This window comes from Amycolatopsis sp. 3B14, assembly GCF_050958625.1.
Classification (GTDB): Bacteria; Actinomycetota; Actinomycetes; order Mycobacteriales; family Pseudonocardiaceae; genus Amycolatopsis_E; species Amycolatopsis_E thermoflava.
In genome coordinates this window covers 1-173,445 of the sequence record NZ_JBHZEN010000006.1, presented here as the reverse complement: position 1 = coordinate 173,445, position 173,445 = coordinate 1, and the positions used below count along the sequence as shown (strand labels likewise).

At 71.1% G+C, this 173,445-nt stretch carries 171 protein-coding genes and 5 tRNA genes; 101 read left to right on the top strand and 75 right to left on the bottom strand.

Annotated elements, in window-relative coordinates:
• Window positions 1-115: 115 nt before the first annotated feature.
• Both ACCP09_RS04570 and ACCP09_RS04565 read right to left on the bottom strand, forming a co-directional pair.
• Window positions 116-466, bottom strand: coding sequence for a metallopeptidase family protein (locus tag ACCP09_RS04570; protein WP_020416417.1), 351 nt, complete (start codon window positions 464-466; stop codon window positions 116-118).
• A 6-nt stretch (window positions 467-472) separates the two neighbouring features.
• Window positions 473-1,405 (bottom strand): septum formation family protein, encoded by a 933-nt coding sequence (locus ACCP09_RS04565; protein WP_378334520.1) that lies wholly within the window; start codon window positions 1,403-1,405, stop codon window positions 473-475.
• A gap of 125 nt (window positions 1,406-1,530) precedes the next feature.
• On the opposite strand from ACCP09_RS04565, the gene ACCP09_RS04560 reads away from it, so the two are divergent.
• Genes ACCP09_RS04560 through ACCP09_RS04545 form a run of 4 tightly spaced genes read left to right on the top strand, consistent with a single transcriptional unit; the run spans window position 1,531 to window position 4,678 of the window.
• Window positions 1,531-2,085, top strand: a complete 555-nt coding sequence (locus tag ACCP09_RS04560; protein ID WP_433743346.1) for a hypothetical protein — start codon at window positions 1,531-1,533, stop codon at window positions 2,083-2,085.
• A gap of 1 nt (window position 2,086) precedes the next feature.
• On the top strand, window positions 2,087-3,253 hold the full coding sequence (locus ACCP09_RS04555) for a glutathionylspermidine synthase family protein (RefSeq protein WP_378334521.1): 1,167 nt from the start codon (window positions 2,087-2,089) through the stop codon (window positions 3,251-3,253).
• 43 nt (window positions 3,254-3,296) lie between these two features.
• Window positions 3,297-3,749: a DUF350 domain-containing protein gene (locus tag ACCP09_RS04550; RefSeq protein ID WP_123684260.1), complete on the top strand. Its 453-nt coding sequence runs from the start codon at window positions 3,297-3,299 to the stop codon at window positions 3,747-3,749.
• Between the two features lie 23 nt (window positions 3,750-3,772).
• The gene (locus ACCP09_RS04545) at window positions 3,773-4,678 is read left to right on the top strand and encodes a haloalkane dehalogenase (RefSeq protein WP_433743339.1); all 906 of its coding nucleotides are present in this window, start codon (window positions 3,773-3,775) and stop codon (window positions 4,676-4,678) included.
• 45 nt (window positions 4,679-4,723) lie between these two features.
• Here ACCP09_RS04545 and ACCP09_RS04540 read toward each other — a convergent pair whose 3' ends face one another.
• From ACCP09_RS04540 to ACCP09_RS04530, 3 genes are all read right to left on the bottom strand, one after another.
• Window positions 4,724-5,470: a DUF2382 domain-containing protein gene (locus tag ACCP09_RS04540; protein ID WP_027933021.1), complete on the bottom strand. Its 747-nt coding sequence runs from the start codon at window positions 5,468-5,470 to the stop codon at window positions 4,724-4,726.
• A gap of 138 nt (window positions 5,471-5,608) precedes the next feature.
• A complete protein-coding gene (serS, locus tag ACCP09_RS04535; protein WP_017986171.1) occupies window positions 5,609-6,898 on the bottom strand; it encodes a serine--tRNA ligase in 1,290 nt (429 codons plus the stop codon).
• Between the two features lie 67 nt (window positions 6,899-6,965).
• Window positions 6,966-7,721 carry a maleate cis-trans isomerase family protein gene (locus tag ACCP09_RS04530; RefSeq protein WP_433743337.1) on the bottom strand — a complete coding sequence of 252 codons (756 nt, stop codon included), beginning with the start codon at window positions 7,719-7,721 and terminating at the stop codon, window positions 6,966-6,968.
• 108 nt (window positions 7,722-7,829) lie between these two features.
• On the opposite strand from ACCP09_RS04530, the gene ACCP09_RS04525 reads away from it, so the two are divergent.
• Window positions 7,830-8,354, top strand: a complete 525-nt coding sequence (locus ACCP09_RS04525; RefSeq protein ID WP_017986173.1) for a DUF3558 family protein — start codon at window positions 7,830-7,832, stop codon at window positions 8,352-8,354.
• Here the strand turns inward: ACCP09_RS04525 and ACCP09_RS04520 are convergent.
• From ACCP09_RS04520 to ACCP09_RS04505, 4 genes are all read right to left on the bottom strand, one after another.
• A complete protein-coding gene (locus tag ACCP09_RS04520; RefSeq protein ID WP_431906477.1) occupies window positions 8,351-8,833 on the bottom strand; it encodes a permease-like cell division protein FtsX in 483 nt (160 codons plus the stop codon). The two genes, ACCP09_RS04525 and ACCP09_RS04520, sit on opposite strands and share 4 nt — an antisense overlap.
• A gap of 91 nt (window positions 8,834-8,924) precedes the next feature.
• Window positions 8,925-10,106, bottom strand: a complete 1,182-nt coding sequence (gene lhgO / locus ACCP09_RS04515; RefSeq protein WP_378334589.1) for an L-2-hydroxyglutarate oxidase — start codon at window positions 10,104-10,106, stop codon at window positions 8,925-8,927.
• Window positions 10,107-10,163: 57 nt separating this feature from the next.
• Complete coding sequence (locus ACCP09_RS04510; RefSeq protein ID WP_433743334.1) at window positions 10,164-11,381, bottom strand: NAD(P)/FAD-dependent oxidoreductase; 1,218 nt, start codon at window positions 11,379-11,381, stop codon at window positions 10,164-10,166.
• A complete protein-coding gene (locus ACCP09_RS04505; protein WP_027933015.1) occupies window positions 11,378-11,698 on the bottom strand; it encodes a 2Fe-2S iron-sulfur cluster-binding protein in 321 nt (106 codons plus the stop codon). The genes ACCP09_RS04510 and ACCP09_RS04505 overlap by 4 nt, the downstream gene beginning before the upstream one ends.
• A gap of 398 nt (window positions 11,699-12,096) precedes the next feature.
• Here ACCP09_RS04505 and ACCP09_RS04500 point away from each other — a divergent pair, with 398 nt between their 5' ends.
• From ACCP09_RS04500 to ACCP09_RS04460, 9 genes are all read left to right on the top strand, one after another.
• The gene (locus tag ACCP09_RS04500) at window positions 12,097-12,774 is read left to right on the top strand and encodes a YcnI family copper-binding membrane protein (RefSeq protein WP_433743332.1); all 678 of its coding nucleotides are present in this window, start codon (window positions 12,097-12,099) and stop codon (window positions 12,772-12,774) included.
• Between the two features lie 10 nt (window positions 12,775-12,784).
• Window positions 12,785-14,557, top strand: coding sequence for a CopD family protein (locus tag ACCP09_RS04495; protein ID WP_433743330.1), 1,773 nt, complete (start codon window positions 12,785-12,787; stop codon window positions 14,555-14,557).
• Window positions 14,557-15,237 (top strand): helix-turn-helix domain-containing protein, encoded by a 681-nt coding sequence (locus ACCP09_RS04490; RefSeq protein ID WP_433743328.1) that lies wholly within the window; start codon window positions 14,557-14,559, stop codon window positions 15,235-15,237. Before ACCP09_RS04495 ends, ACCP09_RS04490 begins: the two co-directional genes overlap by 1 nt.
• A 340-nt stretch (window positions 15,238-15,577) precedes the next feature.
• Window positions 15,578-16,279, top strand: a complete 702-nt coding sequence (locus tag ACCP09_RS04485) for a hypothetical protein (RefSeq protein WP_433743326.1) — start codon at window positions 15,578-15,580, stop codon at window positions 16,277-16,279.
• 120 nt (window positions 16,280-16,399) lie between these two features.
• A complete protein-coding gene (locus tag ACCP09_RS04480) occupies window positions 16,400-18,697 on the top strand; it encodes a copper oxidase (RefSeq protein ID WP_378334529.1) in 2,298 nt (765 codons plus the stop codon).
• A gap of 106 nt (window positions 18,698-18,803) precedes the next feature.
• Window positions 18,804-19,565 carry a DUF1775 domain-containing protein gene (locus ACCP09_RS04475; RefSeq protein WP_433743324.1) on the top strand — a complete coding sequence of 254 codons (762 nt, stop codon included), beginning with the start codon at window positions 18,804-18,806 and terminating at the stop codon, window positions 19,563-19,565.
• Complete coding sequence (locus tag ACCP09_RS04470; RefSeq protein ID WP_433743322.1) at window positions 19,562-21,100, top strand: copper resistance CopC family protein; 1,539 nt, start codon at window positions 19,562-19,564, stop codon at window positions 21,098-21,100. The genes ACCP09_RS04475 and ACCP09_RS04470 overlap by 4 nt, the downstream gene beginning before the upstream one ends.
• A complete protein-coding gene (locus ACCP09_RS04465) occupies window positions 21,097-22,473 on the top strand; it encodes a PepSY-associated TM helix domain-containing protein (RefSeq protein WP_433743320.1) in 1,377 nt (458 codons plus the stop codon). The genes ACCP09_RS04470 and ACCP09_RS04465 overlap by 4 nt, the downstream gene beginning before the upstream one ends.
• A 16-nt stretch (window positions 22,474-22,489) precedes the next feature.
• Window positions 22,490-22,924: a VOC family protein gene (locus ACCP09_RS04460; protein WP_027933006.1), complete on the top strand. Its 435-nt coding sequence runs from the start codon at window positions 22,490-22,492 to the stop codon at window positions 22,922-22,924.
• Between the two features lie 89 nt (window positions 22,925-23,013).
• Here ACCP09_RS04460 and ACCP09_RS04455 read toward each other — a convergent pair whose 3' ends face one another.
• A complete protein-coding gene (locus tag ACCP09_RS04455; RefSeq protein ID WP_378334533.1) occupies window positions 23,014-23,763 on the bottom strand; it encodes an AraC family transcriptional regulator in 750 nt (249 codons plus the stop codon).
• Window positions 23,764-23,817: 54 nt separating this feature from the next.
• On the opposite strand from ACCP09_RS04455, the gene ACCP09_RS04450 reads away from it, so the two are divergent.
• Window positions 23,818-24,936: an MFS transporter gene (locus ACCP09_RS04450; RefSeq protein WP_378334534.1), complete on the top strand. Its 1,119-nt coding sequence runs from the start codon at window positions 23,818-23,820 to the stop codon at window positions 24,934-24,936.
• Here the strand turns inward: ACCP09_RS04450 and ACCP09_RS04445 are convergent.
• Window positions 24,926-25,756: a helix-turn-helix domain-containing protein gene (locus tag ACCP09_RS04445; protein WP_208722372.1), complete on the bottom strand. Its 831-nt coding sequence runs from the start codon at window positions 25,754-25,756 to the stop codon at window positions 24,926-24,928. The two genes, ACCP09_RS04450 and ACCP09_RS04445, sit on opposite strands and share 11 nt — an antisense overlap.
• Window positions 25,757-26,305: 549 nt before the next feature.
• On the opposite strand from ACCP09_RS04445, the gene ACCP09_RS04440 reads away from it, so the two are divergent.
• Both ACCP09_RS04440 and ACCP09_RS04435 read left to right on the top strand, forming a co-directional pair.
• Complete coding sequence (locus tag ACCP09_RS04440; RefSeq protein ID WP_027933003.1) at window positions 26,306-26,734, top strand: MmpS family transport accessory protein; 429 nt, start codon at window positions 26,306-26,308, stop codon at window positions 26,732-26,734.
• Window positions 26,731-27,528 (top strand): hypothetical protein, encoded by a 798-nt coding sequence (locus ACCP09_RS04435; protein ID WP_433743316.1) that lies wholly within the window; start codon window positions 26,731-26,733, stop codon window positions 27,526-27,528. Before ACCP09_RS04440 ends, ACCP09_RS04435 begins: the two co-directional genes overlap by 4 nt.
• Before the next feature lie 172 nt (window positions 27,529-27,700).
• Here the strand turns inward: ACCP09_RS04435 and ACCP09_RS04430 are convergent, their stop codons facing one another.
• Window positions 27,701-28,762 (bottom strand): DegT/DnrJ/EryC1/StrS family aminotransferase, encoded by a 1,062-nt coding sequence (locus ACCP09_RS04430; RefSeq protein ID WP_433743314.1) that lies wholly within the window; start codon window positions 28,760-28,762, stop codon window positions 27,701-27,703.
• 124 nt (window positions 28,763-28,886) lie between these two features.
• On the opposite strand from ACCP09_RS04430, the gene ACCP09_RS04425 reads away from it, so the two are divergent.
• Together ACCP09_RS04425 and ACCP09_RS04420 are read left to right on the top strand one after the other, a co-directional pair.
• A complete protein-coding gene (locus ACCP09_RS04425) occupies window positions 28,887-30,284 on the top strand; it encodes an AMP-binding protein (RefSeq protein WP_433743312.1) in 1,398 nt (465 codons plus the stop codon).
• 343 nt (window positions 30,285-30,627) lie between these two features.
• Entirely contained in the window at window positions 30,628-31,965 is a 1,338-nt protein-coding gene (locus ACCP09_RS04420) for an ArnT family glycosyltransferase (RefSeq protein WP_400983551.1), read from the top strand.
• Here the strand turns inward: ACCP09_RS04420 and ACCP09_RS04415 are convergent.
• On the bottom strand, window positions 31,962-32,777 hold the full coding sequence (locus tag ACCP09_RS04415) for an HAD family hydrolase (protein ID WP_123684245.1): 816 nt from the start codon (window positions 32,775-32,777) through the stop codon (window positions 31,962-31,964). The two genes, ACCP09_RS04420 and ACCP09_RS04415, sit on opposite strands and share 4 nt — an antisense overlap.
• A 63-nt stretch (window positions 32,778-32,840) precedes the next feature.
• Here ACCP09_RS04415 and ACCP09_RS04410 point away from each other — a divergent pair, with 63 nt between their 5' ends.
• From ACCP09_RS04410 to ACCP09_RS04375, 8 genes are all read left to right on the top strand, one after another.
• On the top strand, window positions 32,841-33,725 hold the full coding sequence (locus ACCP09_RS04410) for an LLM class flavin-dependent oxidoreductase (RefSeq protein WP_433743309.1): 885 nt from the start codon (window positions 32,841-32,843) through the stop codon (window positions 33,723-33,725).
• A 48-nt stretch (window positions 33,726-33,773) separates the two neighbouring features.
• Complete coding sequence (gene glf, locus ACCP09_RS04405) at window positions 33,774-34,997, top strand: UDP-galactopyranose mutase (RefSeq protein WP_020416449.1); 1,224 nt, start codon at window positions 33,774-33,776, stop codon at window positions 34,995-34,997.
• Window positions 34,990-35,511 carry a phosphatase PAP2 family protein gene (locus ACCP09_RS04400; protein WP_017986196.1) on the top strand — a complete coding sequence of 174 codons (522 nt, stop codon included), beginning with the start codon at window positions 34,990-34,992 and terminating at the stop codon, window positions 35,509-35,511. The genes glf and ACCP09_RS04400 overlap by 8 nt, the downstream gene beginning before the upstream one ends.
• A 49-nt stretch (window positions 35,512-35,560) precedes the next feature.
• Window positions 35,561-36,538 carry a decaprenyl-phosphate phosphoribosyltransferase gene (locus ACCP09_RS04395; RefSeq protein ID WP_027932997.1) on the top strand — a complete coding sequence of 326 codons (978 nt, stop codon included), beginning with the start codon at window positions 35,561-35,563 and terminating at the stop codon, window positions 36,536-36,538.
• The gene (locus tag ACCP09_RS04390; RefSeq protein WP_433743306.1) at window positions 36,535-38,493 is read left to right on the top strand and encodes an arabinofuranosyltransferase; all 1,959 of its coding nucleotides are present in this window, start codon (window positions 36,535-36,537) and stop codon (window positions 38,491-38,493) included. The genes ACCP09_RS04395 and ACCP09_RS04390 overlap by 4 nt, the downstream gene beginning before the upstream one ends.
• 68 nt (window positions 38,494-38,561) lie before the next feature.
• Window positions 38,562-39,341: a hypothetical protein gene (locus ACCP09_RS04385; RefSeq protein ID WP_027932995.1), complete on the top strand. Its 780-nt coding sequence runs from the start codon at window positions 38,562-38,564 to the stop codon at window positions 39,339-39,341.
• 36 nt (window positions 39,342-39,377) lie between these two features.
• Complete coding sequence (locus ACCP09_RS04380) at window positions 39,378-41,501, top strand: hypothetical protein (RefSeq protein WP_433743303.1); 2,124 nt, start codon at window positions 39,378-39,380, stop codon at window positions 41,499-41,501.
• A 209-nt stretch (window positions 41,502-41,710) separates the two neighbouring features.
• Entirely contained in the window at window positions 41,711-41,953 is a 243-nt protein-coding gene (locus tag ACCP09_RS04375; protein ID WP_027932993.1) for a hypothetical protein, read from the top strand.
• A gap of 881 nt (window positions 41,954-42,834) precedes the next feature.
• Here ACCP09_RS04375 and ACCP09_RS04370 read toward each other — a convergent pair.
• Together ACCP09_RS04370 and ACCP09_RS04365 are read right to left on the bottom strand one after the other, a co-directional pair.
• Window positions 42,835-44,775 carry a glycosyltransferase gene (locus ACCP09_RS04370; protein ID WP_433743301.1) on the bottom strand — a complete coding sequence of 647 codons (1,941 nt, stop codon included), beginning with the start codon at window positions 44,773-44,775 and terminating at the stop codon, window positions 42,835-42,837.
• Between the two features lie 67 nt (window positions 44,776-44,842).
• Complete coding sequence (locus tag ACCP09_RS04365; protein ID WP_026153696.1) at window positions 44,843-45,325, bottom strand: GtrA family protein; 483 nt, start codon at window positions 45,323-45,325, stop codon at window positions 44,843-44,845.
• Between the two features lie 76 nt (window positions 45,326-45,401).
• Between ACCP09_RS04365 and ACCP09_RS04360 the strand changes: the two genes are divergently transcribed.
• Together ACCP09_RS04360 and ACCP09_RS04355 are read left to right on the top strand one after the other, a co-directional pair.
• A complete protein-coding gene (locus ACCP09_RS04360) occupies window positions 45,402-46,793 on the top strand; it encodes an FAD-binding oxidoreductase (protein ID WP_051079482.1) in 1,392 nt (463 codons plus the stop codon).
• Window positions 46,790-47,548, top strand: a complete 759-nt coding sequence (locus tag ACCP09_RS04355) for a decaprenylphospho-beta-D-erythro-pentofuranosid-2-ulose 2-reductase (protein ID WP_020416458.1) — start codon at window positions 46,790-46,792, stop codon at window positions 47,546-47,548. The genes ACCP09_RS04360 and ACCP09_RS04355 overlap by 4 nt, the downstream gene beginning before the upstream one ends.
• 68 nt (window positions 47,549-47,616) lie before the next feature.
• Here the strand turns inward: ACCP09_RS04355 and ACCP09_RS04350 are convergent, their stop codons facing one another.
• From ACCP09_RS04350 to wzm, 4 genes are read right to left on the bottom strand one after another with little or no spacing between them, the layout of a single operon-like run.
• Window positions 47,617-48,063 (bottom strand): nitroreductase family deazaflavin-dependent oxidoreductase, encoded by a 447-nt coding sequence (locus tag ACCP09_RS04350; protein ID WP_123687149.1) that lies wholly within the window; start codon window positions 48,061-48,063, stop codon window positions 47,617-47,619.
• A 47-nt stretch (window positions 48,064-48,110) separates the two neighbouring features.
• On the bottom strand, window positions 48,111-48,998 hold the full coding sequence (glfT1, locus tag ACCP09_RS04345) for a galactofuranosyltransferase GlfT1 (protein WP_017986207.1): 888 nt from the start codon (window positions 48,996-48,998) through the stop codon (window positions 48,111-48,113).
• Between the two features lie 25 nt (window positions 48,999-49,023).
• Window positions 49,024-49,833 carry a galactan export ABC transporter ATP-binding subunit Wzt/RfbE gene (gene wzt / locus ACCP09_RS04340; RefSeq protein ID WP_433743297.1) on the bottom strand — a complete coding sequence of 270 codons (810 nt, stop codon included), beginning with the start codon at window positions 49,831-49,833 and terminating at the stop codon, window positions 49,024-49,026.
• Window positions 49,834-49,842: 9 nt separating this feature from the next.
• Window positions 49,843-50,799 (bottom strand): galactan export ABC transporter permease subunit Wzm/RfbD, encoded by a 957-nt coding sequence (gene wzm, locus ACCP09_RS04335; RefSeq protein ID WP_017986209.1) that lies wholly within the window; start codon window positions 50,797-50,799, stop codon window positions 49,843-49,845.
• 221 nt (window positions 50,800-51,020) lie between these two features.
• Between wzm and ACCP09_RS04330 the strand changes: the two genes are divergently transcribed.
• Window positions 51,021-52,622 (top strand): hypothetical protein, encoded by a 1,602-nt coding sequence (locus tag ACCP09_RS04330; RefSeq protein WP_433743295.1) that lies wholly within the window; start codon window positions 51,021-51,023, stop codon window positions 52,620-52,622.
• A gap of 19 nt (window positions 52,623-52,641) precedes the next feature.
• On the opposite strand, the gene ACCP09_RS04325 is transcribed toward ACCP09_RS04330, so the two are convergent.
• On the bottom strand, window positions 52,642-53,196 hold the full coding sequence (locus ACCP09_RS04325) for a bacterial proteasome activator family protein (RefSeq protein WP_433743293.1): 555 nt from the start codon (window positions 53,194-53,196) through the stop codon (window positions 52,642-52,644).
• A 122-nt stretch (window positions 53,197-53,318) separates the two neighbouring features.
• Here ACCP09_RS04325 and ACCP09_RS04320 point away from each other — a divergent pair, with 122 nt between their 5' ends.
• On the top strand, window positions 53,319-54,518 hold the full coding sequence (locus tag ACCP09_RS04320; RefSeq protein ID WP_400983572.1) for a cysteine desulfurase-like protein: 1,200 nt from the start codon (window positions 53,319-53,321) through the stop codon (window positions 54,516-54,518).
• Here the strand turns inward: ACCP09_RS04320 and ACCP09_RS04315 are convergent.
• Complete coding sequence (locus tag ACCP09_RS04315; protein ID WP_378334544.1) at window positions 54,515-55,492, bottom strand: NAD(P)H-quinone oxidoreductase; 978 nt, start codon at window positions 55,490-55,492, stop codon at window positions 54,515-54,517. The genes ACCP09_RS04320 and ACCP09_RS04315 overlap by 4 nt on opposite strands.
• Before the next feature lie 75 nt (window positions 55,493-55,567).
• Between ACCP09_RS04315 and ACCP09_RS04310 the strand changes: the two genes are divergently transcribed.
• Window positions 55,568-57,049 (top strand): M28 family metallopeptidase, encoded by a 1,482-nt coding sequence (locus tag ACCP09_RS04310; RefSeq protein WP_433743290.1) that lies wholly within the window; start codon window positions 55,568-55,570, stop codon window positions 57,047-57,049.
• Window positions 57,050-57,102: 53 nt separating this feature from the next.
• On the opposite strand, the gene ypfJ is transcribed toward ACCP09_RS04310, so the two are convergent.
• Complete coding sequence (gene ypfJ / locus ACCP09_RS04305; protein WP_378334546.1) at window positions 57,103-58,014, bottom strand: KPN_02809 family neutral zinc metallopeptidase; 912 nt, start codon at window positions 58,012-58,014, stop codon at window positions 57,103-57,105.
• Between the two features lie 475 nt (window positions 58,015-58,489).
• On the opposite strand from ypfJ, the gene ACCP09_RS04300 reads away from it, so the two are divergent.
• The 3 genes from ACCP09_RS04300 to ACCP09_RS04290 all read left to right on the top strand — a co-directional run bounded on the left by ACCP09_RS04300 (window position 58,490) and on the right by ACCP09_RS04290 (window position 59,555).
• The gene (locus ACCP09_RS04300) at window positions 58,490-58,954 is read left to right on the top strand and encodes a MarR family winged helix-turn-helix transcriptional regulator (RefSeq protein WP_123684235.1); all 465 of its coding nucleotides are present in this window, start codon (window positions 58,490-58,492) and stop codon (window positions 58,952-58,954) included.
• A 20-nt stretch (window positions 58,955-58,974) separates the two neighbouring features.
• A tRNA-Ser gene (locus ACCP09_RS04295) sits at window positions 58,975-59,059 on the top strand.
• A 106-nt stretch (window positions 59,060-59,165) separates the two neighbouring features.
• On the top strand, window positions 59,166-59,555 hold the full coding sequence (locus tag ACCP09_RS04290) for a barstar family protein (RefSeq protein WP_433743287.1): 390 nt from the start codon (window positions 59,166-59,168) through the stop codon (window positions 59,553-59,555).
• Window positions 59,556-59,588: 33 nt separating this feature from the next.
• On the opposite strand, the gene ACCP09_RS04285 is transcribed toward ACCP09_RS04290, so the two are convergent.
• The 3 genes from ACCP09_RS04285 to ACCP09_RS04275 all read right to left on the bottom strand — a co-directional run bounded on the left by ACCP09_RS04285 (window position 59,589) and on the right by ACCP09_RS04275 (window position 62,722).
• Complete coding sequence (locus ACCP09_RS04285) at window positions 59,589-60,671, bottom strand: hypothetical protein (protein WP_433743285.1); 1,083 nt, start codon at window positions 60,669-60,671, stop codon at window positions 59,589-59,591.
• On the bottom strand, window positions 60,668-61,861 hold the full coding sequence (locus ACCP09_RS04280) for a hypothetical protein (RefSeq protein WP_228684984.1): 1,194 nt from the start codon (window positions 61,859-61,861) through the stop codon (window positions 60,668-60,670). The genes ACCP09_RS04285 and ACCP09_RS04280 overlap by 4 nt, the downstream gene beginning before the upstream one ends.
• 84 nt (window positions 61,862-61,945) lie before the next feature.
• Window positions 61,946-62,722: a FadR/GntR family transcriptional regulator gene (locus ACCP09_RS04275; protein WP_433743282.1), complete on the bottom strand. Its 777-nt coding sequence runs from the start codon at window positions 62,720-62,722 to the stop codon at window positions 61,946-61,948.
• 201 nt (window positions 62,723-62,923) lie between these two features.
• Between ACCP09_RS04275 and ACCP09_RS04270 the strand changes: the two genes are divergently transcribed.
• Window positions 62,924-63,082 (top strand): hypothetical protein, encoded by a 159-nt coding sequence (locus tag ACCP09_RS04270; RefSeq protein ID WP_167344615.1) that lies wholly within the window; start codon window positions 62,924-62,926, stop codon window positions 63,080-63,082.
• Between the two features lie 195 nt (window positions 63,083-63,277).
• Entirely contained in the window at window positions 63,278-64,468 is a 1,191-nt protein-coding gene (locus ACCP09_RS04265) for an aKG-HExxH-type peptide beta-hydroxylase (RefSeq protein ID WP_433743280.1), read from the top strand.
• Between the two features lie 257 nt (window positions 64,469-64,725).
• Here ACCP09_RS04265 and ACCP09_RS04260 read toward each other — a convergent pair whose 3' ends face one another.
• The 3 genes from ACCP09_RS04260 to ACCP09_RS04250 all read right to left on the bottom strand — a co-directional run bounded on the left by ACCP09_RS04260 (window position 64,726) and on the right by ACCP09_RS04250 (window position 69,954).
• Window positions 64,726-65,973, bottom strand: a complete 1,248-nt coding sequence (locus ACCP09_RS04260) for a hypothetical protein (protein WP_378362491.1) — start codon at window positions 65,971-65,973, stop codon at window positions 64,726-64,728.
• On the bottom strand, window positions 65,970-67,769 hold the full coding sequence (locus ACCP09_RS04255) for a dynamin family protein (protein ID WP_027932965.1): 1,800 nt from the start codon (window positions 67,767-67,769) through the stop codon (window positions 65,970-65,972). The genes ACCP09_RS04260 and ACCP09_RS04255 overlap by 4 nt, the downstream gene beginning before the upstream one ends.
• A 109-nt stretch (window positions 67,770-67,878) precedes the next feature.
• Window positions 67,879-69,954, bottom strand: coding sequence for an IniB N-terminal domain-containing protein (locus ACCP09_RS04250; protein WP_433743277.1), 2,076 nt, complete (start codon window positions 69,952-69,954; stop codon window positions 67,879-67,881).
• Window positions 69,955-70,180: 226 nt separating this feature from the next.
• Between ACCP09_RS04250 and ACCP09_RS04245 the strand changes: the two genes are divergently transcribed.
• Window positions 70,181-71,341, top strand: coding sequence for an Hsp70 family protein (locus tag ACCP09_RS04245; RefSeq protein ID WP_433743275.1), 1,161 nt, complete (start codon window positions 70,181-70,183; stop codon window positions 71,339-71,341).
• Complete coding sequence (locus tag ACCP09_RS04240) at window positions 71,338-73,632, top strand: response regulator transcription factor (RefSeq protein ID WP_433743273.1); 2,295 nt, start codon at window positions 71,338-71,340, stop codon at window positions 73,630-73,632. The genes ACCP09_RS04245 and ACCP09_RS04240 overlap by 4 nt, the downstream gene beginning before the upstream one ends.
• Here ACCP09_RS04240 and ACCP09_RS04235 read toward each other — a convergent pair.
• Window positions 73,629-74,249 carry a L,D-transpeptidase gene (locus tag ACCP09_RS04235; protein WP_433743271.1) on the bottom strand — a complete coding sequence of 207 codons (621 nt, stop codon included), beginning with the start codon at window positions 74,247-74,249 and terminating at the stop codon, window positions 73,629-73,631. The genes ACCP09_RS04240 and ACCP09_RS04235 overlap by 4 nt on opposite strands.
• A gap of 1,245 nt (window positions 74,250-75,494) precedes the next feature.
• Between ACCP09_RS04235 and ACCP09_RS04230 the strand changes: the two genes are divergently transcribed.
• The 5 genes from ACCP09_RS04230 (at window position 75,495) to ACCP09_RS04210 (ending at window position 82,759) form a co-directional block, all read left to right on the top strand.
• Window positions 75,495-77,300, top strand: a complete 1,806-nt coding sequence (locus ACCP09_RS04230) for a rhodanese-like domain-containing protein (protein ID WP_433743269.1) — start codon at window positions 75,495-75,497, stop codon at window positions 77,298-77,300.
• Between the two features lie 133 nt (window positions 77,301-77,433).
• Complete coding sequence (locus ACCP09_RS04225) at window positions 77,434-79,731, top strand: molybdopterin-dependent oxidoreductase (protein WP_433743267.1); 2,298 nt, start codon at window positions 77,434-77,436, stop codon at window positions 79,729-79,731.
• Between the two features lie 184 nt (window positions 79,732-79,915).
• Complete coding sequence (locus ACCP09_RS04220; protein WP_433743265.1) at window positions 79,916-81,163, top strand: sensor histidine kinase; 1,248 nt, start codon at window positions 79,916-79,918, stop codon at window positions 81,161-81,163.
• Window positions 81,160-81,810 (top strand): response regulator, encoded by a 651-nt coding sequence (locus ACCP09_RS04215; protein ID WP_433743263.1) that lies wholly within the window; start codon window positions 81,160-81,162, stop codon window positions 81,808-81,810. The genes ACCP09_RS04220 and ACCP09_RS04215 overlap by 4 nt, the downstream gene beginning before the upstream one ends.
• 253 nt (window positions 81,811-82,063) lie before the next feature.
• Window positions 82,064-82,759, top strand: a complete 696-nt coding sequence (locus tag ACCP09_RS04210; protein WP_433743261.1) for a hypothetical protein — start codon at window positions 82,064-82,066, stop codon at window positions 82,757-82,759.
• A 914-nt stretch (window positions 82,760-83,673) separates the two neighbouring features.
• Here the strand turns inward: ACCP09_RS04210 and ACCP09_RS04205 are convergent.
• The 3 genes from ACCP09_RS04205 to ACCP09_RS04195 form a co-directional block, all read right to left on the bottom strand.
• Window positions 83,674-84,078 carry an SsgA family sporulation/cell division regulator gene (locus ACCP09_RS04205; protein ID WP_017986234.1) on the bottom strand — a complete coding sequence of 135 codons (405 nt, stop codon included), beginning with the start codon at window positions 84,076-84,078 and terminating at the stop codon, window positions 83,674-83,676.
• A 152-nt stretch (window positions 84,079-84,230) separates the two neighbouring features.
• Window positions 84,231-84,707, bottom strand: coding sequence for an Lrp/AsnC family transcriptional regulator (locus tag ACCP09_RS04200; protein ID WP_123684218.1), 477 nt, complete (start codon window positions 84,705-84,707; stop codon window positions 84,231-84,233).
• A 37-nt stretch (window positions 84,708-84,744) separates the two neighbouring features.
• Entirely contained in the window at window positions 84,745-85,854 is a 1,110-nt protein-coding gene (locus ACCP09_RS04195; RefSeq protein WP_433743258.1) for a winged helix DNA-binding domain-containing protein, read from the bottom strand.
• Between the two features lie 120 nt (window positions 85,855-85,974).
• Between ACCP09_RS04195 and ACCP09_RS04190 the strand changes: the two genes are divergently transcribed.
• A complete protein-coding gene (locus ACCP09_RS04190; RefSeq protein ID WP_433743256.1) occupies window positions 85,975-86,982 on the top strand; it encodes a beta-ketoacyl-ACP synthase III in 1,008 nt (335 codons plus the stop codon).
• On the opposite strand, the gene ACCP09_RS04185 is transcribed toward ACCP09_RS04190, so the two are convergent.
• The 6 genes from ACCP09_RS04185 to ACCP09_RS04160 all read right to left on the bottom strand — a co-directional run bounded on the left by ACCP09_RS04185 (window position 86,979) and on the right by ACCP09_RS04160 (window position 93,079).
• A complete protein-coding gene (locus tag ACCP09_RS04185; protein ID WP_433743254.1) occupies window positions 86,979-88,460 on the bottom strand; it encodes an adenylate/guanylate cyclase domain-containing protein in 1,482 nt (493 codons plus the stop codon). The genes ACCP09_RS04190 and ACCP09_RS04185 overlap by 4 nt on opposite strands.
• A gap of 244 nt (window positions 88,461-88,704) precedes the next feature.
• Complete coding sequence (locus tag ACCP09_RS04180; protein ID WP_027932950.1) at window positions 88,705-89,685, bottom strand: Ku protein; 981 nt, start codon at window positions 89,683-89,685, stop codon at window positions 88,705-88,707.
• Entirely contained in the window at window positions 89,685-90,626 is a 942-nt protein-coding gene (gene ligD, locus ACCP09_RS04175) for a non-homologous end-joining DNA ligase (RefSeq protein WP_433743252.1), read from the bottom strand. The genes ACCP09_RS04180 and ligD overlap by 1 nt, the downstream gene beginning before the upstream one ends.
• 41 nt (window positions 90,627-90,667) lie before the next feature.
• A complete protein-coding gene (locus ACCP09_RS04170; protein ID WP_027932948.1) occupies window positions 90,668-91,474 on the bottom strand; it encodes a SigB/SigF/SigG family RNA polymerase sigma factor in 807 nt (268 codons plus the stop codon).
• A complete protein-coding gene (locus ACCP09_RS04165; RefSeq protein ID WP_026153703.1) occupies window positions 91,471-91,905 on the bottom strand; it encodes an ATP-binding protein in 435 nt (144 codons plus the stop codon). Before ACCP09_RS04165 ends, ACCP09_RS04170 begins: the two co-directional genes overlap by 4 nt.
• A 118-nt stretch (window positions 91,906-92,023) precedes the next feature.
• Window positions 92,024-93,079: a Vms1/Ankzf1 family peptidyl-tRNA hydrolase gene (locus tag ACCP09_RS04160; RefSeq protein ID WP_433743250.1), complete on the bottom strand. Its 1,056-nt coding sequence runs from the start codon at window positions 93,077-93,079 to the stop codon at window positions 92,024-92,026.
• A 54-nt stretch (window positions 93,080-93,133) separates the two neighbouring features.
• Between ACCP09_RS04160 and ACCP09_RS04155 the strand changes: the two genes are divergently transcribed.
• Window positions 93,134-93,898, top strand: a complete 765-nt coding sequence (locus ACCP09_RS04155) for a sulfite exporter TauE/SafE family protein (RefSeq protein ID WP_123684211.1) — start codon at window positions 93,134-93,136, stop codon at window positions 93,896-93,898.
• On the opposite strand, the gene hisC is transcribed toward ACCP09_RS04155, so the two are convergent.
• Window positions 93,888-94,940: a histidinol-phosphate transaminase gene (hisC, locus tag ACCP09_RS04150; protein WP_433743247.1), complete on the bottom strand. Its 1,053-nt coding sequence runs from the start codon at window positions 94,938-94,940 to the stop codon at window positions 93,888-93,890. The two genes, ACCP09_RS04155 and hisC, sit on opposite strands and share 11 nt — an antisense overlap.
• Window positions 94,941-95,043: 103 nt before the next feature.
• Between hisC and ACCP09_RS04145 the strand changes: the two genes are divergently transcribed.
• From ACCP09_RS04145 to ACCP09_RS04125, 5 genes are all read left to right on the top strand, one after another.
• Window positions 95,044-95,670 (top strand): dienelactone hydrolase family protein, encoded by a 627-nt coding sequence (locus tag ACCP09_RS04145; RefSeq protein ID WP_027932944.1) that lies wholly within the window; start codon window positions 95,044-95,046, stop codon window positions 95,668-95,670.
• 205 nt (window positions 95,671-95,875) lie between these two features.
• Entirely contained in the window at window positions 95,876-97,843 is a 1,968-nt protein-coding gene (locus ACCP09_RS04140; protein WP_433743245.1) for an acetoacetate--CoA ligase, read from the top strand.
• Between the two features lie 23 nt (window positions 97,844-97,866).
• Entirely contained in the window at window positions 97,867-99,573 is a 1,707-nt protein-coding gene (locus ACCP09_RS04135) for a phosphatidylglycerol lysyltransferase domain-containing protein (protein WP_123684208.1), read from the top strand.
• A 62-nt stretch (window positions 99,574-99,635) separates the two neighbouring features.
• Window positions 99,636-99,725 (top strand) — tRNA-Ser (locus ACCP09_RS04130).
• Between the two features lie 42 nt (window positions 99,726-99,767).
• A tRNA-Arg gene (locus ACCP09_RS04125) sits at window positions 99,768-99,840 on the top strand.
• Here the strand turns inward: ACCP09_RS04125 and ACCP09_RS04120 are convergent.
• Complete coding sequence (locus ACCP09_RS04120; RefSeq protein WP_433743243.1) at window positions 99,814-100,068, bottom strand: hypothetical protein; 255 nt, start codon at window positions 100,066-100,068, stop codon at window positions 99,814-99,816. The two genes, ACCP09_RS04125 and ACCP09_RS04120, sit on opposite strands and share 27 nt — an antisense overlap.
• A gap of 234 nt (window positions 100,069-100,302) precedes the next feature.
• A complete protein-coding gene (locus ACCP09_RS04115; RefSeq protein WP_027932927.1) occupies window positions 100,303-100,893 on the bottom strand; it encodes a hypothetical protein in 591 nt (196 codons plus the stop codon).
• A gap of 144 nt (window positions 100,894-101,037) precedes the next feature.
• On the opposite strand from ACCP09_RS04115, the gene ACCP09_RS04110 reads away from it, so the two are divergent.
• The gene (locus ACCP09_RS04110) at window positions 101,038-101,652 is read left to right on the top strand and encodes a NeuD/PglB/VioB family sugar acetyltransferase (RefSeq protein WP_433743241.1); all 615 of its coding nucleotides are present in this window, start codon (window positions 101,038-101,040) and stop codon (window positions 101,650-101,652) included.
• Here ACCP09_RS04110 and ACCP09_RS04105 read toward each other — a convergent pair.
• Both ACCP09_RS04105 and ACCP09_RS04100 read right to left on the bottom strand, forming a co-directional pair.
• On the bottom strand, window positions 101,649-102,683 hold the full coding sequence (locus tag ACCP09_RS04105) for an LLM class flavin-dependent oxidoreductase (RefSeq protein ID WP_433743239.1): 1,035 nt from the start codon (window positions 102,681-102,683) through the stop codon (window positions 101,649-101,651). The genes ACCP09_RS04110 and ACCP09_RS04105 overlap by 4 nt on opposite strands.
• A gap of 32 nt (window positions 102,684-102,715) precedes the next feature.
• Window positions 102,716-103,855 (bottom strand): cytochrome P450, encoded by a 1,140-nt coding sequence (locus tag ACCP09_RS04100; RefSeq protein WP_433743237.1) that lies wholly within the window; start codon window positions 103,853-103,855, stop codon window positions 102,716-102,718.
• An 89-nt stretch (window positions 103,856-103,944) separates the two neighbouring features.
• On the opposite strand from ACCP09_RS04100, the gene ACCP09_RS04095 reads away from it, so the two are divergent.
• From ACCP09_RS04095 to ACCP09_RS04065, 7 genes are all read left to right on the top strand, one after another.
• A complete protein-coding gene (locus tag ACCP09_RS04095; RefSeq protein WP_433743235.1) occupies window positions 103,945-105,024 on the top strand; it encodes a TetR/AcrR family transcriptional regulator in 1,080 nt (359 codons plus the stop codon).
• Complete coding sequence (locus ACCP09_RS04090) at window positions 105,021-106,511, top strand: MFS transporter (protein ID WP_433743233.1); 1,491 nt, start codon at window positions 105,021-105,023, stop codon at window positions 106,509-106,511. The genes ACCP09_RS04095 and ACCP09_RS04090 overlap by 4 nt, the downstream gene beginning before the upstream one ends.
• Before the next feature lie 24 nt (window positions 106,512-106,535).
• A complete protein-coding gene (locus ACCP09_RS04085) occupies window positions 106,536-106,658 on the top strand; it encodes a ribosomal protein bL36 (RefSeq protein ID WP_020416524.1) in 123 nt (40 codons plus the stop codon).
• 77 nt (window positions 106,659-106,735) lie between these two features.
• Window positions 106,736-107,428, top strand: coding sequence for an SDR family oxidoreductase (locus tag ACCP09_RS04080; RefSeq protein WP_027932922.1), 693 nt, complete (start codon window positions 106,736-106,738; stop codon window positions 107,426-107,428).
• Window positions 107,429-107,465: 37 nt separating this feature from the next.
• The gene (locus ACCP09_RS04075; RefSeq protein ID WP_027932921.1) at window positions 107,466-107,795 is read left to right on the top strand and encodes a putative quinol monooxygenase; all 330 of its coding nucleotides are present in this window, start codon (window positions 107,466-107,468) and stop codon (window positions 107,793-107,795) included.
• Window positions 107,792-108,973, top strand: a complete 1,182-nt coding sequence (locus ACCP09_RS04070; protein ID WP_433743230.1) for a CaiB/BaiF CoA transferase family protein — start codon at window positions 107,792-107,794, stop codon at window positions 108,971-108,973. Before ACCP09_RS04075 ends, ACCP09_RS04070 begins: the two co-directional genes overlap by 4 nt.
• A gap of 373 nt (window positions 108,974-109,346) precedes the next feature.
• Entirely contained in the window at window positions 109,347-109,847 is a 501-nt protein-coding gene (locus ACCP09_RS04065; protein WP_433743228.1) for a hypothetical protein, read from the top strand.
• A gap of 153 nt (window positions 109,848-110,000) precedes the next feature.
• Here the strand turns inward: ACCP09_RS04065 and ACCP09_RS04060 are convergent, their stop codons facing one another.
• Window positions 110,001-110,591, bottom strand: coding sequence for an ImmA/IrrE family metallo-endopeptidase (locus ACCP09_RS04060; RefSeq protein WP_123684198.1), 591 nt, complete (start codon window positions 110,589-110,591; stop codon window positions 110,001-110,003).
• The gene (locus tag ACCP09_RS04055; protein ID WP_017986264.1) at window positions 110,588-110,962 is read right to left on the bottom strand and encodes a helix-turn-helix domain-containing protein; all 375 of its coding nucleotides are present in this window, start codon (window positions 110,960-110,962) and stop codon (window positions 110,588-110,590) included. Before ACCP09_RS04055 ends, ACCP09_RS04060 begins: the two co-directional genes overlap by 4 nt.
• A gap of 119 nt (window positions 110,963-111,081) precedes the next feature.
• On the opposite strand from ACCP09_RS04055, the gene ACCP09_RS04050 reads away from it, so the two are divergent.
• Window positions 111,082-111,303, top strand: a complete 222-nt coding sequence (locus tag ACCP09_RS04050) for a DUF2188 domain-containing protein (RefSeq protein ID WP_020416530.1) — start codon at window positions 111,082-111,084, stop codon at window positions 111,301-111,303.
• Between the two features lie 96 nt (window positions 111,304-111,399).
• Here ACCP09_RS04050 and ACCP09_RS04045 read toward each other — a convergent pair whose 3' ends face one another.
• Window positions 111,400-112,011 carry a D-sedoheptulose-7-phosphate isomerase gene (locus ACCP09_RS04045; RefSeq protein ID WP_027932916.1) on the bottom strand — a complete coding sequence of 204 codons (612 nt, stop codon included), beginning with the start codon at window positions 112,009-112,011 and terminating at the stop codon, window positions 111,400-111,402.
• Between the two features lie 22 nt (window positions 112,012-112,033).
• Entirely contained in the window at window positions 112,034-113,194 is a 1,161-nt protein-coding gene (locus tag ACCP09_RS04040) for an MFS transporter (protein WP_123684197.1), read from the bottom strand.
• Between the two features lie 83 nt (window positions 113,195-113,277).
• On the opposite strand from ACCP09_RS04040, the gene ACCP09_RS04035 reads away from it, so the two are divergent.
• Complete coding sequence (locus ACCP09_RS04035) at window positions 113,278-113,817, top strand: TetR/AcrR family transcriptional regulator (protein WP_027932915.1); 540 nt, start codon at window positions 113,278-113,280, stop codon at window positions 113,815-113,817.
• A 55-nt stretch (window positions 113,818-113,872) separates the two neighbouring features.
• On the opposite strand, the gene ACCP09_RS04030 is transcribed toward ACCP09_RS04035, so the two are convergent.
• A complete protein-coding gene (locus ACCP09_RS04030; protein WP_017986268.1) occupies window positions 113,873-114,154 on the bottom strand; it encodes a metal-sensitive transcriptional regulator in 282 nt (93 codons plus the stop codon).
• A gap of 169 nt (window positions 114,155-114,323) precedes the next feature.
• Here ACCP09_RS04030 and ACCP09_RS04025 point away from each other — a divergent pair, with 169 nt between their 5' ends.
• The 5 genes from ACCP09_RS04025 to ACCP09_RS04005 all read left to right on the top strand — a co-directional run bounded on the left by ACCP09_RS04025 (window position 114,324) and on the right by ACCP09_RS04005 (window position 120,024).
• Entirely contained in the window at window positions 114,324-115,373 is a 1,050-nt protein-coding gene (locus ACCP09_RS04025; RefSeq protein WP_228685320.1) for a HoxN/HupN/NixA family nickel/cobalt transporter, read from the top strand.
• Window positions 115,366-115,575 (top strand): heavy-metal-associated domain-containing protein, encoded by a 210-nt coding sequence (locus tag ACCP09_RS04020; RefSeq protein WP_017986270.1) that lies wholly within the window; start codon window positions 115,366-115,368, stop codon window positions 115,573-115,575. The genes ACCP09_RS04025 and ACCP09_RS04020 overlap by 8 nt, the downstream gene beginning before the upstream one ends.
• A 4-nt stretch (window positions 115,576-115,579) precedes the next feature.
• The gene (locus tag ACCP09_RS04015; protein WP_433743223.1) at window positions 115,580-117,775 is read left to right on the top strand and encodes a heavy metal translocating P-type ATPase; all 2,196 of its coding nucleotides are present in this window, start codon (window positions 115,580-115,582) and stop codon (window positions 117,773-117,775) included.
• Window positions 117,776-117,842: 67 nt separating this feature from the next.
• Window positions 117,843-118,871, top strand: a complete 1,029-nt coding sequence (locus ACCP09_RS04010; RefSeq protein WP_433743221.1) for a flavin-containing monooxygenase — start codon at window positions 117,843-117,845, stop codon at window positions 118,869-118,871.
• 10 nt (window positions 118,872-118,881) lie between these two features.
• A complete protein-coding gene (locus ACCP09_RS04005) occupies window positions 118,882-120,024 on the top strand; it encodes a CaiB/BaiF CoA transferase family protein (protein WP_433743219.1) in 1,143 nt (380 codons plus the stop codon).
• Here the strand turns inward: ACCP09_RS04005 and ACCP09_RS04000 are convergent.
• Window positions 120,021-121,808, bottom strand: a complete 1,788-nt coding sequence (locus ACCP09_RS04000) for a thiamine pyrophosphate-requiring protein (RefSeq protein WP_400983637.1) — start codon at window positions 121,806-121,808, stop codon at window positions 120,021-120,023. The two genes, ACCP09_RS04005 and ACCP09_RS04000, sit on opposite strands and share 4 nt — an antisense overlap.
• Window positions 121,809-121,818: 10 nt before the next feature.
• Entirely contained in the window at window positions 121,819-122,754 is a 936-nt protein-coding gene (locus ACCP09_RS03995; RefSeq protein WP_228684978.1) for a Ppx/GppA phosphatase family protein, read from the bottom strand.
• A gap of 145 nt (window positions 122,755-122,899) precedes the next feature.
• On the opposite strand from ACCP09_RS03995, the gene ACCP09_RS03990 reads away from it, so the two are divergent.
• From ACCP09_RS03990 to ACCP09_RS03975, 4 genes are all read left to right on the top strand, one after another.
• A complete protein-coding gene (locus ACCP09_RS03990; protein WP_027932907.1) occupies window positions 122,900-123,262 on the top strand; it encodes a hypothetical protein in 363 nt (120 codons plus the stop codon).
• A 28-nt stretch (window positions 123,263-123,290) separates the two neighbouring features.
• Window positions 123,291-123,614, top strand: coding sequence for a divalent-cation tolerance protein CutA (cutA, locus tag ACCP09_RS03985; RefSeq protein ID WP_123684189.1), 324 nt, complete (start codon window positions 123,291-123,293; stop codon window positions 123,612-123,614).
• An 88-nt stretch (window positions 123,615-123,702) separates the two neighbouring features.
• Window positions 123,703-124,962 (top strand): glycoside hydrolase family 1 protein, encoded by a 1,260-nt coding sequence (locus tag ACCP09_RS03980; protein WP_433743343.1) that lies wholly within the window; start codon window positions 123,703-123,705, stop codon window positions 124,960-124,962.
• 10 nt (window positions 124,963-124,972) lie between these two features.
• Entirely contained in the window at window positions 124,973-126,052 is a 1,080-nt protein-coding gene (locus ACCP09_RS03975) for an MBL fold metallo-hydrolase (protein ID WP_123684188.1), read from the top strand.
• Between the two features lie 4 nt (window positions 126,053-126,056).
• Here ACCP09_RS03975 and ACCP09_RS03970 read toward each other — a convergent pair whose 3' ends face one another.
• Together ACCP09_RS03970 and ACCP09_RS03965 are read right to left on the bottom strand one after the other, a co-directional pair.
• Window positions 126,057-126,602: a hypothetical protein gene (locus ACCP09_RS03970; RefSeq protein ID WP_027932903.1), complete on the bottom strand. Its 546-nt coding sequence runs from the start codon at window positions 126,600-126,602 to the stop codon at window positions 126,057-126,059.
• A 53-nt stretch (window positions 126,603-126,655) separates the two neighbouring features.
• Complete coding sequence (locus tag ACCP09_RS03965) at window positions 126,656-127,084, bottom strand: TIGR03618 family F420-dependent PPOX class oxidoreductase (RefSeq protein WP_433743215.1); 429 nt, start codon at window positions 127,082-127,084, stop codon at window positions 126,656-126,658.
• Between the two features lie 18 nt (window positions 127,085-127,102).
• Here ACCP09_RS03965 and ACCP09_RS03960 point away from each other — a divergent pair, with 18 nt between their 5' ends.
• From ACCP09_RS03960 to ACCP09_RS03950, 3 genes are all read left to right on the top strand, one after another.
• The gene (locus ACCP09_RS03960; RefSeq protein WP_027932901.1) at window positions 127,103-127,870 is read left to right on the top strand and encodes a metal-dependent hydrolase; all 768 of its coding nucleotides are present in this window, start codon (window positions 127,103-127,105) and stop codon (window positions 127,868-127,870) included.
• An 11-nt stretch (window positions 127,871-127,881) separates the two neighbouring features.
• Window positions 127,882-128,442, top strand: a complete 561-nt coding sequence (locus ACCP09_RS03955) for a TetR/AcrR family transcriptional regulator (protein WP_433743213.1) — start codon at window positions 127,882-127,884, stop codon at window positions 128,440-128,442.
• Window positions 128,443-128,585: 143 nt separating this feature from the next.
• Window positions 128,586-128,885, top strand: a complete 300-nt coding sequence (locus tag ACCP09_RS03950) for a hypothetical protein (protein WP_433743211.1) — start codon at window positions 128,586-128,588, stop codon at window positions 128,883-128,885.
• 46 nt (window positions 128,886-128,931) lie between these two features.
• On the opposite strand, the gene ACCP09_RS03945 is transcribed toward ACCP09_RS03950, so the two are convergent.
• Window positions 128,932-129,258, bottom strand: coding sequence for a putative quinol monooxygenase (locus tag ACCP09_RS03945; RefSeq protein WP_433743209.1), 327 nt, complete (start codon window positions 129,256-129,258; stop codon window positions 128,932-128,934).
• 55 nt (window positions 129,259-129,313) lie between these two features.
• Window positions 129,314-130,291 carry an ABC transporter substrate-binding protein gene (locus tag ACCP09_RS03940; RefSeq protein ID WP_231960678.1) on the bottom strand — a complete coding sequence of 326 codons (978 nt, stop codon included), beginning with the start codon at window positions 130,289-130,291 and terminating at the stop codon, window positions 129,314-129,316.
• Window positions 130,292-130,381: 90 nt separating this feature from the next.
• Here ACCP09_RS03940 and ACCP09_RS03935 point away from each other — a divergent pair, with 90 nt between their 5' ends.
• Genes ACCP09_RS03935 through ACCP09_RS03925 form a run of 3 tightly spaced genes read left to right on the top strand, consistent with a single transcriptional unit; the run spans window position 130,382 to window position 133,250 of the window.
• Window positions 130,382-131,407 carry a FecCD family ABC transporter permease gene (locus ACCP09_RS03935; protein ID WP_400983650.1) on the top strand — a complete coding sequence of 342 codons (1,026 nt, stop codon included), beginning with the start codon at window positions 130,382-130,384 and terminating at the stop codon, window positions 131,405-131,407.
• Window positions 131,404-132,453 (top strand): FecCD family ABC transporter permease, encoded by a 1,050-nt coding sequence (locus ACCP09_RS03930; protein WP_027932896.1) that lies wholly within the window; start codon window positions 131,404-131,406, stop codon window positions 132,451-132,453. The genes ACCP09_RS03935 and ACCP09_RS03930 overlap by 4 nt, the downstream gene beginning before the upstream one ends.
• Entirely contained in the window at window positions 132,450-133,250 is an 801-nt protein-coding gene (locus tag ACCP09_RS03925; RefSeq protein WP_027932895.1) for an ABC transporter ATP-binding protein, read from the top strand. Before ACCP09_RS03930 ends, ACCP09_RS03925 begins: the two co-directional genes overlap by 4 nt.
• A 352-nt stretch (window positions 133,251-133,602) precedes the next feature.
• On the opposite strand, the gene ACCP09_RS03920 is transcribed toward ACCP09_RS03925, so the two are convergent.
• The 3 genes from ACCP09_RS03920 to ACCP09_RS03910 form a co-directional block, all read right to left on the bottom strand.
• Entirely contained in the window at window positions 133,603-135,057 is a 1,455-nt protein-coding gene (locus ACCP09_RS03920) for an NAD-dependent succinate-semialdehyde dehydrogenase (protein WP_433743205.1), read from the bottom strand.
• 109 nt (window positions 135,058-135,166) lie between these two features.
• Window positions 135,167-136,762: an ABC transporter permease gene (locus ACCP09_RS03915; RefSeq protein WP_378333695.1), complete on the bottom strand. Its 1,596-nt coding sequence runs from the start codon at window positions 136,760-136,762 to the stop codon at window positions 135,167-135,169.
• Window positions 136,759-137,655, bottom strand: a complete 897-nt coding sequence (locus ACCP09_RS03910) for an ABC transporter ATP-binding protein (RefSeq protein WP_027932891.1) — start codon at window positions 137,653-137,655, stop codon at window positions 136,759-136,761. Before ACCP09_RS03910 ends, ACCP09_RS03915 begins: the two co-directional genes overlap by 4 nt.
• An 84-nt stretch (window positions 137,656-137,739) precedes the next feature.
• Here ACCP09_RS03910 and ACCP09_RS03905 point away from each other — a divergent pair, with 84 nt between their 5' ends.
• Window positions 137,740-138,213, top strand: a complete 474-nt coding sequence (locus ACCP09_RS03905) for a GbsR/MarR family transcriptional regulator (protein WP_017986292.1) — start codon at window positions 137,740-137,742, stop codon at window positions 138,211-138,213.
• Here ACCP09_RS03905 and ACCP09_RS03900 read toward each other — a convergent pair.
• Complete coding sequence (locus ACCP09_RS03900; protein WP_027932889.1) at window positions 138,210-138,773, bottom strand: TetR/AcrR family transcriptional regulator; 564 nt, start codon at window positions 138,771-138,773, stop codon at window positions 138,210-138,212. The genes ACCP09_RS03905 and ACCP09_RS03900 overlap by 4 nt on opposite strands.
• Window positions 138,774-138,865: 92 nt before the next feature.
• Here ACCP09_RS03900 and ACCP09_RS03895 point away from each other — a divergent pair, with 92 nt between their 5' ends.
• The 8 genes from ACCP09_RS03895 (at window position 138,866) to ACCP09_RS03860 (ending at window position 146,334) form a co-directional block, all read left to right on the top strand.
• Window positions 138,866-139,501 (top strand): NAD(P)-dependent oxidoreductase, encoded by a 636-nt coding sequence (locus ACCP09_RS03895; RefSeq protein ID WP_433743201.1) that lies wholly within the window; start codon window positions 138,866-138,868, stop codon window positions 139,499-139,501.
• Window positions 139,502-139,510: 9 nt separating this feature from the next.
• Window positions 139,511-140,236: an SGNH/GDSL hydrolase family protein gene (locus tag ACCP09_RS03890; protein WP_433743199.1), complete on the top strand. Its 726-nt coding sequence runs from the start codon at window positions 139,511-139,513 to the stop codon at window positions 140,234-140,236.
• Between the two features lie 122 nt (window positions 140,237-140,358).
• Entirely contained in the window at window positions 140,359-141,504 is a 1,146-nt protein-coding gene (locus ACCP09_RS03885) for a C1 family peptidase (RefSeq protein WP_037322708.1), read from the top strand.
• 13 nt (window positions 141,505-141,517) lie between these two features.
• Window positions 141,518-142,108, top strand: coding sequence for a hypothetical protein (locus tag ACCP09_RS03880; protein ID WP_433743197.1), 591 nt, complete (start codon window positions 141,518-141,520; stop codon window positions 142,106-142,108).
• Window positions 142,109-142,180: 72 nt separating this feature from the next.
• A complete protein-coding gene (locus tag ACCP09_RS03875; protein ID WP_027932884.1) occupies window positions 142,181-142,519 on the top strand; it encodes a protease inhibitor I42 family protein in 339 nt (112 codons plus the stop codon).
• A gap of 104 nt (window positions 142,520-142,623) precedes the next feature.
• Complete coding sequence (locus tag ACCP09_RS03870; RefSeq protein WP_027932883.1) at window positions 142,624-143,229, top strand: RNA polymerase sigma factor; 606 nt, start codon at window positions 142,624-142,626, stop codon at window positions 143,227-143,229.
• Window positions 143,226-143,708 (top strand): hypothetical protein, encoded by a 483-nt coding sequence (locus tag ACCP09_RS03865; protein WP_027932882.1) that lies wholly within the window; start codon window positions 143,226-143,228, stop codon window positions 143,706-143,708. The genes ACCP09_RS03870 and ACCP09_RS03865 overlap by 4 nt, the downstream gene beginning before the upstream one ends.
• A 43-nt stretch (window positions 143,709-143,751) precedes the next feature.
• On the top strand, window positions 143,752-146,334 hold the full coding sequence (locus ACCP09_RS03860; RefSeq protein WP_433743194.1) for a CHAT domain-containing protein: 2,583 nt from the start codon (window positions 143,752-143,754) through the stop codon (window positions 146,332-146,334).
• Here the strand turns inward: ACCP09_RS03860 and ACCP09_RS03855 are convergent.
• Window positions 146,331-146,771: an SRPBCC family protein gene (locus tag ACCP09_RS03855; RefSeq protein ID WP_433743192.1), complete on the bottom strand. Its 441-nt coding sequence runs from the start codon at window positions 146,769-146,771 to the stop codon at window positions 146,331-146,333. The two genes, ACCP09_RS03860 and ACCP09_RS03855, sit on opposite strands and share 4 nt — an antisense overlap.
• Before the next feature lie 91 nt (window positions 146,772-146,862).
• Here ACCP09_RS03855 and ACCP09_RS03850 point away from each other — a divergent pair, with 91 nt between their 5' ends.
• Entirely contained in the window at window positions 146,863-147,144 is a 282-nt protein-coding gene (locus ACCP09_RS03850; protein ID WP_017986303.1) for an antitoxin, read from the top strand.
• A gap of 3 nt (window positions 147,145-147,147) precedes the next feature.
• On the opposite strand, the gene ACCP09_RS03845 is transcribed toward ACCP09_RS03850, so the two are convergent.
• Together ACCP09_RS03845 and ACCP09_RS03840 are read right to left on the bottom strand one after the other, a co-directional pair.
• Window positions 147,148-148,101, bottom strand: coding sequence for a prephenate dehydrogenase (locus tag ACCP09_RS03845; RefSeq protein ID WP_378333891.1), 954 nt, complete (start codon window positions 148,099-148,101; stop codon window positions 147,148-147,150).
• A 21-nt stretch (window positions 148,102-148,122) separates the two neighbouring features.
• Window positions 148,123-149,349 (bottom strand): M20 metallopeptidase family protein, encoded by a 1,227-nt coding sequence (locus tag ACCP09_RS03840; protein WP_433743190.1) that lies wholly within the window; start codon window positions 149,347-149,349, stop codon window positions 148,123-148,125.
• Window positions 149,350-149,407: 58 nt separating this feature from the next.
• Between ACCP09_RS03840 and ACCP09_RS03835 the strand changes: the two genes are divergently transcribed.
• From ACCP09_RS03835 to ACCP09_RS03820, 4 genes are all read left to right on the top strand, one after another.
• Entirely contained in the window at window positions 149,408-149,890 is a 483-nt protein-coding gene (locus ACCP09_RS03835) for a tRNA adenosine deaminase-associated protein (RefSeq protein ID WP_020419480.1), read from the top strand.
• A gap of 1 nt (window position 149,891) precedes the next feature.
• On the top strand, window positions 149,892-150,344 hold the full coding sequence (locus ACCP09_RS03830) for a nucleoside deaminase (protein WP_027932877.1): 453 nt from the start codon (window positions 149,892-149,894) through the stop codon (window positions 150,342-150,344).
• 50 nt (window positions 150,345-150,394) lie between these two features.
• A complete protein-coding gene (locus ACCP09_RS03825; protein ID WP_027932876.1) occupies window positions 150,395-150,607 on the top strand; it encodes a CsbD family protein in 213 nt (70 codons plus the stop codon).
• 45 nt (window positions 150,608-150,652) lie between these two features.
• Window positions 150,653-150,739 (top strand) — tRNA-Ser (locus tag ACCP09_RS03820).
• 51 nt (window positions 150,740-150,790) lie between these two features.
• Here the strand turns inward: ACCP09_RS03820 and ACCP09_RS03815 are convergent.
• Complete coding sequence (locus ACCP09_RS03815) at window positions 150,791-151,255, bottom strand: hypothetical protein (protein ID WP_378333717.1); 465 nt, start codon at window positions 151,253-151,255, stop codon at window positions 150,791-150,793.
• 224 nt (window positions 151,256-151,479) lie between these two features.
• Between ACCP09_RS03815 and ACCP09_RS03810 the strand changes: the two genes are divergently transcribed.
• Together ACCP09_RS03810 and ACCP09_RS03805 are read left to right on the top strand one after the other, a co-directional pair.
• On the top strand, window positions 151,480-151,881 hold the full coding sequence (locus ACCP09_RS03810; RefSeq protein WP_027932874.1) for a hypothetical protein: 402 nt from the start codon (window positions 151,480-151,482) through the stop codon (window positions 151,879-151,881).
• 124 nt (window positions 151,882-152,005) lie between these two features.
• Window positions 152,006-154,387, top strand: coding sequence for an endonuclease/exonuclease/phosphatase family protein (locus ACCP09_RS03805; protein ID WP_433743186.1), 2,382 nt, complete (start codon window positions 152,006-152,008; stop codon window positions 154,385-154,387).
• 39 nt (window positions 154,388-154,426) lie between these two features.
• On the opposite strand, the gene ACCP09_RS03800 is transcribed toward ACCP09_RS03805, so the two are convergent.
• The gene (locus ACCP09_RS03800) at window positions 154,427-154,684 is read right to left on the bottom strand and encodes a YbaB/EbfC family nucleoid-associated protein (RefSeq protein ID WP_017986311.1); all 258 of its coding nucleotides are present in this window, start codon (window positions 154,682-154,684) and stop codon (window positions 154,427-154,429) included.
• A 94-nt stretch (window positions 154,685-154,778) separates the two neighbouring features.
• Here ACCP09_RS03800 and ACCP09_RS03795 point away from each other — a divergent pair, with 94 nt between their 5' ends.
• Complete coding sequence (locus ACCP09_RS03795; protein ID WP_167344614.1) at window positions 154,779-154,946, top strand: hypothetical protein; 168 nt, start codon at window positions 154,779-154,781, stop codon at window positions 154,944-154,946.
• Window positions 154,947-154,964: 18 nt separating this feature from the next.
• Here the strand turns inward: ACCP09_RS03795 and ACCP09_RS03790 are convergent, their stop codons facing one another.
• The 9 genes from ACCP09_RS03790 to ACCP09_RS03750 form a co-directional block, all read right to left on the bottom strand.
• Window positions 154,965-155,321, bottom strand: a complete 357-nt coding sequence (locus tag ACCP09_RS03790; protein ID WP_020419488.1) for a hypothetical protein — start codon at window positions 155,319-155,321, stop codon at window positions 154,965-154,967.
• Complete coding sequence (locus ACCP09_RS03785; protein WP_433743183.1) at window positions 155,318-158,041, bottom strand: FtsK/SpoIIIE domain-containing protein; 2,724 nt, start codon at window positions 158,039-158,041, stop codon at window positions 155,318-155,320. The genes ACCP09_RS03790 and ACCP09_RS03785 overlap by 4 nt, the downstream gene beginning before the upstream one ends.
• A gap of 7 nt (window positions 158,042-158,048) precedes the next feature.
• A complete protein-coding gene (locus ACCP09_RS03780; RefSeq protein WP_017986315.1) occupies window positions 158,049-158,297 on the bottom strand; it encodes a hypothetical protein in 249 nt (82 codons plus the stop codon).
• The gene (locus ACCP09_RS03775; RefSeq protein WP_017986316.1) at window positions 158,298-158,558 is read right to left on the bottom strand and encodes a hypothetical protein; all 261 of its coding nucleotides are present in this window, start codon (window positions 158,556-158,558) and stop codon (window positions 158,298-158,300) included.
• Window positions 158,559-158,758: 200 nt separating this feature from the next.
• Window positions 158,759-158,845: transfer RNA gene (locus ACCP09_RS03770), tRNA-Ser, on the bottom strand.
• A gap of 36 nt (window positions 158,846-158,881) precedes the next feature.
• On the bottom strand, window positions 158,882-159,553 hold the full coding sequence (locus ACCP09_RS03765; protein WP_433743180.1) for a class I SAM-dependent methyltransferase: 672 nt from the start codon (window positions 159,551-159,553) through the stop codon (window positions 158,882-158,884).
• A gap of 35 nt (window positions 159,554-159,588) precedes the next feature.
• The gene (locus tag ACCP09_RS03760) at window positions 159,589-159,816 is read right to left on the bottom strand and encodes a hypothetical protein (RefSeq protein WP_037322706.1); all 228 of its coding nucleotides are present in this window, start codon (window positions 159,814-159,816) and stop codon (window positions 159,589-159,591) included.
• 44 nt (window positions 159,817-159,860) lie between these two features.
• Entirely contained in the window at window positions 159,861-160,625 is a 765-nt protein-coding gene (locus ACCP09_RS03755; protein ID WP_400983674.1) for an esterase/lipase family protein, read from the bottom strand.
• A gap of 104 nt (window positions 160,626-160,729) precedes the next feature.
• Window positions 160,730-162,109, bottom strand: a complete 1,380-nt coding sequence (locus tag ACCP09_RS03750; RefSeq protein ID WP_123684167.1) for a helix-turn-helix domain-containing protein — start codon at window positions 162,107-162,109, stop codon at window positions 160,730-160,732.
• Window positions 162,110-162,308: 199 nt separating this feature from the next.
• Between ACCP09_RS03750 and ACCP09_RS03745 the strand changes: the two genes are divergently transcribed.
• Genes ACCP09_RS03745 through ACCP09_RS03730 form a run of 4 tightly spaced genes read left to right on the top strand, consistent with a single transcriptional unit; the run spans window position 162,309 to window position 165,863 of the window.
• Complete coding sequence (locus tag ACCP09_RS03745) at window positions 162,309-163,367, top strand: nucleotidyltransferase family protein (protein ID WP_400983678.1); 1,059 nt, start codon at window positions 162,309-162,311, stop codon at window positions 163,365-163,367.
• A complete protein-coding gene (locus tag ACCP09_RS03740; RefSeq protein ID WP_433743177.1) occupies window positions 163,367-163,582 on the top strand; it encodes a DUF5988 family protein in 216 nt (71 codons plus the stop codon). The genes ACCP09_RS03745 and ACCP09_RS03740 overlap by 1 nt, the downstream gene beginning before the upstream one ends.
• A gap of 2 nt (window positions 163,583-163,584) precedes the next feature.
• Entirely contained in the window at window positions 163,585-164,418 is an 834-nt protein-coding gene (locus ACCP09_RS03735; protein WP_433743175.1) for an HpcH/HpaI aldolase/citrate lyase family protein, read from the top strand.
• Window positions 164,415-165,863, top strand: coding sequence for an MFS transporter (locus tag ACCP09_RS03730; RefSeq protein ID WP_433743173.1), 1,449 nt, complete (start codon window positions 164,415-164,417; stop codon window positions 165,861-165,863). Before ACCP09_RS03735 ends, ACCP09_RS03730 begins: the two co-directional genes overlap by 4 nt.
• On the opposite strand, the gene ACCP09_RS03725 is transcribed toward ACCP09_RS03730, so the two are convergent.
• Genes ACCP09_RS03725 through ACCP09_RS03715 form a run of 3 tightly spaced genes read right to left on the bottom strand, consistent with a single transcriptional unit; the run spans window position 165,816 to window position 169,572 of the window.
• The gene (locus ACCP09_RS03725) at window positions 165,816-167,039 is read right to left on the bottom strand and encodes a CaiB/BaiF CoA transferase family protein (protein WP_433743171.1); all 1,224 of its coding nucleotides are present in this window, start codon (window positions 167,037-167,039) and stop codon (window positions 165,816-165,818) included. The two genes, ACCP09_RS03730 and ACCP09_RS03725, sit on opposite strands and share 48 nt — an antisense overlap.
• 24 nt (window positions 167,040-167,063) lie before the next feature.
• On the bottom strand, window positions 167,064-168,326 hold the full coding sequence (locus ACCP09_RS03720) for an acetyl-CoA hydrolase/transferase family protein (protein ID WP_433743169.1): 1,263 nt from the start codon (window positions 168,324-168,326) through the stop codon (window positions 167,064-167,066).
• Between the two features lie 4 nt (window positions 168,327-168,330).
• Window positions 168,331-169,572: a phthiocerol/phthiodiolone dimycocerosyl transferase family protein gene (locus tag ACCP09_RS03715; RefSeq protein ID WP_433743167.1), complete on the bottom strand. Its 1,242-nt coding sequence runs from the start codon at window positions 169,570-169,572 to the stop codon at window positions 168,331-168,333.
• Window positions 169,573-169,872: 300 nt separating this feature from the next.
• Between ACCP09_RS03715 and ACCP09_RS03710 the strand changes: the two genes are divergently transcribed.
• The 4 genes from ACCP09_RS03710 to ACCP09_RS03695 all read left to right on the top strand — a co-directional run.
• Complete coding sequence (locus tag ACCP09_RS03710; RefSeq protein WP_433743165.1) at window positions 169,873-170,868, top strand: SDR family NAD(P)-dependent oxidoreductase; 996 nt, start codon at window positions 169,873-169,875, stop codon at window positions 170,866-170,868.
• The gene (locus tag ACCP09_RS03705) at window positions 170,865-172,055 is read left to right on the top strand and encodes a DegT/DnrJ/EryC1/StrS family aminotransferase (protein WP_433743163.1); all 1,191 of its coding nucleotides are present in this window, start codon (window positions 170,865-170,867) and stop codon (window positions 172,053-172,055) included. Before ACCP09_RS03710 ends, ACCP09_RS03705 begins: the two co-directional genes overlap by 4 nt.
• Window positions 172,049-173,209: a UDP-N-acetylglucosamine 2-epimerase gene (gene neuC / locus ACCP09_RS03700; RefSeq protein WP_433743161.1), complete on the top strand. Its 1,161-nt coding sequence runs from the start codon at window positions 172,049-172,051 to the stop codon at window positions 173,207-173,209. Before ACCP09_RS03705 ends, neuC begins: the two co-directional genes overlap by 7 nt.
• A 6-nt stretch (window positions 173,210-173,215) precedes the next feature.
• A partial coding sequence (locus ACCP09_RS03695) for an NAD-dependent epimerase/dehydratase family protein (RefSeq protein WP_433743159.1) occupies window positions 173,216-173,445 on the top strand: 230 nt, incomplete at its 3' end.

Here is a 173,445-nt window from a genome sequence, read left to right as displayed (position 1 = left end):
CTGGACAGGGCCTGTCTTTGGCGCTCGGTGGCAGCCAGGCGACGGGGAGGACGCGAGCGAGGCCCACCCTGGTGGGTTGCCCCTACAGACCTTGGTGGTCGCCTTTACTGCGGGCCTAGCCCCAGCCGAGTTCGTGCAGGCGGCTGTCGTCGATGCCGAAGTGGTGTGCGATTTCGTGCACCACCGTGATCAGCACCTCCTCCACCACCTGCTCCTCCGAATCGCACATGGCCAGGATCGGGGTGCGGTAGATCGAGATCCGGTCGGGCAGCACGCCGCCGTAGTCGCTCGTTCGTTCGGTCAGCGCGACGCCGTGGTAGAGGCCGAGGATGTCCGGCGCCTCGTCGTTGTGGTCCTCCACCAGCACGACCACGTTGTCCATCGCGCCGGCCAGTTCCTCCGGCACCTCGTCCAGCGCGTCGGCCACCAGTTCCTCGAACCGGGCCTTCGACATCTCCACGGGCACGGGCCACTACCTGCCCGGGGTCGTGGGCGGAGCCGGCGTCCCGGCCTTGCGGATGCTGCCCGTCACCGGGGCGAGGCCGCTGTTGTCCGGCAGCTTGGCGCCGACCTTGCAGTTCACCAGCGTCGAACCGGCGTCCCAGCTCTCCTGCTCCCGGATGTCCCACGTCAGGATCAGCTTCTGCGCCGCCAGGTCGACCTCGCCCGCGTAGTCCTGGACCGCCCGGTTGCACTCGGTGTCCAGCCAGATTTTCTGGTCGTTCTGCGACGGGTAGCCGTCCGGGAACTTCGTCTTCAGGTCCAGCGTGGCGACGATCTCGTAGGAGTGCGGCTGCGCGCAGTCGATCGGGTTGCCGACCGTCTTGTCGACCAGCGCCAGGCACGTGCCCGGCTCCCACACCGCCGACTGCGACTGGCCCGCCGCGTTGCCGATGATCGGCTCCAGCTTGCCGCCGGGCGCGGCCCACTGCAGCACGCACCGCATGTCGCGGTCGCCGTCGGCCCACTCGTCGTTTCCGGGGCGCAGCGCGCTCACCGTGAACCGGCCGAACGGGTCGAGCTGCTCGTTCAGGTACGTCTCCACCCCGGCCGTGCAGCGTTCCAACGCGATGTCCCGCCACTGGTCGACCGTCGGCGCGGGCGCGTTCGGCGGGTACTTGTCGCCGATGTTGACCACGCCGGTCACCTCGTACAGGTGCGGCTGGGTGCACGGCACGACGTGGATGTCCGACACGTCCGGCATGGTCCAGGTGACACAACTGCCGGGCGGCGCGGTGAACGCGGCCTTCGCCTCGGGGGACTCCTCCACCTTGCCGCCGCCGCTGACGGCGCCTCCCCACGAGAACGTGACGCTCAGCGACAACGCCAGGATGGCGCCCAAAAACACACCCGCCATCACCAGGCGGGTACGCAGCGTGGTCTTCTCCACTCCATCTCCGAGCATCGCGTCCCATAATGCCTGCGTCAGCGGGACGGGACACCCCGCGGGTGGTTAGGGTGAGCGCGATGACAGACGACGGTGCGCCGGGCGGCCAGCAGCCCCCGGGAGAACAGCCCCCGCGCGGCTCGATGCGGTTCCAGGACCCGTCGACGGCCAAACGACGGGAGCCCACGCTGGCCGAGCAGCGCGCTCGGCGGCAGGCGCTGGAAGACCAGGCCCGCCAGGAGGCCGCCGCGGAGCAGGCACGCGCCCAGGCGGAGCAGAAGGCCGCCACCCGGCGGAAGGTGCTGATCGGCAGCGGGGTCACGGTCGGCCTCGTCGCCGTCGTGGCGACCTGGTACCTCGCGGGCACCGGGGAGACGGTCAACGCGGTCTGCACCGACGGCAACGGCACCGTCCAGCCGGACGAGTACTGCGACGACAACTACGCCGCCAGCCAGGGCGGGTACTACAACTCGGCCACCGGGTTCTGGATCATCCCGCTGGCGAACGGCGGGTACAGCCAGTACCGCTACAACTACGGCGGCACCGGCACGGTCGGCCAGCCCGTGTCCGGCGGCACCTACACCAAGCCGTCCGGCAACACCACGGTCAAGACCCAGTCGGGCAAGACCGTGCAGCGCGGCGGCTTCGGCATCAGCGGCAAGTCCAGCGGCGGCGACGGGAAGAGCGGGGGATCCTAGGGTGCGGAGGGGGACCGCCCAGCCGCGGCGGGACTGGCAGCGCATCGTCGAAGAGCAGGGCCTCGTGTTCGGCACGCCCGCCCGCTACGGATCGGGTCAGGAGCGGCCGTACTGGGACGAGTCGGTGCACTACGTCCTGGAGATGGACGAGGTGCTCAGCCTCGAAGCCGACGTCGAGCTGCTGCATTCGATGTGCCTGGAGGCCGTCGACAACGTCGTGCTGACCGAGCGCTACCGCGAGTTCGGCATCCCGGAGTGGGTGTGGCCGCACATCGCCGAGTCGTGGAAGCGCCGCGACCCGCACGTCTACGGCCGCTTCGACCTGCGCTACGACGGCAACGGCCCGGCGAAGCTGCTGGAGTACAACGCCGACACGCCGACGTCGCTGCTGGAGGCGTCGGTGCTGCAGTGGCACTGGAAGACCGAGGTCTTCCCGGACGACGACCAGTGGAACTCGGTGCACGAGCGGCTCGTCGAGCGCTGGCAGGAGATCCGCGGCCAGCTGCCCACCAACGAGCTGTACTTCACCTGGTCCAGCGCCGACCCGACGGGCGAGGACCACATCACCACCTCCTACCTGCAGGAGACCGCGGCCGAGGCCGGCCTGGACACCGTCGGGCTGGCGATCGAGGAGATCGGCTGGGACCCGGTGCTCAAGCGGTTCGTCGACCTCGAAGAGGCGCCGATGAACACCGTGGTCAAGCTGTACCCGTGGGAGTGGGTGGTCGAGGAGGAGTTCGGCCGCTACGCCGCCGAATCGCTGCCGCGCACCCTGTGGATCGAGCCGCTGTGGAAGATGCTGCTCTCCAACAAGACGCTGCTGGCGATCCTGTGGGAGAACTACCCGGGCCACCCGAACCTGCTGCCCGCGTTCGTCGACCAGCCCGGCGTCCTCACCGAGTACGTGCGCAAGCCGAAACTGGGCCGCGAGGGCGCCAACGTGCAGATCGTCGCGCCCGGCTACGAGACCGAGACCGGCGGCGTCTACGGCGCCGAGGGGTACGTCTACCAGGCGTTCGACCCGCTGCCCGAGTTCGACGGGTTCCGCCCGGCGCTGGGCGCGTGGATCGTCGGCGACTCGTCAGCCGGCCTGGGCATCCGGGAGACGGCGGGCCTCGTCACCGACGACGGCGCCGCGTTCGTCCCACACCGCATCCCGCAATCGTGATAAACCACCCGCGATCATCCACACCACCTAACTGGGAGAATCCGTGACCTACACCCTCGCGCTGGCCGAGACGTTCGGTTCCGACCTCGTGCGCGGGATCGGTGCGATCCTGCTGTACGGCGTCATCGGTCTGCTGCTGATGTTGGTCGGGTTCTACGCGATCGACTGGACCACCCCCGGCAAGCTGTCCGACCTGGTGCGCCGCGGCCTGCCGAACGCGGTGATCGTCACGGCCTCCGGGATGCTGTCGATGGCGTTCATCGTGGTCGTCGCGATCTTCAACTCGGCCAGCGACCTCACCGAGGGCCTGATCACCTCGCTGGTTTACGGCCTGCTCGGCATCATCGTGCAGGTCCTGGCGGTGCGGCTGCTGGAGTGGTCGACGCGGATCGACGTGCGCGGCACCATCGAGAGCGAGGTGTTCGCGCCGGCCAGCATCGTCGTCGCCGCCGCGCACCTGGCGCTGGGTCTCGTCGTCGCGGTCTCGATCAGCTGACCCGTAGCCCCTAGGGTGGGTGTGTGCGCCTGCTGAGGACTCCCGAAGACCGGTTCACCGACCTTCCCGACTTCGACTACCCGCCGCTCTACTGCGACCTGGAGAGCGAGCACGACGGCATCGTCCGGATCTCCTACGTGGAGGCAGGCCCGTTCGACGGCCCCGTCGTGCTGCTCCTGCACGGCGAGCCGAGCTGGTCCTTCCTCTACCGCAAGGTGCTGCCGGTCCTGGCCGACGCCGGGATCAGAGCGATCGCGCCCGACCTGATCGGCTTCGGCCGCTCCGACAAGCCCGTCGACGTCGCCGACCACACCTACGCCCGGCACGTCGAGTGGATCCGCTCGTTCGCGTTCGACGCGCTCGACCTGCGTGACGTCACGCTGGTCGGGCAGGACTGGGGCGGCCTGATCGGGCTGCGCGTCGTCGCCGAGAACCCGGAACGGTTCGCGCGCGTGGTGGCGGCCAACACCGTCCTGCCGACCGGTGACCAGTCCATGCCGGACGAGTGGCTCGCCTTCCGCAACGCCGTGCAGAAGGCGCCGGTGCTCGACATCGGACGGTTCGTGCAGTCCGGCTGTCGCACCAAGCTCACCGAAGAAGTGCGCGCCGCCTACGACGCCCCGTTCCCCAACGAGATGTACAAGGCAGGCCCGCGCGCCATGCCCGGGCTGGTCCCGACCACTCCGGACGATCCGGCGAGCGAGGCGAACCGCCGCGCCTGGGCGGTGCTGTCCGAACTGGACATCCCGTTCCTCTGCGCCTTCGGTGACAGCGACCCGATCACCGGCCCGGCGGCCCCCGTCCTGCAGCGCGCCATGAAGGGCGCGGCAGGCCAGGACCACCGGACCCTGGAGAACGCGGGCCACTTCCTGCAGGAGGACCAGGGCGAGGAGCTGGGCCGCATCATCGCCCGGTTCGTCACCGGCTGACAGCCGCGGACGCCACGGTGGCGCCACCACCGTGGCGTCCCCGCGTCAGCGGTTGCGGCGCTGCTTGGTGTCGTCCTCCATCTCGACGCGTTCCTTGCGCACCTGGCCGGACACGGTCTCCTCGTCGCGCACGGTTTCCTTGGCCAGCCGCACCTTTTCGACCGGCACGGTCTCCTTCTCGACCTTCGGGCGCTCCTCGTGCAGGGTGATTTCCTGCTCCTCGTCGGAGATCCGCGCGTTGCCCCGCTCGCCGTCGGTGATCGGCTCGCGCTCCAGCCGCACCTCCTCGTGCGTCACCGGCACCTTGACCTGCTGCTCCTCGGTGACGGTGTACTTGCGCAGCTTCACCCGGCCGGTCTCGACGCGCTCGGTGCCGACGTTCAGCCGTTCCTCCGAGCGGGTCATCGACTCGCCGGTGGTGCCGCGCTTGCCGGGCTGCGGCGTGGTGCGGCCGCCCCGGTTCTCCTGGCTGGCCCGCGGCGCCGGCATGTCGTAGAACCGGTACAGCTCGGCGGATTCCTGTTCGGACAAGTGCCGGTCGCCGTCGGTCTGCGGCGCCTCGGACACCTTCTCCTTGGTCACCTGCACGTGCAGGCCGTCACGGTCCATCGTGGCGCCCTTGAGCGGCACGAAACTTTCCTTGTGCCCGAACATCCCGGTGCGGACCGTGACCCACTCCGGCTGCTGGGTGTCGTCGGCGACATAGACCGTGCCGACCTTCCCGATCTTGCGGCCGTGGGTGTCCACCACCGCGTTCTCCATGAGCTCCTCGGGACGCATGGTGCCAGTCATTGCTCACTCCTTCCCCGTTTCCGTTCCGCCATGGGTGTAGACGGATCGGTGGGGGTGCGAAACTGACACCATCGGGGATCACTCACGTGAGCGTCCCCCAGCCTCCGCGAAGGTTGTCCAAGTTGGACAGGCGACCGGTTACGCGGTGCTGCCGTCCGGGTTGATGACCGCGAACCCGGTGTAGGGCACCAGCGCCTCGGGGATCCGGATCGAGCCGTCGGCCTGCTGGTTGTTCTCCAGCACCGCCACCAGCGTCCGCCCGATCGGCAGGCCGGACGCGTTCAGCGTGGCGATCTGCGCCCGCTTGCCGTCCTTGCCCTTGCCGCGGATGTTCGCCCGGCGCGCCTGGAACGTGCCGGTGTCCGACGCGCTGGAGATCTCCCGGTAGGTGCCCTGGCTGGGCAGCCACACCTCGACGTCGAAGGTGATCTGCGCGGAGAACCCGGTGTCGCCCGCCGCGAGCTTGATGACCCGGTACGGCAGCCCGAGCTTGCGCAGCGGCGCCTCGGCGTGCGACAGGATCTCGTCCAGCGCCTCGCGCGAGCGCTCCTCCTCGACGAACTGCACCAGCTCGACCTTGGAGAACTCGTGCTGCCGGATCAGGCCGCGGGTGTCCTTGCCGTACGAGCCGGCCTCCGAGCGGAAGCACGGCGTGTGCGCGGTGTAGCGCAGCGGCAGGTCCTCCAGCTGCAGGATCTCGCCCGCGTGCAGGTTGACCAGCGGCACTTCGGCGGTCGGGATGAGGAACAGCTCCCGGTCCGCCACCCCGGTGCGGAACAGGTCCTCCTCGAACTTCGGCAGCTGGCCGGTGCCGGTCATGGTCTGCCGGGTGACCAGCGCGGGCAGGCTGAACTCGGTGTAGCCGTGCTCGCCCGTGTGCACGTCGAGGAAGAACTGCGCCAGCGCGCGCTGCAGCCGCGACCCGGCGCCCTTGAACACCGCGAACCGCGGGCCGGACAGCTTGGTCGCGCGGCCCAGGTCGAGGATCCCGGCGCGCTCGCCGAGGTCGACGTGGTCGAGCGGCTCGAAGTCGAACTCCGGCGGCGTGCCGACGCGGCGCACCTCCTCGGCGAACTCTTCGGTGGCGCCGTCCGGGATCTCGTCGAGCGGGATGTTCGGGATGCCGAGCAGGAACTCGTGCAGCTCCGCCTCGACCTCCCGCTGCTCCTCCTCGAGCCGGGTGATCCGGTTCTTCAGCTCGCGGGCCCGCTCGCGCAGCTCGGTGACGTCCTCACCGCGCTTGGCGGCGGCGCCGACTTCGGCCGCGGCCTTCTTCGACTCGGCCCGCGCCTGGTCGCCCTCGCTGATGACGGAGGACCGCCTGCTCACCAGCTTGCTCAGGTGGTCGGTGTCGAGCACGTACCCGCGACGGCGCAGCTTGGCGGCCGCGTCCACCTCGGGGTCGAGCAGCTGGCGGGGGTCGTGCATCAGTACTCCTGGTGCGAGCCGGTACGGATGCGCTCCAGCGTAACGAGCCCGACCAGCGGGTTTCGCGCTACCCGGTCGCCAGCCCGAACTCCCGCCGCGCGGGCGCGCCCAGGTCCCAGTCGAGTGGCACGCCGGCGGCGCGCAGGGCCGACCACATGGTCACCTGGTTGGCGGTGAGCACGGGGATGCCCAGGCGCCGCCGCAGCGGCTCGATCACGTCGTAGGTGGGGACGTTGGTGCAGCTCACGAACAACGCGTCGGCGCCGGTGGTGTCCAGCTCGGCGACCGCGGCCAGCACGTGCGCGTAGGTCATCTTCCAGATGTCGCCGAGCATGCCGAGCCCGACGCTCGCGGTCGTGGTGATGCCGTACTCGGCGAGGAACGACACCAGCCGGTCGGTGACTGCGTCCACGTACGGCGTGACCACCGCGACCCGGCGCACGCCGAGCGACTCCAGCGCGCTGACCATCGCGCCGGAGGTGGTGACCGCGCGTGGCGCCCCGGCATCGAGCATCGCCGCGACCAGGGCGGCCTCGCCTGCCGCGCCGCCGATGAAGCTGCCGGACGTGCACGAGTAGGCGACCACCTCGGGTTCGGGGACGAGCAGGTCGCGGGTGGCGCGGCGGGCGCCGTGCGGGTCGGCCAGCGCCTCGGCGAGCTGCACGGTGACCGGCTCGGGCAGGTAGGGCAGGCGCGTCGTGTGCAGGCACGCGTGGTCCGGCACCCAGCGCCACAGCTCCCGGTCGAGGGCGAAGTCGAACGGCGCGACCACACCGATCCCGGTCTGGACCGGCAGGGTGATCTCGAACGGATCAGCTGTCATCGCGGCGTCTCCCTCTCCCGGCAGCGCCAGCCAGGCTAGGTTCGGCGTGGGACAACCGATCACGCCGCGAGTTACCGAGCGGTTAAACCTGGTCCGGGGAGGCATTCAGTGAGGTGGCGGATCGCCGCGGTGGTGGCAGCGGCCGGCCTGGTCAGCGCGTGCACGACCACGGTCAGCGGGACACCGCAGCCCGCGCCGGGGCGGATCACGGTGGCGCCGGTCAGCTCGACCGACCCGTGCACGCTGCTCACCACCGACGAGGCCGCCGAGCTGGGGCTCGGCCCGGGCACGCCGAAGCCGGCCCAGCCCTCCTACCGGGTGCCGCCGGGCTGCGAATGGCGCTCACTCGACCCGGACGCCAGCCTCGACGACTCGCTGCAGGCCTACTACGGCACCGACCAGACGATGGAGGAGTACTTCGCCGCGCAGCCGCTCGGGGAGAAGCAGATCGGCGGCATCACGTGGCAGCACTACAGCTCCATCATGGGCGACTGGCTGTGCAACCTGGCCGTCAAGCTCGGTGAGATGGAGTTCGTGGTGCTCAGCGGGCAGAACCTGCTGGACCCGAGCAAGTCGTGCGTGGTGGCCGAACGCGCGGCGCCGATCGTGGCCGCGCACCTGCCGCAGCGTTAGGGCGAGCAGGGGCCGAGGGTCTGGACCTCGGAGCCGGGGAACAGCTGCTCCAGATCGGGTGCCACCTGCTCGGGCGCGGTGTCCGGCCGGGTCATCAGGACCACGGCCGCGGGCAGGGCCTCCGGCCGGGACCTGTTCAGCAGGTCCGGCTGGTCGGCGAAGAGCCGCTTGAACTCCGCCCAGGCCTCCAGCCGGGTCTGGGTGTGGACGCTCGCGAACCGGGCGTCACCGCGCAGCCGGTCCGCGGCCGCGGACATCGCCGGGTCCGGGTCGGCGCCGTTGAAGTAGACGGTGATCTGGTGTTCGCACTTGTCGCGCGCTTCCGCGGCCTGCCGGTCCGCGGGCGAGTCGCCCGCCCACAGGAGCGCACCGCCCCCGAGGCCGGCGCCGACGACGAGCACGAGCGAGAGGACGAACACCCACACCGGGATGCTCCTGGTCCGCCGCGGTACGGCCGCGGCGACTGGTCTGTCGGTCACGTGATCACCTTGGCACGAGCTACCCGCCTACCGGCCCCGAACGCGCAAACTCCGCACACCAGCGGTTGCGGGCGCTGGATTGTCCGGTGCGTCAGCCGACCTGGTCGGCCACGTGCTTGGCGATCTCCAGCGCGCTCGTCGCCGCGGGGGAGGGGGCGTTCAGCACGTGCACCTGGTGCGGCGCGGTCTCGATGAGGAAGTCGTCCACCAGCGAGCCGTCCGGGCGCAGCGCCTGGGCCCGCACGCCGGAGCCGTGGCGGACGATGTCGTCCGGGCCGACCGCGGGCACCAGCCGCGCCAGGCTGGCCGCGAACCGGCGCTTCGACAGCGACCGCCGCACCTCCTCCAGCCCGGTCGGGTAGGCCCACTTCCGCGCGAGCCGCCACGAGCCGGGGAAGCGGGCGACGTCGGCGAGGTCCGCGGGCGACACGTCGCGCCAGCGGTAGCCCTCCCGCCGCAGCGCGAGCACCGCGTTCGGCCCGGCGTGGACGCTGCCGTCGAGCATCCGGGTCAGGTGCACGCCGAGGAACGGCAGCGCGGGGTCGGGCACCGGGTAGATGAGCCCACGCACCAGGTGCCGCCGCTCCGGCCGGAGCTCGTAGTACTCGCCGCGGAACGGGACGATCCGTGCGCTCGGCCGCAGCCCGGCGAGCTCGGCGATCCGGTCGGACTGCAGGCCGGCGCAGTTGACCAGCGCGTCGGCCCGCAGCACCTCGTCGCCGGTGGCGATCTCCACGCCGCCGGACCGACCTGGCCGGATGCCGCGCGCCGCGGTGCTCAGCCGCAGGTCGGCGCCGTGCTCGGTGAGCAGCCGGACCAGCGCGGTGCAGACGCGGGGGAAGTCGATGATGCCCGTCGACTCGACCCGCAACGCCCGCACACACGACACTTCGGGCTCGTACTCGCGGGCCTCCGCGGCGCTGATCAGCTTCGCCGGGACGCCGTTCGCCTCGGCCCGCTGCGCGAGCACACCCAGCGCGGGCAGTTCGGCCTCGCTGGTCGCGACGACGAGCTTGCCGCACACCTCGACGGGCACCCCGTGCTCGCGGGCGAAGTCCACAATGGACCGGTTGCCCGCGACGGACATCCGCGCCTTCGCCGATCCCGGCTTGTAGTACAGCCCGGCGTGCACGACGTTGGAGTTGTGGCCGGTCTGGTGCGCCGCCCACCGGTCCTCCTTCTCCAGCACGGTCACCGCCGACCCGCGCCGGGTCAGCTCCCACGCGGTCGCGAGCCCGATGATTCCGCCACCGATGACGACAACCCGGTTCACCACGGTGACAGCGTATACGCCGGCGACCGGGGTGCTGGGCCACTCGGGTGACGGGAGTCAGGCCATGGCGGCCAGGTGCTGCCGGAAGTCGAAGCCCGGGGTCAGCAGCTCGCGGTCCAGCGACCCGCCCGCGGTGAACAGCTTGCGCGCCGCCATGTGGTCGGGTGTCCGGTTCACCGACTCGACGCACACGAGCCGCCCCGCGCGGAAGCAGAACACCGAGAACGAGCCCGCTTCCGGGTCGCCGTGCACGACCGCCTCGTCGTGGTCCGTGCCGAGTCCCGCGATCTGCAGTCGCGCGTCGAACTGGTTGCTCCAGAACCACGGCACCGACGCGTACGGCTCCGCGACGCCGGTCAGCCGCGCGGCCAGGCAGCGGGCGTGGTCCACCGCGTTCTGCACCGACTCCAGCCGCAGCGGGCCGCCCGCGTGCCGGCTCGGGTAGACCGCGCAGTCGCCGACCGCGGAGACGCACGGGTCCGATGTGGACATCTGCTCGTCGACCACGATGCCGTTGTCCACCGCCAGTCCGGCGTCGGCGGCCAGCTCCGTGTTGGGCACCACGCCGATGCCGACGACCACCAGGTCGGCGGGCAGCACCGAGCCGTCCGCCAGCTCGACCCCGGTCACCTCGTGGCCGCCGTGCAGGGCGACCACCGACGCGCCGAACAGCACCCGCGTGCCCCGCCGCTCGTGAAGCTCCCGGTAGTGCGCCGACACCGCGGGCGACACGGCCCGGCGCATCAGCCGGTCCGACGCCTCCAGCACGGTGACCGACAGCCCGAGCTCGGCCACCGACGCGGCGAACTCGAGGCCGATGAACCCGCCCCCGATCACCACCACGTTCCGCGCCCCGCCGATCCGCTCGCGCAGCGCGTCGGCGTCCGTGCGGGTGCGCAGGCCCAGCACGCCGTCGAGTTTCGCGCCCGGCACCGGCAGTTCGCGGTTGCGGGTCCCGGTGGCGAGCACGAGGTGCCCGTACTCCAGTTCACGCTCGTCGGCGAGTGCGACGCGGCGGCGGTCCCGGTCGATCCCGACCGCCCGCCCGCACACCAGCTCGATGCCGTGCTTGTCGTAGAACGCCTGCGGTCGCAGCGCGAGACGCTCGCCCGGCAGGGCGCCCGAGAGGTAGGCCTTCGACAACGGCGGGCGCTGGTAGGGCACGCCCGGCTCGTCCCCGACGAGCACCACCCGGCCCTGGTGCCCCTTCTCGCGGAGCGAGGCGGCGACCTGGAAACCCGCCTGCCCCGCGCCCACGATCACGACGTCGGTCACTGTTCCTCCGGCACGGTCACGGTCAGGCTGTCGAGTTCCTCGGTGACCTCGATCTGGCAGGACAGCCTGCTGTTCTCGGCGCGGGGACACGCGGTGTTGTCGAGCATCGCGTCCTCGTCCGCCTGCGGCAGCGGCAGTTTCTCGATCTGGCCGGGGTCGACGTACACGTGGCAGGTCGCGCAGATGGCGTTCCCGCCGCACTCGGCGACGATCCCGCCGACCCCGGCTTCGATCGCGGCCTCCATGACCGACATGCCTGCCGGCACGTCGAACGACTCGGCCGAGCCGTCCTGCTGAACATAAGTGATCTTGGGCATGACGCTGCTCCCACCTCTCCTCTCCGGCGGCGTGTTGCCCGCAGAACGCTAACAGCCGGGTATTTCGGAAATGTTAGTTCCGACCCCGGTTCGCGCGAGGCCTGCTGTGCGGAAGATTTCTTCGACGGAGGAGTGGCCGGCGAGTTGGGATGATATTGCCTCAGCCGACTCCCGGCAATCGGGTACGGAAAAAGAGGTTCCGACCGAAACCGGCTGTGACCTGCGGAAATCCGGCAAGCGAAGTGGCCGGAATTTGCCTTTCCGGTAGCATTCGACATCCGGTTGGAGCGGTTTGTGACGTGCCGTTAACAGTGGTGCCACATGCGCGACACGAGCGGCGGCAGTATTGGGCCACGCCGCGACTTCCGCCGTCGCGGTGACAACCGAAAGGATCCGCATTGCGCGCACCGCATTTGCGTCGCACTGTCACTGCCACCGCGGTCGGCATCGCGGCGATGTTCCTGCTGCCACCGGCCGCGTGGGCGCACGTCTCCGTCTCGCCGGACACCGCCGAACCCGGCGAGCGGGCCACCGTCGCCTTCAGCGTGCCCAACGAACGCGACGACGCCACCACCGTCCGCCTCGAGGTCCGCTTCCCCGAGGACAAGCCCCTGGCCTCGGTCACCCCGCAGACCGTGCCGGGCTGGAGCGTGTCCGTCACCACGACCGAACTCCCGCAACCGATCGCCACCGAGCACGGCACCATCAGCGAAGCGGTCACCGCGATCGTCTGGGAGGGCGGGCAGATCCCCGTCGGCACCTACCAGGACTTCCCGGTCAGCATCGCCTCGCCGCCCGCGGGAACGCTGGTCATGAAGACCCTGCAGACCTACTCCGACGGGCAGGTCGTGCGGTGGATCGACGTGCCGCAGGCCGGGCAGGCGGAGCCGGAGCACCCGGCGCCGGCGCTGTCCGTGGCGCCACCGCCCGCGCCGGAGTCCACTTCGGACACCACCGCGCGGGTGCTCGGCGGGGCGGGCCTGGCCGCCGGACTGGTCGCGCTCGGCTGGGCCGCCGTGCGCCGCAAGCCCGCGCCGGTCCCCGCGGTCGGTGAGCGTGAAAAGGCCCGGCTGTAGGGGCCGCGGCATGAGCAGGGACGGGAACACGCCCCGGTGGGCGGCGCGCCTGGTCGTCGTGCTCGGCGCGCTCGTGGCCGCGGCGCTCGGCGGGGCGGGCCAGGCGTCCGCGCACGCGGTGCTGATCGGCACCACGCCGGGCGGTTTCGAGGTGCTGGCGACCGCGCCACGGGAAGTGACGTTGCAGTTCAACGAGCCGGTCGAGGCGGCCGAGGTGACCGTGATCGGCCCGGGTGGCGGGGCCGTGGGCGGGGTGTCCGCGCCGGCGCACCCGCCGGGGAAGGCGGACGTCGTGGCCGTGACGCTGCCGTCCGGCCTCGCCGAGGGCACCTACACGGTCAGCTACCGCGTGGTGTCCGCCGACGCCCACCCGGTGCCGGGCGCCTTCGCGTTCAGCATCGGCTCGGTCACCGGCGGCGTGGCGGCGAACGCGGGCGAGCAGACCGCGGACGGCGTGGTGTCGGCGCTGTACGCGGTGGCGCGGTGGCTCGGCTACGCCGGGGTGGCCCTGTTGCTGGGCACCGCGTTCTTCGTCGCCGCGTGCTGGCCGGGCGGCGAGGCGATGCCCGCGGTGCGGCGGATGCTGTGGACCGGGTGGGGCACGTTGCTGGGCGCGACGGTGCTGGCGTTCGTGTCCTACGGGCCGTACTCGGCCGCCGGGACGGCCGCCGATCTGCTCGATCCACAGGGCCTGGGCGCGACACTGGGCAGCCGCATGGGGCTGCTGCTGGTCGTGCGCGCCGCGTTGCTGGGACTGATCGCCGCGGTGCTCGTCCACGTGTTCCGGCGGACGTCGTTCGCCGAGTACCAGGCCCGCGACCACCGGCGGCGGGCCGCGCTGGTGCTGACCGCCGGGGGCGCGCTCGCGATCACCTGGAGCCTGACCAACCACAGCGTCACCGGCGCTCAGGTCGCGCTCTCGCTGCCGGTCGACGCGATCCACCTGGTGGCGATGGCGGTGTGGCTCGGCGGCCTGCCCGTCCTGCTCGGCGTGCTCCTGCGCTCGGGTGACGTGTTCGGCATGCGGATCGCGATCCCGCGGTTCTCCCGCACCGCGCTGGTCTGCGTCGCCGTGCTGGTGGTGACCGGCACCTACCAGGCGTGGCGCGAGGTGGGCAGCCTGACGGCGCTGTTCGCCACCAGCTACGGCGCGGTGCTGCTGGCGAAGGTCGGGCTCGTGGTGGTGCTCGTGCTCCTGGGTGCGCTGGCCCGGCAGTGGGTCCGCAGGCACTACACCCACGCGCCGGTGGTGTCCAAGAAGCGCAAGACCTACCGCGGTCCGGAGGAGCGCGAGGTCAGCCGGTTCCGGCGGATGATCGCGACCGAGGCCGTGCTGGCCGCCGTGGTGCTCGGGGTGACGGCTTTCCTGGTGAGCGCCGAACCTGCCACCGCCGAGCTGGCCCGGGAGCGGGCGGAGGCGGAGATCCCGGCGCGGACCGGTCCGGTGAACGTGGTCCTGCCGTTCGACGCCGGCGGTGGACCGGCGGGCGCCGGCCAGTTGGCGGCGCTGGTGACCCCGGGAGCGGTGGGACGCAACGAGATCCACCTCGCGGTGCTGGACGCGCAGCGGCGGCCGAAGCAGGTGGCCGAGCTGACCGCGTCGCTGAGCCTGCCGTCGAAGTCGGTCGGCCCGCTGCCGGTCGCGTTGCAGTTCATCGGCGGCGACCACGCCATCGCGGTGAACGTGCCGGTCACCATGCCCGGGATGTGGGAGCTGGCCGTCACCGTGCGAACGTCCGAAGTGGACCAGGCTGTCGTGCGGATCCCGGTGGGGGCGCGCTGATGACCACGGACGCGCGGAGGTTGTCGGCACCGGAACTGGAACGGCTGCGCCGCCGCGCGGTGGCCGCCGTGACGGCCGGCCTGTCGCAGGGCCGGGTCGCGACGATGCTCGGGGTCAGCCGCAAGACGGTGGGCGTCTGGGTCCGGGCGTACCAGGCGACCGGCGAGCAGGCGTTCCCGCCGCAGCGCCGGGGCCGTCGGGTGGGCGAGTGCCTTGCCCTGTCCGGCGAGCAGCAGGACCGGATCGTCGCGGTGGTCGCCGCCGGTCTGCCCGACGCGGCCGGCCTGCCGCACCTGCTGTGGACACGCCGGGCGGTGACCGAGCTGGTCGAGCGCGAGTTCGACATCCGGATCAGCCCGGCGACGGCGGACCGCTACCTGACCCGCTGGGGGCTGACCGGACCGCGGGAGTACGTCGGCGACGGCCTGGCGGTGCGCTGGACCGCGCCGCGCGGGCTGCACGCGCTGGTCGCGGTGACGCACCGCGGGCTGGTGTTCTTCCGCGCCGGGCGGCTGCCGTTCGACGTGGCGCAACTGGTGGATTTCCGCAACCGGCTGCGCATGCAGCTCGCCCGTGAAGTCACCGCGGTCGTCACGGAATGGCCTGCGGCGCAACGGCAACTGCTGGAGAGGTGGTGCTCGGCGGACCGGAACGTGATCGCCGGGCTGTCCATCGGCTGAACCGCTCGAACCCGAGCCCCCGTGGCACTCGCCGCGGGGGCTTGTTCGTGTGCCCGCGATTCCTTGTTTCGGAACGGTGAACATGTCCGGTGCGCGAAAAATCTTCGAGGTGATTTCCGCGGATTCGGCCGCTCGACCGGGTGATGGCCGGGGCAAAATCGTTCCGGGAGGCGGGGGAAAACGGCTGTTCAGCGTCGCGCTGTGGATCCGGAAACATTTGCGAAAAGGGCGCGCGCGGGCGTTTTCGGGCTGCTGGTCAGGACCGGTTCCGCCATGCCACGATGGTCCCGCAATCAAGGTTTCCACATTGGACGGCGAAATTCCTGAGAGAAGGCCAAGAATGCGATTCCGACGTCATCTCGCGGCAGGCGCGCTGACGGTGGGCTGCCTCGGTGGCATGACCGTGGGCGCGGCCGAGGCGGGTGCCGAGGAACCGGTCGCCGCCCCCGGCTGCACGGCGCTGGCGCCGGACGCCCCCGTTCTGATCCCCGGCGACGACATCACCGACGGGCTCGGGTCCATCCCGCTCCTCGGGCCGGTCCTGCAGCCGGTCACCGAGACCGTGACCACGGTGGTGGATTCGGCGTGCGGCCTCCTCGTGCCGACGGTCCAGCCGGAAGCGCCGGTCCCGGGGGAGCAGCAGCCACCCGCCTCGCCGTCCACCACGCCGCCGTCCTCCTCGCCGAGCGCGAACAGTGTCGGGACGCCGTCCGGCGGTCGCCTGACGGCCCAGGAGAGCAGCGGTGGCGGCGCCACCGCGCGCTTCGGGTTCGCCGACCCCCTGCCGTTCGGGCCCGCGCTCAACTTCGGCGCACCGGGCGCGCCACCGCAGGCCGTGGCCGCCGGGAAAACCGATGTGGTGAGCACGCAGCGGCCGACGGGCACGGCGGAAGCGTTGCCGGTGACCCGGGACGAATTGTCCCAGCCGGTTCTGCTGGCGACTCTCGCCCTCACGCTGGTGAGCGCGCAATTGGTACGCACCTGGGTTCGGCGGATGCGCGGGGAAGTATTCAACGTGGCCACCGGCCCGGCAAATACCTGAACCACGCCTGCTCTGGTTTTCCGTCCGAACGGGTTCGGACGGCTGTGGAGAGAAAGGAAGCACATGCCCGAAAACGCTCCCCCGGGAGCCGGGAAGAGGCGGTCCCGCCGCCTCAAAACGGTGATCCCGTTGGCGGCAGTCGCGCTGGGCGCGACGACGGTGGCCGCGGTGCCGGCCGCCGCGCTGCCAGTGGGTGTCGGCCCCGTGCCGATCACCTTCACGTTGAACGACAGCAACGGCAACTGGTTCGACTCGGGCCTGGAGCTGTTCGGCGGCAAGTCGCTGGCCGTGGCGGAGCTGCCGCGCCTCGGCACCTCCGCGCTGGACGGCAACATCATCCCGAGCCTGCCGGACGGCACGCTCGGCCTGCCGAACCTGCCGCTGGGCCAGCTCGACACGGCCCAGTCCAACGGGCTGCTGAACCTGGACCTGGTCGATTCGCTGACCGGCCTGGTCTCCAGCGACCCGGCGAAGGCGATGCCGTCCCTCGGGCAGCTCGGCGGCCTGACCGACCTGCTGAACCTGGACAGCACGCTGTCCGCGGTGAAGAACATCGCCGCCACCGAGCCGCGCGCGGCGACGTCGGCGGCGAAGGCCGAGGGCCTGCTCAGCCAGTTCCAGGCCGAGGTCGCGAGCCTGCCCGCGGACCAGCCGATCAGCCTGGACAGCCTCCCGGTCGGCCTCGACCTGCAGAAGGCACTGGACGACCTGGCGACGTTCGCGGTGAAGGGCCCGGCCATCACGGCCAACTTCACCATCGGCAGCCCGAAGAACCAGTCGCTGCACGACATCACGTCGCTGATCTGGCCGGAGGGGGCGCCCTTCTTCGAGCAGATGGGCGCGTTCGCCGGCTCGGACTCCACGCAGCTGACCGAGCCCGGCCTGTACGCGTGGACCTGCACGATCCACCCGTACATGCTGGGTGCGACGGTGGTCGACGACCCGCTCACGATCGGCCTGGACTTCGGCAAGAAGCTGAAGGTCAACTCCCGTGACCTGACGGTTCCGTCCAACGCGGACGTCATCCAGCAGCTGGTGCGCATCTTCTTCACCGCGACGGTGCCGGACAACTGGCAGACCTACAGCACCACCGAGTCGTCGCAGTGGAACCCGGTGTTCCCGCCCGCGCCGATCCTGCAGTACGACGCCCAGGGCAACCCGGTGCTCGTGCCGATCCTGGACGCCTACTACGACAAGAAGTTCGGGTACCCCAAGACCCTGGACAAGCTGACCCCGCCGCAGACCCCTGGCGTGGGTGAGGTCTGGATCGACACCCAGATGGAGGAGTACGCGGGCAAGGACTACGTCGGCGCCGCCACGAAGGTCAACGTGGAGAACTGGACGGTCGACCGCAAGATCTCCGGTTCGAGCATCAACATGAACAACCCGCACAACATGTGGACGGACAAGAACTACAAGTACCTGTACCAGACCGAGTGGTTCGACGACGAGCTCTCCGTCTTCGACCGGTCCACGGGTCAGCACGTCCGCACGATCGAAGTCGGTCCGGACCCGTCACACGTCATGACCCGCACCGACACCGACCAGGTCCAGGTCGCCATCAACGGTGGCACGGACGTCGTCGAACTCTCGCCGGGTGCGGAGAAGATCGAACGCCGCATCCCCGTGGGTCCACCGGGTGACTTCCCGCAGCACCCGCACGCGTTCTGGCTCAGCTCGGACGGCAAGACCACGGTCACGCCGAACGTGAACCCGTACGACGCGTCCGTTGTGGACAACGAGACGGGCACGTGGCGGAAGGAGCCGACCGGCGAACTGCCGATCGCCTCCAGCATGATGTCCGACCAGTCGAAGTTCTACATGGCCGACTTCCTCGGCGGGAGCATCTCGTGCGTCTCCCTCGCCGAAGACGCCTGCGTCAAGGACGGCAAGAAGGTCCACAACGCGAGCATCGACCTGTGGGACAACTACAACCCGGTCACCGGGCGGAACGGCACCAAGCCGTGGGGTGGTCTCACCATCCAGCTCCCGGTGAGCCCGGACGACAAGGGCATGCTGGCCGCCAACACCTTCAGCGCCACCGTCTCGGTCATCGACCCGAAGACCGACAAGGTGGTCAAGGAGCTGCCCTGCAACGCGGGCTGCCACGGCATCAACTTCGGTGCCAAGAAGGGTGGCGGGTACTACGCCTACGTGTCGAACAAGTTCTCGAACGCCGCTCAGGTCATCGACATCGACCCGAACATGGACGGGAACATCGCCGACGCCGCCGTCGTCGGTCAGCTGGTGCTGGCCCCGACCGCGGACACGAAGTCGGACGGCACGCTGACCGGACAGCCCGGCATGGGTGGTCAGGGCGTGCTGCCCATCCCGCTGGTCTACAACGGCTGGTCGCAGCAGGTTCCCGCAGGCTGGCGGGAGAAGCTGACCCCCGAGCAGCTGAACCCGATCGGCTGAGCTGGTTCCGCAGCAGCTCAGCCTGATCGATCCACCCACCCCGTGAGGGAAACCGTGGTCCGGAGCGGCCAGCCCGCTCCGGACCACGGCCGTTCAGGAGACCGCCATGCCCGCATCCCCCAGGTCCTTCGCGCGTGCCGCGGCCGCGCTGCTCCTCGCCTCGTGCGCGCTGCTTGGCCTGGCCGCCCCGGCCGCCGCGCAGGTGTCGATCGTGCCCGGCTCGGTCAAGGGCGGCAGCACCGAGACCTTCGCCTTCCGCCTCGCCAACCAGCGCACCGACACCCAGAGCAACCGGCTCGAAATCGTGTTCCCGCAGAGTCCCCCGATCGCCTTCGCCGAGGTCAAGCCCGCCCGCGGCTGGACCGCCAAGATCAACCCGCGCCCGCTCGACCCGCCGCAGCAGTCCGGCGACCGCTTGATCAGCCAGGTCGTCGGCTCGATCGTGCTGGAGGGCGGCGAGGTCGGCCCCGGCCAGTTCGAGCAGTTCCTCGTCACCCTCGGCCCGCTGCCCGAGCAGGGCGACCTGGTGCTCGAAACCGTCCAGGGCTACACCAGCGGCGCCACCGACCGGTTCTCCGCCGCGGCCGGAAATGCGCCGGTGATCGTCGTCAGTCCCAACGCCGCCCAGGGCGCCCCGCCGCCCGCGGTGATCGAAGCGAACCGGGCCGACCAGGCCGTCGCGGCCGCCGAGCAGCAGGCCGAAGAGCAGGCGAACAGCGGCGGCATCACCCCGTTCGCCTTTCTGTGGGGCGTGCTCGGGCTCGCGTTCCTGGTGGTGGCCCTGGTCGGGCTCCGCACCCACCTGCTGCACCGCCGCGCGCCGGATCCCGAGCCGAAGCCCGAGCCGGAGAAGGTGAGCAACGGATGACGACGCTGGAGAGACCGCCTGCCGTCACCCGGAACCGCCGCGCGGCACGGCTGCTCCCGTTCCTGCTGCTCATCGCCGCCTGCTGGACCTCGTTGCTGACGCTGTCCTCGCCGGTGTCGCCGGAGCCGCCCGTGCTGGTGTCGTCGGCGCCCGGCAACGGCCAGGTCACTCGGCCCGACGACATCGTCCTGACCTTCGACCGGCCGGTGCCCGCCGGCCTCTCGACGATCCGGATGACCGACCCGTACAAGCGTCCGGTCGACCCGGGTCGTCCGGTGCATGCCGACGGCCGGGACAACACGCTCTCCGTGCCGGTGCCGAAGCAGAAGTACGCGGGCACGTACACGATCGCCTGGAGCGTGCCGGTGACCGGGCAGGACGCGGCCACCGGGACGTTCACCTTCGACCTCGCCTCACGCAGCCCCGTGCAGGCCCCGCCCGCGCTGGACGCCCGGCCCGGTCTGGTGGTGACGGTCGCGTATGCGGTCGCGCAGTTCCTCGCGTTCGCCGCGCTCGCGTTGCTCGCCGGGTTGGTGTTGTTCGTCGCCGTGGTGTGGCCCGCGGGCGCCGAGTCCACTGTGGTCCGTCGCATGGCGGCCTGGGCGTGGGGCGGACTGCTCGGCGGGACCGTCCTGTCGCTGCTGACTTTCGGGCCGTACGCGGCGAAGCTGCCGCTGACCGGCATCCTCGACGGCCGCCTCGTCTCCGGGGTGCTGGAGTCCGCGACCGGTCACGTCTACCTCGCGCGGCTGCTCGTCGTCGCGGTGGCCGGCATCGGGATCGCGCAGTTCCTGACCATGGCGCCGGCGGAGTCGGCGCGAGAGCGGCGGCTGCGTGGCGGCACGGTGCTCGCCTGCACCGCCGCGGTCGTGGCGACGTGGAGCTTCACCGGGCCCGGCTCGGTCGTGGCCGGCGTCGTGCACCTCACCGCGCTGGCCGTGCTCGCCGGGGTGCTGGTGGTGCTGCGCCGGTTCCCCGGTGCGGCGGGGCGGCCGAAGGCGCTGGTCGTGGTGTGCGCCGCGCTGCTCGCGGTGACCGCGGGCGCGCAGGTGTGGCAGCACCTCGGGAGCCTCGCGGGCTGGCTGTGGGCCGGGTTCGCGGTGCTCGTGCTGCTGCTGGGCCTGCTCGCACTGGCCGGACGGCTGACGCTGGTGCAGACCGGGCTCGCGGTCACGCTCGTCGGCGTGAGCACGGCGTTGTCCGTGGTGCCTGCCGGTCCCGCGCCCGCGCCGCAGGCCCCGCTGGTGCGGCTCGCGTTGTCCACCGGCGCGCTCGACCTCGCGGTCGTCCCGGCGCGGGTGGGGGACAACCAGGTGCACGTCACGGTCCTCGACGCGAAGCCGGGCACGGCGATCACCGCCGAACTCGCCCCGCCCTCCGGCGCGCCGGTCCCGGTGCCGTTCGCGGCCGCCGAGGCGGGGCGCCTGGTCGGTTCGGTGACCGTGCCGTCGGCCGGGCCGTGGGAGCTGGCCCTCACCGCGCGGACGCCGGACGGGCAGCAGGAAGTCATCTACGGCGTCATCGAGGTCCGATGAGCACGACGACCGAGACCCGCCCGCCGGGAAAGCGGAAGAAGCAGCCCGCGCGCGGGATGACCGGCCTGCGGGTGATCGCCCGCCGGGTCCACTTCATGGCGGGCATCGTCGTCTCGCCGTTCCTCGTGGTGCTGAGCCTGACCGGGCTGGTGTACGTGTTCAGCCCGCAGATCCACGACAACCTGTACCACTCGCAGCTGTACGTCAACGAGGTCGGCGCGACGCCGAAACCGGTGTCGGAACAGGTCCGCGCGGCGATGACCGCGCACCCGGAAGCCGCGCTGCGGCAGGTGATCACGTCACCGGCGCCGGACCGCACCACGCGGGTGGTGCTGTCCGTGCCCGGGTTGACCGGCGGCGACGACGGGCAGGCGCGCACCGTGTTCGTCGACCCGTACACCGGTTACATCAACGGGGAGCTGACGACGGCAGGCAACCGGATGCCGGCCAACACGTGGTTGCGGGACCTGCACAGCAACCTGCACCTCGGCGAGCCGGGGCGGTGGTACGCGGAACTGTGCGCGAGCTGGCTGCCGGTGATCGTCCTCGGTGGACTGGTGCTGTGGCTCGCGCAGTCGCGGCGGCGCAGGCGCACCCGTGACCTGTTCGTCCCGCCCCGCAAGGCGAAGGGCGGCTGGCTGCGGCTGCGCGGACTGCACGGTCCGCTCGGGTTGTGGCTGTCGGCGGGCCTGGTGGTGATCGCGGTCAGCGGACTGCTCATCTCCCAGTTCACCGGCGGCCGCGACAGCCAGGAGAACGACCCGATGCGCCTGCGCGCGCCCACGCTGGCGGCCGCGCCGGTGGTCGTGCCGGAGGGCGTCGAACCGATCGGCGTCGACCGGGTGCTGGAGATCGCCAAGTCCCAGGGGCTGCACGGGGAGCTGCTGGTGACGGCGCCGGCGCGGGCGGGCGCGGTCTACACCGTGATGGAGCGCGCGGCCGGCATCCCCCTGCAGCGCGACAACATCAGCATTGACCCGTTCACCGGCGAGGTGACCGAGCACATCGGCTGGGACGACTACTCGTTCCTGGCGAAGCTGACGTCGGTCGCGGCGGAGTTCCACACCGGGACGCTGTTCGGGCTGGCCAACCAGATCGTGCTGACGGTGCTGGTGACCGGCCTGCTGGTCCTCATCGGACTCGGCTACCGGATGTGGTGGGTGCGCAGCCCGTACCGGGGGAAGTGGAAGGCCCTGCCGACGGCGGCCTGGAAGCAGCTGTCGCTGCCGATGGCGGCGCTGGGGTTCCTCGCGATCGTCGCGCTCACCTGGGTGCTCCCGGTGTTCGGGGCGAGCCTGCTGGTGTTCCTGGCGGTGGACGCGGGGATTTCCGCGCTGCAGCGCCGGAAGAAGCCGGTGCCGCGGGCCACGTAGCGGCTATGGTGGTCCGATGAGTTCGGTCAGGCAGGTTCAGATCACCTTCGACTGTGCGGAACCCGAGCGCGTCGCCCGGTTCTGGTGCGAGGTGCTCGGGTACGTCGTGCCACCGCCGCCGGAGGGGTTCGGCTCGTGGGCGGACTACGACCGCTCGCTGCCGCCGGAGCAGCGGGGAGCGGCGTTCGCCTGCGTCGACCCAACGGGCGCCGGGCCGCGGCTGTTCTTCCAGCGGGTGCCGGAAGGCAAGGTCGTCAAGAACCGGGTGCACCTCGACGTCCGGGCCGGCACCGGTCTCGCCGGCGCAGAGCGGCTCGCCACGCTCCAGGCCGAGCGCGCACGGCTGGAAGCCCTCGGGGCGACGTGCGTACAGGTGCTGGAGGCCGACGAGTTCAACGAGTCCTGCATCGTCATGCAGGACATCGAAGGCAACGAATTCTGCCTGGATTAGGACATTCTCGGGCGCGGCTTGCGTGGCGGTGCGGGTAGCGGAGCCGGTTGCTCGGGTGGTGAGGCGGCTCCGCCGCTTGGAAAACAGAACTAGCCGCCGCGGCGGTGGTGCGTCCCGGGCGTGTGACCGTACTCGCGGCGGAAGACGTCGATGAACGCGCTCGCCGAGGACCAGCCGCAGCGATGGGCCACCGTCGTCACCGGGACGTCCTCGGCCAGCAGTCGTAGCGCGTGGTAGAGCCGCAACTGCGTCCGCCACGCGGTGAAGGACATCCCCAGCTCGGCGGCGAACAGGCGGCTCAGGGTACGTTCGCTCGCCCCGGTCGCGGCGCCCAGCTGCGCCAGCGTGCGCGGGTCGGCACAGTCGGCCTGCAGCAGTTCGCACACCGCCACCAGCCGCGGGTCCGACGGCGTCGGCAGCTGCACCGGCTCCCGCGGCGCCGCCCGCAGCTGGTCCACCAGTACCGCCCGCAACCGGCGCTGCTCGGGCGAACTCCCGCCTGGGGCGGCGGTCGCGGCCAGGATCAGCTCACGCAGCAGCGGGCTCACGGCGAGGACGGCCGGCTCCTCCAGCCCGAGCGGGTTCGGAGCCGCGGGCAGGCCGAGCAGGTGCAGGTCGGTCCGGCCGTGCGCGAGGTGGGCGTGCACGCAGCCGGCGGGCACCCAGATCGCCCTGGTGCCGGGCGCGAACCAGGTCCCCGCGTCCGTGGTGACCGCGAGGACACCGGAACCGGCATAGACCACCTGGTGTTCGTCGTGGCGGTGCGCGTCGATGCGCTCGCCCGCGGCCAGGACCTGGGTCCTGGTCGGCGCGTGCGGCAGGTGGCGGGTTTTCGACATCACCTGGCAGATTAACGGAAGCGTGCCAGCGTCCGCCACGGCGACGATGGGCAGGTGCGAACGATCCCCCTGCTCGCGGTCGGACACGCGTGCGTCGACGTCTACCAGGGCGCGGTGGCCGCGCTCGTGCCGTTCTTCGTCGCCGAGCGGGCCTACACCTACGCCGCCGTGTCCGGCGTCGTGCTTGCCGCGTCCCTGTTGTCCTCGGTGGTGCAACCGCTGTTCGGCGCGCTCGCCGACCGGTGGTCCATGCCGTGGCTGCTCCCGGTCAGCGCGCTCACCAGCGGGCTCGGCGTCGCGTTCGCCGGCGTCGGCTCGTACGCGCTGACCGTGGCGGCCGTCGCGGTCTCCGGGATCGGCGTCGCCGCCTACCACCCCGAAGCCGCCCGCGTGGCCCGGCTCGCGAGCCGTGGCAGCCACACCGCGATGGGCTGGTTCTCGCTCGGCGGCAACGTCGGTTTCGCGACCGCGCCACTGCTCGTCGCGGCCGTCGTCGCGACCGGCGGGCTCGCGTTCTCGCCGTTGCTGGCGCTGCCCGCCGCCGTGGGCGCGCTGCTGTGCGCGATGGCGCTCCGCCGGATCTCCGGCACCGCCGCGCCCACGCGGGAGGGCGCCGGCCGGAACGACTGGGCCTCCTTCGCGAAGCTGTCCGGCGCGATCGTCTGCCGCTCCATCGTCTTCATCGGACTGAGCACGTTCGTCTCGCTGTACGCGCAGCAGCGCACCGGCGGCGGGAGCCTCGCGGGCACCGTCGCGTTGTTCGTGCTCTACGTCGGCGGCGCGGTGGGCACGGTGGCGGGCGGCCAGCTGGCCGCCCGGTTCGGCCGGATCCCCGTCGTGCGGTGGTCCTACGCGCTCACCACGCTGTCCGTGGCCGGGGTGGTGTTCGTGCCCGGCCCGCTGCTCTACCTGTTCGTCGCGGGCACGTCCGCCGGCCTGTACGTGCCGTTCTCGCTGCACGTCACGCTCGGCCAGGACTACCTGCCGAGCCGGGTGGGCACCGCGAGTGGCATCACGCTCGGGCTGACGGTCAGCATCGGCGGGCTCGCGAGCCCGGTCCTCGGCGCGCTGGCGGACGCCACCTCGCTGCGGACCGCGCTCGCGCCGCTGATCGCGCTGCCCGCGCTCGGCCTGCTCCTGCTGTCCACAGTGGACGAGCCGGTCAGAGGCTGAAGCGCACCGAGATGCGCCCGGAGTGCCGCCGCGGCCAGGCCTGCAGCATCTCGTAGTGCTGCAGCGGCCACCGGCACACCACGACGTTCAGCGGCCGCCCGAGCTGGCGCATCAGCCGGTGCAGGAAGTCCTCCGCGTGCGGGGTGTCGAACGGGCCAAGCCCGGCCCGGAAGTGAACCACCCCCCGGTTGGACATCGCGATCAGCACGTTGACGTCGCCGAAGTAGTTGCGGAACCCGGACATCAGGTTCTGCCGCGACACGGCGCGGCGGTCGGCGGGCGCGTGCGGCCGCGTCCACGCCACCCACAGCACCTCCGCCTCCGGGATCCACTCCTCGGCGGTCGCCGGGGCGCCGCGCGGCCTGGGCACCGTCGCGGTGACGCGGCTGCGCATCATCTCCTGCAGGTACGGCTCGTCGATCAGGCCCCACCGCACCAGGTAGTGCCCGACGGTCGCCGGGCTCAGCAGGATCCGGAACTCGCGGTTGACGAGTTCCACCACGGCGGGGCGGCTCCACAGCCGGTGCCGGAGACCGTACTGGTCGGGCGTCCCGCTGATGATCGTCTTGATGGTCCACGCCTGTTGCGCCGGCGAGAGCGCGAGCTGCTCACCGGGGCGGCGGCCACGGGTCTTGGGGCGGAAGGCGTCCTCGCCCTCGCGCCGGTAGGCGAGCACCCAGGCGCCGACGGTCTTGCGGGACACGCCGAACAGGCGCGCCACCTCCGACCGGGACACCCCGGCCTCGACGGCGGCCACCGCACGGCGGCGCAGGGCCTCCAGCGCGTCGGGGGACAGGCTGCGGGCGTCACGTGTCGTCATGGTGTGCCCCTGCGGGTGGCCACGGGCACCACGTGCGCGGCAAATGCGGTGCGCGCATCGTCTCCCTTTCTGCAATTCGATGCCCGGGATGGCGGAAGGATCACGGGCACAACGGACATTACGACGCCGGGTGTGTCGGCCGGATGGCCTCATCGTTAAGTGCCGATCACAAGAGGTGCCGGAAATTTTTCCGGGAAAGTGATGGCCTTGCGCGGGTGAGGCATATGGGTGCCACCCGGTCGTCCCGCGCCCAGCGGCGGTCGCGAGTGGACTGGCAGGTATTTGCCTCACCAGGGCCGGAGTGGTGGCGGGCCGGTCCGGTTCGGGTCCGCGTGCCCGTTCGGTCCCCGCCGTCGGGAACGGGCCCGCAGCCTGCGCGAATGCGTCCGGCGGAAATGTTTCCCGGACGTGAACGCGTATTTCCGGAAATGCTTCCCGGGCCGATCGGCGAGGCTGGTCAGCCTGCCGACGCGCGTGCCAGGATGACGCTCCCCAGGTTTCCACATCCGTCCGGATCGAACCTGAGAAGCGTCCAAGAAAGCGAGCACGATGAGGGACACGGCCACGCGGATCGCCCGGCGGACGTGGTGGCTGCCGTGGCTGATCGGCGCCGCCGTCGTCCCCGTTGGCGCGGCCACCGCGTTGCAGGCGCTGAGCACCGGTCAGCCGCTCAGCCGCACGTCCTTCGAGCTGCCGCGCAGCGCGCACCGGGTCGTCTACGAGGTCACCGGTTCCGGTTCCGCGCCGGAGATCCGGTACGTCACCGACGGCGTCAACCGCACCGAGACGCTGCGCGACGTGCCCCTGCCGTGGCGGCTGGAGCTGGACCTCGAAGTCGGCCCCGCGCTCGGCGTGGCCCAGGTGACGGCGGCCAGCCCGGTCGGCTGCTCCGTTTCTGTGGACGGCGTCGTCGTGCACACCGCGGACGCCCCGGACGGCTGGACCTCCGTCTCCTGTTCCTCGGTGATCCGGCCGTGAGGGCCCGTGCCGCGATCGTGGCCGGCGCGCTGGCGTTCGGTCTGCTGGCCGCACCCGCCGCGCGGGCCGAGGCGCGGGTTCTGGACAGCTGCGTCGCCACCGTCACCGAAGGCGACGAGCTCGCGCTGAGCCCGCTCGCGGTGCTCGACCCGGTGGTGTCCGTGCTGACTCCGCTGGACCCGTTGAACGTCCTGGTTCCCGCGTTCGAGACGGCCTGGCGCGCGACCCCGCCGATCGTGCTGCCCGCGGCCGGCCCGGCCGGGATCGCCGGGGATGTCATCGCCGACGCCGTGCTCGCGCGGCTCACCGGCATCTCGGTGGTCGGCCCGGTGCTCGACGCGCTCGTCGGCCCGGTGCACGGCCTGCTGGCCGGAACCTGCCGCATCACCGCGGTGCCGGCCGAAGCGCCGCGCGTCGACCCGCCGCCTGCGCCGCCACCGCCATCACCGCCACCACCGCCCACGCTCACCCCGCCGGAGTTCTCGCTGCCCGCGGGCGGCCCGGCCGGGGGAGGGGCGCCGCCCGGGCCGTCGCCGTACCAGGGCGACGGCCCGGCCGGCCCGCCCGCCGCGGCCCCCGCCCCCGGGTTGCACTACGACGTGCAGAGCACCGTCCCACAGGCGCAGTTCGACACGGTGGCGCTGGGACGATCCCGCGCGGGAACGACGGCCGCGGCGCTGCCCGCGGACGACCCGCGGCCGTGGGAGAGCCCGGCGATCCTCGCCGCGCTGCTCATCGCGCTCGTGGGAATCCAGCTCGGCCGGACCTGGATTTTGCGCCGAACGGACGAATAGACTCCTCCCGGTGCGGGAGGCGAAGGGGATCCAGCGGGCGTTCCGCCCGCCCGCTGGATCCCAGGGGCCCTGTCCGCATTACAGGGCAACCCCCATGCTAATCCGTGGTACCCAAGAATTGCCTGAGAAAACCCCGCGCCGTGCCGTCCCCGTCCACATCGGACAGCGGAGGTCAGGCGCCGAGCGCCTCGCGCACCTCGCGCACGACGGTGTCCAGGTCTGCCTCGGAGAGCGCGGGGTGCACCGGCAGCGACAGGACCTCCTCGGTGACCTTCAACGCGACCGGGAAGTCCTGCCGGGACACCGCCGGGATCTGCGGGTGCTCGCGGAAGCGGTCGTGGTCGAACACCAGCTTCGGGTGGTGCACCTCGGTTTCGACCCCACGCTGGGCCAGTTCGGCGACCAGTTCGTCGCGGGCGAGCATCGCGTGCGGGCCGATCAGCACGCTGTACCGGTGCCACGCGTGCTCGCGGCCGGGCAGTTCGGCGGGCACCGTGAGCCCGGGCGTGCCGGCCAGGCCGACGGACAGCTGCCGCGCGTTGCGCCGCCGCGCCGCGAGCAGCTCGTCCAGCCGGTCCAGCTGCGGGACGCCGACGGCGGCGTGCAGCTCGGACATGCGGTGGTCGCGCAGCAGGCGCAGGCGATCGGCCAGCGCGGCGTCGTCCGTGGTGACCACCCCGCCCTCACCGGTGGTCACGATCTTGTTGGCGGACAACGAAAAGCAGCCGACGCCGAACGACCCGGCCGCCCGCCCGGCGAAGGTCGCGCCGAGCGCCTGGGCCGCGTCCTCCACCAGGCGCAGCCCGTGTTCCTCGGCCAGCGGGGCGAGCTTGCCCAGGTCGGCGGCCTGGCCGTGGGGGTGGACCGGGAGGATCACGCGGGTCTCCGGCGTGATCTCGGCCGCGACCGCGTCCGGGTCGACCGCGAAGTCGTCGCGGGTGATGTCGGCGAAGCGGACGGTCGCGCCGGTCCGGAGGATCGCGGCGAGTGTCGCGGCGGAGGTGAACGGCGACGTGATCACCTCGTCGCCGGGGCCCAGCCCGAGGGCCTCCAGCGCGGCGGCGACGGCGGCGGTCCCGCTGCTCACGGCGACCGCGTGGGCGGTGCCGGCGGCGCGGGCGAAGGCGTCCTCGAAGCGGGCGACCACCGGGCCCTGGGTGAGCGTTCCCGACCGCAGCACCTCCACCACGAGGGATTCGGCATCGCGGACGTCGACCGCGGTGACGGGGATCATCGGCTCGGCGTTTCCTTTACTGTGTTCGGCTCAGGCGTCCGTAAGACTGTACGAATGGATCCCGCGTGGTAAACCGCATCCACCCGACTGGTGCAGGTCCGGCCCGACCGGAAGGCGTGCTCCGGTGACCCTGCTGGCTCCCGGCGCCCGGATCGTCGACGCCGAAACCGGCGCCGTCCTCGACGGCCCGGCGCTGATCACCGAGGTCGAACGGCGGGCCGACGAGCTCGCGGCCCTGCCGGACGGCGTGTTGTTCGCCCGCACCGGCGTCGACCTGAGCGGGGTGCTCACCTACGTCGCGGCGGTGCAGGCCGGGCGCGCGGTGGCGCTGTTCGACCCGGCGCTCGACGTCCCGGTGCTCGCCCGCCTGATGGAGCGGTTCCGCCCGTCGGCAGTGCTCGACGCGCCCGCCGCCGAGCCGCCGGCCGGGTACCGGGCCGCCGGCGGGAAGTGGCTGCGCCTGGACCCGGACGGGGTGCGTCCGCACGGCGACCTCGCCGTGTTGCTGCCGACCAGCGGCTCGACCGGCAACCCGAAGCTGGTGCGGTTGTCCCGCAAGGCGATCCTGACCAACGCGCACGCGATCGCCGACGTGCTGGGTATCGACGAGCGCGAGGTCGCGCCGACCACGCTGCCGCTGCACTACGCGTACGGCCTGTCGGTGCTCAACTCGCACCTGGTCAGCGGCGCGACGGTGGTGGTCGAGCGGGAGGGCATCCTCGGCCGCGGGTTCTGGGACACGGTGGCCGCGCACGAGTGCACGTCGGTCGCCGGGGTGCCCTACCACTACGAGATGTTGCGGCGGTTGCGGTTCGACCCGGCCGCGAACCCGGGCGTGCACACGCTCACCCAGGCCGGCGGCCGGATGCGACCGGAGCTGATCGCCGAGTTCGACACGTTGATGCGGTCGGCGGGCGGGCGGATGTTCGTGATGTACGGCCAGACCGAGGCGGCGCCGCGCATGGCGATCATGCCGTCGGAGCGGCTGGCGGAGAAGATCGGCTCGGTGGGGCCCGCGCTGCCCGGCGGGCAGTTCGCGATCCGCCGCCCGGACGGCGGCGACACCACCCACCCCAAGATCACCGGCGAGATCGTCTACCGCGGGCCGAACGTGATGATGGGCTACGCCTCGAGCGCGGAGGAGCTGGCGCTGGGCGACGAATGCGGCGGCGTGCTGCCCACCGGCGACCTCGGGTACCTCGACGAGGAGGGTTTCCTGTTCGTCACCGGGCGGCTCAAGCGGATCGGCAAGGTCTTCGGCAACCGGATCAGCCTGGACGACCTGGAGGCCGCGACGCGCGCGACGGGCCTGGGGATCGACATCGTGGCCGCCGTCGCGGCCGACGACAAGGTGGTGCTCTTCGCGGAGGGCGCCGAGGCCGACACCTGCAAGGCGGCGTCACACGCGCTCTCCGACCGGCTGCACCTGCACGCATCGGGCTTCGACGTCCGCCCGATCGACACGATCCCGCTGCTGGCCAGCGGCAAGATCGACTACCAGGCGCTGGAAGACCAGGTCTGACCCGCGCGGGGCGGGCAGCCGACCCTCGACCTGCGCCCGCTTGCCCCGCCTCCCGCCGCCTGGCCCCGCTGCGGCGGGGGCTCGCCTGCCTCAACTACCCCGGGCCTGCGCCGATGCGGCTTCGGCCGGCCTGGCCCGATCCGTGCGCGGGCCGTGTCCTGCACCGGCGCGGCATCGGCCGAGCAGGCGCTCGCCTCGCGAGCGGGCCGCGCACCCCCTTCCACCACCGCGGCCGCCCACGCCCACCCCACCCATCACCCCCCGAAATGTCTCAGCGACGAAACAATCCGGCCCCGGGAGCGATACCTACGGCAAGGGTGGAGCGGCGTCACGGAGGGTGAGAGTGCCTGGTGCCCTGGTCGCCGCGTGGCTGGCGCTGGCGGGGGTGGTGATCGCGGCGTGGCCGCGCGTCCCGACGCAGCGTGCGAGCCGGGGCTGGATCCTGTTCCTCGTTCTCGTGTTCGCCCTGGTCCTGCAGCTCGTCGTGGCCACGGTGCCGGACGACGCGTTCGTCACGTTCCGCTACGCCCGCAACATGGCCGAGGGCTACGGCGCCGTCTACACGATCGGCGAGCGCACCCAGGGCCTGCCGAACTTCCTGTGGCTGGTGCTGGTCACGCTGCCGCGGGCGTTGTTCGGCGCGGACGTCGTCGCCGGCGCGGTCGTGCTGGGCATCGCGTGCGCGCTCGGCTGCGTCGTCGTGGCGTACCTGCTGGCGAAGCGGTTCACGAACAACGCCGGGATCGTCGCGGCGCTGCTCACCGCGGGCGCGAGCCTGCTCGCCGCGCACGGGCTGGCCGGCACCGAGACGCCGCTGTTCGTCCTGCTCGTGCTGGCCGGGTGCCTGGCCCTGGTCACCGGCCACCCGGTGGTCGCCGGCGTGCTCGCCGCGCTGGCCGTGATGACCCGCTCCGACGGCGTGGTGTTCGCGCTGCTCGGCGAGGTCTGGCTGCTGACGGCGGCGGTGCGGCGCCGGTCGAGCTGGTGGGGTCCCGCAGGCTACCTGCTGGGCGCGCTGGTGTTCCTCGTGCCGTGGTGGGCCTGGGAGGCGACCTACTACGGGCACCCCCGGAGCGGCTGGCCAGCGTCGTCCCACCTGCCGTACGGCTTCCTGCTGTGCGCACTGGCCGCGGTGGGTGTGGCCGTGGCGTCCGGCAGAACGAGCAACCGCCCGTCGCCGCGACCCCGGCGGCGGCTGGCCGAGCGGCGCGTCGTGCCCGTGGTCGCGCTCGTGCTGTGCGCGGTCAGCGTGCCGGCCGCGTTCGCCGCCCAGCAGGTCGTGCACGTCGACCGCCAGCGGATGGCGCAGACCACGGAGATCGGTCACTGGCTGCGTGACCGCCTGCCGTCCGGCTCGAACATCGACACCTTCGGCAACGCCGCGCTGGCCTACCGCGCCGGCCCGCGGATGATGATCACCGGCGTCACCGGGCCCGCTTCCGAGGACGAGTACGCACCGGTCGCGCTCTTCGGCCTGCCGGTGCTCGCCGCGCCGCTGGCCTGGTACTCACCGGCGCAGGACTGCGGGATCGCGGAGAAGTACGCGCAGCGCTACGAGGTCGCCACCTTCCAGCGCGCCGGGCTTGGCTGGCTGACGCTGTACCTGCGCGCCGACAGCGAGTCCCGCCTGCTGTCCCAGCTCTCCGCCGACCAACGGCTGACGTATGTGCCCTGCCCCTAGAACCAGCGCTCGAGGACCTGCGCGACGCCGTCCTCGCTGTTCGGGCTCGTCACCTCGTCCGCGATCGCCAGCACGTCGGGGTGCGCGTTCGCCATCGCCACGCCGTGCCCGGCCCACTTGAGCATCTCCAGGTCGTTGGGCATGTCGCCGAACGCGATGATTCGCTCGACCGGCACGCCGAACCGCTCGGCCACCTCGGCGAGCCCGGTCGCCTTCGTGATGCCGTGCGCCGCGATCTCGATCAGCCCGCCGCTCGCGGAGAACGTGATGTCCACGGACTCGTCGAGCACCGCGCGCGCCGCCCGCGCCATCTCGTCCGACGTCATGTCCGGGTGGCTGACCAGCAGTTTCACCGCGGGCCGTCCGACGATCTCGGCCCGGGACACCGGCACGCCCTCGCCGTCGCCCCACGGGTTGTGGTAGCCGTGCTCGACCACCAGGTGCTCGACGTCGGGGTCGAGCGCGTGGCGGCCGACCCGTTCGGCGGCGAACCCGGCGCCCGGCAGCGCCTTCGTCAGCTCGTGCACGGCGTCGTTGAGCATCATCGGCTCCAGCGCGCCGTGCACCCCGACCACCTCGTCCGCGCCGATGTCGTACAGCACGGCGCCGTTCGCGCACACCGCGTAACCGGTCAGGCCCCCGGCCTGCGCGACGGACGGGATCCAGCGCGGCGGGCGGCCGGTGGCGAGCACGACCGGGATCCCCGCGTCGGTGGCCCGACGCAGCACGGCGGCGGTGCGGGGGGACATCCGTTCCATGGGGTCGAGCAGGGTGCCGTCCACATCCGACGCGATCAGCAGGGGTTTCTCCACACCCCCATTGTCCCTTGGGGTGCGGGCCGACGGATTGTCGGTGCTGACCGATAGCGTGGGCCGGTGCGCGTTGGCATCGTGATTCTTCCCGAGGACAGGTGGTGGGCGGCCGAGCCGAAGTGGCGGGCTGCCGAGGAGTACGGCTTCGACCACGCCTGGACCTACGACCACCTGGGCTGGCGCTCGCTGGTCGACGGCCCGTGGTTCGCCGCGGTGCCCACGCTGACCGCCGCGGCCATGGTGACCACCACCATCCGGCTCGGCACGTTCGTCGCCTCGCCCAACTTCCGCCACCCGGTGCCGTTCACGCGCGAGCTGATCACCCTCGACGACGTGGCCGACGGCCGCCTCATCCTGGGTGTCGGCGCGGGCGGCCTCGGTTACGACGCGGGCGTGCTGGGCGGCGAGGAGCTCACCCCGCGCCGGCGGTCGGACCGGTTCGCCGAGTTCGTCGAGGCGCTCGACGGGCTGCTCATCACCGACGGGTTCGACTACGAGGGCACGTATTACACAGCCCGCGGCGCGCGCAATCTGCCCGGTTGCGTGCAGCGGCCGCGAATTCCGTTCCTGATCGCCGCCAACGGGCCGCGCGCGATGAAAGTTGCCGCAACTTATGGTGGCGGCTGGGTGACCACCGGACCGCGGGCCGAATCGCTCGACGAGTGGTGGCAGGGCGTCGCCGAGCTGTCCCGGCGCTTCGACCAGGTGCTGGCCGAGAACGGCCGGGCGGGCGAAGAGGTCCACCGGTACCTCAGCCTCGACTCCTCCCCGGTGTTTTCCCTGGTCAGCGCCCAGGCGTTCACCGACGCGGCCGGCCGCGCTGCGGAGCTCGGCTTCACCGACGTGGTCGTGCACTGGCCGCGATCGTCCGGCCCGTACGCCGGCCGGGAGGCCGTGCTCGAAGAAGTGGTGGCCGAGGTGCTCCCGGGCCTGCGCGAAGCGCAATAGTGAATGTGGGTGCGATTGCCCTCAGTAGCGTCGGTACCCTCGCTTCCCGTGAGCGAGCACACGAGCAACACTGACGTCACCGACGCCGAATTCGCCGGGTACGACCTGGTCGTCGTCGGCTCCGGCTTCTTCGGGCTGACGGTCGCCGAGCGCGCGGCCAGCCAGCTCGGCAAGCGCGTGCTCGTGCTGGAACGGCGTTCCCACCTGGGGGGCAACGCCTACTCCGAGGCCGAGCCGGAGACCGGCATCGAGGTGCACCGCTACGGCGCGCACCTGTTCCACACGTCGAACAAGCGGGTCTGGGACTACGTCAACCAGTTCACCGAGTTCACGAACTACCAGCACCGCGTGTTCGGCAAGTACAAGGGGCAGGTCTACCCGCTGCCGATGAACCTGGCGCTGATCAACCAGTTCTTCGGCAAGTCGCACACGCCGGACGAGGCCCGCGCGCTGATCGCCGAGCAGGCCAGCGAGATCAACACCGCGGACGCGCAGAACTTCGAAGAGAAGGCCATCTCGCTCATCGGCCGCCCGCTGTACGAGGCGTTCTTCCGCGGCTACACCGCCAAGCAGTGGCAGACCGACCCGAAGGAGCTGCCGGCGGGCAACATCACCCGCCTGCCGGTGCGCTACACCTTCGACAACCGGTACTTCAACGACACCTACGAGGGCCTGCCGGTCGACGGCTACACGGCCTGGCTGGAGCGGATGGCCGACCACGAGCTCATCGAGGTGCGCCTGAACACCGACTACTTCGACGTGCGCGACCGCATCCCGGCCGGCACGCCGACCGTCTACACCGGCCCGCTGGACCTCTACTTCGGCTACTCCGAGGGCCGCCTGGGCTGGCGCACGCTCGACTTCGAGCAGGAAGTCGTCCCGACCGGCGACTACCAGGGCACGTCCGTCATGAACTACAACGACGAGGACGTTCCGTTCACCCGGATCCACGAGTTCCGCCACTTCCACCCGGAGCGGGACTACCCGAAGGACAAGACGGTCATCGTCCGCGAGTACTCGCGTTTCGCGAACGACGACGACGAGCCGTACTACCCGATCAACACCCCGGACGACCGGGCGAAGCTGGAGCGGTACCGGGAGCTGGCGAAGGCCGAGGCGCGCGAGCGCAACGTGCTCTTCGGCGGCCGCCTCGGCACCTACAAGTACCTGGACATGCACATGGCCATCGGTTCGGCGCTGTCGGTCTTCGACAACAAGATCGCCCCGCACCTGACCGAGGGCGCCCCCCTGGACGGGAGCATCGATGCTTGAGAAGAAGCCGGAGCGCGCCGCCGAGATCGAGGTGCTCTCCAAGGTCCAGGGCGCCCTGAAGCGCCCGGCCACCGTGAAGGCCGCCCGCGGCCTGTCCCACTTCGGTGAGCACGCGATCGGGTGGTTCGCCGCCGGTCTCGTCGGCGCCGCGGTGGACCGCAAGCGCCGCAAGGACTGGCTGGTCGCGGCCGCGGGCGTGGTCGGCGCGCACGGCGCGTCGATCGCCGTGAAACGGGTGGTCCGGCGGCCCCGCCCGCAGGACCCGAGCGTCGAGGTCCTGGTCGGCACGCCGAGCCGGCTGAGCTTCCCGTCCTCGCACGCCACGTCCACTACGGCGGCGGCGGTGCTCTACTCGGGATTGACCGGGCGTAACCTGGTTCCCGCGCTCGTCCCGCCGATGTTGGCGTCCCGGCTCGTGTTGGGGGTGCACTACCCGACCGATGTGCTCGCCGGCGCCGCGCTCGGCGGTGTGGTCGGAGGTCTGCTGCGCAGGAAAATCCGCAAAAAGGGGTAGGGAACCACCCGTGACCAAATCAGTGAACAACGCCGCGGAAGCCGAGATCGTGGACGAAACCAGCGAAACGGCCGAGGCGAAGACCGCGCAGTCGGCGGAGACGGCGGAGTCGGCCGAGACGGCGACCGAACCGGCTCCGGCGGCCAAGCGCGGCCCGGTGGGCATGGTCCTCGGCGTCGCCAAGACCGCGCGGCCGAAGCAGTGGGCGAAGAACGTCCTGGTCTTCGTCGCGCCGTTCACCGCGGCCCAGATCACCAACGGTTCGGTGCTGCTCGACGCGGTCATCGCGTTCGTGGCGTTCAGCCTGGTCGCGTCGTCGGTGTACCTGATCAACGACGCGGTCGACGTGGAGGCCGACAAGGCGCACCCGACCAAGCGGAACCGGCCGATCGCGGCCGGGATCGTGCCGGTGCCGGTCGCGTACGCGGCCGCGGTGCTGTTCTTCGGCGTCGGCCTGGGGCTGTCGTTCCTGGCGAGCCCGGAACTGGCCATCGTGCTGGGGGTCTACGAGGCGGTCCAGCTGGGCTACTGCTTCGGCCTCAAGCACCAGCCGGTGATCGACCTGGCGATCGTCGGGTCCGGCTTCCTGATGCGCTCGATCGCGGGTGGTGTCGCCGCCGGCATCGCGCTGTCGCAGTGGTTCCTGCTGGTCACGGCGTTCGGTTCGCTGTTCATGGTGGCGGGCAAGCGCTACGCCGAGATCATGCTCTTCGAGCGCACCGGGGCGAAGATCCGCTCGTCGCTGAAGAAGTACTCGGCCAGCTACCTGCGCTTCGTGTGGGCGACCGCGGCGGCGATCCTGATCATGTCGTACTCGCTGTGGGCGTTCGAGCTGCGTGAGGGCGCCGACCAGTCGGTGTGGCCGGTCATCTCGATGGTGCCGTTCGTGATCGCCGTGCTGCGCTATGCGGTCGACGTGGACGGCGGCACCGCGGGCGCGCCCGACGAGATCGTGCTCAAGGACCGGATCCTGCAGGTCCTCGGCGTGCTGTGGGTCGCCACCCTCGGGATCACCTTCTACCTGTGACGACCACCTTGGCCCGGCCCGGCGGCGGCACGTCGACCGAACCCGCTCCGCGCCCCGCGCTGACCCGCCTCGGACCCGGCCGCACGCTGGCCGAGCTCGTGCTGGGCACGGTCGCTGCGGTCGTGTTCAGCCTGGTCCTGCAGTTCGGCTCGAACAAGCTGGGCGTCGACCCGGGCACGTACGTGCCGGACGCGCTGGTCAACCTGGCCGTCGCGGTGATCGTCGTCGTGTTGTTCGGGTCGCTGGCCTACAGCGGCGCGGCCCGCTGGCCGCTGTGGGTGCGCCTCGGCGGCAGCTGGGCGGCGCTGACCGCGCTGTCCACCCTGCTGCTGGCGATCCCGCTGCAGGGCACCCGGTTCTTCCTCGGCGGCTCCAGCGTGGACAACACGTTCCGCCTGCAGTACCTGGAGCGCCTGACCGAGACGGCCGGGCTGGCCGACGTGAACTACCACGGGCTGGCCGCCTACTACCCGGGCGGCTGGTTCTGGCTGGGCGGCCGGTTCGCGAACCTGCTGGGCCTGGAGGGCTGGGCCGCCTACAAGCCGTATTCGATCACCTGGGCCGCGGTGTCCGGGGTGGTCGCGTTCGTGCTGTGGAGCCTGGTCGTGCGGCGCCGGATGGCGCTGCTGGCCTCGGTTGCCACGGTGCTGGCCGGGTTCGTCGCCCTCGCGCCCGAGGAGCCGTACGCGTGGCCGACCACCGCCTGGCTGCCGCCGGTCATGCTGCTGGCCTGGCACGCGCTGCGCTCGCGTGAGCGGGTGCCGGCCTGGACGCTGCTGCTGATCGGCGTCTACCTGGGCTTCTCCGCGGTCACCTACACGCTGCACGTCGCGTACGGCGTGGCCGCCGTGGTGGTGCTGGCGCTGGTCGCGCTCGCGCTGGACGTCCGCGCCGGGCAGCAGCCGTGGCCCGTGGTGCGGCGGTTGCTGTTGCGCCTGGTGGTCATCGGCGTGGTCACCGCGGTGCTGGCCCTGATCACGTGGGGCCCGTTCATCCTGGCCGGCGGGCTGGGCAAGCCCAACGTCGCCGCGCACTTCCTGCCCGAGATCAGCGCCTACTTCCCGATGCCGTTCACCTCGGCGAACGCGTTCGGCGTGCTGTGCCTGGCCGGGCTCGTGTGGCTGGTGCTGCGCGCCCGTCGCGACCCGGTCGCGCTGGTGATGCTGGTGCTGGCCGCGCTGGTCTACGCCTGGTTCGCCTTGTCGAACCTCGCGCTGCTGGTCCGCACCACGCTGCTGTCGTTCCGGTTCATCGTGACCGTCGACGTGGTGCTCGCGGTCGCCGGCGTGTTCGCGCTCGTCGAGCTGGTGCGGGTGCTGCCGCGGCTGATCGGCCGGGTCCGCCCGGTGCGGACGGTCGCGTTCGCGCTGGCCGTGCTTGGCGCGGTGTCGGTGTCCCAGACGATCGTGGGCACGACCATGAAGGATTCGGTGGACACCGCCGAGTCCGACTACTACCCGGACGGCTGGACCGCGAGCTTCGGGCACGACCCGGAGCAGGACGGATACTGGACACCGCAGCTGATCAGCACGATCGCCGAGCTGACCGGGCGGCCGCCGACCGGCAACATCGTGTTCTCGGCGCACGACCGGCTGTTGTCGTTCGAGCCGTACTGGGGTTTCCAGCAGACCACGCCGCACTACGCGAACCCGCTGGCCGGCTACACGCAGCGCAACGACGAGATCCGGTCCTGGGCGACCGCCCGGGACTCGGCCGACCTCCTCGCGCGGCTGCGGTCGAACCCGCACGAGGCGCCCAACGTCTTCGTGCTGCGGCGCGCCGACGACGGGAAACTGCTGGCGCCGGTCGTGTCCGACACGTTCCCGCGTGCCGTGCCGATCAGGGTCGACGAGGTCGGATTCGCGCCGGAACTGTTCTCGGCACCGGAGTTCGAGCGGCGCGACGTCGGTCCGTTCACGGTGATCGTGGACTCGTCGGCACCACCGATTAGCTGAATGTGTGAGTTTCTCGTAAACTGCTTCGCACAACACTCGTTGATCGGAAACGCAGAGGGGGCACCGGCGTGACCTACCCCCTGTACCGCACCGGCACGATCGCCGTCGTGGACGGCGTCGCGCACCGGGTTTCGTATGCGGTGGGCGACAACTACGTGCACTTCCCGCAGGTGCGGGACGCGCGGCCGGCGCCGTTCCCGCGCCAGGAACTCGCCGGCCCGGTTCCGGTGGAGATGTGTGAACGCGTTTTCTCGGTGCAGGTCTACGCCACCTACCGGGACCACCGCGTGATGGTCGACGCGGCGTACGACAACGGCACCGCACGCGTGCTGGAAGCCGAATGGGACCACGAGTGGGCCACCATCAACGGTTTCGTCCAGGAGAACTCCTACGAGTACTACAAGACCGTCGACATGCGGGATCTGCGTGACTACGCGGAACGGCAGAACGACCTGTTGTTCACGCGGTGGCGGGCGGCGCGGTTCGCGCGGCCGGTCGAGGGCATCACGCCGCACGGCGGCTGGCCCAACGGCCAGGCCGCGGTGGTCAGCGGCCGCCCGCGGTCCGGTGTGCTGGAGACCGAAGGCGGCCGGGTCGCCGAGGTGAGCACGCGCGCGGAGTACCTCGGTTCGTCGTGCGAGGTAGCGGGGATCACTTTGGACGGTTCGGTCGGAGTGCACTACCTGGGCAGCGATTTCGAGCGCGCCGAGGCCGACGGGTTCCGTCCGGATGCGGACGGCCGCTGGTCCAAGACGGTGCACATCTTCGATCTGGCGCGCTACCACGAGGTCCACCGGGACCTGCTGTTCGACCAGTGGCGTGAGTCGAGGGATAGCCTGGCCCGATGAGGCAACCACGGAACCAGGCCCGGGCGTGTGCGTGAAGTGACACAGGTTCTGGACGTTTCAGACGAGGTCGACCGCACCGCTCGCCGGCCGCGCCGCGCGCTGCCCGGAGATCCGGCGTTCTGGCTCACCGGGACGCTGGCCGCACTGGTCGGCGTGGTGTTCGTGGCCAGTGGCATGGCGTGGAACCAGGGCAAGCTGATCGCGCCGCTCGACGACGTCTACATCCACCTGCAGTACGGGCGGCAGCTGGGACTGGGGCACTTCTTCCAGTTCAACACCGGTGACGAGATCAGCGCCGGGGCGAGCAGCCTGTTGTACGCCCTGGTGCTGGGTGCGGCGTACCTGGTGGGGTTCCACGGCACGTTCTTCCTGGTCTTCGCGATGGGGTTCGGCATCCTGTGCTTCGCGCTGGCGACCGGGCTGGTCACGGTGCTGGGCACGAAACTGGTGTCGCGTTCGGTCGGTGTGTGGTCGGGTGTCCTGGTCGCGTTGAGCGGGCCGCTGGCGTGGGGTTCGGCCAGTGGCATGGAGGTCGGCCTGGTCATGCTGCTGGTGGTCGCGACGCTGCTGGCGTTCGTGACCGAGCAGCCGTGGGCGCGGTTCCGGTGGACGCCGGTCCTGGGCGGTCTGCTGGCGCTGGTGCGGACCGAGGGCCTGATCCTGGCGGTGACGCTCGCGTTCGCGGCGTTGTGGACGGTGTGGGCGCACCGGCACATGACCCGCCCGCGGCGGACGGTGCTGCGAGCACTGTGGACACTGCTGCCGATCGCGGTCGGCGTGGCCCAGTTGCTGTTCTACAAGATCGCGACGGGAACGGCGTCGGCGAACGGCATCCAGTCGAAGTCGTTCCTGCACGACCGGCCGGTGTTCTGGCTGAGCGAGTTCGCGGACCGCACGATGGCGAACGCGCGGGCGTTCGTGAGCATCTTCCTGGGTTTCGACGGGCAGGACTACGCGTTCCCGGGCGCGTTGCTGGTGTTCGCGGCGGGGATGGTCTACGTGTTCCTGACGCGGCCGACGTGGCGGCCGATGCTGTACGCGCTGGCGGCCGGGTTGCTGCTGATCCTGGTTTCGGTGTCCACTTTGAACACCGCGCTGGTGCACGAGCTGCGGTACGTGCAGCCGTTCATGCCGGTGTTCATCCTGTTCGTGGTGATCGGCGTGTACGGGCTGAGCCGGATCGCGGCGCGGGAGCGGGCGCGGCGGATCTCGTTGCACGGCGCTCTGGTGGTGGTGCTGGTGTTGTCGCTGGCGACGCTGCCGAGCTGGTCGGTGCGGTTCGGCCGGGCGACGGCGGCCATTCGTGACACGGACGTGTCGGTGGCGCAGTGGGTGCGGGGGAACCTGCCGCCGGGTTCGGTGGTGGCGGTGAAGGACGTCGGCGCGGTCGCGTACTTCGGTGGGCACCGGGTGCTGGACCTGATCGGCTTGGGCACCAACGGTTTCGCGGCGCCGGCGAACAACGGCACGGGTTCGTTGTACGAGGCGCTGAAGCACCTGCCCGCGGCGGAGCGGCCGGGGTACTTCGCGGTGTACGACCCGTGGCCGGGGCCGTCGATGGAGCCGCTGAAGGACGTCGGGGTGTTGCGGACGCCGTCGGAGATGAGTTTCGAGGTGCAGGCGCAGCCGGACCTGGGTGGGCGGATGATCGTCCCGTTCCGGTGGCTGAACGTGTACGAGGCCGACTGGTCGCTGGCGGGGAGCGGTGACGAGCAGGCGGTGCCTGGTGAGCTGCGGGACTACGTGAACGTGGGTGACCTGCGCAGCGAGGGGGAGCACGGGTACGAGCCGGTGCTGGCCCAGGTGGGTACGCAGCCGTGGACGTCGCTGGGCCGGGTGGGCGACGTGATCGACAGCGCGCGCCCGATCGTCGGCGGGGAGAAGTTCATTGCGCACAACCTGGTGCCCGGCCGCCCCCTGACGCTGACGTCCCGCACGGCGATGCACGGAACGGTCTTCGACATGCGGGTGCTGGTCAACGGTGTGGAGGCAGGCGTGTGGACGCGCGATTCCCAGCAGGGGACGTGGTCGACGTACAGCTTCACGGTGCCGGCCGAGCTCGTCACGGCGCCATCGGTGGAGGTCGAGATCCAGCAGCCGCGCCCGCTGCTGAACCCGTACCCGGACTACACCTCGTACGGCTACTGGCTGAGCCAGTAGGCCACGCTGCCCGGCTGGTCGGAGCGCGTGGCGCCGCCACCGGCGCGTGACCGGCCTCTGCTGCGCTCCGGCCGCTCTGGCGCCGCCTCCGCCCTGCTGTGCGCGGCTCTGGTGCCGCAACGGCCGCGTGACTGGCGAGCCGCGCCCGGGTCCTCTGCTGTGCGCGAACTTGGTTGCCGGACAAGATCGGCGGCTGGTGTGCTGGACGCATGAGTGACGAGAAGCCCGCACTGGTCCTGCACCTGGCCACCGGCGGCGAGCCGCTGATGTTCGCGCTGCCGCCGGAGGACGTCGAGGAGCTGGAAAAGGAGCTGCACCTGCTGCTCGAGCACGGCTCGGTGCAGACGGTGAAGACCAAGGAGGGAGCGAAGGTGAGCGTGAACTTCAGCCGGGTGGCCGTCGCGTACATCGACGACCTGCAGCGGAAGAACAAGGTCTTCGGCCTGCGCTGAGCCGCCCACGCGCCGCGGCAGGTGCGCTCAGCTGCGGCTGCATGGTTGGCCAGTGGCGGTGCCACGTGGGTGCCAGCCGCACCTGCACGAGCGGGCCAGCGGCAGCGGCACGAGTGGCCCAGTGGCGGCGGCACGAATATGGCCCGGCGGCAGAAGCACGATCGGGCCAGTCACGGCCGCACGAGTGGCCCAGCGGCGGCCGCACGAGGGGTCTAGCGGTAGAGGCACGAGCGCGTCAGCCGCGGCCGCATGAGGCGGCTGCTCGCGCCAGCATGGTTGGGCCAGCGGCGGTGCCACGAAGGGGACCCCACGTGCAGCCACCAGGGGCCCAGCGGTGGCCGCGCGAGAGGTTCAGTCGTGTCGGCACGAGTGGCCCACTGGTGGTGCTTCAGGAGGGCCGTTCGCGCTGGCACGAGTGAGGCTGTGGTGGCCGCGCCAGGAGGGGCCGGTCGTCCCGGCGTGAGCGGGCCAGCGGCGGCCCCGCGAGCGGCCCAGCGGCGCGACCCCGCCGTCGATGGCGGTGGCACGAGTGGGCCAGTCACGTCGGCGTGAACGGCTCAGCGAAGGCGCTGCGAGAGGGCCCGCGGCGCTCGACGAGAGGCCCAGCCGGGCCCCACGAGAAGCCCAGCCACGCGCCCATGAGAGGCCCAGCCGCGCGCCCCGAGAGGGCCAGCCGCGCGCCCCGAGAGGCCCAGCCGCGCCACGAGAGGCCGAGCCATGAGAGGGCCAGCCGCGCGCCACGAGAAGCCCAGCCACGCGCCGCGAGGAGCCAAACCGGGCCGACGAGAACCCCGCCCCACCACCACCAACCCACAAACGCCCCCCAAAAAACAAACCGGCCCTGCCGCAAAGCAGCAGGGCCGGCCAAAAGCACAAGAAACTCAGAGCCGGTACAACCGCTTCCAGTTCTCCCGGCTCGTGAGCTGCGGCAGGGCCCGCTTGTACTGCGCCTGCACCGCGTGCCCCTCCTTGCGTAGCCGGTTCAGGGTCTTCATCGCGCGCTTGCCCAGTTCGAACATGCGTTCCCGGTCGTACTTGCGCACCCGCACGCCCTCCTGGGACGCGTCGGTCACCACGGCCGTGTCGAAGAGCGCCACGTGCCACCAGTGGGCCTCGTCGTTCGGCACGGCGCCCAGCGCGAAGCGGGACCGGCCGCGCAGCCGGTCGAAGACCCGCTTCACCAGGATCAGCCGCTGCAGCGCGGGGCGCGGCGCGGCGTTGATGATCCCGATGTCGTTGGACGCGATGCCGGGCACCTCGGTCGCGTCGTGACGCTTCGTCTCCGGGTACTGGGCCCGGATGGCTCGAATTTCCTGCATCGCGGCGACACCGCCGTCCTCCAGGATCGACGGGCCCTCCAGGAAGTCCTCGACCGCCTTGATCAGCGTGTGCGTCAACCCGTACTGCATCCCGAGCAGGTACCGGACCACCTGGGCCATCAGCGTCCGGCACACCACGTTCAGGTTGAAGTCACTGTGCAGCGCCGCGGTGATGATCGAGTTGCGCAGGTTGAAGTACCGGTGCCACTCGTCCCAGTCCTTCCAGTGGAAGTCGGCGTGCCAGACACCCGCGCCGGGCAGCGTGACCGTCGGGAAGCCGTGCGCCCGCGCCCGGTAGCTGTACTCGGCGTCGTCCCACTGGAAGAAGAACGGCATCGGGTACCCGATGGCCTTGACCACCTCGTACGGGATCAGGCACGACCACCAGCCGTTGTAGCCGGCGTCGAGCCGCTTCTCCTGGCGATTCGGCTCGCCGGTCTCCTCGTCGACGCCCAGCAGGTCGGCCGTGTGCAGGCTGTGCTCGACCGGCACCCCCGGCTCCAGCTTCTCCAGCCGCGCGTACTCGGCACCCACGTGCAGCTGGTGCGGGTGCAGCAGGTTCAGCATCTGCCCGCCGACGATGACCGGGTTCGCGGCCATGTTCGAAAACGCCGTCATCCGCACGACCAGGTCCGGCTCGAGCAGCACGTCGTCGTCCATGAACAGCACGTTCGCGTGCTCGGTCTCGGTGTGCCCGGCCACCTCGTACAGGCCGCGGGTGAACCCGCCCGCACCACCCAGGTTCGGCTGGGTGATGTACTTCAGCTTGTCGCCGAGGTCGGCCGCGACCTGCGCGAACCCGTCGCGCGAGTCGACCCGGTCGGTGCCCTGGTCGGCGACGTAGATGGCGTCCAGGGTGTCCAGCGACTGGAGGTCACCGGCCAGCGCCTGCAGGTTCTTCAGGCAGTCGTCGGCGCGGTTCATCGTGCAGATGGTCACCGCGGTCGGCCGGATCTTCTCCGGCGGCTCGACGGTCCACCGCACCCGCTCCACGGTCAGCCGCTGCCCGGCCTGGGTCTCCAGGTCCAGCCACAGCGCGCCGCCGTCGTAGAACTTGTCGATCTTGACGTCGAACGCCACGGCCGCCCCGTCGGCGCCCTCGACTTCGCGCGCCTCGATCGTGCGCGGCTCGCCCTCGACGTCGGACGCACGCACCGCGAGCTGGCCTGCCCCGCTCACGACGGCCTCGACCCGGACCTGGCGCACCTTCGTCCAGCGCTGCCAGTAGCTGGCCGGGAACCGGCCGAAGTAGGTGTTGCCGGACACGCGCGCCGACGGCTCCAGCGTCACGCCGTCGCGGCCGCGGTTCACGACACCCTCGAGCACCTCGGAGTAGAGGTCCTTGGAAACGATGGGCGACGGCCCGGCGTACAGCCCGCGCTGCGCGGTCAGGCGGCCGTGGGGAACGTGTTCGGCGAACGTGGTCTGGTCCTCTTTCGCCTGGGCTCCGTTGGTCTTCGCCTTCGCGGGGGCAGGCTGTCCCGCGGCAGTCTTGCCGGCCATCAGTTCTCAGTCCTCCAGGGGAATCCGACTAGCGCCAGCCAAGTTACACGGGTCACCTGTGAACGAATCACGAGCCGGACTCCGGCGAAACATCGGTCACACCTTGTTCGCGGAAGACAACCCACTTGAGCATCACGAAGTTGATCGCGGTCGCGGTGCCCTGCGAGATCACCCACGCGACGGTCGGCTTGAACGCGAACTCGCCGAGCACGTGCAACATCAGCGCGTTCACGCCGACGGCCACGAAGAAAGTGACGCCGTACAGCAGGACGAAGCCGCCGATCTGACCCTTGCCGTCTTTGCGGCCACCGGAGAACGTGAACTTCCGGTTAAGGAAAAAGGCGGTCGTGGTGCCGACGATGAAACTGATCGCCCGCGCCACCGTGTCCCACGGAGCGTAATCAAGTCCGATCGCTCGTAACACCGTGTAGGTACCGAGATCGAGCAACGCGCAAAATCCGCCGATCAGCGCGAATCGCACCAACTGGCCGAGCAGGCCCGGGCTCGCCTTCGCCGTCACTGCCTGCTCCTGCGGTTCCGTAGACACCACTGCACTACCTCGCCAGCGTGCGATTTCCAGGACCGGAAAAGTGTAGAAGCGCCTCGGTCAAAGCCGCCCCCCGGGGATGGTTACCCTGGTCCGGGTGAACACGACACCGCATACCGAGCGGCGGACACTCACCGGGTGGGGTCGCACCGCCCCGACCGTCGCAGACGTGCTGACCACGCCGGACGTGGAGACGATCGCCCGCGCGGTGGCGCAGGCCGGCGAGCGCGGCGTGATCGCCCGCGGGCTCGGCCGCTCCTACGGGGACCCGGCGCAGAACGCCGGTGGTCTCGTCATCGACATGACCGCCCTGAACACGATCCACTCGATCAACCCGGACACCGGAGAGGTCGATCTGGACGCCGGGGTGAGCCTCGACCAGCTGATGAAGGCCGCGCTGCCGTACGGTCTGTGGGTCCCGGTGCTGCCCGGAACGCGCCAGGTGACCATCGGTGGCGCGATCGCCAACGACATCCACGGCAAGAACCACCACAGCGCGGGCAGCTTCGGCAACCACGTGCTGTCGATGGACCTGGTGACGGCGGACGGACAGATTCGCACGCTGACCCCGGAGGGCCCCGAGTCGGAGCTGTTCTGGGCGACGGTCGCGGGCATCGGCCTGACCGGCATCATCGTGCGCGCGAAGATCCGCATGAAGAAGACCGAGAGCGCCTACTTCATCGTGGACGCGGACCGCACGTCGAGCCTGGACGAGACCCTGGAGCTGTTCAGCAACGGGTCCGACCTGAACTACGACTACTCGATGTCGGTGCCGGACCTCATCAACTCCGACAGTCGCCTCGGCCGGGCCACGTTCTCCCGCGGCTCGCTGGCCAAGCTGGACCAGCTGCCGCCGAAGCTGCAGGCCGATCCGCTCAAGTTCGACGCGCCGCAGCTGATGACGCTGCCCGACGTGTTCCCCAACGGCCTCGGCAACAAGCTGACGTTCGGGATGCTGAACAACATCTGGCAGCGCACGGTGCCGAAGAAGGGCGCGCGCGGCAAGATCCAGAACCTGACGCAGTTCTACCACCCGCTGGACATGCTCAGCGAGTGGAACCGTGCCTACGGTTCCAAGGGTTTCCTGCAGTACCAGTTCTCCGTGCCGTTCGGCCGGGAGGACGCGCTGAAGGACCTGTGCCGCAAGATCGCGACGTCGGGCCACTACTCGTTCCTGAACGTGTTCAAGCGGATGGGCGAGGGCAACCGCGCGCCGCTGTCCTGGCCGTCGCCGGGCTGGATGCTGTCGGTGGACTTCCCGATCAAGGACGGCCTCGGCCGCTTCTGCACCGAACTCGACGAAGACGTCCTGGCGGCCGGTGGGCGGCTGTACACCGCGAAGGACTCGCGCACCACGCCGGAGACCTTCGCGAAGATGTACCCCCGGCTGGAGGAGTGGCGCAAGATCCGCCAGTCGGTCGACCCCGAGGGCGTGTTCGCGTCCGACATGAGCCGGAGGCTTGAACTGTGATCGACGCTGTTGGCAACCCCCAGTCGCTGCTGCTGCTCGGCGGCACCTCGGACATCGCGCTGGCCATCGCGCAGAAGTACCTCGCCGACGCGCCCGAGCTGCGCGTCGTGCTGGCGGCGCGGGCGTCCGAGCGCCGCAAGCTCGCCGCGGAGAAGCTGCGCGCGGCAGGCGCCTCGGTGTCCGAAGTGGACTTCGACGCGAAGGACACCGCGTCCCACCCCGCGGTGCTGGACCAGGCGTTCGCGCAGGGTGACATCGATGTGGCCGTGGTGGCGTTCGGCCTGCTCGGCGACAACGAGGAGGCGTGGCAGAACCACGCCACCGCGGTCGAGCTGGCCACGGTGAACTACACCGCGGCGGTGTCGGTCGGCGTGGCGCTGGCGGACAAGCTCAAGAAGCAGGGCCACGGTTCGGTGATCGCGCTGTCCTCTGTGGCCGGTGAGCGGGTGCGGCGCTCGAACTTCGTGTACGGCTCGACCAAGGCCGGCTTCGACGGGTTCTACCTGGGCCTGGGCGAGGCGCTGGCGCCGTCCGGCGTCAAGGTGACGGTCGTGCGGCCGGGCCAGGTCAAGACGAAGATGACCGAGGGCCTGGGCAAGGCGCCGCTGGAGCAGACGGCCGAGCAGGTCGCCGAGATCGCCGTCGACGCGGCGCGCAAGGGCAAGGACCTGGTGTGGGCGCCCGGCGCGTTCCGCGCGGTCATGTCGGTGCTGCGGCACGTGCCGCGGCCGATCTTCCGCAAGCTGCCGATCTGATCGGTTCCACGCGAAAGGCCCCGGGCACTCGAGGTGTCCGGGGCCTTTTTCACGTTCAGCAAGCCGCTTCAGTCCAGCGGCTCCAGTAACAAGAGCGGGATCCGGCGGTCGGTCTTCCGCTGCCACTCGAGGTACGTCGGCCAGACCGCGACGCCGTACTCCCACCACTCGCGCCGCTCCTCGCCGTCGAGCTCGCGGGCGACGTAGGTCTTCTTGACCGGGCCGTCCTGCAGCTCCACCACCGGATGCGCACGGATGTTGCTGACCCAGCCCGGATTCGCGCGACCGCCGCCGTTGGACGCCACCGCGAGGTACTTCCCGTCCTTCTCGATCCGCATGATCGGCGACTTGCGGATCTTGCCGGTCTTGGCGCCGACGGTCGTGATCACGATGATCGGGCCGCCGCCGGGCTCGTTCAGGTTGGCTTCGCCGTTGGACGCCTCGAACCTCTCCACGGCTTCGCGGACCCAGTCAGTGGGGCTCGGTGCGTACTCTCCCCCGGAGGGATCACTCATGTCCAGCACAAGGCGGTCGGCGGCCGTGCTATTCCTGCCATCGACGATCAGTAGCGGAAGAAGCGTTCCCGCTGTCCCTGCCGCACCAGCTTGAGCCACTGCACGAACGCGCCCGGGTCCCGCTTCACGCCCACGAAGTACAGGCCGAACCGCAGGATCTCCAGCGCGCCGATCTTGCGCATCCCCGGCTGGGACAGCAGGTAGCCGCGGTTGCGGTAGGTGTAGTAGCGCTTGACCTCGTTCTCCGGGTCCTGCGCGTGGAACCGGCCGCCGAGCATCGGTTTGAACTCGTCCGAGCCGTCCGGGTGCAGGTAGGACACGCGCAGCGAGGTGCCGAACGGCAGTCCGGAACGGACCAGCCGCCGGTGCACCTCGACCTCGTCGCCGCGCACGAACAGCCGCAGGTCCGGCACGCCGACCACGTCCAGGGTGGACGACCGGAACAACGCGCCGTTGAACAGCGACGCGATGCCGGGCAGGAAGTCGGTGCCCAGCTCCGCCGAGGACCGCTTCCACGTCAGGCCCCGGCGCAGCGGGAACGCCAGCTTGTCCGGCGCGTTGATGTTGGTGACCATCGGCGAGATCTCGGCCAGACCGCGCTTCTCGGCCTCCTCCAGCAGCACCGCCAGCACCGTCTCGTCGGCCGGGCGGCCGTCGTCGTCGGCCAGCCACACCCACTCCGCGCCCAGCGCGAGCGCGTGCAGGATCCCGAGCGCGAACCCGCCCGCGCCGCCCAGGTTGTGGTGCGACGGCAGGTACGTGTACCGCCCGGGGAACGACTCGACGACGTCCCGCGCGGGCTGGTCCGGACCGTTGTCCACGACCACCAGGTGGTCCACCGGCCGGGTCTGCGCGGCGATGATCTTCAGCGAGTCCGCGAGCAGCTCACGGCGATGCCGCGTGACGACCACCGCCGCCACACCGCCCGGTCGCATCGGAGCCTGCTCCGGACCGCTCATGTCACTCCCCGCCCTGTACCGCCGGCGCGGCGTCGATCCGCTGCGCGGCTTCCGCGCTGATGTTCTCGAACGGGTCCCGGCCCTTGTACGCGGTGAGCACCTCGCGCAGGCCGCCCCGCATCTTCATCCGGCCCTCGTCCATCCAGATGGCCGTCGTGCACAGCTCCAAGAGTAGGTCGTCGGCGTGCGAGGCGAAGACCAACATGCCGGAGCGGTTCACCAGATCCACGAGCCGGTCCCGCGCCTTGTTGAGGAACGCCGCGTCGACCGCGCCGATGCCCTCGTCGAGGATCAGGATCTCCGGGTCGATCGTGGTGACCACGCCCAGCGCGAGCCGCACGCGCATACCGGTCGAGTAGGTGCGCAGCGGCATCTGCAGGTAGTCGCCGAGCTCGGTGAACTCCGCGATGTCGTCGACCCGCTTCTCCATCTGCTTGCGCGTCATGCCGAGGAACAGGCCGCGGATCATGATGTTCTCGTAGCCGGAGATCTCCGGGTCCATGCCGACGCCGAGGTCGAACACCGGCGCGACCTTGCCCTGCACGCGGGCCAGGCCGCGGGTGGGCTCGTAGATGCCGGACAGCAGCCGCAGCAGGGTCGACTTGCCCGCCCCGTTGTGGCCGACCAGCCCGATCCGGTCACCTTCGCGCAGCGACAGGGTGATGTCCTGCAGCGCCTCGATGATCGGCACCTTGGACTCGGTGCCGATCTTGCCGCCGACCTTGCCGAGGACCTTCTTCTTCAGCGACCGCGTCTTGGCGTCGAAGATCGGGAAGTCGACGTACGCGTTCTGCACATCAATGCTGACCATGGTCTGTTCTCACACCCAGTAGGAGACGCGGGCCCGGTAGTTGCGCATGGCGACGAGCGCGAGCAGCCAGCCCACGACCGTGATGCCACCCACGGCGACCCAGCTCCAGATGCTGACGGCCTGCCCGATCAGCGGCGCGCGCAGGATCTGGACGAAGTGGTAGATGGGGTTCAGGTGGATGATCGGCTCCGCCCAGCTGGCGGCACCACCGCGCTGACCGGACTTGAGCTGGTCGATCGGCCAGACGATCGGGGTCAGGTAGAACAGCAGCTGGATCAGCGAGTTGATCACCTGCGGGATGTCCCGGTACCGCGTCGAGATGATGCCCAGCAGCAGCGTCACCCAGACGCCGTTGAACGCGAGCAGCAGAAACGCCGGGATCGCGGAGAGCGTGTACCAGCCAAGTCCGGGGTGGCAGATGTTGTCCGGCGTGCACATCCCGCTCTGCGACAGCGCGTAGTCGTCGTTCAGGCTGCCGAAGAAGACGCCGACCACGACCACGATGACGATCAGGTTGTGCGCGAACATCAGCGTCTGCCGCCACACCGTGCGCAGCGCGTAGACGGTCAACGGCGCGCGGATCTGCTTGATCAGACCCTCGTTCGCGATGAACGTCTCCATGCCCTCGGTGAGGCAGCCGCTGATGAAGGCCCAGACGATGAACCCCGCGCTGATGTAGGGCAGGAACGTCTGGATGTGCATGTTGAACAGCTGCGAGTACAGCAGCCCCAGGCCGAGCGCGATCACGCCCTGGCTGATGGTGATCCAGAACGGGCCGATCACCGACCGGCGGTAGCGCTGCTTGATGTCCTGCCAGCCGAGGTGGCTCCACAGTTCGCGCTGGCGGAGTCCTTCCTTGATGTCGCCGAACGCGCGCCCGAAGGTGCGACTGTCCGACAAGGGCGGAAGCTCAGCCGCGCGGGCGAGATCTTCGCTGGTCTGGTCGACCGTGCTGGTGGCTTGCACGGGACCTAGCGTAGCGAGCGGGACACGCGCACTCCGGGCAGGGCGGAGACGCCCGATTTGGCTGATCGTCGGGCGAAATCACGCTGTGCCACCGTGCATGACGGGAGCGTGCGCGGATCGGCGCGTACGCTCACGCCCGTGATCCGGTCGCTCGGCGCCGCGGACCGCGTTGACCAGGCGGGGTGCGCACCGGAACGGCCGGCGTGGGGAAGGGCGGCTGAATGACCACTGTCGAGGCGCCGCGGCGCCGCACTCCGATCCGCGGCTGGGTGTGGGCGGCGGTCGCGGCGTTGCCGGTCGCATTGACGGCCGCGTGGATCGGGCTCGGCCACGACGTCCGGTACGTCCTGGGCGGCCTGGACGTCAGCCCGTTCGGCGCCACCGGCACGTTCGTGCACCGGCCGATGGCCTACCGCTGGCTGGCCGAGGGGCTGAGCGTCCTCGACGTCGGCTCGGTCGGTGTCGGCGAGGGGCTGGTCCGGCTGGTCGCCCTGGCCCTCACAGCGGGTGCGGCGTGGTGGTTGCGCGCCGGGCTGCGCCGGCGGCTGCCGACCGGGGAGGCGTCGGCGGTGGCCGCGGCCGTCGGGCTTGCCCTGGCGCTGGCCCCGAACTGGGACTTCCTGCAGCCCGAGTGGGTCGCGGCCGTGCTGGGGACCGCCGCGATCGGGGCCGCGCTGCGGACGTCGGGCCTGCTCGCCGGGCTGCTGTTGGCGCTGGGGGTGCTGGTCGGGTACACCACGCTGCCCACCGCGTTGATCGCGCTCGGCGTGATCGCCGTGCTGGACCGGCGGCGCGCGGCGCTCGCCGGGATCACCGCCGCGGTGTCCGGGCTCGCGCTGTTCGGGCTGAGCCTGCTCGCGCCGCGGGAGTGGCGGTGGCTGCGGGAGGCGTGGCTGCTCAACGACGGGATGGCCCGCGACCTCGATTCGATCGTGCGGTTGGTGGCCAACGAGGCCATGCTCGTGCCGCTGGTCGCGGTGCTGCCGGCGAGCCTGGTGGTGCTGGTGCGCGTGTCCCGGCGGCGCTGGGCCTGGCCGGTGCTGACGGTGCTCGCGCTGGCGCTCGTGCTGGGTGCGGCCGTGGTGCAGGGGCAGTGGTTCCAGTTCCACCTGGCCGCCTGGGTCCCGCTGGCCGCGGGGGTGTGGGCGCTCGCCGTGGCGCGCTGGACGCTCGTGCACGGGCGCCCGCCGTGGGCGCTGGTCGGGGCGACGGTCGTGGTGTTGTTCGCCGCCCGGGTGTGCCTCGGCGCGTCCTACGCGTGGCGCTCCGGGCACAGCGCGCTCGCCTACGGGCTGCTCGCCGGCCTGGTCGTCGCGGCCACGCTGGCCTGCGCGTTCGAACCCGGCCGCGGCGGACGGCAGGTGCTGTCGGTGCCGGTGCTGGTCGGGGTGCTCGCTCTGACGGTGCCCATCCTGCCGACCACGCCGTACTCGTTCGACGGCGTCCACGCCGACTACACCAACGCCGGCCGCGTCGACATCGAGCACAAGTTCACCGAGGAGATGCTGGCCGTCCGCGACCGCATCGGCGCGGACACCCCGGTGGTCTACCTGGCGTTCGGCGACATCGCCTACTTCACGGGCAACCCGACGCCGTGCCGCTACCCGTCGCCGGCCTACCTGCGGCGGGGCATGGACGTGCCGTCGGTGCGGGACACGGCCAGCTATGCGGAGAACCTCGCGTGCCTGTCCGACCCGTCCGTCCGGTACGTCGTCGTCCAGCCGCTCTGGATCGACGCGGCCGGCCTGGTCGAGGGCCGGTTCGACTGCTCGCGGGCGATCAGGAACGACGACGTGGTGGTCTGCCCGCGCGCCGAACGGTGATCCGCGCGCGGGCGCTCCGCTACAGGTACTGACCCGTCCCGCTGATCCCCGGGGCCTGGCCCTCCTGGCCGCCGCGCCCGGCGGGCAGCCCGCGGCGCATCTGCTCCAGCTGCACCCGCGCGGCCATCTGCTGCGCGAACAGCGCCGTCTGGATGCCGTGGAACAGGCCCTCCAGCCACCCGACCAGCTGGGCCTGCGCGATCCGCAGCTCGGCGTCGGACGGCGTGGTGCCGTCGGTGAACGGCTTCACCAGCCGCTCCAGCTCGCTCTGCAGCTCCGGCGCGAGCGCCTGCTCCAGCTCCTTGATCGAGGTCTGGTGGATCTCACGCAGCCGGTCGCGGCTCGCGTCGTCCAGCGGCGCGGCCCGCACCTCCTCCAGCAGCTGCTTGATCATGGTGCCGATCCGCATGACCTTCGCCGGCTCTTCGACGAGGTCACCGACCGACTCCTGCTGCTCGTCGTCCTCCCGCGGGATCCGGGCCGTGCCCACCGGCGAACCGTCCGGGCCCACCACGACCACGCGGTGGGGCTGCTCGTCGGGCGAGGGCGACTCGGAAAACTTCGGCTCCGTCATTGCTCCATCCTGGCTGGTTCGTCGACGCGCTGGGTTCGAGCCTAGCGTTCGCGCCAGCCCGCGGTCGGCGACAGCCCAACCCCGGACGCACTGCGAAACTACTCGTCCGTACGGTGTTGTCCATGGCGTTCGACGTCGCTCGAATTCGTGGGTTGTTCCCCGCGCTGGGTGACGGCTGGATCCACTTCGACGGCCCTGCCGGAATGCTGGTACCCGAACAGGTGGCCTCGGCCGTGTCGACGGCGATGCGTGCCCCGGTCTCCGGCCCGGGCGGCGCGTTCCCGGCGTCCCAGCGCGCGGAGAGCATCGTGACCGCGGCCAGGCGGGCGGTGGCCGATCTCGTCGGTGCCGATCCGGCCGGTGTCGTGCTCGGTTCGAGCGCGGCGGTGCTGTTGCGCCGGCTCGTGGACGCCCTGTCCGAGCGCTGGACGCTGGGCGACGAGGTGGTGGTCTCGCGCCTGGACGAGCAGACCAACATCGCGCCGTGGACGCACGGCGCGAAACGCGTCGGCGCGGTCGTGCGCTGGGCCGAGATCGACATCGAGAACTGCGAGCTGCCTGCCTGGCAGTACGAGAACCTGGTCAACGCCCGCACGAAGGCGGTCGCCGTCACCGCCGCGTCGGGCGCGGTCGGCACCCGGCCCGACGTGCCCACGATCGCCGAGTTCGCCAAGCGCGTCGGCGCGCTGGTGGTCGTCGACGCCACCGCGGCGGCGCCGTTCCTGCCGCTCGACATGAACGCGCTCGGCGCGGACGTGCTCGTGGTGTCCGCGCAGGCCTGGGGCGGCCCGGCCGTCGGCGCGCTCGTCTTCCGCGACCCCGACCTGCTGGAACGGCTCCCGTCCGCGTCGCTCGACCCGGGCGCCCGCGGCCCCGCCCGGCTGGAGCTCGGCCCGCACGCTTACCCGCTGCTCGCCGGGCTCGTCGCGTCGATCGACTACCTCGCCGGCCTGGACGACGCGGCCACCGGCTCCCGCCGTGAGCGGCTGGTGACCTCCCTCGGCTCGGCGAAGTCGTACCACGCGGGGCTGCTCGCCCAGCTCAGCACCGAGCTGCGTGCGCTGCGGCACGTCATGGTCATCGGCGACGCGATGCGCCGCATCCCGGCGCTGGCGTTCACCGTCACGGGCAAGAAGGCGCCGGAGGTCGCGGAGTATCTGGCCTCGCAGGGTCTGTGCGCGTTCGCCGACCTCGGCACCAGCGGCGTGTTCGCCGCGCTCGGCGTCGGAGAGGTGGGCGGCGCGGTGCGGATAGCGCTCGCCCACTACTCCAACGTCTTCGAGGTCAACCAGCTGGTGCGGGTGCTGGAAGAACTGCGCTAGCCGCGGACCGAGAGCAGCACCTTGCCGAACACGCCGCCTTCCTCCAGGGCCTGGTGCGCCTTGCCCGCCTCGGACATCGGCACGACCTGACCGATCACCGGCCGGACCGCGCCCTCCGCGACCAGCGGCCACAGCCGTTCCCGCACGTCCGCGACGATCCGGGCCTTGTCGTCGACCGGCCGCGCCCGCAGGGTGGTCCCGGCGACGCTGGCGCGCTTGGTCATCAGCTTGCCGATGTTCAGCTCGCCCTTGACGCCGCCCTGCATCCCGATGATCACCAGGCGGCCGTTCGTCTTCAGCGCGCTGACGTTGCGGTCCAGGTACTTCGCGCCCATGTTGTCGAGGATGACGTCGGCGCCGCCGGTCTCGTCGCGGAGGACCTCGACGAAGTCCTGCTCCTTGTAGTTGATCGCGATGTCGGCGCCGAGCTGGCGGCAGCGGTCCAGCCGGTCGGCCGAGCCCGCGGTGACCGCGACCGTCGCGCCGAGCGCCTTGCCGACCTGGATCGCGTGCGTGCCGATGCCGCCGGCGCCGCCGTGCACAAGCAGCACCTCGCCCTCGGCCAGGTTCGCGTGCATCACCACGTTCGACCACACGGTGCAGGCCACCTCGGGCAGGCCGGCGCTGGTGATGAGGTCGACCTCGCCGGGCACCGGCAGCAGCTGACCGGCCGGCACGACGACGCGTTCGGCGTAACCGCCGCCGGCCAGCAGCGCGCACACCTCGTCGCCGACCTGCCAGCCCTGGACGCCCTCGCCGAGCTCGGCGACCGTGCCCGAGCATTCGAGCCCGAGGATGTCGCTCGCCCCGGGCGGCGGCGGGTAGTTGCCCTGGCGCTGCAGCAGATCGGCCCGGTTCACCGCGCTCGCCGCGACGTCGAGCAGGACCTCGCCGGGGCCCGGCCGCGGGTCGGGAACCTCGACCCACTCCAGGTTGTCCGGGCCGCCGGGTTCACGGAGCTTGATCGCATGCATGTGCCCGACCCTATTGCCGGGGTACACCGAATGCACGATTGACCTCCACGCGAATCGGGACAAAAGTGACTGCCCATGTCACTTCGGCCAAAGAGATCCTTTGCCGCCCTGGTGCTGACCGCCGCGCTCGCGACGGCCGTCACCCCGGCCGCGACCGCAGCCCCCGCCCAGTTACCCGACCAGCTCGTCAAGAAGACCGATGTGGGCGCCATCAATCGGCACCTGATCGCGTTGCAGCGCATCGCCGACCGCAACGACGGCAACCGCGCCGCCGGCACCGACGGGCACGCAGCCTCCGCCGAGTACATCGCGGGCAAGCTCGAAGCCGCCGGGTATTCGGTGACGCGGCAGGAGTTCCCGTTCATCTTCACCGAGACGATCGAGGAGAAGCTGACGGTCGGCGGTGCCGACGTGCCGATCACCGTCATGACGTACACGGCGTCCACCCCGGAGGGCGGGATCACCGCTCCACTGGCCGTGGTGCCGGTCGACGCCACGCCCGGTTGTGAGGTCACGGACTACACCGGAGTGGCCGGCCGGATCGTCCTGGTGTCGCGCGGCGGGTGCCCGTTCGCGCAGAAGCAGGCGGCCGCCGCGGACGCGGGAGCGGTCGCGGCGATCATCTACAACAACGAGGCCGGCCCGCTCAACGGCACCCTGGGCGACCCGGCGGCCGCGCGGATCCCGACGGGCGGCATCTCGCAGGCCGACGGGCAAGCGCTTTCCGGCCAGAACGGCGCCACGGTCACGCTGGACCTGCGTGAGTTCCAGGAGCCGCGCACGTCCTACAACGTCATCGCCGAAACGAAGACCGGCCGCAAGGACAACGTCGTGATGGCCGGCGCACACCTGGACAGCGTGCCGGAGGGCCCGGGCATCAACGACAACGGCACCGGTTCGGCGGCGCTGCTGGAGATCGCGTTGCAGCTCGGCGGAAAGCCGAAGGTCGAGAACGCGGTGCGGTTCGCGTGGTGGAGCGCCGAGGAGTTCGGCCTGGTCGGCTCCACGCACTACGTCGATTCGCTGAGTTTCGAGCAGCAGCTGGACATCGCGCTGTACCTGAACTTCGACATGATCGGCTCGCCGAACGCGGCGTACTTCGCTTACGACGGCGACGATTCCGACGGGGAGGGCGCGGGCCCCGGCCCGTACGGCTCGGCGCAGATCGAGGCCGAGCTGACCGGGTACCTGAACGCGCGTGGTGTGCCGACGGAGGGCACGGACTTCGACGGCCGCTCGGACTACGGCGAGTTCATCGCGGTGGGCATCCCCGCGGGCGGGCTGTTCACGGGCGCGGAGGACGCGAAAACCCTCGAGCAGGCTGCGAAGTGGGGCGGCCAGGCCGGCGTCGCGTTCGACCCGTGCTACCACCAGGCGTGCGACAACCTCGGCAATGTCGACCGGGTGGCGCTGGACCGCAACGCGGACGCGATCGCCTGGACGCTGGGCACGTTCGCGCTGAGCACGGAGTCGGTCAACGGGGTCGCGCCCGGTAAGGCGGCGGTGAAGCCGCACCGCGCTCCCGCGGGTGAGGCGAGGGCGCTGGCCGCGGCTTGACGAGTGTGCTCCGCCCGGCGGTCGGCCGGGCGGAGCACACTCGTCCGGGCGCGTCAGCCCAGGTTGTTGGTCCCGAAGGTGTCGCACCGGGCGGGGTCCCCGGTCTGGAACCCGGTGGTGAACCACCGTTCCCGCTGCGCGGACGTGCCGTGGGTGAACTGGGACTCGTCGACCTGTCCGCCGCCGAGGTTGGACTGGATGTAGTCGTCGCCGATGCGGGACGCGGTGTCCAGCGCGCGGTCGATGTCGTCCTGGGTGACCTCGCTGATCAGCGGCCGCCCGGTCGACGACGGCGTAGTCGTCGCGTGGTTGGCCCACACGCCGGCGTAGCAGTCGGCCTGCAGTTCGAGCCGCACGGAACCCGAGGTCGGCCCCGACTCGTTACCGACGCGCCGGGACGTGCCGAGCAGGTTCTGCACGTGGTGGCCGTACTCGTGCGCGAGCACGTAGGCCTCGGCGAACGTGCCGCCCTCCGCGCCGAAGCGGGTGCGCAGCTCCTGGTAGAAGGACAGGTCGATGTAGACCTCGGAGTCGGCGGGGCAGTAGAACGGGCCGACGTCGGAGGTGGCGCTGCCGCAGCCGGTGCGCACGCCGCCGCTGAAGAAGTTCGTCTGCGCGGTGCGGTAGGTGCGGCCGGAGCGGGCGAACTGGTCGCTCCAATAGTCCTGGATGGAGTTGACGATGGCGACGATCGCGCAGTCGTGGTTGGAGTTGGCGTCCGCGCCGGTGCGGCACTCCTGCGCCAGGGAGCCGTTGCTGACCTGCTGACCGGCGCCGAGTTCGCCGAGGCTGCCCGCGCCGCTCGGGCTGACCCCGCCGATCTGGGAGAGCACGAAGTAGATGATCACGCCGACGATGCCGAGCCCGCCGCCGCCGAGCGCCACCCGGCTCCCGATGCCCCCACCGCCGCCGCGGAGGTCGTCGACCTCGGACGTGTCCAGCCCGGCGCCTTCGTCAAACCTCACCGCGTACTCCCTCACAAAAGCCTGGGTGCGGACTCCGCGAGTCCGCACCCAGGATTACCGAGGTTGTCAATTGTAATCAGCGGCTGACCACGTCGCGGGCCGGCGAGGAACTCTGCTGTGCGGACACGGAGACCGCACTGAAGCAGGCTCGAGTTCGCCGATGTGCGCAAGCGATGGTCGAGGCGCATCGAGATGGAAACCCGTGCTGCTCACAGTCACAGCCGGACTGGGTTCACCGCATCCCGGCTGTGGGTCCACAGCTGCATCCGGTAGTCAACCGCGAGGAACTTCTCGTCATTGAACCACCTGACCCTCTCCCGGCGGACGGCCCGACGGGCCACACCCGGGTAGTGCGTCCCCGGTCCGGTGACCGATCCACCGTTGTCTCCAAGCATGCGCCTGTGCGCGCGAATCCTCAACCGGCGCGCCGTCCCTCGTTGGTTGGTAATCGCGGTTCCCGGCTACTGTTCCGGGCATGGCTGAAGTCCGCTGGCTGAGCGAGCCGGAGATGTCGGCGTGGCGCGCGTACATCGTCGCCACGCTGCGGCTCCGCCAGCGGCTGCACCGGGAGCTGGCCGCCGCGCACGACGTGTCCCTGACGGACTACGAGGTGCTGGTGTGCCTGGAGATGGCGCCGGAGCGGCGGATGCGGATGTCCGAGCTGGCGACCAGGATGGGATCGACGAAGAGCCGGCTGTCGCACCAGATAGCCCGCATGGAGGCCGCGGGCCTGGCGCGCCGGGCGCCGGACCCGGAAGACAAGCGGGGCGTGGTGGCGGAACTGACCCCGGGCGGCGAGGCGCTGCTGAAGGAGGCGGCGCCCACGCACGTGGAGGGCGTGCGGGCCCACCTGATCGATTTGATGACCCCGGAGGAGCAGTCGGTGCTCGCCAGGGTCTTCTCCCGGGTCGACGAACACCTCGAAGGCCTGGGCGGCTGAGCCGCTACCCTGAGCCCAAGGGAAGCGTGGCAGAGCGGCCGAATGCACTCGCCTTGAAAGCGAGCGTCGGGCAACCGACCGGGGGTTCAAATCCCTCCGCTTCCGCGCCTGTGACCAGGGCGTTCGCTGCGGCGGGCATCTTCACCGGTGCCGCGGCATGCGCCCTGGTCTCATTTCGAGCGAGCGACCGTGATCGACGTATGGTCGGGTCGTGACGACCCGGTATGTGCTGGACGGCGCCCAGATCCGGACGCTGGAGGACTTCTGGCAGGCGATCATGGATGCCTTCGATGGAGAAGGGCGCCAGTACTTCGGGCGGAACCTCGATGCCTTCGCCGACTGTCTCAGCGGCGGACCCGGGTATCCGGACGCTGACGACTTCGTCGTCGAGTGGCGTGACCACGCCATCTCCCGCGACTTGCTGGGATACGCGGAGACAGTGCGCCAGCTGGAGCAGCGGTTGGCTCGGTGCCACCCGACGAACCGGCCGGTGGTTCGTGCTGATCTGGAGGCTGCCCGCGCGGGTCGTGGTCCCACCGTGTTCGACTGGCTGGTGCAGATCTTCGAGGAACGCGCCCCCGGAGTACTGCTGCTTCGGTAGACCGGGATCCAGCGATCCCGCAGCCGTTGGGGATCAGCCCTCCGCCTCCTGCGCCGGGCGCCACAGCACCGCGACTCCGTGCCCGGGCAGCAGCCAGGATTCGATGTCGAGCGCGGTCCGGGTGGTCGCAGGCAGCCATTCCGCCACCGACGAACCCGACCGGAAGGTGAACGGCACCGTCCGAAACTGCCACTTGGCCAGGCCGTCGACGTTCAGCGCGCCGGCATCCACTCGCACCTGCTCCACGTAGCACGGAAACGGTGGCTGCCAATAGCAGTAGCCGTCGTTGATGTGCTGCGGCCCGGCCACCTTCAGCTCGAGCCGTTCGATCGACCGCACCTGCCGACCCGCCGGCTGGCTGAGATCGCACTCGAACACCCGCACCTTCGTGGACGGCAGGTCCAGCCGACGTCGCAGGTCCGGCCTCAGGTACTGCGCCAGGAGGCGGGCCGGAACCTCCCGGAACTCCGGGTGCCGGGCTTGTGAAGTGCGGCGGTTCCCGTCCAGGTCCCGGTAGTCGAACGAGAGGCGGACCGAGGCGATCGTGCGGTCCGAGGCGTTGTCGAAACCGGCCCGCTCGGAGAAGAACCACAGTTCGAACAGCGGCAGGTCGATCCCGGCGACGATGGAATCCCTGATTCCGGCGTCGGAGGTCATGACGAGCATGAACCTGCTCGTCGTCAGCGGCCGACGGAATCGGTACGCGCAGGTGTACCGGAGCTCGTACAACTCGTGGTTCAACGCGCTCAGTTCGAGGTCGACCTCGGTGTGCGTGCTGACCGTGAGATGCCTGCCGAGCAGACCGGTCACGACGTCGTGGTTGGCGTCGTTGCGGCCGTAGATCGACGAGAGCAGCACGTCGAGCAGCTGTTTCGGCGACATCGAGTCCACGATGCCGGGCCCGGACAGCCGCCGGAGGTCGTCCGACAACCGCCTGCGCAGCCCGCGCCGATAGCCGACGAGGACGACCGCGCCCAGCCCCAGCAGCGTCCACACCACTGTCAGAACACCGTGCGCGACGATCTGCCAGGCGGAGGTCGGCTCCCACAGCAGGACCGCGACCAGGGCGGCGACCGCTGCGGCGGCCATCCCGGAGGCCAGCTGCCCACGCGTCACGGCAGCTCCCACTGGCCGCCGGGGCGCCACAGCAGCGCCACGCCGTGCCCGAGCAGCAACCAGGAGCGGACCTCGATGGTCGTCAGCTCGTCAGCCTTGAGCCACTTCTCGGACACGTTGTCCGACCGGAACATGAAGGGCGCGACGCGGAACGCCCAGGTGCCGGTGCGATCGATGTCCAGGTCGGCGGCGTCGATCCGGATGCGGTCCACGTAGCACGGGTAGGGGGCGTGCCAGTAGCAGTAGCCGTCGCCGATCTGCTGGAGCGTGGTGGACCGCAGAGTGAGGCGTTCGATCGACTGGACCTCGTGCTCGTCCTCGGCGAGGTCGCTCAGATCGCACTCGAAGATCCGCAGGGCGCCCAGGTAGTCGCGCGTGCTCTGGCGCCGCAGCGCGCCCATGTCCTCGCGGAAGAACGACAGGTAGTCGGCCCACCGGTCGTACTTGACCTCGCGGAGCCGGAGCTTGTCCGACGACGCCAGGTGGTGGGTGCCCCGGTCGTCGAGATACTCGATGCCGAGCCGGACCGAGGGCAGCATGTCCTCCACCGAGTTCTGGAAGATGTCTTCGTCCGGGATGAACCACAGCTCGAACAGCGGCAGCTGGCAGCCCGAGCTGATCGAGTCCCGCAGCAGCGTGCTGCACGTGGCGAAGATGACGAAGCGGTCCACCGCCACGTTCTTCTTGAAGCTGTACGTCGTGGTGACCGTCAGGTGGTACTGCTCGTGGTCCACCGCGCGCAGCTCGAGGTCGACTTCGGTGTGCGTGCTGACCGCGAGGTCGGTGCCCATCGGTCGCCTGCCCTCGCCGCCGAGGACACCAACCAGTACATCGCGATTGGCTTCGTTCTCGCCGTAGACCGAGGTCAGGAAGGCGTTCATGACCTGCTGCGGGAGCAGTGCCTCGACGATGCGCGGCCCCGCGAGCCGGACGATCTCGGACAGCAGGCGGTGGTGGACGAAGGCCTCGTAGGCGACGATCGCCAGACCGGTGACGAGGAACCCCGGCGAGGCGGCGAGGAGGAACCGGTGTGCCGCGGCCGCCCAGCTCCCGGAGGACGGCCAGACGAGGCCGGCGAGCAGGAGCACGAGGCCGACCGCGGTCAGCAGGAAGCCGAACCGGCTGGGGCGGCGGCCGGTCACGGGAGGTGGAGGGCCGTCCCCGCCCCGGCCCGCGTCCCCAGTCGTCACTGCCTCTCCGCCCGATCGAAGCACCATGATCGGCGGACGGCGGACCGGGGCGATAGGCCCGATCGGATTAAATCCGGCGCTGGCTTACCGGTTCTGCTGCCAGCTCGGCTCGTCCTCCAGCGCGTAGTTCGTCAAGCCGGCGCGCTCCTCGACCGGCATTCCGGTTTGCGTGGCCAGGTCGTTGTAGAGGCCGAGCAGGTGCGTGGTCATGGCCGCTCGCGCGCCGGCCTCGTCCCGCCGTTTGAGGAACCAGGACACCTGGTTGTGGTCGTTCGCCGAGCGGACGTGCACTTCGGCGCTGCTGTAGCTGTTGCGCCGGTAGGACCGGAGCTGCGGCACGAGGGAGCGGTACAGCTGGTCGAGCAGTTCGTTGTGGCTGGCCCGCACGACGGCCCCGTGGAAGTCCTCGTCGGTCCGCAGCAGCTCGTCCTTGTCGTTGACCGAGGCGGCCTGGTGCAGCTTGGCCAGCTTGGCGATGTCGTCGAGTTCGCCCTGGCTGGCCCGCAGCGCGGCGAGACTGGCGGCGGTGGTCTCCAGCGCGATCCGGACCTCCAGGAGGTCGGAGTCGCTCACGCGGCGGTCGAACAGCAGCGGCTCGTCCCGTTCGGCCACGTCGGTGGAGCGCACGTACCAGCCGCGTCCGCGCATGACCTCGACGACGCCCTGGAGTTGCAGGCGCTGCAGGGCGGTGCGCAGGGAACTGCGCGCGACGGCCATCTTCTGCGCCAGCTCGGGTTCGGTGGGGAGCCGGTCACCGGCACGGAAGGTGCCGTTGGTGATGAGCGCCCTGATCTTGTCCTCGATCAGTTCGGGCAGGGGCTTGCGGGCGTTCGGTGAGAGAGCCCAGCTCTCGTCATCCATCGTCAACCTCTCACCTAGCTCAACGGGGGTCCCCGAGCATTCGTCGACCGTAACAAGAACTGATGACAGACGCAAGTTGTCTGTCAACAAGCTGTCACTTGACAGACAACATACAACGCCGGGATCCTGGGGTTGCCCGAAGCGGGAGCCGGATCCGTCGGGAGCCGGCGACCGGGGCGGACACGAGTGGAGGTGTTGGCAGTGGGCTCGCAGAACCTTCTGATTGTCATCTTCTTGGTAGTCATGGCGATCACCATGATCGGCTGGCGGACGGTGCTCGTGATGACCGTGACGGCGGGTTTCGTCCTCGCGGTTTTCGGTCTCGCTCAGGTGGTTTCTTTCCTGGGGACCGGGGTCTGACCGGAATTCAGACCCGCATGTGGCGTCTGTTGTCTGACAAGACGACCCGTTGCGAGTGCGCCCGGGCGTGGTTGTACTCTCGCGCGGTCCAGAGGCTGGTCCTCCTTCTAGTGGAAGCCGCGCGCACGGATGTATTCCAGATCTGCTTGGCCGGACGCCACGGCCGTTCACGCGGCACTGGCGCCCGCCCATGCGGTGCTCGAGGAGCGCCGGGCGTTGTACCGGCTTGGTGTCGAACTGCTGCTCCCGGGATACGCCCCGGTGCCCACGGAGCAACTCGACAGTCCACTGTTCCGCTTCCAGGTCGGCGAAGCGCTGGCGGGGCGGCGTCCGATCGCACCCGACCCCGCCGACGACCTCGAATCCGTCGTGACCGAACTACGGGCGGGGCCTGCCACGGTGAAACTGGCCACCGCGGATCGCGCCGACGCCGTCCTCGGGGAGGCTCTGCGCGTCATCCACGCGCAGAGCCTCTCCGGCGGTCGTCCGCCGCGCGTGCTGACCGGGGACGATGAGGTCCTTGCCGTCGTCAGGGCGGGACTGGACAAGGTTCGCGAGGTGAGTCCGGCCCTCGCCGACGACCTCCTGGCGCACGTCGATCTCCTCGTGGTCCTCGACCCGGCCACGTCCGGCGGGTTGATTTCGGCGTCGTCCCGGCTCTTCCCGGGGCTGGTCCTCATCGACCGGCCCGCCTCGGCCCACGAGGTCGCCGAGGCCCTCATCCACGAGGGCGCGCACCAGAAGTTCTTCGACCTGGCCGTCACGCGGAACTTCCTCGGCGCGGACGCGGCCGAGGAGCGCACCTTCCGGCCGTCCTGGTCGGCGGCGGTGTGGCCGGTGGAGCAGGCCGTCGCCGCCTTCCACGCCTACGCGTGCCTGGCGCAATTCGCCGAAGACGTCCGGGCAAGCGGCGAGGAAACCGAATTCGGCTCGAATTCGCTACTTCGCCACGCCCGCGCGCGGGCAACCGAAATAGGCCACTGGTTGCGCGGTGCGGAGGAAACGCTGGAATTCGACGCCAGGTGGCTGCTGCACACCCTGTTGTGTGATGAGGACGAACCGGCCACGGTCCAACCCGTCACCCGTCCGGTGCCGCCTGGCTACTACACGCTGGACCCGCTGCTGCGGATCGCCCGGATGGAGACCACCGGCAGAGTGCTCGCCGGCAGGCCCGGCGACCCACCGGAACTGCATTGGCTCGACGGGGATGCGGCAGACCTGGTCGTGCGGCTTAGCCGTGCGCCCTCCGGGTTATCCCTCGCGGAAATCGAATCCGGCTTGCGGCCGGTGCTCGCCGCCTTGTGTGAAGCGACCGTCGTTCGTGCGGCCGGGGCGGGGGGAGTACCGTCCTCTTCGGACGGATCAACACATCGGAAAGGAAACTGATGTCAGTGCTGTGGGATCCCCGCCGGGAACAGGAGAACCGGCGCGGAGAATCGGCGGCGAACCGCCCGGACGTGGTTGGTTCTCCGGTGAATCCCGTGATCGGCCGCCAGCCTTACGGCCAGCCGATCGCTCGTGTGGACTTCTTCCGCCGCATGCCGCAGGGCGGCACCGCCTACCTCAAGCCCGCCGACTCCAACGACGACTGAACCGGCCGGGCTCGTCAACCAGGCGAGCCCACAGCCTCGTGACGAACGGCCTCAGATCGTCCCGTTCGCCATCGCTTCGCAGCTGCGCAACACGACTGCCGCGGCGCGACGCTCCCCGGCGCTCAGCTCCGGGTTCTCCGCCTGGTCCCGCCACCGGCGCACCGCGGGCAACACCTGGTCCGGCCCGAGCCGCGCGGCTCGTGAAGTTCCGCCGGCACCGAGCAATCTCAGGGCTTCCGCTTTCAGCTCCGCCGAAAAAGACGTCCGTCCGGTTTGCAGCGCGGCCACCAGCCGCAGCTCCCGGAAATCGTGGGCGCCCGCCAGCAACCGCTCGAGTTCGGCGGCCAGCCCGGCCGCGGCGGGGCGCGGTTCCATGCGCAGCACCACTTCCAGCCCGATCAACGCCGACCGCGCCTTGAGCACGTCCCGCCGCGCCACGAAGTACCCGTCGATCGCCTCGCGCAGGTCGGCCAGGCCGCTGCGTGGCACGAGCTGACCGGCCAGCGCGGGCAACGTGTCCGCGCCGCGGCGGATCAACGTCATCGCCAGCCGCACGCCGAAGATCCCGAACCGCGCGAGCAGCGCGGCGCGGTCGGACGCGGCCACCGGCGCCGGGAACTCCGCCGCCGCGAACCGGTCCGCCGACAGCAGCCGCGGCTCCAGCTCCTCCCGCGGCACGGCGGCGAGCGCGCGCAGCACCGCGAACTCCGGCTCGGTCAGGGTGCGCGCCGCCAGCGCGGGCAAGCCGGCCACCGGCACGACGTCCTGGCACAGCCCGGCGACCTCCGGCGCGACCCGGTACCGGCGCGCGACCTGCCGGGCCGAGATGACGGCGTCCACCCGGCCGCCGCCGAGTTCGTCCGCCCGCGACAACACGATCAGCGCGTTGACCGCCGCCGCCCGCGCGACCGGGTGGTCCTGCAGCGTGTGCAGGAAGGACAGGTCGGCTCCGGACGGGCGCCGCACGAGGTAGAGGACCGCGTCGGCGTCCATGCAGATCCCCTCGATCGTGCTGGGCGCCGCGCCGCCGTCGATCGCCGGCGTGTCCATCAGCATCAGCTCGTCCTGCGACCGCCCCGGTGAGGTGCGGAACCAGGTCATCTCGCCCTGCGGCTGCTCGCCGGCCAGCGCGGCGAGCAGCGTCGACCGACCCGATCCCCGCGGCCCCACCACCGCCAGCCGCAGCGGGTCGTCGAACCGGGTGAGCTGGCGCTGCAGCCAGCTCGTCGCCCGCGGGCTGTCCTGGTAGACGTCGAGGGCCTCCTGCAGGACCGCGTGCGTCCTCGCGGCCAGGCTCACGCGGTGATCCCCCGCTGGGCGGGCAGCTGCGCCGGGGTGGCCAGGGCCTGGGCGCGGCGGCGCAGCACGTTCAGCTCCTCCATCATCCGGCGGATCTCGTTCGCCCGGACCGTGCGGCGGGTCGTGTCATCGTCGATGGCCTGCTTGAACGTCTTCGCGGTCGCCGTGATCTCGCCGCGCAGCTCGTCGGCGACGCCGTTCAGCCGGTCGCGCAGCGCGCGGTGGATCTGCCGCGCGGTGTCCTTGCTGTGCTTGCCGTAGCGCAGGAAGAAGTCGTCGACGTACCGGTGCGCGGCGGTCTTCGCGGCATGCTGGCGCCGCTTGAGCCGGTTGCCGCGCTCCTCGAAGACGCTCTTCGCGCCGAAGGCGGCACCAGCGCCGAGCGAGATCGGGTTGATCAGCGGCAGGCCCGCGATGGTGGTCGCGAGGCCGAACATCAGCAGACCGCTGTAGGACCCGCGCATCCCGACGAACAGCTTCTGCCCCACGCCGAACCGCTCGACCCGCGGCATCCGCAGGTCGCCGATCGCGTCACCGGGCACCTCGCGCGGCAGCGAGTCGGGCAGCGCGTCCTCGCGGTGTGGCGCGACCTGCCGCGCGATCTTGCGGGCGATCCACTCGAACCGGTCGAGCAGCCACTCCGAGTTCGTCTCCGCGACCGTGGTCAGGTTCTCCCGCAGCCACTCCTCGAACTCGGGCCACGTCTTCGCCGGGTCGGCGGTTTCGAAGTACTCGTCGACCTCGACCAGGATCTTGCGCGTCCGGTCGCGCAGGTCGAACTCGACGTCCGAGATCAGGTCGGACACCTCGTCGGACAGCAGCGTCTGCCAGCGGTTCGCGTCCCGCTGCAGCTTCTCCAGGCGCCGCCCGGCGGCGTGCCACCGCGCGACCGCGTCGCCGTTGTCCGGCTGCTGCGTCGCGGCGAACTCCTCGGTCAGCTCGTTCTGCAGCGCCTCGACGGTGGTCGTGCTGAGGGCGGCGACCGAGCGCCGGGCCAGCAGGTCCGCCTGGCCGGGCAGGTCCTGGTGCAGGCACTTGACCAGCTCACCGAACCCGGACTCGGCGTTCAGGGCCTGGTCGCCGGTGCGGGCCGCGGCCAGCCGCAGCGCCGCGGAAACCGGGATCAGCGACGCCATCAGCCCGCGCTGGTCCAGCCGGTTGCGGTTGCGCTGCGCGACCGTCCGCCACCCGGGCACCAGGTCGATCTTGGTGAGCACCACGAGCACCGTCGGGCACAGCCGGACGACCTGCTCGAGCAGCTGGATCTCCGACGCCGACAGCTCGCTCGTCGCGTCGGTGGCCATCAGCACGGCGTCCGCCGAATCGACGGTCTCCATCGCCGCCCGCGGCGGCGTGTCGACCAGCGCCAGCCCGCCGGCCAGCAGCGCGCGAGGCAGGCCCACCTCGGCCCGGACGACCGGTGGACCGCTCACTGCGACCGCTTCCCGATTGGCCTGGCCGGTCACCGACTCCACCGGCACCGGCTGCCGCGCCGGGCCTTCGATGGCCCGCGGACCGGCCGTGACGACGGCCGCCGTCGGCTTCTCGGCGTGCGTCACGACGGCCGGGACCGTGGTCGTGGCGTCCTCGCCGACCGCGCACACCGGCGCGTTGACCAGCGCGTTCACCAGCTGGCTCTTGCCCTGGCCGGTCTCGCCGATCACGACGACCCGCAGCTTCTCGTCGAGCAGCTGGGCTCTGCGTCTGCGGATGCGATCGGCCAGGTCCGGGCGCCGTTGGGTGGCGCAGACGTGGGCGGTGTCGTCCAGTACGTCGAGCCAGGGTGGTGCGAGCACGCGGAGGAGTGTGCCGTGTCGTGACCAAAACGTGAAGCGGCGGGGTCCGTTCTGAGACGAACCCCGCCGCTTCATCGGTGAGTGGTAGCCGCGCCGTTGCGGCTACCGGTCAGTGCCCCAGGGGCAGGTCGCCGTGCAGGTTGTCGAGGTCGGCGGCCTCGGGCAGCGGCGCGTGGTTGAGCGGGCCGAGCGTGTCGACCAGCGGGCTGTCGGTCACGGAGACGACCTCCTTGACCGGGTCCGTGGTCAGCGCGTGCTCGACGTTGCCGGTGACCTCCGGCAGCGGGTTCGCGACCGGCAGGTGCGGCAGGCCCTGCGGCAGCTCGGCGCCGAAGTGGACCGGCAGGTCGCCGGGCGCCTCGGCCGGGATCTCGGCCGGGACGGCGGCGGGCAGCACGGTCGGCACGCCGGGGGCGGCGGGCAGGTCGGAGGCGAGGTCCGCGGCCTGGTGGCCACCGTCGGAGATCGCGGTGCCTGCCTGGGCGCCCGCGTTGGCGACCAGGTCACCGGTCTGCGCGCCACCCAGCGTCAGGTACTCGCCGAGGGTGGCCGAGTTCTGCGCGACACCGCCGCCGACCAGGTCACCGCCGATCGAGATGTAGTCGGCGATCGTGCCGGCGGCGGGCTCGGCGCGGCCGAGGACGTCCGAGTCGAGCGAACCGGCCAGGTCGCCAGCCTCGTCGAAGCTCGGCACGTCGGCGGGCAGGTCGGCGGGGGTGCCGTCCACGCCGAGGGTGTAGGTGCCCAGGGCCGAGTCGGTGCGGGCGCCCGCGAGGACGGCGTCCTCACCAGCGGTCAGGCCGCCCTGCAGCTCACCCTCGTTGTTCTCGACGGCGAGGCCGCCGGTGAAGCCCTCGGTGCTGCCGGCGGCGCTGCCGATGAAGGCGCCCGCCGGGGTGCCCGCGGTGCCGGCGACACCGGCGCCTTCCTGGGCGGCGGCGGCCGCGGCGGCGCCCTCGGCCAGCTCGCCCTCGTAGGACACGGTGGTGGCGTAGCCGTCCTCGGAGCCCGCGCTGGCGGTGTCCACGCGGCCGACGGCCGGGATGTCCAGGTCGGGAGCGGTGAACGGCTTGTCGCCCAGCGACGGGGCGGCCACCGGCAGCGAGCCCAGCGTGTCGAGGTCGACGGGCAGGTCGCCCGTCTCCGGCAGCTCGGTCAGGCCGACGGCCTCGCCGAGGGCGGCGACGTCCTCGGTGCCCACCGGCAGGGAACCGGCGTCGAGGGGCAGCGCGCTGGTGTCGAGGGGCAGGCCGCTCCCGTCGACCGGCAGGGCGGTCAGCTCGCTCGGCACGTCGGCGCGCTCGGCGCCCACGGTCGGCAGGGAGGGCAGCTCACCCAGGGCGGGCAGCTGGACCGGGAGCCCGGGCAGCGAGCCCTGCAGGCCCTCGACCTCGGGCAGCCCGACCGGCAGCTCGCCCAGCTCGGGGGCCGCGCCGGTGAGCGCCTCGGTCGGCAGGTCGTTGCGGGCGTCCAGCGGGAGGCCGTCGACGGCGGGCGGCTGGAGCGGCAGGTCGCTCAGCTCGGGCAGCTCGACCGGGATGTCACCCAGCTCGGGCAGCTCGACCGGCAGCGCGTCGGTGGGCAGGCTGTCCGTGGGCAGCGCGTCCAGCGGCAGCTGGTCCACCGGCAGCGCGTTGACCGGCAGGTCCTGGCGGGCCGGGACGTCGAGCGGCAGGCCGTCGACGGCGGGGACGTCCAGCGGCAGGTCGCCCAGCGGCAGGTCACCCAGAGCGGGCAGCTCCACCGGCAGGTCGCCGAGCTCGGGCAGCACCTGGGCGGTCGGGCCGCCCAGCAGCTCCTCGCCGAGCGGCAACGCGGACGTGTCGACCGGCAGGGCCGGGGCGTCGACGGGCAGGTCGGCGCGGGCCGGGACGTCCAGGGGCAGCTCGGGGGCCTCGACCGGCAGCGCGTCGGCCGCGTCCGCGACGGCCTGCAGCTGGGCGATGGCGCCCTGCAGGTCGGTCACGTCGGCGTCCAGCGGCAGCGCGGACAGGGCGTCGGCCAGCGGCGCGGGCGCGTAGTCGGCGACCAGCGGGGCGACTTCCTGGATGTCCTGCGGCGTGACGTCGCTCAAGCCGGCGGCGGCGAGCGCGCTGGTCGGGTCGGCGGCGAACGCCGACCGGGCAGCCTCGTCGTTCAGCAGGGTGAGCACGAACTCGTGCAGGTTCTGGGCGGGGAGAGACAAGGAATATCTCCGCGGATCTCGGGGGGTGAAAACGGACAAGGCGTCCAGGGTGCACCGCAGGACGCCTTGGCTGAAGCTAGTGACCGTTCCGTTACCGCGGCATCGGGGATCGGTCCGCAACCTTCGGCGAGGCCATCGGGGCAACCGGTTAGGGGATTAGGGGATGTGACCCCAACGGGCGACTTTGGTACGAAGGGGCGACCCCGTGAGTGAGGATTCAACCCCTATGCGTCACGTTCTCGGCATCGACATCGGCAGCACCGGCATCGCCGCTGCCGTGTGCCGTGACGTGGGCGAACGCTGGTCGGAGCCGGTGGTCGTGCCCGCCGTCGAGTCGGTCGTGCACGTCGCCCCGGACGCGACGGTGTCGGTCGGCGCGGAGGCGGTTCGGCGCTCGGTCGTGGAACCCGACCGGGTGGCGCGTGGTTTCTTGCGCCGGGTCGGCGACGACGTTCCGTTCCTCCTCGGTGACGAGCTGTACACGGCCGAGGCGCTCACGGCCGCGGTCGCGGGGTGGGTCGTCGACCAGGTCGCCGCCGACGAGGGCGAGCCCGCCGAGCGCATCGCGATCACGCACCCGCCGTCCTGGGGCACCTACCGGCGCAAGCTGCTGCTGGATGCGCTGGCCGCGGCCGGGTTGCCGCCCGCGATGCTGTTGCCGACGCCGGTCGCCGCCGCGGAGGGGCACCTCGCGCGTGAGCGGATCGACCCGCAGACGCTCGTCGGGGTGTGCCGGATCGGCGGCGAGCACGCGGATTTCGCCGTGCTGCGCCGTGGATCCACGACGTTCGACCTGGTCACGCACGCCGAACCGGCCGAGCCGACGGCCGGGAAGACGCTCGACGACCTGCTGTTCGAGCACGTCCGCGAGCGTTGCGGCGACGTCGCGCCGTCGGCGTTGCGGCTGGTGTGCGCGGAGGCGAAGGAGCGGCTGTCGGCGCTGCCCGAGACCGAGATCGGGCCGGTACGGGTGACGCGCGCGGAGTTCGACCGGCTGGTGCGGGCGAACCTGCTCGCGACGCTCGAACCGCTGCGCCGGTACGAACGGCTGAGCGTCGTGCTGCTGGTCGGCGGCACGGCGGCGGTCCCGCTGCTCACCGAGCTGGTCGCCGGGCTGACCGGCGGCCGGGTGGTCGCCGAGCCCGAGCCGGCGTCCGCGGTCGCGCGCGGGGCGGCGCTGGTCGCGCGGCTCGTGGAAGGCGCAGCGGTCGAGTCGACCGCGCTCGTGCCCAAGGTGACCGGCTTCCCCGACCTGGAACCCGAAGACGTGTACGACGACGAACCCGTTCCGCCGCGGCCGCCCGTCGTACTGACCCCGCTCGAACCGCCCCGTCGCCGGTTCGCGCCCTCCCGCCGCGGCGGCTCCCGAAGCGAGGACGACGAGTGATCCTGCTGGACGAACCCACCGAGCGGGTCTGCGCGGCGATCAAATCCGGTCAGCTCGCGCCGGTCCGCCTCGCGATCGTGGCCCCCGGCGGCTACGGCAAAACCGCCGTGCTCGACCACCTCGCCGGCGCCCCCGGCGTACGGCTGGTCGACGACGCCCACCTGCTCACCGACGCCGAACTGTCCGAAGTGGCCCGTCAGCTCGACGACGAGTCGGCCGGTCTCGTCATCGCGGCGCGCCCCCACCCGCGGCCGTCCGCGCTGAACCAGGTGCTCGGCCGTCTGACCGGGCAGCTGGTGCTGCGTCCGTTCGACCGGCTGCGGACGGAGACGTTCCTGGCCAGGGCCGGGCGGCCGATGGCGGTCGACACGGTGCTGGCGCAGACCGGTGGCGTGCCGGGGTTCGTGCGCCTGCTGGCCGGTGGCGACGGTGAGCTGGTCGCGGCGTTCCGGCACGAGCTGGACCAGGCCGGTGAGGATTCGCTGTGCTACCTGCTCGCGGTCGAGGCCGGGGCCGATCCGGACCTGCTCGCCGCGTTGAAGCTGCCCGCGTCGACGGTCGAAGCGGTGCGCGCGACCGGGTACCTCGGGCCGGACGGCCGGTTGCTGCCGGTCGCCGCGCGCGCCCTGCGTGAGCTGGTGCCCGCGGACCGGCGGATCGCGTTGCGGCTGCGGCTGATCCGGCGGCAGCTCGACCGCAGCGGGCCGGTGCTGAGCCTGGTCCGGCCGCTGATCGGGACGGGCGTGACCGGGGCGGACGTCGCGACGGCGTTCGAGGTGGCCGCGGGCGAGGCGGCAGGCGATCCGGCGCTGGCCGCGCGGTTGTACGAGGCGGCCGTGCGGGCCGGGCGGCCGACGGCGGCGGTGGGCACGCGCTGGGCGGAGGCGGTCGCGCGGACCGGGGACTTCGACACGGCCCTGCAGCTGGCCGACCAGGTGATCGCCGCGGACGACGCGGTGGACCGGGCCGAGGGGGCGCAGGTCGCGGGCGCGGCGCTGGCGCACCGGGGCCAGCTGGCGCGCAGCGCGGAGCTGTTCCAGTGGTCCGACACGGCTGCGGCGCGCTGTTTCGCGGTGATCGGCCTGACCGGGTCCGGGCGGCTGGCGGAGGCGGAGAAGCTGCTCGGCAAGTCCGCTGTGGACGGTCCGCCGACGCTGCTCGCGGGTGCGGTGTCCTCGGCGGCTCGTGGTGTCCTGGAGTCGGTGACGGACCAACCGACGGTGGCACTGTCCACTTTGATCCGTTCGGCGGAGATGCTGGAGCCGGTGTCGGACCGGGTGCTGCTGCCGGACAGCCCGGCGGCGCTGGGCGCGCTGGTGGCGTTGCACTCGGGTGAGGCGGCGATCGCGGAGCCGTTGCTGGAGCGGGCGGTGTCGTCGGGGGTGCTGGTGCCGCGGCACCGGTTGCTGCTGGCGTGGATCGCGATGCTGCGTGGCGACGAGGAGGGCGCGACCGCGCAGTTGCGGTCGGCGGGGGAGCAGTTGTCGCCGCGGGACTGGTTGTTCGCGGTCGGGTTGCGGGTCGGGCTGGCGCGCCGGTCGAGCGATCTGGCCGGGTTGCGGCGGATCTGGATCCAGGCGCGCGAGGCGGTGGTCCGCCACCCGGTGGACATGTTCACGTTCCTGCCGTTCGGGGAGTTCGAGGTGGCGGCGGCGCGGCTGGGGGAGCGGGACCGGCTGGCGCCGCACCTGCGGCAGGCGCGGGAGTTGCTGGCCGGGCTGGGGAATCCGCCGTTGTGGGCGAGCGCGTTGCATTGGAGCGGCCTGCACGCGGCGGTGATCGCGGAGCAGCCGGAGGAGGCGGCCGCGCACGCCGCGGCGTTGTCGGAGGCGGCGTCGGCGGGCCCGTACTTCGCGACGATCGCCCGCGCGGCGCAGTGCTGGCTGGAGGTGCTGGGCGGCGAGGTCGACGCCGTGGCGGTCGAGACGGCGGCGCGGGACCTGCACGGGGTCGGCCTGTGCTGGGACGGCGCGCGGCTGGCCGGGCAGGCGGCGATCCGGACGTCGGACCGGAAGGCGATGGTGACGCTGCTGGACTGTGCCCGTGTGCTCCAGGGCCGGCCGGGCCGGGAGGCGGTGGAGCACACGGGCGGGGTGCGGCTGAGCGAGCGGGAGCGGCAGGTCGCGGAGCTCGTGGTCGCCGGGCTGACGTACAAGCAGATCGGTGATCGCCTGTTCATCTCGGCGAAGACGGTCGAGCACCACATGGCACGGATGCGCCAGCGCCTGGGCGCCGGCAGCCGTGGCGAGCTGCTGGCCGAGCTGCGGGAGATCGTGCAGGTGGCGTCCTAGCGGAGGACCTGCACGGTGTCCCCGGATGCCAGGGTGCCGAAGAACTTCTGCGACGCGCTGGGCGACAGGTGGATGCAGCCGTGCGAGTACTTGCTGAGGCTGCCCTGGTGGAAGGCGATGCCGGGCTGGAAGAAGACCGAGTACGGCATGGGGGCGTCGAACTCGCGGCTGTGGTAGTCCTTGACCTTCCCGGAGACGCGGAAGGTGCCGACGGGGGTCGGGTTGCCCGCCGAGCCGGGCATGATCTGGACCGGGCCGTAGACGACTTCGCCGTCGCTGAGGAGCCACGCCTTCTTCGCCGAGAGGTCCACGCACGCGTCGACGGTGGCCGAGCAGGGCACGCCCGCCGGGGCGGCCTTCGCCTTGGTCGTCGTGCTGGTGGTCTTCTTCGAGGTGGAGGTCTTCGAGCTGGTCGATGGCGCAGGCGTGGAGCTGCTGGTGGCCGGCGAGGGCGCAGCCGAGGTGGTGATCGCGGGCGGCGCGCTCGTGGTGGGGGCAGCGGTGGTCGCGGCAACCTGCTGCACGTCCGCGGCCTGCTCGGCGGCGTTCCCACAGGCCGTGAGCACCAGCGCGGCGGCCACAGCCGCCGCGGCCAGCACCATCTTCTTGACGGTCACTCGATCCCCCAGCTTTTCGGTTTGGTGTCTACGAGCGGATAGACGTGATCGGCGGGGTGGTGGTTGAGCGCCGCAGGTCACGATCTTGTTGCACCAGGTTTGGACGCTGAAGTTCACACGGATGAGTGGGGACTGCGCTTCTCTGGAGGCCCCGGCGGGGCCTGTGCCTCCCCGGCTGGGCGTGTGCCTCGCCGGCTGGGCGTGTGCCTCGCCGGCTGGGCGTGCGCCTCCCCGGCTGGCGTGTGCCTCCCCGGCTGCGCGTGTGCATCCCCGGCTGGCGTCCAGCATTCGCGCGTCGCCCTCAGGCCTCGGGCCCAGCACTCCCCAACCCCGCTCCGCCCTCCCGGCCCCCTCCTGCCCCTCCCGCCCTGTCACGCTTCGCCCCGCTCCGCCCGCTCCGTTCCGCCCCGGCCCGCCCCGCTCCGTTCCGCCCCGCTCCGGCCCGCTCCGCTCCGTTCCACTCCACTCCGGCCCGCTCCGTTCCGCTCCGCTCCGTTCCGTTCCGCCCCGGCCCGTCACGCTCCGCCCCGGCCGACGTCTCGTGTCCGGCGCCTCGCGCCCGGCGCAGCGGTCCTCATTGCTTGGTGCCCAGCTCACGGGTCTCGCACCCGGTGCCCGGCTCGTGCCTCATGCCTGGTGCCCGGCTCGTGCCTCGCGCGCTGTCGCCTCGAGTCTCGCTCCCCCTGGCTCCCGGCTCCTCGGGGCTTGCTCTGGTGCGCGGCGCCTTGGCCCTCGCGCCCGGTGCCCGCTCCTCGGGTGTCGCGTCTGGTGCCAGCGCCTCCTGCCCCGCGTCTGGTGTCCGCGCCTCGTGCCTGGCGCCGGGCTCCCCGTACCTCCCGTCTGGCGCCCCGCGCTGCGGTCCTCACGCCCTGGCGCCCAGCGCCTCGGGTCTCACGCCTGGTGGCCGGCGCCTCGCGTCTGGCGCCTGGCTCCTCGGTCCTCGCACCTGGCGCGCGGCGCCTCGGTCCTCACGCACCGCCTCACGCTCGGCGTCTCGTGCCCGCGCCGGCGTCCCGCGCCCGGTGCCTCGTGCCCACGCCCGGTACCTCGCGCCCACGCCTCGCGTCCGCGTCCAGCGCCTCGCGCACGCCACCTGCCGCCTGGCGCCCGTGCCCCGGGGCCAAGGCCCCGTGCCCACGCCCAGCCCTCCGTGCAGCGTCCCGGCCGATTGGTGCGTCATCGGCTCGAGTCCCAACCCGCGGAAGCACCGAGACCCCTGGCATCCCGCTCGGGCACGATGGCCCCATGCGCTACGTCATTATCGGAGCGGGCGCGGTCGGCTCGACCGTCGCCGCTCAGCTGCAACTCGCCGGGCTGCCGGTCGTGCTCATCGCGCGCGGCGAGCACGGCGCCAAGATCCGCGAGCAGGGGCTCCGGTACTTCCGGCCCACCGGCGAGCAGCTCGTGCGGGTACCCGTCGCCGGGAACGCCGAGGAGGTCGAACTCACCTCGTCGGACGTCCTCGTCGTGGCCACCAAGACCCAGGACACCGAGGCGGTCCTCCAGGAGTGGTCGTGGCGCCCGGCCGGCTCCGGCCTGGCCGCCGACCTGCCGGTTGTGATGCTGCAGAACGGCCTCGAGAACGAGCGCGCGGCGCTGCGCCGTTTCGCCACCGTGTTCGGCGCGTCGCTGTGGATGCCGGCGTCCTACATCGACCCGGGCGAGGTCAGCGCACAGGGCGCCGAACTCCCGGGCATCCTCTGGCTGGGACAGTTCCCGTCCGGTGACGACCCGCGCCTCAGCACGATCGCCTCTGACCTGCGCACAGCCGGCTTCGGCGTCCAGCTCGTGCCGGACCTGCTGCGGTGGAAGGCGGGCAAGCTCCTCGCCAACCTGGGCAACGCCGTCGACGCGCTCTTCGGACACGACGAACGCACGGCGTCGTTGAACCGGGAACTGCGAGCCGAGGGACGTCGAGTGCTAGCCGCGGCAGGGATCGAACCGGTCGATCTACGCGAAGCGTCCGAAATAGACACCTCCGCCGCGAACCCGGCCGAGATCCCTGGACGTCCGCGCGCCGGCAGCTCGACTCGCCAGAGCCTTGCCCGAGGCGCCGGATCCGTCGAAGGCGATTACCTCAACGGTGAGATCGTCCTGCTCGGACGGTTGCACGGCGTTCCGACGCCGTTCAACGCCGCGGTGCAGCGCCGCCTCGCGCTGGCCGCCTCCCGTGGCGAGGCCCCAGGTTCGGCCGACCCGTCGCAACTCGACCTGCCCCGGCCGCCGGTCCTGATCAGCGCCGACGAACTCCAGCGGCAGCTCGACTCGTCCGCCCCACCCGTCCTGCTGGACGTGCGCTGGGCACTGGGCGACCCGAACGGGCACCGCCACTACCTCGACGGTCATCTGCCGGGCGCGGTGTACGTGGACCTCGACACCGAACTGGCCGCACCGCCGTCCCCCGCCGAGGGACGTCACCCCCTCCCGGACCTCGACGCTCTCCAGGCCGCAGCCCGCCGCTGGGGTATCCGCGAGGGCTCGTCCGTCGTCGCCTACGACAACGGCGGGAATCTGGCCGCCGCTCGCGCCTGGTGGTTGCTCCGCTGGGCGGGGGTTGCGGACGTCCGGCTCCTCGACGGCGGACTTGCCGCGTGGGGCGACAGGCCTCTGGAAACCGGTTTCGGCCGAAACCCCGAGCCGGGCGACGTCGTCCTCAAGCCCGGTCACCTGCCGGTCCTCAGCATCGACGAGGCAGCCGCGCTGCCCGGCAAGGGCACGCTGTTCGACGCTCGGGCCGGTGAGCGATACCGGGGCGAGCAGGAGCCGATCGACCCGCGCGCCGGCCACGTCCCCGGTGCCATCAGTGCGCCGACCGGCGAGAACCTCACTGCCGAGGGCCGGTTCCACTCGCCCGAGCAGCTCGCCGCCCGCTTCCGCGAGCTGGGCGCAGCCGAAGGCCCGGTCGGGGTGTACTGCGGCTCCGGTGTGACGGCAGCTCACGAGATCGCGGCTCTCGCCATCGCCGGCATCGACGCCGCCCTGTATCCCGGTTCGTGGTCGCAGTGGTCGAACCAGCCCGACCGCCCCGCGGCAACCGGCCCGAACCCGTAGCGAAGCGATCACGTGCTGCCCGGGTCGGTCGCCTCACGCACGGAGTCCAGCCCGGGCAGCGCGTACCCGGCCATGTCCACGGTCACTTGTCATCACACGTTCGCGCACCTTCCTTCCTGGTAGTTGTAGACGTATGCGCTTGCGGCCGAGCACCTCGCACTGGGGAGCCTTCTCAGCCGGACTCGACGAAAACGGGCGCCTCCAGGTCGCCGCGCACCCCGAAGACCCGGCGCCGTCACCCTTACTTGGCAACCTGCCGAGCGCGTTGACGGACCCCAACCGGATCGCTGCGCCCGCGATCCGACGAGGGTGGCTGGAGCGCGGGCCGGGTCCGGATCCGAAACGCGGTCACGAGGACTTCGTCGAGGTCAGCTGGGACGAGGCCCTCGATCTGCTCTCGGCCGAGCTCCGACGGGTCCGCGCCGACCACGGGAACGAGGCGATCTACGGCGGCTCCTACGGCTGGGCGAGCGCCGGTCGCTTTCACCACGCCCAGAGCCAGTTGCACCGGTTCCTCAACGTCTTCGGTGGTTTCACCTCCTCTCGCAACACCTACAGCAACGGCACCAGCTCTGTGGTGCTGCCGCACATCGTCGGCACCGCCAACGATGTCCTCCGCAATGGTTCGAGCTGGCCGACGATCGTGGCGAACACCGAACTTCTCGTGGCGTTCGGGGGAGTGCCCGAGAAGAACGTCTTCGTCACTCCCGGCGGAGTCACCCGGCACCACACACCCGGGTTCCTCGCCCAACTCGCCGACCGGGACGTCGAGGTCGCCCTGATCAGCCCACTGCGCGCTGATTTCCCGCAACGGCTGGCCGCGCGGTGGTACCCCATCCGCCCTGCGACGGACACCGCGCTCATGCTCGCGCTCTCGCACACCCTCGCCGCAGAAGGTTTGCACGACCGCCACTTCCTCGACCGCTATTGCACCGGCTACGACGCGTTCGAGCGCTACCTCTTCGGTGCCGACGACGGAACCGTCAAGGACGCCGCCTGGGCCAGTGCCCTGACCGGCATCTCGGCCGCGGACATCGTCGACCTCGCCCGACGCATGGCCGCCCACCGCACCTTCATCACTGTCACCTGGAGCCTCCAGCGCATCGAGCACGGCGAGCAACCCGTGTGGGCAGCCATCGCCCTCGCCGCCATGCTCGGTCAGATCGGGCTACCCGGGGGCGGCTTCGGCCACGGATATGGCTCCATGGGAGACAGCGGCGACATCGGCCCGAACTTCCAGGTGCCCTATCTGTCCCAGGGGATCAACCCGGTCAAGCAGTTCATCCCGGTGGCCCGGATCGCGGACATGCTCCTCAATCCCGGCACCCGCTACCAGTACGACGGCACCCAACGCACCTATCCAGACATCCGTCTCGTGTACTGGGCCGGTGGCAACCCCTTCCACCACCACCAGGACCTGAACCGCCTGCGCGAAGCGTTCGCCCGGCCCGACACCGTCGTCGTGCACGAACCCTTCTGGACCGCCACCGCGCGGCACGCCGACATCGTTCTGCCCACCACTACAGCACTGGAGCGTGAAGACTTCGGCTCCGGCCGCCGTGACACCCACCTCGTCGCGATGCACCGGATCGCCGAACCCCGGGGACAGGCCAGGGACGACTACGCGATCCTCGCCGGACTGGCTGCCCGGCTGGGGATCGAGGAACAGTTCACCGAGGGCCGCACGGCGCGCGAGTGGCTCGAGCACCTCTACGGCACCTGGCGAGAGCGCCTGGCCGGCAAGGGAATCTTCGTTCCCTCGTTCGAGGAATTCTGGGAGGAGGGCGGCCTCCGGTTGCCGAACACGGAGACCGACCGGACGCTCTGGGCCGAATTCCGGGCCGACCCCGTAGCCAACCGGCTCGCAACCCCGAGCGGCCGGATCGAGATCGTCTCCGAGAGAGTGGCTTCGTTCGGCTACGACGACTGCCCTGGTCATCCGGCCTGGCTGGAGCCGGTGGAGTGGGCCGGCGGCGAGCGTGCGGCTCGTTTTCCGTTGGTCCTCATCGCGAATCAGCCCCACACTCGGCTGCACGGCCAGCTCGACGGCGGTGCGGTCAGCCAGGCGGCGAAGGTCGCCGGCCGCGAGGCCGTGCGCCTGCATCCCGACGACGCGGGCCCGCGCGGAATCAACGACGGAGACGTCGTCCGGATATTCAACGACCGGGGCGCTTGTCTGGCTGGAGTCGTGCTCTGCACAGATCTTCGCCCTGGCGTGGCACAGCTGCCGACCGGCGCCTGGTTCGATCCGGCGGGATCCCTGTGCGTGCACGGCAACCCCAACGTGCTCACCGCGGACGTCCCGTCGTCACAACTGTCCCAAGGGTGCACGGGGCAGCACGTGCTGGTCGAAATCGAGCGTTTCGCGGGTGAACCACCTGGCGTTGTCGTGAACCGACCACCGGTCATCTCGCGCGGACACGAGATGTAGGTGGAGATGGCGGGCAGGGTGTATCGCATGGAAGCTCCTCGTCGGCAGTTTTGCTTGCACCGCAGCAGATCCGGTGGTTTTCACGGGGTGCGGTGTCTTCGACGGTACACCAAAATCGAATTCAGTCGCTAACCCAATCGATCGAATCTGTCCGGCGACCTTCGCAATATCTGTCTTTTGGTAGATGGTGCTCGCGAACCAGTTCGTGCATTCTCCTATCACCGCCACTTACGAGCGAGGAGAAGCAGACATGAGCGCCACGACCGTCGGCAGAAGGATCAAGGCAGAACTGGGTTGGCCTGTCCCAGTTCTCGGTGCGGTGTGCGCGTTGCTCGTGGCGATGCCCGTCGGCACCGTGCTCACCACCACGTCTTCGCTGGTGGTTCTTCTTGCTGCGCTGGGCATCGCGATGCAACGCACCCGCAGGCCCGCGGTCACCGCCGCTGCGTCCGGGGTTGCAGCCGTTAGCTCGCTGATGGCGACGTTCTGCGAGGGCGAAGCGGCGGATCGGAGCCTTGCCTCGTGGCTACTGGTGGAGACCGGTTTCCTGCTGTGCGTTCTCGTGCAGTCAGTCCGACAGGCGAGAGGGCGAGGTGCGCCGTTATCCGCCGGATTGCTCATGAGTGCGGTGGTTCTGGCGCCACTGCGGCTCACGGCGGGTTCGCGTGCGTCTCCGTCGACCGGTTCGGCAAGCGAGTGGTGTTTCGGCTGGGCGTTGTTGGCAGCGTGCGCCGTAGCGGTTGGTCTGTACCTGCGTTCTCTCGACGAGAAGCGCGAGGAGTCCGTTCACGCGGCTCGCCGTGAGCAACGCGTGCAACTGGCGAGCGACTTGCACGACTGGCTGGGGCACGAGGTGACCGGGCTGGTGCTGGAGGCGCAGGTCGCACGGCTTCCCAGCCGTGCCCCGGGCGACGCGCACCGTGCGCTGGAGCGCATCGAAGAGGCCGGCGTCCGCGTGCTCGACTCGATCGACAAGGCGTTGTGCTGGCTCCGGCACGGCGATGGTGCGCCCGGGATGGTCGACGTCGAGCGGACTCCATGGGCCCCGGACCTGCCGGCTCTCGTGCAACGGTTCGAGGCGCTCGGGCAGATGCGAGTGCGGCTGGAGTTGGATGACCGAGCGGAGGACGTGCGTCCCGAGATCGCGGGAACCATCCATCGCGTGGTGCTGGAAGCTCTCACGAACGTCCGGCGGCATGCGCCGGAGGCGCGTCAGGTGTCGGTGGCGGTGCGCCGCGACGGTGCACACCTGGTCGTCCGGGTCGCCAACGACGGCGTGCGAAGGCAGGGGCTGCTCAAGCGGGCTCGGGCCGGCGGGTCGGGTTTGCGCGGCTTGGCAGAACGAGTAGCCACGCTGGGCGGGACCGTGTGGGCGGGTCCGGTGGGTCAGGCGGGCTGGGCGGTTCACGTGGTGTTGCCGGTGGTCTCGTGACGGCGATCCGGATTCTCGTCGCGGACGATCAGGAGGTGATTCGCCGGACTCTGCGGCAGATCTTCGAGGCTGAGGATGATCTCCAGGTGATCGGCGAGGTGGCCGATGGTGATTCGGCTGTGCAACGGGCTCGTGAGTTGAAGCCGGACGTCGTGCTGGTCGACGTCCGGATGCCGGGACGCGATGGGTTGTCGGTGACCCGGGAGCTTGCTGGACCGGAGGTGGCGGATCCACTGCGGGTCATCGTGATCACGACGTTCGAGCTCGACGAGTACGCGCGGGTCGCGCTCCAGAACGGCGCTTGTGGGTTCCTGTTGAAGAGGTCCGGGCCTGGTTTGCTGGTCGAAGGTGTCCGCGCTGCCGTGTCGGGCGACATGCTGATCAGTCCGCAGATGACCATGCGCCTCTTCCAGCAGATTGGCCTGCCCGCAGTCCATGATCACCGGCCGGCGGCGTTGACCGAACGGGAATGGGAGATAGCGCGTCTCGTCGCGGAGGCGAAGACGAACCTGGAGATCGGCCAGGTTCTGGGAATCACGGCAGGCACGGTGAAAACGCACTTGAGGAGCGTCCAGCGGAAGCTGGGCCTGCGTAATCGGGTCGCGATCGCTGCCTGGGCGTGGGAAACCAGCGTTGAGAGGAGGTGAGGAGTCAGAAGGTAACAAGAGGTCGAGCGAGCGGGAGGACGGTGACTACGGACCGCAGGATTGTGCACTTGATCATCACCCGATGGAGTTATCTTTCTCCATGATCAGGGAAAGTGAGAGTCTCTCGGCATCGATGAACTCATCGCGCTGGTAGCTTTTTCCGAGCCGCAGCTGGTTCTGTGGGTGGTCGAGTGACGCCCGGCGAGCGGCGAAGTACCGGGGACAGTCCACGCCGTGCCGATGGAGGGTGTTGATGGCGCGCACGATCCTGCGTGACAGGTCGGATGACCTCGTGTGGAGCGTGCAACTGGCGGACCGTACGGGAATCGTTGCAGCGAGCGCGCCCAAGCCCGTCGACACCTGCGAAGACGACGAGCCCACGGTTACCGACTTCCCGCCTGAGTCCGGCGAGCTCGCGCTCACCCCGGTGGTGGTTGGTTTGCCCGGTGCCATGGAGAAGCGGCGGCTGCTCCGCCGGGTGCGTCGCAACCTGCTGGTCGCAGCTGCGGCAGTCCTCCTGTTGGGTGTGGGATGGGTGGCGGGTGGCACCTTCGGTTCCGGCAACGATGCGGGGACGGCACCTGCGGTGGCTGCCGGGGTTGTGCCGAACGCCGGCCTTACCCAGCCGGTGCAACCGGCACCGAGCACGACTTCCGCTCCTCAGGCGCCGGTGACCACCCCGCCGACAGCGGCTCCGCCGACGGCCAAGACCTCTGCGCCGGTGCAGAAGAAGCCGACTGCAACCAAGAAGACGACCGTCGACCGCGGTGAGGCGCGTACTGGCCCGGTCGAGGAGACCAGGGAACAGGACAAGCCGCTCGGCCAGGCGATCGACGAGCAGATCAAGCAGCTGTTCGAGGTCTGGACGTGGAACCAGATCGACCCGCGCGGTGACTTCGACGAGGAGCAGGACCGGTCGACGCGGTCCTTCGGGCCGCTCGGTCGCTGAGCCCTCTCGCTCGCCGTCGGCCGAGGAACTGTCTGCGCACGCCGCCGGCGGGGTGGCGGTTGGTCCTTGGTGCTGATGGGACGGGCGGGTGTGCCCGTGCTGGGATCGGCTGCGCAGGGTCGATGCCGGGTGTCCGCCGCGGTTGGGCTGGTGGAGAAGTCGGGTCGGCCGGATCGGCGACGGGCCGGGGCAGAGCGCGGCTGGGACTGGGCCGGGCGGGCAGGCTCGATGCCGTGATGCCGTGATGCCGTGATGCCGTGATGCCGTGATGCCGTGATGCCGTGATGCCGTGATGCCGTGACGGCGATGCGGCGATGCGGCGATGCGGCTATGGCGTGATGGCGTGATGCGGCGATGGCGTGGTCGTGATGGCGTGTTGGCGCCCTGCCCTGATGGCGCGATGCCGAAGCGCCGCGATGCCGCGCTGGCGTCTTGCGGTGGCGCGGTGGCGCGACGTGTGGTGACACGATGTCGTGATGCCGGCATCAACTGCCGAGCCGCCGACGCTGGTCGACGAAGAGATGGCCCGCCGGTTCGACACCTCCGCCGGTGCCGTGGTGGGCGGCATGCCGCCGTGCCGCCGTGCCGTCGTGAGGTGGCGCCGGTGGCGGGGCAGCGACGTGGCGCGGTGGCGGGGCAGCGACGTGGCGCGGTGGCGGGGCAGCGACGTGGCGCGGCGGTGGGGCTGCCGCGATGTCGGTGTGGGGACGCGCCGACATGCCGAGACCCCGAGTTGCCGATGCGCGGGGCGTGCCGGGTGTCGAGTTGCTGGCCGTCGAGTCGTGGTGCCAACGGGGGCAACTTGACCGTGGGGACCAGCCGGGCGCCGGGGTCGTGTGGGTGGGGCTAGTCCGCCTGGCTCCTGGAGGCAGCCGGGGGTGACCCCGGCGCCGCGAGGGGTTGCGGTGCCAGGGTCAGACGTTCGTGATCTCGTCGATGAAGGCGTCCACGTCGAAGCAGTCGCTCTCCGTGCCCAGGGGGACGAGTTCCGTAGCGGCGTCCAGGAAGCGTTCGACGTCCTCGCGCTCGATTTCGACCAGTGCGTAGCCGTCGGGGGACTCGATCTCCAGGATGAGGATGCCCTCGTCGGTCGAGAGGTCCGGCCGGACGCGCACGTCGCCGATGCCGGAGGGCTCCCGCAGGCCCGTGACGAGCAGCTCCCGGGCGAAGGTCCACTCCACCCAACGGCCGCGCTCCGTCCGGAACGCGATGTTCACGGCGAACGGCTCGCTCGCGACGTACGACAGTCGAGACAGGACTGGAGCACTGGAGCCGTTGAGTGACACGAACTGGCTCTGGGTGACGGTATCGGTGTTCACGTGCCACCTCTCGCGGTCTTGTTCGCGCTCCCGGCGCGAACGGGTCGGACAGCGATGAGATGTAAGCGGAGCCCGAAAATGATGCGTCGCGGACGAGTTTCACGCGATCGGTTGCAAAATCTTCGAACCTGTAACACGCGGGAGCGTCGCGATCAGCCGCCGTTCAGGGGAACGGTCAGGCCCACCTTGACGCGGTCCATCGCGACACTCGTCGTGAAGTGCCGCACCTCGCCGTTGTCGAAGAACATCCGGCGGGTGAACGCCTCGAACTCGCCCATGTCCCGGCACTGCACCACCAGGATGAAGTCCGCCGACCCCGTAACGTAGTAGCACTGTTGCACAGCGGAATCAGCCAGCACCTGCTTCCGGAACGCCTCCAGCACCTCCAGCCGCTCGCGCTCCATCTCCACCATCACGATGAACGTCATGTGGACCCCGACCGACGGCGGGTCGATGACCGCGACTTCCCGCGAGATCACGCCGGCGTGCCGCAACCGTTTGATGCGGCGCTGCACCGCGGCAGCCGACAGACCCACCTCGGCGCCGATCGTCTCCGCGATCGTTCGCGAGTCGTCCTGCAGGCGTCGCAAAATCTCGTAGTCGAGTTTGTCCAGGTCAGCGGCGGGCACAACCGCATCGTAACCAAAACCGGGTCTGCGACGCGGCTCACGCAACGGCGGCGAAGCGGATGTCGCAGGCATCTTCGCCGACAGCGAAACGCACCAGCCGCGCCCCTGCGCTCTCCAGCGCATCCCGGTCCTTTTTGGAGACACGCCCGTACTGCTCGACCTCCAGCGTCGCCCCGGCCCGCGAGCGCACGATCCGCCAGCTGCCGCGCACCAGCCCGTCGACCAGGACCGTCCCGGGGAACACCCCGTTCGGCACCCCGAACACCCGCTTGCGCGCGTCGTCCGGCAGCACACGAGTCCGGTCGGCGTGCGACAACAGCAGGTTGTCGAACTCGGCGATGAACCGCGGCGGCGCGGGCGTGGCCGGGTCCGGGCGCGGCGCTTCGGGCAGGTCGAACACCTCGCGTCCCTGCTCGGTCCGGAACACCCGCAGCCGCGGGCGCAGCCGGTCCACCACCTCGCCGAGCCGCGTCAGGCCACTCCACGCCTGCACGTCCGCGACACTCGCCGGCCCGAACGCCGCCAGGTAGCGCAGCACGAGATCGTCCAGCGAGGCGTTCCGCTCCAGCGGACGCCCGAGCCAGTCCTCCGCCGACGCGAGAGTCGTCCGCCCGCTGCGGCCCCACACCGCGCGCGGCGGGACCTGCACGAGCGGGAGCAGACCGCGGGCGGCGTGCGCGAGCGCCGACGCCGGCGTGTCCGGCCACACCCGCGCGAGCTGTTCCCCCAGCGCGGCCGGGGTGCGCGGCTCCTCCGCGAGCAACGCGCGCGCCTGCTCCGCGACCGCGCACAGGTCAACCGGGGCAAGCGATTTCTTGTAGGCGGCGTTGGTGCGCATGTCGCGGTCGAACAGCGGCTGCAGGAGCGGGCGCAGCCAAAGGCAGTCGTCCGCCGCCACCAGGTGCACGGTGCCGCGCATCAACGCGATCCGCACCACCTGCCTGTCGAGCAGGAGCTGCCCGAGCTGCTCCGGCCGGAAACCGTGCAGGCGCGACCACAACCCGTAGTACGGCGGGAACGGCGCCTGCGCCTGAAGTCCGCACAGGTGCCGGACGGCTTCCAGCGGTGTGAGCTTCGTCCTGCGCAACAGCAGCTGACGGGCGAGCAGAGCCCGGTTCAGGGCGCGCTGCCCCAGCGTGTCCGGCATGGCCGAACCCTAGAACCTACCGGTGACAGTTCCGGTCCGCGTAGTCCTTTCGTGGCCGCGTTTTGTGACCTGGAACACAACTCACCGGTCTACCCAGGGGTAGCCCCTACAAGTGAATCCATGCATGACGGACACCACGCGGTCCTTGCCGGGCTGGGAGCCTGGCTGCCGCCGCGGGTGGTGGACAACGACGACCTCGCCCAGCACCTGAACACCTCCGACGAATGGATCCGCGCGCGCACCGGCATCGGTGAGCGCCGCATCGCCGACCCCGATGTGTCCACTGTGGATATGGCGATCGCCGCGGGGCGCAACGCCTTGCGCAGCGCCGGGTCGGACGCGATCGACGCGGTGGTGCTCGCGACGGCGACGCCCGACTACCTCTGCCCGGCCAGCGCGCCGCAGGTGGCCTCGGGGCTCGGGCTCAGCGGGGTTGCCGCCTTCGACGTCAACGCCGTCTGCAGCGGCTTCATCTACGCACTGGCCACGGCCGCGGGCATGATCGCGGGCGGAGTCGCCGGCCGCGTGCTCGTCGTCGGCGCGGACGCGTTCAGCCGCTATTGCGATCCCGCCGACCGCACCACCGTCCCGATCTTCGGTGACGGCGCGGGCGCTGTCGTGCTGCGTGCCGGGACCGCCGACGAGCCGGGCGCGCTCGGGCCGTTCGACCTGCACAGCGAGGGTGAGAACGCGGGCCTGCTGATCGTCCCGGCCGGTGGCGCGAAGCAGCGCCAGTCGGCCGACCCGCACGACCACTATCTGACCATGCAGGGAACCGCCGTGTTCCGGCACGCCTGCGCGCGCATGGCCGAATCCGCCCGTGCCGTGCTGGAGCGGTCCGGGCTCGGGGTCGGCGACGTCGACCGGTTCGTCGGCCACCAGGCGAACATCCGAATCCTGCAGGCCACCGCCAAACAGCTGGGCATGCCGAACGACCGCGTGGTGGCGAACATCGAGCGCGTCGGCAACACCAGCGCCGCCTCGATCCCGCTCGCGCTGGCCGACGCCTGCGACGACGGTGACCTCCAGCCCGGCCACCGGGTGCTGCTGACCGCGTTCGGCGCCGGCCTGACGTGGGGTTCGACGCTGCTGACCTGGCCCGACGTGAAGCCGGGCGGCGAGGCCTAGTTCGTCCAGGTCTTCGTTGGTGTGTCCCGCCCGCGGAGCTGGACCGTCTCGTGCCGGGTCCACCGGGCCTGCTCGCCGGATGCGGCCTGGGACCAGAGGGTGTCGCTGGCGAGGATGCGGCCGGGCACGTGCTTCGCGTGCTCGGTCAGCCGCGCAGCTTCGTTCACCGCGTCGCCGATGACCGTGTACTCGAGCCGGCTGCGGCTGCCGAGTTGCCCCGCGAACACCGGTCCCCACGCGACGCCGATGCCCAGGTCCAGCTCGCCCTCCTCGCGAACCGCGTCCCGGATGGCGCGCGCCGCTGACATGGCCGCGGTCGCCGGATCGGCCAGCCGCGTGGGCGCGCCGAAGACGCAGAACGCGGCGTCGCCCTGGAACTTGTTCACCAGCCCGCCGCGGGCGTCGACGGCCGACACCACGCTGTCGAACAACCGGTTCAGCTTGCGCACGATCTCCTCGGGCGGCAGCCGGTAGGCCAGGGCGGTCGAGTCCACGACGTCGACGAACAACGCGGCGACCTCCCGCACGTCACCGCTCAGCGACACCCCGTGTTCCAGGGCGTGCCGGGCGACGTCGATGCCCACGTGCCTGCCGAACAGGTCCCGCAGCCGGTCCTGTTCCCGCAGTCCGGCGACCATGCTGTTGACCGACACCTGGAGCGAGCCGATCTCGCTGGCGTCGTCCACGCGCACCGACACGTCTTTGCGGCCGCGGGTGACGAGGCCGACCGCCATCCGCAACCGGCGCAGCGGCGCGGCGACCGCCCGCGCGAGGAGCGCCGTGCCGATCGCGCCGCTGACGAGCCCGACGATCGACAGCATGATCAGGCTGGAGGTCTCGTCGGCCCTGCCGATGTTCGGTGGCGCGGCGACGATCAGCACGCCGAGCAGCGGGACCCCACTCGCTACGGCCCAGGTGATCGCGAGCCGGGACAGGACGCTGACCGACACCGCGTTGCGCGGTGGGCTCACCTCGAGCGCCAGGATCAGGATCGGCCGCGCGACCCACTCCGCGGCCAGGTACATCAGACCGACGGTGAGCAGCCCACCGAGCCCGACGGCGAGGGTGACGCCGAGGGTGTCGAGCGCGGAGCCGAGGATGCTGGTGAGAGTGCCGAGGATGATCGTCCCGCCGAGCCAGAGGGTGCCGCTGACCAGCGCGAGGTCGCGGGGCAGGCGGAGCGCGCGGCGGGCTTCCGGCGGCGTCGGGCGGCGGCCCTGGGCGAACCAGACGGCGGTGCGACGGTGCAGGATCGCCGTCCACACCGAGCCGACGAGCACCGAGAGCAGGACGTACGCACCGGCGCAGGTGAGCAGGATCCAGTTGCGGTCGCCCATGTCGGCGGGGATGCCCTGGAGGAACAGCAGCAGCCAGACGGCCGCCGCGCCGCACACACTCGACCCGACGCCGAGGACGACGAACCCCAGCCCGGTGCGCAGCACCACGCGGAACTTCGCGAGCTGGGCGAACTTCGGCACGGAGTGATCGTATTGCCAGCGGCGGGGGAAGGGCGCGTTGTTGTGGCGAGTGGATCGGCGGGCGGGCCTGGGGGTTCGGTGGAAGTGGGCCGGCGGTGAGGCTCGGACCGCCGGCGGGAAGGTGGGGAGTGGCGGTCGGGCTCGGTTCGGCCGGCGCCGGGGCGTTCGCGACGGGAGCGTGAGTGTGTTCGAGACGGTGGCGGCGCTGCCGATGCGTTCGGCGGTGGTCCCGTCCTGCTCCGGGTCAGGAAGCGCGTTTGCGTGAACGGGCCGGCCGCGCGTCGCGGATGGCTTTTTCCAGGTCGGCGCGGTTGAGCTTCGAGCGGCCCTTGATGTCGAGTTCCCGGGCCATCTTGTCCAGCTCCGACTTGCTCAGCTCGGACAGGTCCGGCTCCGCCGCCTTCCGGGACTTCTTCGGGGCAGCCGAACCGTCCTTCCCGCCGGAGCCCTTGTGCCGCTCGACGCTGCGGGACAGCGCTTCGAACAGGTCGACCACCTTCGTCGGCTCGGCGGGCTCGTCCTCGACCGTCACCGTGCGGCCGGCCTTCTTGTCGTCGATCAGCTTCAGGACGCGCTCGTTGTACTGGTCGTGGTAGTCGTCCGGGCGCCAGTCGTCGGCCATGGAGTCCACCAGCGCGACCGCCATCTCCAGTTCACGGCCCCGCGGCTCCGCCTTCTCCGGCAGCTTCTTCAGCTCCTTCGCCGGGTTCCGCACGTCCTCGGCGAACAGCAGCGTGTCCAGCACCAGCACACCGTCGCCGGCGCGGACCGCGGCGATGTGCTCCTTGCCGCGCATCACGAAGCGCGCGATGCCGGCCTTGTTGGTGTCCGCCATGGCCTGCCTGAGCAGCCCGTACGCGCGCCCGAACTCCTCCTTCGTCGGCGCCAGCCAGTAGCTCTTCTGGAAGTACAGCGGGTCGATCTCGCCGAGGTCGACGAACGACTCGATGTCGATGGACCGGGACCGGCCGGGCGCGATCTGGTCCAGTTCCTCCTGCTCGACCAGCACGTAGTCGCCGTCGCCGAGGTCGTAGCCCTTCACGATGTCCTCGTAGGCCACCTCCTCGCCGGTCCGCTCGTTCACGCGCTTGTACCGGATCCGGTCCGACGTGCCGCGCTCGAACTGCCGGAAGTGCACGGTGTGGTCCTCGGTCGCGGAGTACAGCTCGACCGGCACCGTCACCAGGCCGAAGTTGATCGCACCGCTCCAGATCGCTCGCGCCATCACGCCTCCCGGACCACTTCGGTAGCCGATTTGTCGACACGTACGCCGGTGAACCGAGGATGCCGCAGCTTGCCGTCGCCGGTCCACTCCGAAAACCGCACCTGCACGACCACCTCCGGCTCGACCCAGCGCGGCCCGCGCTCGGGGACCGGCTCGTCGAACGGCGACCGGCGGCGCTCCAGCCCGGTCAGCCTGCCGGTCAGCCCACGCAGCGTGGCCTCGCTGTAGCCGGCGCCGACCTTGCCCGCGTACCGCAACCGGCCGCGGTCGTAGTAGCCGACCAGCAGCGCGCCGAACCCGGTCCGCGCCCCGCCCGGCGCGCTGAACCCGCCGACGACGAACTCCTGTTCCTTGACGCACTTGAACTTCAGCCAGTCGGTCGTCCGCCCGGACCGGTACGGCGCGTCCGCCCGCTTGGCGATCACGCCCTCCCAGCCGCGCGCGCACGCGTGGGCGAAGTACTCCTCGCCGGTGGTGTTGCGGTGCGTGGCGTACCGCAACACCCCACCCCAGTCGAAAGCCTTGCGCAGCAACTGCTTCCGTTGCCGCAGCGGCAACCCGGTCGTGTCGTGGCCGTCGAAGGCCAGCAGGTCGAACAGGTACAGGTACACCGCGACGCCGGTGGCCTCGATGCGCCGCCGGTCGGTCAGGTGGATGCGTTGCTGCAGCCGGGCGAAGCTGGTCTGGTTGCCGTCGAAGGCGACGATTTCGCCGTCGGCGACGAACGAGGAGGCACCCGATCCGGCGAGCGCCTCCCCGAGTTCCGGGTATCCGGCGCTGATGTCGTTGTGGTTGCGCGACCACAGCACGGGCGGGCCGCCGTCGCGCGAGCAGATGGCGCGAACCCCGTCGAGCTTGCGCTCGAACAGCCAGTTCTCCCTGGAAAACGGCTGCTGGGTCAGCGTCGCCAGCATCGGCGCGCGCCACCCGGGATCAGCCATGATCGCCGGTTACCCTGCGAAGCGCTCCGCAAAACCGCTGGTCACAGCTCTCCGTCCTGCTCGGTGAGCCCGTCGCGCAGTCGCTGCAGGGTGCGGGCGAGCAGCCGCGACACGTGCATCTGGGAAACCCCGATCCGCTCCGCGATCTGGGTCTGCGTCATGTTGTGCACGAACCGCAGGCCGAGGATCTTGCGCTCGCGCTCGGGCAGCTCCTGGATCAGCGGCAGCAGCGCCTCGTGGTTCTCGACGCCCTCCAGGCCGGCGTCCTCCTCACCCAGCGTGTCGCCGAGCGCGAGGTTCTCGGTGTCACCGGACAGCACCTCGTCCAGCGACATCGAGTGGTAGGCGTTGCCCGCTTCCAGGCCCTCGTAGACCTCGTCCTGGCTCACGCCGAGGTGGCTCGCGATCTCGCTCGGCGTCGGCGCGCGGCCCAGCCGCTGCGCGAGCTCGGTGCTCGCGCTGGAGATCGACAGGTGCAGCTCCTTGAGCCGGCGCGGCACCCGCACCAGCCAGCCGGTGTCGCGGAAGTGGCGGCGCACCTCACCCATCACCGTCGGCACGGCGAAGGACAGGAAGTCCGAGCCGCGGCTGGCGTCGAACCGGTCCACCGCGTTGATCAACCCGACGGTGGCGACCTGGACCAGGTCCTCCTTCGCCACCCCGCGCCCGGAGAACCGCTGCGCGATGTGCTCGGCCAGGGGCAGGTGCCCCGTCACGAGCTCGTCGCGCAGGGCGGCGCGGCGGGGGTCATCGGCCGGCAGGCTCGCCAGCTCGTCGAACAGCGGGGCCAGGTGGCCGTATTCGTTCGACGATGTGGGTTGTGTCGGCTCGGTCCGGGAACCGGTCACGCGCCTGCCCCTGGGACGTCCACGACGACACGTCGCTTGGCGAGTTCGATGTCCACCTGGTGGCCCTGGCCGTTCGACTTCACGTGCGCGTCGACGGAGTCCGTGAGCGTGCTCAGGACCCGCCAGCCGAAGGACTTGGTGCTCGGCGCGCTGTCGTTGTCCGACAACACCGTGCCCTGGAACCGCAGTTCGTCGTCCTCGACGACGAACCGGCAGCGCATGGTGGAGCCCGGCAGTGCCCGGGTGATCAGCGTCGAGCACGCTTCGTCCACTGCCAGCCGCAGGTCGGCGATCGAGTCCAGGTCGAAGTCGGCGCGGGTGGCGAGCGTCGCCACCACCGACCGGACGATCGGCAGGTGTGCCAGGTCGGCACCGAGCCAGAGTTCGATCTCGTTCTGCGCGCGCAAGGACGGTGGCTCCCAGTCCGTCACGTTCACCTCACCGTCGTTCGAGTGTTGCTTCGGAACCATCATGCCTCGAACGAGGGAAGTTCGCTCGGTACGGTTACCGTCCGGAAGCATTCCGTAGCTGCAGTTATGGCCGTTCTCCTCACCGATGGCGCAAGATCGCGCCGAACCCCTCGACGAGCTCCTCGTCGACGTGCACCAGGTCCGCGTCCACGGCGATCGCCGCGGCGGGGACCGCCTCGTCGGCCCGGCACCGGTGGATCTCCGCGGCGCCGTAGGCCTTGAGTTCCTCCTCACCGAGCGCGATCTGCGCCGGGCTCGGACCCGTGCACACCATGTCCTCGCCCGGATCGCCGACGAGCAGAGTCTCCACATTGGCCTCGCGCAGCGCGGCCGTCACCGCCTCGAGTCCTTGCACCGCAAGGCCGTCCGGCTGGTTCAGCGCGCCGCGGAACTGCTGGACGACATCGTTCAGGCGGCTTTGCCGGACCGCTTCGGCCAGCTCGTCGGCGACGTCGGAGTGCGTGGCCTCGCGCGCGATCGACTTCGCGGCCTCGGGCAGTTCGTCGATCACGGCCTTGCGGCCCTGCACCTCGCCGGCCACCACGATCAGCTGCGCGTGCGCCTGCTCGGCCAGGCGGGCGACCACGCCCGCGATGTCGGCGACGTTGTGCCGCTTGACCTCCTCGGTGCGGTGCTGCATGCGGTGGTGCGCCTCACCGCCGCCGCGGGTGTGGTGCACCGGGTGGTCCTGGCCGCTGACCTCCTCCGCGGCCATCTCGTCGCCGTGCTCGTCGAAGGCCTTGACGGTCGCGCTCACCTGGTCGACCTCGGCGACCACGTGCGGCAGCGCCAGCTCGCCGTACCGCGCCAGCGGCAGCAGATAGGGCAGGTCGGACACCCGGGCGATGGTGCTCGCGGGCGGGCTCGGCAGGTGCTCGTCGACCAGGACCCGTTCGCCTGCGGCCAGCAGCGCGCGGCCGCTGCGGCCGGTGGCGCGCGGGCCGTCCAGGATCGCGCTCTCCAGCGCGCTCACCGCGCCGTCCGGGGCGTGCTGCGCGGTCAGCGCGTCCTTCAGCTCGCGCCACTTGAGCTCGAGCTGTTTCTCGGCGTCCTCCGTGTCGTGCGAGTCCTCGAAGTAGACGGACGTGAACGGACCGGTCGCGGTCACCAGCGGGCGCAAGGTCGTCGTGTCCATGCCCGCTTCTTACCCGTCGGTTCGCGCCGTGAAACGCCACGGTTTGATGGGGCCATGGAGTGGTGGGAGGCGTTGGTCGTGTTCCTGGCCGGGGTGTGGGCGGGCACGATCAACACGGTCGTCGGGTCCGGCACGCTCGTCACGTTCCCGGTGCTGGTCGCGCTCGGTTACTCGCCGGTGACCGCGACGACGTCGAACGCGATCGGGCTCGCGCCGGGCACGATCAGCGGCGCGATCGGCTACCGGCACGAGCTGACCGGCCAGGGCAGGCGGGTCGCGCGATACGCGGTGCCGTCGGCGCTCGGTGCGGTGTGCGGCACGGTGCTGCTGCTTTCGCTGCCGCCCAACGCGTTCGAGACGGTCGTGCCGGTGCTGGTCGGGCTCGCCGTGGTGCTGGTGATCATCCAGCCGCGGGTGTCCCTGTGGGTGGCGCGCCGCCGCGAGGCCGGGAAGGGCGGCGGCTCGCGTGACGGGCTCGTGTTGTTCCTGATCTTCCTGGTCGGCATTTACGGCGGGTACTTCACCGCGGCACAGGGCGTCATGCTGATGGCGTTCATGGGGATGCTGCTCACCGACCCGCTGCAGCGGCTGAACGGGATCAAGAACGTCCTCGCCGCCGTGGTCAACGTGGTCGCCGGGATCGTCTACGCGTTCATCGCCCCGGTCAGCTGGCCGGTGGTGGCGCTGCTCGCCGTCGGGTCCACCCTCGGCGGGCAGCTCGGCGCCAAGATCGGGCGCCGGCTGCCCGCGCCGGTGCTGCGCGGCGTGATCGTCGTGGTCGGCATCGCCGCGATCGTGCAGCTGGTGGTCAACGGCTGAAGCCGCGCGCCGCCTGCAGGAAGGCGTCGTTCTCCTCGCGGGTGCTGATCGTGATGCGCACGCCGTCGCCCGCGAAGGCCCGCACGACCACCTTGTTCGCCAGCGCGTGCTCGGCGAACTCGAGCGCGCGGTCGCCCAGCGGCAGCCACACGAAGTTGGCGTGCGTCTCGGGCACCTCGTAGCCGAGGGCGAGCAGTTCGTCGGCGACGCGCTGCCGCTCGGTGACGATCGCCGCGCACCGCTCGCGCATCTCGTCCTCGGCGTCGAGCGAGGCCAGCGCGGCGATCTGCGCCAGCGAGTTCACGCTGAACGGGATGTAGACCTTGCGCACCACCTCGGCCAGCTCGGCCGGGCCGACCAGGTAGCCGACGCGCAGCCCGGCCAGGCCGTAGGCCTTGGAGAAGGTCCGCAGCACCACGACGTTGTCGCGGGTGCGCGCGAACTCCATCCCGTCCGGCACGTCCGGGTCGGTGACGAACTCGCGGTAGGCCTCGTCCAGCGCGACGACCACGTGCGGCGGCACCTGGTCGAGGAAGCGCACCAGCTCCTCGTGGCGGTTCGCGGTGCCCGTCGGGTTGTTCGGGTTGCAGACAAAGACCAGCTTCGTCCGCGGCGTGATGGCGGCGAGCATCGCGTCCAGGTCGTGCGTGTGCGTGGCGTCCAGCGGCACCTTCACCGACGTCGCGCCCGCGATCTGGGTGACGATCGGGTACGCCTCGAACGAGCGCCACGCGAACAGGACCTCGTCCCCGGGCGCGCACAGGGCCTGCGTGAGCTGCTGGCACAGCGCGACCGAGCCACAGCCGACCGCGACGCGCTCCACCGGGAAGTCGAACTTGCGCGCCAGGCGGTTCGCCAGCGCCGTCACACCCATGTCCGGGTAGCGGTGGACGTCCGCGGCGGCCTCGGCGATCGCGGCGCGCACGCTCGGCAGCGGGCCGCCCGGGACCTCGTTGCTGGCGAGCTTGATCGCACCCGGCACCGTCCGCCCTGCGACGTAGGCGGGCAGCGAGCCGAGATCGGGACGGGTACGCACGGACATGGCGGGCACTCCTTCGGTCGAACGCGCTGCTGCCACGTTATCCCGAACACTTGATCGCGATCGGTGTTGACTCCCGTTCACCCGGGGATGGTTGAGTAGTGCGATGACGCAGACGCACACCTCGCACTACGAGCGGACCGACGGCCGGGCGATCGAGCTGACGTTCGCCGAACCCGAGAACGTCGTCCGCGGTGGGCTCGTGGTGCTGCACGAGGTCGGCGGGATCACCGACGGGGTGCGGTTGCTGATCTCGAGCCTGGCCGCGGAGGGCTGGCTGGCCGCCGCACCGCACATCGAGGACACGCCGACGCCGGACAGCGTCCTGGCCGCCACCGACATCGCGCTGGCCTGGCTGGTCGAGCGGGGCGTGCAGGCCGATCTGCTGGGTGTCGTCGGCTTCGACCTGGGCGGCACGGCCGCGCTGCTGGTCGCCGCCAACCGGAAGCTGGGCGCGGCGGTCAGCGTCGGCGGGCACCGCGTCGCCGAGAAGCCGGGGCTGGTCGACATCGCGCGCGAGCTGGTCAGCCCGTGGCTCGGCCTGTACGGCGACGCCGGCGACGAGCTGGGCGCCGCCGAGGTCGAGAAGCTGCGCGAGGCCGCCGCCGAGGCGCGCGTGGCCACGAACGTGGTCCGCTACCCGGGCGCCAACCACCGGTTCGACGCCGACCCGCAGGCCGCCGTCGAGGCCTGGCAGCGGACGTTGAGCTGGTTCGACGCCCACCTTCGTTAGGTGTGTTGCGAAGCGGCGGAGCCGCTTGTGGTGAGCGCCAACTGGCACCGCCGCGGGTTCTGAGGTGGTTCCTGGCGAGGACAGCGCCGACGTGGTGAATTGGCATTCATGAGGAGGCGATCCCACAGCCAGGGGCCGCCTCAGGTTCTGCTACCCGCACCGCTGTACAGGCTGATCCGCGGCAAATTTCTAATACGCTCCCGGGGTGACCACCGATGTTGCTGACACCCCGGAAGTGTTGTGGCGGCCGGACCCGGAGCGGGTCGCCGCGAGCAGGATCCAGGCGTTCCGCGACTGGCTGCGCGCGGAGCGCGACGTGTCCCTCGACGACTACGACGAGTTGTGGCGGTTCTCCGTCGACCGGCCCGCGGACTTCTGGGGCGCGGCGGCGGAGTTCCTCGGCATCCGCTGGCACGCCGAGCCGAGCGCGGTCCTCGGCGACGCGCGCATGCCGGGCGCGCAGTGGTTCCCCGGCGGCACCCTCAACTACACCGAGCACGCCCTGACCGGCGCAGACGACGACCTCGCGGTGATCTTCCGCCGCGAGGACGGGCTGTCCGCCCGCCTCACCTACCGCGAGCTGCGCGAACAGGTGGCCGCGGCGCGGGCGGCGCTGGTCGAGCTCGGCGTCGGCCGCGGTGACCGCGTGGTCGCGCTCGCGCCGAACTGCCCGCAGACGCTCGTCGCGTTCCTGGCCACCGCGAGCCTCGGCGCGATCTGGTCGTCCTGCTCGCCGGACTTCGGCGTCCGCGCGATCAGCGACCGGTTCACCCAGATCGAGCCGAAGGTCCTGGTCGCGATCAACGGATACGTCTACAACGGACGGTCCTTCGACGTCCGGCCGACGGTCGAGGAGCTGCGCACGCGGATCCCGTCGCTGACGGCCACCGTGCTGGTGGACTACGCCGGCGGCGGCACGGTCGACGGCGCGCTCGCCTGGGACGAGCTGCTCGACCGGCACGCCGGCGCCGAGATGGCGTACGAGCCGGTGCCGTTCGACCACCCGCTGTGGGTGCTGTACTCGTCCGGCACCACCGGGCTGCCGAAGGGCATCGTGCAGGGGCACGGCGGGATCGTGCTGGAGCACCTCAAGGCGACGGTGCTGCAGATGGACCTCGGGCCGGGCGAGAAGTTCTTCTGGTTCACCACCACCGGCTGGATGATGTGGAACTTCCTGATCGGCGGGCTGCTGGCGCGCTCGACGATCGTGATGTTCGACGGCAGCCCGGGGCATCCCGATCTGAACACGCTGTGGCGGCTGGCGGCCGAGGAGCGGATCACCTATTTCGGCACGTCCGCGCCGTTCGTCCAGAGCTGTGTCAAGGCAAAGATCCGCCCGGCCGCGTCGTTCGACCTGTCGGCGTTGCGGGCACTCGGATCGACCGGCGCGCCGCTGTCCGACGACGGCTTCCGCTGGATCGCCGACGAGGTCGGCCGGTCGGTGCAGATCTGCTCGGTGTCCGGCGGCACCGATCTGTGCGCCGCGTTCGTCGCGGCCGCGCCGGACGTGCCGGTGTGGCTGGGCGAGCTGTCCTGCCGGGCGCTCGGAGCCGCCGTGACGGCGTTCGACGAGGACGGCCGTGAGGTGGTCGACGAGGTCGGCGAGCTCGTGGTGACCAAGCCGATGCCGTCGATGCCGGTGTTCTTCTGGAACGACGAGGACGGGTCGCGACTGCGTGAGGCCTACTTCGACATGTATCCGGGCGTGTGGCGGCACGGCGACTGGATCCGGATCACGCCCCGCGGGTCGGCGGTGATCTACGGCCGCAGCGACTCGACACTCAACCGCGGCGGCGTGCGGATGGGCACCGCCGAGTTCTACCGCATCGTCGAAGGCTTCGACGAGATCGCCGACTCGCTCGTCATCGACACCACGCGGGCCGGGAATACCGACGGTGAGCTGCTGTGTTTCGTCGTGATGGCGCCCGGGGCGGATCTTGCCGCGGTCGAGCCGGAGCTGCGCGCCCAGCTGCGGCGCGGCCTCTCGCCGCGACACGTACCCGATCGGTTCATCGAGGTGGCGGAGGTGCCCCGGACGCTGAACGGTAAGAAGTGCGAGGTGCCGGTCAAGAAGATCCTGACCGGGGTGGCGCCGGAACGGGCGGTCAGCCGGGACGCGCTCGCCAACCCGGGGGCGCTCGAACCGTTCGTCGACATGGCCAGGGGGAGTTAGGGGGCAGGGTGTCCGGGAGGGCGTTGGCCGGGGAGCGGCCGGCCGTCTGGCGCGTCACGGGCGCGGCGTCGGTCGCGGCGATCACCTGGGTGACCAGGCTGGTCGGACTGCTGGCGGTGATCTCGGTCGTCCTGCCGGCCGGGCGGCGCGGCATGCGCGGGCACGTCGCGGTGTGGCTCGGGCTGCCCCAGGATGCGACGACGGCCGCGGCCGCCGTCGTGCTGGCCGTCGGGGTGCTGCTGATCATGCTCGCGTCCGGGCTGAAGCGGCGCAAGCGCCGGGCCTGGCAGCTCGCGCTCGCCGCCAGCGTCGTGCTGGCGGTGTCGCACCTCGGGATGCAGCACGTGTTCGGCGCCGGGATGGTTGCGGTCGCGCTGGCCGTGACGCTGGTGCTGAACCGGCGGCACTTCGTCGCGTTGCCCGACCCGGTGACCGGGAAGTGGGTCGCGGTGCGGGTGTTCCTGCAGCTCCTGGTGGCCGGCTTCGTGATCAACGTCGCGCTGCTGTCGGTGGCGCCGTCCCGGTTCATGGCGCCGCTGTCGTTCCCGGACCGGATGGCCGAGGCGGCGCTGGCGCTGTTCGGCGTCAGCGGCCCGGCCGAGTTCCACGTCGAGTGGATGGACGACCTGACCGCGACGGTCGGGTTGCTGTTCGGGCTGGGCGCGGTGCTGCTCGCCGCGTACTTCCTGCTGCGCTCGGCTGAGCCGGCGCCGCACCTGAGCGAGGACGAGAAGGCCCGGCTGAAGGCGCTGCTGGACAAGCACGGCGCCCGCGACTCGCTCGGGTACTTCGCGCTGCGCGACGACAAGTTCGTGGTGTTCTCCAAGACCGGTAAGGCGGCCGTGACGTACCGGGTGATCGCCGGCGCGGCGATCGCGTCGGCCGATCCGCTTGGCGACAACGAGGCCTGGCCGGGCGCGATCGAGGAGTTCCTGGCGGTCTGCCGCCGGCACGGCTGGGTCCCGGCGGCGATGGGGTGCTCGGAGCTGGGCGCGACCGCGTGGGCCCGGTACGACCTGGACGTGCTGGAGATCGGCGACGAGGCGGTCGTCGATGCGGCGACGTTCACGCTGGAGGGCCGCGTGATGCGCGGGGTGCGCCAGGCGGTGGCGAAGACGAAGCGGGCCGGGTATGCGGTGCGCGTGCGGCGGTCGGAGGAGCTGGCCGAGGGCGAACTGGCCGAGCTGGAGGCGCTGGCGGCGAAGTGGCGGGGGAGCGACACCGAGCGCGGGTTCTCGATGGCGCTGGGCCGGATGGGCGATCCCGGGTCGGTGCTGGTGACCGCCGAGCAGGACGGTGTGGTGCGGGGGCTGCTGCAGTTCGTGCCGTGGGGCAGCGACGGGCTGTCGCTGGACGTGATGCGCCGTGATCGGACCGCGGACAACGGCATCAACGAGCTGATGATCTCGGAGCTGCTGCTGGCCGCGAAGGATTACGGTGTGAGGTACGTCTCGCTGAACTTCGCCGCGTTCCGGAAGCTGTTGGAGCAGGGCAGGCGGATCGGGGCGGGTCCCGTGGCGCGCGCCTCGGCGAAGGTACTGGGATGGATGTCACACTGGGTGCAGATCGAGACGCTGTACCGGTTCAACGCCAAGTTCCAGCCGGCGTGGGTGCCGAGGTACCTGGTGTACCCGGGCGTGCGCGAGCTGCCACGGGTCGGGGTGGCCGTCTTCGAAGCCGAAGGCTTGGCCGGACGTTCCCCCAGGTTGCGGCGGTTGTTGCGGAGATGAGGGGGTCCTTTGCCGACGCTCTGAGGGGCTGTGTACGCTATCTCAGCAGTGGTCGTGATCCGGGAGGCTTCGCCTAGTCTGGTCTATGGCGCCGCACTGCTAATGCGGTTGGGGGTAACCCCCCCTCCCGGGTTCAAATCCCGGAGCCTCCGCAAGGCACTCGGACCCCGAGTGCTAGAGTGAAAACTGAACAAGCGCCCGTAGCTCAACGGATAGAGCATCTGACTACGGATCAGAAGGTTAGGGGTTCGAATCCCTTCGGGCGCGCGTCTGGTTGAGACAGCAAGACCAGAGAACCCGCCGGAGACGGCGGGTTTTCTGCATTTCGGGGTCGCGTGCCCGCCGATGATCGACACCACACCTTTCCCACACTTTATGAGGCGCTTCCTCGGCGATCACCCGCTTGAGGCCGAGCTGGTCCGCGATCTCCCGGACGGTCAGCACCGCGTCGTCGAGGAGGGTGGTCGCGGTCTTGCGGAAGTTGGGGCTCGTCACCCCATGGCCGGTGACCTCCTCCCGGCGTGCCCGAAGGGCAGCGGACCCGGCCGGCACCGATCAAGGGCGCTTCGCGGCCTCCCGGCAAACCCTTGAAGTGCCTCATCATCGGAAGCCACAACCAGTGTGAGCAGCACCGCGGTCCGGTTGATCACCACGAACTGATGGAAGCCGCTGCTGCCAACGCTGCCGCGTAACAGTCCTCTGTGTACTCCTCGGAAAACCCGCGGCGGGTCAGCGGGACTGGAGCGCGTCCAGCGCCACGGCCTGCGCGAGCACCAGCCGGCGGTCCAGCGCCGGGTCGGTGACGCGCACCAGGTAGTGGTCCCGGAACCGGGTCTTCTTCTCGAAGCTGCCCACCAGCTGGCCGTCGCGGGCGAAATCGAAGTGGTACTTCCACGGGAACGGGACGTCGCCAACCCACGGGAGGAAATCCCAGACGCGGCGGAACAGCGCCAGGGCCATGCTGCGCTCGCTGATCTCCACCGGCGGCAGGCCCGGCTGCTCGAGTCGCCACGTCGACCGCAGCAGCGACTTGCCGAACTGCTTGCCGAACACGCCGATCGGCTGCCCCTCGCCGGTCGTCACGTCGTAGGCGCTCGCCAGGTCGATCACCTTGCGGGCGCGGAACGCGGCGAGCACGTGCTGCTTGCTCTCGTCCGCGTAGAGGGTGACCTGCTCGCGGAAGGTCATCCGCTTCTGCTCGACGAACGCGACCAGCGCGCCGGGCCCGCCGTTGCCGTCGTCGGTGAAGACCTCGTAGCGGTTCACCATCATGGTGACCCGCTGGTGGACGTGGAACTGGTCGTGCTGCTGCAGGTTCACGGATCTCCCCAGGGGCGGCTGTCTTCGCGGCGTGCCTCGGCCGGGGCCACTCTAGGCGGTCCGCGGGTGAAAATCACCGGGCTTACCAGCGGGCGCGCGGGCGGGTTGGCTCGGGGCACGCCAACCGGAGGTGAGTCGCGCCGCATGTCGAAGAATCTGGTCGTCCTGGGAGCCGGGGGTCTGGCACGTCAGATCGTGGGGGTGGTCGAGGACCTCGAGGACATCAACCTCCTCGGCCTTACCGGCGAACCCGACGACCAGAGCCTGCGGAACGGAACCCCGCTCCTCGGCGGTGACGAGGTGCTCAAGAGCTTGGACGCGGCGTACGTGATCGGCGTGGCCAACCTCCTCGTGCGGCGCAAACTCGAGGAGTACGCGTCCGCCGTCGGCAGGGAACCGGCGACCGTCGTGCACCCCACGGCGCGGATCGAGAAGCGGGTGTCGATCGGACCGGGTGGTGTCGTCATGCCGGCCGCGCAGGTCCAGGAGGCCGTGGAACTCGGCTGCCACGTGCTGGTCGACGCGAACGTGCTGGTCTGCCACGAGGCCGTCGTCGGCCCGCACGTCACCATCAGCCCGCGCGCGGTCGTCGGCGCCCGGAGCAGGATCGGCGCAGGCACCACCATCGGCATGGGCGCGATCGTCCTGCCGGACGTGGCGGTCGGCGAGGAAGCGGTGATCGGCGCCGGTGCTGTGGTCACGAAGGACGTGCCGGGGCAGACCACCGTGGCCGGCGTTCCGGCACGCGTCCTGCGCTAGTCCCCGAACTCCGCCTGTACCTGGGGCAGCACCTCGGTGCCCAGCAGTTCGATCGCCGTCATCACGTGCTTCTGCGGCACCCCCGACCAGTCCATCTGCATGGCGTACCGGTCGGCTCCCACGAGCTTCCCGACCGTGATCAGCCGGTCCGCGACCTCGTTCGGGCTGCCGGTGAACAGCGACGACGCCCCGGCGGTGTACGCGTCGTACTCGGCGCGGGTCGGGACCGCCCAGCCGCGCGCCCGCGCGCCGTACTTCATGGTTTCCAGCCAGTACGGGTAGAACGTGTCCTTGGCGTCCTGCGACCTGCGCGCCACCAGCCCGATCGCGCTCATCGTCACGTGCTGCGTCGCCGGGTCGTTGCCGGACACCTCGCTCGCCCGGCGGTACAGCTCCACCAGCGGCGCGAACCGCTCCGGGCGGCCGCCGATGATCGCGTACACGACGGGTAGCCCGAGCGCGCCGGCGCGGATCGAGGAGTCCTGGTTGCCTCCCGTGCCGACCGAGATGCGCAGGTGCTCGCCGTACGGCCGCGGCAGCACCCGCGCACCCCGCAGCGGCGCCCGGAACTTGCCCGACCACGTCACCGGCTCCTCGCGGTCCAGCGCCAGCAACAGGTCGAGCTTCTCCTCGAACAGCGCGTCGTAGTCCTCCAGGTCCGCGCCGTACAGCGGGAACGACTCGATGAACGACCCGCGCCCCACCAGCAGCTCGGCCCGGCCGCCGCTGAGCTGGTCGAGCGTCGTGAACTGCTGGTAGAGCCGCACCGGGTCCTCGGTGCTCAGCACGGACACCGCGGTCGACAAGGTGATCTTCGAGGTCACGCTGGCCGCGGCCGCCAGCACCGTGGCCGGGTTGGAGATCGCGTACGAGTCGAGGTGGTGCTCGCCGAGGCCGTAGAACCCCAAGCCGAGCTCGTCGGCCAGCTTCATCCGCTCCAGCGTGTTGGCCAGCGCCGCCGAGACGGACAGCTGTTCGCCGGTGACCGGATCGGCCGGGCGGTCACCGAAGCTGTAGATGCCGAGTTCCATGCCTCCCAAGCTAACCAGCGGAGGATGACACGTCAACCAAATCGGACGACGAGGCTCGACAGCCGCCAGGTCCCCGGATCCGGCATGCGCTCGACCTTGACCGGTTCGAACTCCCGGGCCAGCAGCGCGGTCAGCGCGACCTCCGTCTGCACCCGGGCCAGCGCGGCGCCGAGGCAGAAGTGCGGGCCGTGCCCGAAGCCGAGGTGCCCACCGCCGGGCCGGGTCACGTCGAAGCGGTCCGGATCCCCGAAGGCGCGTGGATCCCGGTTGGCCGCCGCGACCGCCGCGACGATCGCCTCGCCCTCGCGGATCAGCACGCCCTCCAGTTCCACGTCCTCGCGCGCGTAGCGCGGAATCGTCATCAACGTCGGCCCGCACCAGCGGATCAGCTCGTCCACCGCGCGCGGCATGAGTCCCGGTTCGGCGCGCAGCGCGGCGAGCTGGTCCGGGTGCTCCAGCAGGGCGGCCACCGCGTTCGCGATGAGGTTCGCCGGGGTCTGCCCCGCCAGCACCAGGTGCCACACGAGCGTGACCATCTCGGTGTCACTGAGCCGGTCCTCGGCCCGGATCAGGTCGGCGAGCACGTCGTCGCCCGGCTCCTCCCGGCGGCGGGCGATGGCGGCCTGCGCGCCGGCCATGACGCCGGGGATCGCCGCCGCGAACGCCGGGCCATAGCCGGCGGCCACCGCCATGCCGTACTCGCGCCAACGCGGGCGGTCCTCGCCGGGAATGCCGACCAGTTCGCAGATCACGTCCATCGGCAGCGGACGGGCGAAGTCCCGCAGCAGGTCGGCCTCCGCGGGCAGGTCGTCGAGCAGCCGTCCGACGAGCGGTTCGACGCGTGGCCGGAAGTCCAGCGCGCGGCGCGCGGAGAACGCGGGGGAGACCAGGCGCCGCAGCCGGGCGTGCTCCGCACCCTCCATTTCGGACATCGTGCGCATGTACGCGCGGCAGTGTTCGGGCACGTCCGGGCGCTGGTAGCTGTTCGCGGTCAGTTCGAAGCGCGGGTCGGACAGGACCGCTCGCGCGGTCTCGTGTCGGGTCGCGGCCCACACCGGGCCGAAGCCGGGCGCGCCGACGCGGGCGAGCGGCGACTGCTCCCGCGCCCGGCCGTAGGCGGTAAACGGATCGGTCAGCACTTCGGGGTCGGTCAGGGAGATCTCGGGGATCACTCGCACTCCAGATGTTCAGTACAGATGTTCATATCATTTGAATGGGCACGATATCTTGGTCTTCGTCCGGATGGCAACGAGGAGGCTTCGTGGCGCGGCTGACCAGGGCGGAGACGCAGGAGCGCAACCGCGCGAAAGTGCTGGTCGCGGCCCGCGAGGAGTTCGCAGAGCGGGGGTTCCGGGACGCCAAGGTGGACGTCATCGCCGAGCGGGCGGAGCTCACGCGCGGCGCGGTCTACTCGAACTTCCCCGGCAAGCGGGCCCTGTACTTCGCGGTCCTGGCCGACCTCGCGGCCCGCGCGGAGCCGTCCCCGCACAGCAGGCCGGGCACCGACGCCCGGTCCGCGGTCGGCTCGTTCGCCCGCGACTGGATCGTGCGGGACGCCGGCCTGGCCCGCGACCTGCCGTCCGAGGTGATGGCCGACGAGCGGGTGCGGCTGCCGTACGCGCAGCTCATGGAACTCGGCGCGCTGCTGCTCGCGCTGGCGGTGGAACGGCTCGACCCGCCGGAGTCCCCACCGGGCGCGCCGCCCGCGCGGTACGTGCGCCGGGCGCGAGCGGTGCTGACGTCGCTGCACGGCGCGCGGCAGCTCACCGTCGCGGCGCCCGGGTTCGTCGAGCCGTTCGACGTGATCAGCACGTGCGAACAGCTCGCCGAACTGCCGTTCAACGACTGGTGGGCGCCGCCGCAGGTGTCCCCGCAGTCGCGGCCGGCCAACGAACCGTGGGCGCCCGGCGAGGCCGTCGACCTGGTGCGCGGCGAGCCGGTCCGGCTCCCGTCCGACGGCGTCGTCGCGGTACTCGGCCTGCACCGGCTCGCCGTCGTCGAGGAAGCGGTCCGGGCGGGGGCGGACGTCACGCTCGTGGCGGTCACCGGGGAACCGGCCGAGCTGGGGCCGCTCGCACGCCTGGTGATCACCGAGGTCGCCGCGTGCCTCCGGCAGGCGTTCCCCAAGGCCGCGTGGCCCGGCCTGCGGGTCGTGTGCGACGAACGAGGTGAGCTGGCCGCGGCGGCCGGCGTTGCGGCGGTCAGCGACGCGACCGAGGTGGCGGTGCGCGTGGCCGGCGGCCGGATCGTCGCGCGCGCCGACGGGTTCGGCGCCTGCCACGCGGTGTCAGCAGGGAGACTTGCGCCCGCCGCCGCGGCCAACCACGATCGGTCCTCGTGACTACGGCGGAAACCTCGCTCCGGTACGGCCAGGCCGCCGGGCGCTGGGTCCTGTTCGCCACCGTCCTCGGGTCCGGTATCACGTTCCTCGACGCCACGGTCGTGAACATCGCGCTGCCCAAGATCGGCAGCGACCTCGAGGCGAGCACGGCTGGTCTCCAGTGGACGATCAACGGCTACACGCTCAGCCTCGCCGCCCTGATCCTGCCCGGCGGCTCCCTCGGCGACCGATTCGGGCGGCGGCGGATCTTCGTGCTCGGCGTCTCGTGGTTCGCGATCGCGTCGCTGCTCTGCGGGCTCGCGCCGGACACCTGGACGCTGGTCGCCGCCCGGGTGCTGCAGGGGGTCGGCGGCGCCCTGCTCACGCCAGGGTCGCTGGCGATCCTGGAGGCGTCGTTCCACCCCGACGACCGCGCGAAGGCGATCGGCGCGTGGTCCGGGCTCGGCGGGATCGCGGGTGCGCTCGGACCGTTCCTCGGCGGCTGGCTGGTCGAGGTGGCGAGCTGGCGCCTGGTGTTCCTGATCAACGTGCCGCTCGCGGCGGTCGTCGCGCTGGTCGCGCTCCGGCACGTCCCGGAGACCCGCAACCCGGAGGCCGCACGGCAGCTGGACTTCACCGGCGCGGCGATGGGCGCTCTCGGGCTGGCCGGGCTGAGCTACGGCTTCACGGCGTGGCCGTCGCTCGGCGCCGGCTCGCCGACCGTGCTGGCGGCGCTGGGCGTGGGAGTCGCCGGGATCGCGGCGTTCGTGCTGACCGAGCGGCGGTCGCGGCACCCGATGCTGCCGCTCGGCGTGTTCGCGTCGCGGGCGTTCACCGCGGCGAACCTGGTGACCTTCGCGGTGTACGCCGCGCTGGGCGGCGTGTTCTTCCTGGTCGTGCTGAACCTGCAGGTCGTCGGCGGGTACTCGCCGGTCGCGGCGGGGTCGGCGATGCTGCCGGTGACCGCGCTGATGCTCGTGCTGTCGGCGCGCGCCGGGGCGCTGGGGCAGCGGACGGGGCCGCGCCTGCCGATGACCGTCGGGCCGATCGTGTGCGCGGTGGCGCTCGTGCTGCTGTCCCGGATCTCGGCGAGCCCGTCGTACCTGACGGAGGTGCTGCCCGCGGTCGTGGTGCTCGGGCTCGGCCTGTCGCTGACGGTCGCGCCGCTGACCGCGACCGCGCTCGGCGCGCTCGACGACCGGTACGCGGGGGTCGCCAGCGGCGCGAACAACGCGATCGCCCGCACCGCCGGGCTGCTCGCGGTCGCGGTGCTGCCGCTGGTCGCGGGTATCGGCGCGGGCAGCCTGACCGATCCCGCGGCGCTCGCGCCCGCCTACCGGACGGCGATGCTGGTGTGCGCCGGGATGCTCGTCGCGGGCGCGTTGATCGCGTTCGCGCTCGTGCCCGGCCGCCCGAAGCCGACGCCGGCCAGCCCGGTGAAGGTCCACTGCGCGGTGGCGGGCACCCCGCTGCACCCCGTGGAATGCCGCGAGCCCTCGGATCGTTGACGAATGTGCGAGGAAGGAGCGGGTATGAAGAGCAGGAATTCGCTCAGGTCGCTCAAGCGCCAGCCGGGCTCGATCGTGGTCCGGCGCCGTGGGCGCTCGTTCGTGATCAACAAGAACAACCCCCGGGTGAACGCCCGTCAGGGCTGAATTGTCCGGAAACAGGGTCCGTCCAGGGTCGACGGACCCTGTTCTTTTGTGCGATGTGCCGCCTATCGTGGCGATCGATGAACACGCGTGGAACTGCTGTCGTGGTCGGCGCTACCGGCGGGATCGGTGCGGAAGTCGCTGCTGCGCTGGGCGACCGGTACACGATCTGGCTCGCCGGACGGGACGAGACCGGGTTGAAGGAATTGGCCGGGACGTTGCCGGACGCGCATTGCTGGACGGTAGATCTGGCGGCCGATCCGGACATTTACGATAATTTCCCGGAATTGTCGTCGGTCGACGTGCTCGTGCATTGTGCGGGTGTTTTCCAACTGGGTTCGGTCGCGGAAACCGATCCCGCCGTGTGGCATGAGCTGTTCGCCGTGAACCTGTTCGGCGTCATCGGGATGACCCGGCTGCTGCTGCCCGCGCTGCGAGCCGCGCGGGGCCGGGTGATCCTGGTGAACTCGACGGCCGTCCTCGGCTCGCCCGCCAACCGGTCCGCCTACGCCGCCAGCAAGACGGCGCTGCGCGTGTTCGCCGAGGCGCTGCGCCGCGAGGAGCTCCGGAACGGGGTGCGCGTCACGAGCATCTACCCGGGACGGGTCGCGACGCCGATGCAGCAGACCGTCCGCCGGATGGAGGGCGGGCCGTACGAGCCCGAGCGGTACCTCGATCCGTCGTCGGTCGCGGACGCGGTGCGATCCGTGCTGGACGCGCCGCGGAACACGCATCCGACCGAGCTCGTGATCGAGCCCGAATGGCGTCCGTGACCTTGCGGTCGCGGCCCGCATCCGGTGGTATGGCGGCATGAACCAGACGGACGCTGTCGTCGTGATCGCGACCATCGAGGCCGCGGAAGGCAAGGAGGCCCAGGTCGAGGAGGCGCTGCGGACCGCGGTGCGGGCGGTGCACCCCGAGCCGGGTTGTGAACGCTACGCACTGCACCGCGACGCGAAGTCGCCGACGACGTTCGTGATGGTGGAGAAGTGGGCCTCCGGCCCCGCGCTCGGCGCCCACGGCAAGGGCGCGGCGCTCGCCGAACTGAACGCAGCGCTCGACGGGCTGCTCGCGAAGCCGTTGGACGTGCAGCTGCTGACCCCGCTGCCGGACGGGGACGGCAAGCTGGGCGCGCTGTGAACCTGCCGCTCGCCGGGATCACTGTCGTCAGCCTGGAGCAGGCCGTCGCGGCGCCGTTCGCGACGCGCCAGCTCGCCGATCTCGGCGCCCGGGTGATCAAGGTGGAACGCCCCGGTGGCGGTGACTTCGCGCGGCGCTACGACACGACCGTGCACGGCCAGTCCAGCTACTTCGTCTGGCTCAACCGCTCCAAGGAGTCGCTGACCCTCAACCTCAAGGACCCCCGCGGCCGGGAGGTGCTGGCGAAGCTGCTCGCCGGCGCGGACGTGTTCGTGCAGAACCTCGCGCCCGGTGCGGCGGCCCGCCTGGAGCTGGATCCGGCGACGCTCGCGCAGCGGTACCCGTCGCTGATCCCGTGCACGATCAGCGGGTACGGCACCGACGGGCCGTGGGCGGAGCGGAAGGCCTACGACCTGCTCGTCCAGTGCCAGACCGGCCTGGTGTCGCTGACCGGGACACCGGAGGGCGCGGCGCGGGTGGGGGTGTCGGTCGCGGACATCGCGGGCGGCATGTACGCCTACTCGGGCATCCTGACGGCCCTGTTCACGCGGGCCACGACCGGCCGGGCGGAGCCGGTGGAGGTGTCGTTGTTCGACGCGCTGTCCGAGTGGATGGGACAACCGGCCTACTACACGCGCTACGGCGGCACGCAGCCGCCGCGGGTGGGCACCCAGCACGCGACGATCGCGCCCTACGGCGCCTACACCGCGGCCGACGGGAAGGACGTGCTGTTCTCGATCCAGAACGAGCCGGAGTGGGTCGCGTTGTGCTCGCGGTTCCTGCAGCGGCCCGAGCTGGTCGACGACCCGCGGTTCGCGACCGGCTCCGCGCGGGTGGCCCACCGGAACGAGCTGAACGAGATCGTGGCGGCGCGGTTCCGCGAGCTGGACAGCGACAAGATCATGGCCCTGCTGGACGACATCGGCGTGGCGAACGCCGGGGTGAACTCGGTGCACGAGTTCCTGGCGCACCCGGTGCTCGCTGAGCGCGACCGGTGGCGCACGGTGTCGATCCCCGGCGGGACGATGGAGGCGCTCCGCCCGCCGGTGATCATGGGCGGGTTCGAGCCGCGGATGGGGCCGGTGCCGGAGGTGGGCGCGCACACCGACGCGATCCTCCAGGAGCTCGGCCACGAGGCGGCGGCGGTGGAGCGGCTGCGTGCGGAGGGTGTGGTCTGACCCGCGGGGTCGGTTTTTTGAGCCGCGGGGGCTGTTCTGTCCGCTGGGTGGCCCTGCCGCTGGGCGGCGATGCTGCTGAGCGGCTGAATGCGGAAGGTCGTGGTGCCCGGTGGGTTGCTTGTTACTCGGCAACGCTGCCGCCCTCGGGCGGCTCTGCGGGAGTGGTGAGAGCCGCTGGTGGGTCGTTTGCCGGGGTGCCGGCGTTGGTCTGATCGCCGGGCGGGCGTAGGGGCCTGACCTTGCGCCGGCCTTTGCCGCCGCTTGTCGTGGCGTGGCGGGGCGGGGTGCTGGGCCGGCGGAAGCAGCGCTCGCAGCGCGTCGGGAGGCTGGGGTGACCTGGATTGAGCCCCTCGTTCGTGGGGTACTCGCCGGTATGCGTCGCACCTTGCTCGGGATTTACCTGAACGACCACGTGGCCGTGGTGACCGCCGGGGTCGAGCTGGCCAGGCGTTTCGCCCGCGCCGAGGCCGACTGGGCAGGCAACGGCAAGCTCGACCGCCTCGCCGAGGAGATGGCCGAGGACCGCGACGCCCTCGTCGACATGATGCGCGCCCTCGGCGAACCCTCCCGCCCCACCGGCCACTGGGCCGGGTGGCTCCTGGAGAAGGCGGGCAGGCTCAAAGCCAACGGCCGCCTGCTGAACCGTTCGCCGCTCAGCCGCGTCGAAGAGCTGGAGGGGCTCCGGCTCGGCGTCGAGGGCAAGGTCGCGGCCTGGCGCACCCTGCGTGCCCGCGCCGCGGTCGACCCGCGCCTGGACGCTGACCGGCTCGACGAGCTGATCGCGAACGGGCGCAGTCAGGCGACGCGGCTCGAACGCCTGCGGGCACGCGCGGTGGCCGAGCTGTTCGGCGAGGAAACCGACCAGGCCGCTTGACGACACCGGTTCGGGCGCCAGGATCCACGAGTTCTTCCCCTGTGGTTAACCCGTTTCGTCGCGTCGTGTGTTAGCCGCCTCCAATCAGTCCGCAATGGACAGTCGAGTTGTCCACAGATTCGTCCACCTGTGGATCGCTTTGTGGACAACCACTCAGGCAGGTGTGGCGTACCGCGCTTCGGCCTTGAACCGCGTTCGAGCGGCGATCCGGCGCGCGCCGCTCATGTTCATGCGCCACGTGGCCATCGCGACGCTGACCCGGAAATGGTTGGCCACCGAGTGATCCGACCAGCCCTTGAACGCGGCGACCCGCGCGGCGTCGGTGGGGATGAGGAGCTCGCCGGACAGTTCGGCCGCCTCCTCCTCGATGCCCGCGACAGCCGAGCGGCAGCCGTTCTCGTCGGTCAGCGTTGGGCCGAACGGGTGTTCCAGGAGCACGTGCGCCATCTCGTGCGCGATCGTGGACCGCCTGCGGCGCATGGGGTGCACGTGGTTCTCGATGATCACGGCGCCGCTCGGGTGGAGCGGGACCAGCGCGGCGGAGAACACGTGCGGGCGTTCTTCCGTCAGGTGCCGCACCGACTCCGCGGGCAGGAACGGGCTGCGCAGGTCGAACACCTCGATCCCGTACAGCTCGGCCAGCGCCCACGGGTCGAGCGGGGCGAAGACGTCGGTGCCCAGCTCGGCCCGCACCTCGAGGGCGAGTTCCCTGGCCTCCTTCTTGAAACCCCGGCGGAGGGTCATTTCGACTCCTTGTTCTTGGCGCGGATGTGTCGCATCGTCAGGCCGACCACGTCCAGCAGGTGCTGCTGGTCGGACTCGCTGAGTTCTTCCTCGGCCCGGAGCAGCGGCGCGAGCTGCGCTTCGAGCGAGGGCCGGCGGCGCCCGTCGGGCTGGCCCTCCGGCCACACCATGAACGTCTCGGCGGGCATCCCGAGCCACTGGACGAGCGCGATGAACCCGTCCAGGTCCGGCCGGTGACCGTTGCCCATCCGGCTGACCAGGGACGCGCTCACCCCGGCCTCGGCCGCGAGCTGCCGCCACGACAAGCCGCGTGACTCGCGCTCCGCGTCGAGGGCCGCATAGAGCCTCCCCGTGTCCAGCCGTCCGCCCATGTGGCACACCTCCGCGTTCCGTTCCGTCGCAGTTTTGCCGAACCGTTGCGGAGGTGCAACGGTGATGTACTATAGGAACAGTGTTGCTCCAGTGCAACACCCGAGGAGGGAGAGGGATCATGTCGCGGACGGTGTACTGGGTCTCGCCGATGCTGGGCAGCTGGGACGTGAAGCGGGGCGAGGCCGTGCTGTCGCACCACGAGCGCAAGCGGGACGCGGTGCGCGCGGCCGCGAAGCTGGCGCGCGCCGACCGCCCGAGCGTGCTCAGGATCCAGCGGCGCGACGGGTCGATCGAGAGCAGACGGCTCTACGGCAACGATCCGCTGCCTGCTCCGGGTTGACTTCTCCCGCGGCCTGCCGCCGGGGGTGGGGTGGGTGGGCATGGGGTGGACGATAGGGGTGGGGTCTGACAATTCGGGGCGCTTCGTCGTGGCGCCTCAGGAGGCCCTCCGCTCGGTGTCCCCTGTGGACAGTGCGGTTTCCACCTCCGCGCACAGGATGTGGACCGCCACGAGGTGGGCTTCCTGCACGGTGGCCGCGGTGCCGGGCAGGCACAGCGCGTCCTCGACGACGTTCGCCAGCGGGTTCGGGCTCGGCCCGGTCAGCGCCCACACGTTCGCCCCCGCGCGGACGCCCTCCTCGGCCGCCCGTGTCAGGTTGCGGCTGCGGCCGTTCGCCGACAGCAGCAGGAGGATGTCGCGCGGCCGGGCGTGCGCCCGCACCTGCCGCGCGAAGATCTCGGCGTGGTCGTACTCGTACTCGTCGCCCACCGCGATGAGGCTGGAGGCGTCGGCGTGCAAGGCGATCGCGGAGAACGGCGGGCGGTCGTCGTGGTAGCGGCCCAGCAGGTCCGCGGTCAGTTGCCTGGCCTCGGCCGCGGACCCGCCGTTGCCCGCGGCGAGCAGCCGGCCGCCGTCGCTCAACCGCTCGGCGAGCACGCGGCCCCAGCGTGTGAGGCGCCCCGTCTGCCGACGGAGCGCGCTCAGCGTCTCGTCCAGGGTGTCCAGGTGTCCGCGCGCCACGTTCGGCAGTGTGGTGGTCGCGCTCATGTGGAGGAGGTTTGCCTGCTGTTCAACGTTTAAACTTCTCCGCCGCCCACGCGGCGGCCAGCCCGGCGAGGAGGAAGAAGGCCGCGAGCCACGGCAGGAAAGCGCCGCGCACCACCTCGAGCGCGGCGGCGCCCAGCACCCCGGCCAGGGACACGGCGAGGTAGATCGCCGACGCGTTCAGCGACACGACCAGCGACGGCGTCGCAGGCGCGGCGGCGATCAGCTGGTGCTGTTGCGGCACCATCACCGACCACGAGGCCAGCCCGTAGGCGACGACGGCGACCAGCGCGCCGGCGAACGTCGAGGACGTCCACGGCATGAGTGCGAAGTCGAGCGTGCCCAGGGCCATCGCGGCGGTGATGACCCGCATCGGGCCGACGCGGTCGGTCCACCCGCCGGTCACCACGTTGCTGACCGTGCCGGCGACCCCGGCGGCGAACAGCAGGACGGTGAGGCGGACGCCGTCGCCCGCGGTCGCCTGTTCGACGATCACGCTGAGGTAGATCGTGACCAGGTAGATCCCGACGAACATGGCCACGGTGGCGGTCAGGATCAGCAGCACGGTCCGGTCCCGCAGCGGGGCCAGGCGGGCCCGCAGGGTGGTGGCAGGCGGGTTCGGCACCGGCGGCAGCCAGAGCGCGACGCCCGCGGCGGCGACCAGGCCGAGCGCGGCGACCAGCCACATCGTCTGGCGCCAGCTCGCGACCGAGCCGAGCAGCGTCCCGATCGGCACGCCCAGCGCGGTCGACGACACCAGGCCCAGCGTGACCAGCGACATCGCGCGGCCACGTCGTTCCGGTGGGGCCAGTGCGGCCGCGGCGGTGGAGGCGGTCGGCGTGATGGCGGCGGCGCCGGCCGCGGCGATCACCCGTGACGCCAGGGCGAGGCCGTAGTCCGGCGCGAGGGCGGTGATGGCGTTGCCCAGCACGAAGACGCCGAGCGCGGCCAGCAGGACGGTGCGCCGCGGCCAGTTCCCGGTCGCGGCGGCGAGCACCGGGGACAGCACGGCGTAGGCGATCGCGAAGACGGACACGAGCTGGCCGGCCTCGCCGACGCTGACGTCCAGCGAGCGGGCGAGTTCGGGCAGGACGCCGTTGACGACGAAGGCGTCCGTGCCGACCGCGAACGTCGCGATCGTCAGGACGCCGATCCGCGCGGGCAGGCGGTGGGTGGTGGTGACCATGGCTCCTCAAACGGTACTGATCGGTTCCGTCTGAACGGTACTGATCGGTTCCGTTTCTGGTCAAGATCCGATACTGTGGAGCCATGCCGACCCGAGCCCGTGAACGTCTCGTGCAGACCGCCGAGGACCTGTTCTACGCGGAGGGCATCCGCGCGGTGGGCGTCGAGCGGCTGCTGGAGGTGTCCGGCGTCGGCCGCGCGTCGTTCTACCGGCACTTCGCGAGCAAGGACGACCTGGTCGAGACGGTTCTGACCGAGCGCGACCAGCAGTGGCGGCAGGCGCTGGCAGAGGGCGTCGCGGCGCGCGGTGACCACCCGTTGGCGGTGTTCGACTTCCTCGCCGAGCGGTTCGCGCGGGCCGACTACCGGGGCTGCGCGTTCATCAACGCGATGGCCGAGGTGGGCGACGCGGACGCGGCCGTGTATCGGCTGGCGCGGGCCCACAAGGGGGCGGTGACGGAGTACCTGGCCGGGCTGCTGGAGAAGGCCGGGTACGCCTCGAGTGCGACGCTCGCGAAGCAGCTGATGCTGCTGATCGACGGGGCGCTGGTCACGGCGCTACGCGAGCGCAGCGCGGAGCCGGCCCTGCGGGCGAAGGCAGTGGCGGAGGCGCTGCTCGGGTGAATTCTGGGGCAGTGCGTGGAGTTGGCTCGCGGGTGCGGCTGTCTGACTTCGCGGGTCAGGACTTCACGAGGCGCGCGATGGCGTCGCTTGCTTCGCGGACCTTGACTTCCGCTTCGCGGCCTCCGGCGCGCGCCGCGTCGACTACGCAGCTCGACAGGTGCTCGTCGAGCAGTTCGAGCGAGAACGACTGCAGTGCCTTGGTCGCGGCGGAGACCTGCGTCAGGATGTCGATGCAGTACTTGTCCTCTTCGACCATCCGCTGCAGGCCGCGGATCTGGCCCTCGATCCGGCGCAGTCGCTTGAGGTAGGCGTCCTTGTCTCCGCTGTAGCTCGCCATGTCCGCCTCCGCTCTCGAAAAACTCCCGCCATCATACCCGCTCCCCGTATCCGCACCCTTGCGTCCGATCGGGCCGTCTGTTCATCTGATTACCTGAACAGGTGAGGGAGGTTCTCCCGTGGGTGATCGGCCCCCGCTCGACAGGCGGGAACGGGTGTCGGTGGCGGGGATGGTCGGCGTCATCCTCGCGCTCAACGTCGTCGGCTGGGGGGTCCTGCTCCTGCTGGTCGTGCCGCAGCACTTCGAGATCGGCGCGTCCGGGGTGTTCGGCGTCGGCCTCGGGGTCACGGCCTTCACGCTCGGCATGCGGCACGCGTTCGACGCCGACCACATCGCGGCGATCGACAACACCACCCGCAAGCTCATCGCCGACGGGCAGCGTCCGCTCACCGTCGGTTTCTGGTTCTCCCTCGGGCATTCCACGATCGTGTTCGGGTTGTGCCTGCTGTTGTCACTCGGCGTGCGCGCGCTCGCCGGGGAGGTCGAGGACGACTCCTCCACACTGCACGACGTCACCGGCGTGATCGGCCTGTCGGTGTCCGGGACGTTCCTGTGCCTGCTCGGCGTGATCAACCTGGTCGTGCTGGTCGGCATCCTCCGCGTCGCCCGCGACATGCGCCGCGGGCAGTTCGACGAGGCCGAGCTCGAAGCGAAGCTCGCCGGCCGCGGCCTGCTCAACCGCGTCCTCGGCAAGGCCACCGCCGCCGTGCGCAAACCGTGGCACATCTACCCGGTAGGGGTACTGTTCGGCCTCGGGTTCGACACCGCGACCGAGGTCGGCCTGCTGGTACTGGCCGGCGGCGCGGCCGCGTTCGCGCTGCCCTGGTACGCCGTGCTCGTGCTGCCGATCCTGTTCGCGGCCGGCATGACCCTGTTCGACGCCGCCGACGGCTACTTCATGAATTACGCCTACGGCTGGGCCTTCGCCCGGCCGGTGCGCAAGATCTTCTACAACGTCGTCGTGACCGCCCTCTCCGTCGTGGTCGCCCTGGTCATCGGCGTGATCGAGCTGATCTCCGTGCTCGTCGACCAGGCCGGGATCACGAGCGGCCCGCTGGCCTGGATCGCCGGAACAAACCTCGACCACGCCGGGTTCTTGATCGTGGGTTTGTTCGTCCTGACCTGGGTAATCGCCTGGATGGTGTGGCGCTTCGGCCGCATCGAGGAACGCTGGGTTACGCCCGGTACGGGTAGGGGGTATAGTCCGGACCATGACTGAGACCGTCTACACCGTCACCGGGATGACCTGCCAGCACTGCGTCGCCTCCGTCACCGAGGAGGTCACGAAGATCGAGGGCGTCCAGGACGTCAAGGTCGACCTGCCGACCGGTTCGGTCACCGTCGTGAGCGCCGCCGAGCTGAGCGATGACGCGATCCGCGCCGCCATCGACGAGGCCGGATACGAGCTCGCGTCCCGGTGACACGATGACCGCCGCCCCCGAGCGCGCCGAGGTCGAACTGGCCATCGGCGGGATGACCTGCGCCTCGTGCGCGAACCGGATCGAGCGCAAGCTGAACAAGCTCGACGGGGTCACCGCCACGGTCAACTACGCCACCGAGAAGGCGAAGGTCAGCTTCCCGTCGGGCGTCGACCCGCAGAAGCTGGTCGACACGGTCGTGGCCGCCGGGTACTCGGCCACGCTGCCGCAACCGGCCGAGGACGAGGAAGACCACGTCACCGGCCTGCGTGACCGCGTGCTCGCGGCGGCGGTCCTGTCGCTGCCGGTGGTCGTGCTGGCGATGGTCCCGGCCTGGCAGGTCGACTACTGGCAGTGGATCTCCCTCGCGCTGGCGACGCCGGTCGTGTTCGGCGCCGGCCTGCCGTTCCACGTGGCGGCGTGGACGAACCTCAAGCACCGCGCCGCGACGATGGACACGCTCATCTCGGTCGGCACCCTCGCGGCGTACCTGTGGTCGGTGTACGCGCTGGTGTTCACCGACGCCGGCGAGATCGGGCTGCGGCACCCGTTCGAGCTCACCATCGAGCGCAGCAGCGAAAGCCGCATCTACCTCGAGGTCGCCACGGCGGTGACCACATTCATCCTGGCCGGGCGCTACTTCGAGGCCCGCGCCAAGCGCCGCGCCGGCGCCGCCCTGCGTGCGCTGCTCGAGCTGGGGGCCAAGGACGTCGCGGTGCTGCGGGACGGCGCCGAGGTGCGGATCCCGGCGTCGGAACTGGTGGTGGGGGACCGGTTCGTGGTCCGGCCGGGCGAGAAGATCGCCACCGACGGCGAGGTCGAAGAGGGCTCGTCGGCGGTCGACGTGAGCATGCTGACCGGCGAGTCCGTGCCGGTCGAGGTCGGTCGGGGCGACGCGGTCGTCGGCGCCACCGTCAACGCGGGCGGGCGGCTCGTCGTGCGCGCCACCCGCGTCGGCTCGGACACGCAGCTCGCGCAGATGGCGAAGCTCGTCGAGGAGGCGCAGACCGGGAAGGCGCAGGTCCAGCGCCTGGCCGACCGCGTGTCCGGGATCTTCGTGCCGATCGTGCTGGTGCTCGCGCTGGGCACCCTGGTCACCTGGCTCGCGCTCGGCGAGCCCACCACCTCGGCGTTCACCGCGGCGGTCGCGGTGCTGATCATCGCCTGCCCGTGCGCGCTGGGGCTGGCCACGCCGACCGCGCTGCTGGTCGGCACCGGCCGGGGCGCGCAGCTCGGGATCCTGATCAAGGGCCCGGAGGCGCTGGAGTCGACCCGCCGGATCGACACGGTCGTGCTGGACAAGACCGGCACGGTCACCACCGGCCGCATGTCGCTGGTCGACGTGCGGGTCGCCGACGGCGAGGACCGCGACGAGCTGCTGCGGATGGCCGGCTCGCTGGAGCACGCGTCCGAGCACCCCGTCGCCAAGGCCATCGCCGCGGCCGTGGACGAGCACGCGCCCGTCTCGGAGTTCCGCAACGTCGAGGGCCTCGGTGTGCGGGGCGTGGTCGACGGCCGCGCGGTCGTGGTCGGCCGCACCGCGCTGCTCGCCGACTGGGGCCTGCACCTGCCGGATGGCCTCGCGCAGGCGAAGACCGAGGCGGAGGAGCTGGGCCGCACGGTCGTCGCGGCGGGCTGGGACGGCCGGGTGCGCGGCCTGCTGGTGGTGGCCGACACCGTCAAGCCGACGTCCGCCGAAGCGGTGCGCAGGCTCACCGCGCTGGGGCTGCGGCCGGTCCTGCTCACCGGGGACAACGAAACCGTCGCCAAGGCGGTGGCCCGCGAGGTCGGCATCACCGAGGTGATCGCCGAGGTGCTGCCCGCCGACAAGGTCGACGCGGTGAAACGCCTGCAGGACAAGGGGAACCGGGTCGCGATGGTCGGCGACGGCGTCAACGACGCGGCCGCGCTCGCGCAGGCCGACCTGGGACTGGCGATGGGCACCGGCACCGACGTGGCGATCGAGGCGAGCGACCTGACCCTGGTGCGTGGCGACCTGCGCGCGGCGGTCGACGCGATCCGGCTCGCGCGCCGCACGCTGGGCACCATCAAGAGCAACCTGTTCTGGGCCTTCGCCTACAACGTGGCGGCGCTCCCGCTGGCCGCGCTCGGCCTGCTCAACCCGATGATCGCCGGCGCCGCGATGGCGCTGAGCTCGGTGTTCGTGGTGAGCAATTCGCTGCGGCTGCGCGCGTTCTCGTAGGGAAGTAACAACTTCGCGCCTCCCCGGGAGCCGACTACGGTGGCGGTTCCGGACCTGGGGAGGCGTGATGCCCGACGCGATCGTGATCGGTGGCGGCCAGTCCGGCCTCGCCGCGGCCAACGCGCTGCGGGAGGCCGGGCTGAAGCCGGTGGTGCTGGAGGCGGGTGCGGAGCCGGTCGGGTCCTGGCCGCGCTACTACGACAGCCTCACGTTGTTCTCGCCCGCGGGCTACAGTTCCCTGCCGGGCAAGCCTTTTCCCGGCGATCCGCGGCACTATCCGGTGCGCGACGAGGTGGTCGCCTACCTGCGCGACTACGCCGCCGGACTGGACGTGGACATCCGCACCGGGCACCGCGTGGAATCCGTGCGCCGCAACGGGAGTTTCGTCGTGCGCGCCGGGGAGGAGTTCGAGGCGCCGGTCGTCGTGGCGGCCAGCGGGTGGTTCGGCAAGCCGCACACGCCGGCGTTGCCCGGGCTGGATTCCTTCGCGGGCAAGGTGATCCACGCGGCGGACTACCGCGAGCCGAGCGCGTTCGCCGGGCAGCGAATCGTCGTGGTCGGTGCGGGCAACTCGGGCGTGCAGATCGCCGCGGAGCTGGCCGAGGTGTCGTCGGTGACGCTCGCGACCCGCAAGCCGGTGCGGTACGCGCCGCAACGGCCGCTGGGTAAGGACCTGCAGTTCTGGTTCTCGGTCACCGGTGTCGCGTACTTGCCGCGCCGCATCAAGGGCGAGCCGCCGACCGTGCCGGTGATCGACACCGGCCACTACCGCGGGCTGATCCGCGCCGGGCGGCCGGACCGCCGCCCGATGTTCACCCGTCTCGACGGCAACCACGTCGTGTGGTCCGACGGCCGCCGCGAACCGGTCGACACGCTCCTGCTCGCCACCGGGTACCGGCCGGACATGCCCTACCTCGCCGGTCTCGGCGCGCTGGACGAGCGCGGCATGCCGAAACACCGGCGCGGCGTGTCCACGTCGGTGCCCGGCCTCGGGTACGTCGGGCTGGAGTGGCAGAGCACGCTGGTGTCCGCGAGCCTGCGCGGCGTCGGCCGCGATGCGAGGTACGTGGTCCGGAAGCTGGCCCCCATGAGGTAGAAGGGACGGTGTGACCGATCGAACCGGGGCGCTGTCCGGCGTCGTCATCGCCGACTTCAGCCGGGTGCTCGCCGCGCCGTACGCGACCATGCTGCTCGCCGACCTCGGCGCCGAGGTGATCAAGGTCGAGCGCCCCGGAACCGGGGACGACACCCGCGCGTGGGGCCCGCCGCACGCCGACGGGGAGGCCGTCTACTTCCGGTCGGTCAACCGCAACAAGCGCTCGATCACGCTCGACCTCGCCGATCCGGACGACCTGGCCGCGGCGAAGGCGCTGGCGGACCGCGCCGACGTGGTGGTGGAGAACTTCCGCCCGGGGACGATGGCCCGCTACGGCCTCGGCTACGAGGACCTAGCGGCGGACAACCCGGGCCTGGTGTACTGCTCGATCTCCGGTTTCGGCAGCGGCGCGGGCGGGGCGCTGCCCGGCTACGACCTGCTGCTGCAGGCCGTCGGCGGGCTGATGAGCGTCACCGGTCCCGCGCCGGGTGAGCCGACGAAGGTGGGCGTCGCGCTCGTGGACGTCCTGACCGGGCTGCACGCGGCCGTCGGCATCCTGTCCGCGCTGCGTCACCGCGACGCGACCGGCGAGGGGCAGCTGATCGAGGTCAGCCTGCTCGGCTCGCTGCTGTCGAGCATGGTCAACCAGAGCGCGAACCACGTGATGGCCGGCGTCGTGCCGGGCATCCTCGGCAACCGGCACCCGTCCGTCGCGCCGTACGAGGTGTTCCAGGCCGCCGACCGGCTGCTCGTGATCGCCGTCGGCAACGACCGCCAGTTCGCCGCCCTCACCGAGGCGCTCGGCCTGCCGGAACTGGCCGTGGACGAGCGCTTCACCACCAACGCGCAGCGGGTCGCGCACGTCGCCGAGCTGGCCGAACTTCTTGGTGAACGCCTGCGGACCCGGCCCGCGGACGAGTGGTTCGAGCTGCTCACGCCCCTTGGCGTGCCGTGCGGGCCGGTCAACGACCTCGCCGAGGCGTTCCAGCTCGCCGACCGGCTCGGGCTCGCGCCGCGCGTGCCGCTGGGCGGGCTGGACGTGGTGCGCAACCCGATCGGCCTGAAGAAGACGCCGCCGGCCTACCGCCAGCCGCCGCCGAAGCTCGGCGAGCACAGCGATGAGATCCGCAGCTGGCTGAAGGACACCGACTAGCGGTTCGGCAGCAGCTCCTGGGCCTTGGTCTTCAGGCCCTCGACGAGGACGTGCCACGCGTCGCGGTCGCCCTTGAGCATCGCCTCGGTCGTGCTCTTGATCTGCTCGAACGTCGCGTGCGGCGGGATCGGCGGTACCTCCGGGTCGCAGCGCACGTCCAGCAGCGCGGGCCGGTCCGCGGACAGCACCCGGTCCCACGCCGGGCCCAGCTGGTCCGGCGAATCCACCGCGACCGCCTCGAAGCCGAGCGACCGGGCGAACTCGGCGTAGGAGAACTCCGGCAGCGACTGCGACTCCTCGAACTTCGGCGCGCCGCCCATCGCCCGCAGCTCCCACGTGACCTGGTTGAGGTCGTTGTTGTGGAACACGCACACCACCAGCCGCGGGTCGGCCCACAGGTGGTGGTAGCGCTGGATCGTGAGCAGCTCGGCCATGCCGTTCATCTGCATCGCACCGTCGCCTTCGAGCGCGATCACCGGCCGGTCCGGGCAGGCGAACTTCGCGCCGATCGCGTACGGCACGCCCGGCCCCATCGTCGCCAGCGTGCCGGACAGCGTGCCGCGCATCCGGCCGCGCATGCGCAGGTTCCGCGCGTACCAGTTGGTCGACGAGCCGGAGTCGGCGGTGACGATCGCGTTCTCCGGGATCCGCTGCGACAGCTCGTGCACGACCCGCATCGGGTTGACCGGGTCCGCCTCGACCATCGCCTGCTGCTCGACGGTCTCCCACCAGGAGGCGACGTTCTTCTCGATCTTCTCCCGCCAGGCGCGGTCCGCCTTGCGCCGCACCATCGGCAGCAGCGCCCGCAGCGTCCCCTTCGCCTCGCCGACCAGGTTCACCTCGGTCGGGTAGCGCATGCCGATCATGCTGCCGTCGATGTCGATCTGGAGCGCGCGCGCCTTGCCGTACTCGGGCAGGAACTGGCTGTACGGGAAGTTGGAGCCGACGATCAGCAGCGTGTCGCAGTCCTGCATCATCTCGTAGCTCGGCCGCGTGCCGAGCAGCCCGATCGAGCCGGTCACGTACGGCAGGTCGTCCGGCAGGACGTCCTTGCCCAGCAACGCCTTCGCGACCCCGGCGCCGGTCAGCTCGGCGATCTCGCGGACCTCGGCGGCGGCGTTGCGCGCGCCCTGCCCGATCAGGATCGCGACCTTCTCGCCTTCGTTGAGGATGTCCGCCGCGCGCCCCAGCTCGTCCTCCGGCGGGATGACCACCGGGTGCGGGAAGCCGGGCGGGCTGGACGGCACGTGCTTGAACGCGTGCTTCGGCGGCGAGTACGGCTCTTCCTGCAGGTCGTTCGGGATGATCACGGCCGTCGGCGCGCGCTTGGCCAGCGCGGTCCGGATGGCCCGGTCGAGCGCGTTCGGCAGCTGCTCGGCGACGTTGACCTCGACGAGGTACTCGCTGGCCACGTCCTTGAACAGCGGCTGCAGGTCCACTTCCTGCTGGTAGGACCCGCCCATCGCGCTGCGCGCGGTCTGCCCGACGATCGCGACCACCGGCACGTGGTCGAGCTTGGCGTCGTACAACCCGTTGAGGAGGTGGATGGCTCCCGGCCCCGAGGTCGCCATGCACACCCCGACGTGCCCGCTGAACTTGGCGTACCCCACCGCCTCGAACGCGGCCATCTCCTCGTGACGGGCCTGGACGAAGCGAGGTTCGTTGTCCGCCTTGCCGAACGCGGCGACGATGCCGTTGATCCCGTCGCCGGGGTAGGCGAAAACCTGCTCGACGCCCCACTCCCGCAGACGCTTCAGCAGGTGGTCACCGACCGTTTCCGACATGGAAGACTCCTCACGCTCCTCGGCTCAGTCCCACCAGTGACTTACCCGGACCGCCGCGGCCCGACACCTCTGGCACGGCGGTGCTGATCGCCTGCAGCGGCAGGCCGTCGTAGACCTGCAGGGTCTGCAGGTGGTGCAGCATGATCCCCTCGCGCAACGCCCACGGGCACACGTCGACCTTGCGGATGTCGAGCGTGTCCATGGTCGCCTTGGCGACGATCGCGCCGGCCAGGATCTGCCGCGCGCGCGGCGCGGACACCCCGCGCAGGCGGGCCCGTTCGGACGTCTTCATCTCGGCCAGCCGGGGGATCCACGCGTTGAGCGCGTCGACGGTGAGGGTGCGCCGCACGAACGGGCCGCGCCGCTGCGGTGGCGCCCCGGCCAGCCGGGCGAGCTGCTTGAACGTCTTCGACGTGGCGACGGCGCGGGCGGGCACGCCCTCCCATCTGAGCCGGTCGGCGACCTCGCGCAGCATGTCCCGCACGTGCCGCCGCATGGCCTTGACCTGCTTGACCGACGGCGGGTCGTCCGGCAGGAACATCCGCGTCAGCCTGCCCGCGCCGAGCGGCAGGGACAGCGTGAGCTGCGGTTCGGCGTCGCGGCCGAGCGCGATCTCCAGCGAGCCGCCGCCGATGTCGAGCAGCAGCAGGCGGCCGGCGGACCAGCCGTACCAGCGGTGCGCGGCGGCGTAGGTCAGCCGGGCCTCGTCCTCGCCGGTGAGGAACTGCGGCCGCACGCCGGTGCGCTCCTCGATCCGGTTGATGATCTCGTCCCGGTTGGTCGCGTCCCGGATCGCCGAGGTCGCGAACAGGAACAGCTGCTCGACGCGGTGCAGGCGGGCCGCGGTGAGGGCGGACTCGACCGCGTCCACCGCCCGGCAGACGCCCTCCTCCGCGATCGCGCCGTGCTCGTCGATCTGCTCGGCGAGGCGTGTGGGCTCTTTCACAGCCAGTGCCGGCAATGGCGGTGCGCCCGGGTGGGCATCCACGATCTGGAGCTGCGCGGAGTTCGATCCGATGTCCAGCACGCCAAGTCGCATAAGGGCCTAGGTACCCCGTTTAGCCCTGCGCCACACGGATACCTCCGATCTCATGGAGACGTTCAATTACACCGCGACCGCCGACCTGCCCGCCGACGAAGCGTTCGCGTTCATCTCCGACGCACCCAACCTGCCCCGGTTCCTGCCGCAGGACCTGGCCGAAGGCTGGTTACGCGCGGACGCGGCGAGCAGACAACTGGCGTGGGGCACGGAGAGCGGCGGTGACGACTGCGGGGAGTTGCGGGTGATCGAGCGCGGTCCCGCGCAGTGCGAGATCGCGATGACCGTGCACACCCGGCGCACCGATTCCGCGCAGGTGCGTTCGGAGATGGAGCAGGCCGTCGCCGCGCTGACCCACAAGGCGAGCGCCGACGCGGACGAGCAGCGTGAGGACCAGCAGGCGGGCTGGGTCTGAGCCCGGGCGCAGTGCTCTAATCGGGCACATGCGCGAACACGTGATCGTGTCGTCCACCACCGACAGCGAGTCCACGGCCCGGGAGCTGGCGGCGCAGGCCGTCGAGGCGCGGCTGGGCGCGTGCGCCCAGATCGTCGGACCCATCCTGAGCGTCTACCGGTGGGACGGCGAGGTGCACGCCGATCCCGAGTGGCGGGTGGAGATCAAGACCGTGGCGGACCGGGTGGCGCCGCTGGTCGAGCTGATCAAGGAGCAGCACAACTACGAGGTTCCGGAGATCATCGCGACGCCCATCGAGGGCGGCAGCGCGGAGTACCTCGAGTGGCTGGTCAAGGAGACCAGGGCCGGTTGATCGTTGACGGCCCGGCGCCGTAAACGTAAATTTCTTTCACATGTCGCGCCTGGTCCGGATCGCGCTCGTCGTCCTGTTCTGTGTTGCGATGGTCCCCGTGACACCGGCCTCCGCCGAGAACAAGTTCTACTGGGGAGTCGCCACCGCGGGCTTCCAGTCCGAGGGCAGCGCCCCGGACAGCAACTGGTCGCGGTACGTGGCCAAGGGCGGTGTCGACCCGTACGCCAACGCGACCGACTTCCGCCACCGCTACGCCGAGGACATCCGATTGGCGCAGGACCTCGGGGTGAACACGTTCCGGTTCAGCGTCGAATGGGCTCGCGTGCAGCCCGCGCCCGGCGTGTGGGACGAGGCCGAGCTGGCCTACTACGACGACGTGGTCCGGCACGTCCGCGCCGCCGGCATGACCCCGATGATCACGCTGAGCCATTGGGTGTACCCGGGGTGGGTGGCCGACCAGGGCGGGTTCACCAGCGCCAAGACCGTCGACGACTTCCTCGCCTTCACCACGCGCATCGCGGAGCGCTACGACGACGTGCTGTGGGTGACGTTCAACGAGCCGGTCGCGTTCCTCACCCAGGAGCTGCGGATCGGCGCCGTCAACCCGTTCCAGGTGCCCGCCTGGCAGGCCAACGTGGTGCAGGCCCACCGCCGCGCCTACGACGAGATCCACCGGCTCGACCCGGGCGCGAAGGTGACCAGCAACCAGGCCTTCTACGCCGGCTTCAACCCGCTGACCGACCTGGTCGTGATGGACCGGATCAAGGACAATGTGGACTTCGTCGGGCTGGACTACTACTACGGCATCAGCCTGACCAACCTGACGGCGATCTACGCGGCGTTCGAGCAGTTCTGGAAGGTCAAGCCGCAGCCGGAGGGCATCTACTACGCGCTGCGCTACTACCACGAGCGCTACCCGGACCTGCCGCTCTACATCGTGGAGAACGGCCTGCCCACCGACAACGGGAACCCGCGCGAGGACGGCTACACCCGCGCCGCGTCGATCCAGGACACGCTGTTCTGGGTGCAGCGCGCGAAGGCCGACGGCATGGACGTCATCGGCTACAACCACTGGAGCATCACCGACAACTACGAGTGGGGCAGCTACCGGCCGCGCTTCGGACTGTACGAAGTGGACGCTCTCGGCGACCCCGAGCTGGCCCGCAGGCCGACCGACGGCGTCGCGGCGTACCGGGACGTGATCGCGCGCGGCGGCGTCGGGCCGTCGTACCGCCTGGTCCAGGGGCCCGCGCTGTGCTCGCTGACCGCGCCGCTGAGCAGTTGCCTGTCGCCTGCCGACCCGTCCGGGCCGCTCGCGCCGCTGGGAACATCCGGGAGCCGCCCGTAGTTGTCCCGACATGGCGAAGACGTTGCGGTGGGCCCTGCCCGCGCTGCTCGGCACGGCGGTGGCGGCCCTGTGGGAGATCCCGGTCGCGTTCGGCGGGCGGCCCGACCCCGAGCGCATGCGGCGCTCCCCGCAGTTCCACGACGGCCGGTTCCGCAACCTCGCGCCGCCGCTCGTGCAGCCGGCCAGGGCACGCGACCTGGTCGGCGAGATGGTGTTCGGCAAGCAGCAGCGCAAGCCGACCGGCCCGGTGCCGCTGGTGCCGCCTGCCGCGCCTGCCGACGAGGGGCTGCACATCACCTGGTACGGCCACGCGTCGTCGCTGATCGAGATCGACGGCCGGAAGGTGCTGGTGGACCCGGTGTGGGGCGAGCGGGTGTCGCCGTCCCGGTTCGTCGGCCCGAAGCGGATGCACCGGCCGCCGCACCAGCTGTCCGAGCTGCCGGAGCTGGACGTGATCATCGTGTCGCACGACCACTACGACCACCTGGACCGGCCGACGGTGGTGCGGCTGGCCAAGACGCAGCGCGCGCCGTTCGTGGTGCCGCTCGGGGTGGGCGCGCACCTGCGGCGGTGGCGGATCCCGGCGGAGCGGATCATCGAGCTGGACTGGGACGAGACGGTCTCGGTCGGCGGGGTGGACGTGACCGCGGCGGCGGCCCAGCACTTCTCCGGGCGGGCCTTCACGCGGAACAACACGCTGTGGGCGTCGTGGATCGTGGCGCGCTCCGGGCGGAAGGTGTTCTACACCGCGGACTCCGGCTACTTCGACGGCTACCGCACGATCGGCGAGAAGTACGGGCCGTTCGACGCCGCGATCGTGCAGATCGGCGCGTACCACCCGGCGTGGCCGGACATCCACATGACGCCCGAGGAGGGGGTCGCCGCGCACCTCGACGTCCGCGGCGGGCTGCTGATCCCGGTGCACTGGGGCACGTTCCGCCTGGCGATGCACGGCTGGGCCGAGCCGGCGGAGCGGGTCTGGCGGGAAGCGAAGGCCCACGAGGTGGCGCTGGCGGTCCCGCGCCCGGGCGAGCGGATCGACGTGGACGCCCCGAAGCCGGTCGACCCGTGGTGGCAGCCCATCGGGTAGCGCGTCAGGGACGCACCCGGGTCAGCCCGACGCGATCCGCCGCGCGGCGGATCTTGAAGAACGTGTTCCGGAACCACGCCATCAACGTCGCACGCGCGTCCGGGTCCAGTTGCTCCTCGCCGGCGGCCTTCACGGCCTTGTAGTGGTCGATGAGGGTGTGCAGCCACGCGTCCACGTCCCGGACGCTCTCCAGCTGCACCATCCCGCCGGTCTCCGGCAGCCGCCGCAGGAACTCTTCGTGCGTGTTGCGGACCCAGTGCGACAGCTTGAGGTCGATCTCCGGGATTACGACCGGCGGGTCCAGTTCGAACGCGAGCCGCGAGCGCCACCCGAGCAGCTCCCGCTCCACCGGGTGGTCCCAGCGGCCGGGGCGACCCAGTTGGTGACCGGCGATGCGGCGCTCGGCGAACCACAGGAAGTCCTCGGACCCCCGGCGCAGGGTGCTGATCATCGACGGCGCCAGCGCGCCGATCACGGTCCGGTCGACGACGTCCCACGTCGTGCCGCCCGCGAACGGACTGTCGATCTTGAGGGTCTTCGCGGTCCGCACTCTGAATTACTGCCTTATCTTCCCGTTTGTCCGCAACCCGCCAACGGTGTGCTTTACCTCATGCCGAGTCTGCGGTCGAGGCTGATCTCGATCACGACCCGCTCCGGGTGGGGCGTCGGCTGCCGGTGGTACCGCACGGCGTAACGGTTTTCCGCGTCCACCACCGACTCCGGATCCTCGCGGACCACCGCCGATCCCTCCAAACTCGACCAGCGGCGACCGTCCACCTGGCTCACCACGACACGCGCGGGTTCGCCGAGCCGGACGTTGCGCGCCTTGACGCTGCCGCGGCGGCAGATCACCCGTGCCGTGGTGAAGTCCTCGTCCACGGTGACCCCGACCGGCACGACGTGCGGTTTCCCGTCCGGACGCAGCGTCGTGAGCATGCACAGGTGCCGCTCGGCCCAGAACGCCCGCAGCTCGTCGCTGGGCGCCTCGGTGGTCCTGGTCATGCGCGTCCCTTCGCGTCGGTCGGTGTCCATCTTGCCAAGATCTTCTTCATGATGGGCTCCACCCACGCGCTCACCGGCTGGTGCGCCGGTCTCGCGCTCGCCCCGGCCATCGGCGCCGGCTCCGTGCACCAGGCGCTGGCCTTCGCCGCGACGACCGCGGGTTTCGCGCTGCTGCCGGACCTCGACCACCCGCACGCCCGCGCATCGAAGCTGCTCGGGCCGATCACCGGCCTGGTGTGCTGGCTGCTCCGGCACACCTCGGCGGCGCTGTACAAGGTCACGAAGGGCCCGCGCGACGAGCGGGGCCGGGGCAGCCACCGGCACCTGTCGCACACGCTGCTGTTCGCGATCGGTCTCGGCGTGGCGACGACGTACGGCACCCGGGCAGGCGGCTGGTACGTCGTGGCCGGGGTGGTGTTGTTCGCGTTGCTGCTCGCCGCGGACGCGCTGGGGGACTGGCTGCTGCTGGTCGCCGGCGGCGGGGTCGTGTGGTGGGCGCTGACGGCCAGCGCCGCGGCGGAGTTGTCGCAGCTCACCGGCTGGCTGGGGATCGCGGTCGCGGCCGGCTGTTTCGTGCACTGCCTCGGCGACGCGCTGACCGAGTCGGGCTGCCCGTTCCTGTTCCCGGTGCCGATCGCCGGGGAGACCTGGTACGAGCTGCGGCCGCCGTCGTTCCTGCGGTTCCGCACCGGGAAGGGCGTGGAGAAGTTCCTGGTCGTGCCGGTGTTCACGGTGCTGGCGGTGCTGCTGGTGCCCGGCGCGTGGCCCGGTCTGGTCGGGTTGTTCGCGGAACCGGCGGTGACGGCGGGCGGCTAGAATCGGACACGATGACGACCCCCGCGAGCCGCACCGGACTGCGCGCCGACGCGCGCCGCAACCGCGCCCGTGTCCTGGCGGCGGCGCACGAGGCGTTCGCGGACGAGGGCCCGTCGGTGCCGCTGGACGAGATCGCCCGGCGGGCGGGGGTCGGCGCCGGCACGGTGTACCGGCACTTCCCCAGCAAGGAAATGCTGTTCGAGGCCGTCGTGCTGGACCGGATCGAGTGGCTGGCCGGGCAGGCGCGGGAGCGGCTCGAAGCGGCCGACCCCGGCGCGGCGTTCTTCGAGTTCTTCGACGTGGTGGCCGAGCAGGCGCTGCTGAACAAGGCCCTGTGCGACGCGCTGGAGGCGAGCACCGGGCTGCCGTTCAAGGCCGCGTCGGACGAACGCGCCGAGTTCCGCGCCGCGTTCGCCGACCTGCTGCGCCGGGCGCAGGCCGCGGGCGCCGTCCGGGCGGACGTCGAGCCCGGCGACCTGACCGCGCTGCTCGCGGGCTACCTCGCGATCCAGCGCCAGGCCCCGGCGGGCCGCCCACTGGCGAAGATCATCTCCGACGGGCTCCGGGCCTAGCCGAGAAGGCGGCTTCCGAGGAAGAAGCGGTGGCCGCGCAGTGGCGCGCGGAGGCGAACCGCCTCCGGCCGCAGCGGCGTGACTCGCGCCGGCCCACTCGGCAGGGGAGCCGTGCGGCCGGCGTCGAGCGCTTCGAGTCGGCGTTGGCGGAGTTCCTGGGCGGGGCCGCGGTTCCGGGTGACGTGCTGCGGATCGCGGCGGAGAACTGGATCGTCCTGGTCGGTGGCAGGCTGGACACGGCCCGCGAGTGGTGGGCGAGCGGGATCAACCCGTTCGACGACAGCGTGTGGGAGCTGCACCTCAAGGGCGTGCGCCCGGACGACCTCGGGCGGCGCTGGCAGGGGAAGTCCTTGCTGCAGCACTTCCGTTCGGGCGTCCCGGCCGAACGGTGTGCCGAGCTCGCACTCCGGTTACGCCTCGGAGGCGTTCCCAAGTCGGCGTAGGCCCATCAGCGCGAGTCCTCGCGACGGCACCGCCAGCCCGGAGCGATCAGCGCTGTACAGCCATCTCGCCCAGCTCGGACCAGTCCTCCTGCGGCACCTCGAAGTTGACGATCCGCGGGGTCTCCGCCAGGTGCGGCGGCAGCGTGCGCTGCGCATCCTTGAAGTGCTCGGACTGGACGTGCGCCGCGCCGGCGTCGCCGTCGCGGAAGGCTTCCACCAGCACGTACTCGTTGGGGTCCTCGATGCTGCGCGACCAGTCGAACCACAGGCAGCCCGGCTCGGCGCGGGTGGCGAGCGTGAAGTCCCGCGCGATGTCGGGCCAGTCGTCGGCGTGCTGGGGCAGGATCCGGAACTTCGCGGTGATGAAAATCATGGGTCCACCGTAGAGCCGCGGGGCCGCGACCACACCGGCCGCGGCCCCGCGCGGGTCACGGCGTGACGCCGAACTGGTTCGCCAGGTCCGTCAGCATCGCCGAGGCGCCCTGCAGGCTCACGGCGCTGAACCACGTGGTGTCGGAGACATCGACGATCTTGCCCTGCAACGTCGCCCACAGCGGGTTGGCCTGGAACTTCGCCTTCGGGTCCTCCGCCGTCTTCGTCTCGTCGGAGTACGACGACACGAAGATGACATCGGCGTCCAGTTTGGCGATGTCCTCCTGGCTGAGGTTCACCGAGATCTTGTCGGTCGAGTCCGGCTGCCCGGCGGGCCGGGACAGCTTGGCGTCGGCCATCACGACGCCGGGGTAGGACGCGCTGCTGTAGAGCCGCACGGTCGGCTCGCCCTCGACGAACCGCACGATCGACACCGTGGGCGTGCGGCCGAGCTTCGCGGCGATCTCCTGGCCGATCCGCTGCGCCCGCTGCTCGTACGCGCCGATCTTCTGCTCGGCCAGCGGCTCCTTGCCGAGGACCTGCGCGAGCAGCCGGATGTTGTCCTTCCAGATCCCGCCGGTCGTCGTCGAGAAGACCGTCGGCGCGACCCCGGTGAACTGCTCGTAGTACTTCTCGTGCCGCACCTTCGCGGAAACGATCACGTCCGGCTTGATGTCGTAGAGCTGCTCGACGTCCGGGGTCTCCAGCGGGCCGATCACCTTGGCGCCCTCGCCGAACCTGCGGTCCTCACCCAGGTACTCAGGCAGCTGGTCGAAGTTGCGGTACTTCGTGTACGCCACGACCTGGGCTTCCAGCGCGAGCGCGGCGTCCACGTAGCTGGTGTCGAGCGCGGCGACCGTCTTCGGCTGCGTCTCGAGCACGGTCGAGCCCATCGCGTGCTGGATCGTGCGGGGGAAGCCCGCCTGGCCGGCCCCGCTCTGCTGCGTGGCCTCGTCGCTGCCGCCCCCGCAAGCGGTGAGGGTCAGGCTCGCGGTCACGGCCAGCGCCAGTGCTGCTCGCCACGGTCTCGTCATCGTGATCTCTCTTTCGGTTAGCCTTGCCTAACGCGGAGCATAGGATGCGGTTTGTCCCGTTTGGAAGCTCGAGTTGGATAGGCGACATCAGTGACGGTGGTGGCGACAGCCCGGCCACGGACGCGGAGGCAGCGTCGTCTCGCCGGTATCGGCGGGCTCGCCGTCCTGCTGGTCCTCATCTGCGCGGCGAGCGTCGCGCTCGGTACGAAGTCGATCCCGCTCGGTGAGGTGTGGACGGCGCTCACCCAGCCGTCCGGGTCCGAATCGGACATCATCGTCCGGTCGCTGCGGTTGCCGCGCACCGTGCTCGGCCTGCTCGTCGGGCTCGCGATCGGCGTCGCGGGCGCGCTCATGCAGGGCCACACGCGCAACCCGCTCGCCGACCCCGGTCTGCTCGGCGTCACGCACGGCGCGGCGCTGGCGGTCGTGTTCGCGGTCGTGGTGCTCGGGATCGACGGCCTTTACGGCTTCATCTGGTTCGGGTTCGCCGGCGCGCTGCTGGCCAGCGTCGCGGTGTTCCTGCTCGGCGCGGTCGGCGGCAAGGGAGCGACCCCGGTGACGCTCGCGCTCGCCGGCGCCGCGGTGAGCGCGCTGCTGCACGGGCTGGTGTCGGCGATCATCCTCGGCGACGAGCGGGGCATGGAGATCTACCGCTTCTGGCGGATCGGGTCGATCGCCGGGCGTGACTTCGCGATCACCGGCCAGATCGCGCCGTTCCTGGTGGCCGGCCTGCTGCTCGCCTTGATCAACACGCCCGGCCTCAACACGCTGGCGCTGGGCGAGGACGTCGCGACCGCGCTCGGGCAGCGCGTGCTGCGCACCCGGGTCCTCGGCGTCGCCGCGATCACGCTGCTGACCGGTTCGGCGGTCGCCGCGTGCGGGCCGATCGCGTTCCTCGGGCTCGTCGTGCCGCACCTGGCCCGCGCGATCACCGGCCCGGACTACCGCTGGCTGGTGCCGGTGGCCGGGCTGCTGGGCGCGCTGCTGTTGCTGACTGCCGACGTGCTCGGGCGGGTGCTGACCGGCGACAACTTCGAGGTGGGGATCCTGCTCGCGATCATCGGGGCGCCGGTGTTCATCGTGCTGGTGCGGCGGCGGGGGCTGAGCAAGGTATGAGTCGCAAGGTGCTGGCCGCCGGACCGGTGGCGTGGACGGTCAAGCCGCGGCTGGTCGCGGTCGTCGTGATCGCGGCGGTGCTGCTGGTGCTCGTCGCCGCGATCAACATCGGGATGGGCAGTTCCCGCATCGGGATCTGGAACGTGCTGGAGACCCTGCTCGGCGGCGGAACCCGGCGGGAACGCGGGATCATCTTCGACCTGCGTCTGCCGCGCACGCTCGCCGGTGTGCTGGTCGGCGCCGCGCTCGGGCTGTCCGGCGCGTTGTTCCAGTCGGTCGCGCGGAACCCGCTGGCCAGCCCGGACATCCTGGGCATCACGTGGGGCGCGGGTGTCGGCGCGGTGACCGCGATCGTCGCCGGCGGGTACCGCGGCCAGGTCAGCGGCATGGTGAGCGCGCTCGGCGTGCCGGTCGCCGGGCTGATCGGCGGGCTGCTGGCTGGTGTGCTGCTGTACGCGTTGTCGTGGCGGCGCGGCATCGACGGCTACCGCATGGTGCTGATCGGGATCGGGTTGTGGGCGATCAGCTACAACATCGTGAACTGGCTGCTGGCCGCCGGGGACGTGAACGACGCGGCGCGTGCGACGACGTGGCTGGTCGGCAATCTCGCCGACGTCGGGTGGGACTCGGTCGGCCCGGTCGCGATCGCGCTGGCCGTGCTGGTGCCGGTCACCCTGATCTGCGGGCGCACGGTCGGGGGCTTGCAGTTCGGCGACGACACCGCCCGCGGGCTCGGCATCCGGGTCGACGGCGCGCGTGGCGCGCTGCTGTTGCTGGCGGCCGCGCTGGCCGCGATCGCGACCGCCGCGGCGGGGCCGATCACGTTCGTCGCGCTGGCGACGCCGCAGATCGCGGTGCGGCTGGCGAAGACGGCGCAACCGCCGCTGTTCGGATCGATGGTGCTGGGCGCGCTGCTGACCGTCGGGGCGGACCTGCTGACCCGGTTGCTGCTGCCGGACCTGCCGGTCGGGGTGCTGACCGCGATCCTCGGCGCCCCCTACCTGATCTTCCTGTTCGTCCGGAGCCGCCGGGAGGCACGAGCATGACGTCACGACTGCGGGCCGAGGGCCTGAAGCTGGGGTACGGCGAGCGGCTGGTTGTCGACGGCCTGGACCTGGACGTCCTGGACGGCACGATCACCGCGATCATCGGCCCGAACGGTTGCGGCAAGTCGACGCTGCTGCGGGCGCTGGCGCGGTTGCTGGCGCCGCGGGAGGGTGCGGTGCTGCTGGACGGCGAGCGGATCGACAAGCTGCCGACGCGCGAGGTCGCGAAGGTGGTCGGGCTGCTGCCGCAGTCGCCGGTCGCGCCGGAGGGTCTGACGGTCGGCGACCTGGTGGCGCGCGGGCGGCACCCGCACCAGCGCTGGTACCGCCAGTGGTCGTCGTCGGACGAGGCCGCGATCGAAAACGCGCTGCGCTTGACCGGGATGGACGTGCTGGCGGACCGGGTGGTGGACGAGCTGTCCGGCGGCCAGCGGCAGCGGGCGTGGATCTCGATGACGCTGGCCCAGGAGACCGGGTTGCTGCTGCTGGACGAGCCGATCACGTACCTGGACCTGGCCCACCAGATCGACGTGCTGGACCTGGTGCACCGCCTGCACCGCGACCGCGGCACGACGGTCGTGATGGTCCTGCACGATCTGAACCTGGCCGCCCGCTACGCCGACACGCTGGTCGCGATGCGCGACGGGCGGATCATCGCGCAGGGCCCGCCGTCGGCGGTGCTGACGGAGCCGCTGCTGGACGAGATCTTCGGCCTGTCGGCAAAGGTCCTGCCCGACCCGGTCTCCGGGACGCCGCTCGTGGTGCCGATCAGCGCACACCTCCAAGGGGACGACTGACCGCGGGCGCACCGCTCGGTCGCACCGGCGCTGCTGCGGTGCCGACCGCACCAGCTGCTGCGGCGCGCCACTGCCATCGCGTGAGCTGCGACCCGGGGCCGCTACGACGCCAGGTGCCGCGGCCACCGCCAACGGCGTGCCGCCACCACAGTCACTTGTTCAGCGCGCCAGCCGCCGCCATCACCGTTCGCTGCCCACCGCGTCCCGCAACAGGAACGGCGCGCCTGGGCCACCAACAGCAGGACGGCGCTCATCCACAGCCAGCCGACGGACACCTGGATGAGGACGAACATGCGTCGGTGGCTGGACCGTCTCACCGCGACAGTCCTCATCGGACTCGGGGTGCGGGTCGCTACGGAGTCCCGCTGAGCGACAGTGCCATGTACTTCACGTCGAGGTACTCCTCGATGCCCTCGGCGCCGCCCTCGCGGCCGAACCCGGACGCCTTGACCCCGCCGAAGGGCGCCGACGCGTTCGACACCAGCCCGGTGTTGAGCCCGACCATCCCGGTCGCCATCCGCTCCCCGACGCGGATCGCGCGGTCGAGGTCCCGCGTGAACACGTACGCCACCAGCCCGAACTCGGTGTCGTTGGCGAGCCGGACGGCCTCGTCCTCGTCCTCGAACGTGGTCACCGGCGCGACCGGCCCGAACACCTCTTCACGCAGGATGCGCGCGTCCGGCGGGACGTCGGTGAGTACGGTCGGCGGGTAGAAGAAGCCGTCGCCGTCCAAGGCCTTGCCGCCGGTGGTCGCGTGCGCGCCGCGGGACAACGCGTCCTCGACCAGCTCGACGACCTTGTCCCGCTGCTCGGCGCTGATCAGCGGCCCCACCTTCACGCCGTCCTCGGTGCCGTGCCCGACCTTCAGCGACGACATCGCCTCGGTCAGCTGCCGCACGAACTCCCCGGCCACCGACGAGTGCACGTGGAACCGGTTGGCCGCCACGCACGACTCGCCGTTGTTGCGCATCTTCGCGGTGACCGCGCCCTTGACCGCGGCGTCGAGGTCCGCGTCCTCGAACATCAGGAACGGCGCGTTGCCGCCCAGTTCCATCGACATCCGCTGGAGGTTCGGCGCGCACTGCTCGACCAGCTTGCGCCCGACCTCGGTGGACCCGGTGAAGGACAGCTTCCGGATCCGCGGGTCGGCCAGCGCCGGGTTCACCACCCGGCTCGCCGACGTGCTCGGCAGCACGCTCAGCACACCGTCCGGCAGCCCCGCCTCCTTCAGCAACCCGGCGAGGTTCAGCATCGACAACGGCGTCAGCTGCGCGGGCTTGACGATCATGGTGCAGCCGGCGGCGATGGCGGGCCCGATCTTGCGGGTGCCCATCGCCAGCGGGAAGTTCCACGGCGTGACCAGGATGCACGGACCCACCGGGTGCTTCGACACCAGGACGCGGCCGCCACCGGCCGGGCTGCGCGCGTACCGCCCGTCGATGCGCACGGCCTCCTCCGAGAACCACCGGAAGAACTCCGCGGCGTAGGTGACCTCGGCCTTCGACTCCGCCAGGCTCTTGCCCATCTCCAGCGTCATGAGCCGCGCCAGCTCGTCGGCGCGGTCGGTCATCAGCTGCCACGCTCGGCGCAGGATCTCGCCCCGCTCCCGCGGCGGCGTCGCGGCCCACTCCTCCTGCTTCGCGACGGCCGCCTCGATGGCTTCGCCGACGTCGGCGTCCTGCGCGTCGGAGACCTCGCAGAGCTGCTGCCCGGTCCCCGGGTCCTGCACGCCGAAGCGGCTGCCGTCCGCGGCGTCACGCCACTGACCGGCGAGGAAGATCTGACGCGGTACTCCATCGAGGGTCATGTGGCGTGACTACCCGTGCGCGGGGCCTCGTATGCCTCTGCCCGGCCGTCGTGCGGCAGAGCCCGGACCCCCCGACGAGCCCGGGCGCTGCCACTCGGATGACCAGGTGCTACCCGATGTCGCGCCGCTGAAAACGTGCCAGACCCGTGGCAAGCGTGACCACCGCGATCCCGAGCAGCCACGCGAACGGCGCGACCACGAAGTCCGCGCTCGGCAGCTTCGGCACGTGCGTGAACGGCGAGACGTCGAGCAACAGCTGCGGCGCCTGCACGACCGGTCCGAACAGCGACAACAGGAGGAACGCCGCGGCCACCCCCCACGCCGCCGTCGCGAACTTCGGCGCGAACCCGAACACCACCACGGCGATCCCGACGACCACCCACACCGCGGGCACCTGCGCGACCGTCGCGCCGAGCACCGCGGGCACCTGGCCGCCCACGTCACCGACGCGCAACCCGTGCAGCAGCCCCGCGGACAGCCCGGACACGACCAGCAGCAGCGCCGTCCCCAGCAGCGAGAACACCAGGTGGCTGCCCGCCCACTGCAACCGGCGCACGCGGGTCGCGAGCAGCGGCTCCAGCCGCAACGCGGTCTCCTCCGAGCGCATCCGCAACGTCGCCTGCACCGCGTACATCGAGGCGACCATCCCGAAGATGCCGGCGATCGCGGCGAGGAACGTGTCGACCAGGTTCTGCGCGCCGCCCAGCCGCTCGAACATCTGCTGGGCTTGTGCGCTGTCCCCGACGATGTCGCCGATGCCCGCGGCCAGCGAGCCGAACATCGCCCCCAGCACCGCGAAGCCGACGGTCCAGCCGATCAGCACGCCCCGGTGCAGCCGCCACGCCAGCGCGAACGGCGACCGCAGCCCGGGCGCCGCCACCGGCGGGCCGGGACGGGCCGGGAAGATGCCCATCCCGACGTCCCGCCTCGGCAGCAGCCGGTAGGCCACCGCCCCCAGCACGACGGCCACCGCGACCAGCAGCAGCGCGACGGCCCACCGGTCCCCGGCGAACGGCCGGATCTGCGTCGACCACCCGAGCGGCGACAGCCAGGACAGCCACGAGATGTCGGTGGCCGAGTCGCCGACCGCGCGCAGCAGGAACGCGACCCCGAGCACCGCCGAGGCGATTCCGTTGGCGGTGCGTGAGTACTCGGCGAGCTGGGCGGCGATGGCGGCGACCGCGGCGAACACCAGCCCGGTCAGCGTGGTCCCGAGCCCGAACGCCACCGACCCGCCCGCGGGCAGCCCCGCGCCGATCAGGCCGAGCGCCACCAGCAGCCCGGTCCCCACCGCGCCGATGGCGGCGGTGATCAGCGCGGCCGTCAACGCGGCGTAGCGCCCGGTCACGGTCGAGGACAGCAGCTCCTGCCGCCCGGTGTCCTCCTCCTGGCGGGTGTGCCGCGTGACCGTGAAGATGCAGGCCAGCGCCGCGAACAGGGGCAGGAACACGCCGAAGCGCCATGCCGTGAACCCGCCTGCGGTGGACAGGTCGAACGGCGGCCCGTACAGCAGGGTGATCGACGGGTTCGCGCTCATCCCCGTCGTCAGGGACGCCCGGCTGGCGGCGTCCGGGTACAGCTGGTCGTAGGCGCCGGCGCTGCTCGCCGGCAGGACGCCGATCACCAGCGCCCAGAGCGGCAGCACGACCCGGTCCCGCCGCAGCGCGAGACGCACCAGGTGCCGGGTGCCCACCAGCGCGGTCATCGCGCGCTCGCTTCGGTCGTGTAGTGGCGCAGGAACAGCTCCTCCAGCGTCGGCGGCTGGCTGGTCAGGCTGCGCACGCCGACCTCGGTCAGCTTGCGCAGCACCTGGTCCAGCGACTGGGTCTCGACGTCGAACCGGACCCGGTTGCCGTCGACCTTGAGGTCGTGCACCTCGGCCAGCGAGCCGAGCCCGTTCGGGTGGCCGGCGAGCTCGGCCACGATCGACGTGCGGGTGAGGTGCCGCAGTTCGCTCAGCGTGCCGGTCTCGACCGCGTGCCCGTTGCGGATGATGCTGACCCGGTCGCACAGCGCCTCGACCTCGGCGAGGATGTGGCTGGACAGCAGCACCGTGCGGCCCTTGTCGCGTTCCTCCTGGATCGCGTACTGGAAGGTGGCCTCCATCAGCGGGTCGAGGCCCGAGGTCGGTTCGTCGAGGATCAGCAGCTCGACGTCGGAGGACAGGGCCGCGACGATCGCGACCTTCTGCCGGTTGCCCTTGGAGTAGGTGCGGCCCTTCTTCTTCGGATCGAGGTCGAACCGCTCGATCAGCTCGTCGCGTCGGCGCTTGTCGAGCCCGCCGCGCAGCCGCCCGAGCAGGTCGATGACCTCGCCGCCGGACAGGTTGGGCCAGAGGTTGACGTCTCCGGGGACGTAGGCGAGCCGGTGATGCAGGCTCGCGGCGTCGCGCCAGGGGTCGCCGCCGAGCAGGCGGACGGTGCCCCGGTCCGCGCGCAGCAGACCGAGCAGGACACGGATGGTGGTCGACTTCCCGGCCCCGTTCGGGCCGAGGAAGCCGTGCACTTCTCCGGTCTTGACCTGCAGGTTCAGGTCGTCGAGGGCCTTAGTCGCACCGAACGACTTGTGCAGGCCCTCGATGGAGATGGCGTTGTCCATGCGGCCGAAGCTACAGTCATTTCACAAAGTTGTGAAGTTAGGAAAACGTATAGATTGGCTGAAGCGCTGGACGGGTGAGGAAGGATGATCTCCATGCGGGACGAAGAGGCGGTTCGGCGGTACGTCGAGCGGCTGGCTCTCGTGCTCAACCAGCTCGGCATCCAGCGCATGGCCGCGCGCGTGTTCGCCGCGCTCGTGGTCACCGACGACAGCCGCCTGACCGCGGCGGAGCTGGCGGAGAACCTGCAGGTCAGCCCGGCCGCGGTGTCCGGGGCGGTGCGCTACCTGGAGCAGGTGGGGCTGGTCGAGCGGGAGCGGGAGCCCGGCTCGCGGCGCGACCACTTCCGGGTGCTCGACGACATGTGGTTCGCCAGCCTGCGCAAGCGCGACCGGCTCATGGAGATGTGGCGGGACGCCGCTGAGGAGGGCGTCGACGCGGTGGGGGCGGACACCCCGGCCGGCAGGCGGCTCGCCGATATGCGCGACTTCCTGTCGTTCATCATCAGGGAGCTGCCGCTGCTGCTGGAGCGCTGGGAGAAGGAGCGGGCGAGTCGCTAGGGCAGGACGGCCTTGACGAGCTTGCGCGCCAGCGCCGTCGGGTCCCCGGCCTCGGTGTCCCAGTGCCGCAGGAAACCCTGCTGGAAGGCGGCGCCCAGCAACAGCGTCGCGATCGCGTCCGGGTCCGATGTGGACGGCAGACGGCCCAGGTCCCGTTCGGCGCGCAGGTAGTTCGCCAGCCTGGTCACGGGTGTGCGCGGCCCGGCGCCGTGCTCGTGGATCGCGGCGCGGTGGGCCGCCAGCAGTTCCCGTGAGGAGAACAGGGAAGCGCCGATCGGGAAGCTCTCGGTGTAGAAGTCGATCGCTGTGCTGGTGATGCGGATCAGGTTGCCGCGCACCGTGTGCCGCCCGGGGGCGATGTCGCCGAGGACTGCCTCCAGTCCGGGCAGCTGTGAGGTCATGACGCCGAGGAAGATCTCGGTCTTGTCCGCGAAGTGCTTGTACAGCGCCGCTTCCGAGAAACCCGCGGCGCGGGCGATCTCCTTGGTGGTGGCGCGCGCGTAGCCCTGCTCGCGCATCACCTCCGCGGCCGCGGCGAGGATCTTCTCCCGAGTTCCCATGCGTCCTCAGCGTTCTCTCAGTGCTCGCTTGACGGTTAGTGAGTGCTCACCCACCATAGCAGGTGAGTGAACACTAACCAGGGAGGAAGACCATGAAGCTGACGGTGTTCGGCGCGACCGGCGGGACGGGCGTGGAGATCGTGCGGCAGGCGCTGGCCGCGGGTCACCAGGTGACGGCCGTGGTGCGTGATCCGGCGCGGCTGGACGTGCCACCGCAGGCGCGGCTGGAGGTCGTGACCGCGGACGTGTTCGACGCGGATTCGCTGGTGCCCGCCATCACCGGCCGCGAGGCCGTGCTGTCCGCGCTGGGGCCCCGCGACCGGGGGCCGAGCGTGATCTGCCGGGACGGGACGAGAGCCATCATGATCGCGATGACCGCGGCCGGCGTGCGGCGGCTGGTCGTGGTGAGCAACAGCGGCATGCACCCCGAGGGCGACGGGTGGTTCACGCGCCTGGTGGTCAAGCCGCTCCTGATCCGCATGCTGCGTGAGGGATACGCCGACATGGGCGAGATGGAGCGCCGGGTGATCGAGTCCGGGCTCGACTGGACGATCGTGCGCCCGCCGAAGCTCAACGACGGCCGTCTCACCGGCCGCATCGCGAGCGAGACCAGGGGGAACGTGCGCGGCAGTTTCACCATCTCCCGCGCCGACCTGGCCGACTACGTGCTGCGCGCGGCCGCGGATCCGGAGCTGACGAGGATGGCCGTGTCGATCGCCAAGGGCTAATGTGAACGGGTGTCAACTTCGCGGACTGCCCTGACCCTCGCGGCCACGGTCGGACTCGCCCCGGTGCTGGTCGCCCAGGGCTTGCACGTGCGCCGGACGACACCGCGGCTGCCGGGCGCGTCCGGGCCGCTGCGGGGTTCGGCGCCCGGACCGGACCCGCTGCGGCTGCTGGTGGTCGGCGAGTCCACTGTGGATGGCGTCGGCGCGGGGACGCACGAGGAGGCGCTGACCGGGCAGCTGGCCGCGGCGCTCGCCCGGCGGCTGGGGCGCGGGATCGACTGGCGCGTGGCCGGGCGGACGGGCGCCAACGCGCGCACGGTCCGGACAGAGCTGCTCGACGAGGCGTGCCGGGAGCGGGCGGATCTGGTCGCGGTGGCGCTCGGTGTCAACGACACCATCGAGATGCGCTCACCCACCCGCTACCGGCGCGACCTGCTGGAACTGGTGGTGACGGCGCGACGGGCGCTCGGGCCGGTCCCGGTGCTGCTGGCCGGCGTCCCGCCGCTCGCCGCGTTCCCGTCGCTGCCGCAGCCGTTGCGCCTCGTGCTCGGCCTGCGGGGCGAGGCGCTGGACGCGGCGGCGGCCACGCTCGCGGAACTGCCGGGCGTCACCCACTGCCCGGTGCCGCGCGCGGTGGTCGACCCGGAGCTGTTCGCGGCGGACGGGTTCCACCCCGGACCGGCCGGCTACCGGCTGTGGGCGGACAAGCTCGCGGAGGCCGTCGCATTGGGCTGATCGGGTGAAACCGGCCGCCGCCGACCAGGTGCTTTGGAAAAACTTCTGTCGCTGTGTATCTGGCGAGGGCCTCCCCGCGTCATAGGGGGCGTTGGCTGGTTGCACACCGACTGGAGGAACGCATGAGCTCTCCCCGGCCCTTCGCCGAGGAAATCCGCGCCGTGCGGGATTCCCTTGCCACGATGGGGGATCCGTGGCAGGCGGGGGAGACGGTGCTCAGCCGGCTGGCGGGCGAGTCGCGCAGGGTGCGACTGGGGGTGCCGGCCCCGAGCGTGGCCGAAGTGGAAGCCCGGGCCGAGTTGCCGGGGCGGATGCTCGAGGTCGCGCTCGGGGCCGCCGGCCAGCCCTGCACCGCGCTGCACGCGCCGGGCAGCACGCTGCCCGCCAAGTTCGACCTCCGCGACGTGTGCGGCCGCAGCTACGTCACGCCGGTGAAGGACCAGGGGGAATCGGGGTCCTGCAGCGCGTTCGGCACCATCGCGGCACTCGAGGGGACCGCCGCGTACACGCGCCGCAACACCGGCATGCGCCTCGACCTGTCGGAGGCGCACCTGTTCTTCGGGTTCGCGCCGGCACACCGCAAGCCGGGTGACACCGGGTCCTGGCCGGACGACCTGATGGGGGACTGCGCGGCCAAGGGCGTCACCTTCGAGGACTACTGGCCGTACTCGGACGAGGGCACCGGCGCGCTGCACCCGAACTGGGTGAACCGCGTCGCGCGCGCGGAGGGCGTCGTCGACCTCACCCAGGACCCGGCCGCGATCAAGCACCACATCTACGGCTACGGGCCGGTCACCGCGTGCATGGTGATCTACGACGACTTCTTCCACTACACCGGCGGCATCTACCGCGCCACCACGACGGAGAGCAACGGCGGGCACTGCGTCGCGCTCATCGGCTGGGACGACGAGCAGAGCTGCTGGATCGCCAAGAACTCCTGGGGCACCGACTGGGGCGAGGGCGGGTTCTTCCGGATCGCCTACGGCGAGGCCTTCATCGAGGACTATCCGGAACCGCGGCCGACGACCCTCGGCTGCACCGGGGTCACCCTGCGCGCGTGGCTACCGCCGCAGCGCGCGCTGCGCCTGTTCTCGGCCGGTGCCGGTGAATGGGTCTGCCTGGAGCAGCTGGGCTGGGTCCGGCTCGCGGGGGACGCCGCGGGCGTGAGCCGTCAGCTCGCGCTGCTCGCCGAGGCTCGGGCCGGCGGGCATCCCGTCAGCCCGTTCCTCGACCAGGGCGTGCTGACCAAGGTTGCCACCACCTACTGATGGGGAGCGGAGCATGACCACGAGCAAGAGCGAGACGCCGGACACCGGCCCACAGGACGACCCGAACGCCGAACTCGCCGAACTGACCAGGGAGACGCCCGGATCCGACGGCCCGGCCGGCGTCTACGACCCGAACACCCCGCCGCCGACCGGCGTTTATGACCCGAACACCCCGCCGCCGACCGGTGTCTATGACCCGAACACGCCGCCGCCGACGGGCGTGTATGACCCGAACACCCCGCCGCCGACCGGTGTGTATGACCCGAACACGCCGCCGCCCGCCGGCGTCTACGACCCCAACACCCCGCCCCCGAGCGGTGTGTACGACCCGAACACCCCGCCGAACGGCAACGGCACGCCGGCTCAGCCGGTGCCGCAGGCGCAGGGCGTCTGGGTGCACGGCAGGCAGGTCGCGCGGCTGTGGTCGACGAGCGCCAACCCGGGCGTCTGGGTGGACATCGCGGGTCTGGGCTGGAAGCGGCTCGCCGCCACCGCGGACGGGCGCAGCTCCCTGACGACGCTGGCACTGCTGGCCCGCAACCACGGGCTGCCGGTGTCCTTCCACGAGAACGCCGCCGGGCAGATCGACCAGATCCTGGTCTGACGGCGGCACGCAGACCGGCGGTGGCCGGCAGCCGAGGGGGCCGCCGGCCACCGCCACCCTGGGGAGCTTCCAGTGACACAGATCCGGCTCGCGCAGGCGGATTCGGGGGAGACGGCGCGGCTCCACGTGGGGGACACGGTGGAGCTGCGCCTGCCGGAGGTCCGCGCGTCGGGTTACCGGTGGCGCTGGCGGTTGCCGGACGCGGTCCGCGTGGTGGCGGACGAGCACGTCCGGTCCAGGGGGGTGGCCCACGGGGAGGGGCCACCGGGCGAGGGGGGTGTGCGCCGGCTGGCGCTCGACGTCGTCGAGCCCGGCCGGCACCTGCTCCGGGCGGAGCTGGCGCGGCCGTGGGAGGTGGAGCCGCGCCGCTCCGTCACGTTCGTGCTCGCCGTGACTGCTCCGAACGAGTGATGTTGTGTATCTGGCGTTCGCCTTCGTGCTCTGCACGGTGACGGAGCCGGAGATACTGCCTAGCGCTGACCCGAGGAGAACCACGCGAAGTGGGGGCGAACGCGGTGACGGAAGCGAGGACCGCCGAGGCGGATCCGTCCTGGGAGGGACTCCGCGGACCGGAGCTGTTCGAGGCGTGCCTTGCCGCGGCGCGGGCGGGGGACAAACGCGCGCTGAACCGGCTGGTCGCCGAGCTGACCCCGCTGGTGTGGAACGTGGCGCGCGGCCAGGGGCTGGACAGCCACTCGGCCGAGGACGTGGTGCAGACCGTGTGGCTGGCGCTGGTCAGCCACCTCGACCGGCTGCGCGAGCCGAAGGCGCTGGCCGGCTGGCTGGTCGTCACCGCGCGGCACGAATCGCAGCGCGTGCGCGGGCGGAAACCGCCGCCGGTGCCGTTGACCGACGAACTGGCCGAGACCGTGGCGAGCACCGACCCCGCGCCCGAGGCCGAGGTGCTGCGCACCGAGCGCGACCAGCGGCTCTGGCGCGCCTTCCGCAGGCTTCCGCAGCGGTGCCAGGAACTGCTGCGGCTCACCGTGCTCGCCGGTCGCGCCGAGTACCGGCTCGTCGCCGAAGCGCTGCAGATGCCGCGCGGCAGCATCGGACCGAACCGCGGCCGCTGCCTGAAGACGATGCGCGAACTGCTGGACATCGAAGGGGGCAGCGCATGAACGACAATCTGCCAGGGGGTGGGGCGCACCCCGGCGACGAAGAACTGCTGGCCGATCTGGGCCGGGTGCTGGCTGCCGTCGACCCGCCCCCGGACGGCCTGGTCGAGCGCGTGCAGTTCGCACTCGAACTGGAGAACCTCGACTTCGAGATCGCCCAGTGGGAGCGGGCCGACCCGGCGCTGGCCGGCGTCCGCAGCATCACCGACGAGGGCACGATCACGTTCACGGTCAGCGATCTCACGGTGATGATCAACCTGACCAGGGTCGGGCACTGCCACCGCATCGACGGCTGGCTGGTGCCCGCCGCCGCGCACGGGGTCGAGGTGCGGGTGGCCGAACACGGGTCGTCCTCGACGGTGGCCGACGAGGGCGGCCGGTTCGTGCTCGACGACGTGCCGCGCGGGACCACGCAGATCGTGATCTCGGTCGGCGGGGCCAGCAGCCGCCGCACCGTCGTCACGCCCGCGGTCGTCCTCTGACCGGCTGCTCACCCCGGCCCCCGCATGTGCTCAGATAGACCACGTGTCAGCTCAGCGTGAGTCCCGGCGTGCGCTGGGCCGGGCATCGGAGCTGCGTGGGCGGGCCGCGGACGCCGCGGGCAACTTCCGCAACGTGGAGGCGGTGCGGTTGTTCAACCGCGCCTTGCGGGTGCTCGCGGACGGGCCGGACGACGTCGAGTGGATCACCCTGCGGGCACGGGTCCTGCTCGGCCTCGCGATGTCCGAGGCCGAGACCGGCTCGGCGGCAGCGGGCCTGCGCCACCTCGACGACGCCCGGCAGCTGACCGATCGGCTGCCGCCCGGGCCGCCGCAGCGAGTCCTGCGGGCGCTGGTCGGCGCCCAGCGCGCGCTGGTGCTCGGCCGGATCGGCCGGCTGTCCGAAGCGCTGGCGCTGTTCGACGAGATCCTGCCGGTGCTGGAAAACGAGGCCGACGACAACGCGCTGTCGCTGACCCGCAACCTGATGAACCGCGCCAACATCAACGTCGAGCTGCAGCGGCCCGCGGCGGCGCTGGCGGACCTGCGGCGCTGCCTCGAACTGGCCACCGAGCACGGGCTGACCCGGCTGGAGGGCAAGGTCCGGCACCTGCTGGGCGAGCAGGGGCAGCTCCTCGGCGACGTCCCCGGCGCGTTGCGGCACTACGAGCAGGCCGCACGGATCTACGAGGACGCGGCTCCCGGCTGGCTCGCCCGGCTCCGCGTCGACCAGGCCAGGGCGCTGCTCGTCGCCGGTCTCGCCGAGGACGCGGCGCGGCACCTCGACGAGGTCCTGCCCGAACTGTATTCGAGCCGCAACGTGCAGGACATCGCCGAGGCCGAGGTGGCCCGCGCGGCGGCCGCGATCCTCGACAACGACCACGGCCGGGCCCGCGAGCTGGCCGAGCTGGCGCGGCGGCGGTTCCTCCGGCGCGGCAACGAACGATGGGCCGCGGTCGCCGCGCTGACCCGGCTGCGCGCCGACGCCACCGAGGTCCTCGGCGGCACGCGACGGCCGCCGGCGCGGCTCGTCACGGGTCTCACCGGGCACGCCGACCGCCTCGCGGAACTGGGGCTGCGCGACGAAGCGGCGGTGGCCCGGCTGCTCGCGGTGCGGCTGCTGCTGCGCCGCGGGGACGTCACGGCGGCCGAGGAGCTGCTCGCGCGGGTGCCGCGGCCGCGCCGCACCACGCCGATCGACCACGTCATGCTGCTGCGGCTGTGCCGCGCCGAACTCGCCGTGGCGACCGGCCGTCCGCGTGCGGCGCTGGCGCAGGCGCGCAGCGGCTTCGCCGAGCTGAGCCGGGTGCGCGACCGGATGGGCGGGCTGGACCTGGTGTGCGGGACCGCGGTGCACGGCCAGGAGCTGGGCCGCCTCGCGGTCGGGCTGGTGCTCGGCACCACCCGCGGCCACGCCGGCGCGCGCAGGCTGTTCGCGTGGCAGGAGCGGACGCGCGCGCAGGTCTACCGCTACGAGCCGCTGCCCGCGATCGACGATCCGGTGCTGGCCCGGCTCATCACCGAGATGCGGCAGGTGCAGCGGCTCGCTCAGCAGAACCGGCTGGACGGCAGGCCGGTGGCGGCGCTGGAGCAGCGCTACGCCCGGCTGCAGCGGGAGGCGGGCCGCCTCGGCTGGTACACCAGCCCCTGGGGCAGGCCGCGCCCGGTCAGCTCACCCGAGGAGGTGGCCGCCGAGCTGGGCGAGCGCGTGCTGGTCAGCCTGATCGGCCAGGACGGCGAGCTGTCCGCGGTGGTCGTGCGGGACGGCCGGTTCCGGCTGGTGCGGCTGGGCGGGCTGGACGAGGTCGTGGAGATCACCAAGCAGCTGCACGCCGACCTGAACGCGCTGGCCCCGGACCACCTGCCGTCGCCCCTGGTCGCGGCCGTCACGGCGTCCGCGGAGAAGCGCGCCCGCCTGCTCGACGAGCGGGTCGTGCGGCCGCTCGCGGACGCGATCGGCGACCGCGAGCTGGTCATCGTGCCGACCGGGCCGCTGTACGCGCTGCCGTGGCCCGCCCTGCCGTCGTTGCGCGGCCGTCCGCTGTCGATCGCGCCGTCGGCGACCGCGTGGTTGACCGCGATGCGCCGCGAGCTGATCGACCCGGTCGTGCTGGTCGGCGGGCCGGACGTGCCCGGCGCGATCGGCGAGGTGCGGCAGCTGCGCGCGGTCTACCCGTCGGCGACGCTGGTCGACGGCTCGGCGGCGACCAGTTCCGCGGTGCTGGAAGCGCTCGACGGGTCGGGCCTGGCGCACCTGGTCGCGCACGGCGCGCACGAACCGGCGAACGCGTTGTTCTCGCGGCTGGAACTGGTCGACGGGCCGCTGTTCGCGCACGAGACCGCGCGGCTGCGGCGCCCGCCGGACCGGGTGGTGCTGGCCGCCTGCGAGCTGGCGATGAGCCACATCCGGCCGGGTGAGGAGGCGCTCGGGTTCGCCGGCGCGCTGCTGGCCAGCGGGTCCCGCACGATCGTCGGGGCGATCGCGCGGGTCGGCGACCGGGCGGCGGCGGAGGCGATGACCGACCTGCACCAGCGGCTCGCGTCGGGGATCTCCCCGGCGCTGGCACTGGCGCACGCGACCGCCGCCGATCCGCTGCGCCGCCCGTTCCTCTGCCTCGGCGCCGGTTAGCGCTCGGCGGCCTTGACCAGCTTCGCGGACAGGAACTTGATCGCTCCCGCGAGCGCGGCGCGCACGACCGGGCCGGTGCCGGGGATCTTCTCCTGGAACGAGCCGCGCCAGGTCAGCCGCGTGCCGGTGCCGTCGGGCTCGAAGGTCACCTCGCCGCGGTAGCCGCGCACCGGCGCGGGCTCGGCGAAGGTGTAGACGTGGCGGCGGTCTTGCTCGTACTCGAGCGTCTCCTCGCGCATGAGCAGCGGCCACGCCCCGACGGCCCGGATCGAGCCCACCCCGCCCGCCGGATCGGCCCACCGGTCCCAACGGGACACGACGATGAGCGGTTTCGCCCAGTCGGACCAGCGGGCGCCGTCGGTCTCCAGCCGGAAGAGGGTCGCGGGCGGGGCGCTGCTGGTGCGGGTGACCTCGAAGGAGAACGTCCTGGCGGGCATCGGTGACCTTTCCGCTCGGGTAGGGGTTACCGGGCAGTAAACCAGGGGCTTACCGGATGCGGGGGGCCTGACCTTGGGGTTTCATGGGTTCATGGGCATCGACTTCAACGAGATCAAGAAAAAGGCGCAAGAGGCGCTCGGCCACAACGCCGGCAAGATCGAACACGGCCTGGACAAGGCGAGCGGCTTCGCCAAGTCGAAGTTCGGCCAGCACTCCAGCAAGATCGACAACGTCACGTCGAAGGCGAAGGACTTCCTGCACAAGCAGACCGGCGGCGGGCACGGCGAGCCCGGCCCGCAGGGTGGACCCGGACCGGCCGGACCCCAGACCGGACCCCAGAGTGGCCCGACCGGGCCGACCAGCCAGCCGTAACCGTTACGGCACCTCGCCGATGGCGGTGTCCTCGGTGAGGGAGGTGATGCGGCCGCCGCGCTCGCCGAGCGCACGCAGGCCGTCCCGGGCGTCCGGCGCGTCCAGCGCGACGCGGACGCCCGACAGCGTGGCCTGCCTGGCGGCTGCAAGCGCTTGCGCGCCCTCGTAGCCCGAGTCGATGCTGACGGCGAGGCCGCCGGTCGAGGCCAGTGACCCGCGCAGGGCGCCCAGCCGGCCGAGGGCCTCGTCGATCACGGGCAGCAGCGCTTCGCGGTTGCCCTCGGTCATCGCGCGCACCAGTGCCGGCCGGGTGGCGGCCACCCGGGTGCCGTCGGTGTAGGAGCCGGCGGCCAGCGCCATCGCGACCGGCCCGCCGTCCGCCCCCACGGCCGCGAGCACGGCGGCCAGCAGGTGCGGCAGGTGGGAGATCCGGGCGACCGCCTCGTCGTGGGTGGCCGCGGTCAGCGGAACCACGTGCGAGCCGAGGTCGATCGCCAGCCGGGCCACCTCGGCCCACGCGCCGAGATCGGTGTCGTCCTCGACGCACACCACCCACGCCGCGCCGCCGAACAGCGCGGCGTTGCCGGCACGCCAGCCGGACTCGGCGGTGCCCGCCATCGGGTGCCCGCCGACGTACCGGGCGTTCGGCGCGAACGCCCGCGCGGCCGTCAGCACTCCCGTCTTCACGCTGGTCACGTCGGTGAGCAGGCACGACGGCGCGCACACGTCGACCGTCCGCAGCACCTCCTCGACGGCGGTCAGCGGCACGGCCAGCACCACCAGCGCGTCCCGCTCTGCGGCGCGCCGCAGGGCGGCTTCCACGTCCGTCGAGGCGTCGAACCCGTCGGCGGCCGCCGCCTCGGCGTCGGCCGCCGAGGCCGTGGCGCCCCACACCCCGCGCCCCACCGCCGCGGCCGCGCGCAGCACCGACCCGCCGATCAACCCGAGCCCGATCACGCATACGTCTCGCACGGGGCGTCATCCTGCCAGGGCGTCGAGGGCGAAGGCCGCGTACATCGCGACACCCGCCGGGAAAGCACCTTCGTCGTGGCGCACGCGGTTGGAGTGGTTGGTCGGCGCCTCCGCCGGGTCGACGTCCGGCGGGCACGCGCCGAGGAACGCGAACGCGCCCGGAACCCGTTGCAGCACGTAGGAGAAGTCCTCGGCGCCCATGATCGGGTCTGCCATCAGCTCTGCCCGGCCGAGCACGCGCTGGGCGAGGTCCAGCACCCGCAGCGCCTGGTCCGGGTCGTTCACGGTGACCGGGTAGCCGGGCTCGATGTCGACCAGCACGCGGCAGCCGTGCGCCTCGCCGACCGCTTCGCACACCTTCGGCAGCTCGGCCTTCACCAGGGCGCGCGTGGACTCGGACAGCGTGCGGATCGTGCCGGCGACCTCCGCGGTCTCCGGGATGATGTTGGTCGTCGTGCCTGCCTGGATGCGGGTCACCGACACCACCGCCGGGTCGAACACGCTGACCCGCCGCGTCACCATCGTCTGCAGCGCGCCGACCATCGCCGCGGCCGCCGGCACCGGGTCGATCGCGTTGTGCGGGCTGGACCCGTGCCCGCCCTTGCCGGTGACCTGGACCGTGAACGTGTCGTTCGAGGCCATCAACGGCCCGGGCCGCGTGGTGATCAGCCCGGACTCGACGTGGGACAGCAGGTGGATGCCGAAGGCCTTCTCGGCCCGCGACCCGGCGGCGTCCAGCACGCCTTCGTGGATCATGTGCCGCGCGCCGTGGTAGCCCTCCTCGCCGGGCTGGAACATGAACACGACCGACCCGGCCAGCTCGTGCCGGCGTGCCGCGAGCAGCCGCGCGGCGGAGGCGAGCATCGCGGTGTGGCCGTCGTGGCCGCACGCGTGCATGGTCCCGTCCACTTCGGAGGCGAACTCCAGCCCGGTGTCCTCCTGCAGCGGCAACGCGTCCATGTCCCCGCGCAGCAGCACCGCGGGCCCGTCCTGCGCTCCGCGCAGCACGGCGGTCAGCGCGGAGGTCGACTTCCCCTCGACGATCTCCAGCGGGAGGCCCTCCAGCGCCCGCCGGACGGCGGCCTGCGTGTGCGGCAGATGCAGGCCCTGCTCCGGCCTCCGGTGAATCTCGCGGCGCAGCGCGACGGTGGCCGGTTGCAGGGCCTCGGCCTCGGAGAGCAACGCGGCGAGCCGGGTGTCCGGCAATGGGGGCAACTCCGTGGGTCCCGTCATCTTCCGATCCTCGCAGAGCGACTGCACCGATGATCGGTCCAGGTATACGGTGTGCGCTATGTCGGTGAAGGAGCCGGTTGCGGGATTCGCGGTGGCCGTGGTCCGGGAGGACGGCAAGTGGCGCTGCAGCGCGCTCGACGCCGGCGCACTCACGGGGTTGGACGCCGCCATCACCGAGCTGGCCAAGTTGCGGTCCACGGGGGCCGTGTTCGGCCTGCTCGCGGTGGACGACGAGTTCTTCGTGATCGTGCGGCCGAGCCCGCGCGGACCGTCCCTGCTGCTCTCGGACGCGGCGGCGGCGCTGGACTACGACATCGCCGCCGACGTGCTCGACGTGCTGCGGGTCGATCCGCCGGACGAGGAGGACGACTCGATCTGGCCGGAGGGTGACCTCGACATCCTCGCCGACGTCGGCCTGCCCGGGCCCGAGCTCGAGGTGATCGCGGGCGAGGTCGACCTCTACCCGGACGAGCAGCTGCAGATGATCGCGCAGCGCTGCGGGTTCGGCGGCGAGTTCACCGCGTTGCTCGACGAGATCTGACGTGTCCGACGCCGACCTGGTGTCCGTGGCGCTGGCCGCGGCGCGGGAGGCGGGCCCGGACGTGCCGATCGGCGCCGCCGTGTTCGCACCCGACGGCCGCCTGCTCGCCCGCGCCCACAACGCCCGCGAGGAGCTGGGCGACCCGACGGCGCACGCCGAGGTCATCGCGCTGCGGGAGGCGGCCCGCGAGTTCGGCGACGGCTGGCGGCTGGACGGCTGCACGCTCGCGGTGACGGTCGAGCCGTGCACGATGTGCGCCGGGGCGCTGGTGCTCGCGCGCGTGGCCCGGGTCGTGTTCGGGGCGTGGGAGCCGCGCACCGGAGCGGTCGGGTCGCTGTGGGACGTGGTGCGCGACCGGCGGCTCAACCACCGGCCGGAGGTGCGCGGCGGGGTCCTGGAGGCCGAGTGCGCCGCGCTGCTCGCCGAGTTCTTCACCGGTCACCGGGACGTGTGACGCCGCGCGAGGCGGGGTAGCCCGTCTCTGACCGCGTCGAAGGAGGGTCGATGAACGTCGTGAAGAACCGGATGACGAGCCGGTCCCGCCAGGCCAAGGGCGGGGCGCGGGAGCTGTTCGGCCGCCTCACCGGTAAGCGCCGCCACCAGAGTGCCGGCCGCGCCGAGCGGATCCGCGGTGTCGTGCGCGAGACGACGACCGAGGTGGCGGACTGGGCGGCCACCGCCGCGCGGGACGCGCAGCGCCGCTTCCGCTCCAGGTGAGGAGTGCCTGCAAGTCGCTCTTGGGCGTCTAGTAACCTAGTCGGCGGTAGCGTGTCCGAGCGGCCGAAGGAGCACGACTCGAAATCGTGTGACGGTTGACCCCGTCCGTGGGTTCAAATCCCACCGCTACCGCCGGAACGAACGCCGGGTCTCCCCAGGGAGGCCCGGCGTTCGTCGTTTCCGCTACCGCACGTCCACGGTGATCTCGGCCGCGGTGCCGCCGTCGGCGGACAGGGTCAGGGTGGCGGTGCCGAAGGTGACGTCGAGGACCTTCGCCGTCCAGATCGGGTTCGGGCAGGCCGGCACGGGCCCGACGCCCACCGGGGTGCTCGTGAGCCGGAAGGCGGACCGCCCGTGGTGCGGGGTCTGCTGCCGCCCGCTGGTCGCCGTCACCTCGACCTCGGTGTCCTGCCCGGTGACCCGGTGCCCGGCCGGGTTGACGCACTCGACCCGCGCGGTGCCGGTCGCCTCGGCGATGACCTCGAAGGTCGTGCCGCCGAGACCGGCCACCTCGCCGGTGCACTCGAACCCGGCGCCGGTGTCGCCGCACGCGGCGCCGGTGACGAAGTGGCCGTTGTCCGCCTGCGCCGGCGCGGCGAGCGCCGCGACGGCGAGCGCGCCCGCGAGGACGCCGAGCATCCGTCTCATCTGCTTGCCTTTCCGCGTCGTCGGGGAGTCCAGTCTCGGCGCGCCCGGCCCCCCGTGGCGGCCCGCTCACGCGGACGGGTGGCACGGTTCGCCCGCCCGGGGCCCCGCAGACGATCCGTACCGGCCGCTCCCGCCTGCGGGAACAGCCCGTCGGCGTGCGTGGGATCCGCCAGCGTCAGGTCGTAGGTTCACCCTCTTGGTCACTTCTTCTGCTGGGGGTACCGATGAGACTGCTCAACGTCCGCACCCTGTCCGCGGCGGCGGCTGTGGCGGCCGCCGGCGTGCTGGTGCCGGCCGGCACCGCGGCCGCCATGCCGGACCCACCGGGCGACAGCTGGGACCACACCTTCACGGCCCCCGGTGTCACCGTCTACGTCGAGGAGTACGGCGACCGGATCTCCGTCTGCGACAGCGCGGCGAACGGCTCCAGCGCGCAGGTCAACGTCTGGGCTGACGGCGGGTGGCGTTACAAGGCCGTCGCGAGCGGCGGCTCCGGGAGCTGCGTGACGCACTCGGCGAGCGAGGGCGGTGCCTACAACCTGCCGGAGGGCGCGTTCATCGAGCTCTATTACAAGGGCGTCAGCACCGGCTACGCCACCAGGAGCACGTACGTCAACGACCACTGAGGCACCCTCCGTCGGTCGTAGGCCGGGCGGACGAACCGTTACCGGTTGTTGCCGCTGAGTCTTCCTTCGCCTCACCTCATAGAGGGAAGATGCCTCGACTGTTGATCAGACGAGGGGACTCAGGGTGACGACCAGTCGAAGAATCGGCGTGCTCGCCGCTGCTGTTCTGGCGGGTGCGACCGTCGCCGCCGCACCGGCGTCGGCGGCGAGCCCGGACGTCGTGATCGCCGAGGTCTACGGCGGTGGTGGCAACAGCGGCGCCACGCTGACCAGCGACTTCATCGAGATCGCCACGGCAGGCGGCACCGTCGCCTTGGACGGCTGGAGCGTGCAGTACCTGCCCGGCTCGCCCAGCACGTCGAGCAAGTGGCAGGTGACCGCCCTGTCCGGTTCCGTCGCGGCGGGCGGGCGATACCTGGTCGCCGAGGCCACCGGATCGGGTGGCACGGTCTCGCTGCCCACCGCCGACGCCGCCGGGTCGATCTCGATGGCCGCGGGGTCAGGCACGGTCGCCCTCGTCCAGGGCACCACTGCGCTCACCTGCCTGACCGCGGCCGACTGCGCTGCCGACCCGCGGGTCCGCGACCTCGTCGGCTACGGCTCGGCGACCGTCCGCGAAGGCAGCCCGGCGCCCGCGGCGAGCAACACCACGTCGGTCGCTCGCGCCACGCTGACCGACACCGACAGCAACTCCGCCGACTTCGCGGCAGGCGCCCCGACGCCGGTCAACACCAAGGGCGAGACCACCGGCGGCGACGCGGGCGGCACCCCGGCCAAGATCCACGACATCCAGGGCACGACCCGGCTGTCGCCCCTGGCGGGCAAGAAGGTCACCGACGTGACCGGGATCGTCACCGCGCTGCGCACCTTCGGTTCCGCGCGCGGGTTCTGGATGACCGACCCGCGGCCCGACGCCGACCCGCGCACCAGCGAGGGCGTGCTGGTGTTCACCGGCTCGACCACGCCCGCGGTGGCCGTCGGCGACGCGGTCACGGTGTCCGGCACCGTCACCGAGTACTACCCGGACAGCCCCACCGGCTCGATCTACCAGTCCACCACCGAGATCACCGGTCCGAAGTGGATGGTTCAGTCGAGCGGCAACCCGCTGCCCGCCGCGACCGCGATCACGCCGGCCACCGTGCCCGGCACCCTCGCCCCCGACGCCGGCGGCAACACCGAAGCCCTGCCGCTGGAGCCGGCGAAGTACTCGCTGGACTTCTGGGAGTCGCACGAGGGCGAGGTCGTCAGCGTGCAGGACGTCCGCGTGGTCGGGCCGTCCACCGAGTACTACGAGCTGTACGTCACCACCAAGCCGGGGGAGAACCGGACCGACCGCGGCGGCACGATCTACACCGGCTACGCCAGCCCGAACACCGGAATCCTCAAGATCGAGTCGCTGATCCCGTTCGCGCAGCGCCCGTTCCCGCAGGCGAACACCGGCGACACCCTGACCGGCCTCACCGCGGGCCCGGTCGAGTACGACAGCTTCGGCGGGTACACGCTGCAGGCGACCACGCTGGGCGAGGTCAAGGACGGCGGCATCCAGCGGGAGGTGACGCGCAAGCAGTCGCCGAGCGAGCTGGCCGTCGCCACCTACAACGTCGAGAACCTCTCCGCCGTGGACGACCAGGCCAAGTTCGACCAGCTGGCGCGCGGCATCGTGGAAAACCTGGCGTCGCCGGACATCGTGACCCTGGAGGAGATCCAGGACAACAACGGCCCCGAGGGCGAGGGCGATGGCGTGGTGGCCGCGGACCAGACGCTGAAGCGGTTCACCGACGCGATCGCCGCCGCGGGCGGGCCGCGCTACGAATGGCGGCAGATCGACCCGCAGGACCTCACCGACGGCGGCGAGCCGGGCGGCAACATCCGCGTCGGGTTCCTGTTCAACCCGCGCCGGGTGTCCTTCGTGGACCGTCCGGGCGGTGACGCGACCACGGCGGTGTCCGTGGTGACGGAGCGCGGCAAGCCGCACCTGTCGGTGTCGCCGGGGCGCGTCGACCCGGGCAACCCGGCGTGGGCGAACAGCCGCAAGCCGCTGGCCGGGGAGTTCGTCTTCCACGGCCACACCGTGTTCGTGATCGCCAACCACTTCAACTCGAAGGGCGGCGACCAGCCGACGCACGGCCGGTACCAGCCGCCGACGCGGAGTTCGGAGGTGCAGCGCGGGCAGCAGGCGCAGGTGCTGCGCGGGTTCGTCGACCAGCTGCTGAAGGCGGATCCGTTGGCCGACGTCATCGTCGCCGGCGACCTGAACGACTACCAGTTCTCGCCCGCGCTGAAGACGCTCACCGCGGGCGGCGCGCTCACCGACCAGATCGACCGGCTGCCCGCCGACGAGCGGTACAGCTACGTCTACGAGGGCAACTCGCAGGTGCTGGACCACATCCTGACCTCGCGGGCGCTGTGGTGGGTCGACTACGACGTGGTGCACATCAACGCCGAGTTCGCCGAGCAGGCGAGCGACCACGACCCGCAGATCATCCGGTACCGCCCGATCCTCTGACGCCTGGGCCGCCGCCGCCTCCCTCCCGGGCGGCGGCGGTCAGCGGTGCAGCTGGCGGGCGCGGCGTTGAGCGGCGCGGGCGGCCTGCAGCATCGCTTCGGCCAGGTCGGACGGCTTCACGTGCTCGAAGAGGGCGGAGTTGATCGCGACTTCGAGGACCTCCCCGTTGCCGGCGACCCCCACCTCGACCAGACCCCAGTCGTCCTGCGCGGTGACGACCTGCTGGGCGGCCTGGCGCCGCCGGGCGGCCGGACGCTCCTCCACACCTTCGGACTGGGTGGTCAGCTCGCGGTTCACCGGATCCTCTTCCTCTCACCTGGCTGCTGGGACGTGACCGACTCCCCACCGGTTCCGTGGGGAACCAACCACAGGCGCGCAACGTCCCAAGATCATGAACTGGGTACGCGCGACCGTCGACCACCTGTCCCGCCGCGAGGTCTCACCCGTGGTGCCCGCGACCCTGCGCAGCGACCTGAGCTGGGCGCGCGCGTACGTCCGCCGGGAAATGCCGAAGCCGGACACCCTGGAGCCGGAGAGCTGGCTGCGGCCCGCGAACTAGTCGCAGCCGCCGGCTGAATCAGCGCCGCGCGCGCCACCCCAGCGACAGCACCGCGTCCACCAGCTCCTGGTAGGTCTCCTTGACCTCGCGCAGGTAAAGATCCAGCCGCCCGGCGTAGGCGTGCGGCGCGGGCGCCGGGTCGGCCCCGACCTCCAGCCACGGCAGCCTGCTGACGTTGTCCTGCGCCATCCGCCACCAGTGCTGCGCGCCCTGCACCGTGCGGGCCTCGCGCTCCTTCGCCTCCGCCACGGCGGCCTCCGCGGCCGCGATCTCGGCGTCCAGCTCCTCGGCCCGGCGCCGCTCCCACGCCCGCAGCTCCTCGGCCGCCTTGCCGGCCAGCCCGACGATCTGCTTGTACTCCATCGCCGCGTTCATGCCTGGTGCTCCGGCCGGTCGAAGGGGATCATCACCTCGGGCGAGACGTGCGTGCTGCGGTCGAAGAACAGCGCCCGCCCTGGCCGCGGCGACCAGTGCACGACCTGCCCGGCCGCGAACTGGCTCAGCTCCGCGCCCTGCACGTCCAGCGCCGCCCACGCGCCGATGTCGTCGGTGCCTGCGAACCCGAGCGTGTCCTTCAGCCGCGCCGTGCTGCGCCACCACCCGATCGTGTGAGTGCCCTTGCCCGGTCCCTGCTTGAGAACCACCCGGAAGTGGTCCAGCCCGCTCTTGAGCTGACCGGGCTGCTTCTGCTCCAGGATCGGCAGCGCCGCGTCGACGCCGTACAGCAGCAGGATCCGCGCGTGCTCGGGCGGCTCCTCGGCGAGCTTGGCCATGTGCTCGCCCAGCTCGACGTCGCTCAGCCGCACCACGCGGTGCCCGTCCGACTCCAGCCCGTCGGCCAGCTCGCCGACCGCGGACGCGCACCGGTCGACCAGGCACGCCACCAGGAACTCCACCTCGTGCGGCGGGTACTGCTTCGCCAGCGACCGGGCCGCGGCGTCCATGATGGACAGTGCCTCGGCGATCGCGGTGCCCATGATCGCCAGGTTGCGGCCGGGCGCCCCGGTCAGCTCCACCGTGCACGCCGTGTCCTCGACGTCGATCGACTGGCCCAGCAGCGCCCGCGGCGGCCCGCCCGGCGTGAGCCCGGCGAACGCGGCCGAGTGCTCCAGCACCGGCGAGTGCGCGCCGTCGAACAGCCGCGGCCGCTGGTGCTCCTGGGCGTAGCGCTCCCACAGTTCCCGTTGCAACGACGAGAAGATGTCCTTGCTGCTGGCGTCCGGCACGTGCGCGAGCTGGTTGCCGTGCGCGACCCCGGAGTCGTGGTTGATCACCGCGTGCCACTTCGGCGCCGCGACGGCCGCGTTGTTGGTCTCGGCGAGCACGCGCCGCGCCTTGGGCATGGCGATACGCAGCGTGCACTGCTCGAACACCGCGGGCTTGCCCCAGAACGCGTCGATGCCCGCGATGTCCTGGCTCGCCAGGATCAGGTGGATGCCCTGGGCACGGCCACGGCGGGCGATGTCCTCCAGCAACGCGGTCGCCTGGTTGGTGACCCCGTCACGGCCCGCGAACAGGTACTGGAACTCGTCGATCACCGCGACGATCCGCGGCCAGTGCCCGTCCGGGTCCTGCTGGCGCAACCCGGCCAGGTCGGTGACCTCGTGCTCCTTGGCCGCGGCCGACCGGCGGCGCAGCTCGTCGGCGAGGAACCGCAGCAGCGCCAGGCCGAACTCGCGGTCGGTGTTGACGTTGACCCCGATCAGGCGCGCGTGCGGCAGCCAGCTCGCGTCCCGGCGGCCCGGCGCGAGCCCGGCGAAGGACACGCCCTCCTTGAAGTCCAGCAGGTACAGCGCGAGCTCGTCCGGCGGGTAGCGCGCGGCGAGGCTGCCGAGCAGCGCGTAGAGGAAGTTCGTCTTGCCCGAGCCGCTCGGGCCGCCGATCAGCGCGTGCGGGCTGGCGTCGCCGATGACGACCTCGACCGGATCGCCCTCGAAGAAACCGACCGGCGCCCGCAGCTCGCGCGCGGAGTTCTCCTGGCCCAGCTCGGCGGGCAGCAGGTCGCGGAACGACCGCGGGCCGCCCTGCTTCTCCACGATCGCGTCGGCCAGCCTGCTCGCCGCGGCGCTGACCTCGGCCGACGGGACCGGCGGGTCCAGGTCGACGACCAGGTTGGGCCCGGTCATGCTGGTCGCCGCGTGGTGCTCGTCGAGCATCCGGATGTTCTCGAACGCGCCGCCGAGGATCGTCGGGATGTCGACGGTGATCAGCGAGATCCCGGCGGCCAGCGCGGCGCCGGCGATGCGCTTGAGCTCCCGCAGCGGTTCCGGCGCCCACGTCTCGCCGTTGCCGAACAATACGACGATCCGCCACGGCTCGACACGCTGCCCGAGCTGGTCGCGCAGGCCGCGCAGCGACGTGTGGCCTGCCTGCATGGTGTGCGCGTGGATGCGGCGGATGTGCCCGGTCACCTCGTCGAGCAGCACGCCGAGCTGGTCCGGGTCGTACAGCGTGACCGCGGACGTGCGGGACAGCGGGTACAGGTTGGGCAGCACGGCGGTCAGCTGCGCCACGTCCCACAGGTGGATCCGCACCGAGCCCAGCTCCATCGTGCTGAGCACGCGCAGCAGCAGCCCCTCGATGAGCGATTCGACGGCCGCCCGGCCGCGGACGGCCGTGGTGATCGCCAGGTGCGAGTCGTCCAGCAGCGGCACCATCACCGGAAACGGGCCGGAATCGTCCATTGTGGACGACCCGATGCGCCACAGCGGCGGCGGCTTCAGCGGCTCCCGGCCCGCGCGGCCGAGCCACGCGCTGGGCGGCAGGCTCGCCGGCCCCGGCGCGACGCGCGCGACCAGGTCCCGCAGCCGCGCGGGCACCGTCGCGGCGTCGGTGTAGAACGCGGCGTGCTGCGCGTTGAGCTTGTCCCGCACCCCTGCCATCACCGGGCTGCGGAGCGCGGCGGTGAGCTCCTCGTCCCCGGCCGCGTTGTCGATGCCGACGCGCACGATCTGCTGTTCCAGCTGGAGCCGGGCCAGCTCGGTCTCGGCGATCTGACGGCCCGCCTGCGCGGCGCCGAGCACCATGCCGAGCTTCTCGCGCATGGTGCCCAGGGCCGTCACGACCCGGCGTTTCTGCTCGTTGGCCTTCGCCATGGCGCGCCTACAGCCGGGCCAGGTAGGTGTTCACCAGATCGTCGGCGGCGCGCAGCCGGTCGGCGTCCTTGCCGAGCCGGTCGACCGCCGCCGCCAGTTCCGGCGGCACCCACGCGTCGGCCTGTTCATGGGCGTTCACGATCACTTCGCGCGCTTCGTCCAACAGCTCCACCGCACGGTTGGTGTGTTCGCTTGCCTCGGCCAGTTTCGCACGGAACGCGGTCAGCTGCGCCTGCAGTTCGGGGAGCGAGAACATCTAGAGGCGGGCGGCGTACGACTCGGCCGACGACACCGCGGCCTGGATCGTGTTCTGCTGACCGCTGATGCCCTGCAACGCCTCGGCGAGCATGCTGTTCGCCTGGGTCACCTCCGGCTGCGTGCTTCCCGAGGTGACCTGGCCCAGGATCTGCTGGGCCTCCTCGAGTGCCTGAGCGGCCTGCTGGAGGGCTGCGACGCTGGCGTTGCACTTCTCGTTCGCCATCGCGATCCCAGCGCGGATCTCTTCCACTCCGGCCATAGTGACGCGGGTTCTCCTCGAGCTAGCGGTTAGTACGGCCGCGTGTGCGGCCTGTCAACAAACTATCGGTAGAGCGGACCGGAGCATGAGCCTGGTCACTGGTGCATCCGGGTGAAGCGCGGGGCCGGTTCACACGGCCGGGTGCGCCCTCGAACGCAGAACGCCGGGCCCCTGTGGGGTGCCCGGCGTCGTGCGAAGAGCGGAGGATACGGGATTCGAACCCGTGAGGGCTGTTACACCCAACACGATTTCCAATCGTGCGCCTTAGGCCGCTCGGCCAATCCTCCGCTGAGAAGGGTACAGCAGGCCTCGGCGCGCTCCGCCTAGACCCGCTTCTGGCAGGTGTAGGCCCCGTAGACCCGGCCGGTGAACTGCACGTCCAGGACCTCGAAGCCGACGGCGTCCAGCATCGGCTCGAGCAGCCACCGGAAGGTGCTGTGCTCGGTGCGCACGTGTTCGGCCAGGTCGTCGCGGGTGTAGCCGACCTCGGGATCGGTGACCGCCTGGTCGAACCAGTCCCGCAGGACTGTTTCCGTCTCGCCCGGCTGGAAGTCGTAGATCAGGTCCCGCAGCCGGAGCAGCCCGCCCGGCCGGAGCATCCCGGCGATGCGGTGCAGCGCGATCGCCTTCCAGAAGTCCGGCAGCTGGTGCAGCGCGTGCCGCGTGAACACCGCGTCCGCCGGCTCGCCCCGGTGCTCGTAGGTGAGGAACCCGGCCTGCACGCACTCGACGTTCGGCAGCCCCGCGGACCGGATCACGGCGAGCATCGCCGGCGACACGTCGACCGCCACGACCCGCTCGAACTTCTTCGCGGCGGCCACAGCGAAGCGGCCGGTGCCCGCCCCCAGGTCTACGACGGTGTGGCCGTCCAGCAGGGCGAGGTCCTCCGAGGGGTCCGGCCGGCCCTGCTTGCGGTCGAAACCGGCGACGAAGCCGGGGTCGAGGTGTTCGGGCCCGGCATGGGCGAGCTCGTCGAGCATCCACGGTCCGGTCATGTCCCCGATTGTGTCGGCCGTGGCCAGCGGTTTTTTCAGGCCGCTTCGGGCGGGGCGGCGAGGATCTCGCGGCCGGCGTCGGTCAGCCGCACGCCCACCCGCTGGCCCAGCAGGCCGGGCCGCGACGGGCACACGAACCCGGCGTGCGCGAGCAGGTGGGCCGTGACCTGGTCGCAGCAGGGGAGGCCGTCGATGAACAGGTCCGGCTCCGAGCTGCAGGTCATCTCCGCGCGGCCGGCGCTCACGGCACGCAGCATCGCCATCGCGCGGCGGGAGAGGTTTCGTCGTTGTTCCATCGTCGCCCCCGTCAGGCCGACCGGGTGAGTGTCTCCCCGTCGTCGTCCGGAGCGGCGACGGGCGCGGACAGCGCGCAGATCTCCTCCACGACCTGGCGGTGCGCGGCGAGCGCCAGGTGACCGACCCCGGGCAGCACCACGTTGCGCACGTCGAGGTCGGGGTGTTCGATCCGGCCGTGGCGGCTGGGCAGCACCAGCTCGTCGCCGTCGCTGGAGAACGCGACGAACTTCGTCGCGCAGTCCGGCGCCGGCTGGTCCAGCTCGGCCAGCAGGTCGCTGCCGGGCCGCAGCTGGCGCGCCAGCGGGATCGGCGAGAACAGCCAGGCCGCGACGGTGCCGCCGTGCGGCGTGCCGACGGTGACCACCGTGTCGACCCGCTCGTGCCCGCCGAGCCGCTGCACGTAGTACCGGGCGATGAGGCCGCCGAGGCTGTGGCCGACCAGGTCGAGCTTCGCCGCGCCGGTGACCTCGCACAGCTGCTCGATCTGCTCGGCCAGCCGCGCGGCCGCGGACCGGACGTCCCGCAGCAGCAGGCTGTAGCTGAACGAGACGACCGGCCCTGCGCCGCAGCGGTCGAGCGCGAGCTTCAGGTCGGTGAAGATCGCGGTGTTGTCGGCCAGGCCGGGCAGCACGACCAGCGGGCGGCCCGGCACCGGCGCCGGCACGCTCCGGTGGACCGGGTGGATCGCCCAGCGCCGCCCGATGCCCGCCGGGTACCGGACCGCGTGCGTCACCACACTCGCGATCTCACCCGCGACCGTACGCAGAACCGTCATCGCACACCTCCCCGTCGAGGTGGTCGTTCACTTGCTGCGAGGTTAGCCGTGGGTACCGACATTTTTGTTTCGCCGCCCCGGTATCGGTTTCGTTTCGACCCCGATCAGTGGAACAACGCGAGCTTCCCGGCGACCTCGCGGGCGGCCGCGAGCAGGGTACGCACGGTGCCCAGGTAGGTCTTGGCCTCCGAGGGCAGGATGTGGCTGTCCCTGCTGGTGGGCATGTCCAGTTCCCGCGCCCGCTGGCGGAGCAGCTCGATCTGCGAGAACTGGTGCCCGAACTGGGCCGCCACGGCCGTCCCGACCGCCTGCTCCGGCGCGGACAGCGCGGGCCGCAGCCCCTGCCGGGCGAGCAGGCCGGAGCCGATCAGCTGCGCGGCCTTGGCCAGCAGCAGGAACGCCGAGTCCGGCGACACCTCCGCGAGCCGCTCGGCCGAGGAGATGTGCTTGGCCGCGAGGTCCAGGAACGGCTGCCCGTTGGCGGCGGGCCCGCCGACGAGGTCGAGGTGACCGGCCCGCACCAGCTGGATGACGACGTCGTGCCCGTTGAGGCCGACGCCGGAGGCCGGTGGCACCTGCCGGGGCGGGATGGGCGCGATCTCGACGACCGGGTGGCCCGGCCGCTGCCGCGGGATCTGCAGGCCGTCCAGACCACGCTCGAGCGCCGCGATCGAGAAGCTCACCGGGCGCTTGAGCCGCTGCTCGGCGCGCCGCGCGGCGGTGTGCAGGCCCTGCTCGTCGGCCGGTGCGCCGGGCTGCAGGGACACCAGCAGTTCGATGCTCTCCGGGGCCGGGCCCGGCAGGCCGGCGAACCGGTCCGCCCACACGCCGCCGACCAGGATGCGCAGCACGCCGCGCACGCTGCCGAACTCCTCGCCGAGGATCTGGGGGACGCCGTAGGTGAGGCGAAGCAGTTCGGCGAGCGGGCGCGCGAGCGGCCCGTCCCCGGACGCGCGCATCAGCCGGATCGTGCCCTCGCGGCGGCTGGTCAGGATGCCGGCCTTCTCGAGGAGCTTGTTCTCCTTGTCCACGGAGGCGAGGGAGCTGCCGGAGTGCTCGGCCAGTTCGGTGAGGCTGAACGAGCGGTCCGGGTTCAGCAGCGTGGCCGCGAGGATGCCGGCCTGCACGCGGGAGCGGAAGACCGGGAGGAGGGCAGGAGTGCCCTGCGCGCGACGCGCGGGCCCGGGGGAGGCGGGCGCGTTGTCGGTGACGACGGCGTGCCCGAGCCGATTTCGCCGCCGGGCAGCCGCGGCCGCCTGGTCGAGCCGTTCCTGGGGCACCTGCAGGACGACGGACAGCCATCGTCGCGTGCCCAGTCTCGGGATCTGGTGCCCGCGTTCCCACCGGGCCACCAGATCCCGCGTGACGGTCGGCCGCCCCGAAACGGTCGCCAGTTCGCGGGCCAGGGTGTACTGACTGAGCTTCCGCTCCCGCCGAGCGGCCCGGATCAGGTGCGAGATGGGCTGGTTCAGGTCCACTTCCATGATCTTCAGGGCTCCTAGTTCCGCCGATTGGGCCACGACCGTAGCTCCGCGGCCGGCCCCCGCACCGTACGTTTCGCGCACGCTTTCATCTGTTTTGCGCCCCCGGCGCACTGAGCCCGCCGCTGGGTGAACTCGTCCCCTGGTTGTGAACTTTTGACCTGGGAAACCCTGGATCGCGTCCCCCTCGGTCGAGCCAACGATGAACGGACGAACGATGTGCTTGTCGGACCTTTTGCTTTGTTCGAACGCCTCAATTCGCGACGCGTTCACCGTAGTCGACATGAACGATCTGAGCGACGTTTTCGTGGTGGATGACGATAACCGGCTGATCGGCGCGGTTTCCGAGCAGGACCTGCGTCGCGGGCTCCTGAACGGGGTGTCGCTGGACGATCCGATCGCGCCGTTGGTCAACCCGTGGCGCGCGACGGCGAGCCAGGCCGCCGACCGGGCGGCGGTGCTCGACCTGATGCGTGCGCTCGGCGTGCGCAGCATCCCGGTCGTCGACTCCGGGAATCGGGTGATCGGCCTGCACGTGGAGCGGCGGATCATCGGGGTGCCGAAACTGCCGAACTGGGCCGTGATCATGGCGGGCGGCAAAGGCACTCGTCTGGCGCCCCTCACGAAGACGATTCCGAAACCGATGCTGACGGTGGCCGGCCGTCCCATTCTGGAGCGGCTCGTATTGCACCTCGTCGGTTCCGGCGTGGAGAAGATTTTCCTTTCGGTGAACTACCTGGCGAACATCATCGAGAAGCATTTCGGTGACGGCGGGCACCTCGGGTGCAGCATCGAGTACCTGCGCGAGGACCCGGACCTGCCGCTGGGCACCGGCGGCGCGTTGCGGCTGCTCGGCGACCTCGGCTATCGGGCCGAACACCCGTTGCTGGTCATGAACGGCGACCTGGTCACCAACTTCTCCGTGGGCAAACTCCTGGAGGAGCACCGGCGGGAACAGGCACTCGCGACGATCGCCACCAGCAGGTACCACCACGAGGTGCCGTTCGGCGTGCTGAAGTCCGAGCGGAACCGGCTCACGCAGATCGTCGAGAAGCCGACCCAGGAGTGGCCGGTGAACGCCGGAATCTACGCACTGGACCCGGCCCTGCTCGACCGGATCCCGGCGGACCGGGAATTCCCCATCACGCACCTGTTCGAAGACTGCCTGAGCCGCGGGGAAAAGGTGGCGCTGTGGCCCCTCAGCGACGACTGGCAGGACATCGGCAGGCCCAACGAACTCGCACAGGCAAGGGGACAGTGATGTCCGAAGCACTCAAGATCCAGGTCCGGCTTACCGGTGGACCCGCCGGAATACCACCCGTGCTGGAAATCGACCCGTCGGTCCTGCCGGACGGGTGCCTGAAGATCCGGTTCGCCGCTGGCTACGAGCACTTCCGGCTGGTCCGGCAGGACGGTGCCGCACCTGAGGTGACCGCGGTGTTCGCGTGGGCGGACCGGACACGGATCGCGGAGTGACGATGACTTTCCACGAGAACGTGACCGGAGCCCGGACCATGCTGTTCGTACCCGGCAACAGGCCCGACCGGTTCGCGAAGGCTGTCGACTGCGGGCCGGACATCGTCGTACTCGACCTCGAGGACGCGGTCGCTCCGGCGGACAAGGACCAGGCACGTGAGAACATCCGCGCCTGGTTGGACAACGGCGGCACCGGGATCGTCCGCATCAACGACGACAACACGAGCTGGTGGCGGGACGACCTGGCAATGCTCGCCGGTCGGATCTGCGGGGTTATGGTGCCGAAGGTCACCCGTCCCGACCAGGTGCGGCGAGTGGTCGACGTGATGCCTGCCGAGGCGTGCGTGCTGCCCCTGATGGAAATGGCGGCCGGCATCGTCGATGCGCCCGCGATCTGCGGGGTTCCTGGCGTGACACGGGCGGTGTTCGGCAACGCGGACCTCGGCCGGGAGCTCGGGGTGAACCACGCCGACCGCGACGCCATGTTCTTCGCCCGTGCGCAGGTGGTCATGGCGTCGCGAGCGGCCGGAATCGCGGCACCGGTCGACGGGGTGACCACCGCGATCGAGGACCTCGAGCTGGTGCGCGCGGATGCCGAACACGCCGCCAGGCTCGGGTTCACGGGCAAGCTCTGCTTGCACCCACGCCAGGTCAAACTGGTCGCCGACGCGTTCGGGCCCTCCGAGGAGGAGGTGCTGTGGGCGCGAAGCGTCGTCGCCGCGTTCACCAGTGGCTCGATGACGGCGGTCGGCGGCGAAGCGGTCGGGAAACCGATTGTCGCGAGAGCACGGCGAATCCTCGATTGGATCGAGCGGGGCCGGGTCGCCGGGACATGAGCACGGTGCCGGCGACCGGTGACCCCGGTCTCGCCCCGTCGGCGAGGACCAAGGTGGTCACGGCGGTGTGCCTCGCGCAGTTTGCGGTCGTGCTCGATGCGTTCGTCGGGTTCGTCGCGTTGCCCTCGATCCAGCGCGACCTGGGATTTTCCGCGGCAGGGGTCACCTGGGTGATCAACTCCTACATCCTGGTGTTCGGCGGATTCCTGGTGTTCGGAGGGCGTTGTGCGGATGTGGTCGGGCAACGGAGCACCTTTCTCGCCGGCGCCTGGATCTTCGCTGTCACCTCGATGATGTGCGGGCTGTCGGTCACCCAACTGATGCTGGTCGGGGCGAGGTTCGCCCAAGGATTGGGCGCGGCGATCATGGCGCCCGCCGCCCTGGCGATCCTGGTGAGAGTCTTCCCGGACGGCCCCGAACGTCGCCGTGCTCTGACCCTGTGGGGAATCGTGAGCGGATGCGGCGCGACGACGGGGCTCGTGGCCGGAGGGCTGCTGGTCGACCTGTTCTCCTGGGCGGCCATCTTCTTCGTGAACATTCCGGTGTGCGCCGTCATCGTGGTTCTTGGGCGGCGAGCCGTACCGCCGTTCCGGCTCGATCGGACGGGACGGTTCGATGTCTGGGGTTCGGTGACGATAACCAGCGCGCTGCTGTCGCTCGTGTACGCGGTGATCAGCGTCGAAAGCGACGGCTGGACTGCGTTGCCGACGCTCGGGGCTTTCGTGCTGGCCGTCCTGCTCGCGACCTCCTTCGTCCTCATCGAACACCGGCATCCGAACCCGATGATCGAACTGAGGATGTTCCGGATCCGCTCGCTGACCGTCGGTAATCTGACGTTGTTCCTGCTGTGCGGCGCCCCGGCGTGCGGAATCTATGTCGCGACGCTCTACCTGCAGAACGTCCTGCTGTTGTCGTCAGCAGGGACTGGACTCGTGTTCCTGCCCGCATCGTTCGCCGTGTTCCTCGGATCCGTGGCCGCGCAGCGGTTCATCCCGTTGCTCGGGATCCGTCGGATCGTCGCCGGGGCGGCTTTGGTCACGGCGGCGGGGTCGGCGATGTTGGGAATCGCGGGTGACAGCTCGACAGGTCCGGGTGCGTCGGTTGTCTCCTGTGCGGTGTTCGTGCTGTACCTCGGCGCATCCTGCGTCAGCATCGCTCTGCGGGTCCTCGCTACTGCCGGGTTGGCAGCAGGCGACGTCGGAGTGGCATCCGGGATGATCAATACGGCGCAGCAGGTGGGGGCGGCATTCTGGCTCGCGGTGTTCTCGTCGGTGGCGATGCACAGCATCGGGCAGGCCGCGGGGGAACCGATCGTGCTGTCCACGGGCACTCAGCAGTTGGTCGCGTGGGCGGGTGCGGGTTTGGCCGTGTTGGCGGCCGCGGTCGCGGTGGCCGCGCTACCCGCTCGTCTCGGCGGTGTGGGCGCTTCGCGCGATCACGCCTGAGGACGCCAAGTGGGCGATGTCCGTTCCCGAGTAGCCCACCTCGCCGAGTACCGCGTCGGTGTGGGCACCGACGGCGCCGCAGGAGACGCTGCGGACCGAGGCAGGACGCTGGGGGATTATCGGAAACGGTCCCTGCATGTGGATCCGGCCCAGCTCGTCGTCGTCGATCCCGACGATGCTTCCGCGGGCCCTGAAGTGCACATCCCGCAGGATGTCCGAGGCATCGTATACAGGCGCGACGGCGACATCGGCCTCCCGCATCCGTTCGAGCACCTCGGCGCGACTGCGGGCTGCGACCCACCGGCTGATCAGCTCGTCAAGACCGGCTCGGTGTTCGATCCGGTTCGCGTTCGACGAAAAACGCGGGTCGCGCGCAGCGCCCTCACCGCCGACCAGTCGCAACAGCCGTTTGGCCACGGTATCGGCGGCTCCGGACAACGCGATCCATTGCCCGTCCATGGTCCGGTAAGTGTTCCGCGGTGCGATCTGCGGGACGGCGTTTCCCATCCGCGGAGGCAGCGTCCCGAGCTGGTCGAACTCGAGGATGTGGCTGCCCACCACGGACATCAATGGTTCGTAGAGCGCCGTGTCGATCTGCACGCCGGTGCCCGTGCGTTCGCGATCCCAGAGCGCGGCGGTCACCGCGAACGCAGTCGCGATGCCGGCTATCCCGTCCGCGAGACCGAACGGAGGAAGGACGGGGTCGGCGTCGGGTGGACCGGTCACCGCCGCGAACCCGCTGATCGATTCTGCGAGCGTGCCGAAGCCGGGCTGCCTGCTGTACGGCCCCGTCTGTCCGAACCCCGTCACCTCCGCGACGACGAGCCGGGGGTTGAGACTGTGGAGTACGGGCCAGCCGAGGCCCCAGGCGGCGAGTCGTCCCGGTCGGAAGTTCGAGATCAGCACGTCCGCGCGCGACACGAGCCGCCGGACCACCTCCTGACCCTCAACGTGGTGCAGGTCCACCGCGACGAGCTTCTTGTTACGGTTGACGGTCTTGAAGAACAGAGGCACGCCGTCCTTCTGTCGGCCCCAGTGCCGGAGGTCGTCCCCCGCCGGGTGCTCGATCTTGACGACATCCGCCCCGTGATCACCGAGCATCATGGCGGCGAACGGGCCTGCGAACAGTGTCGACAGGTCAACCACGCGGCAACCGGTCAGCAAGCCCTCCGGCATGGCTCCTCCAGTTCCAGGCCCGCCCTAGTCGCGGTCGTGCCAGGCCTTCGACAGCGTCTCCCGGTCGTCCGGATGGGCGACGGATATCAGGCGCCTTGCGCGCTCGGCGAGCGATGCGTGGGCCAGGTGGACCGCGCCCCACTCGGTGACGACCCAATCCGCGTCGCTGCGCGGAACCGTGACCACTCCACCGGATGGTGCTGCGACTATGCGGGAACGCCCGCGAGAAGTGCGCGAGCGTATCGCGATGATCGAACGACCGCCTTCCGACGCACGCGCGCCCCGAACGAAGTCGAGCAGGCCGCCGACCGCGCCGACGTAACCTCCGGGCGCGTACTCGGCGTTCACCTGGCCACTCAGATCGACCTCGACCGCCGTGTTGATGGCGACCATTCGCGGGTGCCTCGCCAACGTCGCGAAGCGCAGCGTCTCGCGTGACGGCCGAAGTCGCAGAGAGTAGTGGTCCAGGTTGTGAGGTCTGTCGAACGCCAGGATGCTTCCGGTGCTGTGGCCCGCGTCCACCGGCTTGTATGCGTTTGTGACCGCCCCGGATTCGATGAGGTCGAGCATCGGTTTGGTGATCATGCCGGTGTGGATGCCGAGATCGTGATGGTTCGCCAGGGCCGCGAGCACACAGGACGGCAACGCGCCGAGGCCTACCTCGAGCGTTGCGCGTTCGGGAACCAGGTCAGCGATGTTGGCGGCGATTTTCTGGTCCACCTCGTCCGGAACGGCTACCGGTGCCGGGCAGACAGGGCGGTCGGTGTACAGCACTGCGTCCAGCTCGTCGGGCCGGATGTCCGCGGTGCCCGGCAGCAGGGGAGCGTTCGTGTTTATTTCGCCGATGACCACTCGGGCTTTCGACACGAGGTCGCGGGTGTAGGTGTGGTCGAAACCGGCGCTGTAGTTCCCGGCGGTATCGGGGCCGGCCAGTTGGACGAAAGCGACGTCGATCGGAAAGCGTCCGGAATGCAGATCGGTGCAGAACTGGCCCAGCTGCATCGGATGAACGTCGAGCACGTTCTGTCGTGCCAGACGGGAGTTCGTGCCGAGGCCACCGAGACTCTCGTAGTGGAAGGAGTCGCAGTGCTCCCGCCGGAGTCGGCCGCTGAACGACAAGGCCAAGAAGAGGTCGAGCTGCCCCAGCCCATGACGCTGCTCGATCAGTTGCTCAAGAAGAGTGATCGGCTCGGCGTTTCCCTGAGACCACATCAGACGGTCGCCGTCGCGGATCCATTTCGACAGGTCGAGCGACTCGGGCGTGCTGTGAGGGGATGAGGTGCTCATGGCTTCAGCGTTCACCCGGCCTTTCGCGGGTGATGTCGTCCAACTCCGCACTGATCGCGGTGACGTACCGCTCTGCGTCGGCGCGGGAATGCAGATCGGGGCGGTAGACGCACTGGATCGTCAAACGTCCGGCATAGTTGTAAGTAACGTAGCACGGATAGGGCGCCATTACACGGTGGGTGAAGATCTGGAAATCGGTGAATCGCGTTCCCACCGGACAGGTGAACTCCGGTAGCCTGCCCAGGTTGCTGAGGCTGATGCTGTCCAGGTAGTTGCCGGATCCCAGGTCCTCGACCTCGTCCTGGCGGAAGGAGTCGGTCAGGAAACTGTGGTGAATGTCCTGATCGGCGATCGACCCGTCGAGCTGTTGCTTCACCTTGCGGCCGATCTCGGCGATGTCATCGTCGATCCCGACCTCTACCGGCGCGGTGTGAATTCCGACGAAGTTGGTCGTCTCCGGAGGAGTCACTATGGGAGAGACCCTCGGTCGCAGGTGAACCGGCGCCCAGCAGAACATCTTCGAGGATGGCAGCGCGTCTCCCCTGTCGCGGCGGTGGCAGCGCAGAATGACACCGCACAGGAACGCGTGCACGGATGTGCCTGCTCGCTTCGCTGATTTCCGGAGCGCGAGGGTCTGCTGTTCTGTCAGGGTGATGTAGTGGCGGAGCGCTTCATGTTTGGTGAAGGCGGGAGCGTGCGCGGGCGTCGGGTGGCCCTTTGGCGCTTCGATCCCCAGACGCCCGGCGAGAACTGCCGACGGTGGCGACGGCAGGTCGTACGACACCGTCGAGTCGACCTGGCCGCCACCGGACAGGTCCCGATAGATGGTCAGGAACTCACGGAGAAAAGCGAGCTTGACCTGCCCATCAGCGATCGCGTGGTCGGTATGCATGAGGATGATGCCGCCGGACTTGCCGGCGAACACCGTAAGTTTCGCGACCGCCTCCTCGACGTCCCAGGGCATCGCGGTCTTGCAAAGATCCTCGAGCGAGGGCTGTTCGAACTCGTTGTCGGAGTAGCCCTTTTGCCACACGACTTCCGGCGCCGGGTCGTCGTCCGGCAGATACAACTCGAAGCCCTGCCCAGTCGCTCTGATCCGGGATCGAAGAGCCGCGCGTCGGCGGCCGAGAATGCGGAACGAGTCGGTGAGCGTCTTCTCCTCCAGCTCTCCCGAGTAACGTAGAACGACCGCGGAAGGCATGTCCATTGCCTGGTACTCGATGGTGTCGAGGTAGCGCGCGTGCATGTGCGGTCGGCTCCTTGTCGCGATCTTCGTTCAGGTGGGCAGGGCGATTCCTGTCCCAGGCAAGGACTTCGGAAAGCCTGTTCCGCCAAGGACGGGTGGGGCAAGAGTGTCGACTTACACCTGGACATCTGGTTTCGCTAGTTGAAACGACGAGTTGAGTATCGTGGGTCGGTGCACCGGTGTCAACGCACAGCTGCCCGCAGCAGCTGAACTCGCCGTCTGGGTGCCACCCCGACACCTCGCATAGACAAATCTCGTGGAACCTTTCCGAAATGATGCGGCACGTGGCAGGTGTCGCCGGTGAACCGCCTGACCGGTATGCGTGTGCTCGTGACGGGGGCCGACGGCTTCATCGGAAGCCATCTCGTCGAGAGGCTCGTCGACGAGGGAGCCGAAGTCTGCGCGCTCTGCGTGTACAACTCGAACGGCTCGTACGGCTGGCTGGACGACCTGGATGCCCGCCGTCATCCGAACCTCGACCTCAGACTGGGCGACATCCGCGACGCACGGTGCGTTCGCGAGCTGGTTCAGGCGGCCGACATCGTCTTCCACCTCGCGGCGTTGATCGCCATCCCGTACAGCTACCAGGCGCCGGCGTCGTTCGTCGGCACGAACGTCGGAGGCACGCTCAACGTGCTGGAGGCGGCCCGGGATTCGATCGGAACACGAGTGGTGAACACGTCGACGAGCGAGGTGTACGGGACACCGGAAGCCGTGCCGATACGCGAAAGTCACCGGTTGCAGGCCTACTCGCCCTACGCCGCCACAAAGATCGCGGCGGATCAGCTGTGTGAGGCTTACGCGCGGTCCTTCGATGTCGACGTCGTCACCTTGCGACCGTTCAACACGTTCGGGCCGAGGCAGTCGCTCCGAGCGGTCATCCCGACCATTCTCGGCCAGCTGCTCGCCGGTCGTGAGGTCGTGAAACTGGGCAGTGTATGGCCGAAACGGGATTTCACGTTCGTCGCCGACACGGTCGAAGGGTTCCTACGTATGGCGACGTCGGAAGCGCCGCCGGGATCGGTGGTCCAGCTCGGTACCGGGTCCTGTGTGTCGATCGGCGAACTCTTCGACCTGTGCTGTGAGGTCACGGGTACGGCGGCGAAGATCGAGTCCGAATCCCTGCGGGTTCGTCCCGACGCTGGTGAGGTCGAGGTGCTGTTGTCGGATCCAGCGCGAGCCTGGGACGCGATTGGTTGGAAACCCGTGACGGACCTGGCCGACGGACTCGCCATCACGGCGGACTGGCTTCGCCCGCGGGTGGATCGACAGCGGGCCGGGAGGTACCACCGGTGACAGCGGTGAGCCGAATAGTGTTGTCCGAGCCCATGCTCGGCGGGAATGAGTTAACTTATCTGCGGGAGTGTGTCGAGAGCAATTTCGTGTCGTCGGCAGGCCCCTTCGTGGGGCAGTTCGAGACCGAGTTCGCGAAGAAGTCCGGTGCGAGGCAGGCGGTCGCGTGCTCGAGCGGAACAGCGGCATTGCACGTCGCCATGCGCCTGGCCGGGGCGGGGCCGGGCAAGCTGGTCGCGGTTTCGAGTTTCACGTTCATCGCCTCGGCCAACGCCGTGAGCTACACGGGAGCGGACATCCTGCTCGTCGACAGCGAGCCGTGTACCTGGAACATGGACACCGAGCGGTTGTACGACGATGTCGTGAGGCGAGCGCGGCTCGGCCGGCGAATCCCGAGCGTCGTCGAAGTGGTGCACGTGCTGGGCCATCCGGCGGACATCGAGCCGATCCTCGAGCTGCGACAGCGGTTCGGGATCCGGATCGTCGAAGACGCTGCGGAGGCTCACGGGGCGCGCTGGTCCTCTGGCGCGGTCGGGGGAAGGCAGGTGGGCACTGTCGGTGATTTCGGCTGTTTCTCCTTCAACGGTAACAAGCTCATCACGTCGGGCAGCGGCGGCATGGTCGTGAGCAACGACCATGCCGCCGCCCGTCGAGCACGGCACCTGGTCAACCAGGCCAAGTCAGGCGACGACGGGTACGAGCACGATGAGGTCGGTTACAACTACCGGATGAGCAACATCGCGGCCGCGCTGGGTCTCGCTCAGCTGGAGCAGCTTGACACCTTCCTGCTCCGCAAGCGGGACATGGCCGAGCGCTACGGTCGTCTGCTCGCTTCGGCCCCGGTGACGCGTCCGCCGCACGCGGAGTGGGCGGTTCCCTCGTACTGGCTGTACTCGGTCCTGCTTCGTAGTGACGACGCTCGTGTCGTCGACATCGTGCGCGGCCTCCAAGCACGAGGCATCCAGGTTCGCGGGTTGTGGCCACCCCTGCACCGTCAGCGTCCCTACCTCTCGTGCGAGCGGCTGGGCGGAGCGGTCGCCGACGGCATCCACCGCAGCGGGTTGTCCTTGCCCAGCTCGGTCGGCATCACGTCGGCGGAACAAGGTTCGGTGGTGTCGGGGCTCAGCAACCTCCTTGCACGAGGCGCCGCGACTCGGTTCGACGAGCGCGGGGCGGAGCCGACGTGGTGAGCTCCGGCGAGATCAGGATTTGCGTTTTCACAGGGTCGAGAGCCGACTACGGTCCCCTGGTCCCGGTCGTCCGCCGATTCGCCCGCGATCCGGAGATCGAACTCCGGGTCCTGGCCAGTGGTGGGCACCTGCTCCGCGAGCAGGGGCGGACGATCGACGCCATCACACGAGACGGATTCACCGTCGTGGAGCGCGTGGAGATGGTGGTCGCCGGCGACAGCCCGGTCGCGGTCGCCAAGTCGATCGGGCTGGGGGTCCTGGGCTACGCCGACGCACTGGCGCGGATCGCACCGCACGTCCTGTGCGTTCTCGGTGATCGTTACGAGGCGTTGGCCGCGGTCGTGGCCGCACTGCCGACCGACACGATGATTGTGCACTTCGGTGGCGGACAGCTGACCCTTGGGTCGGCAGACGACCGGATCCGGCACGCGATATCGGAACTTGCCCACGTGCATTTCGTGTTCGCCGAAGAGGACCGCACGCGGCTCGTCCGCATGGGTGTCGACGAGGAAATGGTCCACAACGTGGGCCGCATCAACATCGATTCCGAGTTGATCGGACGCTTGCCGGAGCGACGATGGCTGGAAGGCAGGCTGGGTGCTCGGCTGAGGGCGCCCAGCTTCGCCGTGACGTTTCATCCCGTGACGGAGAAGCCGGAGGAGACGTCGCAGGCGTTGGAAGCACTCCTGGCTGTGCTGGGCAACTACCACCACGGAACCGTCGTGTTCACCGCGCCGAACGTCGACCACGGCAGCAGTGCCATCGTCGAGGCGGTGACGCGGTTCGTCGCGGACCACCCGGACTTCGCGACGTTCGTCCCGTCGCTCGGTCAGCTCGGGTACCTCGGTCTGATCCGGCATTGCGACGTGGTGATCGGGAACTCCTCGAGCGGCCTCCTCGAAGCCCCGGTGCTCGGAACGCCGACGGTCAACATCGGTTCGAGGCAGGACGGCAGGGCGCGGGCGGACTCGGTCTTCGACTGCGAGGGCACGCCGGACGGGATCCGCGCGGCGATCGAATCCGCCCTGACCGCCGGATCCCGTCCCGAACACTGCACGAGCGGTGTCCCGGCCGGAGAGGACATCGACAGATCCGTGATCGAAGTCATCAAGCGGACGTGGCGGGACCGCCGTGCCGCGTCGAAGGAGGACTGACAGCAAATGGCGCTGATTTGTGTGACCGGGGTTTCCGGTCGGGTCGGCTCTTCTCTCGTTCCGCGGCTCCAGCGCGCTGGGCACGACGTGCGCTGCGTTGTCCGGTCTCGCGAGCGGTTGCCGGTGATGGCGCACCTGGGCGCGTGGGGGCGCAGGCACCTGCCGGTCACCCGCGAACTGGCCGTGCGGGCGGAGCTCCTGGAACGCGGCGGACCGCAGCTGTGGGACGAGTTCAT

Bases quoted from the DNA above. Each gene is read 5' to 3' on its own strand.
- ACCP09_RS04565 (WP_378334520.1), bottom strand. From the start codon at position 1,405: ATGCTCGGAGATGGAGTGGAGAAGACCACGCTGCGTACCCGCCTGGTG.
- ACCP09_RS04560 (WP_433743346.1), top strand. From the start codon at position 1,531: ATGCGGTTCCAGGACCCGTCGACGGCCAAACGACGGGAGCCCACGCTG.
- ACCP09_RS04540 (WP_027933021.1), bottom strand. From the start codon at position 5,470: ATGACTGGCACCATGCGTCCCGAGGAGCTCATGGAGAACGCGGTGGTG.
- serS (WP_017986171.1), bottom strand. From the start codon at position 6,898: ATGCACGACCCCCGCCAGCTGCTCGACCCCGAGGTGGACGCGGCCGCC.
- ACCP09_RS04530 (WP_433743337.1), bottom strand. From the start codon at position 7,721: ATGACAGCTGATCCGTTCGAGATCACCCTGCCGGTCCAGACCGGGATC.
- ACCP09_RS04505 (WP_027933015.1), bottom strand. From the start codon at position 11,698: ATGCCCAAGATCACTTATGTTCAGCAGGACGGCTCGGCCGAGTCGTTC.
- ACCP09_RS04495 (WP_433743330.1), top strand. From the start codon at position 12,785: ATGAGCAGGGACGGGAACACGCCCCGGTGGGCGGCGCGCCTGGTCGTC.
- ACCP09_RS04490 (WP_433743328.1), top strand. From the start codon at position 14,557: ATGACCACGGACGCGCGGAGGTTGTCGGCACCGGAACTGGAACGGCTG.
- ACCP09_RS04485 (WP_433743326.1), top strand. From the start codon at position 15,578: ATGCGATTCCGACGTCATCTCGCGGCAGGCGCGCTGACGGTGGGCTGC.
- ACCP09_RS04475 (WP_433743324.1), top strand. From the start codon at position 18,804: ATGCCCGCATCCCCCAGGTCCTTCGCGCGTGCCGCGGCCGCGCTGCTC.
- ACCP09_RS04470 (WP_433743322.1), top strand. From the start codon at position 19,562: ATGACGACGCTGGAGAGACCGCCTGCCGTCACCCGGAACCGCCGCGCG.
- ACCP09_RS04465 (WP_433743320.1), top strand. From the start codon at position 21,097: ATGAGCACGACGACCGAGACCCGCCCGCCGGGAAAGCGGAAGAAGCAG.
- ACCP09_RS04460 (WP_027933006.1), top strand. From the start codon at position 22,490: ATGAGTTCGGTCAGGCAGGTTCAGATCACCTTCGACTGTGCGGAACCC.
- ACCP09_RS04455 (WP_378334533.1), bottom strand. From the start codon at position 23,763: ATGTCGAAAACCCGCCACCTGCCGCACGCGCCGACCAGGACCCAGGTC.
- ACCP09_RS04445 (WP_208722372.1), bottom strand. From the start codon at position 25,756: ATGACGACACGTGACGCCCGCAGCCTGTCCCCCGACGCGCTGGAGGCC.
- ACCP09_RS04440 (WP_027933003.1), top strand. From the start codon at position 26,306: ATGAGGGACACGGCCACGCGGATCGCCCGGCGGACGTGGTGGCTGCCG.
- ACCP09_RS04430 (WP_433743314.1), bottom strand. From the start codon at position 28,762: ATGATCCCCGTCACCGCGGTCGACGTCCGCGATGCCGAATCCCTCGTG.
- ACCP09_RS04400 (WP_017986196.1), top strand. From the start codon at position 34,990: ATGCTTGAGAAGAAGCCGGAGCGCGCCGCCGAGATCGAGGTGCTCTCC.
- ACCP09_RS04375 (WP_027932993.1), top strand. From the start codon at position 41,711: ATGAGTGACGAGAAGCCCGCACTGGTCCTGCACCTGGCCACCGGCGGC.
- ACCP09_RS04370 (WP_433743301.1), bottom strand. From the start codon at position 44,775: ATGGCCGGCAAGACTGCCGCGGGACAGCCTGCCCCCGCGAAGGCGAAG.
- ACCP09_RS04360 (WP_051079482.1), top strand. From the start codon at position 45,402: ATGGTTACCCTGGTCCGGGTGAACACGACACCGCATACCGAGCGGCGG.
- ACCP09_RS04350 (WP_123687149.1), bottom strand. From the start codon at position 48,063: ATGAGTGATCCCTCCGGGGGAGAGTACGCACCGAGCCCCACTGACTGG.
- glfT1 (WP_017986207.1), bottom strand. From the start codon at position 48,998: ATGCGACCGGGCGGTGTGGCGGCGGTGGTCGTCACGCGGCATCGCCGT.
- wzt (WP_433743297.1), bottom strand. From the start codon at position 49,833: ATGGTCAGCATTGATGTGCAGAACGCGTACGTCGACTTCCCGATCTTC.
- ACCP09_RS04330 (WP_433743295.1), top strand. From the start codon at position 51,021: ATGACCACTGTCGAGGCGCCGCGGCGCCGCACTCCGATCCGCGGCTGG.
- ACCP09_RS04325 (WP_433743293.1), bottom strand. From the start codon at position 53,196: ATGACGGAGCCGAAGTTTTCCGAGTCGCCCTCGCCCGACGAGCAGCCC.
- ACCP09_RS04320 (WP_400983572.1), top strand. From the start codon at position 53,319: ATGGCGTTCGACGTCGCTCGAATTCGTGGGTTGTTCCCCGCGCTGGGT.
- ACCP09_RS04315 (WP_378334544.1), bottom strand. From the start codon at position 55,492: ATGCATGCGATCAAGCTCCGTGAACCCGGCGGCCCGGACAACCTGGAG.
- ACCP09_RS04310 (WP_433743290.1), top strand. From the start codon at position 55,568: ATGTCACTTCGGCCAAAGAGATCCTTTGCCGCCCTGGTGCTGACCGCC.
- ACCP09_RS04300 (WP_123684235.1), top strand. From the start codon at position 58,490: ATGGCTGAAGTCCGCTGGCTGAGCGAGCCGGAGATGTCGGCGTGGCGC.
- ACCP09_RS04275 (WP_433743282.1), bottom strand. From the start codon at position 62,722: ATGGATGACGAGAGCTGGGCTCTCTCACCGAACGCCCGCAAGCCCCTG.
- ACCP09_RS04245 (WP_433743275.1), top strand. From the start codon at position 70,181: ATGCGTCACGTTCTCGGCATCGACATCGGCAGCACCGGCATCGCCGCT.
- ACCP09_RS04230 (WP_433743269.1), top strand. From the start codon at position 75,495: ATGCGCTACGTCATTATCGGAGCGGGCGCGGTCGGCTCGACCGTCGCC.
- ACCP09_RS04225 (WP_433743267.1), top strand. From the start codon at position 77,434: ATGCGCTTGCGGCCGAGCACCTCGCACTGGGGAGCCTTCTCAGCCGGA.
- ACCP09_RS04220 (WP_433743265.1), top strand. From the start codon at position 79,916: ATGGTGCTCGCGAACCAGTTCGTGCATTCTCCTATCACCGCCACTTAC.
- ACCP09_RS04210 (WP_433743261.1), top strand. From the start codon at position 82,064: ATGGCGCGCACGATCCTGCGTGACAGGTCGGATGACCTCGTGTGGAGC.
- ACCP09_RS04195 (WP_433743258.1), bottom strand. From the start codon at position 85,854: ATGCCGGACACGCTGGGGCAGCGCGCCCTGAACCGGGCTCTGCTCGCC.
- ACCP09_RS04190 (WP_433743256.1), top strand. From the start codon at position 85,975: ATGCATGACGGACACCACGCGGTCCTTGCCGGGCTGGGAGCCTGGCTG.
- ACCP09_RS04180 (WP_027932950.1), bottom strand. From the start codon at position 89,685: ATGGCGCGAGCGATCTGGAGCGGTGCGATCAACTTCGGCCTGGTGACG.
- ligD (WP_433743252.1), bottom strand. From the start codon at position 90,626: ATGGCTGATCCCGGGTGGCGCGCGCCGATGCTGGCGACGCTGACCCAG.
- ACCP09_RS04160 (WP_433743250.1), bottom strand. From the start codon at position 93,079: ATGGACACGACGACCTTGCGCCCGCTGGTGACCGCGACCGGTCCGTTC.
- ACCP09_RS04155 (WP_123684211.1), top strand. From the start codon at position 93,134: ATGGAGTGGTGGGAGGCGTTGGTCGTGTTCCTGGCCGGGGTGTGGGCG.
- hisC (WP_433743247.1), bottom strand. From the start codon at position 94,940: ATGTCCGTGCGTACCCGTCCCGATCTCGGCTCGCTGCCCGCCTACGTC.
- ACCP09_RS04145 (WP_027932944.1), top strand. From the start codon at position 95,044: ATGACGCAGACGCACACCTCGCACTACGAGCGGACCGACGGCCGGGCG.
- ACCP09_RS04110 (WP_433743241.1), top strand. From the start codon at position 101,038: ATGTCGAAGAATCTGGTCGTCCTGGGAGCCGGGGGTCTGGCACGTCAG.
- ACCP09_RS04105 (WP_433743239.1), bottom strand. From the start codon at position 102,683: ATGGAACTCGGCATCTACAGCTTCGGTGACCGCCCGGCCGATCCGGTC.
- ACCP09_RS04085 (WP_020416524.1), top strand. From the start codon at position 106,536: ATGAAGAGCAGGAATTCGCTCAGGTCGCTCAAGCGCCAGCCGGGCTCG.
- ACCP09_RS04080 (WP_027932922.1), top strand. From the start codon at position 106,736: ATGAACACGCGTGGAACTGCTGTCGTGGTCGGCGCTACCGGCGGGATC.
- ACCP09_RS04075 (WP_027932921.1), top strand. From the start codon at position 107,466: ATGAACCAGACGGACGCTGTCGTCGTGATCGCGACCATCGAGGCCGCG.
- ACCP09_RS04065 (WP_433743228.1), top strand. From the start codon at position 109,347: ATGCGTCGCACCTTGCTCGGGATTTACCTGAACGACCACGTGGCCGTG.
- ACCP09_RS04060 (WP_123684198.1), bottom strand. From the start codon at position 110,591: ATGACCCTCCGCCGGGGTTTCAAGAAGGAGGCCAGGGAACTCGCCCTC.
- ACCP09_RS04055 (WP_017986264.1), bottom strand. From the start codon at position 110,962: ATGGGCGGACGGCTGGACACGGGGAGGCTCTATGCGGCCCTCGACGCG.
- ACCP09_RS04050 (WP_020416530.1), top strand. From the start codon at position 111,082: ATGTCGCGGACGGTGTACTGGGTCTCGCCGATGCTGGGCAGCTGGGAC.
- ACCP09_RS04045 (WP_027932916.1), bottom strand. From the start codon at position 112,011: ATGAGCGCGACCACCACACTGCCGAACGTGGCGCGCGGACACCTGGAC.
- ACCP09_RS04040 (WP_123684197.1), bottom strand. From the start codon at position 113,194: ATGGTCACCACCACCCACCGCCTGCCCGCGCGGATCGGCGTCCTGACG.
- ACCP09_RS04035 (WP_027932915.1), top strand. From the start codon at position 113,278: ATGCCGACCCGAGCCCGTGAACGTCTCGTGCAGACCGCCGAGGACCTG.
- ACCP09_RS04030 (WP_017986268.1), bottom strand. From the start codon at position 114,154: ATGGCGAGCTACAGCGGAGACAAGGACGCCTACCTCAAGCGACTGCGC.
- ACCP09_RS04025 (WP_228685320.1), top strand. From the start codon at position 114,324: ATGGTCGGCGTCATCCTCGCGCTCAACGTCGTCGGCTGGGGGGTCCTG.
- ACCP09_RS04020 (WP_017986270.1), top strand. From the start codon at position 115,366: ATGACTGAGACCGTCTACACCGTCACCGGGATGACCTGCCAGCACTGC.
- ACCP09_RS04015 (WP_433743223.1), top strand. From the start codon at position 115,580: ATGACCGCCGCCCCCGAGCGCGCCGAGGTCGAACTGGCCATCGGCGGG.
- ACCP09_RS04010 (WP_433743221.1), top strand. From the start codon at position 117,843: ATGCCCGACGCGATCGTGATCGGTGGCGGCCAGTCCGGCCTCGCCGCG.
- ACCP09_RS04000 (WP_400983637.1), bottom strand. From the start codon at position 121,808: ATGTCGGAAACGGTCGGTGACCACCTGCTGAAGCGTCTGCGGGAGTGG.
- ACCP09_RS03990 (WP_027932907.1), top strand. From the start codon at position 122,900: ATGGAGACGTTCAATTACACCGCGACCGCCGACCTGCCCGCCGACGAA.
- cutA (WP_123684189.1), top strand. From the start codon at position 123,291: ATGCGCGAACACGTGATCGTGTCGTCCACCACCGACAGCGAGTCCACG.
- ACCP09_RS03980 (WP_433743343.1), top strand. From the start codon at position 123,703: ATGGTCCCCGTGACACCGGCCTCCGCCGAGAACAAGTTCTACTGGGGA.
- ACCP09_RS03975 (WP_123684188.1), top strand. From the start codon at position 124,973: ATGGCGAAGACGTTGCGGTGGGCCCTGCCCGCGCTGCTCGGCACGGCG.
- ACCP09_RS03965 (WP_433743215.1), bottom strand. From the start codon at position 127,084: ATGGACACCGACCGACGCGAAGGGACGCGCATGACCAGGACCACCGAG.
- ACCP09_RS03960 (WP_027932901.1), top strand. From the start codon at position 127,103: ATGATGGGCTCCACCCACGCGCTCACCGGCTGGTGCGCCGGTCTCGCG.
- ACCP09_RS03955 (WP_433743213.1), top strand. From the start codon at position 127,882: ATGACGACCCCCGCGAGCCGCACCGGACTGCGCGCCGACGCGCGCCGC.
- ACCP09_RS03945 (WP_433743209.1), bottom strand. From the start codon at position 129,258: ATGATTTTCATCACCGCGAAGTTCCGGATCCTGCCCCAGCACGCCGAC.
- ACCP09_RS03940 (WP_231960678.1), bottom strand. From the start codon at position 130,291: ATGACGAGACCGTGGCGAGCAGCACTGGCGCTGGCCGTGACCGCGAGC.
- ACCP09_RS03930 (WP_027932896.1), top strand. From the start codon at position 131,404: ATGAGTCGCAAGGTGCTGGCCGCCGGACCGGTGGCGTGGACGGTCAAG.
- ACCP09_RS03925 (WP_027932895.1), top strand. From the start codon at position 132,450: ATGACGTCACGACTGCGGGCCGAGGGCCTGAAGCTGGGGTACGGCGAG.
- ACCP09_RS03920 (WP_433743205.1), bottom strand. From the start codon at position 135,057: ATGACCCTCGATGGAGTACCGCGTCAGATCTTCCTCGCCGGTCAGTGG.
- ACCP09_RS03915 (WP_378333695.1), bottom strand. From the start codon at position 136,762: ATGACCGCGCTGGTGGGCACCCGGCACCTGGTGCGTCTCGCGCTGCGG.
- ACCP09_RS03910 (WP_027932891.1), bottom strand. From the start codon at position 137,655: ATGGACAACGCCATCTCCATCGAGGGCCTGCACAAGTCGTTCGGTGCG.
- ACCP09_RS03905 (WP_017986292.1), top strand. From the start codon at position 137,740: ATGATCTCCATGCGGGACGAAGAGGCGGTTCGGCGGTACGTCGAGCGG.
- ACCP09_RS03900 (WP_027932889.1), bottom strand. From the start codon at position 138,773: ATGGGAACTCGGGAGAAGATCCTCGCCGCGGCCGCGGAGGTGATGCGC.
- ACCP09_RS03895 (WP_433743201.1), top strand. From the start codon at position 138,866: ATGAAGCTGACGGTGTTCGGCGCGACCGGCGGGACGGGCGTGGAGATC.
- ACCP09_RS03885 (WP_037322708.1), top strand. From the start codon at position 140,359: ATGAGCTCTCCCCGGCCCTTCGCCGAGGAAATCCGCGCCGTGCGGGAT.
- ACCP09_RS03880 (WP_433743197.1), top strand. From the start codon at position 141,518: ATGACCACGAGCAAGAGCGAGACGCCGGACACCGGCCCACAGGACGAC.
- ACCP09_RS03865 (WP_027932882.1), top strand. From the start codon at position 143,226: ATGAACGACAATCTGCCAGGGGGTGGGGCGCACCCCGGCGACGAAGAA.
- ACCP09_RS03855 (WP_433743192.1), bottom strand. From the start codon at position 146,771: ATGCCCGCCAGGACGTTCTCCTTCGAGGTCACCCGCACCAGCAGCGCC.
- ACCP09_RS03850 (WP_017986303.1), top strand. From the start codon at position 146,863: ATGGGCATCGACTTCAACGAGATCAAGAAAAAGGCGCAAGAGGCGCTC.
- ACCP09_RS03840 (WP_433743190.1), bottom strand. From the start codon at position 149,349: ATGACGGGACCCACGGAGTTGCCCCCATTGCCGGACACCCGGCTCGCC.
- ACCP09_RS03835 (WP_020419480.1), top strand. From the start codon at position 149,408: ATGTCGGTGAAGGAGCCGGTTGCGGGATTCGCGGTGGCCGTGGTCCGG.
- ACCP09_RS03825 (WP_027932876.1), top strand. From the start codon at position 150,395: ATGAACGTCGTGAAGAACCGGATGACGAGCCGGTCCCGCCAGGCCAAG.
- ACCP09_RS03815 (WP_378333717.1), bottom strand. From the start codon at position 151,255: ATGAGACGGATGCTCGGCGTCCTCGCGGGCGCGCTCGCCGTCGCGGCG.
- ACCP09_RS03810 (WP_027932874.1), top strand. From the start codon at position 151,480: ATGAGACTGCTCAACGTCCGCACCCTGTCCGCGGCGGCGGCTGTGGCG.
- ACCP09_RS03795 (WP_167344614.1), top strand. From the start codon at position 154,779: ATGAACTGGGTACGCGCGACCGTCGACCACCTGTCCCGCCGCGAGGTC.
- ACCP09_RS03790 (WP_020419488.1), bottom strand. From the start codon at position 155,321: ATGAACGCGGCGATGGAGTACAAGCAGATCGTCGGGCTGGCCGGCAAG.
- ACCP09_RS03785 (WP_433743183.1), bottom strand. From the start codon at position 158,041: ATGGCGAAGGCCAACGAGCAGAAACGCCGGGTCGTGACGGCCCTGGGC.
- ACCP09_RS03780 (WP_017986315.1), bottom strand. From the start codon at position 158,297: ATGTTCTCGCTCCCCGAACTGCAGGCGCAGCTGACCGCGTTCCGTGCG.
- ACCP09_RS03775 (WP_017986316.1), bottom strand. From the start codon at position 158,558: ATGGCCGGAGTGGAAGAGATCCGCGCTGGGATCGCGATGGCGAACGAG.
- ACCP09_RS03765 (WP_433743180.1), bottom strand. From the start codon at position 159,553: ATGACCGGACCGTGGATGCTCGACGAGCTCGCCCATGCCGGGCCCGAA.
- ACCP09_RS03760 (WP_037322706.1), bottom strand. From the start codon at position 159,816: ATGGCGATGCTGCGTGCCGTGAGCGCCGGCCGCGCGGAGATGACCTGC.
- ACCP09_RS03755 (WP_400983674.1), bottom strand. From the start codon at position 160,625: ATGACGGTTCTGCGTACGGTCGCGGGTGAGATCGCGAGTGTGGTGACG.
- ACCP09_RS03750 (WP_123684167.1), bottom strand. From the start codon at position 162,109: ATGGAAGTGGACCTGAACCAGCCCATCTCGCACCTGATCCGGGCCGCT.
- ACCP09_RS03745 (WP_400983678.1), top strand. From the start codon at position 162,309: ATGAACGGACGAACGATGTGCTTGTCGGACCTTTTGCTTTGTTCGAAC.
- ACCP09_RS03740 (WP_433743177.1), top strand. From the start codon at position 163,367: ATGTCCGAAGCACTCAAGATCCAGGTCCGGCTTACCGGTGGACCCGCC.
- ACCP09_RS03735 (WP_433743175.1), top strand. From the start codon at position 163,585: ATGACTTTCCACGAGAACGTGACCGGAGCCCGGACCATGCTGTTCGTA.
- ACCP09_RS03730 (WP_433743173.1), top strand. From the start codon at position 164,415: ATGAGCACGGTGCCGGCGACCGGTGACCCCGGTCTCGCCCCGTCGGCG.
- ACCP09_RS03725 (WP_433743171.1), bottom strand. From the start codon at position 167,039: ATGCCGGAGGGCTTGCTGACCGGTTGCCGCGTGGTTGACCTGTCGACA.
- ACCP09_RS03720 (WP_433743169.1), bottom strand. From the start codon at position 168,326: ATGAGCACCTCATCCCCTCACAGCACGCCCGAGTCGCTCGACCTGTCG.
- ACCP09_RS03715 (WP_433743167.1), bottom strand. From the start codon at position 169,572: ATGCACGCGCGCTACCTCGACACCATCGAGTACCAGGCAATGGACATG.